Origin of the sequence: Psychromonas sp. SP041 (assembly GCF_000470315.2) — a bacterium.
GTDB lineage: Bacteria > Pseudomonadota > Gammaproteobacteria > Enterobacterales > Psychromonadaceae > Psychromonas.
In genome coordinates this window covers 1-164,478 of record NZ_CBRF02000006.1, presented here as the reverse complement: position 1 = coordinate 164,478, position 164,478 = coordinate 1, and the positions used below count along the sequence as shown (strand labels likewise).

Sequence of the window (164,478 nt, the reverse complement as noted above, 5' to 3'; positions counted from 1 at the left end):
CGCCACTCGTCAGCAAAGTAGCAAGCTACTTTCTGTTACCGTTCGACTTGCATGTGTTAAGCCTGCCGCCAGCGTTCAATCTGAGCCATGATCAAACTCTTCAATTTAAAGTTTAATTTGCACTTAACTAAAAGTGCGACTCAATACTACTGACTAAAACTTACTGCTAATGACTTATATAAATATAAGCAACTAACAATTTATTATTCTGAAATAATGAATTATTTCGTGTGTCACTATTATTGATATTGCCTAACTAGTAGGACTTTGATTTTTTTTTGAAATCACATCAACAACAAGTGCTCACACAGATTGTTTGATTAAATTGTTAAAGAGCGTGCCTTTCGGCTAGGCGGCGTATATTACGCGCCTTTCGAATAATGTCAACGTCTTATTTTAACTTAATTTCAAACCGAAGTTTTAATCGTTAAAGCGTTTCTTTTATTCTCAAACTCGCTAGGTAACTTGCGCTACATCCCGTGTCTGTGGGCGCATTATAGGGATCACAAAACAATTGGCAAGCCTTTTATGTTAATTAAATCACTATTTTTAACTTTCTTTATTTATCGTTTAAAAAGCAATCAAAAACAATGCTTTTATGCTCAAATATCACTCACACCATCTTTTACTAGCTTGATGCTTTATCTGCAAATGATCCATTACTCTCGCAACCATAAACTCATGAAGCTCTTCTATTGTGGTAGGTTGATGATAAAACCCAGGTGCTAGTGGCATAACCGTTGCGCCTAACTCAGATAATGTCAGCATATTCTTTAAATGTAATGTAGAAAATGGTGTTTCTCTTGGCATTACAATTAACTGCCCTCTTTCTTTAAATACCACATCCGCCGCTCTTTCTATTAAGTTATTTGATAACCCTTGTGAAATAGAAGCTAGTGTTCCACAACTACATGGGCAAACTACCATTTTTTTAGGTGCTGACGATCCTGATGCGACTGGTGAAAACCAGTCTTTTGATGTCAATGCTGTAATTTGATCTTTTTTGGCATTAAAGCGCTCAACTAAAAATTCATTAAGCGATTCAATGTCAGTAGGCCAATCTTCATTGACCTCCGTTTTTAATACTATTTGTGCTGCTTCGGATAATATTAGATAAACTTTTACATTCGCATCGACCATTGATTGTAATAGGCTTAAAAAATAACCACTACCTGATGCCCCTGTTACGCCTAATGTTACCGTATCGTTATATTGCATAATCATCCTATATTGTTACGACTTAATTAACTTATTCATTCTTATTAAGGTCGTTTATTTTGCTTTCGTTATTTAAGCTATTTAAGCTATTGAAACTATTTTAGTTGTTTAAGCTATCTAGTAATTTTTGGTGAATATTACCAAATCCACCATTACTCATTATTAAGATATGATCTTGTGGTTTTGCTAGCACTGTTAATTCGTTTACTAGTTTATCAATATCTGTTTCGACATGAACGATTTTGCCTTGCTCATCAAACAACTCTTTTATAGACCACTCAATATTTTTATCTTCAAAGCAATAAACCGTGTCCGCAAGCGCTAATGAATTAACTAATGCTTCCTTATGAATACCTAGTTTCATTGTATTTGAACGCGGCTCCAGTACTGCAATGATTCTTTCATTTCCGACTTTAGCACGTAGACCTGCAAGTGTTGTTTTAACCGCAGTTGGATGGTGAGCAAAATCATCATAAACAGTAATATTATTAATTTTTCCTTTAATTTCCATTCGACGTTTAATGCTTTTGAATTCAGCTAATGCAAGAACACTAATTTCAGGGGTCACGCCAACATGCCGTGCAGCAGCAATTGCAGCGAGTGCATTATCAACATTATGATCCCCCATTAAATTCCAATTAACTTGCCCTTTCTTAACGCCATCAAGTTTAACTTCAAATTGCGTACCATCACCCTTCATTTTTTCAGCAGACCAATTCTCACCTAAATATTCAACTTCACTCCAGCATCCCATGTGCTTAACGGCCATTAAGGCTTCGTCTTTGTTCGGTAAAAAAACACGTCCTGTACTGGGTACTGTTCTCATCAGGTGGTGAAATTGCTTTTTAATGGCATTTAAATCTTCAAATATATCAGCATGATCAAATTCAAGATTATTCATTACTAATGTTCTTGGATGGTAATGAACAAATTTAGAACGTTTATCGAAAAAGGCACTATCGTACTCATCAGCTTCAATCACAAAGAAAGGTGTTTTGCCTAAACGAGCGGATAAACCAAAGTTTTCAGGTACCCCACCGATTAAGAAACCAGGTTGCATATTTGCATACTCTAAAATCCAAGCAAGCATGCTCGATGTTGATGTTTTACCATGAGTACCTGCAACGGCTAATACCCATTTATCTTTTAAGACATGTTCTAATAACCATTGAGGTCCAGAAATATAAGGGATCTGCTTATCTAAAACAGCTTCAACACAGGGATTACCACGACTCATCGCATTACCGATAACAACCAAATCAGGTTTACTATCTAGTTGACTTGGGTCAAACCCTTGGATCAGCTCTATGCCTTGCGCTTCAAGCTGAGTGCTCATTGGCGGATAAACATTTTTATCTGAACCAGTGACTTTGTAGCCTAATGATTTAGCAAGAATAGCAACACCGCCCATGAACGTGCCGCAGATACCAAGAATATGAATATGCATGAAACCTCAATATTGGAAATAAGAATAAGATGAATGATGTTATCAAATATTAAACTGAAGTGATCGATTTTAACAAATAAGATTAACGTGTTATTTACTATATAAGCGATTAGCTTTAAAACAGATAATAAAAAAGGCGAGTCTCACAAAGAGATTCGCCTTTTATTGTTCTTAGTAATTAATATAAAAAGTTAATTACTTATAGCTGTTTGATTAAGCTTCAAATGAATTTTGTAAGAATGGGATGATTTGTTTTTTGCGGCTAACCACACCAGGTAATTCAAACATATTATCAACAACAGTACTGCTTAATGCTGTTGCTACTTTATCAGCATCTTTAGAGATAATTAATGCCGTTGTATCTAGCTTATTAATATCAGTTAATAGCACAATAGTTGAGTGATAATCTTTTTCTGCTTGTAATTTTTTCATTTCAACTAACATTTCATCTTTTTTAGAAAATGCTGTTTCTAATGATGTTAATTCTAATTGGCCAATAGCTAATTTCTCGCCAGCCATTTCAAACACTTTTTGGTCACGTAAAATAAGTTCAGCAGCCGATACCGCTTTAATATCTGATTTAGCTTCAAACTGTGCTTCTGCAAAAGCTTGAATATCGTCAACACCAGCAAGTGCAGCCAATTCATTAGCAGCAACAATATCGATATCTGTACAAGTAGGACCTTGGAAGTTAACCGTATCCGATATAATCGCGCCCATCATCATTTTCGCTACAGGTGCATCAGGTACTTGGTTATTAAATTTGTACATGTTGTATACAATGGTTGCGCTACAACCAACAGGCCAGATCCAACACTCTAAAGGCGTTGATGTTGTGATATCACCTAATTTATGGTGATCAACAATACCTAAGATAGTTGCTTTTTTCATGTCAGTAGTACCTTGACCCCAGTCAGAGTAGTCAACAATAAAAATTTCTTCGCCAGCAACTTCGGTGCGGATTTCAGGTTGAGGTAAACCTGATTGTTCTAATAAGAATAACGCCTCAGGATTTGGTTCACCTTGTAATGCAGGAGTTGCTGATTTGCCCATTTTATTAAATAAACTAGCAAGGCCGATAGCACTACATAAGCTATCACAATCTGGGTTTTGGTGTCCTAATACAATCATCGGTATATCCACTATTTTAATAAGTTAATTGGGGGTTATTAGTTAATTTCTGCAGAATACCTGATTCTGCCAGTAATTTTAAGTATAAACGTTTATCTAAAATGACTCTTTTCAATATTACTATTTCTATCTTACTTGTTTTAAGTGATCAAACTCTGTTCTGCACATTTAATAGTAGCTGTTATTTTTAGTATTAATCGTCGTGTGAAATAGATTAATACTTTCTATCAATTCATATAGAAACATACAGAATCTTTTATATAACTAAGATTATACTCCGATGAATTAACAAAATATATAACAGCTCTTGAGATGAAAACTAAATACAGTATTTAGTTTTGTAGCACATAATGGAGTACGTAATTTTTAGATTAATATATCAAGAGACAATCAAAGTAGATTTTAGCCAATGAGCCTGTACAATAATCTAAGTTTAAGAGAGACTTCTTTAGGTAATATTTAATAGAGCTAATAACTATTGTACTGGCTTCAAAATAGAGTATTAACATACACTGATTATTTTATGTCGATGTATAGTTACAGCGACAACAATAGTACAACTATACATCACAACAATTTCCCTTAACGGCCAATGGCTTGTTTTACATAAACATCGAATCGATTATTTTTCATGTTGATACTCATACTAGGCTTTTTATCATTTAAGAATGGGGCATAGTCGGGGCGCTTTACTACGACTCTGTATTTAGCGGCGGCTAATGCAACATCCAATAGATCATCCGCATCTAAATCAGCACCAACCACGCCCTGGAATACACGCATCTCTTTTTTGACTAACGCAGACTTTTTTTTATGTGGGAACATCGGATCTAAATAAACAATATCAGCTTGGTGATTTTGCAGATACTCATAACCACTTGCATGAGTTAAGCGCATACGTTGTTGCATCCACTCCCCTATTTCACTATCTAGATACGCTCTTTCTAGCCCATCTTGTAATAACGCAGCGGCAATCGATGAACGTTCAACCATATCAACCTTACAGCCTAAAGAGGCAAGTACAAAAGCATCACGTCCTAACCCTGCCGTCGCATCTATGACATGAAGCTCTATTCCAGCTTTAATACCAACTGCTTTTGCAATTGATTGTCCTTTACCACCACCAAACTTTCTACGGTGAGCAACAGCACCAGAGGCAAAATCAACAAAGACCAAACCTTGTTGTTTGTCATCCAATTGCTCAAGCGCTAAATATTCAGGTAATAAGCGTAGTTGAAACTGTTCACTTTTAGAGGCTAAAAACCCCCATTTTTCGCGTAACTTCTTTGCTTTAGGCGCCAGAATATTTTCATTACAGATTAATGCGATATCCATTAATAATCCTCTTCGTTCAATGAAGTTGACAATAATGCCATCATATCTATCGGCATAGGTTTTCCTAAGTGGTAACCTTGAGCATAGTCAACACCAATTTCTTTTAATTTTTCGATGATATCTTCATTCTCTACATATTCTGCGATGGTCTTTTTACCAAATAGGTGGCTTAACTCATGGATTGTTTTAACAATACCAAAGTCTTGTTCGTCGCTTGCCATATCTTTAACAAAGACCCCATCGATTTTTAAATAATCTACATTTAAGCGTTTTAAATAACCAAATGAAGAAAGACCTGTACCAAAGTCATCTAATGCCAATTTACACCCTAATTTTTTCAAGGAATTGATTAGTTTAGATGCATTACTAAAGTTACCTATTGCTACCGTTTCAGTGATTTCAAAGCACAGTTTTTCTAGTGGTAGTGAAGAGTGTGTTAATAGTTGAACGAGATCTTCAATAAATTTAGGGTCGCCAAGTGACTGCCCCGATAAGTTAATTGAACACATATTTAACTTTAAAACATGCTCAGGATGATTTTTAAGCCAATTTAAAGTTTTCGTAATAATGATCATATCAATCTTATCAGCTAAGTTATAACTTTCAGCAATTGGAATAAATTTAGCCGGCGGCGCTAGCTCACCATTTTCATCAATCATTCTTGTTAGGATTTCATAATGTAAATAATCATCATCGCCATCCACTGGCTTAATTAACTGTGCATATAAACAAAAACGCGTTTCATCACGTAAAGCATCTTGCACTTTAGTTACCCAAACGACTTCTTCTCGACGCAACTCCTCTTGTTTATCTTCCTCATAAACATGAATACGATTTCGCCCTGATTGCTTAGCGGTATAACAAGCACTATCAACACAATTAAGTGCCTGCACTCCATCTCTAGAGAAAGTAGATAGCTCAGTCAGGCCGATACTAATACCTAATGAAAAATGATGTTCTTCCCATAAAAAATAATGCTTCGCAATGGCGGAAATAATAGTTTCGGCTACTTTATGTGCTTCATCCAGCTCTAGCATGGGTAAAATAATAGCAAACTCATCTCCACCTAATCTTGCGACCATTGCGCTGGTTGGTACACTTTCGGTCAAGATCGTGGCGATTTGTCTTAACACTTCATCTCCAGCGTGGTGTCCGCAAGTGTCATTGATAATTTTAAATTTATCCATATCTAAATACATCAAACTACAGGGATTATTTAATGTTTGTATATCTTGTAGACTTTTATCTAACTGGCTTTCAAAAAATAAACGGTTCTTTAATCCTGTTAGATAATCATGCGATGCACGGTAATTTAACTCTTTAGAAAGCTCGTAACGCTCAGTGATATTTTCACACACTAAGAAGTATTGATCATGGCCTTCTATTTTTCTTACACGTTCATTAATCCAAACTTTTCTACCATTCTTTGTAGAATAAGATATTTCCCGCGTTAGCAGCATCCCTTCTCGATCAGCACATTCAGCAAGGTAATCTTTTAGTTCATTAATATTAACCAATTGAGAATAAAGTGTGACAAGATTTCGGCCAATTAACTCTCCATCAGCATAACCTAATAAATTACAGCCAAACTTATTACAAGATAAAATCAAACCTTGTACGTTTAACATGAGTAACATTGAAGGACTTTCGTCTAATAAAAGATTTGAACGTTTATTGGCTTTTTGAACTTCTTCTTCTACTGCTTTAATACTGCTGATATCACGTGCTTCAACAATAATAGAAGTAATCTCATTACGACTACTACCAATAGCTTGATCATTTTTAACTGGTTGGATGAAAACATCAAAAGCAGAGCTTTCATTATTTTTATTAATTAATCGGCATTCGAATCGAGCCGTTTTTCCCACTCGCGCTTGGCCCATGGCAGACTTTAGTTTTCTTTTGCTCGTCGCATCATGTTGCCACCAAGGAGTTTCCCATAATATCTCGCCATTGATATCGCTTTCAGACATTTTAATAAAGTCTAAAGCCGTTTGATTGGCCATTTTCACTTCACCAACAAGGTCTAAGATAAATATAAAGTCATAAGAAACATTAAAGATATTTTTAACTCTTTCATGCTTTGCTTTTAATAAAGAAGTGGAGACTTCTAAATGATGAAATTTACGCCATATCCATATAAAGGTTAAGGTAAAGGTAAGTAAAATAATCAATAGAGTCATCAAGCCAAAATTGGTTTCATTGTCAGGATTTGGCTGGTTAATAACTTGATACTTATTAGATAAAGTATTCTCTTTAATGCCCCATCTTAATAATTCTGCGTACTGTATAAGGGGGTTGTTATTTAAGTTTATTTCTATGGGTAAATCTTCTATTGAAGTACCCTGTAAAAGCTGTAAAACTTTATCTGCAGCAACTCTCCCCTGAACAATACCACTTGTAACAACGCCGCCTAACACGCCTTCAATTAAGTCATGTTGGTGTAATACGAACAAAGGGATTCTAGCAATCGATGTTAGCGACTTAAGCATTTCAGTACGGTTTATAAATGCACCATTTTTATCTCTAGAAAAATCACTAAAGATCAACACGGCTCTATTAGGCGCTTTACTAATTATTTGCTTTAAGGAAACTTCTGTTTCTGCGCTTAAAATAGTTACACTTTGTTTAGTTATTTTAGAAAGTTGCTGAATTGTTTCCTCGGTTAGTTTACTGGCAGAGGAAGTGCCCGTTACAATATAAATATCCGTTGCTTTAGGAAATAAATCGAGCGCTAGCGCAACGGTATCAAAAATATTTTCAGGCTCTACAACGGCAGATAATTTATAAGAGAAGTCAGCAGATGAATGATTTTTTAACTTAATACCGGTCAAAATAATAGGGGTATTAATAAATAACCGCTCACCATAATCCTGCACTAATTTAAGCGCATTCTCACCACTAGTAATCACTGCATCGAAGTGTTTAGTCGCAAATTTTATTGACAGAAAATCGACATGTCGAATTAATGCTTGTTCTGACATGGTTTGATTACTGTCTAAATACGACACATATAATGAAATATTGCTATCTTTGAATTTTTTTTCAATGCCTTTTTGAATTTGACGTGTTTGCTCATCCCCTTGATAACCAGAATGTAACACCAATACTTCAGCAGATAGGGCATTAATAGAATAGAAAAATAAGAAGAAAGAACAGTATCTCAACATACTTTTTTTAAAGGTAAATTTTAAAGACGTTAACAAGAGAATTTCCATATATAAACAAATGCCTATTCAACCATCATATACTTTATTAGGCACAAAAAAAAGCCAGTCAATAGACTGGCTTTTTCGTATACATTATAACGTTATAAAGGCGTTATAATGTATAACAAGTCGCCGCTTGATACTTGCTGACCATTCGTATTAATGATGCGTTCAACACGGAATTTAGTCTTCGCATCATAAAGTACTGCGTCTTTACGATTGAAGCTTCCTAGCGTGATTGGAGAGAACATTTTCATTGCTTCCATCAAACCTAATGTTTGTTCAACATTAACAATGTCACCTTCTAATACAAAGTCAGGCTCTGCAGGTGAAGAAGCACGATAGAAAATACCAGCACTTTGAGCAATAACTTTTAACTCGTTACTACCATCGACCTGAATAGACTCTGCAACACCTTCAATACCAGAAGCCGCTGAAGCTTCCATTTCATCGATCATCACTTGTTGGTCAAGTGTTGCCATGAACTTAGGCAGGTAAGTTGTGTCGTATACGCCGTTTAAGAACGTTTCATCTTTTAAGATACGTTGCAATAAAGGAATATTAGTCGCAATTCCTTTAATGCTCACTTTATCTAAGAAAGCTAATAGCTTCTTAACAGTATCGTTACGGTCTTTACCATGACAAATAAACTGCCCTACTAAACTATCGTAATATGGAGAAACTTCTTTACCAGTTGCAATCATTGAAATAACTTCAACGTCATCTTGTTCAGGAATAATGCACTCAGCCACTTTACCAGGGTAAGGTAATAACTGCATGATACCATCAGCATCTAAGCCTGCTTTTTCAGCCGTAACACGGACTTCAATAGCATAACCTTTCTTCTGAGGTTTCAAGTCTGAAATGTCACCACCCGATGCAATATCGTATTGTGCTTTAACAATATCAATACATGATGTTGCTTCAGTTACTGGGTGCTCTACTTGTAAACGCGTATTCATTTCCATGAAGTAGATGTCATCTGCATCTAAGTCATAGATAAATTCAACCGTACCAGCGCCCATATAATCAACAGCGTCAGCGAGTGCAGCAGTATGTTTCAACGCTTCTTTTTCTAATCTTTCTGGCAACATAGTTGATGCAGACTCTTCAACTACTTTTTGGTTATTACGTTGAACAGAACAATCACGAATACCTAATACTTTAGTATTACCAAATTTATCACGTAATAATTGCACTTCAATATGACGTAGAGAGGTAATGTATTTCTCTAAGTACAAGTCACCGTTACCAAATGCACTACGTGCTTCAGCAGAAACTTGATTAAAGCCAGCAAACATATCTTCAGCTTTTTCAATCACTAAGATACCTTTACCGCCACCGCCATTTACCGCTTTAAGCAACACAGGGTAACCCATGTTGTTTGCGATATCTAACGCTTGCTCTGCACCACTTAAAATACCGTGAGAACCAGGTACAACGGGTACACCGTTATCTTGTGCTGTTTTAATCGCATTTGATTTATTACCCATAGTCAACATGCTGTTCATGCTTGGACCAACAAAGTTAACTTTGTGGCTGATACATAAATCGGCAAAATGAGGACTTTCAGATAAGAAACCGATACCTGGGTGTAATGCATCAACTTGCTCATATTCAGCAACTTTTAATACAGAACTCGCATTCAAGTAACTTTCATCAGATGTGTTACCACCTAAACAAACCAGTTTATCGCCTTCACCTAACATATCTGCAGGTACTGATGTCATATCAGGGTCTGACGCAACTAATACCACATTGATATCATTCTGTTTCGCAATACGAATCAGTTTAACCGCAGTACAACCACGAGCATGGATTAATACTTTCTTAACCGGATGCATTAATTGACGAGGGTCAGATTTAGACACGTTATCATCAGAAAGATTACAAACAGGGACAAAGCCAGATAGAGCACGTTGAATTGTTTCTTCAACTGTCACAACAGGCATTGGCATGTTTTCATCAATTTCACGTAACTTATCATTCAAATCATCAGAGAATGGGTTGATAACCAAGCCATCCATTGCACCAGGTACACGTGATAAGTAGTTAGATAATGTAGACGTTGATGGTAAATATGCAGGTACAACCATTTGCCCAGCAAATGGCATATTAGTACCTGATAGGTAATAAGTTTGTGCCATAGGATGCGTTACAAAACTTGCTTGTGCACCACCAGTACAGTCACCGTAACCAAACATAACAACCGGTAAATCATTATCACGAATAAAACGTGTAATTCGGTCATTAACAACAGACATTGAGAAGAGTGCAGCAGCACCTTCTTTGGTTTGCATACCACCAGAACTAATGAAAGCAACAACCGGTAAATGTTGTTTTGCACATTTAACTAATAGCGCACAGAATTTTTCTGCACTTGCCATGTCAAACGCACCGGCTTGGAAAGATAAGTTAGAAACAGCAACACCAACACGTTGGACTTCACCACTTTCTAATTTAAATTCGCCAGTACCCGTAATTAAACCACATGGTTTGATATTTTTATCTAATGCATCTTCAACAGATAAACGAAAACCAGGGAATTCTAGTAGGTTAGCTGTCATTAAGTCTGCTTTAGACTCTTTAAAGTTTGCAAAAAACTTATCAATAATAGCTTGATGAGAATTATTCTTTTTACTTTTTTCTGAACGTAATACAGCTTGAATCAATAGATCCTGGTAGCCCATTGTTAAACGGTTCCAGAAATCTTTACGACGACCGATTCGAACTGGGTTAATAGCACCGTTGTAAGAACTTTCATTATCACGGCTGTTGTAATACTCAGGTAATAATTTTTCGAACAAGTAAGTCAATATTACAAATAAACTAGAGTTCATTTGCGGTGCACCAATACTCTTCCACTCTTCAACTTTCGCTAGGATTTCACCACGCTCAGCTTGTTCAGTGAAGTATTGTAACCATGCATTAAACGTTACTTTTAATTGTTCGTAATCGTCATCACTTACTTTACTTAGTGCCGCTTTTAATGAGCTACGCACTAATGAAGATACAGACTCACGAGAAAGTTCTTTCGTTGCCATTGCTTCTTTTGCAATAGACGCTAAGTTACCCATCGTATTATCGTATAAGGCATTAAATACAAGCATATGACGACAATGAACAATAAAGCACTCACGCGTTTCTACATGTGAAACCACATCAATAATATTAAGTTCAGCTAGAACAGGCCACTCTTCAGTCAACGGTACTGCTTTCTCATTTTCTAAATGTTTAATAAGAGAATGGAAGTTATTTTCAGCACTTGTTTTCCAGCGGTTATATAGAGACCAAGTTAGATTGATCATTAGCGTGCTACGCGCATTATCGTAGTTTGCTTTTGGCTCACCTAAAATAAGTTTGGTTAATGCATTACGTTCAACGCCTTTATCTTCGCGTTTTTGTAAAAATGTCTTCCAATTTTTATTTAACGTATCGTCATAAATTAACTTATCTGGATTTTCTAACCAGTTTAAGAATACTTGTTTACGGTCAGCTTCAACACGTGCTTTTAAATCACCTTGTGGAACAGTTAATTTAGATAGACGGCCATATTCGTTCTTTTGAATTGCTTTAATACGTGAACGTAATGTTAAATAACGCATGTAACGGTAAGTCGTACCGAATGCATTATTATGAGATGTTGGATTTTTAGCTAATAAACGTGCTTCATTTGCATTTTCAATCGCAGTCAATTTGATTGAAGGCTCAAGGTAACGAGATAAGCTACGGTTATAATGTTCTAGAATATCTGGATATTTACGTACAAATTCAACTGATTTTGATTCGATAGATAAAATACCAGAAATAATCGCTTTTTGAAGGTTATGCTGACGCTCATCTTGGTCAACAGGTGAGTAATCAACGATACCGTCGATACACCCCATTTCAAGTAGCTCTTCAGGTGAAACGCCTACAGACTGAGCACATTCCTGCCAAGACAAGTTGTACTTACGAGCAATACTTTGCAAACCTTTTGGCTGAATAGTATTAAAAATACCATCACGAACAGATAATAAAATATTAGCTGTCGCTAGAGGGATTGCACCACCAGAATAACCAACACCCACTACTATACCGATAGTAGGAACATCAACATTGGCACTTTCAGTGATCATTTGAGAGATACTGTGTGCTTGATTTTGGCTATTAGCTTCTTCGCCCGCATCCGCTCCCGGTGTGTCAATTAAATACACAATAGGTAACGACATATCCGCAAACTTACGGATTGCTTTGCTTGCAGCTAAGTGATGCTCAGGCATCCAAGCACCATTATTTGAACTACGTTCTTGTGCAATTATACCAATACGACGGCTGTAGCCACCAAAGTCTAATTCCATTTCAGCAGAGTAAAAAGCACCGTTTGATTGCTGTGTTACGATTTTACCGTTAAAGCCTTCAATAATACTTTTAGAGCCAGGACGTTTATTACTTTCAGCTGGCGTTACTGTGCGCGCAATGTATGCATCAACATCTAGCTTTTTAATCGTCGCTAGATTCGATTTAACTCGCTGACTTTCAATAAGACCTTCTACACCATCTGTATTTGACGGTAATGAATTATCTGGAAATAAAGAAAAGTCTTTTGCGATATGCTCAGCATGAATAAATAGCGGATCTGCAATATTATTCACTTCAAACTGAGAAGATGAAGGTTTTCCTGTCATATAATTACCCTTACAAGAAAGTGATGGAAAAAATAAATGTCGTAATTTACAACTTATTAGCATTTGATTCCACTATTGAAGTCTAATCAATATAAATCATTTACTAATAAATTGTATATTGTGAAGCCTGAGCCAATAATAGCCCATTAATGGCGCTATTCTGTTCTATTAAGATAAAAAAAACAACAAATAGAAACAACACTATTAACTTATGAGACGGATCTTATAACATTTTATAACATATAATTATCTGGCAATTCAATTTGAGCAACACCCGTTTCAACTGCGGCACGTGCAACTGCACCAGCAATGCTTTTTAACAAACGAGGATCCATTGGTTTAGGAATTATATAATTTTTACCGAATGATAAGGCTTTACTGCCACTTGCCGTTAATACTTCTTGCGGCACTTCTTGCTTAGCAATTTCACGAATCGCATTAACCGCCGCCACTTTCATTTCATCATTGATATCTGTTGCTCGCACATCTAAAGCGCCACGGAAAATAAATGGGAAACATAAAACGTTATTAACTTGGTTAGGGTAATCACTACGTCCAGTCGCCATAATAAGATCATCACGAACAGAATGAGCTAACTCAGGTTTGATTTCAGGGTCTGGATTTGAACAAGCAAAGATAACCGGGTTTGGTGCCATTAATTTAACATCTTCAGCTCCTAGAACATTCGGACCTGACACACCAACAAACACATCGGCACCACAGATAACATCTTGCAAAGTACGTTGATCAGTATTGTTTGCAAAACGTTGCTTATATTCATTAATATCATCACGACGAGTATGAATGACGCCTTTACGATCAAGCATGTAGATTTTTTCGCGTAATGCCCCACATTTAATTAATAACTCCATACAAGCAATGGCCGCAGCACCCGCACCCATACACACTATTTTAACATCTTCAATACTTTTACCTTGGATGTCTAACGCATTGAGCATCGCCGCTGCGGTTACAATAGCAGTACCGTGTTGGTCATCATGAAAAACAGGAATACTACAGCGCTGCTTTAATTCTTTTTCTATGATGAAACATTCTGGTGCTTTGATATCTTCAAGGTTAATACCACCGAATGTGTCTGCAATATTAGCAACCGTATTAATAAATTCTTCTGGCGTACGGTGTTTTACTTCAATATCTATCGCATCAAGATTAGCAAATCGTTTAAATAATAATGCTTTACCTTCCATTACCGGTTTAGACGCTAATGGACCTAAATTACCTAGTCCTAAAATAGCAGTACCGTTTGTAATAACCGCAACTAAATTACCTTTAGCTGTATATTTATAGACATCATTTGGGTTCGCAGCAATTTCTCTCACTGGCTCAGCAACACCTGGACTATAAGCTAATGATAAGTCGTCTGCTGTTTCAGCGGAAGTAGTTAACTCGATGCTTATTTTTCCTGGTTTAGGAAATGCATGATAATCAAGGGCTTGTTGGCGTTTGTCTGACATTTATAAATTCCATTATAGTAAATTAAGTAATTTAAATTATTTTTAAAAAGTAAAGTGTGATGATAGTAAAATATTGATCATAATCACAGAGCTAATTCATATTATAACGTACAAGTTAACAAAGATAATATATTGCTCTTAATGAGCCTTTTTAGCGTAAAGACACGTTAAATACTCAAATTTTAGACACAAAAAAAGCACCCTAAGGTGCTTTTTAAAAAACGTGGTAGTTATCTTATTTAGAAGATAAAGCACCGAAACGTTTTTTGAACTTGTCAATACGACCGCCAGTATCAACAACACGTTGAGTACCAGTGTAGAATGGGTGACAAGCTGAACAGATATCTAAAGTTAACTCTTCTTTACCAAGCGTAGAACCAACTTTAATAACGTTACCACATGAACAAGTTGCAGTAACTAATTTGTATTCTGGGTGAATTTCTTTTCTCATTGGGAAAACCTCTATTTAGGCCGTGTCGCTGCTCAGCTTGAATGAATTATTTCATTCAACAAAGTACCACACGTATTTATCATTGTATTACAGGTTGCGGATTGTATAGTAACGAATAATAAAAGTACAACTTAAAATAACTAAAATTTAACACTTTATTACGGAGATAAAAAACAGGTTATAAATGGCTACCAAGCAAGGCATAGGTACCTTTGGATCAGCAAACTACTTTATGTTTTATCTACTATATAAATCAATAAGATCAATGTAAAAGAACAAAATATAAGACTTAAACAGAACCGCATAACTAAACAGGTTATAATACAACTTCATTCTATACTTTATCATTTAAAACACATCAACTATGACTAAACCAATAATTTGCAGAGTAGCATTAGCTATTCCTTTACATAGACAATTTGACTACTTACTTGCGGCACATCTTTGTCCAAAAGATCCAAACTCACTGGTTGGTTGTCGTGTATTAGTCCCTTTTGGTGGCGGTCCGCGTAAACAAATTGGTGTGATCACGGCAACACCAGAAGAATCTGATTATGCGATTGATAAATTAAAGTCCGTATCACAATTATTAGACCAGCAACCTTTATTGAGTTCAGGCTTATATAAGCTATTAAATTGGGCTGCCATATATTATCAACACCCTTTTGGTGATGTATTCCAGCAAGCTATCCCAACTTTATTGCGAAAAGGTAAAGCGGCGACCTTTAAAACACAAGAGTATTGGAAACTAGTTCAAGAAGATGTCAACCTTGACCAATTAGCTCGTGCTAAAAAACAATGTCATGCTGCAACATTATTGCAAGGCTCCCCAATCGCTTATGAACAGTTAAAAAGCCAAGGGGTAACGCGTGCAACCTTAAATAGCCTACAAGAAAAAAAACTGGTTGAGCATTACGAACAAATGCCAGAAACCAATTTAACGTGGCCACATGACATACGAGAGTTACAAGAAAAACCTAATTTAAGTACTGAGCAAGCGATCGCGGTGACAACGGTAACGCAACAATTAAATAAATTTAAATGCTACTTATTAGAAGGTATTACTGGCAGCGGTAAAACAGAAGTTTACTTAAATATTCTGAAAGCAGTCTTAGAGCAAGGACAACAAGCCTTAATTATCGTACCTGAAATTGGCCTCACACCACAAACTATCAAACGATTTAAAGCGCGTTTTAATGTGCCTATTTATTTAAAACACTCAGCATTGAATGAACAACAACAGTTAGAAACTTGGTTACATGCACAACAAGGTAGTGCTGCTATTATTATTGGTACTCGTAGTGCCATTTTTAGTGACTTTAAAAACCTAGGCTTAATTATTTTGGATGAAGAGCATGATGCCTCTTTTAAACAGCAAGATAGTTTTCGTTATCATGCACGTGACTTCGCAATAAAACGCGCTTCAGAACAAAACATCCCTATCTTATTAGGCTCAGCTACCCCTGCTTTTGAGTCTCTTAATAATGCATTATCCGGTCGTTATCAGCATTTATTTTTAACGCATCGAGCTGGTAATGCAAAGCCGCCTAGAAATGATTTAATTAATCTTACTGGGTTGCCCCTTAAGTCGGGGTTGTCCCCACAATTAATTGAATTAATGCAGCAACATTTAGCAAAAAACAATCAAGTTATTTTGTTTTTAAACCGTCGAGGTTATGCGCCTGTTTTAATGTGTCATGAATGTGGATGGTTAGTAAAATGTGAACGTTGTGATGCGTTTTATACTTACCATAAAAGTGCTAATTATTTGCACTGTCATCATTGCATGGCAACACACCCAGTTCCAGAACAATGCCATGATTGTGGTTCTACTAATTTGCACTCTACCGGTGTTGGAACAGAGCAGCTTGAAGAAACATTAAATCAGTTATTTCCCGATCACCCAACAGTCCGAATTGACCGAGACAATACGCGTAAAAAAGATAGCTTCAATAATTATCTTGATGATATTAATAGTGGCAAATATAAAATTTTACTCGGAACACAAATGCTCGCTAAAGGGCACCATTTCCCTGATGTGACATTGGTGGCTTTAGTCGATGTGGACGGTGCACTTTTTAGTAATGACTTCCGGGCAAGTGAGCGATTAGGACAGTTATTTACACAAGTGGCAGGGAGAGCAGGACGAGCAGAGAAAAAAGGCCAAGTAGTTTTACAAACTTTTCATCCAGAACACAACCTATTACAAGAACTAGTCAATAATGGCTATGGAGACTTTTCTCGAACGGCATTACAGGAAAGAAGAATGGCACAACTGCCGCCTTTTTCTTATCAAGCACTCATTAGAGCTGAATCTTTAAATGCAACACAAGCAGAAAACTTCCTGAGGCTGTGTAAGCAAACCTTAAATCAAATCGCAGATAATAATAAAGTCAGCGACCGATTATTAATATTAGGCCCTATTGCCGCTTCAATGGAAAGAAGAGCAGGAAAATATCGCTTTCAATTATTGCTACAGAGTGAACAAAGAGTACTGATAACAAAAACATTAAACATCGCATTAGCTCACTTTGAAAAGTTACCTGAAGGTAGAAAAGTACGCTGGTCAATTGATGTTGACCCTATAGATTTTGTTTAATCATAAACAGTGGTATTGAGTTTATTGATGAAAGCATATTGATTAAACATATTAGCTTAAAGTCATTAACCAACATCAGATTATCTAAAAATAGATCAACTAAAAATAGATTATCTAAAAACAAAAAAAGCCTAATAATCACATTGAGATGAATTATTAGGCTTTTTTATATGTTTAAAACTTTCCTAAATGGACGGTATTAATGCCTTTAGTATGACATTAACTAAAGTCGACGAGCGTCAGACACATCTTTTAATTGCTTCAATTTAACTAAAAGCTTATTGATCTCTTTGTTATTTTGAACCTCTAAAGACAAATCAATAGTCGCCGTTAACGTCTTCGTATTGGTTTGGCTATTAACCCCTAAAAGGTTTACTTTTTCATTGGATAATACGGTTGTAATATCTTTCAATAAGCCATTTCGGTCATCTGCGATTAAACGTAACGTTAATGTATAACCCGATGATTGAGAATCCCCCCAGTTTGCATTAATAATACGTTCTGGATGTGCTTCTTCTAAATCCGCTAATTGTTCACAGTTTTTTCTATGAATTGAAATGCCACGCCCTTGCGTAATATATCCAACAATACCTTCACCAGGCACTGGCTGACAACATCTTGCAATGTTATGCATTAAATTACCTACACCATCAATAATAATGTCTTTGCCTGTATTTTTAGGCGTCATTTGTATTTTACGGTTTTGTAATTCTAATAATGCAGCAGCGTCTTGTTGTTCTAATGTTTGTTGATGATAAAAACCATCTAAAAAGTGAACAAGTTGATTAAGACGTAAATCACCATTACCAATTCCCGCATAGATATCATCTGTTGTGCCGACATTGAAACGCGTAATAGCAGGTGTGATATCAGTTAACTTCAAATCAATTTTAACAAGCTCAGTTTCTAGTAACTCTCGACCTGCAACAATATTTTTATCGCGATCTTGTTTTCTAAACCAAGTGGCCACTTTATGTCGCGCTCTTGGCGCATTGATATAACCCAGTTGTGGGTTTAACCAATCTCGACTTGGGTTAGGCTCTTTTTGAGTCAGAATTTCAATTTGATCACCGGTTTTCAATTGATATGTAAAAGGAACAATATGATTTGCTACTTTCGCTCCAATACAACGGTGTCCAATCAGACTATGAATATAATAAGCAAAATCAAGTGGTGTAGAACCTGCAGGTAAATCGATCACTTCACCTTTAGGTGTAAAGACATAAACTCGATCATTAAATACTTGGCTACGGATTTCTTCGACTAAGTCGTCTCCGTCGGTCATATCTTCTTGCCAAGCAAGCAACTTACGTAACCACGCGATTTTCTCTTCGTAGTTACTAGCTGATTTACCACCAGCACTGCCTTCTTTATATTTCCAATGCGCTGCGACCCCCATTTCTGAGTCTTCATGCATTTGTTGAGTCCGTATTTGTACTTCAACAGGCTTGCCACTGTCACCTAATACAACGGTATGGATAGATTGGTAACCATTAGGCTTGGGGTTGGCAATATAGTCATCGAATTCGCGAGGAATATGACGCCATTTAGTATGTATTGCACCTAATGCCGCATAACAATCTTGCAGCTTTTCAACCACAACACGCACAGCTCGCACATCATATAGCTCATCAAACTGCAGATCTTTTTTCTGCATTTTTCGATAGATACTATAAATATGCTTAGGGCGCCCATAAGCAGTCCCTTCAATGTTCATTTCAGCGAGTGATGATTTGACGGTTTCAACAAAATCTTGAATATAGTTTTCGCGGTCAATACGTTTTTCATCAAGCTGTTTAGCTATGTTTTTATAGGTCTCTGCTTGTAGGTAACGAAAAGAAAGGTCTTCTAACTCCCATTTTAACTGCCCTATTCCTAGACGGTTTGCTAATGGTGCATAGATAGTTGAGATTTCATGGGCCAGTTTTACTTTAGTGTCTTCATCAGCAATTTTAACTTGGCGCAGGTAACATATTCGTTCAGCCAGTTTAATAACCACTGCACGTACATCTTCAACCATTGCTAATAACATGTGTCGTAAGTTATCAACTTGAGATTCAGCGTTTTGTTTGTTGCCACGGCTTTGTAAGGCTCTAATACCTTCCATTTCCATTGCGCCTTTTGCCAATTTAGCAATACGCTTTGGCCATAACTCATCAACTTTTTCAGTACTTAAAACATCTTGAGCGAGCAGAGGGAAAATTAATGCAGCATTTAATGTGTCCATGTCCATATTCAAAGTAACGAGGATCTCAACCATTTCACAACCTAACTGCAATGCAATTATCTGTTGTTCAGAGTCACACAACTCACTCACTTTATTATAGTTTTCGAATAAGTTACTTTGATCTTGTTTACTTAAACCAAATGTTGTCACCCACTTGTCTGGGGCATTTAATGCACTTTGGTAAAAATGTGTATCACGAACTGAAACCATCTAACTCTCCAAAAAAAGTAGCTGAATATTTAAGTTGGAAGTAAAAATTAACGCTTATAGCATGATGTTTAAATACCTGGTCATCACCTTTAAAAGGGAAAATATAGACGTTATCCCTTCTGACTTAATTCACATGAAGCCATTCTATTTTATAGAGTGCTTCCAATTAATTTATATTTGAATCGCCAACTAAAAATCATTTAATCAAAAAACTAATAATACTTAAAATTATTAACTTATAAAGCCATTGTCTCTTTATTATTGTGACAATGGCGTTTTAAACGTTGATTATTTTTTAGTAAATAATGCCATTGACTCCATATGTGCTGTTTGTGGGAACATATCAATCAAACCTAATTTAGCTAATGTATAACCTTGCTCTAATAGTAATGCACTATCTCTTGCTAATGTCACAGGATCACATGAAACATATACAATATGACTTGGCTTTTTATTGGCGACAAACGCCATACACTCAGCAGCACCCGCTCGAGCAGGATCGAGTAGTATTTTATCGTAACGTTGTTGTGCCCAATCTGCTTTTAATTCATTCAAGTCACTTAAATCTGCTTGATAAAAGGCAACATTCGTTAAATGACAATGCAAAGCATTCTGTGCACCACGGTCGACCATTTTTTGAATGCCTTCAACAGCAACAACTTGTTTAACATTTTTAGCAATCGGTAAGGTGAAATTGCCTAAGCCACAAAACAAATCTAAGACATGATCCGTATTTTTTAGTTCAAGCCAATTAATCGCTTGTTGAACCATTTGTTTATTAATGTCTGCATTTACCTGTAAGAAATCATCAATATTAAATTCAAACTCACAATCTTGTTCTGCTAACGAATAGGTCAACTTATGTTGTTCTGTTAAGCATTGAATGTCAGTCGGACTGCTTTGTGCATAAAAATGCAATTGATGCTCTGCAGAAAAGGCAATGATTAATGCAATATCTTGATCTGATAATGGTTTTAAATGGCGTAATAACACTGCAACCGTATTATCCGCTTCAACCAATTCGATATGACCTAATGCCATTTTACCCTGTAGCTGATTTAACAACGCTTTAAGAGGAAAAATTAATTGTGACAATGCAGGTTTTAAGACAGGGCATTTTTGTTGATTAATGAGCTCATTACTTGCCGAACGACGAAACCCCATTTGTACTTTCTTGGTTTTTTTATCATACATCACACCAAAACGAGCACAACGACGATAACCCCAGGCATCAGATTTTAATGTTGCTTCTAATTGTGTTGGCTTATGTTTTGCGAAACGTTCAAACAACGTCATAAGGCCCGTTTGTTTTATTTCAATTTGACTAGCCTGTTCAACATGCTGTAAATGGCAACCACCACATTCTTGATAATGCTCGCAATTTGGCTCAATGCGTAGGTCACTCTTTTGCTGTATTGCCAGAATACTGGCTTTTTTATAACGTTTTTTATCTTCATCGATAGAAACGTCAACAATTTCACCAACTAAACCACCTTCTACAAACATTGGCTTATTTTGATGGAATAACATCCCTCTGCCCTGATGATCGAGCTTATCAATCTGGCAATGTTTAATTATCTTGTTATTTTGCTTATTTGTGCGCGATGCTTTGAAGAACTGGGCCATAAATATTTCACAGGTGAAGTAAGCTATGCCATGATAGCGGTTACGTTTATCGGAACGCTATTGTCACACAAAAAATACAAGCATTCATTACTCCATTGAAATTAGATTTTACCTTATGACTAAATACGGCCTACGCGCACAAGTTATTGCCTACACTGTACTACCGACTGTCCTTATCGGTGGTATTTTAGCAGGTTACTTTTCATTCCATCGCTTTCAACAAGCCGATGAGTTTTTAATTGATCGGGCATTGAACATTGCAGATGCGCTATCCATTGCCAGTGAATATGGTATGCAGGATGAGACCAGAACTATTCTGCGTCGATTAATTGGGACCACTCATCGAAAAAATAGCCCTATGATCAAAAGTATTGCTATTTTTACTGCTGATAATAAATTATTTGTTATCAGTAATTATCATCGTGATTATCAAAAGTTGCGTTTAGATAAAGACCAACCCATACCCGACTTACCGCAAATCACGACTTTAGATGACAGTATTATTATCCATAGTCCGATTATTGATGAAACAAACTTTTTAGAGTATCAGTTAACATTCGATCAACCCCGTAAGGTGGTCGGTTATGTAGCACTGGAAATAAATAGAGATCAGATTGAGCTGTTACTGTATCGCGATGCCGCTTTCTCTTTGTTAGTGGTATTGTTAGGTATTATAGGCAGTTTATATTTGGCCTTTAAACATGCTAAGCGCATTACGGCACCTATTTCAGACATGGCATCCGTCGTTGAAAAAATCAGTTTAGGTCGTTTGAACTCTCGTGTTGAGGGCGAATACACAGGTGAAATTGGTTTACTGCAGCACGGTATTAATGAAATGGCATTAGCCATGTCCAAGCACCATGAAGAGATGCAAGAAAGTATTGATTTAGCGACCAGTGAATTACGTGAAACACTCGATCAAATGGAAGTACAAAACATTGAGTTAGACATTACGCGTAAAGAAGCACAGCAAGCGGCTTCCGTTAAATCTGAATTCTTAGCGAATATGAGTCATGAGTTACGTACTCCGTTAAATGGCGTTATTGGTTTTGCAAGACAGCTATTAAAAACGCAAATGTCTAATAACCAAATGGATTATTTACAAACTATCGAGCGTTCAGCGGGTAATCTGCTGAATATCATTAATGACATTCTCGACTTTTCTAAGCTAGAAGCCGGTAAATTAGATCTTGAGCATATTCCTTTCGAAATCCGTGAGTCGATTGATGAAACAATGCATTTATTAGCGCACAGTGCACACGAGAAAAATATTGAATTAAGCTTGATGGTTGATGAAGATGTACCACAAGAGTTAATTGGTGATGCCATGCGTCTACAGCAGATCTTAACCAACCTAGTGGGTAATGCGATAAAATTTACTGAGCAAGGTAACATAGAAGTTAAGATACAACGCACTGAACAAGAAAATGATACCGATAAAGGCATCAAACTTAAATTCATCATCTCAGATACTGGTATTGGTATATCAGAAGCACAACAAGAGCAGCTATTCAAAGCCTTTGGACAAGCAGATAGCAGCATTACTCGCCAGTATGGCGGTACCGGTTTAGGGCTCGTTATTACGCAAAAACTAGTCAATGAAATGAAAGGTAGTATTGACTTAGTCTCTACACCTAATGCAGGTTCTACTTTCTGGTTTACTGTCGCCATCGAAAGGTGTACCCGTATACCGCTCGCTTCACTTCCATTAGAAAGATTATCTAATCGTACCGTCTTAGCTTACGAGTCAAATGAATATGCAGTACGCGCTTGCTCTCAATTATTAATGCAATGGAAAACCAATGCTACGATTACTGAAACTGATATTCAATGGCAAAAAGCGCTGTGTAAACGTTATGACAGTATTGTCATTGGGCATAGTAACAACACTAATATTACCCCACTTTTAACCCATATAGAACAGGCAAAAGAATATACTGACAATATCATTGTATTGCTTAACTGTAGTGACCCAAGTATTTATGAACAATTAATGGAAACGGGTATAACGCATTGTTTGAACAAGCCTGTTAACCATAAAAACTTTGCTAATGCTTTAGTATCAAATGAAACGACACCAACCAGATTGCAAATTTCAATGCCAATACAACGTAAAGATATCAATGTAATGGCGGTGGATGATAATAGAGCCAACTTAAAACTTATCTCTGCAATGTTAACCGATAGAGTTCATAGAGTAACAACCTGTAAGAATGGTAAAGAAGCCGTTGAGCAGGCAAAAGCGACGCCTTTTGATATTATATTTATGGATATACAAATGCCTATTTTAGATGGAGTCAGTGCTTGTGCCCAAATTAAACAGGACTCGCTCAATCAAGAAAGTCCTATCATTGCAGTAACCGCTCATGTACTCCCTGGTGAAAAAGAGCAGTTCTTACAGAAAGGGATGGATGACTGCTTAGCAAAACCGATTGATGAACTCGCATTACAAGCCATTATTGATAAATGGGCACCAAATGCACAAATAATGGAGGCCGCTCCTCAAGAAGAAATAGCGAAGCTCCCTCATAAAAAAATACCAGTGATCGTAAAAAAATCTTTTGATTGGGAATTGGCATTACAACAATCAGCCGGCAAGAGTGATTTAGCGAAAGAGATGTTGAGTATGCTATTAGAAGAGTTTGACGATATTAGAAAAATAGCAAATAGTGCGATTAATGGTGATATTGATAGTGAACAATTTGCAAAAGCAATCCATAAATTTCATGGTGGTTGTAGTTATAGCGGCGTCCCTAAATTAAAAAATATCGCAGGCTTAATTGAAAAAGAGATCAAAAATGTGGTCAACCCAGACTTGTTAGAACCTGAACTATTGGAACTATTAGATGAGCTGGATAATGTAGAAAAAGAAGCAAAGACTTATTTAGTATAAAAAATCTATCTTGCTCTGATAATTGAAAATTAAAGATCGCGATGAGTTTTAATAAGTAGTTAACCTCAATTCTGATTAATGAAAGCAGGATTATATTTAAAATCATAAGGTTATTTTTTACTATACAGTGTTGTATCACTTTGCTTATCCAGAACTGAGGTTAGTTAGATAATTTTAAGCACCATAAATGCAATTAGCTGTAATTTATAAAAGGTAATTAATGTTCTGTATTAAATGCCTATATAAATAAACTATATGGCACTGATAAAAAATAAAGGCCTATCAATGATAGGCCCTCGCTTTACTACTTTTTGAAATAACAAAGGTATCACTTACCTATTATTTAATACTGTCAGAGCTCTCTAATAAGTTTCTATGGTCATCCTTATCCATGTGCAATTGACGGGTAGGAAATGCGAACTCAGCGCCATACTCAATCACTATATGGGCTACTTTTAATAATACATCCTGTTTCACTTCATGGAATAAAATCCAGTTAGTTGTTTTAGTGAAAGTATAGATAAAAAAGTCTAAAGATGAATTATTAAATAAATCAAAGTTAACAATCAAAGTCTGTGACTGATCGATATCAGGATGATTTTGTAACATCTCTCTAACCGCTTTTATAATATGCTCAACTTGTTGAATATCTTTATAACGCAGGCCAAAGTCTTCTTTAATACGTCGATTAGTCATACGAGATGGATTCTCTACCACAATGGTTGTAAATAAACTATTTGGCACGTAAATAGGACGTTTATCAAAAGTACGAATACGCGTCACACGCCAACCTATTTCCTCTACAGTCCCTTCGATTGACTTATCAGGACTACGGATCCAATCACCCACTTTAAAAGGTTTATCCATATAAACCATGGTTGCACCGAATAGGTTTGATAATAAATCCTTAGCCGCCATACCAACAATTAACCCCCCCATACCACCGAATGCAAGCACACCAGAAATACTTACCCCTAAGGTTTGAATAATGGATAAGGTAATAATGGTAATAATGGATAGTTTTGCTAATTTAGATAATGCAGTAACCGTCGTTGTATCTTTTGCATCATCAGCGATATAAGTATGTTCCGCTTTATAAACTAAACGCCAAAAGACCCAACCAATCAAAAATAAAATAGCTACTTTTTGAACTGCTGGTAAATAATCAGAAATGGCAAACTCTTCACTTTCCGCGATCACTCTCATTGACATTGATGTCCCCATCAACACAATGACCCAGTTAATCGGCTTATTGACGGCATAAAATACAATATCGTCCCAACTATTTAGTGTTTTGGCGATCATGTTTTCTGCTTTTCTTGCAAAATAACGCCAAACTAATTGAAGTAAAAGTGTGATAAATAACATCAGAGCGAAATTAGCGACCCAATTTCCAATATTTAATGTAAGTAGCCAATCACTTACATAAATTTCAGCTTGTTCAAACATATAAATCCTTAGGGTAAAACGAAGACGTTAAGATAATAGCAACTGATGATACTCATAAAATACTAAAAGCTAAACCAGTTACAACTACTAAACAATTGATAAGTAGAGTCAATAAAACAACATGAACGAACAAAAGTTCAGTATAAGCAATAAAAAACACTTATTATAGCAAGTAATATTACACTTTTTGCTATTAAGTAACCGTCATTAAACTCTAAAAAACGATCAATTCAATTCGAATAATACCGATGTATTAAATAAGTAATCTAAATTTTACGTAGGAAAAATGACTTAGTTTAAGGCGTAAATTGAGCCTTTCGAAGATTAACTTCGTTAATCGTCTATCGGAGAATTAACCAAAGGATGTTAACTTTTTAATGGTTGCTCCCTTTACGAAATTTACAACGAAGAAATAAGTTATTTTAACAAGTAAAATGGATCAGTTAATTAGTGTGATTGGTATAATTATCGATTAAAGTAGAAAAAATGTCTTATTATTAAAAGTCGCTTAACTCTCTATTTAATATTCCATTAAGCCCAGCCGAAAATAACATCATATACTTAGCCCCCACCAATAAATGTAACCAAAAGGCAAAATAGATAAATATAAAAAGAAAAATTTACACTAGGAAGGTCAATGATAATAATTGATAAACTGAGTTTATTTAAGGCATCAAATTTAAAGGTAGATTGGAAAGTAATAACACTATAACCATTAAAGCTAATCGTTCAAATAGAGTCGCTTTAATGGTTTAAGGAAATAAAACTTTATTTACGATGCACATCCATTTGTGGATAAGGTATTTTAATGTTTTCACTATCTAGCGCAATTTTAATACTTTCAGTTAGCGCAAATCGTACAGACCAATAATCATCTGATTTGACCCAAGGTCGAACCACAAGGTTCACGCTTGAACTTGCCAACTCAGACACCGCTATTTGTGTGCTAGGTTCAGTTAATACTTTATCATTCGCTGATACTGCGGCCTCTAAAACGTGTTTAACATGTTTCAAATCAGATTGATAACTGACTCTTATAATGAGATCAATACGACGTACAGGCTTACGAGAGACATTCACAATATTACTTTTTAAAATCGCAGCATTGGGTACAACGATATGTTTATTATCACCTGTCCTTAATATGCAATGAAATAATTGAATTGATTCAACTGTCCCAGCAGTTCCTGCTGCCTCAATAAAGTTTCCTATTTTAAAAGGGCGTAAAGTGACTAATAAAATACCCGCAGCAAAATTAGATAAGGCCCCTTTTAAGGCTAAGCCGACTACAAGTCCTGCTGCAGCAAGAATAGCCACAAATGAAGCAGTTTGAATACCTAAATGCCCTCCCCCTGCAATAAATGTCATTGCAATCAGCGTATAACGCGCAATAGCAGAAAGGAAATCGACAATAGTTTTATCAACGTTCTTCTTGGTTAATATACGCGATAAAAGGTTAGATAGTGTTCGCGCAATATATAAACCAATAACAATGATTAATATCGCCACAACAAAGTTCACGATATAACTTATTATCAGTTCATTATGATCACGCCCCCAACCAATAAGCTGCTGAAGAAAAGGAGTTTCTACTATTGAAGTGCTTGTCACTTCTGTATTTTCTAATGACATGTTAATTCCTAATATGCCGATTTAATAATTAAAGTTGATTAAAAAAATAACCAGTTTGAAGTTCATTAAGAAAGACGACTCAATGATGAATTCAGTCATTATATTCATCCGAACGTATTTATTAATGCTTTATCGATTAATTAAATAATCTGTTACAACCTTCCTTTTTTACAACCTTCTTTTTACAAAGTAAGGTTTACAAGGTTGCCCTCACAACATTGTTTTTACTACATACCTTTACAGAGATTAGTAACGTAAAACACACAGTTTAAATAAACAATACAGCGGCTATTTATTGAACTGACTACCTGATAAATAAAGTGTATTAATAATACCAACTCCATTAAATAAGTGTTCTAAATGTTACGCAGGAAAAATGACTTACTCTAAGACATAAGTTGAGTCCTTTCGAAGAATAACTGAAAGAGGTTAATTAGAGTGATTGGTATAATCATATTATTTAAAAATCAATGACAAAAAAGCCACTTAGTTTTCACTAAATGGCTTCTCAATAAAGATAAATAATGGATGTTAGAAAAGATTATTCTCTAACGTAAATAACTTCCATCATTTCGTCTTCATCATCCCAATCTTCATCATCGATATGAACAGCACCTTCAACAGCATCAATCGCTGCTTTATGGTAATCATCCCATTGGAATTCAACTTGCTGACGCTCTTCTTCTGGTGTGAACTCTGTTGGTAACTCTTCAAGATACGCTACTAACTCTTTACATACGTCATGTGTACCTGTTTTAGAAATAGCAGCCACTTTATAAACTGGACCATCCCATTCAAGTGCATCTTTAACACGTTGCATCACTTCTTCAGCTTCATCTTCTAATAATAAATCAGTTTTATTAAAGACTAACCAACGTGGTTTAGCTGCCAATTTCGGGCTATGTTTCTTCAACTCTTCTAAGATAACCAACGCATTCTCAGCAGGATCACTTGCATCTGCTGGTAGTAAATCAATCATGTGTAATAACACACGACAACGCTCTAAATGACGTAAGAATCGAGTACCTAAACCAGCACCATCAGAAGCACCTTCAATCAATCCAGGAATGTCAGCAATAACAAAACTATTACCGTGTCCCATACTTACAACACCTAGATTCGGAATCAAGGTAGTAAACGGATAATCAGCTACTTTTGGTTTTGCAGCAGAAACACTTCGAATGAACGTTGATTTACCTGCATTAGGTAAACCTAACATGCCAACATCCGCTAATAATAATAACTCTAATAATAAGTTACGTACTTCACCAGGTGTACCTTCAGTCTTTTGACGAGGAGCTCGGTTAGTAGATGTTTTAAAACGTGCATTCCCTAGACCGTGAAAACCACCTTTAGCAACCAGTAATTTTTGGCCATTCTTAGTTAAATCACCAACAATTTCACCAGTATCATCATCACGACAACGTGTTCCTACAGGCACTTTGATAATTTTATCTTTACCACGAGAACCAGTACAGTCTGAAACTTGACCATTTTCGCCACGATCTGCATTATAAAAACGCACAAAACGGAAATCGATCAGCGTGTTTAAATTTTCATCTGCTTCAAGGTAAACATCACCACCATCACCGCCGTCGCCGCCATTCGGACCACCACGAGGAATATATTTTTCAGTACGAAAGCCAACGACTCCATTGCCACCGTCACCAGCGTCAACTTTAATCTTTGCTTCATCAACAAACTTCATTACAACCTCCAAAAAACATATTCGCTACTCAGTAGCGATGATTATACCCATTTCTATTGATCATAGATCACATTTTTTATTTTCAATAGAAATAGATAGACAAAAAAAAACCTCGCATTTGCGAGGCTTTTTAAAATTTGCTTCGAAAAAACTATTCAGCAACAATGCTCACGAATGAACGTAAAGGCATGCCTTTCTTTTCGAATTTAACAGTACCAGTCGCTTTAGCGAATAGTGTGTGGTCTTTACCTAAGCCAACATTCAGACCAGCGTGGAATTTAGTACCACGTTGACGAACTAAAATGTTACCAGCTAAAACAGATTCGCCACCAAAACGTTTAACACCTAAGCGTTTACTTTCTGAGTCACGACCGTTATTAGTACTACCACCAGCTTTTTTATGTGCCATTTTTAATAACTCCTAATTAAGCGTTAATCGCAGTAATTTTAATTTCTGTAAACCACTGGCGGTGACCAGCTTGCTTACGAGAATGTTTACGACGACGGAACTTAACAATTTTAACTTTCTTGCCACGACCGTGAGCTACTACTTCTGCAGTAACTTTACTACCTTCAACGTATGGAACACCAACTTTAACATCTTCAGCACTTGCTACTAATAGAACTTTATCAAATTCTACAGTTGCACCAGCTTCAACATCAAGTTTTTCCAAACGAAGAGTTTGTTCAACAGCAACACGGTGTTGCTTGCCACCACTCTGGATAACAGCGTACATGTTTCTTACTCCGTTCAGGCATCTCGTGTTGTTTTATTTCAAACATAACATCGAGAGCGCACTAATTAATCACAATGGACGCGGATTCTACAGAGACATTCTTACTTTGGCAACGAGTTTTGGTTAAAAAATTGCAATTAGTTTATTGCTTTATCTTTTAATCCTAAAACTTCAATAAAAAGCATTGTAAATCAATGCTATGAAGATCGTGATATCAAAGCTTATAGATAACATTTTTTTTAGTTTATTTAACAACCGAAAACAAAACAAAAAATCGGTATTTGGTAGTAAAAAACGAGTCAAAATAATGATTAACAGCGATTAATACAACACAGTAAAATAATGAATAATCTAGCTGATTTAATGACTGAATTTTAAGTACTATTCCCCTTCTTATCTATTGAAAATAGCTTACCAACAACCATTTAATAGTAAGGAAAGTCATTTGTAATCAAAAATTACCTTTCTTATTTTATTGTTAATCACTTTTTAGATGTTACTCGTAATAAAACTATTAACGTTCTTTAAACGTAGTTTTATTTTAGAATTCACAGTAAAAGTAAAAAAGAGCAAAAAAAACATTAAAAATGAACAAAATAACATACTAAAAATCAACTAAATAAAACTTAATTTAATACTTATTGATTAAATCATGATTAAGCGTTTGTTAATGCCGTTAGGGTGTTGAGATATGTTCAATAAACGGCAATAATACACGCATTATTTTCAAGACATCCAATGGGACTTTTTAGGCATGGATATTAAACAAATTCAGCAGCTTTCTTCAACAAACATGACTCAAGTAAATCAATTGATTACTGAGCAATTAAGCTCTGATGTTGCGTTAATTAATCAGCTTGGCTTTTATATTATCAATAGTGGCGGTAAACGAATTCGCCCACTATTAACTGTGTTAGCAGCACAAGCGGTAAATGTTTATAACCCAGAAATAACTAAACTAGCAGCCATTATCGAATTCATTCATACAGCAACCTTGTTACATGATGACGTAGTAGACGAATCAGATCTTCGTCGTGGTGAAAAAACTGCTAATGCATTATTTGGCAATGCAGCCAGTGTGTTAGTTGGCGACTTTTTATACAGCCGCTCTTTTGAGATGATGACTGAACTTGAAAACTTAAAAGTAATGAAAGTATTAGCGAGTGCAACTAATGTCATCGCTGAAGGTGAAGTCTTACAGCTAATGAATTGTAATAACCCTGATACGACTGAAAAAGTCTATATGGATGTTATTTACTTTAAAACTGCAAAATTATTTGAAGCAGCAACACAATTGGTTGCAGTATTAGGCAAACAAACGACAGAAGTTGAAACAGCTTTGCTTAATTACGGTAAATATTTAGGGACTGCATTCCAATTAACAGATGATGTTATGGACTATGCATCTGATGCCAAAGAAATGGGTAAAAACACCGGTGATGACTTAGCAGAGGGCAAACCTACATTACCATTACTTTATGCGATGCAACATGGTACAGACGCTCAGAAAGCTTTAATTAGAGAAGCGATTGAAAAAGCTAATGGCATGCAAAACTTTGATTTAATCATGCAAGCATTAAATGACACTAAAGCACTTGAATATACTAAACAACGTGCAATGGAAGAAGCTGATAAAGCCATTGAAGCGATTTCAATCTTACCTGAAAGTGATTACAAAGAAGCAATGATTAGCCTTGCTCATATTGCAGCTAATAGAACAAGCTAAGCAATAAAGAAGATACAGGATACAAAGAGAAAGATGTTCTTTCCTTTGTTTCCTTCTATCTGAAGTATCAACATTAGCTTCAAACACCTCTTACATTTCAAGCCCACCTCTCAGCTTCTTATTTAAGCTTGTCTCTTTGTTCAGAATTCCATTTCCCTATCTATACTCGCTATCATTCAAGGTGCAAGATTCATCAAGCGATGAAGTAATACCAAAAGAATTAATAAGGTGATCATTCTTGCTGGTTAAAATCACCCCTAACTGCGTTGTGAGTTTTGAAGTGAGAACAACTATCTCCTACAACTCACGCCTTATTAGTGTTAATTTTTCCTGCGCAATCTCTGATCACTTATTTAATTCCATTGGTATAAACAGACATTAGACATAAATAGGAAGATCTAACTGGTTTAATCGACACTTTCTAACAATGAAAGTGTTTACTTCTCCCCTTGCTCTCTAGGCCGTTAGCTTGAAAACTAACTCTGTCAATAAGGACTGGCTCTTGTCATTATGTTGCGCCTTAATTTGCAGTCCAAGCTAACAACTGAACAAAACACTTTGAACGCTAACGGGTATATTAATTATTTAGATTAAACTATTGATCATCTGTCGATAAACAAGCAACAAGCAACATAATCATTATGTCGCAAAAATTTAATGCAGAGAAAATAAGTCGATAGGGAAAAGATCAATAACCTTAACGGTGTGTCGCTCAGGAAAGTTATCAAAGCAATGACGGGTCACCAGAAGATGATTTAAGACGGAAACTCTCAGGGTTATATTAATCGATTTTTTATTCAAAATGGGTTCTAAACGGCGATGTAATATGAGGGTAATCCAGTGCAATTAAATCGCACCTTACATAAACAAAAAGCCCGTTATATTTTGCAATATAACGGGCTTTTTAAACAATCATTGTATTGATTAAATCAATTAGTTAAATGGGTTAACTTGAATAATTGTTTCGTTACGATCTGGACCAGTAGAAATAATATCCATTGGTATGCCAGTAATTTCTTCTAAACGCTTGATGTAAGCTTTTGCGTTAGCAGGTAGTGCATCGTAAGTTGTTACACCAAATGAAATTTCAGACCAACCAGGCATTGTTTCATAAACAGGAACAGCTTGTTCATAGCCATCAGCACACATTGGCGGAACATCAACGACTTTGCCACCCGGCATAGTGTAACCAGTACAGATTTTAATTTCTTCTAAGCCATCTAATACGTCAAGCTTAGTTAAACAAAAACCAGTAATACTGTTTAATTGAACTGCTCGTTTAATTGCAACAGCATCAAACCAACCTGTACGACGTAAACGACCTGTCGTTGCACCAAACTCATGGCCAATTGTGCCCATGTGGTGACCAGCAGGATCTAATTTATCGATACCATCATAAAGTTCTGTAGGGAAAGGACCTGAACCAACACGTGTAGTATAAGCTTTAACGATACCTAACACGTAATCAAGATGTGTTGGACCAAAACCACTACCAGTAGCTACGCCACCAGCTGTCGTGTTTGAAGAAGTCACGTAAGGGTAAGTACCATGGTCAATATCAAGCAGCGTACCTTGAGCACCTTCAAATAAGATGTTCTCTCCGCGACGTCGTGCTTTATCAAGTTCGTCAGTTACATCGATAACCATGCTGATTAATAGCGGTGCCATTTCAGTCATTTGAGCAAGTACTTCTTCGTAATTTACCGCTTCTACTTTGTAATAGTTAACTAATTGGAAGTTGTGGTATTCGATCACTTCTTTTAGTTTTACAGCAAATTTAGCCATATCGAATAAGTCATCTACACGTAAACCACGACGAGCAACTTTATCTTCATAAGCTGGACCGATACCACGACCGGTTGTACCTATTGCTTTATTGCCACGCGCTTTTTCACGCGCTACATCTAATGCAACATGGTAAGGAAGAATTAAAGGACAACCTTCACTGATTGAAAGACGTTCTTTGGCAGGAATGCCTCTTTCGATAAGCATGTTCATTTCTCTGAACAATGCATCTGGCGCTAATACAACACCATTACCAATGACACATTTTACGTTTTCACGCAGTATGCCAGATGGAATCAAATGAAGTACTGTCTTCTCTCCATCGATTACTAGTGTATGACCTGCATTGTGGCCACCTTGATAGCGTACAACCCATTGTGCTTTGTCTGTTAATAGGTCTACTACTTTACCTTTACCTTCATCACCCCATTGAGTGCCAAGAATTACTACATTTTTTCCCATCAGAATCACATATCTCTAGCGAATTGAGCGAGGATTTTAGCAAAGTTTAAACAGTTGAATCAATATCTTTGTTAATTAATACGCAGATAAATAATTTTAAATAAAAAAAAGGTCGATAAATCGACCTTTTTACAAGAGGTTACTGCCATTTTCACCAAAGGTGATGAGCGTCAGTTTATTGTTTAGACCCCATGAATTTAAAGAAATCAGAGTCAGGACTTAATACCATTACGTCTTGTTTGTCTGCGAAACTCTTTTGATAAGCTTGCATACTACGTAGGAAGGCATAAAAATCAGGATCTTTAGAGAACGATTTAGAGTAAATTTTAGATGACTCGGCATCACCACGACCACGTATTTCAGCAGATTCTTTATTTGCTTGAGCTAACATGATTGATACTTTACGGTCGATATTTGCGCGAATCACTTCAGACTTCTCTTGGCCTTCTGAACGATGTTCTCTTGCTACAGCTTGACGCTCTGCACGCATACGCTTGTAAATACTGTTACTTACACCATCAGGTAAATTAATTTTCTTGATACGAACATCAATCACTTTAATCCCTAATTCAGATGAACGAGCCATACGTTTAAGTGCTGTTTCCATCACTTCACCACGTTTACCCGACACAATATCTTTAATCGTATGAGAACCGATTTCGTTACGTAAACCATTATTAATTTTACGTTTCAATAATGCTTCAGCTTGAATTTTATTACCACCCGTTGATAAGTAATAAACCGCTAAATCATCTATTTGCCATTTAACATAAGAATCGATAATTAAATCTTTCTTTTCTGATGTTACAAAGCGATCAGGTTGGTCATCCAACGTTTGAATACGAGTATCCATAATACGAATAGAATCAATAAAGGGCACTTTAAAGTGTAATCCAGGTCCGTAAACGACTGGGTTATTATCACTATCACGTTTCACTTTACTGAATTGCATTACGATGCCGTTTTGGCCTTCAGATACAACAAATGCGCTGCTGATAAAAGCCAAAAACAAGATTGCTGGCAGTATTAATAATTTTTTCATTAGTCTCTCCCAGTAGTACGGGTGCTACGTGAATCTCGAACGCTAGTAGCAGCCTTTTCATCTAAATCTGCTTGTTCGTCGGCGCGAGAACGTGTTTCAATCTCAGTCTGAATAGGTAAACGAGAAGCACCATTAGCCGGATTACTCATTAATTTATCAAGTGGTAAGAAGGTTAAGTTGCCACCTGCTTTATTATCAATCAATACTTTAGAGGTATTACTTAATACTTTTTCCATTGATTCAATGTATAAACGTTGACGGGTCACTTCAGGATTAGCCTGATATTCAGGTAGTAACTGATTAAACTTAGCAACTGCACCTTGTGCTTTTAATACGATACCTTCTTCATAAGAACGAGCTTGTTGTTCAATACGTTTCACTTGACCACGAGCAATGGGTTCTTTCTCACGCTCATAGGCTTCAGCTTCACGAACAAAACGTTCTTCATCTTCTTGTGCAGCGATTGCATCATCAAATGCATCTTTAACCTGCTCAGGAGGACGAGTCTGTTGTAAGTTTACATCAAGAATTTGAACTCCTAAGTCGTAAGGTGCAATGATTTTATCAAGCATTTCCCACGTTTCTTGACGAACAACTTCACGGCCTGTTGTTAATGCATCATCCATTGTTGAATGACCAATAACAAAACGTAAAGAACTGTCTAACGCTTGTAATAAACTGTTATCAGGATTCGTCACACTAAATAAGTATTTTTCAGGTGAAACAATACGATATTGAATTTCCATCGATACTTGGACGATATTTTCATCTTCAGTCAACATAAAACCAGATGTTGGCAAAGTACGGAAAGCTTCAACATTAATTGGAATAATTTGATCTACAAATTTTGGATTCCAGTGTAAACCAGGATCTACTTGTGAATGGTAAGCTCCTAAACGTAGAACAACTCCACGGTCAGATTCTTTTACTGTGTACCAACCACTTGCAAACCAAACAAGTACAATGACAGTTAAGATAGCAATTGCAACAAACTTCCCACCGTTAGCGTTACCGCTACCACCCGTTGGGCCTTGAGTTGATTTTTTGCCAAACAAGCCACCTAAAAATCCAGATATCTTTTGAAATACAACATCTAGGTCAGGCGGACCTTGCTCATTCTTTTTATCGTTTTTGTTCCACGGGTCTTGATCTTTTTTATCATCTTTACCCGGTTCATTCCAAGCCATGTTAGCTCCTGATTTACTCATAAATTGAATTAATAAAATCTGTTTAATAATGAATCATTTAAAAGAATTTACCACCTACTCAAACTGTTACTGCAATGTAGCAATGTTCACTCTAATAATAAAGAGTTTATGACATATTAGGTCCATTCTTCCTTATCTAATTCTGCGACAGTTTGATAGTTATCATCCACTACAAACTCTTCTATATAATCGCCTTCTTGTTTTATCAGGCGCTGCCAATCAGTATTATTTAGACGAATATTAATAACACTATTACCATTTTCTGCATACGCTTCATTTTCAATACATTCTAATTGGTAGAATAATGCACGCAATTTACCTTGTGCAGGCGGTATTGATAATTGTAAAGAACGAATCTTTCCAGATAATAGACTGGTTAATGCATTAAATAAAAGATCAACACCTATATTTTTTTGAGCTGATAACCAAACTCTAATCGGTTGGCCTAATTCATCATAATCAATTCTAGGTTCAGCTTGTTCTAATGCATCAATTTTATTCATGACCATTAACGTAGGCACTTCGCCTGCATCAATTTCATTTAATACATCTTCAACTGCATCAACGTTAGCTAAATAGTTCTCATCCGAGCAATCAATGACATGTAAAAGCAAAGTTGCTTCACGTGTTTCTTGTAATGTCGCTTTAAAAGCAGCAACAAGATCATGTGGTAAATGACGAATAAATCCTACTGTATCAGCTAAAATACAGGTGCCTACATCATCAACAGTAATTTTTCGTAATGTAGGATCTAACGTAGCAAACAACTGATCTGCTGCATACACTTTTGCAGCAGTAATTTGATTAAATAATGTTGATTTTCCTGCATTGGTGTAACCAACTAAAGATACTGTTGGTACTTCATTACGTAAGCGAGATCGACGACCCTGTTCACGTTGTTTAGCTACTTTTTCTAAACGAGATTTGATAGTGGTAATACGCGCACTTAATAAACGTCTATCACTTTCAAGTTGCGTTTCACCAGGGCCTCGCATGCCAACACCACCTTTTTGTTTATCAAGGTGTGACCAACCACGAATAAGGCGGCTCGACATATAGTGTAATTGGGCAAGCTCAACTTGTAACTTACCTTCATAAGTTCTTGCTCGTTGCGCAAAAATATCAAGAATAAGCGCTGTTCTATCAAGCACTAAACATTCGCAAATCTTTTCCATATTACGTAATTGTGCTGGTGTTAAAGCATGATTAAAAATAACAATATCAGCTTCCATTGTACGCACTGTATCAGCTATTTCTTGCGCTTTACCAGTACCAACAAAATAACGAGCATGGGGTGATTTACGTGGGCCAGTTACGGTTGCAACTGAATTAACTCCGGCAGAACTGACTAGCAACTTTAATTCATCAAGATCTTCTTTATTATTTTCATCAGTAAAAGAAACATGAACTAAAACAGCCTGTTCACCGGCTTCATAACGATCAAACAATTAACTCTCCAATATATTGAATAGGAATTATAAATAGATATTAATCCTACCACAGCTTTAAAATGATTAGATAAAAAAATGGCCTGCCTGCAGGCAAGCCAATCTTATTGATATTACCAATATTAATAATTTAATTATTCTTCATGAGCAATAGTAGGAACAGCTCGTGAAGGAACGACTGTTGAAATTGCATGTTTATAAACCATTTGGCTCACAGTATTCTTTAATAGAATAACGAATTGATCAAAAGACTCAATTTGACCTTGTAATTTAATTCCATTAACTAAGTAAATAGCGACCGGAATACGTTCTTTACGTAGAGTATTCAAGAATGGATCTTGAAGAGATTGTCCTTTTGCCATTAGTTTGTCCTTATTATTCTTTTTATTGTATCCTAATGCCAGTATATCTAAGGGTTAGAAAAAAACCGAGCCAAAGACTAAAATTTTGATCCGTACCTCTTTCTATCCCTTTGTATTTGAGATAACTAACGACTAAATCCAATTTTATACTTCTTATAAAACCGATTTAACTTTTTCAAAATTATCTGGGCTGGCACTTTCTAACCAAGTAATGTTTTGTTTCCAACCTCGTAGCCAAGTCATTTGCCTTTTAGCTAACTGCCTAGTTGCTACAACACCTCTAAAACGCATTTCTTCATAATCTAATTTACCTTCAATATATTCCCACATTTGGCGATAGCCAACACAACGCATTGATGGTAAATCTAAATGTAAGTCGCCACGTTCAAATAAGTCTTTGACTTCTTGTTCAAATCCAGCCGTTAACATCAAATCAAAACGTCTTTCGATACGTTCATGTAAAACTGATTTTTCCGCAGGAGCAATAGTAAACTGATGTACATCAAAAGGAATCGGATCGCTCTTAATCGCGGTCAGCTCGGTCATACTTTTACCACTAATACGGTAAACCTCAATCGCTCTTGCTAAACGTTGCGGATCATTAACATGAATTCTCTCTGCCGAGACAGGATCGATAATACGTAATTCGTCGTGCAATGCTTGCCAGCTTGTTTCATTCACTTGTTGTTCTATCGCTGCTCTTATTTCTGCATCCGCACTAGGTAATGGTGATAAGCCTTCAACTAGCGCTTTATAATAAAGCATCGTACCACCGACCAATAATGGGGTATTACCTCTAGCAACAATTTCATGCATTAAACGCAATGCATCATCACGAAAATTGCCAGCAGAATAACTTTCTTTAGGATCGATAATATCAACTAAAAAATGGGGTGCTAATGCTTGTTCTTCTGCACTTGGTTTTGCAGTACCTATGTCCATTCCTTTATAAATAAGTGCAGAGTCCACACTGATAATTTCACAATGACACTGTTGTGCTAATTTAATCGCTAAATCTGTTTTCCCTGATGCGGTAGGCCCCATTAAAAAAATAGCTTTTGGAAATGGAGATAAACTGGTGTTGGACATACTACTGAATACCTTGTAATAACAATGATAAATTAGGTTGCTTAAAGCAGTTTTGTAAATGCTCTACTGATAATTTAACTAATGAATCTAAAATGGTTTCTATTTCAGATAATGGTAATATTTTTGCAGATTCATTGTCGGCTAATAAATGGCTCAATTGATCACACAGTAACTTAATATGTAACTCATCATCCTCATTCTTGTTTGCACCTGAACCATTCTCTTTTGAGTAGCTCTTTTCTGATTTATTAGCATCAAGATACTCAAATAATGTTGGTAAAATAGCCGCAATTGGCGCATGTCTAAAGGCAGCAGGAACTTGGCTAACGATCACGAATTGAGATTGAAACTTATAAGTGAAGCCTAAACGATTTAATAACGAGGCAGTTTGCTGAGCGATATCCAACATTTCAGGCGTTAGTTTAAAACGAACCGGTAGCAATAACGGTTGTGAAATTACTTCCCCGTCTTGCCATGCGCTATATAATCGTTCAGACACCAATGCTTTATTGGCTGATGTTAATGACATTAATAACAACCCATTATTAGATAACTCACACCAAGCCGGAAAAACAGGTTGTATTAGCAAATGCTCAGCATCAATCATACTAATCACATGAGCCGCTTTTTGCTGGATACTTTTACTGTCAAAGGACGGTGCTGAAGGAGCAATATTTTGTTGGTACGCTTCAGCGACAAAATCACAATAGGCCTCAACTTGTTGATGATCTAATTGAGGACGTGGAACCGCCCCTGAGTAATTTCCTTGACCATAGCTATTACCTCTACTACTTCCTTGCGAGTTATCATAACTATCATGACGACTATGATTGCTACTTCCTTCATAACTGCCGTTACTAACATTGTTAGCGTTACTCGGATTATGGTGAGCACTTGAACCTTGCTCATCATTATTGATATTAGAGGGTGGTTGATAAGCATGTTCTGAAACGCGTTGATTACCCGCTCCTTGCACATTATCTTCGTCTAGCTCATGCCCTAACAGAGAACTATCACTTAACGTTGTATTTAATGTACTGCTAATAAAGTCATGTACCCAGCGTGCTTGATGGAACCTAACTTCATGTTTAGCAGGATGAACATTCACATCCACCTCTTTAGCATCACATTCAATATAGATAATGTAACCAGAAAACATGCCTTGCGGTAAAAAATGCGCATAAACCTGTCTAATCGCATGATTGACTAATTTATCGCGAATCATTCGTCCATTAATATAACAATATTGAACATCCGCCAATGGCCGAGGAGATAAACGGTCGGACACCCAACCAGAGATTTTTAAGGCTTGATCCGCTGTTTCAAAAAAGACGGCATGTTGCATAAACTGTTCACTACAGATCGCCGCAATTCGCTTTTCTTGTTGGGCTTGCTCTGGCGCTGCACGATATTGTCTGATGACTTTATTATTATGCTTTAAGGAAATGGCAATATCGAAACGACTCAACGCAATACGTTTAATTAACTCATCAATATGTTGAAATTCAGTTTTCTCTGTTTTTAAAAAGCGACGACGAGCAGGCGTATTAAAAAACAAGTCCAAGACTTCAACTGTCGTACCCTGTGGATGGGCAGCAGGTTGAACGCTCACTTGCATATCACGGCCTTCAGCAACCGCTTGCCATGCTTGATCTTGATCGGCAGGTTTTGAAGTAAAAGTTAAACGAGAAACAGAGCTAACACTGGCTAATGCTTCGCCCCTAAAGCCTAAACTTACAATCGCTTCGAGATCATCTAGGTGACTTATTTTACTTGTCGCATGACGGCTTAAAGCAAGTGTTAACTGCTCTTTACCTACGCCATACCCATTATCTTTAATGCGTATGCATTTAGCACCGCCCTGCTCAATCTCAATATCAATACGGGTTGCGCCGGCATCTAAACTATTTTCAACTAACTCTTTAACCACTGAAGCGGGTCTTTCAACTACTTCACCCGCGGCTATTTGGTTAGCTAATCGTGCAGGTAATATCTGAATAGGCATGATAATAAACTCGTAAAACTAACTAACAGGAATGGTTAACACTTGGCCAATAGTCAACGATTTTGAGCGTAACTTATTCGTCGACATAATTGCACTGGTCGTTGTACCGTAGCGTTTAGCAATCACTGACAGAGACTCGCCACTACGTACTTTATGTTTTTTAATTACAAAATTAGACGATGGTATTTTTAATTTTTGACCGACTTTTAATGCGTTAGAGCGCAAGTTATTAAACTGTTTAAGCTGTCGTGTTGTTATATCGTATTGATTAGCAATCACTGATAACGATTCTCCGCTACTTACTGTATGTGAAGCAGAATGAGTTGGAACAACATAATTTGAACTTGGAATTTTTAATGTTTGTCCTACCAGTAATCGAGAAGAGCTCAAGTTGTTATACGCTTGAAGCTGTTTAGAAGATCGACCATAACGTTTTGCAATAACAGACAGTGACTCTCCACTTTTCACTTTATGCAGTGTAGGCTCTGGTGCATTCACTACTTTTTCGACTGCTTTAACACTGTTTGAATTAGGTATCTTTATTTTTTGGCCAACGTATACAGTCGTCTTTTTCAAATTGTTATAAGCGACTAAATCAGCAGTACTTTTATTGTATTCTCGGGCGATCAAAGATAAAGCTTCTCCAGCTTTCACGGTATGAACGACTGGCTTTTGAACCACTTTTTTAGCTGGTTGTTGAGTGACTGAAGTTTGAACCGTTCCACCAGGGATTTTAATCTTTTGACCAACGTATAAAGACGTCTTTTTCAAATTGTTATAAGCGACTAATTCCGCGGTACTTTTATTGTATTCTCGAGCGATCAAAGATAAAGCTTCACCTGGTTTCACTGTATGAATGACTGGTTTTTCAACCGTTTTTTTAATTGGTTGTTGAACCGCTAAAGATTGAGTCGTTTCCCCTGGGATTTTAATCTTTTGACCAACATATACAGTGGTCTTTTTTAAATGGTTATAAGTAACCAGATCTGATGTACTAAGGCCATACTCGCGGGCTATCAATGACAAGGCCTCACCTGATTTCACCGTATGCACAGAAGGATTTCGAACAACTCTTTCAACAATGTCAGGTGTTGATGAAATAACAACTACTTGATTTTGTTGCGAAGAAGATGAAGCGGCATCGCCTGGTATTTTTATTTTTTGACCAACGTATAAAGACGTCTTTTTCAAATTATTATAAGCGACTAATTCCGCAGTACTTTGATTATATTCATAAGCAATCAAAGACAAAGCTTCACCGGCTTTTACAATATGTGTACGTTCTTTTTGAACAGGTTGTTGTACTACTGAAGACGGCTCGTTACTGCCTGGAATCTTGATTTTTTGCCCAACCAGTAAAGATGTTTTTTGTAATTTATTATGAGCAACTAATCCCGCAACCGATTGATTATATTTATTAGCAATAATAGACAATGACTCACCGCGTTGTACTACATGCGTTGTTGCTTTTTGGTTTTGCGCAATACTTGGTTGCGAGCTGACTTCAGATTTATCTGCCACCATATGGTAGTTTTCAGGAATGCTTAAGACTTGGCCAATACGTAAAGCACTAGACTTTAAATGGTTAAAGTCTTTCAATTTAGCACTGCTAACACTATAACGCCTTGATAAAATTGAAAGTGATTCACCGCTGCGCACGGTATGTTTAATGGCACGTTTCTTCTGTGCAAATAAACTACCTTGTGGTGGTTTCTCACTAAAATGAGTATAAATACCTTTGAAGACCGCATTAGCAATTTTGTTTTGAAATTCAGCTTGATTCAATAAACGCTCTTCAGTGCGATTAGTAATAAACCCAGCTTCCACTAAAATGGATGGGATATCAGGCGATTTCAATACCGCTAAACTTGCATGTACAGGCTCTTTTTTATGCATAGTAGTGATTTTAGAAAGCTCATTAGTCACTAAACTACCAATGTTAAAACCAACGCCCATGGTGTTACCCATGGACATATCTAATAACATTTTATTTAAGAATGGCACACTGTCAGAATCTTGAATCAAATCACCTGCGCCGCCTAACAGCTCTGATTGTGCTTCATTTCTCTCCATCCAGCGTCCTAACTCAGTAGTCGCTCTTCGGTTCGACAACACCCAAACAGATGCTCCTTTAGGGCGACTTGAGGTAAACCCATCAGCATGAATAGAGACTAAGAAATCGGCTTTACCTTTACGAGCAATCTCAGAACGTTTATTCAAGTTAACAAAGTAATCACCCGTTCTAATTAAGAAAGCCTGCATGCCTCTTTGGCCATCAATCACTTTTTTTAAACGTTTCGCAATTTCTAATGTTACTTTTTTTTCATAACTGTATTTACCTAAAGCACCGGGGTCATCCCCGCCATGCCCAGCATCAATCGCGACAATAATATTACGGCCATTAGGCGTTGCTGAAATTTGGTTAGGCACTCTTGTCGCAATCGTTGGCAAATCGATCACTAGACGGTGACCATAAGGTTTTGCAGGTGGTAAGCTGAATATTTTAGCTTTACTGACTTCTTTTAAATCAATAACCAACCTGAAAGTATTCGCTTTAGCCGTTTTACTTTCTCTAATGTCAGTGATTAATTTACCTTTATTTTTAATCGCTTTTAAGTTGGCTTTGTTGGTTGTCCCTGTAAGGTCAATCACTAAACGGTCAGGATTAGTCAGGTAATGGGTTTCATATTGAGGTTTATTGCTGAGATCAAACACAACACGAGTATTATCCGGAGAAGGCCATGTACGAACGCCTTTCAATTCAGTTTGTGCAGCAGAAACACTTAAACTGATGCTTTGAATCATCAATAAGCTGCACCAGAAAAGCACTCTCGAATGGGATAATCGCTTTAATAATATCGTGAAGGTTTGCTTTATCATCATAAGTTATTTAATACTCTTAAACCATTTTTTGTATTTGCTTGTAAGGTAATTTCACGTTGTTCGCCAACATAAACAAGCGTTAAATCGATATCTGCGTTAGGCAAGAACCCTACACCCCGTTCAGGCCACTCAACTAAAGAATGGCTTGTTTCACCAAAGTAATCGCGGATCCCCATAAATTCTAACTCTTCAGGATCTGATAAACGATATAAATCAAAATGATACACTTGCCAGTCAGCAAGCTCATAAGGTTCAACTAAAGTATAAGTTGGGCTTTTTACATTACCAACGTGACCTAGGCCTTGAATGAACCCTCGCGTCAATGTAGTTTTCCCAGCGCCTAAATCGCCGTGTAAATAAATACAAGTTGCAAGCTCACAGGCTTTACTTAAACGTTGGCCAAACAAAACCGTTTGTTCTGCATCTTCTAATTTTTCTTTTAATATATTCGACATTGAGTTTTATTAACTTCCAATATAAGTAACCGATTTAGGTAAATAGTGCCATTTAATAACATAGTGTTAAGTAGCCATCATATCCTGCAAAATAACCATATCAATAAATAAACAGCATTAAACTATTATTTTCAATAGTATCAGAAAGCATATAGACCTCACTACCCCTAGCAAAGTTCGCTTTAAAGCTGCTCTATCATAAACTAAGTCACCTGTTAAAAAACAGTACTTTTAGTCACTCAAAAAATATAACGAGTATGATAAACTGACACTTATAAAAGATGCTTAAATAACGAGCCCTTATTTTTAATTTAAAGTGAATAATTCAAAGTAAATAATGAAAAATAATCAACACATTGAAAATACATCACCAACAGACTCAATTCCCCAAGTGACTTTATCTGAAACAGCGCTTTCTGAACTTGCAGATAATATAAAAAAATGGGGAAAAGCGTTAGGTTTTCAAAAAGTGGGTATTACTGATATTGACCTTAAAGATCAAGAAGCTAATTTACAAACATGGTTAGATAATGATTACCACGGCGAAATGGATTATATGGCAAAACACGGAATGAAACGTGCTCGTCCTGAAGAACTATTGCCAGGAACAGTACGTGTTATTTCTGCTCGTATGGATTATTTACCCGATGATGCGCAATTTGCGTCAAACCTAGAAGATAAAGACCTCGCTTACATTAGTCGTTATGCACTGGGCCGCGACTACCATAAAGTACTACGCAAAAAGCTAAAACAATTAGGCGATAAAATTCAAAGTGAAGTAAAAGCATTAGGTTTTCGACCTTTTGTTGATAGCGCACCAGTATTAGAACGCCCATTAGCAGAAAAAGCAGGATTAGGCTGGGTTGGGAAACATTCGTTATTGCTTGATAAAGAGTCTGGATCTTGGTTTTTTATTGGTGAGTTATTAGTTGATTTAGCATTACCTGTCGACAAACCACAATCTAACCAATGTGGTCAATGTGTTGCGTGCATCAAGATTTGTCCAACTCAAGCTATTGTTGCACCTTATGTTGTGGATGGAAGACGCTGTATTTCATACCTGACTATTGAATTACAAGGTGCTATTCCTAATGAGTTTCGTAAAGCGATTGGTAATCGTATTTATGGTTGTGATGATTGCCAATTAATTTGCCCTTGGAATCGTTTTGCAGAAACCACTGAAGAATCCGACTACCAAGCGAAAGATTTTTTACAAAACCAATCCTTAGTGAGCTTATTCGGTTGGTCTGAAGAAATTTTTTTAAAAAATACAGAAGGATCTCCCATTCGAAGAATAGGTCATCAACGTTGGTTAAGAAATATAGCAATAGCCTTAGGCAATGCACCGAGCAGTATTGAAACAATCACAACTTTACAAGATAAACTAGCAACAAGTGATGATGAGATGGTCAATGAGCACATTGAATGGGCGTTATCAGAGCAACAACAAAAATTACCGATGAATATAGATAGATTAAATAATCGTTTAATTAACGCCGTTAAAAAAGGCTTACCAAGAGATGCCTAGTTTAGATACTTAACTTAGAGACTTAATTTAGATAATTAGTGTAGGTACTTACATTGGAAAGGTTAGTCAGTTTGATTGATTTAGTTTGATTTAATTTGTTGCTAAGACGAAAACACGAGTATTTGAGGTTATCAGCAATAATGATAAGTAGTGTTTAAGCAAGTTAACTAGCTTAAACACTACTTTCTAAATATAGGTTTTCTAAATATAAGCTTTCTAATATAAATTTTCTAAATATAGACTGTCTAAATATAGGTTATCTACTGCGAAGCATTGACACTTTCTAAATCTTGTAAAGGCCAACGTGGTTTCGCTTTTATTTCTAACCCTTGCGTGTGCCCTGCTTTAAGACGTTGCATCCCAGCATAAGCAATCATTGCACCATTATCGGTACAAAATTCACTGCGAGGATAAAACACTTCACCGCCTAACTTTTTCATCGTAGCAGCAAGTTGTTCACGTAAAGCCGTATTGGCACTAACACCGCCAGCAACCACTAAACGTTTCAAGCCAGTCTGTTTTAAAGCACGCTTACATTTTATTGCAATCGTATCAATAACCGCTTCTTGAAAAGCATAAGCAATATCAGCTTGTGTTTGAGCATCTTTACCTTCACGTGCAATCGTAACAGCTGCAGAGGTTTTTAAACCACTAAAGCTAAAGTCTAAACCAGGTCTATCAGTCATCGGACGTGGGAACTTAAAACGACCAGCAATACCTTGCTCAGCCATTTTAGCTAAACGTGGTCCGCCGGGGTAATCCAATCCTAATAATTTAGCTGTTTTATCAAAAGCTTCACCAGCAGCGTCATCAATACTTTCACCTAATAAAGTATATTCACCAATATCATCAACTTGGACTAATAAGGTATGCCCACCTGACACTAATAATGCAACAAACGGAAAGTCAGGTTTATTCTCTTCTAACATAGGCGCTAGTAAGTGACCTTCCATGTGATGTACTGCGATTGCAGGCTTATCCCACGCAAAAGCTAAACTACGACCAATACAAGAGCCTACTAACAGCGCCCCTACCAGACCAGGCCCAGCAGTATAAGCAATGGCATCTATGTCATCTTTAGTACAGTTAGCCAGTTCAAGTGCTTCTTTAATAAGCGGAATTGTTTTACGAACATGATCTCGAGAAGCTAATTCAGGAACAACACCACCATAATCAGCATGTAACTTAACTTGACTATATAATTGGTGAGACAATAAACCTTGTTGATCATCATAAACGGCAATACCCGTTTCATCACATGATGTTTCAATGCCCAAAATTCGCATAATAAACAACCTCATAGCAGTAATATCAGGCTAACTTAAGAGACGTTACCCAGATAAAATAAAAAACTAAATAAAAAATTAAACGCATTCTAGCGGAAAAGCACAGTAAAGATTGCTTTTTTTAACGATCTTCATTATAAAATGCAGATCTGAAGATCATTAGGATCTTTATACTTTTTTAATTAAAATTAATGCGGAATTTCTTTACATTATCCCCTAAATAGGATTAAAATCTCGCACCAATTTAAATGCACTGGTCAATTTACGACCGTAACCATAAAGGTAATAGGCATATGCCAGTAATTAAACTTCGTGAAAACGAACCATTTGACGTAGCACTACGTCGTTTTAAACGTTCTTGTGAAAAAGCAGGTATCTTAGCAGAAACACGTAAACGTGAATTCTTCGAAAAACCTACTACAGTTCGCAAACGTGCTAAAGCAGCAGCTGTTAAACGTCACTTGAAAAAACTTTCTCGTGATAACGCTCGTCGCGTTCGTCTATACTAGAATAGTTAAAGGTTCTCGATGTCTTTAAAAATAAGATTACAAGAAGAGCAAAAGCTTGCAATGCGCGCAAAGGATAAAGTCCGTTTATTGACTATCCGCTCATTAATAGCCGCTGTGAAACAAATTGAACTCGACGATCAAGTTGAGCTGAATAACGATGCTGTTACGGCAGTTTTAGTTAAATCAGTAAAACAACGTAAAGATTCAATTAGCCAGTTTGAAAAAGCTGACAGACATGATCTTGTTGATATTGAAAAAACAGAACTTGCTATCTTAGAAGAGTTTTTACCTCAAGCACTCACTTCGGAAGAAGTTGAAACACTTATCAAGCAAGCAATAGCATCTTCTGGTGCACAAGGCATGCAAGATATGGGTAAAGTGATGGGGCTACTCCAAAAAGACATTCAGGGAAGAGCAGATATGGCTCAAGTTAGTTCGCTTGTAAGAGAAAACTTAAAGTAGACATCACTCCTCGTCTCTGATTAAAAAAGCCCCAGCTTAATTTAAGTCTGGGGCTTTTTTGTTTTAATAGATAAATTTGTAAAGTAAAAAACTAATCCCTTAAGGTTTATTAGTTATTATTCCTAGCATTAACCGTTTCAAATAAATATCAATATTGATTGAACCAATGACAGTAAACTTCTCTCTATAATATATTCAGTTTAGTTATCTTGTATCGTTATAATAGTAACGAGTATACTACTGACTTTTCTACCTACAGGACTCAAAAATGGCTGGCCGTATTCCTAAAAATTTCATTGACGATCTAATCTCACGCACTGATATCGTTGATGTAATTGACAGCCGCCTTAAATTGAAGAAAAAGGGCAAAAGCTACCGTGCACGCTGTCCTTTCCATAATGGTAATAACGATTCAACTTTCTCAGTAAGTCCAGATCAACAGTTTTACCATTGTTTCAATTGTGGTGTCAGCGGTAACGTTTTATCTTTTTTAATGGAATATGACGGTATTGAGTTTGTTGATGCGGTTGAAGTACTAGCAGAATCATTATCCATTGACATACCTCGAGAAGATTCAGGACAAACACAATCAACACCCACTTACGTTGACAGAAAAGATCTTTATCAATTAATGGGTGACATCACTCGTTTTTACCAGCAACAACTGCGTACACATAGTAATAGCGAAAAAGTGATCAATTACCTAAAAAGTCGAGGCTTATCAGGTCAAACAGCTAAATACTTTCAAATTGGTTATGCCCCTGATGGTTGGGATGAAGTACGCAAAAAGTTTGCAATAAACAAACAAACTGAACAGCAATTAGTTGATGCAGGTATGCTGATCAGTAAAGATAGTGGTGGTAGTTACGATCGCTTCCGTGACCGCTTAATGTTTCCAATTCATGACAGACGTGGTCGAGTCATTGGTTTCGGTGGACGCGTTTTTGATGATACAACACCAAAATATTTAAACTCACCTGAAACACCTATATTTCATAAAGGCAAAGAACTTTATGGTTTATATCAAGTCAAACAATACAAGAAAGACGTTCAACGTATCTTAGTCGTTGAAGGTTATATGGATGTAGTTGCATTAGGGCAGTTTGATATTAACTACGCCGTTGCATCTTTAGGCACAGCGACCACGCCAGATCATATTCAATTATTATTTAGACAAACCAGTGAAGTTGTTTGTTGTTTTGATGGTGATAGTGCAGGACGAACAGCTGCCTGGCGTGCACTTGAAAATGCCCTGCCCTCTATTCAAGATGGCAGAACATTACGCTTTATGTTCCTACCTGACGGAGAAGATCCTGATAGTTTAGTGCAAAAAGAAGGTAAAGCCTTTTTTGAAAAGCTTATCGATCAAGCAATGCCTTTATCTGATTTCTTATATCAGCACTTATTATCACAAGTTGATATGCGCAGTGCCGATAGTAAATCAAAATTAGCACAGCTAGCAATTCCATTACTCACTAAATTACCTGATTCAGTGTTTAGACAAATGATGGAAACACGCTTAATTAGCTTATTAGGCATTGAAAAAGAAGGATTAAAAAAATTATTACCTGCCGCTACAACAGTTGAAAGAAAGCAAACATCACAAAAAATAACACCGATGCGTTTAGCGATTTCTCTATTACTACAACAACCAAAAATGGCTTATCAATTACCTGAAATACCTGAATTTAAAGAGATACAAATACCTGGGATAAATCTTTTGAATACACTACTTGAAATGTGTAGAAATGCCCCCCATATAAATACAGGGACGTTAATAGAGCATTGGCGAGGTTATCCCGAAGAAAAACAATTAATTACCTTAGCAACTTGGGATAATCAAATAAAAGAAGATAAATATGAAGAGTTTTTCTTTGATATATTAGATACTTTTTTATCAAAATACTTCACCCAACGTATTGAATTTTTGAAACAAAAGTCCAGACAGGGCGAGGTTTTAACAAAAGAGGAAAGAGTGCAACTAGCACAACTTTTCATAGAACAAAAATAAGATTAATGGGATTAGCATAAAAATCAATTTAAGCGTATACTCGAGCGCTTATATTTTTTCCCATTTACACCACATTTTACGACTACTTTTTGGATGGTACCTATGGCGCAAACACCTCAATCTCTACTGAAAGAATTGATCATTAAAGGTAAAGAGAACGGCTTCTTAACCTTCGCAGAAGTGAATGATCACCTTCCGCAAGATATCGTGGATTCAGAGCAAATTGAAGATATCATTCAAATGATCAATGACATGGGTATCCGAGTTGTTGAAACAGCTCCTGATGCAGATGATCTTATTTTATCTGGTACAGATAACGACGAACCTGATGAAGATGCAGTGGAAGCCGCAGCACAAGTGCTAGCGACTGTAGAATCAGAAATTGGTCGTACAACTGACCCAGTACGTATGTACATGCGTGAAATGGGGACAGTAGAACTACTGACACGTGAAGGCGAGATTGTTATCGCTAAACGTATCGAAGAAGGTATTAAAGAAGTACAAAATTCAGTTTCTGAATACCCAGCAACTATCCGTAACTTATTAGATAACTACGATAGCTACGAAGCTGAAGAAATGAAATTAACTGATTTAATCAGCGGTTTCATTGATCCAAATGATGATATGACTCAAGCAGTTAGTGCAACTAATATCGGTTCTGAATTATCAGAAAAAGAATTAGAAGATGACGATGCTGATAAAGAAGATGACGAAGAAGAGGAAGAAGGTCCTAAAGGTCCTTGTCCTGAAGAAGCCGCTGAGAAATTTGCAGAGCTACGTCGTTTAAATAACATTGTTGAAAAATCAATTACAAAAAATGGACGTAAACATGCAGATACATTAACTGCAATTAGCGAACAAGCTGAATACTTCCAACAATTTAAACTTATCCCTAAACAGTTTGACCGTATGGTAAAACTGATACGCGGTAATATGAATGCAGCACGTGTTCAAGAACGTTTAATTCTAAAAATCTGTGTTGAACAGTGCAAAATGCCTAAAGCAGATTTCATTAAAATGTTTAAAGGCAATGAAACGAACAGCGCATGGTTAGAAAAACTATTATCAGGCAACGAAGTTTTCGTTGCAGGTATTAAAGAGTCTGAAGAAGACTTAGAGCGTTGTATTCGTAAAATGTTAGCAATCGAAGTGGAAAGCACACTTAGTATTACTAACTTAAAAGAAATATCTCGTGCAATGAGCATTGGTGAAACTAAAGCTCGTCGTGCTAAAAAAGAAATGGTTGAAGCTAACTTACGTCTAGTTATCTCGATTGCTAAAAAATACACCAACCGTGGTTTACAGTTCTTAGATTTAATCCAAGAAGGTAACATCGGTCTAATGAAAGCCGTTGATAAATTTGAATACCGTCGTGGTTACAAATTCTCAACATACGCTACATGGTGGATCCGTCAAGCAATCACTCGTTCTATCGCTGACCAAGCGCGTACAATCCGTATTCCTGTACACATGATTGAAACGATTAATAAGCTTAACCGTATCTCTCGTCAAATGTTACAAGAAATGGGTCGTGAGCCACAGCCTGAAGAATTAGCTGAACGCATGATGATGCCTGAAGATAAAATTCGTAAGGTATTGAAAATAGCTAAAGAGCCAATTTCAATGGAAACACCGATTGGTGATGATGAAGATTCACATTTAGGTGATTTCATTGAAGATACAACCATTGCATTACCGGTTGATAGCGCAACAAGCGAAAGCCTAAAAAATGCAACTAATGATGTATTAGAAGGCTTAACGGCTCGTGAAGCTAAAGTACTACGTATGCGTTTTGGTATCGATATGAATACTGACCACACGTTAGAAGAAGTGGGCAAACAGTTTGATGTTACACGTGAACGTATTCGTCAAATCGAAGCAAAAGCACTACGTAAACTTCGTCACCCAAGTCGCAGCGAACAACTTCGTAGCTTCTTAGACGAGTAAACTTTGCCATTAAAGTAAGGTTTATACATTTTGTTATATAAATCTTATCTTTAACGCTGATTAAATAAGCAATCAAACGCAATAAGCTAGACAGTTAAAAAACTAGCTTATATAATCAGCGAACAAATTTAGGCCCTTTAGCTCAGTTGGTTAGAGCATACGACTCATAATCGTCAGGTCCCCCGTTCGAGTCGGGGAAGGGCCACCATATTGTAAAAAGGCGTAATAGATTAATTTCTATTACGCCTTTTTTTATATCTTCAATTTAAAGTTTAATTACTTGCTGTCGCTATAGATAAAATCAAAGGTTTAATAAAACCTTCAATTAAAAATAGATTAAGTGACCTATAAAAATATAATTTAAGATCTTGCCACTTACTTTTTTACTCATGACCTCTTACAAGAAAATCAGACTTCAAATAAACACCAATTATGCACATTCGATGACAATCATCATTTTTATTTTTTAGCTTGATTGGTTTTTAATGCTTTGGGCTATAAAGCCTGATCAATAAAAGATTAATGAATGTAAAAGAACTTAACCTCAAAGAGTTTGAGGTTGATTGACCGTGGTTGCATGATAAAATGAAATTCCCTCCTGACATATGCCTATGCCTAGGGTTTCACTACAATAGAGTTAAAATATTTTATGAGAGCTTCTGGTTTAAATAGTATTGAAAAAAAAGCAGCATTTTCGCTTGCTGCTGTTTTTGGTCTTCGTATGCTTGGCCTATTTATGATCCTACCTGTTTTTGCTATCTATGGAGAACAATTAGCAGGATACAGCCCGATGTGGATTGGTTTAGCAATTGGTGCTTATGGTTTAACACAAGCGATGTTACAGATACCAATGGGTATTTTGTCTGATAAGTACGGTCGAAAACCAATTATTTTAATCGGCTTGTTAATTTTTCTTTTAGGTAGTGTTGTTGCAGCAATGTCAGATACTATTTATGGCGTAGTATTCGGTCGAGCACTACAAGGCACTGGTGCAATTGCCAGTGCAATATTAGCATTAGCAGCTGATTTAAGCCGTGAAGAGCAACGCCCGAAAGTAATGGCAACGATTGGTATGTTTATTGGTTTATCATTCACCATAGCAATGGTAATGGGCCCCATCGTAGCGAAAGCTTTTGGTTTGAGTGGTTTATTTTGGTTTATCGCTGTACTGACGATTTTAGCCATGCTATTGATTCAATTCATGGTACCTCACTCAGTTAATAAAGCTCCTCGGGGGGATAGTGTTGCTTTACCTGCACAGCTTAAAAAATTGGTTCGTCACCCTCAATTATCACGTCTAAACTTTGGTGTATTTACTCTCCATATGGCGATGACTGCATGCTTTATTACTTTGCCTAAGCAGTTTGTTGCTAGTGGCTTAATGCTTGAAGATCATTGGCAATTATATTTACCTACGTTAATTGGCTCATTCTTTTTCATGGTGCCATTCATGATTTATGCAATCAAAAAACAGAAAGAGAAACAAATGTTATCGGCTTCCGTTTTATTGCTGACATTGGCTCTGTTCCTTTTATGGTATTTACCGATGAGCTTTGCAAGTTTAGTGGTATTAGTGATTATGTTCTTCACTGCATTCAATTATTTAGAAGCGACTATGCCCTCCATCCTATCGCGAATTGCACCTGCTGGTGTGAAAGGTAGTGTTATGGGCATCTATTCTAGTAGTCAGTTTTTAGGTGCATTTACGGGCGGTGTTTTAGGCGGTCTAATCGCCAGTCGTTTTGGTGAGCAAACTATATTCTTAGTCATGGCTGTTATTAGCGCAATATGGTTATTAGTCACGCTGGGCATGAAGCCACTTAAAAAATCGAAAAACTTCAGCTTTGCCATTAATGTTGAAAATGAAAAGCAAGCAGGTGAAGTAGCTGAGCAATTAATTAATATGCCAGGTGTCATTGAAGCAACGATTGTATTCACTGAAGCGATAGCTTATTTAAAAATTGATGAGAAAATAGTTAATATTGCAGAGATTAAAGCGCTGCTTAACCAACCTAAATAATAAAATTAATAGGCTGTTAAGGACCAATAGCAGCCTATTAACTTCCTCGACTCGACCTCGCCTTTACTTCTTTATACAAATATCATTTCACTGTATTGAATAACAAACTGACCTTGAATAACAACTAGCTCTGGTTAATAAACCTGTTCTGAATAATGGAAAGTTGGTTGTGAATAACGCCGTATTTTAAGTATTAGTTCAAACGAGTTTAGATCGCTTGAAAGATATTGAATATGCTGTTCTTGTCTATTCTTAGCTCGTTTAGTTTGTTATTCAATACAGTAAATATCTTCATTACTTTTTCTTTATAAGTTTAAACACTTGTCTCTTGGGTGAATCACTCACTAGAGTGATTCAAGTAGTGAAGAAGCAATAGTCATTAGGCAAGAAAAAAGGCCTAGAGTGTTAACCCTAGGCCTTTTTATTCATATCATTTACATATCGCTCTTCGTAATAAAAAGAGCGAAAGATTGGGTTAGTTAAACCCAATTATATGTGGTGCCATACTCTGATAATCCACCGCCATAGCAATGCTCAAAGCGGTAATATTAATAATAGAGAAGGCGAACACTTGGCGAGCCCACCCACTAACATCAATATTACGACGGTAGCCCCTCAATGCCATTAACAACCACCAAAAACTAGTGGTACAAGCGACGGCCATAAAGGCAGCTCCCGTATAACCATTGATTGGCAATAACATCACAACTAACGTGTATATTGCGATATACAACACGATATGGCGTTTTGCTTTATCAATTCCTTGCGCTACTGGTAACACAGGAATATTCGCCGCTTGGTAATCTTTAAAGCGGAAAATAGCAATCGCATATGAGTGTGGCATTTGCCATAAGCTAAACATAACTAATAGTATCAATGCACCCGTATCAAATTGGCCAGTCACAGCACAGTAGCCAACAACGGGTGGCACTGCGCCAGATAAGCTACCGACAAACGTGCCATACACTGAATTACGTTTCATATACAGGCTGTATACACCAACATAAATAAAGTAACCAAAGGCAGCAAAAAGCACAGCAACTTGTGTTGTATAGGCAATTAATAGACCGAAACCTATTATCCCTAGAACAATGCCGTGACATAAAGCAGTCATTCCAGACATCTCGCCAGTCACGGTTACTCGTGTACGAGTTCGTGCCATTTTGATATCTATATCTCTATCAATCACATTATTAATAGCACAACCCGAAGCAATAACGAGCGACAAGCCAATTAACGTAGCTGTCATTAACCAAAGGTCTACATCACCTTTTGATGCGAGCAAAAAACCGCCCGCAACACTGATGAAGTTTCCCATGATAATGCCAGGTTTAGTCACACTCCAATAACGACGAAACATCTTTAACCTCTTCTTACAAACTATCAGTTACTTTAAATTAGTACATCATCATTGCGTTAGATTCGTAAATAATCCAAACAGATAATCCCACTACCATGACGATAATCAAGGCACTGAATAAGAACGAGAACGTACTCGCTCTTCCATCTTCAGTGATGAAATTAAGGTGTAAGAAATACTTTAAATGTACCCAAATTTGCACAATAGCTAACGTAATAATGGTCCATAACGTAGTCACTTTTGAAAAGTCACCTGTCATTACCATATAAAACGGAATGACTGTCAAAATAACCGCTAACACAAAACCAATTAGGTAACCTTTAACGGTACCGTGAGATGCATCATCATGTGTTTCGTTATGATTCATTACATTACTCCCATTAAATAAACAACGGTAAATACACAAATCCAAACAATGTCTAAGAAGTGCCAAAATAAACTTAAACACATTAGACGTGTCACGGTTGGTTTACCTAAACCACGGCGTGCAACTTCGATCATCATTATTGCCATCCAAATTAAACCCGCTGTTACATGTAAACCATGTAAACCAACTAAAGCAAAAAATGAGCTTAAAAAAGCACTTCCCTGCGGGCCATTACCATGTTCAATAAGGTGAGTGAATTCATAGATTTCCATACCTATAAAGGTAGCACCTAGACAAAAAGTGATCGCTAACCACATTAAAGTGAGTGCTTTCTTTTGTCCTTGTGCGCAAATCATCGCAAAACCAAAAGTAATACTACTGATCAATAACGCAGCAGTTTCAACGGCAACAAAATCAAGTTCAAAAATATCTTTACCGGACACTCCGCCAACCGTATTCATAAATAACACGGCATAAGTAGCAAAGAACGAAGCAAATAAAAGACAATCGGTCATTAAATATAACCAAAAACCAAATACAGTATCGCCAGAAGTATCATGATGCTCATGTGCATGATCATCATGTGAGGCTAGTGCTGTATTTTCAGCCTCTACGTTGATAGATAACGTACTCATGCTTTTATCCCCTTACTGTTATTTTTAGCCGAACCGCTTAAGTTGAAGGCATTCTCTGTTGCTAAAACTTCTTCTGGTTGCACGTAATAGTCAACATCATTGCTGTAACAACGTTTAATAAATACTGCAATAGCACCGACTAAACCAACAATCGCTAACCACCAAACATGCCAAATCATAGCGAAACAGAAGATAGTTAATGTTAGGCCCATCAAGACACCAGCAGCAGTATTTTTAGGCATATGAATAGGTTCATAGCTTGCTTTAGACTGATAAACTTGTCCCTTTTCTTTCATATCTGTCCATGCATCAATGTCATGTACTTCAGGGATCTCAGCAAAATTATAAGCTTGTGGAGGTGACGATGTCGCCCACTCAAGCGTATGACCATTCCATGGGTCGCCCGTTTCATCATCAAGCGCTTCACGATCTCTAAAGCTCACATATAATTGAACAACTTGACAAATAATACCGAACATAATGAGTACAGCACCGCCAGCAGCGATATATAACCAGATATTCCAATCAGGGTTATTAGTGTGGTTTAAACGACGCGTCATACCTAAGAAACCAAGTACGTAAAGCGGCATAAATGCAACAAAGAACCCAACAATCCAGAACCAGAAAGCTGCTTTACCCCAACGTACGTTGAGTTTAAAGCCCATTGCTTTAGGGAACCAAAATGAAAAGCCAGCAAGGTAACCAAAGACCGCACCACCAATGATCGTATTATGGAAATGTGCAATTAAGAATAGGCTGTTATGTAATACATAATCGGCACCTGGTATCGCTAATAACACACCTGTCATACCGCCTACCGTAAAGGTAACCATAAACCCAAGTGTCCACATTACTGGGACAGTCATTTGTAAACGACCACGGTAAATAGTAAATAGCCAGTTGAAAAGCTTCACCCCTGTTGGGACCGCAATAACCATCGTCATCACACCAAAGAAAGCATTAACGTTGGCACTCGACCCCATGGTAAAGAAGTGATGTAACCAAACAATAAAGCCTAAAATCGAAATCGCGCCACTTGCGTATATCATCGATGTATAACCGAATAAACGCTTAGAAGTGAACGTAGAAATAATTTCAGAGAAAATACCAAAAGCAGGTAAGACTAAAATGTATACCTCAGGATGACCCCAAGCCCAGAATAGGTTGATGTACATCATGGCGTTACCGCCACCATCATTGGTAAAGAAGTGGAACCCTAAATAACGGTCAAGCGTTAACATTGTTAACACGGCGGTTAATATTGGGAATGACGCTGCAATTAAGATATTAGCCCATGTACAAGTCCAAGTAAAAATTGGCATTTTCATCAAAGTCATACCTGGCGCACGCATTTTAAATACAGTCACTAAAAAGTTAACTGCAGTTAATAACGTACCAAGCCCAGATATCTGTAAGGCCCAAATATAATAATCAACTCCGACTCCTGGGCTAAACGTCAGCTCCGATAGTGGCGGATAAGCTACCCAACCTGTTTTAGCAAACTCACCAAAAACAAGTGAAATATTAATTAAAATCGCACCGCTGGCTGTTAACCAAAAACTTAAGTTATTTAAGAATGGGAAAGCAACATCACGTGCACCAATTTGCAGCGGCAAGATGATGTTCATTAAACCAATCATAAATGGCATAGCCATAAAGATGATCATAATAACACCATGCGCTGTAAATATTTGGTCGTAATGCTCTGGAGGTAAAATCCCCGGGGCACCACTTGTTGCAAGCGCAAGTTGAGTTCGCATCATGATGGCATCACTGAAACCACGGAACAGCATCACTAAAGCAACGAAGATGTACATGATACCTAAACGTTTATGGTCCACCGAGGTGATCCAATCACGCCAAAGTACACCCCATTTTTTATATTTTGTAATAAGAGTAAAAAGAACAAGTCCGCCAATAGCAATGGCAGCCATTGTGAACACAAGAATTGGTTCATGGTACGGAATTGCATCTAAAGATAATTTACCTAAAAACGACATACTTATTCCTCGCCTTGGCTAATAGATGGTGTTGCTGAATGTTCAGCCATGTCATGAGGCATATCAGTCATTTTTTTCATACCTTTCATGTCTTTCATACCTGGCATATATTTCATGATAATGGTGTGGAACAACCCTTTATCAACATCGCCGTAATAGGTTACTGGGTTATTTTCACTTGCTTTAGCTAATTCGTAATAATTAGCTTTAGTCAGTTTATTACCCTTTGCTTTTACATCACTTACCCATTTATCAAAATCACCTTGGGTAGGCGTTGCAATTGCATTAAATTTCATACCAGAGAAACCCGCACCACTGTAATTTGCAGAGAAGCCTTTAAAGGTACCTGGCTCATTAGCAATTAAATGCAACTTAGTTTCCATACCGGCCATTGAGTAAATTTGACTACCCAATTGCGGAATGAAGAATGAGTTCATCGTACTTTCTGACGTGATTTTGTATTCAACCGGCACATTAGCGGGGAACACCAATTCATTTACCGTCGCAATACCTTGCTCAGGATAAATAAATAACCACTTCCAGTTTAATGAAACGACTTCAACAGTAAGATGCTTACCTTTCCCTTCGATCGGTTTATAAGGGTCTAAACTATGGGTTGATTCCCAAGTAATGACACCTAAAATAATCACGATAACGATTGGCACAGCCCAAACAAAAGCTTCGATTTTATTTGAGTGAGCCCATTTCGGAGCATAAATTTCATGAGTTTGTGTATCTCTATATTTCCATGCGAAATATAAAGTCATCACAATAACGGGGATCACGACAAGCAGCATCAGTACAGTAGCAATGATGATTAAGTTCTTCTCATCAATACCAATTTGACCTTTTGGGTCAAGTACTCCGCCTGAACAGCCAGACAATGCCAGCACTGTACTAGCTAACGCGATATTACAAAGGTTGCGAATTAACAATGGACTATCCTACTAATACCTATCAGCATCATTATTTTGTAAACATCACTTATCAAAATGGGCGATAACACTGTTTTCAATCCTAATAGCTCACTATTGGGATTAACAACACCTTGTACTTGCTCATTTTTAATACGTCATGTTAAACAATTTAATTAAGCTAAATTGGTATAACCTAAATGTTGAAAGATGTTGTTTAAAAAATAAGTAGTTTAAAAACAACAGAGTAGATAATTTCCCAGTGTATTTTTATCATCGATAGAAAATGCTAGCGATTAAAATAATGAGAAAATTAAGAGAGTTGGTTGAATCGCAAAAGACCGTTTTTATATAACTTAAAGATGAGTAATATTAAAAATAAAGCTCAACATGAATTAAAGGATATAAATAACAGTTAGCGTTCAACTAATTACAGAGGTGGTGCACGGCAACCATGAGTATTAAGCCCAATAAAGGACTGAAGTGTTTCACTAGTAGCAAAGGCCGCTTTTTGCAAAGCAATAGCGGTACGGCGGGCTGAAAAAAATAGAAATATTAACCAGCATAAGCCAATAAGTAATTGGCCAGATAATTCAGGATCAGATAAAAAATTAAAGATGCTCACTAGCGAAGACTCAGATAAAGTATCTTCAGTTAAAAATGAGCTTAACTCACTCGCATTTTCAACGACACCGCTAAACAACATGCTCGAATTTACTAATAAAAGAATCAATATAGACAATAACTTTCGTTCTACAAAAATATATCGCGCACTCGAATGTAATCTATTTAACATAGATGGCACTTTTATTTGCATATAATGTAATAAACTCAAAAGCATTCGCCTTAGTAGTTATGTGAAAATATTAAAAATAAACGATTTAAACTTAAACGCCCTACTTTATTTTCAAAGCATCTAATGTGATTCAAATCAAAAAAGTCTGAGTAAGCACTAAATTTCGGCAAGTATAACAAAGTCATTGTAGGCAACAAGTAGAAAAGACCTTTACTAGTAAGTTATTTAGTTTTAGTTAAGATTCAACAGCGGACTAATTACCATTACATTGTTCGATATTCAGTTTAATGGACGTTATATTGTTGATATCTTTATAATTAATTATCAACACTATTAAACCCGTTCTTTTATAATCTTGATGCCACTAATACGATTATCGTTAATTCAATCAATATTATTATTTTTACAATGATTTAAACGGTAACTTACATCACAAATGTGAACATCTATATATACTTATTAAGTATAAAAATAGATCAAATAAAAGTGTTATTTGAGAAATATTATTTTTTGGAAGGTTCTTTTTTGAAGGTTTTTTTTTGAAGGTTTTTTGAAGGTACAGAGGAATAATGCTTTTAAACCCCTTCCCTTTAAAAAGATAATCTATAGATAAACTTTATTATCAAAAACTAGCTGCTCACTCAGCTGTTCTCTTTCGAAAGGAATTGACTGACGAGATAAATGTTTTCCGCTATTCCTATGCTTACGCTTATATAAAAAATCTACTAAGAAACAATAGCAACGCACCCTTTTCCTTGATGCTTCGCTTGGTATAATGCTTTATCTGCCTCAGATAACAGCGTCTCGACGTTATGCACTTTTTTTGATAAAGATGATACGCCAATACTCACGGAGAAACTCAAACTTCCATTATCAATATCAATGGATAAATTGGCCAAATCATTACAAAGACGATCTGCAATGAGTTTTGCATGCTCTATATCAGTTTTAGGTAAAATAAGTACAAATTCATCACCTCCCCAACGACCGATAAAATCACTTTCTCTAAGGTTCTTTTTAGCGGTACTAGCAAACGATTTAAGTACCAAATCTCCACTATGGTGACCATTTTGATCATTAATATTTTTAAAGTTATCGATATCAATTAATACACAGCACAAAGCATTTGAATGCTGTTGTGCATAAGTAAACTCTTCTGCTAATAATTCATTAAATGCACGACGTGTTAATAGGTTGGTCAATACGTCGTAGTTCGCTCTATGCTCGAGACGTTCACGCAGTAATTGTTGTTCAGTGATATCCATTACCGTTATTTGCGTAGCAGGTTCGCCATCCCAGACAACCGTCCTTGATAATAAACTCACCCATACAATTGAACCATCAAGACGTATTCCTTTACTTTCCGTTTTAATAACACTTTCAACCCCAGAAAGTAATGATCTATTATCTCGGTAGGCTTGCTCATGATATTCAGAAGGAATTAACGAAAGAATAGTTTTACTATTTAATAGTGCTTGTTCGTTCTCAAAACCAAACATTTGTACATAAGCATCATTACAAAATAACGGTTTAAAATTATTATGTACCAAAATACCTTGAATTGAGCCATCGACTAAAACTCGATAACGCTCTTCGCTTAAGGTCAAATTACGCTGCATTTCAAACTGATAACTTAGGTCAATAATAATCACCTGCATTGCAGGGGCACCTTCCCAGTCAATAATATTATCAATCGCGAGTACTGTTAATTCATTGTTTTCTTTATCAATATTTTTATAGGTACGAACACCTGGTTTTTGTTTACCTGACATAAGGTTTTTATAAACCTCTAGTGCTTTTGAATGCTCCTCTGGTGAAATCAATTCTAATATACTAGTAAGCGATAAAATGCTTTCAGCATTCTGATAGCCATAAAAACGAGCATAATTATCATCACTATACAGAGGTTCAAAATCGCGATGAACGACAACGCCATAATGGGGCTCAATATGTAATTTCTCAGAAAAACCAGACATGCTTTATTCTCTCCATGATTAGCATACAACCTAAAAATTTTAAATTGGGTTCTAAAGAAATAGAAAGTATCACATCTATACGCTTTTTTATTTATATTTATTTAATATTATCATTAATAGATTGTTTAATAAAAAAATAGCAAGAATCTTAATTATCAAACATAAAAGCTTAACTATTTGAATAAATATAATGAGCTTAATTTTAAAGCATCATTTTTATACCAATCTGGATAAATAAATGGTCTATTTAGGCGTTAGGTAAAATGGATGGTAGCAAGGCGTTGATTGCAGTAGCTAGATTCTCATTACAAAATCAACAACGAAGCTAGCATTCATTTTAACAAGCATAAATGACTAGATAGTTACTTATATAGTTACTTAGATTGGTATTAGTTTACCTTTTAAACATAATAGTTTTTTAGATAACGAAAGACCTCAAAAATTAAAGAAGTTAAAGAAGTTAAATCTTCATATTATCAAATAATACTATAAGGAATTAAGAGGCTTAAACATTTGTATATGATAGCTATTATTCTGAAGGTTTATTATTGGGCAGGTTCAGCCTTGGAGTACATAGCAAGGAGTAACGAGGGTTTATATAATAGATACAACCATAAAAATACGAATATTTTTATGGTTGTAAGATTATGTGATCGCCATTTTATATGGTCATGAGGCTATATATATGATCTTATGCAGTTATAAAGCAATATCATTACACTGTGCAATTAATGCATATGTTATATGGCGACAATACTAATTAACAATCAGTATTTTGTGCTGCAACACCTTCTTTAGCACTTTCACAAGCATCTTCAAGTGCATTAACCGCATCTGTAGACATATCACTTGCTTTATCCGTTGTACTATTAATTGCACCATTTACTGTATTACTAGCATCTGTTGCCATTTCACTGGCTTTGTCAGTTGCGTTATTAGCTGCATCGTTTACTGAATTACCAGCATCAGTTGCCATATCGCTGATATTTTTACCGGTATTTTCAGCAGCATCATCAGCGTTTTTAACCATTTCAGTCATTTCTTCACCAACAGAGTCTGCTGCTTGCCCTGCTTCAAGAACAACTTCATCTACTTTTTCACCTGCTTCTTTAACTGCATTATTTACATCAGCGGCTACTTCGTCTACCTTTTCACTTGTTGTCGTTTCAGGTTTATCATCACATGCAGCTAAAGCAAATACAGCTGTTAAAGCAATGATTGAAGTTGTTAAATATTTTAATTTGATCATGGTTATTTCCGTTAGTTAATTGAATTGTTAAGAATTACTTTTTCTAAATTTTTAATCTTTTATTATTTCTTCATAAGACAAAAGAATATTAAACTTAAAATTTAAATTAGTTGATTCAAATACTGCTGGTGAGACCTACATAAATATAAAAAGTTCTACAACTTAGGAAATAAATAGGTTAAATGTCAATAAGTAGTCAAATACGGAGGAGTTACTATTCTGTATTTGACTTTAAAAGTGGAGTAATGCTTTAACTTTTTACAATTCTGTTTCTGCCCGTTTCTTTTGCTTTATAGAGAGCTTCATCTGCTCGATGTAACCAATCTTTAAATTCCTCATCTTCTTTCATAGTAGCCATGCCGGTACTAAACGTCACTTTTCCTACACCATCAAAGTGAAGTTGTGAAATTTGTTCACGCATCATATCCATTCTATTAAAGGTACCGTCAGCCGTTGCTTCCCATAATAAGATAACAAACTCTTCACCACCCCAACGACAAATCAGATCTTCAGCACGCATATTAGCAGTGAGTTTATTGGCAAAGGTACACAAGACTTCATCACCAACATTATGTCCAAAATTATCATTTACCGCTTTAAAGTGATCAATATCTAACACAGCCAGTGTAATCGTTGAACCGTGTCTTTTAGCTCTTGCAAGCTCTTTATCAAGCAACGATATAAAGGCACGTCTATTATACAAGTGAGTTAAAGGGTCTTTAGAAACAAGCTCTTCAAGCTTATCATTCTGTTCGCTCAGCAATGCATTCTTAGAAGATATCTCCTCTGTACGCTCCATGACCATTTTTTCTAAATGCACGGTGTGAGAACGTATTTTTTTAAAACTACTTTGAAAGGCTTTAGAAAGTTGGCCAATTTCATCGTTTGAATAAACCCCCTCAAAATAATCATGTTTGCTATTGACCGAGGCTTTTATTTCTTTTGTTAGTTTAATAATAGGCTTAGTTACTTTATTAGATAACTGACTAATAAAGATTAAAAATACTGCCATCAAAATAGCTGAAATGATTAAAACGTTAAATATAATCTCATAGATATCTCGAAAAATTTCCGACTCTTCTGTCGTTACAAATAAGATCCAACCAGGCAAGTATTCCAACTTAGAGAAAGTAACTACTTTGGATTCATCAAGATTTTTATCCATGTAACTTCCATAGCCATTATTTTGTGATTGCGTTTTCTTTACTATTTCATTGAATCCAGGAAATTTAGGATTTACATTGGTGGATATTTTATTAACTAAGATGAAGTTTTTAAGAGGATGAGAAACGACTAAACCATTTGCATCTACCAACCATGCATAACTCTCTTTACCTAATTTGATAGAGGATAATTTTTTAGGGAGTAATGTTATTGGCATGGCAACAGCAACAGTACCACTCCACTTATTTTCTTGATCTCGAACAGGCACAGAAATTATAATAACCGGCTCTTCTGCAAAACGACTGTGGATCGGGTTAGAGATATAATATTCTTTATCGTCCCACTGATCTGCACGTAAAAACATTGGGTGAATGGCTTTCATCGTACGACCATTAACATCCGTTAAATCTAAGTTTTTATCCACATAAATAGCATTAATGAAATCACCGTCACCTACCCACATTAATTTTTTTAATAAGGTAACAAGACTTTCTTTGTCATTGCTAACGGTTTTAAAATCATCACTTAATACTTTTAATATCGACACATCTTTAGCAAAATCTTGGCTAAGCATACTGGCATGCATTTGAGATATTTCTGTAGACTTTGCTAATTCTAAATCGAGCATACGATGACGTTCATTAAGAAAAATGGTGAGTAAAAGTAAAGAAGTAAATGCAATCATAACTAAAGAGTAAATAGTAATAATTTTAGCTTTTATACTATGAAACATAATTATCCTAAGATTTTTGTCGTTGAATGACAAAATGAGAATTTTAATATTTAATGGAAATAAAGTTATCTGCTTTGCAAATAATAAGTAGTGAAAGAAAATAGTGGTTAAAAAGTGAGAATAAAGCTGACTCTTTCATATAAATCAAAAAATTAAGATTAGTTTATTATTTTTCAGTCACTGTTTAATGACTTTATAACATTTTTATATATTACTATAAAAAAATCAACTTTAGCTAGATAAAACAATCATAATTAACTATTTCATTTGCTTTTATAGGATTAATTTCACGTTATTTAACCTTAACTTAGCATAATGAGATAACGGTTTTATCGCTTCCAAATAATTATTAATAAGAGGTAAATCTATACTAGTAAAATAGAGTATTTACTTTAAGCTTACGGGTTACTTAATTGATAATAGATAGGATATGCAATGAGCGAATTGACTTCACAACGTATTAAAGAAATTTTAAAGTTTGATCAACAACAACGCTTTCAATACTTATGCAAAGAAGTTAATAAACAAAAACAAATTTGGTTATTAATAGATGAACACGGCTGCGTTATGCTTAATACGGAAGATGAAGATTGCGTTCCTGTATGGCCTAACAAAGAGTTTGCAGAAGAGTGGGCAACAGAAGAGTGGGCACATTGTAAAGCAGAAGCAATAAGTTTAGATAAATGGTCTGAACGTTGGACACGTGGATTAGAAGAAGATGAATTATCAATCGTTGTATTTCCCGATAAAGACCTTAATGGATTAATCTTTTTCCCTGATGAATTCGAGCATGAAATAAAGCTACAAGCTAAAAAGTAAACGTATAGCTTATTACTGATACCAGTGGGCTTAGGTGAGTGTCGCGATATAAAATGTCATAAAACATTTACAATAAAATAACCCCACTTTGCTGTATTATTTTCAAGTTATTGAATGCTAAAAATAAAAAAGAGTCTATATGTACACAAGATTTACTTCATTAATTCAGGGGTTAGCTTTAAAAGTAGCACTCCCTTTTACTTTATTTTTTCCAGTTTTCGCCACTGCACACCCTCATGCATGGGTTGATACCAACACTTACATCGAAAGTGATGACACACATATTACTGCTTTACACATGACTTGGGCATTTGATGCAGAAACATCCACTTACATGCTACAAGGTGAAGATGTAAGCCCTGAAAAAAAGGATGCAACATTACATAAGCTAGCACAAGGTGTGGTGGGCAATATGTATAACGAACATTATTTCACATACTTGTATGACGGAAATGAGCCCGTTCGCTATAAAGAAGCGCGTCACCCGCAACTCATCCAAGATGGTAATAAACTAGTGCTTAGTTTTGAATTACCCTTATCAAGCCCAATTGCTTTTAAAGATAAAAAGTTCAAACTCTATATCTACGATGAAACTTACTTTGTCGATATGTCATGGTTAGATAAAAGTAATATTCAACTATCTGAACAACTGGCAACACAATGTACGAATGAATTACTCGCCCCTAAAGCGTCAGATGAATTACGTGCATATACATTATCGCTAGCAAGTGACGTAGCACCCGATAATACAATCGGCCAATTATTCTCTCAGAAATATCAGTTACACTGTCAATAAGCCAAAAAGACGAAACCAAGAGTAAGTAGCTCATTCGTTCACGATAAAAAAGCCCTGCTACTGACTGCCATGAATGTTTACGATCATGAATACTTACTATCATGACCGTCAGCACTCTTCCTCCCCCTTTCTAGTCCTAGGAATTATTATGCTGTCTATCTTTGATATTTATAAAATTGGCATTGGTCCATCCAGCTCACATACGAGTGGCCCTATGTTAGCCGCTTATTTATTTGCCACTGCTAACCAACACGCTGTAACACGTATTACTAATATAAAAGTTCAGTTATACGGTTCTTTATCATTAACTGGTAAAGGCCATCATACAGACCGAGCATTGATGTTAGGGTTAATGGGATTTAAACCCGATACTGTTAAAACTAATACTGCTAATCTGCTATTAAAGGCAATATCAGAGACAAAAACACTGCCTTTTTTAAACCAGCACTCAATTGCTTTCGACCCAGATATTGATATTGAATTTCTTCGTGAAAGCTTGCCTCTACACGAAAATGGCATGCGTTTAATTGCTTATCAAGGCGAGCAAGAAATAGATTCGCATACTTACTACTCTACTGGTGGCGGCTTTATTAGCACAGCAGAAGAATTATTAAACCCTATTAAAACACCTAAAAATACGGTGCCGTTCCCGTTTAACTCCGCTGAAAGTTTATTGAATCTAGCAGACCAAAATGGCTTAAGCATTGGGGGGTTAGTGTTAAAAAATGAACTGAGCTTTTGTACTGAACAACAACTTGATGAAACAACCACCAAAATCTGGAAAGTTATTTCTCTATGTCTAGAACGTGGTTTACAAACTGAAGGCATATTAGAAGGTGGTTTGAAAGTAATACGTCGAGCGCCAGCTTTATTCAAAACACTCAAAGCCAGTGAAGGGATTGATAACGATCCAATGAGTATTTTAGATTGGGTCAACTTATACGCATTTGCAATTAGTGAAGAGAATGCCTCTGGTGGCCAAGTTGTTACCTCGCCGACCAATGGCGCAGCGGGTGTTATCCCCTCAGTATTAATGTATTACAACAAATATATCCGTGAAATAGATAATACTCAGTTAAAAGATTTTTTAGCGGTATCCGCTGCCATTGGCATGTTATACAAAATGAATGCCTCCATTTCAGGAGCTGAAGTCGGTTGCCAAGGTGAAATCGGTGTCTCTTCATCCATGGCAGCAGCAGGTTTAACGGCGATTCGTGGCGGTAGTAATGAGCAAATATGTATTGCCGCAGAAATCGCAATGGAACATTCACTCGGAATGACCTGTGATCCTATTGGAGGTTTAGTACAAATTCCTTGTATAGAGCGTAATGCAATGGGCGCAATGAAAGCAATCAATGCGTCTAGAATGGCGTTGAAACGAAACAGTAAATCACTGATATCATTAGATAAAGTAATAGCGACTATGTACCAAACAGGGAAGGATATGAACAAAAAATATCGAGAAACATCACAGGGAGGATTAGCTGTCATTCACATGGCGCCACCTTGTGAGTAAGCTTTATTTGTGGTGTTTTTTGTAGAAATTTTTAACTGCTTTTTTTAATGTATTTTTTAGTGTTTTTTGTGATTTTTAAATTCATAGCTAGTTCATCGCTTTCTAATAAAAAACCTCTAAGCATCTAATAAGGTGCATAGAGGTTTCTATTTTAAAGCCAATTAATTAGAGGCATTTACCTCAGCATTAGTCTTGCTTTATTTATTGATTTTTAATAACTCAACGTCAAAAATCAATAATGAACCAGCAGTGATTTTACCTGCGTTACGATTACCATAAGCGAGTTTACTTGGAATGAAGAAACGAAACTTATCACCTTCCACCATCAACTGAACACCTTCAGTCCAACCAGGAATAACTTGATTTAAACCAAAAGAAATTGGCTTACCACGATCGACAGAGCTATCAAATACCGTACCGTCAAGTAATGTACCGTGATAATGTACTTGTACGTTACTTGTTGCAGTCGGGTACTCAGTCCCTTCGCCTTTTTCTAGTACGAGATACTGTAATCCAGACTCAGTGGTTTCCACGCCTTCTTTAGTTGCATTTTCAGCTAAGAAAACCTCACCTTTTGCAATGTTTTCTGGTGCGCTTTTTCCTGCATTCATAGATTGAAAAATGAAAAATGCGACGATTAAAATTGCTGCGATTAAAATAAATTTGACCATTATAAATACCTATTGTTATTCAAATATAAAATGAAGTGCGACTGTACTAAATTTTATAGCTTAGTTTAAGAGTTGTATAAGAATAGTTTTAAATAGTTTGATAATAATTCAGTTATGTAAACCATGAAGTGGATATGAAACTCGATGATTGATATTAAAATAGAATGATGAATAGGTGCTTGAAGGCTGTTGGTACTTTAAATAGAGTGACTAATAGATACTTAAAGACAGTTGGCACTTTAAATAGAGTGGCTAATAGATACTTAAAGACAGTTGGTACTTTAAATAGATAGTCAATATTTTGAATAGATAGTCAATATTTTGAATAGATAGTCAATATTTTGAATAGATAGCAGCGTTTTGAAGACGGTATTAAACATTAACAGCAAGTTTACAATAAGCCTTTATCATAGTGATCAATCACTATACTGCTTCAGTGCTTACAGCATTACAGGCTATGCGATTAAAACGGTAGGCAATAAAAAAGCGAGGTTATTGGTATAACCTCGCTTTTAAAATACTTATATCCCTTATTTTTAATGACGATGCTTAATCGCTAGAAGATACCGTTTTCTCTTCACTTAAACGCAACTCTTCATTAAGTAGTTTTTCTACATGACCCGGTGAATGGGTTCCACCTGATATCAATCGGTACATGGCAGGAATAACAAATAACGTGACCACCGTGGCAAAAGCCATTCCGAAGAACACCACTGTCCCAACAGAAATACGACTTTCAGAACCTGCACCATTAGACATAATTAACGGGATAGACCCAGCTAAAGTAGTAAACGCTGTCATTAATATTGGGCGTAAACGACGTGCAGAAGCATCAATAATTGCCACTTCTAACGCATGACCCTTGTCACGTAATTGGTTAGCAAATTCAACAATCAAAATACCGTTCTTAGTCACCATACCAATTAGCATGATCATACCAATTTGACTATAAATATTAAGCCCTTGTTGCATCACAACCATGCCAATAAAGCCGCCTAATACCCCCATAGGAACAGTAAGCATAACCACTAATGGATTGATGAAACTTTCAAATTGCGCGGCTAATACTAAATAAGCCACCAGTAAAGCTAAACCAAATACAATGAATACACTGCTCCGATTTTCTTTATACTCTTTTGATTCGCCAGTATAAGAAACTGTAATATCACTTGGAAATAATTCAATGGCTTTAGCATCTAAATAATCTAATACCTCACCTAATGATTTACCTTCCGCAGCACTGCCGCCCAAAGTAATCGATTTTTGTTTATTGTAATGCGATAATCTATTTGCTGATGCGACCTCTTCAATATCTGCCAATGTATCTAAAGTAATCAGATCACCACCTCTTGTGCGCATATAAATCTGACTTAGGTCGCTCACATTATTAAAGCTATTTTCATCACCCCGTAAATAAACATCATATTCTTCGCCACGTTCAACATAAGTCGTTTCACTACTTCCGCCTAACATCACTTCTAATGTTTCAGAAATATCATCCAAACTAATGCCTAACTCAGCAGCACGTTCTTTGTCTAAGGTAACCACCAGCTCAGGTGTTTTTTCCGAGTAATCAAGGTCACCACCAACAACCATGCCATCAGCTTCAGCCTCTTGTCTTAACAATTCAGCATACTTTTCTAACTCTTTGTAATCTGAACCACCTAATACAAACTCAACTTGGTCGCTCGATCCACCTCGGAATCCAGGTAATAAAGGGCGAACACGGATATCAGGTAAGTTTTTTAATGCTTTATTCACCAGTCCTAGCGCTTGAGTAGCAGAAACAGTTCTATCATTCCAATCTTCCAAAACCATGATAACAAAACCTGTTTGGTCACCAGCATTACCACCAAAAGCAGGAGCTTGAGTACTAAATGATTTAATAACGCCCTGTCCTAATAAAGGCATTAAACGCTCTTGCACAAGATCCATATTCGCAGACATACGGTTAAAACTGGTTCCTTCAGCGCCTTTTACGAAAGCGAAAATCACCCCTCTATCTTCTTTAGGTGCAAGTTGAGAAGGCACTTGTTGCATCAAGAAATAACTACCTGCAATACAAGCAAGAATGACTAACGGCGCCGCTAAACGCAATTTCATTGCACAATTTAAACCACCGCGGTAAACATTCTCTAAACGGTTAAACTGCTTATCAACCCAGCGATTAAAACGATTCTGTTGTTGATGCTCTTTCAGCATTTTACTAGCAAGTACTGGCGTTAAGGTTAATGCGATAAATGAAGAGAAAATAACAGACATGGCCAATAACACAGAAAACTCAGTAAATAATAGTCCCACCATACCGTCCATAAAGGAGATAGGTAAAAAGACCATTACTAATACTAAGGTTGTGGCAATAACGGCAAAGCCAACTTCTCTAGTTCCTTTATAGGCAGCCATTAATGGCTTTTCACCTTTTTCCAAGTGGTGGAAAATATTCTCAACAACAACAATCGCATCATCGACCACCAAACCGATCGATAAAATAAGCGCCATTAAAGTAATGAGATTAATTGAGAAACCAAAATAATAAGCAGCAATAAAAGAAGAAACTAATGAAACAGGAACAGTAATAGCCGGAATAATAGTCGCTCTAGCTTGGCCGATGAAAATATACAAAACCAAGACAACTAAACCACCCGTTATCATTAAAGTGCTATAAACCTCATCAATAGAACGCTCAATGAATACCGTAGAGTCATAATTTAAAACTAAATCAGTATTATCAGGTAAAAACTGTTGGATATTATCCACTTCTTTACGGACTGACTTGGCGACCTCCAGTGGGTTAGCATCTGTTTGTGTAATAATACCTAAGCTTAGATTTACAATACCATTATTTTTAAAAGCAGAGTTTTCATTTTCTGCACCAACATAAACTTTGGCAACATCTTTTAAATAGATTGGCGTACCGTCATTAGCGGTACGGACCACTAAATAATCAAAGTCTTGAGGTTCTGCATACAAACGGGCCGTTCGAACTGACATCACAGTGGTATCATTTCGCACTTCACCACCGGGACTTTCAACATTTTCAGACTCTAATGCTGAAATAATGTCACTGACCGTCACCGAACGTCCCGCCATCATATCGGGCTGTAACTTAACGTACATTACTTTGTATAAACCACCAGTAACGTTAACTGAACTAACACCCGTTATTAAGCTAAATCTGTCGGTTAAAGCACGTTCTGCATAGTCGGTGAGTTGCGTCCTATCCATGGTTGAAGATTTAAGATTGATATACATGGAAGGTTCACCAGAACCATCATCTTTAGACACAATAGGTTCATCTGCCTCATCGGGTAACGCCCCTTCCGCTTTTGCCACTGCATCACGTATGTCACTGACACCTTCTGTTAAGTCCCAGCCAATATCAAAGGTAACGGTGATACGAGACATGCCATTACGCGTAACAGAATCAACTTCATCGATGCCACTGATTCCGGTTACTTGGTCTTCAATAACAGAAGTAACTTGGCTTTCCATGATCGTTGCACTCGCCCCTTCATAACGAGTGGTGATTGAGACAACAGGGCTTTCAACATCGGGCATCTCTCGTACAGCGAGCTTTTCAAATGAAACTATCCCAAAAACACAAAGCAATAGACTTAATACTATTGCCATTACGGGCCGTTTTACAGACACATCGGATAACCACATTATTTGCTATCCTTTTTCTTAGGTTTATTCAGTTTTGCTGTTGTATCATCAGTTTCTTTAGTGGTACTTAGGTCGTTAACCGTTAATCCATCACGCATATTAACTAACCCTTGTACGACGATACGCTCACCAACTTTTAAACCTGATTCGATGATAGCTTGGTCTTTAATTCGAGCACCTAATTCAACTTCTCTGCGTTCTACTTTATTATCGACCGTTACTACATAAACAAAACGTTTAGTACCTGAATACTCTATAGATTGCACTGCAATAATAGGTTCATTAACCGCTTTAAAATCAAGACGTGCAGACAACAACATACCTGGTTTTAATTGCTGACTTGTATTGTCAAACAACAAACGTACTCGAAGGTTTAATGTATCAGGATTAATACGAGAATCGATCGCCATAACTTTACCTGTAAAGGTTTTATCACCCCAAGCACGGGTGGTTGCAGAAACATCCATCCCAACTTCAATTTGAGATAAGTAACGTTCAGGCACAGGAAGATCTAAAGTCATTTGTGATAGGTTATCTAATGTTAATAAGGTTTCACCAATTGAAACATTCTTCCCTTCACTAAAATCAAGTAGCCCTATCGTGCCTTCAAAAGGTGCAACAATGCGATGATTATCCACAAACACTTGAGCCGCTAATAAACGCGCCTTACCAATTGCTACCGATGATAATTGAGCATCTAACTCGGTCTGTGTAATCGCTTGTTTTTTAATAAGACGTTGGTAATCTTTTAATGTTCTTTGTTCATTCGCTAAATAAGCTTTAGCTTCTGCCAATAATGCATTAGCACCGGCATTATCTAAACTAATCAATAGTTGGCCTTTTTTGACTTTTTGATTGGCCTCCACTGCAATTTTTGTCACTTTCGCTGCCACTTCAGATGCAATACTGACGTATTGTTTCGCCTGTAACTTACCAATCAAAGACAAAGACTGAGTGACTTCATGTGTATCAACTATCTCACTTTTGACGGAAACAGCAGGAGCAGCAAAAACAGAATAGCTAAACGAACTCAGCAATAAACTAGTTAACATAAAAACAGTATTTAATTTATTCATTATTTTTTCTTCTAAATAAGTGGGTAAGACAAACAATAAAAAATCAACAGCATCCAGCTATCATTTCCTATCATAAAGTAAAAAGAACAAAAGATTGTGAAGAAAATATGGAGAAATAATAATAAACTTGAAACAAAACAGATAATTAATAGAGTTTTTCTATTGAAATGGATAAAAACCAGCTAGTTTTTTGTAAATACTCATATTAGTTCACAACAACAAATAGCCATCGATGCCTATAATTAAATCCTTCAATAAATAGGATCAACTTTATCGAGAATAGTTAAGATAAAGTATTATAAGGAGAGCTTTATGGTCGTCGTATTATTTCGCTGGGAAATAAACCCAGTACATGAAAAAGTATTTAAAGAGGGTTGGACTGAATTAGTACAACGTAATATTGAAAAATATGGCGCACTAGGATCTCGATTACATAAAACAAAAGATAATCAATGGGTTTCCTATAGCCAATGGATAAGTGAAGAACATTATCTAAAAGCACAAGGGTTGGAAGACAAACATGAAGGGGCAAGATCTAAAATGCTCACTGCTATTATCAGTGCCGCAGAGCCTTTAGTTCTCGTTCCTGTATTAGACCATTTAATATCCAGTAAACTCTAATCGCATCATCGTATTTAGTCCCCATTTATACCGCTTACCTTTAGCGTTAACAAAACAGCGCTAAACATAATTTTTAATAAGATGTCGTCATAGTTGTTTATTGTTATAACTTTACCAGCAACTAACAACTAGCGTTGACTAAACGAAAAAACTCAAATGAGTTAAAGATAAACCAATATCTTTAACTCATTATTGGACTAACAAAAATCGACTAAAGAAAGTGAATGTGCAGCGCCTAATTCTTAATAAAATGAATAAAGCATTAACGCTGCTGTATCGATTTGCTTACCCGAAATGGAGATTAAATAACCTTGAGTACTTTATCCATTGTTAAACGCGTTTTAGGCAGAGAAAAATTATAATCTTCTGACGGATGATGGTAACCAATCGCTAATGCAACATGACATTGATAATCACCTAGTTCATCGTAAAAAATGTCACCAATTAACTCACTATCAACGCCTTCCATTGGTGTTGAATCGACTTTCAGACGAGCTAAAGTGTGCATTGCGTTACCTAAGGCAATATAAACCTGGGATTTAGTCCAACTTTCATTATTGCCTTGTTCGTCAGTATTAATATCAGCAAAAGCATAACTACCAAATGCTTTTGCTTTATCTTCCAATTTAGTACGTTTATCAGCAATACCTTGGTCGACCACTTTCTCATAATCAGCACGCGTGTAAGCTGGGTTATGTGCAAATAAAATAATATGTGAACAAGCTAAAACATGATGTTGGTTAAATTGAAATTTATTAGCAAAAGAACCGACCATTCTTTGTTTTGCAGCATCACTTTCAATCACAATAAACTTCCAAGGTTGTGAGTTTATTGATGAAGGAGAAAGGCGTAATGCTTGATACAACACATCAAGATCTTGCTGGGCTACCTTTTTGCTTGCATCGTATTTTTTCGCTGTGTAACGCGTTTCTAAATCATTAATAATTTGATCATGTATTGCCATATTGTCGAATCTCATTTATTGGGTGGATAATATAAGTTGTCATTAAACGTATAATTGTTATTAAAAGATATCGTTGTTATTATGTCGTTAGAAGGTATAGTTGTCGTTAACAGTGTCGTTATAATCATCTCCACTATTTTAGAAAGTGATATTTTGGAAAGTGATTGTTCACCGCTATACCGCTAATAATGAATAAACATATTGTACACTTGACTCTTTTATTTGATAATCACACTTAAATTTGAATAACTTGATAATTATTTTTGAATATGTATCACTTAAACGATCTCAAATTAGCCATCAGAATTGCTGACCTACAAAATATTTCAGCAGCCAGCCGTGAACTTAATTTAACACCAGCCGCAGCCAGCGCAGCATTAAAGCGCCTTGAACAACGATTAAACTGCCAATTATTTGTTCGCTCAACACGTAACATGCGATTAACAGAAGAAGGCCAACTGTTTATTGAAAGTAGCCGTGAAGCAATCAATATCCTAGAGCTAGCAAGTAATACATTAAACAATAATAACGACCAATTAAGTGGTGACTTAGGGTTAAGCATGCCTTCAGATTTAGGCAGAAACATTGTGAGTGCTTGGATAAATGAGTTTTTAGTCTCCGCCCCTTCTTTAACCCTCACCTTGTATTTAAGTGACCACATGAGTGATTTAATGGATCAAAAAATCCAACTTGCACTTCGATACGGTCATTTAACGGACTCAGTACTTAAGCGTAGATATTTAACTTCATCACCTCGTTATGTAGTCGCTTCACCGACTTATATAAAAGAGTTCGGCCAACCAAATAGCCCAGCTGAATTACAACAACATAAATTATTAAGCTGGAATCTAGGCAGCAAAAATCTTCAACAATGGACATTTAATAAAGACAATCAGCGTATACAAACTCCTATATCTCCAATCAAAACCACCAACGATGGTGCCTTATTAAGACAATGGGCAATAGCAGGACAAGGTATTGCTTATAAAAGTTGGATAGATATTGCGGAAGATGTAGAACAAGGACGGTTGAAAGTACTATTAACAGATTACCTGACTGAAGATGTTCCCTTGCAACTCGTTTATTTACAAACCGATTACCCTAGAAAACAGTTACGTATGGTGATTGATTTTTTACAACATAAATTCAGTGAGTTTAGTAAACGATATCCGCCGCCTTAGCTAAGCCTTTATTAATGTTTAGTGTCACAGCTAAATATCCTTCAATTAACGTAGGGAGGTTAACTTGAGATGATAGACATAAAGATAGGTATAGTATTTAACCTACGGTATTCAACTAATAACACCATCATCAATAGTATCAATAGAGCTAAATAATAGATGTTGTCCACCAGCAAAAAAGCAAATCAACGATTGCCTAGCCGACCTTCATATTTCCCCTATACCATTTCCATATAACTTTAAACTAAACGCCCCACAGACAATAGGTTCACAATAAATTATTCGCTATACCTGCGACGATTCACTTTTTATATGAATGTTAACTTTATAAATAATACAGAATATTCAATAACTCAGGTCGCGTTATTACCGACTACCAAGGACTTACCGACATTTTTAAGGTAGAGTCAGTGGTAGTTTTCCTTAAATGAGCAAATATTAAATGTCAGATGATGTTAACGAGATTTCAATACAACTAGAAAAAATCATTCAACCACTACCAGCAATGCACCTCGCACAATTAACCGCCTTCGCATTTGGTTTACCGCCATTATACTTTTGTCGTGAATACCAACCGTTAGCCCAAGAATCAATCATTAAACATTGCCAACAACGCTTACTTAACTTGCTTAATACACAAGAAATAACATTACAGCAATTAACTCACTTACTCGCTGAAAAAGAGTTTTTTGATGCAGAAGAAGCAAGCTTACGAGTGGGTCCAGAATTAGTTGAATAACAACAAATGGCTATAAGTAAGAAGTAAGCTGCAATATAAGTAGCTAAAGAAAGAAAAAAATTAAAAAATAAATGACTAAAGCAGATTGGTAGTGAAACAAATTCTATAAAGAGCTTTATTAAGAACCTCAGCTTGAATAATGGTAACGCAAATCTCATTATCCAAGCTGATATGCCTGTTAGCATTCAAGATGCAACATTCAGCAAGCCGTGAAGCGAGCCAATATAGCCAGAAAGGGAAAGATCTAACGAGTTAAATCGACACTTTCTAACAACGAAGGTGTTTACTTCACCGTTTTCCCTCTGGGTCGTTAGCTTGAAAACCAACTCTGCATTGCAACCTTCGATAAGGACTCGCCATTGCCATCATATTGCACCAAGATTTGCAGTCCAAGCTAACGACTGAACAATGCATATTGGACAGTAACGGGTATATATTCACTTTATTTTTCTAATTTAAAGCGATCAACAATACTGTGTAGTTGGTTATTAACTTCATGGATATGATGGGTTTCTTCATTTACGTTAGCCCCTGTTGTTGTCAATTCTTGAACAATATTATGAATACGTGACATATTTTGACTCACTTCCCTAATCACACTATTTTGCTCATGAGCAGATGAAGCGATTTGATTGCTCAAGTCATTAATTTTTGAAACAAACCCGCTCATTACCTCTAAGCTATCTGCGACACTCGCCGCCTCAGCCACTGTTTGTTGACTGGTTTCACGAGTACTGCCAATTGAACTAACAACTGAAGTCGACTCATGTTGCAGTTTTACCAATGCACTTTCAACTTCACCCGTACTGGTTTGTGTACGTGCAGCGAGCGCGCGAACTTCATCGGCAACCACAGCAAAACCGCGCCCTTGCTCACCTGCTCGAGCAGCTTCAATCGCAGCATTTAAAGCCAATAGATTTGTTTGATCGGCAATCGCACCAATCACACTTAAAATTGAACTAATATCTTGCGTTTCTTGGCTCATATTCGCTACGTTAACCGTTGCATTTTCAACTTCTTTAGACAGACGTTGTAAACTTACCTGCGCATTAGCAATAATTCCTTTGGACGTTTCACCTGAATTATTTGCTTCTTGTGTAAATTGTGCTGTTTCTTGTGCATTATTTGCCACCATTTCAGCAGTAACGCTTAGTTCCTCAACGGCAGTCACCACTTGCTCTGTTTCTTGCTGATGCTGAGACAATATATCCGCACTTTTATCAGAATGATTTTTTAAGACTTCAACTCCCTCTGATAACCGACCACTGACACGTTTCACGTCTAGCATCATCAACTGTAATGTTTCAATAAAGGCATTCACATTCATTGCAATTTGGCCGAGATCGTCTTTAGAATTAACTGCTAACCTCTGCGTTAAATCACCACTACCATCAGATAAATTACCAATTAATGTTTTTAATGCAATCACCGGTTGATAAATGCGGTTAAGTACTAGAATTAATATAACGATAAATAATGCAGCGATAATTAAAACCCAAAAGAATAATTCCCATGTCGCATCAGAGACGGCTAAAAAAGCCACTTCATCTTTTACTGCAACCATTAAGTACCAAGGTTCACTGCCTTCGAGCTTAACGCTAGTCGACACCATGACACTGGGTTTACCGTCAAGTTTAATATCTTCAATAATGCGTTCTTTTGTGAACATCTTTGCAGAAAAATCGCTTAGCTCTTCAATATCTTGTACTTGCTCTTGTGGTTTTGCGATCTCATTGGTTGAAGCGAGTACCATTCCTTTGTGATCTACAAGAATCGCAATATCATCGTCAGCAATGTGCACACCTTCAACGAGTGTTTGTAGATAGGTTAACCGAACATCGGATGCTAATACTCCGCCCTTAATTGAGTGAACGGCCAGTAAAAGCAATACACCTTCCTTAGTAGCAAATACGTCACTTAATTTTAAATCAGTACTTTTTTTACCTAATTGATACCAAGAACGAGTACGTGGATCATATTTAGACGGAATACCAATACCGCCAGGAAATGACTCAGATTCTCTTGACGTATAAGAACGCCCATCATCCAAACCTAATGTTATTTTACTGATACCAGACACGGTTTTAGTCAGCATCATGTATTTTTCATGATCGGTTTGATAATTGTTTGTTTTGTACAATTCAGCTAAATGAGTAACAGGAGAAGAATAAGAAGCGATATAGCTTTTAATATTATTCGCTTCATATTGAGAAGAGCTAATAATATTATTGATAAGTGTTGTTTTAGTCGTTGCTTCTAATTTATTAATTGAAATATAACAAGTGATCCCTAACGCCAAAATAAGTAACCCTGTTATTACTACAATTAAAATATTCTTAAATCCAAGCTTGCTCATAAATAATTCCTTTCATAACTTTTAAATAACTTAAAAGCAATGTCAGTGCTTTTTTCTTATTTCAGTCTACCCATTTAAGGTTATAAATTAACAAGGTTATTCTCCATAAGTATCAAAACCATGACCCCAGCCTCATAATCATATAATAATACTTTATGGTTATTTTTAAGTAGATCATACAATCTGCTTAATTAATTAAAATGCAATAAAATTCAAACTAAAAAATAAATTAAGCTTAACAAATATATTCCTTCCTCCTTCTCTACATTATTAGTTTAATTGACGCTAAATTCTGCTAAAATCTGGCGCTCAATTTGTTGGAGAATAATTTATGAAAGACAACAGCCAAACTAAAGTGATCGTCGGTATTTCCGGTGGTGTTGATTCGTCAGTATCTGCTTATTTATTACAGCAGCAAGGCTATCAAGTAGAAGGCTTATTCATGAAAAACTGGGAAGAAGATGATACTGATGAGTATTGTTCAGCCGCTCAGGATCTTCAAGATGCACAAGCCGTCTGCGATAAATTAGGTATAAAGTTACATACGATCAACTTTGCAGCAGAGTATTGGGATAATGTATTTGAGCATTTCCTAGAAGAATACAAAGCTGGCCGCACACCTAATCCAGACATTATGTGTAACAAAGAAATTAAATTTAAAGCCTTTCTTGAGTTTGCTGCTGAAGACTTAGGTGCTGATTTTATTGCAACGGGACACTACTGTCGTCGCCGTGATGTTGATGGCAAAGCACAATTATTGCGTGGCCTTGATAACAATAAAGATCAAAGTTATTTTTTATATGCAGTCGGTGGTGAACAAATAGCGAAAACCTTGTTCCCAGTTGGCGAATTAGAAAAGCCAGAAGTACGACGTATTGCTGAAGAGCAAGACTTAGTGACGCACAATAAAAAAGACAGTACCGGTATTTGTTTTATTGGTGAACGTAAATTCACTGATTTTTTACAAACATATCTACCTGCGCAACCAGGTGATATTGTTACGCCTGAAAATGAAGTGATTGGTCAACATCAAGGTTTGATGTACCACACACTAGGCCAACGTAAAGGCTTAGGTATCGGTGGTTTACAAAACTCAAATGAAAACCCATGGTACGTTGTCGGTAAAGATATGGACAACAATCGTTTATTAGTTGCTCAAGGTGCGGATCATCCAGCTCTATTTTCATACGGTTTAATTGCTAAAAAATGTGATTGGGTTGATAGAACACCTAAAAAAGAAAGCTTTAAATGTACGGTTAAAACACGTTACCGCCAAACTGATATTCCATGTACCGTTAATCCAATTGATGACGACACATTAGAGGTTATCTTTGAGCAGCCTCAAGCAGCGGTAACACCAGGCCAATCAGCAGTATTTTATATTGATGATGTTTGTTTAGGCGGCGCGATCATTGACCAACATTTACAAAAGTAATATTGGACTAAAAATAGCAATCACTAAAACAGCATAAAGAAGCAACGGTGCTTAGCAATAGGTTTTAAGTTAAATTTTAAATAACCTATTTCTATTTAAGCAAACTGAGCAACATTAATTCAAATTAGAAGTGTATCCATTATGTCATTCCAAACGTTAGAATCTCGTAGCATTGCTTTTGCTGCAATGTGCCAAGCCGCCTATCTGGTTGATAAAATAGCTAACAAAGGTATTTGTCCTGATGCAGTTGCTTTTAATGCCTCTTTACGTTCTATTGTTCGTACAGATAGTGCGGCACCATTGGAAATATTTGGTGGTCATGAATCATTAAAATTAGGTTATAAAACGGTTGTTGCACAACTAGATAATGTTGATGGTAGCCGTAACATGCAAGTGACTAAATATGTGGCGGGTTTAATCGCATTAGAGCGTAAGCTATCAGCGAACCCAGGTTCATTAAATCTATTAGGCGAACGTATTAACCAAGTTAATCGTCAATTAGCGCACTTTGAAATTGATGATAGTAGTGTATTAAGCAACTTAGACTCTATCTATAAAGATCTTATCAGTAACCTAGGCCCTAAAATCCAAGTTAATGGCAACCCTTCATACTTGCAACAAGACCATACACAGCATAAAATTCGCGCATTATTATTAGCCGGTGTTCGTGCGGCCGTATTATGGCGTCAAGTTGGCGGCAAACGTCGTCAATTATTACTTTCACGTAAAGCCATCGTGCATCAAACAAAACAAAATTTACTGCGTACATAACTTACTACAAACACAGTTAAGAGTTTACGAAGAAAATATTTGAATGACCGTTTCCTACAGGGAAGCAGAAGAACCTATTTAAACAACCTACATCTCAGGAGCAACAAATGGAACTTTCAGGACTAACAGCTGTATCACCAGTTGACGGCCGTTACGGTAGCAAAACTGCAATTTTACGCGACATCTTTAGTGAATTTGGTTTAATCAAATTCCGCGTACAAGTTGAAGTGCGTTGGTTACAAAAACTAGCACAAACAGATGGTATCGCAGAAGTTCCTGCTTTCTCTGCTGAAGCAAATGCTCACCTTGATGCAATCGTTACAAACTTTAATGAAGCAGATGCGCAACGTGTAAAAGACATCGAAGCAACAACTAACCACGATGTAAAAGCGGTTGAATACTTCTTGAAAGAGAAAGTAGCAGACGTAGCTGAACTACACGCAGTATCTGAATTCATTCACTTTGCATGTACTTCTGAAGACATTAACAATCTATCTCACGCATTAATGTTAGGTACTGCTAAAACAGACGTTATCTTGCCTTACTGCAACCGTATTGTTGATGCAATTAAAGCAAAAGCGATTGAATACAAAACAATCCCGATGATGTCTCGTACACATGGTCAGCCAGCATCACCGACTACACTAGGTAAAGAATTTGCTAACGTGGTAGCACGTCTACAACGTCAAGTTAAGCAAATCGAAGCAACTGAGCAGCTAGGTAAAACAAATGGCGCTGTAGGTAACTACAATGCTCACCTTAGCGCTTACCCAGAAATTAACTGGCAGGGTTTTGCTGAAGAATTTGTGACTAGCCTGGGTGTAACATTTAACCCGTTCACAACACAAATTGAACCGCATGATTACATTGCAGAGCTATTTGATGCGATTGCACGTTTCAATACCATTCTTTTAGACTTTGACCGTGACGTATGGGGTTACATTTGCCTTGGTCACTTCAAACAAAAAACAATTGCGGGTGAAATTGGTTCTTCAACCATGCCACATAAAGTAAACCCAATTGATTTTGAAAACTCTGAAGGTAACTTAGGGCTAGCAAATGCTATCTTTGATCACCTAGCAGCGAAACTACCTGTTTCTCGCTGGCAGCGTGACTTAACAGACTCAACGGTATTACGTAACTTAGGCGTTGCTATCGGTTATTCTGTTATCGCTTACGAAGCAAGCTTAAAAGGTATTAGCAAGCTTGAAGCAAACGAAGCAAACATGTTAAAAGATTTGGATTCAAACTGGGAAGTACTAGCAGAGCCAATCCAAACGGTAATGCGTCGTTACGCTATCGAAAAACCATACGAAAAACTGAAAGAATTGACTCGTGGTAAACGTGTAGATGGCCCAGGTATGTCTGAGTTCATCGATACTCTAGAGTTACCTCAAGCCGTGAAAAATGAACTTAAAGCAATGACACCAGCTTCTTACATTGGTCAAGCGATTGAGTTAGTAGACAAAATGGCATAATCGCGTAAAGCGAGATGATAGTGCTTAATGAAAGTTAGGACCTAATCATTTATAAAAGGCAATCTTCGGATTGCCTTTTTTGTTTGTTCTCTTTTTTATTGCTAACGATGTCCCGTATTGTTATTGCTCATTTCCTCAATACTTCACTTCTGCCCTTTCTTTTAAGATAAAGTAGGAAAGGTTGTAAGCCGCTATAACAGGCAATACCGACCGAACAGACAATAATCGAAATTAACATTTGTAGTGTCATTAATTGATCTAAAAACACCATTGCCAACAACACCGAGACAATCGGCACTAATGCCATAATAGTTGAAGCGGTAACAGCGCCTAACTTGTTAATAGAATAAGTCATGCAGAATAACGCAATAATACTAACAATAATGCCCTGATAAACGCCTTGTAATAAGATTTCATCGATAGGTGCAATACTAATATGGCTCGGTAAGAAAACCCAAATTGGCGTGAAGAATACAGCGTTAATAAGCGGTACAGCAATCATGACTGTCTTTAAGTTTAGCCCCCAGACTTTCATTGATACCGAATAAAATGCAATGGCAAAGGCCGCCATCAATAACCAGAATAATGCACTTAATGTTGCTCCACCGGTGCTGGTAAACAATAAAACATTAGCCACTAAAATAAGAAAAACACCGACATATTGGGCGTTGTTTAAACGCACTTTTTTCCATACAAATACTATGGCGGCACACATGATAGGTAACGAACCATTAATAATAACGCCAGTATTGGCCGCATCAGACATTAACAAACCAATCAAACTCGCACAGACATAAAACAAACCACAACATAAACTACAAAGAATGATTCGTGGCGTAAACAACGCTTTAATAGAGGTTTTACTGAGTAAGGCATAAATCAACACTATCGACCCAGCCGTTACAAATCGAATACCGGTGACATCCCAAACAGTTAATGCACGTGAAAGCCCCCATTTGGAAATAATAATCCAGCCAGACCAAATCATCACCATCGTCAATCCGGCTAATAAACCGGTGACTTTATCAAACTTGATCGACCTTTCCATTATTGCTCCTTGTCTGTATTTGCTTTAGCTGTTTACTTAACTATTTGTTTAAAAAGTAATATAAGTAAACTAATTTATTTAGCTCGGCAGATCAGATTACTCACCAAATAAAAACAAAGCAACGCTTTTAATATTATTCACTTTAAAGATAATACAAAGCTGCATGCTGTATCACTATCGTGCTTATAAATGACCTGTTACACTCCAAATAATTTTTATACTCAAAGGCTTTCCCCCATGTTTGAACTTAATTTTGAAATTAACCAGTTTTTAGATACCTACTGGCAAAAGAAACCAACCTTTATCAAACAAGGTTTTGTAGACTTCCAAGATCCAATTGCTGTAGATGAATTAGCGGGTTTAGCAATGGAAGAAGACTTGGAAAGTCGCTTAGTATATTTAGAAAAAGAAGAGTGGCATGCAGAATGTGGTCCGTTTAAAACCTTCGAACGTTTAGAAGAAGATGGCGCCACTTTATTAGTACAAGCTGTTGACCATTGGCATCCAGATGCACAACAGTTAGTCCGTCCATTTCGATTTTTACCAAACTGGCGTATTGATGATCTGATGATCAGCTATTCAACACCTAAAGGTGGCGTAGGCCCGCATATTGATAACTACGATGTATTTATTATTCAAGGTGAAGGCAAACGTCATTGGCGTGTTGGTGCTCGACAAGCATTACCAGAATTCGCTGCACATGGTGCGTTAAAACATTGTGCTCCTTTTGAAGCTGCAATTGATGTTGAAATGGAGCCAGGCGATATTCTTTATATCCCAAGTGGTTGCCCACATGAAGGTTACGCTATTGAGCCATCACTTAACTACAGTGTTGGTTTCCGTGCACCGGATCAAAATGACCTATTAAGCAGCTTCACTGATTACAATATTGATAACAATGAAAATGCATTACGTTACACCGATATCCCAATGCAAGTACGTGAAAAGCCAGGTTGTATTGAAGAAGCAGAGCTCGCTAAATTACATCAAGTAATGTTAGAAAACTGTAAAACACCAGAACATTTAATTCCATGGTTTGGACGAATGATCAGTGAAGCTAAGCATGACTTAGATATTGCAATGCCAGAGCATCCACTTGAAAGTGAAGATGTGATTGAGTTCCTAGAAGATGGTGCACAATTCACACGCTTAGGTGGATTACGTGCCGTATATTTTGCACAATCTCCTAAACAAGTCTTTATTAATGGCGAAGTTTACGACTTTTCAGGCTTTACTCAACTTGCACAATATCTGTGTGATCAAGATGAAGCAGCCAGTGAGTTACTTGAATTATTCAAAGATGAACCTGAAGCACTTAACTTATTTACTCAACTAGTTAACCTAGGTTACTGGTACGCTGAATAGCATTGTTCAGAACAGCTTTAACATACAGCTGTAAATAGCAATTAATTAAAATATCACCGAGTCTCATCAGGTTCGGTGATATCTATTCATTAACAGGTTCACTTCTTTAATTCCTTTTAACATTCGTCTTTTTCATCAACATCTATCTTCTTTATCTACATGCCAATTTCTGTTTATCATTCTCTATTTACCATAAACATGTTTATGTTTACGGTTACCTATTTGCCTATCACTAGTCGTTTCTATTTCAATTGTTTAGAAAACCAATAAAATATGTCACGATGAAGCCTCAGTTAATAACGTCACGATCTGATCTTAACTTGGTTGAAATCAGTATTGCTATCACTACTTATAGAACGATCCATGATAGTTATCGTCAATAATCATTAAGGCTATGGAATAAAATATGCAACTTAACTTTTCAGATTACAGTTCATCAGAACGCTACCACTTGATGACTCAAACCATTGTTCCACGTCCCATTGCTTGGGTATTAACCGAATCAGACAACGACAATCATCAAGAAAGTAATTACAACTTAGCGCCCTTCTCATACTTCACAGCCATCTCAAGTGATCCCGCTATTTTAATGATATCGCTAACTAAAAAACCAGATGGTGGTGATAAAGATACGCTGATTAATATCTTAAAAAATAAAAAGATGGTGATTCATATCGCATCAGACAATCAAGGTGAATTAGTCACTAAAACCGCCGCAACACTAGCCTACGGAGAATCAGAGTTAACTGAAGCGGGATTAACAACCACAGCCTTTGATGGTTTTTCATTACCACGTTTAAGCCAATGTGATGTTGCCTATGGTTGTGAATTATATGAAGTGAAAGAGATTGGCGATTTACCACAAAGTTTAATTTTTGTTGAAGTGAAACAGTTGTACATTAACGATAATATATTAAACACTGAAAACCCAGATCGTATCAATATTGCTGCGGATAAGTTAAAACCATTAGCCCGATTAGGCGGTGGTGAATACGCGTCAATTACCGACCCTTTTAGCTTTAAAAGACCTGATTAATCAATACTGAAACGGCTTTATTAACATCGTTTTATTAAAGCCGCTTTGCTTATCAAAACCTTTCTCTTTCATAACCTGAACGAGTAACGTCTGTCTTTCTATTTAGTAACGCCCTTCTTGCTATTCAAAATAAGCGGTTCAAAATAAACTATTCAAAATACGCCATTCAAATAATATTAAAAAGCATCCACTCCTTTAGCGATTAAAAAATAAAGACTTATAGCCCCAAGTAAACACCCAGCAGATAAAACCTAAATCCCACTAATGGTATCTACCATATTACTAATGCTCATTTATAATATTTTAAAAAGCAATATACTACTGGCTATATTTTGATGCGGACTTTAGAGAAAACAAAACGCCTCTGAGTACAACAAGTGAATGCTAATACCAATGGAATTAAATAAGTGATCAGAGATTACGCAGGAAAAATTAACACTAATAAGGCGTGAGTTGTAGGAGATAGTTGTTCTCACTTCAAAACTCACAACGCAGTTAGGGGTGACTTTAACCAGCAAGAATGATCACCTTATTAATTCTTTTGGTATAAAGTACAAATTAGCTAGCTTTTCATCACTCAATGTATAAGCGACAAACAACGTCAAAGCAACTTATAGAAACAACAAGTTAACCAGTAAGTAAAAATCATATTCAAGGAGTCAGTCATGTGGATCGTCTATGCATTATTAGCCGCCGTCTTTTTTGGTGCAAGGGGCATAATGTATCAATGGACCTCTCAAAAAAATATTAACCGTAACTTAATGTTATTCGGTGTATTTTTTGTGGGATTTATCATCAGTGGATTCGCCATGATGTTACTCGACCAACAATGGTATGGCTGGCAGGATATACTGGTCGGCTTAACGCTTGGCTTAGGGTCTTTTGTTGCCAATGCGGCCTTACACAAAGGTTTCTCTGTCGGTAAAGCCTCTTTAATCAGCATTTTATCAGGGCTGCCGCCACTGTTTGTGGTGTTATTGGCTTTTCTATTTTGGCAAGAAACACTAACCACTCAACAATTAATAGGCTTCATTGTTATTTTTGCGGGCCTTTATACTATCCGTTATTCAAACGATATCTCTTTTAGTAACTTACAAGGCGCACAATGGGGCTTACTAGCTGCGCTGTGCTTTGCATTCAATGATATCTTAGGAAAGCAATCAACTCGCTTAGATGCGGATATGTTTGGCACCTTAACCTTAATGTTCGGGTTTGGTAGTCTGCTATTTGCAGCAAGTTGGTTAAAAACACGTAAAAAAATGACCAAAAAAATGAATGAACTAAGTTTGCATCATTCTGAAGTAAAAACATGGTCAGACACAAAAACGTTTTGCTGTGGGTTAGTTGTTGGTTTAACTAACGTAGCGGGGATGATGGCGATATTATCGGCGTTTGCCATTGGCACTACAGGATTAGTGTCTGCCATCTCAGCGATGAATATCTTAATTATTTTACTCTACTCGCGCATTTTCCTAAAAGAGTCCTTTAGTCGTCAAGAGATCTTAGGGTTAACGGCAGCATTGGTGGGTATTCTTATTTTACGTTTAAGCCAATAACCATTAAAGAAAAGCTATTAAAGAAAAACCATTAAATAAAGCATCTTAAGCAAGGTGCTTTAATACATATTCAATAAACAGCCTAACGCGTAATGGGATATTTTTTCTATCGCGGTACAGCATCGAAAATGCCTGCCCTTCACTTTGCCAATCAGGAAGAATTTGTTTCACTTCTCCCCGTTCAATCATCGGCAAGGCAATATAGTCAGGGATATAACTAATTCCTAGCCCTGTTTTCACGGCATAGGTCATCATCTGAATTTCATCCACTTCAAGTCGAACCAAGTTAGTAGGATGATAATTATACTTCTCACCAGTACGTTGATTTTTCAACTGCCACGGTACTAACCGAAAACTGGTTACTTTAGGAAAAGCTTCTAATTGTTCAGGATGAGTAATATGGTCGAAGGATTGACTTGGATGGCTACATAATACATTACGCGTAAATTTAAGCTGTCGAACAACCCAATCATCAATCGTTGGGTTCCTCATTCTAAAGGCAATGTCTATCCCTTCTTTTTCAATATCAATCAAACTGTTTGAAAAGCGTAAATCTAATTGTATGTCAGGGTACGTTAATAAAAAGTCACAAAAAATGGCACGTAAAAAATGTTTACCTAGATAAATGGGCACGGTGATCCTGATTTTACCTTTCGGTTCAGTTTTCTCTTCATTAAGGTCTAGCTCGATGCCATTTAGCTCATCAAACAAAGTATTATAACGATCGTAATATTGGCTGCCGATCTGCGTTAACGTGACTCGATGTGCATCTCGATTTAATAAACGTAATTGTAAATCGTCTTCTAATTGACGTATGCGGCGGCTTAAGGTCGATAAGGGGATATCTAAATTATCAGAGGCTTTTTTAAAACTACCAAGCTTCACAATAGTGCAAAAGCTACGTAAGTCATCAAGAGAATAATTAGATTTCATTACAAGCCAACGTCATCAATACACTCGCCTTTAAGGTTTAAATGAAGGAAATTAAGCGTTATTTAGTTATTTAGCGATTTAGCGATTTAGCGATTTAGTTAATCGATGATTCGACGAGACTGCCAGTAATGCTTTTTCCAATACACATTAGATAGTGAGGAAATTTTCGTACCTTGGCTTGTTGATACGTGGAAAAACTCATCATCCCCCATATAGATACCAACATGACGCGTTCTGCGACCTGTTTTAAAGAACACCAAGTCACCCACTTCCAACTCACTCTTTTTAATAGAGATACCTTTTTTAACCTGATATTCAGTGGTACGAGGTAAATCAATATTAAAACTATTTTCAAACACTTGTTGGACTAAGCTAGAGCAATCAATCCCGCTTAATGTGTTTCCACCGTATTTGTAAGGACTGCCGACCCAATGAGTATATTCACTGCGTAATAACACATACAACAAATCTTCAGGGCTCATCTCTTGATCTGAACTTTTTGCGCTATCAGAATGATGACCTTTGGCTTCTTTAGATTCACTTTTGGTCAGTATTTTATTACCTGCATTAGTGACCGTTTTGATTTCAGCTTGTTTTGGCGCAGAACTACACGCAGCTAATAATAAAACCACAGCCAATAAGCTAACATGTCTAAAGTAATTTTTGATTACGCTTGTCATCTAATTATTCTACCAAGTTTGTAAATAATGCGATTTGTGCATCATTGTCATTTACGCAAAAAACAATGATGCATTGACCATCACTGTTTATAAATAGGTTTTTATTCTCTAGAGCTAAACGATTAGCTCCTCTATTAAATTAATAGCTTTGCTAATGTTTTAGTGTGAGATTCAGTATAGAAACGTAATCAAGAAATACCATTTATTAATATTTCTTTATTGCGTTTATCAATCTTAATAAATTGAACAAATATAAAATAATAGCCGTAATAACCAACAAAAAAGGGGCTTACGCCCCTCACAATTGTTTTAATAGGTTAAAGAATTAACCTAAGATCTCAGCAAGTTCAGCACTGATCACATCAACCGCTTTAGTACCATCAAACTTATGGTGAGCACCGTTACCTTGTGCAGCTTCATTCTTGTAATAAGCAATAAGCGGTGCAGTTTGTGAATGGTAAATATCTAAACGTTTACGTACTGTAGACTCTTCATCATCAGGACGAATAGAAAGTTCATCACCTGTTACATCATCTTTACCTTCCACTTTTGGTGGGTTGTAAACGATGTGGTAAGTACGGCCTGAACCAGAATGAACACGACGACCAGCCATACGTTTAACGATTTCTTCGTCTGGCACATCAAATTCAAGTACGAAATCAACAATAACACCCGCTTCTTTCATAGCATCAGCTTGTGGGATTGTACGTGGGAAACCATCGAGTAAAAAACCTTTTGCACAATCTTCTTCTGCAATACGCTCTTTCACTAATCCAATAATTAACTCATCAGATACCAATTGGCCTGCATCCATTAATTCTTTTGCTTTTAAACCAAGTTCAGTACCTGCTTTTGCAGCTGCACGTAACATGTCACCCGTAGAGATTTGTGGGATACCATATTTGTCCATCATGAACTGGGCTTGTGTTCCTTTACCAGCACCTGGAGCACCTAATAAAATAATGCGCATTATAGCTTCCTATATAATTAATAAATTCCAGACCGAAATTTACACCGTTGTGAGAAATTTCTCAAGAATATCAACAAAAAAGGCTTGCATAAGCAAGCCTTCAACACATTTATTAAAATATTAAGCGATTAATTAAGCTAATAGTAACTTATTAATTCGAGCAACAAATTCTGATGGGTCATCTAAACTACCTTTTTCAGAAAGTACTGCTTGCTGTAATAACAGCTCAGTCCACTCTGCAAATAACTCTTCGTCAGCCATATCAGCTAATTTAGTAATCATCGAATGTTCAGGGTTAAGTTCAAAAATTGGCTTACTATCTGGAACAGGTTGTCCCATTTGTGCCATCAACTTAGCCATTTGCGTGCTCATATCATCGTTATCCGCAACAATACAAGTTGGTGTAGACGTTAGACGTTGTGTTAAACGAACATCTTTAACTTTATCACCTAGTACTGCTTTAACACGCTCAATGAAGCTAGCAAATTCAGTTTCTTGTTTCTCTTGCTCTTTTTTCTCTTCTTCAGAATCTAGTTTACCTAGGTCTAAATCACCCTGTGTTACGCTGATAAACGCTTTACCATCGTACTCTGGTAAATGGCTTAATAACCACTCATCAACACGGTCTGATAGTAATAACACTTCGATACCTTTCTTACGTAAGATCTCTAAGTGCGGGCTGTTTTTAGCCGCATTAAAGCTATCAGCAGTAATGTAGTAAATTTTATCTTGTTCTTCATTCATGCGAGAAATGTACGCATCTAAAGAAACAGTTTGATCTGCAACGTCCGCTTCAGTTGATGCAAAACGGAATAGCTTAGCAATTTGTTCTTTGTTGCTTGCATCTTCAGCTGGGCCTTCTTTTAATACTTGGCCAAACTCTTTCCAGAACGCGTTGTATTCAGTTTCATTTTTCTTAGCAAACTTAGTTAGCATAGAAAGTGCACGTTTAGTACAAGCACTACGTAACTTAGTCGTTACACGCGTATCTTGTAAAATTTCACGCGAAACGTTAAGTGGTAAATCATTTGAATCCAACACACCTTTCACGAAACGTAAGTACGTTGGCATGAACTGTTCAGCATCGTCCATAATAAATACACGTTGAACGTATAGTTTTAGGCCATGTGCTTTTTCACGGTTCCATAAATCGTATGGCGCACGTTTAGGGATGTAAAGTAAGCTTGTGTATTCTTGCTCACCTTCAACTTTGTTATGAGACCATGTTAGTGGATCTTCAAAGTCATTAGCGATGTGCTTGTAGAACTCTTTGTATTGGTCGTCATTCACTTCGCTTTTAGCGCAGTTCCATAAAGCAGTCGCTTTATTAACCGTTTCCCATGTCGCTTCAACAGCAGGTACTTTTTCGCCATCAGGACCGTCAGACTCAGGCACTGCATCTTTAAACATTTGTACAGGGATACTAATGTGGTCAGAGTATTTAGAGACAACATTACGTAGTTTGTAATCGTTTAAGAACTCAGCTTCATCATCACGTAAATGTAAGATGATTTCTGTACCACGATCCGCTTTTTCAATATCAGCTACCGTATAGTCAGCTTCACCAGCAGATTCCCAAGAAGTACCAGTAGACGCATCTTCACCCGCTTTACGCGTATTAACAGTGACTTTATCAGCAACGATAAATGCAGAGTAGAAACCGACACCGAATTGACCGATTAACTGTGAATCTTTAACTTGGTCACCAGATAATTGTTCAAAGAAGTCACTTGTACCAGATTTAGCAATGGTACCTAAATGTTCAATGACTTCATCACGCGTCATACCAATACCATTATCGCTAATAGTGATTGTTTTTGCTTCTTCATCAAAGCTAATACGTACACGTAAGTCTGCATCATTTTCGAATAAACTTCCGTCAGACAGCGCTTTAAAACGTAGTTTGTCAGCAGCATCTGCAGCGTTAGAAACGAGTTCACGTAGGAAAATTTCTTTATTTGAATATAAAGAGTGGATCATTAATTTAAGCAGTTTGCCTGTATCAGCACTGAAAGTATGATTTTGTTGCTTTTCCATATTTCTATTTCTCTCTTAAACAAGTGGTTATTGGTCTTACTTAGATACTTTATAGATGGAGACAGTTAAAGCGATTTCAAGAGGAAATTTGATTTTTTTTAGTGTTGATGTGATGACTGTGATTTTTGTTCAGTTTTTAAGGATTGATGAATAGTATTGAAACCGGCTCGTATCAAATCGTGAAATCACTAATTACTTTGAGGCTTGGTTCGCCTGCGCTCGTCGTAACAGTTTCATTTTTCTTCACAGTATTTTTGCCCTGTTGGCGAATAGCGACTGAAGAATCAAAACGCAGTTTCGCAGCCTGAATGAGCAAGATTCTTTAAATGGCCAAAGAAAGCCAACCCCATTCATTTTTTAACCTTAATATTAACGACTGTTTTTAATCATAACATCTCAGACTACGCATCCATGTGCGGATCCGAGCCTAGCAGAAATGCCCTGTTTACACTTACGAAAACAGTAGTTAATGTTAAGAAAATGCAAGGGGTGAGTGTTGAGTCTCCAGTGTGTAAAGCTTTGTGATATTATTTTCAATAAATAATAATGCTATGAGTAAATAATGTTAATTCCAATAGACTCTAATAAAATTTCAAACTTCAGGGATTTAATTAACTCTAATTCAAATTTTATCTTTGAAAAATACCAAAATAAAAATGGTAAAAATTTATTTAACTTAGTTTGTTCATGCATGGATTGGCTAACTGTTTCTGTAAGACACCTAGAAAGCCAACCAGAGAAAAGTGATAATATTGACACTAGAGCAATGCAAATGTTCTCATTAATATCATCTATTGACCTTGTTTCTGAATCTATATTTCAACTTCACAGAGTATTCATTAATCCCAAAACACTTCCCTTTCCAAATGATAGAGAATGCTTCAAAAATAGGCTTTTTGATAACGAAGATGATAATACCTATTTCAAATCAATTAGAGCATGCTTTGGAGCACACCCAGTAAACTTAAAAAATACAGATAATAGATGGTTTGCAAGCTGGCCCTTTGATAGCCACATGTCTAATAGTGAATTAACAGTCCACCTTTATAGCAATAAAGTTGGGGAATCAGATTTAACTATGCATTTAAATTCACAGGAATTAATTCAGTTCCTAATCAAACGATATAATTACCTTGATGTAATATCATCTGAAATAAATATAATTTTTAAAGAGTTTAAAAAAAGCTTATGTACAAAGATTATTCACGATAAAACTGAACCACTTGAAATGTTATACGTACTAAAAGAAGAATCTAAACTTAGGCTTAATAATGATTATTACAATGGGATAATTAACGATCTAATTATTATTTTTGAAACTAATGTTTGTGATATACAACTAAAAGAAATCGAATCAGATTATAAAGAGTCTTTGAAACCTTTAATTGCAGAAATTAAATATAATTTACAAAATATGCTAATTAATGATTTATTAAACAGCAAGATTTTATCTCCTAAATCAAAATTAGTGAAAGAATTAAACTATGAATTAGGAAAGTTTTATTCTTGGGTTTACAGCACGAAAAATGATCCACTTGTAGATTATTATTTAAAAATATTTAATACATCAAGCAATAACAAATACAATTTCTCTGTTCATGATTCAAACAATTTACTCTTTTTAAAAGTAAAACTAATGCTGAGTAAACACCACCAGAGTATGGATATTAATACTCTGGAATAGTTAAATATATAACCAATACTTAAAGTGGCTACATCAAACTCCCATCTCGTTTTCTGATTCAATAACTGCCTTTAGCAGGCTAAGGCAGGGATGCCGTTGCTAGCTCATTTCGAGACATGGATGTCGAGTATGAGCGATGCGTAAAGAAGGCTGTTATTTATTCAGATTAAAAAACGAATTGGGTGCCAGTCTTTTTGCTTACTTTATTCTTCTGGTAAGAAAAAGTATGTCGCCGACAGGGCGAAAATACTACTAAGAAATATTAAAGTGCCACGATGAGCGTAGACGAACCAAAGCAAAAAAATGCTCAATACAAATGTATCAAACTCCCTACTTCATTTTTCTGAATAAATAATAAAAATTAAATGTCGATATTAAACAAAAAGATAACGAGGTTAGTTTTCGTCTTTTGCCTTCTTGAATTCAAGTAATAATATTTAATTAATTCGATGCTCACATGGTCGTACCAATCCTCCCATCTCGCTTTCTGAATCAATAACTGCCTTTAGCAAGCTAAGTCATAGAGCGATTTATGAGACAGCATAGTTATATGAGCGGGCTAAGCTCTGCCTGCCCTCTGCCGTTGTTAGCTCATTTCGAGATATGGATGCCGAGTATGAACGCTACGTAAAGAAGGCTGTTATTGCTGTGTTTTACAAAAAAGTAGATTAAAAAACGAATTGGGGCGACTTTCTTTTACATTTTATCGGTATAGTTTTTCTTTGTTCGTATAATGAATCTGCTTATTCAAACTGCGAAACTACGTTTTGGCTCTTCAACCACGAATCGCCGTCAGGGCGAAAATACTGCTAATAAAAATTAAAGTGCCACGATGAGCAAAGACGAACCAAAGCTAAAAAACACTCAATGCGAATGCATCAAACTCACTATCTCACTTTTCTGAATCAATAACTAAAATCAAGTGTCAATATCAAACGTCGTTCATCTGATGCTAATGCAGGAGAACGATGTACCAGCCCTGCTTGTTCATTTCCTTTCCAATGTTCGCCTTTTAATAAAGCGACATCACCACAATTAAGTTGTTGTATCTCTCTTTCATTTTGATATATCCCAGATTCACTATCGGATTTTCCGTTACTTCCCCTGCCTAGTTTTTCTCTATCCGCCACTTGATGAGGTAACCATTCCGTGCCAACACCTTGAAAGGTTGTGATTAAACGGCACGGTACGTTGTCCACATGAAACTTGGGGCACATCGCGCTATCAACTACGGTTAAACGCAATCCAACACGCTTAAGTTCAAACAAACAACAAAACATCTCCACCAGCTCTGCAATATTTTCACTGAGTTCGTTCATTTCAGCCCCTAACGATTCGCTAATGCTCTTTAGTACACTTTGCGGTGAGACGGTCATCGACGCTTTAAACCTTGGTTTTTCTGTTAAAAAGTCGGCGACAGAACCTGTTAATGTTGATGACAAATTACGCTGCCAAATAGCGATATTGACCTCTTCACGATAGATATCAGTGAAAATATGAGGCTCATGGCCCTGAATAGAATGTCGAACTTTTGTTGCTTGCTCACAGCAAGTATCAATATCGGTATCAATATCGAGTGCGTAGGCCGTGTTTATTGCGTTCATGTTTACTCCCATACAAGCAACAGATCTGAAATGTTATCCAGAACAGTTTGCCATGTAACATTTCAATTTAATTTAATAGTCAGTGATCGAGGCTTGGCTTATCTCTTTTTATAAAAAGAGTTAAAACCAACTTAACTACACCATTTATTGTTATGTTATAACATAACCTTATAAAGAGGCATTATCCTGAGCGGAGTAAACTTTGTCAATAGAGGGTATTTTGAAGGAATATGGATTTGGGATATGGTCTTAAAACAACTTGGATTCAAATAATAAGAAAAGTGACATAACCTTTGAGTTAAGTCATAGGTGAATAGCTTTACTCAGATAGAAAGTGTGTAACCCCATACAAGGAAAAATCAACGTTAATAACATGTAAACTAACAGGATCTCAATACAGGAAATTCTGCAGATCATTAACCTGTTGCTCATTAACCAGCAGTTTATTGAATAGAGGAATAAATTACTTAACACTTATTTTTCAGCACAATATAACCAATAAAAAACCAGATAAAACATTAAATAAACCTTAGTTATTTAACGATTAATTTAATTATCACTTTTAAATTACTTAAAAAGAAACGTTAATAATATTGCACCAAAAATGAACAACCGAAATAAAAAACACGCCACGAAGGTGCAAATATAAAGGATTTTTAAATTTAAGATTTAAAACAACAATTAATTAAAAAGCCATACTGATATTTTTAAGCGTTTATTTATTTTTAGCAAAAAATAGAGAATAAAATACAACAAAACAAAAAACCACCCATCATATTCAAAACAAACAACAACAGAACAATCAACTGCAATTCAACTATAAATAAGCATTATAGACTAATACAAAACTGCTAGAGTAATTGATAACAAAATAACATTAACTGAGATGAAAAGTGCTTTAGGTAAATTAATTAAAATTCTGGTTTTTGGCATGTAACCTGCTCTATCAGACTAGCTAGCCTAATTATTTTGATGCATTACTATTTGAATCTAAGCATGATTAAAACAGTGCAACTGAGCCGTTAGGCAATAATAAAATACACTCTACTACCAATGGGAATATAAATATGGAAATTAAAAAACCTTACCTATTATTTTTAGGCGATGCACAAGATCCTCTAGCAGCGAAAGTGGCTCAAGGTATTAAACAATGGCATCCAGAATACTGTGCAGGTCAATACCGCATGGAAAACTGTCAAGCTGACTGTAGTTTAACAGACATGGATATTGCACAAGCTAAAGCTGCTGGCGTTAAAACATTAGTGATTGGTGTTGCTAACCGTGGTGGCATTATTTCAGATAATTGGTTAACTATCTTAAAAGAAGCATTAGAAGCTGGTATGGATTTAGCTTCAGGTTTACACAATAAATTAACAGATATTCCTGAACTTAAAGAATTGGCTGATAGCTTAGGTCGTAACTTATTTGATGTTCGTTTCCCAACACAAACATTCCCTGTTGCAAATGGCTTAAAACGCTCTGGTAAACGTGTATTACAAGTGGGTACGGACTGCTCAGTAGGTAAAATGTATACCGCATTAGCACTTGAAAAAGAAATGCTAGCACAAGGCATGAAAACAAGTTTCCGAGCGACTGGTCAAACAGGTATTTTGATTAGTGGTTCAGGTGTCAGTATTGATGCTGTTGTGGCTGACTTTATCGCCGGTGCAGTTGAAACTATCGCACCAGCAAACGATGCAGATCACTGGGATGTCATTGAAGGTCAAGGTTCATTATTCCATGCTTCATTCTCAGGTGTAACAGCGGGTCTTATCCACGGTTCACAAGCTGATGCATTAGTATTATGTCACGAGCCAACACGTGAACATATGCGTGGTTTACCGACTTACCCACTTCCTGACTTAAAAACATGTATGGAACTTAACTTAACAATGGCGCGCATTACTAACCCAGCTGTTAAGTTTGTTGGTATTTCGGTTAATACTTCACAACTTTCTGAAACTGCAGCTGCAGAATATTTAGCAAAAGTGGAAGCAGAATTTAACCTGCCAGCAGTTGACCCATTCCGTGAAGGTGTTAGTCGTATTGTTGAAGCATTAGCAAAAATTTAAGGGCTAAGTGATGAAGGTTAATCTATTACACGAAAGCTGGCTTATTGAAGGATCTTTTACTATCTCTCGAGGTAGTAGAACCCATGCCAATGTTGTTGTAGTTGAACTGCGACAAGGTGAACATACTGGCCGTGGGGAATGCGTTCCCTATGCGCGTTACGATGAATCAATCGAGTCAGTCATTGCTGAACTGGCTGCTTTAGAAGACAAGATAGCCGCCGGCTTAACCCGACAAGACATGCAGACTTTATTACCAGCAGGTGCCGCACGTAATGCATTAGATTGTGCCTACTGGGATTTAGCTTGTAAGCAATCAGACAAACGCATTTGGCAACAGCTTGAGGTTTCACAACCTGAACCAGTTATTACCGCGTTTACATTATCGTTAGATACACCTGCACGTATGAAAGCAGCAGCAATTAAAAATGCGCACAGACCTTTACTAAAGCTAAAACTTGCAGGTGAAGGGGATGTGGAACGTGTTGCGGCTGTTCGCGAAGGCTCTCCTAAAGCACGCATTATTGTGGATGCTAATGAAGGTTGGAATGAACAGCAATACTTAGCCATGGTGCCTGAGCTAGTAAAATTGGGTGTTGAGATGATTGAGCAACCTTTTCCGGCAAGTGATGATGCTGCCTTAGCGCATTTACCTCGCCCAATTACGCTTTGTGCCGATGAGTCTTGTCATGATAGTAGTAGCTTAAAAAATATTATTGGTCGCTATGACATGATCAATATTAAGTTAGACAAAACCGGTGGTTTAACAGAAGCCATCGTATTAAAAGAACAAGCCGAGAAAGCCGGATTGCAGGTTATGGTCGGTTGCATGGTTGCCACATCACTTGCAATGGCGCCTGCTTTTATCGTTGCACAAAACGTTCAAATTGTTGATCTTGATGGGCCATTATTACTGGCTGAGGATCGTCAATCAGGTATCCAATTTGATGAAAGTTTAATGAAGGTTTACCAAGCAGCGCTTTGGGGTTAATTCATTAACAAGAACCCAAATTTTAAGTTAATGAATTTAGGTTATCTATTTTATAAATAGCGAGAATCAGATTATCGCTATATTACGAGGGTTAAATGATGGGACGTATTGTCTACCTAGATGGTCAGTATCTTAAAGAAGATGAAGCTAAGGTTTCTATTTTCGATCGTGGTTTCCTGTTTGGCGATGCCGTTTATGAAGTAACGGCGGTGATTAATGGTAAATTAGTCGACAACGAAGGCCATATGATTCGCTTACAGCGTTCATGTAATGAATTACAAATAGCATTACCTGTCCCACTAGCAGAAATCACCAACATTCAAAAAGAGCTAATTAAAAAGAATGCACTGAATGAAGGTGGCATCTATTTACAGATTAGCCGAGGCTCCGCTGGCGATCGTGATTTTGGTTACCCTACCGATGTGAAGCCTACGTTAGTGTTATTCACTCAAGCGCGAGAGTTACTCAATAGCTCCAAAGCAACGAAAGGCATGAAGGTGATCACCACTGAAGATATTCGTTGGAAACGCCGTGATATCAAAACAGTGGGTCTACTTGCACCATGTATGGCTAAACAAGCAGCTATCGAAAAACAAGTAGATGATGCATGGTTAATCGAAGATGGTTATATCACTGAAGGTAGTTCAAACAATGCTTATATTGTGACGCAAGACGGTGTATTAGTAACACGTCCGTTAAGTAATGATATTTTGCACGGTATTACCCGTAAGGCATTACTTGAACTTGCTGAAAAAGAAAGTATCAAAATTGAAGAACGTTTGTTTACAGCAGAAGAAGCGTACCAAGCTGCTGAAGCATTTGTTAGCTCAGCAACAACCTTTGTATGGCCTGTTATTGAAATTGACGGTCACACCATAGGTGATGGTAAGCCGGGTAATGTAGCGAAAAAATTACGTGAAATTTACATTGAGTTAGCCACAAAAACAGCTGAATAATATGAGTTAAGTGGTTTATTAAACACGTTATTATCTAAAAACAGTTAACTAAGTACAAATAAGTAAGTACAAGTAAGTAAGCACAAGCTTAAAGCGCTCAAGTAATTAATTGTTATACCAAAAATCAATATTATGAAGGGTAAATAGAAATAACTATTTGCCCTTTTTATTGGGTATTTATACCTTTAAAAAATGTATCAATATCAGATGCAACATCCACTTTATCTGCAAACCACGGATGTAACTTCATCAACACTTTTATATGTGTTATGTCTTGCCCGTAGACTAACGTCTCAACAGTATCTCCATTTGCAATCAGTGCCTCTACCATTAATTTTTGATTAAAGAGACCTACCGTCGTATCGCCTTCAGAATGAATAAGCAATGCAGGTGGTTCATTACCGTTAACATGATGTTGAATTTTCATATCATCGAAATTTTCTTCGCCAAAAACATCAATATATTCTTGCGCTTTTGGTGTGAAATTATACGGTCCAGCAAGACCTGCTACGGCTTTTATGATTGACGTTGGTTTATTTTCAGCCGCTAAATATTGGTCATTAAACGCGACCATCGCAGCAATATAAGCACCGGCTGAATGTCCCACGACGAATAGATTGTTAACATCCCCACCAAACTCGGACACATGGTCATTTACCCATGCCACCGCTTTGGCACCGTCTTTAACAAACGTTGGGTATTTTGCTGCAGGATAAAGTGTGTAATTAGGGATCACAACAACGTAGCCTTTTTTCACAAAGCTATCGGCCACAAAGGTAAAGTAAGCTTTGTCTCCCCAACTCCAACCACCTCCGTAAAAAAACACAATGACAGGGTGCTTAGTATTGTTTTGCCAATCGGCGTTGCTATAAATATCAAGTTTTAAATCTTTGTTAGTATCAAAAACGATATCTTTTTGTACCGTCATGTTTGACGATAATGAAACACCAGTATTGAGTATGTTAAGTCCAGTTACGGTGCTGTCTTTTATGAATGCAAAAACCAGCACCGCAACAGGAATAAGTGCAATAACTATTAATAATCTTTTCAATCGATACTCTTTTTTTATTGGTGGATACGTTAATAAGTCATTACGGTTATAACGTCACTTAGATCATAATTAGAATGATAACGAAAAGAAGAAAGTAGCTAAAATCGCCGTTAGAGTGAGTGGTATGAACAGTACGTTATGAACGTTTATTTTTATTCAGGTTAAAAAACAACCTCGTTCAATTATTATGCTTTCACGTATTATCGAGTATAATTGACTTCATTGTATATTTAGAATATTAATTATGAATACTAAAGTAGAGAAATATGGTGTTAAAGCGGTGCACCGCCCTAAAATAAAAGCGACTAAAGAACTTGATCTTTCTGGAGCGTTAGGACAACAAATTATTAAATCAGAGACAAAATTAGCTTTAAGAACTCATGTTCAAACCTTTAAGAAACTGGCTTACATGTAATGGAAATAATTTGCTTTCCGTATGAAAGGGTTGTTGAAATTAACACCTTTATTCTGACAACAGAACCAGGAATGAATGAAAGGAAGTATAGATCTTTCGAAACTTCAAGGTGCTTTAAGTCGTATTTATAATGCGATTGTTTATGAGCAACTTGACGACGTTTTTGAAATAGCAGCAAAATATACAGCCAGCATTGCTGTATCTCACGCATTACCAGATGCTAACAAAAGGACTGGTTTAGCAGTTGCTTTTGAATACTTATCACTCAATGATTTTGAATTAACTTCAGATAATGATTTACTTGCAGATGCAGTAAGAGACCTAGTATTAGATCTCATCACAGAACTAGATTTTGCTGATATTCTTTACGCTCAATATGAAAAAGATAAAGGATCTTAAGCTGCAATCTAGGAATCACACGTTATAGCGATCATTACGATGATTTAATGCGATGATCACATTCAACACCACCCCACATCCTATCGATAACACTAACTGATAAAACGACACCACAGATAACGAAATTAACATAATGGTCAAATCGGCTCCCATTAATAACCACCCTGCTTTAATCGAATACTTGTCTTGTAGATATAAAGCTAAAATATTGAATCCGCCTAAACTGGCTTTATGGCGAAATAAAATAATAAACCCGACACCAAACAGAAAGCCGCCAAAGATAGCCGCATAAACGGCATTGAGCGATTGGATATCAATAAACTTACCGTGTAACGATGAGAACGTCGACACAAGGAATACAGCAACAAAAGTTTTAAGCGTAAACACCCACCCCATGCGACGAAGCGCAAAGTAATAAAAGGGTAAATTAATAAGAAAAAATACTAAACCAAATTGAATCTCAAGTTTGTAGTGAATTAAAAGTGATAGGCCGGCGGTACCACCCGTTAAAAGGCCTGCATGCTTTAAGAACACCACACCAAAAGACACTAAACTCGTGCCGATTAATATTGCCATTGCATCTTCAAACCAACGGTGTTGCGTTAATATTTCTATTTTTTTTAATGCAGTCTCTGACATAAAAACAATATCCTTTTATTAAGTTGTCAGTTAACCCATAAAAAAGGGAATTAATGAATGAGTACAAAAATGACTCAAACAAAAATGACTCAATATTAACTCCCATTCACTTTAGTCAGGCAAACGCCATCATTTAAGTTAATTAATACTCATTCATTTTAGTCAGGTAAAATATGAGCAACACAAATTTTATTGCCTGATGGATCGCGTAAATAAGCAAGGTACAATGTTTTAGCTGGGCCAACTCGAAGACCTGGAGGCTCTTCGCAAGCAACGCCGCCATTAGCGACACCAACGGCATGCCATTGATTACCGATTTCTGGACTTGCTACTTTAAAACCTATTGTCATGCCATTACTTACCGTTGCGGGTTCGCCATTTATAGGTAAAGTCAGCCCTAAGACACCTTCTGAAGTGAAATAAAAACAACGCCCCTTTTCATCGATTACACCCTCGGGATAACCTAACACGGCCATGGTGGTATCATAGAATTTCTTTGATTGCTCAATGTTATTTGTACCTAGTACTACATGACTAAACATTTTATATCCTCTATTAGTATTCAAATATGCACTTCATACTTTAATCTCTTAATCCCGAATTGTTTAGTAAAGTTTATACAATTAATATATTTTAAATTTTCATTATAAAGTCGTAATGAATTAATTGTATTGTCATCTGCACCACGATCAGAGTCTCGTGTTAATATAAACCAAAGTCATTTTATTATTTTAACCTTTTTAAAAACCAGTCATGTTTAGCGCTTTCAAATCTGTTTAGTGGATTTATTAGTTAATTAGTTGGTTGATTAGTAAATACCGTACTAACTTTAATTAATGACACTAAAAAATGATCTCGATACTTTTATTCCGTTAACAGTTCAAGCGTTCACAAGAAGAGAACGGACTCATTAAAAAATTCACAAGCTCAAGGATAGAGATATGATTATTATGGTGAGTATTAACCACTCTCAACAGAAAGTAAGCAGATCTTCATTTAAGGTCATTAAATGAAGATGAGCCTTCTAAAGAATAACTTTCCGACTATCGCAATATTAACCAATATGATGGCAACCCCTTTTTCTGAAGGTATTATTTTTGGTGCTAAGGATTACGCTCAGCAACAGCAATATAATACTCTCTGTTTTAGTGGGGCAGAGTTTGCTAAGCCAGCTAAAACTAATATGTCTCGAGACCGAATATTTGAGCTAATTGATAAAGATGCCATTGATGGTTTAATTATTCCCATGGGCGCACTGAGTCGCTTTATTTCATTGGAACAACAACTGCTATTTTTAGAACAGTTTTCTCATATCCCCGTGATCACGGTGACGAGTTCTATCCCAGGTTATCTCGATGTTGGTTATAGTCCTCAGCAAGGTATTGAAGATTTAGTCACACATTTGATCAATCAACATCATGTTCAACGTTTTGCCTTTGCAGGGCCAACAGGCGATCACCTTTCTAGCCAACGCAAGAAACAGCTTTTTGAAGCGACACTAGAACAGTATGGAATACATTTTGACCCTGGCATGTATATCACCAGTGATATGTCCACTAATGCCTCAATACCAAGGCTTGATGAACTACTAGAAAAACCCAAGCAAGAATGGCCTCAGGCAATTGTAGTCAGTACCGATAGCCAAGCTATTTCAATCATCTCATCATTAAAAAAGAAAGGTGTAAAAGTACCAGAAGATATTATCGTGACCGGTAGTATGGGCAATATGAACAGCCTTTTTGCCGATCCACCACTAACCAGTATTATTGAACCCACCTATGATCTGGGATGGTATGCGGCTAAAAAACTAATCGATATTATTGATGGGAAGGTCATCACCGACAATACAGTGCTGCCAACGTCATTAGTCGTAAGGCAATCTTGTGGGTGTCATCAAGCTGATATGGAATTATCTCAATCATCTAACTTAGTTAATGCAGAGCATTCTGAAAAAACGCTAACAATAGAAAATATTCAAATGGAGTTAGCCCAAGTCATTAACCACCTCCCATCAGATCAACGAGAATATGCTCCCCCTGATATTGCTTCCACATTATCAACAATGCTGCTAACGGACTTACAAAATCATGAAAGCTATCAGTTAATTGGGTACTTTAGTGACCTATTAGAATCAACGTTAAAAACAGACCAAATATTCTTATGGGGTCAACTTACGCAAGTTATCCATCATCGACTCATACAGTCAATTGAACGTGTTGAAAACAAAAGTAAGTCGATCAATATTGCGAGTGATCTATTTAAAATAGTACAGCAATGCAATGTAAAAGCAGGCCACTATCGTAGCTTTGAAACAGAACAACAGCTTGGTACGATGAGAGAAATCGGCATTCAATTAAATTCAGAGCTCAATTTTGATGAAATAGCACTGCAATTACAGCAGGGCTTACATTTTAATGATTGTTATATCAGTATTTTTGAAGACTTAGGTGAAGATAAAACACAAATGAATTGTGTATTTGCAATGCATGATAAGCAACGCTTGGCGATATCTAAAATCCCCTATCCTGCTTCAGAATTAATTCCATCCAATATTAAAAACGATAACCTATTATTTGCTTTAGTTATTATGCCGTTATCTTTTAAAAAAGATTTTATTGGTACTTGTATATTAGACCTTGCTGTACGTAAAGGTGTTATATATGAAGGGCTACTGACTCTGTTCTCCTCTGCTTTAAAAAATCAGATTCACGTCAATCACTTAAGTGAAGCTGAGAAGAAGTTTAGTGACATTGCTCATAGTGCCTCAGACTGGCTTTGGGAAATCGATACAGAAGCACATTTTAAATACAGCTCAGATGGCGTCGAACAAGTATTAGGTTATTCCCGTGAAGAGATTATTGGCCAGCCGATGACGCATTTTATTGCTAAACACTCTACAGACGAACTACAAAAACTAATAAAATCGATGCAAAATCAAGATGAGCTAGCAGGTCTTGAAACACGTTACCAACACAAAGATGGCAGTGAGAAAGTACTGCTTGCCACAGGTAACCCTATTATTAAATATGGAAAAACCATTGGCTACCGTGGCGCTTATAAAGATATTTCAGAGCTTAAGGCACAACAAGCGCATATTAGAATGCTTGCATACCAAGACCCTCTCACCAACTTACCTAATCGAGTGTTATTCAATGAACATTTGAACAGAATGATCTCAACATCAACACAACAGAAACTTGAATTTGCTTTACTGTTTATCGATCTTGATGGGTTTAAATTAGTGAATGATTCATTAGGGCATGATGGTGGCGATCTATTGTTAATAGAAGTGAGTAAGCGATTAAAAAAATGTTTACGAAGTGAAGATATATTAGCCCGTTTTGCTGGTGATGAGTTTATTCTGATATTACCGAATATCGAGCATGAGCAATTTGTAGCGGATATTGCTAGAGAAATCGTAAAGACTCTATCAGTTCCAGTGACTATTAAAGAACAAGTTGCCTTTATTAGCGCCAGCATTGGTATCGCACTCTTTCCAGAGCATGGAGAACAATCAGATATTTTATTACAAAGAGCTGATAAGGCGATGTACCTGTCAAAGCACAGTGGTAAAAATCAATTTTCTTTTTATCAACAAGGGTTAGAAGATTCACTTAATCGAACCGCAAAGATTCGTCACCTTCTGCATACAGCACTGCGTGAAAATGATTTTTATCTTGTATACCAACCACAAGTTAAAAGTAGTACTGGTGAAATATGTGGTGTCGAAGCATTACTCCGTTTACCTGCAGAAAAGTATCATGGCCTTAATCCACAAGAATTTATCCCTTTAGCAGAAGAAGCTGGTTTAATTGAAGAAATTGGATTCCGTGTTTTTAAAAATGCCTGTATACAACAACAAAAATGGATCCGTTCAGGCATTCATTTAAAATGCTCTATTAATGTTTCAGCAAAACAGTTTCAAAATAAAAACTTAGCAACTGAATTCATTAATATACTTGAAGAAAGACAAATAGATCCAAGCACCATTACATTAGAAATCACAGAAAATGCAGTTTTTGATAATCATCAAAAAGCACAAACGACTTTACAACAATTATCTGATTATGGTTTTACAATCGCCATTGATGATTTTGGAACAGGCTATGCGTCTTTAAGTTGCCTTCATAAAATACCCGTAGATATTATAAAAATTGACCGTTCATTTATTCATGATTGTGCTAATAACGAAGAAAATGCGAGTATTGTTCCTGCAATTCTTATGATGTCCAAAGGACTTAAATTAAAAGTAATTGCAGAAGGTGTAGAAACACAAGAACAATGGGATTTTTTGAAGAAATTAGATTGTGAAGAGTTACAAGGTTATCTATTTTCTAAACCCGTTAAAGCGCAAGACATCCCTATTTTGTTAGAAAATTGGAACAAAAATAATAAGTATTAATCGTTAGTCTCGTTCCGCTTTTTAATCTAAGTAACCTCAATATTGGATAAGCAAAGCGAGACGACACTGCTGTTTTCAGGTTTATTGATTATTTAAATACGATCGTAGAAGGTGTTGTTGGATTAAGTTGAAATTTATTGTGAAGCGCTTGTTTGTTATTAGTCGCAGTAATGTCGTAGTGTTGCAGCTTTTTATGCACACTAAACAGTTTTACACTAAAGCTCACCTTGGTATCTGGGGTTGGTAAAGAGTAACGCCCCATAATAGTCAATTCCTCTATTTCAGCAGTGTTTTCATGTGATGCAGTTGGGTTAAGTAATAAACCATCAATATTAAACTTATTGTTCACGTCAGATAAATAAACATTATGCATAACATTCGCGCTGATTTCTGTTCTGTGATCATTAAATTCTTTCAGTGAAACATGCCCATCATGGTCGTCATCAATCCCTTTAAAAGCTGAGATAGGTAACGACAAAACAACATAAACATTATCATCAACAAAGTTTAGCGTTCCATTTTCAACAACCATTAAATGAGCTGAACCGATCATAGGAAGAGTTAAAAGACTAAGGCTAGCGACATTTATTAATATTTTTTTCAAGGACTTCATTTTTTCTCACATTTTTCAGGTGATGTTTACAATTAGTTTTAATATGATGCTTATCTATTTTTTAATGGCTATTTAAAGCTTATTAATAAGGTTAGAGCTGACCTTTTACGCAACGTTGAAAGTATGGATAACTATCCGTTGCATAATAATGGTAAATCCCAGCAGGAAACTCAGGAGTGACACCAACACGACCATTACACTCATCAAGATCTCCTGAACCTTCCACATATTCCCAATCCTGTAAAAATGAACCAAGTGCATAGATATCAGTCGATGGACGACTATCACTAATATCACTGACTAATTGGTAACTACCAGTGATAAGTTTAATATCCGACGTTGCATCACCTGCGTCGGAATAACCGTAACGCGCGTAAATAGGAAAACCGTCGGCCGCCCAACCAATTAATGTCACGTTCGAACTATCGCCACCTTGAAGTGCAATAAACCCTTCTGGCATTCCATGGTAATGATAAGTTCCATCGGGCTGAACGTGCGCATTATTGCTGTCAGTACCAAAATCAAATGCATCTTGACCTAATGCTTCAATGCTCCAGTTGCCACTGTTATCAACTAAACTACAACTGTCTCCTGAATCATCACAACTACCAGCAGTGCCAGCATCAATTTTAATACCATTTAACACCACACCAATATTGCCACGCGGGCCACCTAAAGTAGTCGAACTTGTTGTTTCAACTGGCTCCAAGGTAAAGCTTTCGCTGACTGATTGTTCATAAATAGTATTAGGATTATCTTCATTCGGAAACTCTCCGACATCATGGTCAGGAATACCATTAGCCACTAAATCACGAGTATTACTACTGCAACTCCAGTTAGAAGTACTTGTTGCCTGTACTGACTCTGAATCGTTATATTCGCTGTATGAGTAGTCACATAAAACACCCTCAGTAGATTCTGTTTCAGAGTCAATAGTTGTGGTTATTTCAGTAGCAGTTTCAACACCTGAGCCGCATGCAACTAATGAGAAAGCAATAAGAATACCAGACGATTTTTTTAAAATTTCTCCTGCTTTAACATCATAATGTTGCATTTTTTTAGCTCAAATTAATTAAATTTGACCAACAATAACGATTAAATGTGCAAACACAGTGCAAAATACAATAATCGACTTAAGTAAGTTGAAATACTTGATGTGACAAGCTAAAAAAGATTATTTAAATAAGGAAACCGTAGTCAGTGTTGAGGATAAAAAAGTAGTTAAAATAATGCGTTATATCGATTACATTAAATCTATCATCTAAATTTCACGCTGGAGAAACAGTTCAATTCCAGGTGTAAATGACAGTTTCCTTTACGAAATTTACAACGAGGGAATGGGCTGTTTTAACAAGTAAAATAGATAAGCTATTTATTGTGATTGGTATTAGGCTCTTTGTTATTCAAAGAGCCTAACTGTAGACAATCTAACGATTAAGCAGTCGCTATTAGACAACCACTATTAAGCAGTTTTAATCGCTCTTTCCATTGGTTTTCGTTGCACCATGGTACTAGCAGCAATTAGCGTAACGGCACCCACCAATTGAACTTGTGTCATTTCCACACTTAAAAATAACCAATTGATAAAAATAGCGGCAACAGGGAAGAACATTTCAGCAAGTGTTGCCCAATGAGCAGGAATGCGTTTTAGGCCTTGGTAATAAAAATACATACCTAATACACCAGAGAGCAAAGCGAGTATCGCTATTTTTTGTAAAACACTTATCTCTACCGTTGTGATTAAGGTTGGTGTCATAAAGGCAAAAGGTAACATCCCTAATAAACCAAAACTAAAACGACCAGCCATTAAGTCCACGCTATCTAAGCCTTTGGTGCTAAGTTTTTTACCAAACACGGTGGCACATCCCCAACTAACCACAGCAAATAAAGCAAGGCCATAACCTAATAATGCATTGTTGTTATGCTCTATATTACCTTCTTTAAAACTAGTAGAGAGTATTTGTAAATCTGGCCAAATAAGTAATAAGCTACCCAATAAAGCAATACCTAACCAGAAAAAGAAGCGAGGGTTGATTTGTTCTTTTAATAAGACACACGCTAAGGTCACAGCAACTAAAGGCTGTAACTTTTGCAATAAAATAACCACGGTTGGATTAGCGAGATAGAAAGCTTCGGTAAAAGCCAATGTTCCAAGAGCCGATCCAAAAACACCAATCACAACAAATGGTAGTAAGGTTCCACGACTTAAAAAGCTTGGTTTACGACGCTTAAATACAAAAATACCAATCAATACAACAAATACAATTATGTGTTCAAATAACACTATTTGTTGCGCACTGGAGCCACCAAAAAGTAAGGGGTAGCGAATTAATGTATCTGCGGCCCAAAGTAGGCACGCGAAAAAAATAAAGATAATACCTGTCATTACATTTCCTAAACAAAAAAGGAGAGAAGGACAGAGCTTGGAAAGAACATGATTCAATAGGATCAAACAAACCTAATCACTAAAGAATCCAACAAATAGACTTAAATTTTACAGTACAAAAGTCTCCGTAAACTTATAGCGTGATGACGGGTAACTTTAGGTACTTTAACCATGCGAATAGACACAGGAAAATGCCCTGCGACTAAAGCAAAAAATACAAATAACAGAAACAATCGGTGACATCATTCATCGCCTAACCTGATCTGTTTTTAATATAAGGTAAATCTATTTATTATCGATCTTCTTCCATCCGGACTATAACCGTCGGCTTTGGCGTCTCACCAAATCTGCTGACCCTAGCTTTATCAAAAGTTACCTTAATAACTTAATAAGGCTAGGCGCTCGTGGGCTCTTTTACTAGAAAATTATATTCTGTAAAAATACCACCGGTGGGGAATTACACCCCGCCCTGAAGTCGAGTTAGCTAAAGGACCTTTACTCATTGTTATTAACAATAAATAAAGTCGTTTAACTGATTGTTATATTAATAAGGTTTTTTTAAAAAACAAGCTAAATGATGGAGTTCACACTTTATTCTTTATAGGCAATGTTTATTAGATATGCTTATTCGCTATTTTCTTAGATAGCTTTATTGATTTATTGATTTATTGATTTACACAGCAATAGTTCTTAGCGGATTAAAGCAATGCTTCAAAGCTGAAAGCTAAAAACAAAAAACGCTTAGCCATAAAAAAGCCCAGCTAAATTAGCTAGGCTTAAAAAGTACATTTAAAAAATGCTTAGATTAAAAAAGTAACAACACCATTTTATCAGCCATTTTCAAAGGTAACCTCACATTTACATTAAAGAGTTTTTCTTCATTAACGTTTCATCAACACCTTTTAGCTTCATTTCATCCATAATGAAGTTCACCGTATTTAATAAACGTTGCTCACCTGTTGGCATTAAGTAACCAAACTGGCTTTTAGTAAATGGATTTTCTTCTCTCACCGCTTGTAGCGTTTTATCTATTGTTTGGTAATACAGTGCTTCTGGCGTTTCAGTTACCATCACATCAACAGTCCCTGCTGAAACAGCTTTAGGTACATCTAAGTTATTTTCATACTTTACAATGGTGGCTTTAGTTAAAAACTGCTCTGCAAATTTTTCATTAGTCCCACCGATATTCACACCAACTTTAACGCTAGGTACATTCACTTCTTGTAACGTATCGTATTGTGCCTCTTTACCATTAGCCACTAAAAACACTTTACCAAATGTCATGTAACCTTGAGATTGCTCAGCCGCTAATTGACGAGACATACGGCGTGTAATTCCGCCCATTGCGATATCATATTTACCGTCTTTTAGGTCTGAAACTAAACGCTTCCAAGTGGTATTTACAAAGCGCACTTCAACGCCTAGTTGCTCTGCAACGTGCTTGGCAACATCGACATCGTAACCAGAGTAGTTACTACCATCAAAATACGTAAAAGGTTTGTAATCACCGGTTGTGCCAACGGTTAACACACCTTTTTCTTGAATATCGTCAAGTAGGTCTGCTTGAGCATTCAAGCTAAAAGAAGCAATGGTAATCAAAGCGATATGAGTTAGTTTCATAAATGTCCTTATTAGTGATTTATTATTGTTTTTGTAAAGAATGGTGCTATAAATTTTTCTTAAGTGAATGTATAACGTGCTAATAAATTAATATACTTTTTTATAAGCAGAATAACCATTAATGAAATAGTGAGCTTTGTTTATCGCTTATTACTTTGTTAGGCAGGTATTTAAAACACCTCTAAATTACCAATGTTGAGGTGTTTTATTTTTGTTATTTTTGTTTGAAGGTTATTTAGCAGCCGCATTAGTTAAGGCGTTTAATACACCAGATACTTTTTTAAATACTGGATCACAACCTTTTACTTCATGACGTTCTTTAATGTATTCAGGGTTGTTATAAGTTAACCACACTTTATTATCCGCATCTTTTGATACTAATACTTTTTGTGGCAAATCAATGGCTAATTGTTGAGCACACTGCATTAATGGGGTGCCTATTTTAGGGTTACCAAAAATAAATAGTTCAGTTTCTCTCAACTCTAAATTAACACCTGCCGCATTTTTTTGATGATCAATACGAGCAAATAAAGTGAGGCCCTTTTTTTCTAATATCGATGCAAACCGATCAGCGGTTTCTTTGGCTGAGTATTTACTTTCAACAGAGATTAAACTCTCAGTTGCACTCGCGTAGCTTGACACAATAAATGACAAGAATATAAATGTAATTAATTTCTTCATGGTTATTTCTCTCTATGTAAGATGCAACTAACTATACTCATTACCCTTCAAGGTGCAAAACTCAGCAAGCGGTGAAGTGAACAGGAGCTAAGCAGAAAGAGGAAGATCTAACGGGTTAAATCGACACTTCCTAACAAAGAAAGGGTTTACTTCACAACTTGAACGGTAACGGGTATCTATAAATACAAAGTAAAACACTAATATTTATTATAAAAATATTGTCTATGCTCTGATTAACTTATAAATAAATATCGAGTAATTAACTTATCATTGAATAAAGAATTTACAAATAAATCTCGAGTGATTTAGCTTATAAATCGAGCTATAAATTAAGTTATAGACCGTGAGTATTAAAATCATCAAGCCATGCTTCAAAATCATTTTTTCTAAGAGGTGCGCTGTATAAAAAACCTTGATGATTAATACACCCTAAGAAATTTAAAGAGTCTGCTTGCTTTTTATTTTCAATACCTTCAGCAATTAAACCAAATTCAAACGTTTTTGAAATCATGATCAATGCATTAATAATGGCGGCATCTCTTTTTGAGTCTGCAATTTTATTAACAAAACATTTATCTATTTTCACGCTATCAACAGGTAATACTTTTAAACGTTGTAATGATGAATAACCAGTACCAAAATCATCAAGAGAAAGCTTAATGCCTAGCTTTTTCAATTTAAATAGAGTTGGTAATAGATGGTTATTATTATCAGAAAATAAAGACTCCGTCACTTCAAGTTCGATGAATGTAGGATCAACTTGATACTCTGTGAGTATATTTTCTACTTTGCCCACAAAATCATCGCTTTCTAATTGCCTTAAAGAAACATTAATTGCAATAACACCATTGAAAATATTGGCTTCTTGCCATATTTTAGCCTGTTGGCAACCGGTTTTGATAACAAAGTCGCCTATCTCTTTGATCATACCGTTCGACTCAACAATTGGAATAAATACATTAGGTGAAATGATACCTTGTTGCGCATGATTCCATCTTAGTAAGCACTCAACACCAAACACTTCATGTGTGACTGAATTAACCTGAGGTTGATACCAGACTTCAAACTCTCCTCTTTCTAGAGCGAGTTTGATATCTTGATCTAATGAATGCTGCTGTCTTACCAAGTCTTTTCCTGATGGATCGAAAATAGAATAATTATTACCACCTGATTTTTTTACTTTTTGCATCGCAACATCAGAGAAAGCAATTAACTCATTAATATCAGTTGAATTTAAGGGAAATAGACTTATCCCTATGCTCATCGACATTTTAAAGTCACCGTACTTAGTATTAAAAGGTTGGTCGAATATAGATAAAATAGTTCTGCTTATTTTATCTATATTTTTAAGTGCATGTGCCCCTTCAATGAGAATAATGAACTCATCATCTCCACTTCGAGATAGCACATCATGACTTCGTAACCTCGCACCAAGACGATTAGCAATACATTTAAGTAACTCGTCTCCAACATGGTCACCATAAGTTTCGTTTATTAATTTAAAACGATCTAAATCGCAAAAAAGAATAGCGAACTCCCCAGACTTAGCCAGGCTAGACTTACGTAATACGGCTAGTTTTTCAAATAAGAAAGTACGGTTGGGTAAGCAAGTTAATGAATCGTAATAAGTATACGTTTCTTTATCTTGTATCGACTTTTTCAACATGCTGATATCACTATACTGGCAAATATAGTGTGTTATTTTTCCATTAGATTCTTTTAAGCTAGAGACATTTAACCAACTAGGAAAGGTTTCACCATCTTTACGCTTATTCCAAATTTCACCTTTCCAAGCGCCTTTATGAATTAACGATTGCCAAAAATGGTTATAAAAGTGTTTATTTTGCTTTCCTGAATTTAAAATACTAGGTGTTTTACCTAATACATCTTCATTGCAATAACCTGTAATATGTCTAAAACTTTCGTTCATACACAGGATATAACCAGAAGCATCTGTAATTAATATACCTTCTTTAGAAGCTTTAAATATTTTAGAGAGAAAAGACAATTTACATCGGACTTCTTTGATAAAACCGAAGTTTTTAATAAAAAGAATAATATTTTCTTTTTCATTAAGACTATGAAAATAAACAACTTCTATTGAGGTGGGATCTTTGTTTGTTGTAGCATCTTTGCTTTTGATGGTGGTGTTAAAATCGTTTTTAACGATGCTTGAATGATAATGACCATGGCTTGCATGTTGAATTTCAGCAAGTCCATTATTAGCAAGAAATGTATCGAACTCTTTAATATTTTTACCAATAACATATTTATTGAGAGTATCGTTAATGGTTTTTTTTTCATCTATTATATTAATCGCAGGCGCACCTACTATTTCTAAATAAAACTGATTGGCTTCAATAATAGTGCCGTCTAGTTTTAATGTTAAAATAGCGACGTCTTTTCTATATCTGTCTAATGACTCGTTAAAAAAATCTAGCAAATATAACTCCAACATTTAATAATTAAACATTTTTATTAACTATACTGACTTAAAGTAAGTGGCTAATAAGCCAATCACTAAAATGTATATCTATCTACTTAGTATTGCATGTAAATTAAATTAAAGGTCATTTAAACCACATTTTAATATTAATTTTATAATAAAATAGACATAAACCTACTTCATGAAAACGTCAAATCTTAGCTAAAAGGTCAATATAATATTGATTAAATTGACCTTATAGCGCTTAATCTCAAGGTTAATTTTTCTAGTTGGCTTGTGCTTGCAATACCAAATCGCAGTGAATCATTCTCATCGGTCAAACGAACATAAATAGCATTTTCACAAAGCTGTTGGTAAACAACCGGGGCATCAGATAGAAAAATCGTAATAAACAAGGCATTTGCTTCCATTCGTAACACCGGTAAATACGCTTTAAGTAGCTCTTGCATCACTTCGCTTTGCGTTTGTAATCGTTTCAATTGGTTAGCTTGCCATGTTCTATCTTGTAAAGCTTGTTCACTAATGAATAACGCAGCACCATTAACAGCCCAAGGCCCACTAACCTCTTGGATGGTTTCACACCAATGTTTATTGCTACAAACAAAGCCAACACGTAACCCTGCCAACCCAAAAAACTTACCAAATGAGCGTAGTACTAATACATCAGCTGTTTGTTTTAATGTGGAAAGGTGAGGAGAAAAACTAAACTCTGGGGTAAATATGTCCGCAAAGGCTTCATCGATAATTAATAACGCTTGTTGCTGCTCACAGAGGTTTTGCAGCGTTTTTAATTGATCGATAGTAAATGTATCTGTCAGGGGATTATTCGGGTTAATAACAACCACCACACTATTTTCTTCGATATCAGTAGGTAAACTATCTTGATAAAAATGTAATTGGTACCCACCTTTACACCAAGCTTGTTGATGTTCTTTATAGCCCACCTTTGGTAAGTAGGCATGTCTTTCTAGTATAAAATCACTGTTCACATTTGTATGGAGATATTTCTTTTTGTCATTCCACAGCTCAGGCAGTTTTTCAATTAATGCTTGGCTACCTGCAACTGGCCAACAGTATTGAGTTTGGTAATAAGCTTTCGCCACTTCAATTAAGTTTTCAGAAATAGTCGGGAGATTTTGCCAAGCCTGTTGAGGAATATCAGGGATAGGGTAACTAAAAGGCGCAATGCCAGTGGAAAGGTCTAACCAGTCTTTTTCTGGTATTTGATATTGCTTTGCAACACGACTTAATTGACCTCCATGTAAGATTGCCATTGTTCTGATAAACCTCTTTTTTTAAATAACTGAATAGCTAAATACGGGTGTTTGAAACGATTAGAATGATGGTGCTTATGTCTACATTTCTATTTTTTAAAGCTTAATCATTTGAATTGCTTGTATCAATAAAAATCAAGTAATCTGCCAAATAAATACAACCAATAACCATAACACGACCGCTTGTTTCACTAAGGTTAGGCTAGCTTTAATATGCTTACTTTGAACAATTTCACCTTGACCTAATAATGGTGAGTTAACTGTTTTACCAAAATAAACCGCACTGCCGCCTAAACAAACATTCATCACCGTTGCGCCTGATGCCATTACCCAACCACCATTATGGCTTTTATAGGATTGGCTTTGTGAATACGCATTACTAAGCGCTTGCTTGCCAGTACCATTAAACAAACCAATGACGGTAAATAATAACGCAGTAATTTTTCCACTTACAAAACCTAATAAGTCATCCATTCTGGCACTAAACTTACCAAAATAGTTAAACTGCTCAGTTCGATAACCCCACATTGCATCTAAGGTGTTACTCAAGCGATGTATGATCACTAGCGGCGCTCCGCCAATAACAAAATAGATAAGCGTTGCAGTGACACCATCATGGCCATTTTCAAGCATAGATTCGGTGGTTGCTCGGCTGATTGCTTGAGCATCTAATTGGCTAGTATCACGGCTCACGATATAAGAGCAATAATGCTGTGCTTGCGCTAAGTCGTTAGTGATTAATGGATTATAAATTTGCATGCCGTGCAGATTCAAACTATTTAATGCCACTGCCCAGTAAACAATATAAATATTAACTAACAGAATAAGATAAACAGGCAGTAACCAAAGCAGCAAAACATATAACAATGGCAATGGCAGCACTAATAAACACCAAGCAACGAGGCCACCAATGAATTGTTGTTGATGGTTACCTTTATTGAATTTTGTTTCTAATTTATTCGCGATGTTGCCAAATATAATTAAAGGATGAAAACGGGTAGGCTCGCCAATGAAATGATCAACCACCAGCGCAGTTACTAAAGTAAACAGCAATATCATAATTTTGAGAACGTTCCTGTTTCTTGATCATAAGTCATCGCAATTAATTGCGCATTTTTATAATCATAACCAGTACTTAATGCTTTTTTTGGTGATGTTTTAGATGATGATGCTTCAGATAATGATACTTTCAATAATAAGGGATCATGAAATTGCGCCATAAAAGATCGCAAAATATCGCCGTGACTGACAATTAAAAAGGTTTCATTATTCGCCGTTTGTAACTGGTTAGTTAATGCTTTTGTAAAACGTGCTAATAACTCTTTTGCACTTTCACCTTGTTCAGGTTTACAGTCAGTAATGTGTGAGGTGATTTCATTATAATTAACATCACCATTCACTTCGCTCACTAACTTACCTTGCCAAATACCAAAATGACGCTCTTCAAAACCAGGCACAGGCTTAACGGTTATATTTAACTGTTCTGCACAAATATTAGCAGTTTGAACGGCACGCCCTAATGAAGAAGTTAACACTTGAGTGATATTTAACTCACTGCACTGAGCTGCTAGCTGCGAAGCTTGTTGTTCCCCTTCTGACGTAAGGAAACTATCGAGCTGTCCTTGAATACGGCGTTCAACATTCCATTCAGTCTGTCCATGACGGGCAAGATAAAAAGTAGTTTTGTTATTCAAATGTCAGCTCTTATTTTAATCAGAAGGTTTAATAGGACAGTGTTAATCAAATTTGATTCCCATTAATAGCAATCAAAAATAAGGTTTAAAACTAGATGTTTTTTTTAAATGCACTTTTCTAAAATAAGACATGCTTTAAAAATTAGATGTTTTTAAAAATATAAAGTAACTAATGCTCACCTGCCATTAGTTACTTTATATTATAAAAATGAGACACGACTTTATCAATAACTATTATTTTCTATGTGCTAATGCTTCACCTTGAACGCCATTATCAATACGCTCTTTTTCTTCATCCAATAACCATTGTGGGAATTGTCCCATGAAACAACAACAGACGCCTTCACCAATCATGGTTCTAGGCCCTAATGGATGTGTAATATGTTTATACACACCGTGACTATGAGGCTCTACATGCGTATGAGCGTGGTCATGGCTATGAGAATGATCATGTGAATGTTCACTATGTGAGTGTTCTGTGTCATGTGAGTGACCGTGTGAATGCTCATCATGTGCATGATCGTGGCTGTGAGAATGGTCATGATCGTGCGAATGAGCCTGCTCTTTTGCTGGATCTTGATATTCTGCATGATGATGATGTACATCAACTTCACCAGCGGCTAAACGACGTTTGAATATCGCCATTAAATCTTCTTCACTTGATTGTGTATTATCCATGATGTCACGAACACGAACTTCAAATGCATCGATGACTTTGTCATGGTCACGTAAGTAAGGTGTGTTAATAAATTCAATGCTTGGGTTTTCTTTTGCAACTTTATCAACATAACCAGAAATACGTTTAATTAAACGGCCTGTAAATAGAAAATAAGGCGCAACCACAATGCGTTTGTAATCAAGTTTAATCAGCTTTTCAAGGCCTACACCAACTGAAGGATAAGTCACACCAGAATAAACCGTATCAGCCCAACCAAAGCCCATATTTTCACTAACTATACGTGTTAATTTAGCCGCTTCAGCATTCGCTTGTGTATCAGAAGTACCACGGCCAACAACCACTAACATCGTATCGTATAATTCAGCAGGTGGATTATCAGCATCTAACCCTAACGATTCATAAATACGTGCTTGAAACGCGTTGATCATTGGCTCTTGTAAACCTAACTCTTTACCGTAACTTACTGCTAAGCCTTCATTTTTTTCTTCAAAAGTAGTTAATACAGAAGGAATATCATTTTTAGCATGTGTTGCAGCAAATAACATACCCGGTACCGCATAAATATGCTCAACACCTTGGTTGATCAAGCTGTTTAAACCCATGTGAATGTTAGGTGCAGAATACTCTAAGAATCCGTATTCAACAGGCAGATCAGGAAAACGTTTTTTTAACCCTTCAGCAACCAATGAGAATTCCATTTCAGCGTCTTTATCACGACTACCGTGACCACAAACCATAATGCCTTTCTTAACTACTTTATTATTCATTTTTAATCTCTTTATATCTTTTAATTGTTTTTTATTTACACTTCATTTGGCGCTATTAACTTGCTGTAAACGGAATTGATTCGGCTTGAACGCATTTATTTCGCCATGGTATCAATGACAGCTAAAACAGCAATCGACAATTGTTTATTTTTTCTAAATTCGCATCACTAGATTCGGGTATCTAATCATTTAATAACGACAACTACTTACTTTCTGGCCAGCTATTCTCAAACAAAAAAGTATCAACTTCTGCTGCCTGAGCCCAGTTTTGTTCAATCAACATTGGCTTTTCATAAAACTTTTCAACGTGTCCAATGCATAAAAGTGCAATCGGTCGGCTGTCTTCTGGCATATTTAATAAATTGGCTAATTGAATCGGGTCAAACAAAGAGACCCAACCAAGACCAATCCCTTCGGCGCGTGCCGCTAACCACATATTTTGAATCGCACAGGCCACTGACGCTAAATCCATATCAGGCATAGTACGACGACCAAACAGATGTTTCTCACGCCCTTCAGGCAAGGCAACCACAATCAATTCAGCACACTCTGAAATACCTTCTACTTTTAACTTTAAGAAGTCATTCTTACGCTGATTCAAAAGTTCTGCTGTTATATTACGTTCAGTTTCCACTAACGCTTTTATCGACGATTTTAATGCATTATCTGTAATACGAATAAATCGCCACGGTTGCATTAAGCCAACACTTGGCGCTTGATTCGCAACCGTTAGTAAACGCGTTAACAATCCTTTCTCAAGCGGCTCATGACTAAAGTGGCGCATATCTCGTCGTTCTTTAATAACACGATAAACGGCTTCTTTCTCAACTTGACTATAACTATGCTGACTTTTCATTATTGACTACTTTGCTTTTAATTAAGTGCTTTTTTGTTTTGCTTTATATCTAACTGACTTTACTTAGCTTCTTGCATCTCATCACACTGTAACAGGAGATCTTGTAGCTTTTGTTGATATTCATCAGGCGCTTGCCATAAACCACGTTGTGCAGCTTCCATTAAACGCTCAGCCATCTCTTCCATAATTTGTGGATTATTATCTTTTAAAAACTGCTGATTAACATCATCAAATAGTAGCGTGTCAGTCACTTGCTCATATTGATAATCGGCAATCAAATCTGTGGTCGCATCATAAGCAAAAAGGTAATCAACCGTGGCGCCCATTTCAAAAGCCCCTTTGTAACCATGTTCACGCATCCCTTCAATCCATTTAGGATTTAAAACACGCGAACGTATCACACGATTCAATTCTTCTTTTAAGGTACGAATCACCGGCTTACTTGGATTACTATGGTCACTATGATAAATAGTTGGTGCTTTACCTGAATACACTTGTGCCGCGTTACTCATGCCACCTTGGAATTGGTAATAGTCATCGGAATCTAATAAATCATGTTCACGGTTATCTTGATTTTGTACTACGACTTCAATGTTACTTAGTTGATGTAAAAAGGCATCTTTAGCCTGCACGCCATCTTTATCGCTGTTACCGTAGGCGTAACCGCCCCAGTTTAAATACGCTTCAGCTAAATCGCTTTTCTCTTCCCAACAACGTTCATCAATTAAACCTTGTAATCCTGCGCCATAAGCACCCGGTTTAGAACCAAATACACGATAACTGGCTTCGCGTTTAGCCTCACCAATTGCCATGCCATCGGCAATTAACTGTGCTTCACGTTGTTTAATATTTTGTTGGATTAAATTACCGCTGCCCGGTTCATTGAGTTCGCTAATGGCAACCACAGCCGCATCAAACAATGCCATCACGTTAGCAAAAGCATCACGGAAAAAACCGGAAACTCTTAAGGTCACATCAACTCTTGGACGATTTAATAATTGGAATGGAATAATTTCAAAATCCACCACGCGATTACTGCCCTGCGCCCAAATAGGTTTTACGCCCATCAAAGCAAAAGCTTGCGCAATATCGTCACCGCCAGTACGCATGGTTGCAGTACCCCAAACTGATAAACCCAATTGTTTAGGGTAATCGCCATGTTCTTGCAAATGACGATGGATTAACGCTTGCGCCGATTGTTGACCTAATACCCAAGCGGCTTTCGAGGGAATTGCGCGATTATCAACAGAATAGAAATTGCGTCCTGTTGGTAGTGTATCTAATCGACCTCGCGTTGGTGCACCGCTTGGTCCAGCTTCAATAAATTTGCCATCTAACCCGTCAATGATTGCGCTTAATTCGTTTTTAACACTTTGATTTAACGCGGCCTGAATCGTTGATTTTGCATAGGTTAATAACGCTTGTGTTGCTGGATAATTATTCAGCTCAATAAGATCGTTATCGTTAAGTAAAAAGTGTTCAACCCATTCTAACGCCAACAACTCTAAACGTTCACGCGTATCTGCATGCGTTCGCCATAGGGTTTCACTCACCTTCATTAATAATGAAGGCTTTTCATCCAACCATTGTTCGCGAGTCGCTTCTAAAGGATCGAATGCTTTACCATCTATTTGCAAGACAAAATCACTCACTAATGCGTGTAAAATACCTTGGTTTATAACGCCTTCACCACGGGGCAAACGTAATAAAGCAATTAAGGTATTCGCTACTTTATGCGGTTCCGGTAGTTGCCCAAGAATATGCAATCCATGACGAATTTGCGCTTCTTTAATATCACAAAGATACGTATCTAACTCTTCTAATACCTGAGCATCGTCTTCACGCGCCGCTTCATTTAATTCATCGAGAATATTAGTGCTTTGTACTTTTTCTAAAATTTGTTCGCGTAACCACACTTCACGACGAACATCTAAACCTTGTGCTTGATAATATTCATCGACTAAACCTTCAAGCTCAGCCAATTCTCCATAAGTTTCAGCACGTGTCATTGGCGGCATTAAATGGTCAATAATCACCGCTTGCGTACGTCGTTTCGCTTGCGCACCTTCACCGGGATCGTTAACAATAAAAGGATAAAAATGTGGCATTGGACCTAACACTGCATCAGGCCAACATTCATTAGAAAGCGCAAGCCCTTTACCCGGTAACCATTCTAAATTACCGTGTTTCCCCACATGAATAACCGCGTTGACTTGATAAGTAAAACGTAGCCAAAAATAGAAGGCTAAATAATTGTGCGGTGGCACTAAATCAGGGTCATGGTAGTTAGCGAGTAAATCAATATTAAAGCCACGTGCAGGTTGAATACCGACAAAGGTTTCACCTAAGCGGATCCCTGAGATCATCAAACGTCCATCACGACATTTAATATCATCTTCGGGTTTACCCCAACGCTCGTTAATGGCTTGCTGACTCACTAACGGTAAATCTGCAAAGGCTTTTTTGTAATCACTTAACGACAAACTCTGCCAACAGGCTAAATGATGTAACGTATTGGGGTTGTTGGTCACTGATTCTAATAAGGTTTCAATCAGTTTATTGCCGTTTTCAGGCACGCTATTAATGGGATACCCCGCGTCCTTTAAGGCATTTAAGATATTCACTGTCGAGTTTGGCGTGTCTAATCCTACACCGTTACCGATGCGGCCATCTTTGGTTGGATAATTAGCTAAGATCAACGCAATACGTTTGTTTTTATTCTCGGTAAGTGAAAGCTGAATATATTTTTTAGCCAACTCAATCACAAACAAAGCACGCTCGCTATGTAATTGATATTGCACTAATGAAATTTGTGTTTTTTCGTCAAAAAAAGCTTCGGTTTTAAAGCTAATGGCGCGAGTTAATACTTTGCCATCCATTTCAGGTAGTACGACCTGCATGGCAATATCACGGCTGCGTAAGCCTTGCTTGTAATCCGTCCAATCTTGTAAAGTACTGCTTGAAAGTACCAGCTGTAAAATAGGAATATCAACGGCAAATAAACGTTTAAAGCTATTCGGTTGAGAGCTTAATCCGGGACTGCTCACGGTATTCGCAGCAAAGCCAGTGCTGTTTAAAATCAAACGGCAATCATGCGCACTTAAAAGCTGATTCACCACACTCATGGCTTGTTCATCTTTTAACGAGCTAATCACTATTGGTAATGGGTTTAAACCATTCGCTGACATCAACTCAATAAACTGATCAAACATCTCGCAGTTAGCTGATTGTAAATGACTACGATAAAAAATCAGTGCGACGACACTTTGCTCACTTTTCCATTTACGTCTGATTTGTTGCTCATTATAAAACTGCGCAACAGGTAAAAAATGAGGGTCATTAACATCAATATTTGACGCAAAATAAAGCTGATTCAAATAAGCAAAAAGCTGTGCACTGTTATCCAATCCACCAGCACGTAAGTATCGCCATACTTGATGTTGAATTTTTTCGGATACATTTGATAATTCAATTAACTCAGGGTCAACATTATCATCACCGGGCACTAAAATAAGTGTGCGATTGGATTTTGCTTTTGACCAGCGAATTAATCCTTCCACACCATATTGCCAATAAGCTTTACCACCTAATAGCGACACCACCACTACTTCTGCTTGCTCTAGGACTTTATCTTCATAAAGGTCAAAAGCAGCAGGCTTTAGTAAGTTAGTCCAATTAACTAAACGCGTTTCAGCCAAGCTATTCGAAGACAGGTTTTTCGAAGATACAGCATTCACCTTTTTAAATCCGGCAGAAAGCGCGGTTAATTGGCTGTCGGCAGCGCTAAACACAACCAAAGGCGCTGGCGATTGCGCTAAATCGACAATGCCTTCTTCTTCAATAAATCCGCCTGGTTGTGCCGCTAATAGATGCATTTGTTATTAAACCTCTGCGCTTTTTAAGATAGCAATAACTGCAGCTTCGTCTAAGCCCTTACCGATCAACACTAATTCAGTTTTTGGTGTTTCAGTCGCTTCCCATAAACGGTCGAAGTGAACTTCTAAACGTTTACCAACGGCTTGCAATACTTGGCGCATAGGTTTGTTTTCAACAGCTGCAAAACCTTTAATACGGAATAAGTTAAATTCGTTTAATAGTTTTTCAACACTTACTTTTAGTTTGTCAGCATCAACCGTCCCTAAGCTTATCACCATAGAATCAAAATGGTCATGTGCGTGGTCGTGATGTGCACCGTGAGCATGATGATGGTCATGATGGTTATGAACTTTATCAATGGTTTTTTCAGTGCCCGCATTAATACCGATTAACACATCAAGTGGTACGTCACCATTATTGATATAGGCAGTTTTAACTGAACTTGGTACACGTTTTTCTATGACTGCTTTAACGCGTGCTTGCTCTTCTTCAGTTAATAAATCACTTTTACTCACGACCACTAAATCAGCAGAGTTGAGTTGATCGTCTAATAGTTCTTGTAAACTTGGGTCATGATCTAAACTTTCATCTAATGCACGTTGTTCTTTTACTTTATCTTCATCAGCTGCAAAACGACCCGCTGCAATTGCAGGACCATCAACTAATGTAATAACAGCATCTACAGTGCAATATTCTTTGATACCCGGCCAATTGAACGCTTGTACTAATGGTTTTGGTAACGCTAAACCTGATGTTTCAATTAGGATATGATCGATTTGGTCACGACGTTCAACCAATTTTTTCATGACAGGTAAAAACTCTTCTTCTACGGTACAACAGATACAACCGTTCGCTAATTCGTAGATTCCATCTTCGCCACCGACTAGTTCTGCGCCATCTCCCTCGCATCCACTTTCTTCATCAAAGGGACAGCTACGTAGTAATTCTGAATCGATATCTAATTCACCAAATTCATTCATGATCACGGCAATACGTTTGCCTTTTGCTTTTTTAAGCAAGTTAGCTAATAACGTTGTTTTACCGCTACCAAGAAAACCAGTCACCACCGTCGTTGGAATTTTATTTAATGAAACGCTGTTATTTAAAGCATTGCTTGTTGATGAGTTACTTGTTGTCATTTTTGACCTCTAATTCTTCAATGGAAAGTGTATTTTTACGACGACGGAAAATATTAGGTTTATCTTTTTTATACAGGTACGAATCTTCAAAATTAGTCGTATCTAATACGTGACCAACCAAAATAAGTGCCGTTAACTTAAATCCTTTGGCTTCTACTTTTTCTGCAATATCAGCTAATGTGCCAGTGACTTTATCTTGGTCAGGCCATGAACTACGGTAACAAACCGCCACAGGACAATCTTCACCATAATGTGGAATTAACTCAGCCACGATTTTACGGATTTTAGTGATACCTAAATGGATTGCTAAAGTTGCACCACTTTGCGCAAGTTGCGGTAAACGCTCACGTTCAGGGAAAGGTGTTTTACCTTCATAACGCGTCATGATCACGGTTTGCGATACACCAGACAGTGTTAACTCTTTACCTAAATACGCAGCAGAAGCCGCCGTTGCACTCACACCGGGAATGACTTCATAATCAATACCATGTTTGTCTAAACGACGAATTTGCTCTGCAATTGCGCCGTATAATGCTGGATCACCACATTGTAAACGCGCAACATCCTTACCTGCTTTTGCAGCTTCAACAAAATACGCTTCCATCTCATCAAGATTGATTTTAGCCGTATCAACAATCAGCTCGGCACTGTCTTCAACATCTTGTAATGTTTGACGTGGAATCAACGACCCTGCATACAACACAACAGGACACTGCTTTAACAAACGCGCGCCTTTGATGGTCATCAATTCAGGATCACCCGGCCCTGCGCCAATAAAATAAACTTTCATGTAAAACCCTTTGTTTAATTTTTCTTTAATATTTTACGTCGTTAAATCTAAAATGAATTATGGCTAAGCAATTCACGCTAGTTCAAGGCGAAAGCACGGAGCTTGGTTCACCAAGTGAGTACTTTCAACGAAGAAATTGCGCGTAGTGCGACGCTATAATTCATTTTTCAAGCGCTGAGCGCAGTTTCTAAGTGAGCACTTTAAACGCAGAAATTGTTCGTAGTGCAACGCTATTAGCTATAATTTTTTCTTATAACCACGAGGTGTATAAACCCAGTTTTTATCACCGTTGACGATATGACGAGACTCACTATTGCCCACGCTCACTAACGTAAACATATCCACATCTTTTGCATCTAACTCATCTAAACGGATAATACGGATACTTTCATCTTCACGGGTCAACTGACGGCCTAATAAAACCGGTGTTGATGCTGGACGATATTTCAATAACACATCACGCGCATGGTTAAGCTGCCAATCACGTTTTTTAGACACGGGATTATAGAAAGAGATAACAAAATCGCCTTCGCCTGCGCTGTGAATACGCTTATTAATCGTTTCCCAGGGCGTTAACAGGTCTGACAAACTCACTGTACAGAAGTCATGGCCTAACATTGCACCAATACGGCTTGCACCAGCTTGCATCGCAGAAATACCAGGTACAACATCTATTTCAACCTCTAACCATTCAGGGTGCTCTTCAAGACCTTGAAGCTGCCTATCCAGTAATTCAAATACTAAGGTTGCCATTGCGTAAATGCCGATATCACCACTTGAAATGAGCGATGTAGTTTTGCCACTTGCCGCTAAATCTAATGCTAATCGTGCACGCCCAATCTCTTCACCTAATGGTAAATCGTGATGCACTTTGTTGTTACAGGGTTCACCTAGAAGATCTAAATAGAGTCCATAAGCCACTAAATCGGTACTTTGTTGTACTGCTTTTAATGCTTTAGGAGCCACTAAATCAGCATCACCCGGTCCCATACCGACAACAAAAAGTTGTTTTTTATTACTCATTTTCTTCCCTATTTTCTTTTAACTTATTTCTTAATTTAAATTCTTAACTTAAGCTCTTAACTCAAATTCTTAACGTAGGCTATTAACTTCAATAATTAAGCCCATTTCGTCAATTTACCTTGTAAAATTAACTGTAAATGTTATTGCATATACGATCGTGCTATTGAACACGTCGCTTGTTTATTCTTATGTTTATTTAATAGCAGTTCACTGCCATTGTTGGTCATCTGCTGTGCTTGGTATAAAGCAGCTGACTCTGCAACGCCATACACTCCAACAGTTTTAAAAATATAATCAGACTTAGTAGAGAGTCGCTCTTCCATTAACCCAAGTTGCCTAGTATCAAAGGTCAAATAGGGTTTATTTAAATTATTTGCTAGTGCCATCAAGCCCACTTCATCACTTTTAATATCAATACTGGTAATAGCGCCAATATCATTAATCGTTAAACCTGCTTTAGCTAAGCACTCATCTAATAAACCTTGTAAAACAGGCTCTGGACAATGTCGCTCACACCCCATACCAACCACATAAACTGGTTTTAAATAACGATTAGCAGTAGTAATCACTAATTGATTCTCTAGCAAATTTGAAACTTGTCGTGCAAGTTCATTCGCTCCACCTTCATGACCTGATAATAACGGGATAACAAACTGCCCATTCTCATCAAGTACTAATACAGCAGGATCTTTATACTTATCTTTAATAACAGGCGCTAAAGCACGCATCACGATACCTGTGGCACAAATGAAAATTAACGTATCTCGTTGCTTAAAGTAGGCTTGTACTGAATCAATAAAAGGGGCCGGTTTGAAACACACCTCGCTTTCAGTATCAGATAAAAGATGCTGTAAACGCCTCGCTAGTTGTAATCCGACTTCTGTTAAACAGATAATTCTAATCACGCCTTCTCTGCCTGACGCGCTTCTTTACGGGTAATGACAAACAATGAAAAATACGGACCAGCTTGATCGGGTAATTGATTTAAATCGGTAATCACCTGTTGATTATCACGGCTGATATATTCTAAATAGTTAGCGTCATCAAAACGTTTTGTTTCTTTTAATAAAGCTAATAAACGCGGTCTTTCGATGCCAGCTTTCATGATCACAACGGCATCATGTTCTAATAAAGCGGCTTTAATTTTTGTGTCACTATGACGTCCGGTGATCACGGCGAAAGATTGCTTTAATACCGTTAATGGTATTTTAAGCTCTGCCGTCGCGGCTACAAAAGCAGGAATACCAGGAATAACATGTGAAGCGTATTGGCTGTCTAAACGCTCTAATAAATAAGTAAAAGATCCAAAGAACAACGGATCGCCTTCACATAAAAATGCGACCGTTTTTCCTTGTTTTAATTGTTCTTGAATTTGCCCTATTGCTTTGTCATAAGCTAAATTAGCCGCAACACGTTCACGAGACATCGCAAAGCGAACGCCTAAATGTTGCTGCTTTTTAATAGGACTTTTCAATGCTTCAACAGCGATATCAAGTGCTTGCGATTTTCCTGATTCATTTTCTAAATAACAAATAACATCAGCATGTTGAATCGCTCGATATGCTTTTAAGGTTAGTAACTCAGGGTCACCAGGGCCAACACCCACACCGATAAACAAGCCAGCTTGGACTGTTGAAGCAAGATCATTCATTTTCTATCCCTTTACTATTTGTGTGTTGTTCTTTTTGATAAAGCTAAATAAGCTAACAGACAAAGCAGGATTGTAAGCAAGCTGACCGCCTAACGTTCTACTTTTATTAACGGCAACTTGTAATGTCTCTAATTGACTATCTTCAGCAACACTTCGTTTTGTATAGAAATTAAGTAATTGAGACTTCGTTTTTTCCATCACCGCAGAAACAACAATTTGACCGTCTTCTGGCAGTTTTACCCACAGTGTTTCTAATAATTCAGATAATTCGCCATCACTGCCCCCAATAAAGATTTTATTAGGCGTTGGTAAACCTGTCAGTGCTTCTGGCGCACGTCCAAAAGTACTTTTTAAATTATTTACCACACCAAATTTTTGCTTATTTGCTAACAGACAATCGAATCGCTCTTGGTTATGCTCAATAGCATAAACCTTGGCTTTAGGTTGCCAATAAGCCATCTCAACTGACACACCACCACAACCTGCGCCGATATCCCAAATAATGTCTCTTTTACTTGGTTGTAATAATGACAAAATCGCTAAACGTACTTCACGCTTGCTGATCATTCCTTTTGAGCCTAATTCACCGGTTTCAAAATCAGCATCTTTAATGCCCGGAAATTCAGGTAAATAACCTTTGTTTGCACCACAAATAACAAAAGACACATGTAATGCATCAAAATCTTGGAGGTTCTCTTCAGCTTCAGCCTCTAATAATGCTTGTACTGTGAAACGAGATATCTTTTGTTCTGTATAACCAAGGCGTTCACATACAATGATTTCTGCTTCAGTAAATCCCGTTTCTTTACAAACCGCCGCAAGGTGATGCGGTAAACTATCTTTGTCAGTTAATAACAATAACGTTTGCTGTGCTTTCAAAGCCACTCTTAATTTAGCTAACGGGCGCCCATGTAAGCTCACTACATGCACATCTTGTTGTGCAATTGATAAGCTATGACATGCTTGAGTAATACTTGAAACAGCAGGAAAAAAACGTACTACTGCATCGTTAAAGTGTTTACTGATCCATGTCCCGATACCATAGTAAAGCGGATCACCAGATCCTAATACGACGACTTTTTGTTCGGATTCTATCAGTGCTTTTAATTCTTTTAATTTAGGAATAATTTCAGTTCGAGGTGGCAAGCTGATTGATTGAGGTTCAACTTGTTGTTGGTCACCTTCCCCCAATGTTTCTATGTTAGGTTGAATCGCTAAATGCTTTTCTAATGTTTTTAATTGACGCTCAGATCCAATCACTAAGTCTGCTGATTGTAATGCGAATAGAGCTTGCTCACTGAGCATGGCATTTTCAGCTACGCCTAGGCCAATTACAGCAATTTCACGCACTGACTTAGACGATGATTTAGCACTGCTATCCAGCTTCACCCCAAACATTCCCATTAACTTTTTAATGATACTCATTAATACAACTCTCCTTTGATACAACGTAATAAGGCATTACAGCTTGCGCTAGATACAGCACTGCCACCTTCTCGCCCCAATAAAGTAATACATTCAATACCTAACTCTTGATGAACATCCCATAACGCTTGCTTAGATTCAGCGGCACCGACAAACCCCACCGGCATACCGATAATCAAAGCAGGTTTAGGCGCCCCTTGATCAATCATTTCTAATAAACGAAATAAAGCAGTCGGCGCATTACCAATCACTACCACACTACCTTCTAAATAAGGTAACCAAGCTGTTAATGCAGCCATGGTTCTGGTTTCGCCCGTTGCTTTAGCGCGTTCGGGCACTCCTTCGGCGTTTAAAAAACACAAAGGATCAGTTTTAATCATTCGTTTAGTGATGCCTTGTTTAACCATCTCTACATCACACAGGATTGCCTCCCCTTTTTTCAACGCATCAATACCTGATTGGCAAGCGCGTTCACTCAACCTAACCTGTGAAGCAACTGCAGGAATACCGACGCTATGTACAACACGCATCACCACTTGTTGGGCTTCTATTGATAGATGATCAAGGTCTGTTAAGGTTCTAATTTGGCGAAAGCTTTCATTCTCGATCAAGCTCGGATCGTGGATATAATTAAATTTCATTTTTAAACTCAGTTGATGCGCCAGAGGACGCTAAAGCAGATTTAGACACAGCTAAACAGGTTTGCAATAAGGCAATACAATCAGCTGCATTATCAAACTCGTATTGCAGTGGTGCAAGCTCAGGGCGTTTAAATTGATAAACGGGAATGCCCGCTTGTGCAGCCGCTTGTATTTTTGCGTAGGTAGCTTCACCACCACTATTTTTACTAATAATGGCATCTATTTTATAGGCTTGAAGTAACTGCTTTTCATCTTCTAACAGAAAAGGACCAATCGCTTTTAGCCAAGTAACATTGCTGGGTAAAATAGCTCTTGCTGGCATCGCTGTCCGCAGCAATAGATGCTTCGCTTGTTTAGCTAGCTGTTCGATAATATCTTGCGATATTTGCCCAGCTGTCATAAATAAAGACTGATGTTGAGCTACTTTTTCAATTAATTCTGGCCACGCTAACACTTCAATCCAATGATCATTTTCGGTTTTAAGCCATTGCTTACGGTGAAAACGTATTGCAGCGATAGATAAACGCTCAGTGACTTGTGAAATGGTATGGCTCATTTTCTCAGCAAAGGGATGTGTTGCGTCAACAAGGTGAGTTATTTGGTTGTTGATTATGTATTTTTCTAAGCCGCCGAATTGCGTAAAACCACCGCTAATAACAGGCCCTGGTACCGTTGCTTTACGCACGATCCCAGCAATGCTATAAACCACATCAAAACCTAACTCAAATAACTGAGTCGCCAGTTTACGTCCATCTGCTGTGCCACCAATGACTAAGACTTTCATTGTTTTACTTCACTATTTAATTGTTCGTCTGATATTTTAATCTGATGTCCATTTTTATCAAAGCGATCATTGTAACTATTCGCTACAAATAAGCCTTTTCTATCAACGGCCCACACCTCTACTTCAATAGATTCATGAACAATACTTTTAGCAAACTTTAATGCTTCAATACACACAACAGTGGCAATATCTAATCCAGCTTCTTTGGTTTTATTTAACACTTCAATAGTCGTATTAGCATCTAGTATTTGCTGCTGTAGTGTTTGCGACGCCCCTAAGGATTTAGCAATATTAGCTAACTGCTGAAAATCGATACTCGATTGACGGCTATTTAAATCTAAATGGCCATTGGCGAGCTTAGTTAACTTACCAAAACCAGCACTGATACTGAGTTTTTGAATTTGGTTACCTGTTTTTGGGTCGATTTTTTCACGGCGTAAATATTTCAACATCGCACCAACAAAGTCGCCCATTTCAATTAAGCTCACTTCATTCATTTGATAAAATGCTTTAATCGCATGCTCACTAGCAACACCTGTCGAAGCAGCTAAATGGGTGAAGTTATTGGCACGCGCAACATCAATGCCTTGATGAATAGAAGCAATATAAGCCGCGCAAGAATAAGGACGCACAATACCTGTTGTACCTAAAATAGATAAACCACCAATAATACCCAAACGACTGTTCATGGTATTCAGTGAAATCTGTTCGCCATTTTCAATACCCACTGACACTTCAAAACCGCCACTGTATTGATAAGCTAATGCATAATGTTCAAGATGTTCGCTCATCATTTTTCGCGGTACAGGATTGATAGCGGGTTCACCGATGCCCAGTACTAATCCTTCTCGGGTCACTGTCCCAACACCTTCCGCAGCTTTAAATTTAATGCCTTGTTGATCGGTTAAGCGTAATTCAACAAATAAGGTCGCACCATGAGTGGCATCGGGGTCGTCACCTGCATCTTTAATAGTGCTGGTACGAATGCCATTGTCGATTGGTTGGTAACTGATAATATCCAGATCAACTTTTTCACCACGTGGTAAAGTAATTTCGACACTATTGGGTTGCTTGTTGGCCAATAACGAGCGCACAGCAGCAACACAACAAGCTGTAGCACAACTTCCTGTGGTTAAACCATTACGTAATGGTTGTTCTGTTTCGCTCGATTCAGGCCACATAAACGTTTCCTACTGTTGTGCTTGCATAGCGGCATGAGCAGCTTGCTTTTGAGGAGCAGCGCTTGACGCATTGATAGGAGAAGCTGAACTTTCAGCATTTTTATTAGTGTCTAAAGTCGCATAATTTTGCCAGTCTGTTAGCTTTTGCTGATCCACCGCTTGTAATTTCCCAGTAAACAAATCAGCAATCAAGGTTGGATTAGACGGAAAAAATAGATGTAAGTAACTCGCCGTTAATTTCTTATCGCGATAGATAGCTTCACCGGGTGCAGGGTGACGTTGACGTTGCCCATAGCCCATTGCATCAACTTCCATGATCGCACGAGATCGATGATGTGCATGTCCGTGTATTTCACCTTCCGGTAACATGGCTTTTTGCATGCCCTGACAACCACGTTTACCTGACATACTGCCTTGACCATTTAACACACCACACATTTTATGGTGTTTGTTATCAAGATCCACCAGCTCATTCAAACAATAGAGAAACCCACCACACTCAGCGAGCACGGGCTTACCTGCCTCATAAAAATCAGCAACTTGTGTTTGTAATTGTGTATTAGCGGCAAGTTGCTGTGCATATAATTCTGGGTATCCGCCGGGTAACCATAAAGCGTCAGCATCTGGTAATTGCGTGTCTTTTAGTGGAGAAAAATAATGTAGCGTGGCCCCCATCTTTTCTAATAATCGCGTATTAGCTTGGTAGATGAAACTAAAAGCCAGGTCACGTGCAATAGCAATCTTTTTACCTTCGAGTAATTTGCCTACTTTTTCAGTTTTTCCGGCATAAAAATCAACGCTTGGCGGTAATGTAAGTAATAGGTTTTCAGTACTGTCGTTGCCATCCGCACGTTTAACACCATCAGTTAACCACTCACAACCCAATGTGAATTTTTCTTCTAATTCATCAAAGACTTCACTGGCTTGCACTAACCCCAAATGACGCTCAGGCAAGGCAATATCGGCATCTTTTTTAAGACATGCTAATAACGGTAATTGTTCAGCCAATGCATCTCTAATTAATTGAGCATGGCGTTCACTGCTGCAATTATTAGCGATTAAACCATAACAACTATAATCATCACGAAAGTTAGCTAAACCAATAGCAACGGCGGCTGCGGTTTGCGCCATGCCTTTTACGTCCATCACAATCGCAACAGGAATATTAAAACGAGCAGCTAGGTCGGCACTTGAAGGTTCACCATCAAATAACCCCATCGCACCTTCGACTAAAATAAGGTCGGCTTCTTTTGCTGCTTCATACAATTTTTGCTGGCAATAGTTCTCGCCTGCCATCCACATGTCTAACTGTTCAACATGGCCATGTGATGCTTGCGCTAGAATTTGTGGATCAAGATAATCAGGTCCAGTTTTAAAAACACGTACCACTTTGCCTTGCTCAGTAAAATAACGAGCAATTGCTGAAGTAATGGTTGTTTTGCCTTGCCCTGACGCCGGAGCGGCTAAAAATAATGCGGGGCAACTTGCTTTCTCTGTCATCTACTTTTCCTACTCTCTATTTACATTAACCAGTTATATGTCTGTTTTAACTTAATTTTGTTTTAACTTGCTTCTCTTTCAACTTTGTTAAGCAAACAAGAATCAAGATGAAACCGCAAAATATTGTGCATCTAACTGGTTTGCTAATACTGGGCCACGACCACGTTTTATCTGTGCGCTTTCGATATCAATTAACAATGTGGGTATATTCAATTTTAAATCGCTGAGATCAACACGACTACGACCATCAGTAATTAAATAACAAAAAAGTGAAACACCAGGATATTGCAGACTAAGTTGCTTAATACTTTGCCCTGCCTTTTCTAAAATTAATCGTAAAGGAGTGCCTCCTATCGCGCTGATATTATCTAATAAACTGGTCACTTTTTTTGGCGCACGTCCTGCTTTAATAATCGTTTCAACATTATTATTTCCAAAACCTAATAAACTGATTTTATCACGCTGAATGTAGGCTTTGTCAGTAATATTCATTACGACTGATTTCGCGATTGATGACAAACTATCACTCAATGTAGAAGCAGATGTGTCCAATAAAATAAGGTGTAATTTTTCCTTACCTGTATTGACCTTTTTAAATGAAAATTTTGTAGGAGGCCACTGCCCTAAACTATTGGTTAGCGTGTTAAACCAATCAGGTTTATTACTTTCCAACGTTGATTTTTTCTCGCCTTTGGTGGTGTTACCCTGATTATTTTTATTAAAGGCTTCACTCAATAAAGTCGTATTTAAAGCGTTACTCAGAGTGCTATGTTGCAAACTTGGCAATACTACTTTTACATCTTCATTGGTTTTTTGCTTTTCGCCAGCTTTAGGTGGCATTGCCCCCCACTCTCCGACATTACCTTTTTCATCTGAAGATTCTTCAGCTTGTTTATTACCTTGATCAGTCTTTTGCTGTTCAGGCTTTAATTCTGACTGTGAGTCATTTTGTTGAGGTGCTTGAGGTCGTGAAAAACCACCGCTATTATTTTTTTCTGATGGTTTATCTGGCGATGATCCTGCCTGAGATGAGCTTGAAGGAGGTGGCGAGCTTGGACTTTGTTGACGATGTAATAAAACCAGCGGGGCAACTTGCTCGATATCAGCAAAAGTGACTTCTTTTCTTCCACACCATGCAGCATGCGTTAAGCTAGCTCGGTGCATCATAATATCTGCACGTAACCCATCAACATTAGCTTGCTGACAACGCGTTGCGATTTCAACCAAACAAGTATCGTCACAGTTCACGATTGGAAGTAATTCCTGTGCATCACTTATTTGTTGTTGTAATAATATTTGCTTCGCTTGGTAATTATCACAAAAAGCGACTTTATCTTTCTCAAAAGACTGACGTGTTTTAACAATGCGAATACGTTCTTCGATACTATAAATATTATCCAATTCCACCATTAAACCAAAACGGTCTTTCAATTGTGGACGCAATTCACCTTCATCGGGATTCATTGTGCCAATTAAGGTAAAACGAGCATCATGACGGTGGCTAACACCGTCTCGTTCAACAATATTCACACCACTGCTGGCAACATCGAGCAACTGATCAACAAGATGATCGGAGAGAAGATTAACTTCGTCGACGTATAACACACCAGTATGTGCTTTTTTGAGTAAACCAGGTGAAAACTTCACTTGTTTATCTTTTAATACGTGGTCTAAATCCAAGGTGCCAATCAACATTTCTTCGCTCGCCCCCAAAGGCAAGGTCACAAACTCAGGAGTCATACCTTCTGTTACTGGCAAAAGATCCGCCACTGCGCGTGCTAACGTCGATTTAGCACTACCACGAGGGCCAGAAATCAACACACCGCCAATTAAAGGATTAACCGTCGCAAGCAATAGTGCGAGCTTAAACAAGGGTTGACCTTGTACGGCACTAAAAGGAAAAATGACTTCTTGTTGCTCTTGACTCATGATGTTTCGCTCATCGTATTTATTCATAATAATGTCTATTACAGTAACCTAAGCTACTGCTACCGTTGCGGCTAACTGTTCAGTTAACAAACCATCTTTAAGATTAAGTTGTCTTGTTGCTAATTTATCTGAAAACAACTTATCGTGAGAAATAATAATCATCGCTTGGGGTAAAGCTTGCAACACATTGACTAAACGTGTTTTTGCTTTTTCATCCAGCGCGTTAGTTGGTTCGTCTAAAATTAACACTTTTGGTTCCATTACTAGAACACTGGCTAAGGTAATCATACGTTTTTCACCACCAGAAAGTTGATGCGTAATACGTGATTCAAAGCCTTGCATCCCTAAATCTTTCAATGTCTGTAATGATTTTTCAATGGCTTGTTGTTTAGTAAAACCTAAGTTTAACGGTCCAAACATGACATCTTCTAACACCGTAGGACAGAATAATTGGTCATCTGGATCTTGAAATAATAGCCCGGCTTTAGCACGTAATTTATTAAACTCTTTTTCTGTTTTACAGGTTTCACCAAAACCAATAATGTCACCTTGCTTCGCTTTTTTTAAACCGACAATAAGATGTAATAAGGTTGTTTTTCCAGCGCCATTATCACCGTTCACCACCACACGTTCGCTTTCGTATAAAGAAAAGTTAACATCCTTTAATACACTGCCACGTCTTGGGTAAGCATAACTAAGGTTATTAATTTCAATCAATGGTGTATCGACTTTAGCCATTGGTTTATTTGAATAAGTCATCAATATTAAGCCCTATTAACAGTACTAAAAAACATAAAAAAGCCACACCGAAAACAACATCTACACGCCCTATCTTCATCTCATCATTAAGATAATAACGACCACAAAAACCACGACACTTCATTGCATCTGAAATACGTTCGGCCCGTTCTACTGAGCGAATGAGTAACATACCAAATAAATAGCCGATGCTCTTCCAAGTATGTCTGTTGGTGCGTAATACAAATGCACGTGCTTGCATAGCACGACGCATCTTTTTATATTCTTGGCTGATCACATCTAAATAACGCACCATAAACAACATTAAGTGAACCAATTTATCAGGTACTTTAAGATGTGCAAGTGCGTGACCTAAGGTTGAGGCACTCATGGTCGCAACTAAAGAAAATAACACCAATAGTACGGCATTCGCTTTCACCGTTATCAATAGCGCATGTAATAAGCCCTGCCAACTCGCCGTCAACCCAAATACGCTAAAAATAGGATCGCCAGGCGTGGTAAAAGGGAGTACACAAATCAACATCAGCATAAACAAATCCATCGCTACAACACGACGTAAAGTACGCTTAATATTAAGCTTGCTAGATTTAACTAATAAAAAAGCACATAACAAACCTAATAATGCTGGTACAAAATGCTGGCTCGACACAACCACCAATGCAAAGAGTCCAGAACAAACAACACGTACACGTGCATCAATATCATCAATCCATGATGCTTGGTGTTTTAACGCCTGACCCGACCAAGATGTCAGGCTATGTTCTAGACCCTGTGACATTATTGTTTTGCCTTTAATTTACGCTCACGTAAAAAAGCAACTAGCCCCAATAAACCAAAGATGTAGCCGATACCGCCGATAATATCGCGCATGCCTGATTTTTCTTTTAACGCACTAATTTCTCTGCGTAATGGTTTTATCTGCTTAGCAATCGCTTTTTCTAACATCAGCGGTGTAATTTGGTTTTGAATTTGGTTTTGAATGACAGCTTGATTAGTATCTTCAACTTGCCCATTATTATTAGAGCTTTGTGTTATATCGCTTGTAGAAGCTACAGAATTAGAGCTTATCGTTGTAGCTGTTACATCATCTAAACTATCTGGCAGTTCTTCTGCAGGTAACTGCATCTTTAAGATATGCCCTGCTCCCATGTTAATTTCAAAAACATGAGTAATACGCTTCTTAGCGGTAAAAACAAAGTAACCTTGATCATCAGTAACCGCTTCACCAAGAGGTGTTCCCGAGGTATCCGACACTTTAACGACAGTACCCTCATTGGCCATAGACCCATTTGAAAAGCCAGCTTCACCTTCAATAGTAAACCCTTCAGCGTAAACGCCACCCACAACATTATGTGCATTAGCAAGTGAGCTAAACCCTAATGAAACAGATAAGAAAAGAAATAACAGAACAGTATATAAAGCATTCGCTTTCATTAATTCTATGCGTTGTTTCATTAATGAGCATCCTTAGTAATAAATTCAGGTTTAACGGTATGGATTAAATAAACAGCCGCATAAGAAACAAAACCTTCGATGATCATAATGGGAATATGCGCAGGTAGCACCGCTTTCGCAGCTAATACAAATGACTCTCCAGATAATGCTAAGGAAAAGGCCACCATCAATGAGGTAATAATAATCGCACCTGCGCCACCAATGGCACCCCAAATAGCAGCGACTTTAGCACTTTCATGGCGAATACCTTTATAACAAAGGTAATAAATAATCACGGCAGGCAATGCAATATTCAGTGTATTCACACCGAGCACCAATAAACCACCAAATCCAAAGAAAATAACCTGTAATAACAGCGCAACCAATAAAGCAGGAAAGGCAACCCAACCCAATAGAATACCTAATAAGCCATTCATAATTAAATGAACACTCGAGAAGCCTAATGGTAAGTGGATATAAGAAGCAATGAAAAATACCGACGCTAATACACCAACTAATGGTAAATGATCATAATCCATTTTTTTAAGGCCAATAAAAACCCCAATAACGGTTAACACAGCTCCAGTTATCAATACAGGAGATGATAATGCCCCATCAACAATATGCATAATTTACCTTTTTACTATTTAGTTAACATTTCAACATATTTCAAAAAACTAAACAGCTCAATAATTTACAAAGCCTTTCTAGAATAGACTTTTATCATAAAAATAATTTGGCTTGATAAATATAGCAATCAAGCCAAATACAACAGCTTAAAAAACGACAGTCACTACGGCAGTAACTATGGCAATTTAGTTGCCTGTACCCAAATAACTGCATCCTGTGAAAGTGCTTTGCCTTTATAGGTTTTCTCTTCGCCTATGCCTAACGCAGCAAATCCCCACTGACCCGCTTTCAATAATGAAAAATGGAAAGTACCGTTGGCATCAGCGTAGATAGTTTGTGTCACAAACACTTCCGAAGGCGGAGTCATGATAGGTTCTTTAGCAAAGTGATTTTTTTGCATATCTGGCACATAATTCATGAATTCAACTTCAATGGCAGCAAAGGGTACTGGCTTGCCTCTTGATTTAACCACTGCACTAAAAATGCCACCTTCATAAATAGCATAAGGCTTAGTTAATGGCACTATTTCAGCACTTAACCCAAAATCTGTATTCCAATCTGTTGGTAGATTGCCAACATTAACAATGGTTTTAGTGATTTGCTGAATATAACTATCTTCTTCAGCTTCAAAATAAGGGGAAGGTTGTGCGATAAATACGTAATCACCTAATCCTCGTAATTTAACATCAGCTTGATAAGCATGGCCTTTATCAACCGAGCTTTCCCACTCAATATCAGAAATAGTATCGATTAAATCCGTTTTTTTACCTTTTTTAATCATATAAAAAGCTTGAGGCTTATCAACAGCCATCACATGACCACTCGAGGCAGGATGAGTAAAGGGCATTTTCAATGTGATTGCACCGCCTTTTTCATGTAATAAGTTCGGGGTATAAAGCATTTGAAAATGTGCGCTAGCAGAAAGTGACAGCATACAACTTGAAACAAAAAGTAGTTTAGTCAAAGATGACTTTAAATATGAAGTTGGCTTAGTATTTTTTACGTTTAGCAAAAGGAAAATCTCCGTCTGAGTAATGAACAGGCGAAGTTGTGGAGGAGATGGTTACTTTTATCTAAGAGTATTTACATACTCATTATCAATAAAAGAAGACCAGCCGGTGAAGCCCTCCGCAACACCACGGTACTCGCTTTAAGAGCAAGTATCATCCTATGGTTTGGTATCCGGGCTTAACAAGAGAATCAATTCGACTTGCTTTACCGTTGCGGGGGCAGCCTTGGCATTTAACCAAGTTCCCAAACATTGATATCTTATTTTTTATAAGTCATCAGTGCATAGCTTTAATGCTATATCCAAAGGAAGCTGAACAATAGCGTGTTACGGGTTAAACAGTCAATATAAAGCCTCTTTTATACGGTTATTTTTACAGGCTTGATTTTAAGCTGAACGGTTATTTATAGGGGAGATTGAGGGAGGTTTTTAAATTAACTGTATTTTTAATACTAACCTCTATTTAAGCCATTGATTAAACGATTAAATTTGATACTGTTTATTAAAGTTAAATGTAAAAAAATTTCAATTCATTATAGCTAATAAAGATAAGGATCATCATGACTAAAATTGAACACCTTAATATAACGGTGCCAGATATAGATGAAGCGATAACCTTTATTCAAATCGTTGCGCCTGATTTCAAAGTAAGAAAAGATAAAACACCAACAGGAAGTTATCGTTGGGCTCATATTGGTAATGATGACTATTACTTTGCGCTTCAAGAGCCACATATAGGAGCGGCACCTAAAAGCCAACGAAAAACCTATCAAAATTATGGGGTCAATCATATTGCATTGATTGTTGAAGATATCTCTGCCATCGAAACAAAATTGGTAAATTCAGGATATAAACGCAGTATTGACACACCAGTAGAAAAATATCGTCAACGACTGTATTTTTTTGATAAAGCAGGCTTTGAATGGGAGCTTGTTGAATACAGCAGTGAAGTGCCCAGTGAAAAATATCTATATGAATAATACCAATGGAATTAAATAAGTGATCAGAGATTGCGCAGGAAAAATTAACACTAATAAGGCGTGAGTTGTAGGAGATAGTTGTTCTCACTTCAAAACTCACAATGCAGTTAGGGGGGATTTTAACCAGCAAGAATGATCACCTTATTAATTCTTTTGGTATAAGCCTGTAAATAACTATTATGCTTTTTTAAGTTTAACAACAGGCGTTTAATGTTATGACCTATACTAGCTGTCTACTTTTATGGGGTCATATCATATTCACTGCTTTACATTAACGGCCTAACTTTAAATACTCAGTATTAAACACTTACTAAAAGGTACAGTTACGATGAATGTCTATCTGTTTGATTGGGGTGATACGTTAATGGTTGATTTCCCTCAAAACACAGGAAAAATGTGTGAATGGGAAACAGTGGAAGCGATCACAGGTGCAAAAGAAACATTAGCGGTTTTATCCAAAAAAGCGAAAATTTATATAGCGACAGGCGCTGCAGATTCAACTGAACAGGAAATAAAATCAGCCTTTGATCGTGTCGAGTTAAGCCAATATATATCGGGTTATTTTTGCAAAGAAAATATAAGGTTAGAGAAAGGTACTGCGGCATTTCTTAATGCTATTATTTCAACGTTAGCAATTCCTGTATCCAATATAACAATGGTCGGCGATTCTTTTGTAAAAGACATTGAACCAGCAATATCTGTGGGTATCACACCTATCTGGTTCACACCAAACAGTGATCAAATAGCGCCTGATAATATCCATGCCATTAAAAGATTGAGTGAGCTCACTTAAACTTACAATATAAGAGGTAAGAATATGTCCTATGAATTAGGAAAACGTTTAGTTATTGGTGTTGCCTCGAGCGCGGTATTTGACCTAACAGAATCAGATCAAGTATTTAAAAGCAAAGGCGAAGCTGAGTATAGAAAATATCAAGCTAAAAACATTAAAAAGCCACTTAACAAAGGCGTTGCTTTCTCTTTTATTAAACGATTACTTTCGTTAAATGATTTAAGTGATAACCCAAGTGAAGATCCTTTAGTTGAAGTGGTTTTATTATCTCGCAATGACCCTGATACAGGGCTTCGTGTAATGAAGTCGATAGAGCATCATCATTTACAAATCTCTAGAGCGATTTTCATGCAAGGTAAATCACCTTATGAATATATTCCAGCCTTGAGCATTTCACTTTTTCTGTCAGGCAACTTATCAGATGTGAGAGAAGCAATTAAACGTGGCTACCCTGCTGGCCATGTTTTAAGCTCAACCATTATTGATGAAGAAGACGATGATGATTTAAGACTTGCCTTTGACTTTGATGGCGTATTAGCAGATGACGAATCTGAAACGGTGATGCATAACACCAATGATTTAAAACAATTCCATAACCATGAAACTAAGAACATCTTACAGCCCCATACGCCAGGGCCATTAAAAGAATTTTTAGTGAAAATATCAGCGATTCAACTACGAGAAGAAAATAAAAAGAAAATAGATACTCAATATAAAAATAGATTACGCGTATCTATTGTTACAGCAAGAAATGCCCCCTCCCATGAACGCGCATTAAACACGTTAAAAAAATGGGGAGTCATGGCAAATGATGCCTTCTTCTTGGGCGGTGTTGATAAAGGGTTGGTATTAGGCGTATTAAAGCCACATATCTTTTTCGATGACCAGTCTGGACATTTAAATTCGACCAGTAAAGTTGCTCCTTCCGTACACATTCCTTTTGGTATTAAGAATATTGTGGAGCCAACGGAATAAGTTATTAAAAGAGTTAATTAACCTAGTGATGAGCACTTCAATCGATTTAAGCGTTCGTCACTGATAGTCACTTACGCGTTCGCTTGATCAGTGACGAACACTTAAAAGTAGCTAACAGCAACTAATACTAATCACGGATAACGAATAACGAATAACTGACAAATAAACACTGATATAACGAAATAGTAGCGAAGCACTCATCAGCCTTTAAGAGTAAAGCTATCGTTATCTCATTCACTTTAACTGCTCAAGCCATTGCTTAGGTGAAATACCTAATTTTTTACGAAAAACGCGGGCTAAAGCAGAGCCATTTTCATATCCAACAGCATTCGCAACTAACGCAACAGATTTATTCTGTTTTAATAAACTTTTAGCAACCACAATTCGCCAATCAATCAAATAGTCACCAGGACTTTGGCCAATAATTCGTTTAAATAGCTCAGAGAACTTAGAGCGAGACATTAATGCTAACTCTGCCATTTCTTCTAATCCCCAAGCTTGTTCGGGCGCATCTTGAATCGCTAATATTACTTTAGATAATTGTGGATGAGCCAATCCTGCTAATAAGCCATGCTCCATGATTTTATTACTTAAAACATGTCTCAAGATATAAATAATAAAAATATCGGTTAATGAGTTAATCATTGGTGTTCGACCGCATCTATCATTAAAAGCTTCTTCAAATAACAACAACGAGGTTTGTTTTATTTTTGGACAATCATTGAAATTAAAAGAAAGTAAGCTAGGTAAGGCTTCAGCAATAGGATTAGAGGTCGTTTCATCGTACATCACATTAGCACAGACCAATTTCGGCGGGTTATCGTCACTACCAATAATACGATGGGTGTGCGGTAAAGGCACAAACAATACAGTCGGTTCATTAAACACTTGTGATGTTCCTTGTTCATCAATTAATGTTAACTCACCACTTTGTAATAGATGTAGATGGCCTTGATTAGATTGTTTATCGAAATGACTGATACCACATAAGTTACCACTAAAAAAGACTTCCGTGTTCATCGAAAATCGCTTTAATATAATTGAAAGTTGATCCATTTTGACTCTCTTTATGACTAATTTGGACGATTGGGCTCAATATAAGGACTATGTCATCCCTTTTGATATATTGAAAGCCTTATATTATCAACCAAGCCAAGGGTGAGTCCTGACTTAAATTAAACATTAATAATTTATTCAATATGGAGATACACAATGAAACTTTCATCATTAATAAAATCAACACTAGTAAGCACTGCCCTGTTAGCAAGCAGCTTTGCTTTTGCCGCTAATATTGAAGTTAATGCAAACAATAATGACCTAGCAATTAAAGGTTACGATACTGTTTCATATTTTACTGAAGGAACACCTACTAAAGGTTCAGACAAATACACAGCAGCTTACAATGGTGCAATTTATCACTTTGCGAGCGCAGATAACCGTGACTTATTTAAAGAAGATCCAGCTAAATATGCACCGCAATACGGTGGTTTCTGTGCATTTGGTGTGGCTTTGAACCAAAAATTTGATACTGACCCAACAGCATGGCACATCAAAGGTGACAAATTATATTTAAACCTTAATAAAGATGTTCAAAAGAAATGGTTAACAGATGTACCTGGATACCTTAAGCAATCACAAGGTAACTGGACAACGATTAAAGGCCTTACAACGGCACAAATAGAAGAAATAAACGATTAAAACCCATTCCAAAGAGCGTATTTGGTTGATATGTAATGAATGAACCTCTTAATTTGAGAGTACAAACATTGCCAAATACCTCTTTAGTGTTAATAATAAATAAGCGAGATGTTAACCATGAAGAAACTAACCTCTACCGATAACCTAGATAACTTATTATCAGAGCATGAACACTCATTATTGTTTTTTAGTGCTTCATGGTGCGGACCTTGCCAATCAATGACACCTGTTATTGAAAATGTATCAAACGCAATGCGTGAACGCCTTAACATCATTAAGGTTGATGTTGATACATCGCAAAATGATGCCATCGATTATGGCATTCGTAGTGTTCCAACACTACTGTTAGTAAAAAATAACGAAATTGTTGCACAACAAATAGGTGGTATCCCTCCTATTCAACTAATGCAATGGATAGAACAGTACATTTAATTTTCAATTTATTTTTATCAATGAGAGGATTTTCCTATGAGTAATAAACTATTAGCAAGTGCAGCATTAGCAGCCGTCATCGCAGCAGGTGTTTCAGCTCCGGCACAAGCAGCAAGTAAAGAAAAATGTTATGGCATCGCAGCGGCAGGTCAAAATGACTGTGCAAATCTAGCTGGTACGCATTCTTGTGCAGGTCAATCAACACTTGATAATGATAAAGGTGAATGGAAATTAGTAGAAAAAGGCACCTGTTCAACACTAGGCGGCTTATCAAAATCAGAAGCAAAAGCAGCTTACAAAGCAAACTAATAGAAACAAACGTTTATATCTAAAAGTAATAACAATGTTGTTATTACTTTTAGATCAAGCTCACACTATTCTCTAAAACAGACAAATATTAGGTTTATAAAAAACTATTCTGAAATTTTTCAGGCTGTTGATATGTCTTCTAGCCATACCGATTTAATTGAAAATAAAATATTTTAATAAATAATGGTATAGGCAGTATATTGACACTGTTTTAGCAAATAATAATCAGTTATTACTCAAAAATCGAGTGGTCTCTCCACTCTCAGATGATGTAATAATTAACGCAATACATTTAGTTTTATCAATAAAAGGATATTTTTATGAGTAATAAATTATTAGCAAGTGCAGCATTAGCAGCCGTCATCGCAGCAGGTGTTTCAGCTCCAGCACAAGCAGCAAGCAAAGAAAAATGTTACGGCGTCGCAGCGGCAGGTCAAAATGACTGTGCAAATTTAGCGGGTACACATTCATGTGCAGGCCAATCAACGCTTGATAACGATAAAGGTGAATGGAAATTAGTAGAAAAAGGCACCTGTTCAACACTAGGTGGTTTATCAAAGTCAGAAGCTAAAGCAGCATACAAAGCTAGCTAGTAGGTAAAATAATATGTCAGTAGAAAGTAAAGACGTTTTAATTGGTGTTGGTTTACGACACCCACATTTTACTGATGTATTGACTCAACCTAAACAAGTTGATTTTGTAGAAGTGCATTCTGAGAATTTTTTTGGTGAAGGTGGTGCAGCATTATCGGTGCTTAATCAGGTTCGTGAAAAATATCCTATTAGTTTGCACTCAACATCAATGGGTTTAGGTTCTGAGCAAGATATTCCTCGTCACTATTTAGATCGATTAGCCAACTTAGCACGCAGTATCGATCCGTTCTTAATGTCTGAACATGCCTGTTTTACATGGGGACAGCAGCAAGGACAATTAATACATAGTGGCGATTTATTACCAATTACTCACACGAATGCAAGTTTAGATCGCATGTGTGAACAAGTTGATAAAGTACAGTCAATATTGGGCAGACAGTTAATTATTGAAAATGTATCTGCTTATATAAAGTTTGATCAGAGTTATCTATCTGAAGCAGAGTTCTTAGCAGAGCTTAGCCGACGTACAGACTCAAAAATATTATTAGATATTAATAATATAGCGGTCAATAGCATGAACTTTGAAGGTGGCAATATTAAGCAATCAGTTAATGACTACATTAATATATTACCCATCAATAGTGTTGCTCAAATTCATCTTGCAGGTTGTACTGCCGCGTTGCCAGGTGAGTTAGTTGTCGATGATCACGCTCGTCCAGTTTCAGACCAAGTTTGGCAAGGTTATGAACAAGCATTACAACGCTTTGGACCAATTCCTACGTTAATTGAATGGGACAACGATTTACCAGAGTGGTCAATCTTAATAGGTGAAGCAAATAAAGCACGTCATATCGCTAATACCTTGTTTGATAGAAAAATTTAAACAATAAAATAGTAAATGAAGCATTACTCATTAAGGATTGCCGATGACTCAACAACAGCATTTATTAGCGCTAATTTGGAATAACGATTCTAAGTCACTCGCTAATGAATTAGAAAAGAGTGGTTTTGATGCGCGTGGAATTAATATCTACCGACGTAATCTATTAGCTAATGCACAGCGTGCTTTAAGCATTACTTTTCCCACTATTTCACAGTTATTAGATAGTGATGTTAACGAAAATTTAGTACAAGGCTTTTTAAAGCAATGCCCACCAAACCAAGGTGACTGGGCACAATGGGGCGATGAGTTCTCACATTTTATTGCAACCAATAAAATTGCGCATGAATACTCTTATTTACCTGATTGTGCAGCACTCGATTGGCATATACATAAAGCATTAAATGGCCAAGATCAAACGCTTGATTATACGTCATTAGCATTATTGGCGAGTGCCGAACCTGAAGATATCAACATTACATTAAATAACAATGTCGCCTTGATAAAAACAACGTCACCTATTAATGAGATTTTTGATGCGCACCACCATCCTGATCAACAACAACGAAAAATGGCAATGGAGCAAGCAAAGGTAGCACTAAACACAAAACCCAAAAAACACACAGTCATGGTATCCAGGCCTGAATTTCAACCTAAAGTAACAACATTAACTGATAGCGAAGCTGAGTTTATGTTTTCTTTAAAGGCAAAGAAGTCATTAGCAGAATCACTGGATACAGTCAGCCATTATGATGATTTTTCATTTGAAGAATGGTTAGTAGCAGCAATAGAACAAAATTTAATTTTACACTTTAAAGAGAACTCACTATGAATACTTATACTTCTGAATCAAAAAAATCATTATTTTCATCAATTGGTAACCTATATTTATATATTGCAGAAAAGGTAAACCTATTACAGCCACTGACTTTATTAGCTGCTCGTGTGTATGTTGGTTGGGCATTTTTTGCTTCTGGCCTTACCAAATTACGAGACTGGGAAAGCACCCTTCTTTTATTTGAATACGAATATCAAGTACCAGTATTGCCTTTTGAATTAGCGGCTTATCTAGGGACTATCGGTGAACTTGTACTACCCGTATTATTAATATTTGGATTAACCACTCGTTTTGCTGCTTTAGGATTGTTTTTTGTTAATATTATTGCAGTGATTAGCTTAGAAGATATTGCACCGGTTGCTTATGCTGAACATGTTCTATGGGGTGTATTATTAGCACAAGTTGTTATCTTTAGTGGTGGCTTCCTTACTGTAGACCGCTTTATTAAAAGCGTATTTAATAAAAAGTAATAAGCGCTAAGTAATCAAAACTAGAAACTAAATCATAAGTAATAAATAATAAGCAATAAAAAATAGCCACTTCCGATAAAGACTATTTAAAGTGCAAGTCATAAAAAAGGCGTTAATACCTAGATATTAGCGCCTTTTTAATAGAGTAACCGTTAGCTTAAAATGTTATTTATGAAAACATTATCAATAACCTGCAATCATTATTATCCATTTTTAAGCTTATATAATTCTTAAGCTTGAATTAAATGTACATCACGTTGTGGGAACGGAATGCTAATCGCATTTCTATCAAGCGCTTTCTTTAGTTCTTCATTAACACTAAAAAACACATCCCAATAATCTTTTGGATCGCAATGTGGTCTAACCGCAAAGTTAACAGAGCTGTCACCCATCTCTAAGACACCAACAAAAGGAGCAGGTGTTTGCATGACTTTATCGTTTGCAAGTAACACATCCATTAACACGGCTTTGGTTTGGTCAATGTCTGCATTGTATGAAACACCAATCGTCAAATCGACACGAATCTTACCTTCAACCGTATAGTTAATCTCAATTCTTTAAGCAGAATTGATGTTATTTAGATAGATTAGCTCTCAGGGAAGATCACTCTTACTCTAAAGAACTGTATTATTTTTCAACAAAAAACTGGCAAGAAGGTTTTATATTAGTGTTAAACATGAATAGTTGATTACTATTATTAGCAGAAGTTAGGAAGTTATAGCCTAACAATATTATTAAGTTCGATGATTAAGCTCTATGATTTAGTTTATTAATAGAGTTCAAAATAACCAAACTCAAGGAAGCTATAAATACGAGCATACCGTTATTCACTAGCGCTTTAGTAGGCAACGCTTTTAAGTAGCCAACTATTTTTTTAAGTAGGTAATTGCTTTTAAACAAACAGTACTTTTAAAAAAGTGGCACCGATTAAAGATATGAATAACAGTACGGTTTAAGTAAGGCTTAACGAACAATAAGAAGTACTGTAAACCTTAAATAAAAAACGAAGTTTACAAGCCTAAGTCAGATAAACTTGGAAAATCATCAGGTCTACTATTCCCTTCCCAAGTAAACAATCGATCTTTTTCTTCGATCGCTAAATCGTTAATACATGCAAAACGCTTTTGCATTAATCCTAACTCATCAAATTCCCAGTTTTCATTACCATAAGCACGAAACCATTGATTTTCAGCATTTCGATATTCATAAGCAAATCTCACCGCGATACGATTTCCAGTAAAAGCCCAAAGCTCTTTCACTAATTTGTAATCTAATTCGTTTTGCCACTTGTTCGTCAAGAAATCAACGATCTCAGCTCGACCATTAATGAAATTAGAACGATTTCGCCATTCACTATCAGCGCTATAAGCAAGGGAAACTGCTTCAGGATTTTTATTATTCCAACCATTTTCAGCAGCTCTTACCTTTAATATTGCACTTGCTAAATTAAAAGGTGGTAAAGGTGGACGTGCAGTTTTCATTTTTACTTCTCCTAAGTTACTTAGATTTAATAGTTAAATAGTTAAATAGTTAAATTAATGAATAACAACAGAGCGTTTTACTCATTAACGCTTAAGGACTTATTTAATTTTATCAGTCAAAACCGAGAATTCTTTTTGCATTTGAATATTATTAAACGGTACTAACTCCGGCGCTTGTAATGCCATTATTGTATCAAATAATTGACTGCTATCCGATATCAGATTACTGACTTGAGAAGACATAGTAACTGTATTTAAGGTATTAACCGCTAAAGTATAATCTTCCACTAACAGGCGGTGAGCCTTAGACATATTACTTAAATCTTGCTGCATACTCACTTTATATAATTTAATGGCTTTCAAGGTTGTATTCTGGCTTTTTAAATTTAAAGAATAAGACTTTTTGTGCTTTGAAGAAGCTTTACGCATCTCGTTTTTAGTTGTTTTGATTAGGTTATTTTGCTTATTCTGTAACTCATCAATACGTGGGATATATTTATATTTTAAATCGGCAATATAACGTTCTTGAATATAAAGTTGCAGCTCCAATAACACCACATACATGCTGTAATATTTTTTAGCATTATTAAGATCTTCGCCTGAAGTCGCTGTGATCTTAGCAAATGAAGAAGCTATTTCACCAATCACCGGAAAAATAGTTGTCATAGCTAAAATATCATCTGCATTAACACGTACTAATAATGCTTCAACTTGTTCAAATGAAAGCTCAGTACCAAACTCATCGAGCCTTATTTGTACTGCTTCAATCATCTTTTCACGATTGTGTTGGTATTCAGCGATATCATCTTCGTATTGTTGTTGTTTCTTTAACGCTTCTTTTTTATCTTCGCCGATCAAAATAACCGACTTTGATTTTTGTTGAGAGGCCTTCTTTTGAAACGCTAAAATAGTCGAGTCAATTTGTACAATACTATTACTTGCCTCTTTGACAATATCATCATTTAAAATACCATAAACATCACCTAACAATGCATCAATGTCATCTTGATAATTTGCTTTATCCTTTTTGAAAAAAGCACTTTCTGGCGCTTGATCTTTCTCCCCTTTTACTTCGATTATATCAGCGAATCGATCTTCCATTTTATCCCATGACGATATCGACTTTTGTCTAGCGGCTGACAGTGTTGATAATGCTTGTGTCACTTCGCCCTCCTCTCCAGTGAGATCAGTATAAAGCTCTGAACTGCTATTTTTAACTGAACTCCAACCTGTTGACAATGACTCCTTCCAATCAGCTTGAGCCGACATTGAAACCACTATCAAACAGATAGCAGGAATGATTATTTTCATTTCGTAAATTCCTTTAAAGACGCGATTAGTGTCGAAAAACCAAATAAATAGAATTGATTAATATGATAGAGATGAATTAAGATAATACTAAAATCATCTCACTATTTATACCCGTTACCATTTAAGGTGCAAAATTCCACAAGCGATGAAGTGAACAGGTTATAGACAGAAAGAGGAAAATCTAACAGCTTAAGTCGGCACTTTCTAACAACTTCACCGCTTTCCCTCTGGACTGTTAGCTTGAAAACCAACTCTGAATTGCAACCTTCGATAAGGACTCGCCATTGTCATCATGTCACGCCTTGATTTGGAGTCTAAGCCAACGACTGAACAAAGCATTTTGAACGGTAACGAGTATGTACCGATGGTTTTTTAGTAAGGAGTCACTTTTCAACAGGTATAAAAAAAGGTATCAAGCTCAGCTTAATACCTTTTTAGTTAACTTAGCATTGCGCTATAAGGAATGGATTACCAACCTTTAACAGCGCCACCTTTAAATATTTCAAGTGCAGCTTGGTACACTTCATCAGACTGGTATGCTTTAACAAAGTTTTGTACGTTTTCAGCCTTAACATTATCTTCACGAGCAACAATTAAGTTAACGTATGGAGACTCTTTGTTTTCAACAAACAAACCATCATGCTCAGGAGAAAGATCGATAGAACTTGCATAGGTTGTGTTGATGATAGCAAGGCTTACATCCTCTAATGAGCGAGGTAATTGTGCAGCTTCTAGCTCAATAATTTTTAAGTTTTTCTCACTGCTAACAATATCTAATACTGTTGCTTGTAGACCAGCACCTTCTTTAAGCGTTAATAAACCTTGCTTCTCTAATAAGATTAAAGAACGACCTAGGTTCGTTGGGTCACTTGGTACTGCAATTTGATCGCCATCTTTTAATTCATCTAAAGAGGTGATTTTGCTTGAGTAACCTGCGATTGGGTAAACTAATGTGTTACCCGCAGCAACAAACTTGTAACCACGGTCAGCAATTTGCTGATCTAAGTAAGGTTTATGTTGGAATGCATTTGCATCAATTGAGCCTTCGTCTAATGCAGCATTAGGTGTGATGTAATCAGAAAAAGTCACTAATGATACATCTAACCCATATTTTTCTTTTGCAATTTTTGCCGCAATCTCAGCTACTTGTGCTTCTGCGCCAGCAATAACACCGATAGTTACTTTAGTGTTATCCACTGCAACAACTTCTTTTTCACCACAGCCTGCTAATGCGAATGTTGATGCAAGACCTAAGACAGCGAATACTTTTTTAATATTAAAACTCATAAACTTTCCTTTTTCATATAATGATTAAATGCATTTTTTAAAATGTAATTTTTTAATTTTAAAACTTAATATTTCTAAATTAAAAACGTTAATGTCTGAAACTAAATGCTAAAGACCAGGTTAAAACTTAACAAATTAACGATGGTCGACACGTTTAACAAGGTAATCACCAAGTGATTGAATCATTTGCACAAGAATAACTAGAATGACGATAGTGATCATCATTACTGTTGCGTCAAAACGTTGATAACCATAACGAATGCCAACATCACCAAGACCACCACCACCAACAGTACCGGCCATTGCAGAGTAACCAACTAAAGTCACTAACGTAATCGTCACTGCGTTAATAATGCCCGGTAAGGCTTCTGGTAATAACACCTTATTAATAATTTGAATTGGTTTTGCACCCATTGCCTGAGCAGCTTCTACTAAACCACTTGGCACTTCCAATAAAGCCCCTTCTACAAGACGTGCAATAAAAGGAATAGCACCGATGGTCAATGGCACAATAGCAGCAGCCGTGCCGATTGACGACCCAACAATAAAACGTGTCACGGGAATTAATGCCACCAATAAAATAATAAAAGGAATAGAACGGCCGATATTGACTACGACTCCTAACACTTTATTTAAAACCATGTTTTCTAAGAGACCATTCTTTTTACTGAGGTGTAATAAAACACCTAGAGGAATACCCACTGCAAAACCAATAAAACCAGAGGTAAACACCATCACTAATGTTTCCCATAAAGAGTCTACTAATAACTCAATTAATCGCGTATTTTCAGCCCACCACATAGTTATTGCATTAAATGACATAACCTAGCACCTCTAGTTCAATTTTTTGTTCTTTCAAGTATTGAATTGCTTTATCTGCACACGCTTCTGAACCAATGAATTCCGCAAGCATAAGACCAAACTTAACCCCGCCGACATAATCCATATTTGAACTTAATATGCTGATATCAATATTGAACTCTCGTGCAACATGACTTATTACCGGTGCATCAACGGACGCACCAGTAAACTCTAAACGTATCAATGGATAGCTATTTTCAACACGTTCTGTTTGTAAGCGTTCCTTATAATCCCCTGGAATAGAAAGATCTAAAGTAGAACGAATAAATTCACGTGCGAGCTCTGTTTTTGGATGTGCAAAGATGTCTCCGACAGAGCCATTCTCAACTAATTTACCATCTCCAATAATCGCTACTTCTTGGCAAATACCTTTTACTACCGCCATTTCATGAGTGATCAATAAGATAGTTAAATTTAGCTCTTTATTAATTTTACGTAAAAGCTCTAAGATAGAAATAGTGGTTGCAGGATCTAATGCACTGGTTGCTTCATCACATAGCAAGACCTTAGGATCTGATGCTAAAGCACGAGCAATAGCAACACGTTGCTTTTGACCACCACTTAAATTTGCTGGGTATACATCGCGTTTATCGACTAATCCAACTAACTTTAATAACCCTTCGACTTTAGTTTTAATCTTACTTTTTGATTCACCCGCTAGCTCTAACGGTAATGCAATGTTATTGAAAACAGTACGTGATGATAATAGGTTAAAGTGTTGAAAAATCATGCCTATTTTACGACGCGTTTGCGTTAACTGTTGTTCAGATAATTTTGTTAAATCGACGCCATCAACAAATACTTCTCCACTCGTAGGACGCTCTAATAAGTTAACACAACGTATCAACGTACTTTTGCCTGCTCCAGAAGAACCTATTACGCCAAAAATACTGCCTTGCGCTATATTAAGGTTAATATCAGAAAGTGCATTAATCACTTTATCTCCCTGATAAAACACTTTGTTTACATTTTTTATTTCTATCATCAGATTTCCTGAAATTAAATACTGCTTATGTTTCAAACACAACAGTAAATTAGTGATCTCCACCGTAATTATCAATGCATACTAAGACATCTAGACGTCTAAAGCAATTAATGATTATCTTGAAATAAAGATATATTAATTTTAAATATAATTAGCCTAAACACATTAGATTATGAAATAGGCGATTTAAGCTATTTATTATTCTAAGGGGTCTAATGTGGGTATAAAGAACATCAGAAAAAATCCTAAGAGGGATTTAATTTAATCAAAAGGTCTATCAATATAATGAAAGGAAAAATAGAAATAATGAGCTCGTCAGGTTTAAAGAGTAAGGTTACTCTTAATAATTACTTTTAAAATTACGCTGCTTAGTAAAAGAAAATTGATAAATAATATATCACTTTTTGAAAGATAAAAAAAAGCACCATACGATTTGTATAGTGCTTCAATAGTCATTTGAAATAGTAGTTAGATAAAAAGCGTTAAGCTCGAATCATATTACTTCTTGAAACGACGGAAACCTAAACCAGCTAAACCAAGAGCAAGAATTGCAGTTGTTGCAGGAGCAGGAACATCAACAACAGAGAAGTTCACATCAGCTACTTCTAAACCTGATCCAGAGCTATTACCGCCACCAATCCAACTAATTTGTAAAACATCACCAATACTTGCTGCCGCTGAATCAAAAGAAAAACTATTAAAAGTCCATTCAGTTGTCGTCGTAGTTGGTTCAAATAAACCAGACAGTGAAGTACCTTGCGTTAAGTTTAAAATTTCAACTGTTGCTCCGATTGCATTATTACGAGCACCAGCAAAAAAGCTTAATACCGCTTCTTGACCAGCTTCAATAATAGAATCTAAAGTAAATGAAGCAGTTAATGTTTCATTAGCTCTATTATCGTTTACTTCGATTGCACCAGGAATATTTACTTGTGCAGTTGATGCATCATTATCATGATCATAAGTACCGCTCATTCCACGACGTCCAGCACTTGCAGAGGTGTAAACTTCGAAACTTCCACCGCTTGTATCAGCCCAAGTTACATCAGTTGAACTTTGTAATGCTGAACTACCACCACTAAAATCTTCAGAGAATATCAAACTCGCATTAGCGACATTGAAAACACAACTTGCAGACAGTAAAACGGTAACAGCCGTTAATTTAGAAAAAGTTTTTTTCATTTTTTATTTCCTTTTTTACTCTCTTTCCTACCATCGGAAAGAATTTCCATTAAATATTATTATAACTGCCTATATTGTAAGCTATTAAGTTGTCATATCAACTTAATATACCCATTAAGTATGATTTGATTAAAAATTCACAAATTACCTACAAATAATTAATTTTATCGTTAAATGTCATCTAAACAAACGAAAAAAATCACCTCTAAGGGAGTACTTAAATTAATGATAATTATTTAGATTAAATTTTAAGTAACATTTTTAATTCAATTATTTTTAATATAGATTTACAACGTAAATGATAACAATTATTATTTGCATCAGAGATTATTATCTTCTTCGTTTATGCCATATTAATTCCCACTTACTTATAAGGTTTTACACCATGAAAAGTGTTATTCATTTCCGTACCCTATTGATTATTTTTTCTTTCATTATTAGTTCGTCGTTCTCATTTTCTAGTATTGCAGATACTTTCCCAGTGACGATTATAGATATTGCAGGACGTACCGTTACAATCGATAAAGAACCCCAAAATATTGCTTTGTCGACGGGACGAGTATTTCCATTATTAGAAATTATTTACCAAAAAGAGGCGGCTAAGCATTTAGTTGCTTGGCGCGATGATATGCGTTTATCAGCTCCCAGCATGTATGCTGATTACATCAAAGACTACCCAAGCCTTAAGGATATTTTAACAATAGGTAAAATTAAATCAGGAGAATTCGATGCCGAACGGTTCATTGATATGCAAAATAAACCCGATCTATTCGTTGTCGATTTATCCAATATAAAATTAGCGCAAGATAAAGGTCTACTTAAAAAATTAGATAAAGCAGGAACCAAAGTCATCGCCATTGATTTCCGCGAACACCCTATCGAAAACACAGTGCAATCAGTCACGACTTTAGCGAAAGCATTAGGTAGAAAAGAGCAAGGACAGCGCTTTGCTGAGTACTATAAAGCTCATCTAAAAGAATTAACTAATAGCCTAGCCTCATTAACTCCCAAACAAAAAAACATAAATGTTTTTATAGAACGAGCAGCGGGTTATAACGATTCATGTTGTCGTACTTTCGCAGAGGGTAATATGGGTGCTTATATTCCTTTTTTAGAGGCTAACAATATTGCAGAAGCGCCATTAAAAGGAGCAGTAACGGGTCAAATGTCACCAGAAAGTGTATTGGTTGCTCAACCTGATATTTATATTATGCAAACAACCGGCTGGCTTGATAAAGACGGTAATCCAACATCTGGTATTCCATTGGGTTATGCACCCTTGAATGCCAATGCTATCAAAGTATCAACGACAGCGTTAATGGATCGCTCATGGTTAAAAGCAACAAATGCTTTCCAAACTAATAATGTCTTTTCTATTTATATGCCATTTTATAATTCGCCGTACAATTTAGTTGCGATTGAATATTTTGCTAAGTGGCTTCATCCTGAACAATTTAAAGATCTAGATCCAGAGCATACTTTTGTGGAAATGAATAAACGTTTTGCAAACCGTTCAGTGTCTGGTCAATTCGGGCAGAATAACAGTAAGGCAATGCAATAATGGAACAAAGTATTTGTATGTCAGGGTCTTATATTGATAAACAAAAGAACCTCGATATACAACAAGAAAATAGCCAAATTAATGATGCTCTTTCAGAGCACCGCTCTCGCTTAAAAAAGAAAAAATTAGCGTTAGTATTTTTCTTCTTGCTTAGTTTAGTAGGCTTAGTTGCTGATATTTTAATTGGTTCTCATGGTTTAACATTATCACAAGTCATGACGGGGATCTTTACCCCTGAAGCAAGTGACATTGTGACTCAAACTATTATCTGGGACATTCGTATGCCGATGTCTTTAATGGCACCTTTTGTAGGTGGTGCGTTAGCAGTTGCTGGTGCGCAGATGCAAACGACACTTAATAACCCTTTAGCTGATCCTTATACTTTTGGTGTGTCAGCCTCTGCAGGTTTTGGTGCTTCGTTGGTTATTACTCATGTTGTCTCATTGCCCTTTATACCTGAGCAATATCAAATTGCTGTAATGGCTTTTATAATGTGTTTACTAACAACCTTTATGATTGCAGGTATCTCGTCTATTAAACGTATTTCAATCGAAGGCGTTATGTTATTCGGTGTTGCTATTATGTTTGCCTATGATGGAATGCTAACAATGATGCAATATATTGCTACTGAAACGCAATTACAGACGTTAGTATTTTGGCAAATGGGATCGCTTGATCGTGGCAGCTGGGGGAAGATATTAACACTCGCTATTTTATTACCCATAGTAATGGCGATTATGATGAAAGATGCATGGAAGTTATCCTCTTTGAAAGTAGGTTTAGACCGTGCTGAATCAATGGGTATTAATGTAAAAAGACTACGCATAAAAACATTATTATTAGTTTCTTTAATTACTTCTTTATCTGTTGCTTTTGTTGGAGCCATTGGCTTTGTTGGTTTAGTCGGCCCTCATATTGCGCGTATGATTTTAGGTGAAGATCAACGCTTCTTTTTACCAGCTTCTTTTTTACTCGGTGCAGTTTTAGTTGAGCTCGCTTCTATTGCAAGTAAATCATTCATGCCCGGTATTATTTTGCCCTTAACCGTTATGATGTCTATTATCGGTGTGCCTTTCTTTATCTTCTTAATTATTAAAAAGGGAGGGAAATTTTAATGGCACTTAACATTAACCATCTTTCTGTTTCATTTGGTAAGCAGGTTATTCTAGATAACTTAAATATACCTGAAATTTACCCAGGTGAAATGATTTCATTAATTGGTAAAAATGGCGCAGGTAAGTCAACTATTCTCAAGCAAATGACCAAGCGTATTCGTTTTGATGCTGAATCGATCATGTTAGGAGATGAACCGCTTCACGTTAACGATATTGGGTACTTGCCGCAGGACCATCGCATATCTGCTAACATAACCGTACTTGAGCTTCTCATAACAACGATGCATATTGATGCGAACTCTTTATTCACAAAAGAAAATAGCGCAGAAAAAGCACTGTCTTTACTAGAAAGCATAGATATCTTACATCTTGCGAATAAAGTTTGTACGGAATTATCAGGAGGAGAAAGCCAAATGGCCGGGTTGGCACAGGCTGTCATTAATGACCCTAAGGTATTAATTCTTGATGAACCAACGTCTGCACTAGACATGCACAATCAACTTAAACTATTAGAATATATTAAATATTACACTCAACATAATAGCGCCTGCGCATTAATGGTCGTACATGATTTGAACTTAGCAATTCAATACTCAGATAAAGTTGCCGTATTACATAATGGCAGCTTATTCGCATATGGTGAGCCTAGACTTATTATCGATAAAACATTAATTAAAGACGTATTTAATGTAAATTCACAAATTATTCAACTTGAAAACTACCCCGTCGTTGTTGCTTGTTTATGAGTAATGAGTAAAAACTATATTAAGAAACCGACTTTTAATAAAAAATTAGGCTTAAATATTCTCTTTCTTTTCTTTTCTTTTCTTTTCTTTTCTTTTCTTTTAAAGCAGTATTCCCCTTTTAACTTATTAACCTCGCTATTTGAGCGTTCAATTATTGAGAAACGCTCACCTTCAAAATATTAAAAATTTTCACGTTTAATAATTTACGCAATATGAATTGTGACAAAAATTAACTCATCTAACTTATATTTTTGTTTAGAAAAGACGTCATCAAATACGCGACAAACTAAAACCTAATAACTACTTCTTTTAGAGTAAAAAAATCAATTAATCACCATGATGATATAAAGATAAAATTATTAAGAGTAATAAAAAACAAGAGCTATTCCATTCTAATCAATAATTAGAAATAAATTTTCCAAGAATTAATCCTCGCACCTTATTACGCTTAAATACTATATAATATGGCCTATGTTGATTTTAAATATCTATTTTATAATTTAGGATTGGCTTTACATCTCAACCAAGAAAATTAATTAATAAAAATAAATTAAAAATGAGTGAACAGTTTGAATATCAACCAAATATAAATTACTGTAACTAAAACCATACGAAATAGAGTGAAAATAAGTTAGAGTAATATTCCATAGCTGAACAGAAATGAAAGATTAATAGATGATTATAACTTTTTTAATTTATTAGGCTCTTAACTAAAAACTCAAATAGATGCCCGTTAATAGTTTAATTAACGAACAAAATATTGAGCTATCGAATTTATTTGGATAAATACTTATGTCTTCCGATCAAACGTACTATCTGACGATTGCATTAATTAACCTCGTTTTAGCATTTGCTGGAACGCGTATTAAAAATACAGATGAAAGTACTAAATCGACACAATTTTTATTTGGGTCATTCTATGTATTCGCTATAAGCTGGTTTTTATATTCTTTAGAATTAACGCTTTTCATTGAAATATTATCAGCAATATTATCTTCTATGTTTATATGGGGCATAACTATTTTCAGTTTTAAACGCTGTAAAATAGCAACGCCAAGTAAATTAATTGCCTGCTTATTTTTACTTAACATTACTATGCAAAGTTACTTTATCTTAAACGGTAATATAAGTGGTCTATTACATACTTCGAGTTTATTTATCCCAATTGCTTTTAGTTTATGTGCTTACCTTTTTTTAAAAAAGAAAGTCGATAGAAACCCTTCTGACATGATTATTGTATACACCTATATTGTTATGATAATTATCGTCATCTCTCGATCTATATTACTAGAAATTTCACCAGAAACGTTCGGCATTACAATGGCCTCTACTCAAGTTATATGGCCTATATTTTCAGTTATATCTGGTATTTTCTTCTTATTAAGTTTCACAGAAGAAGCACAAAAAAAGTTAATAGCAGAGTCGACTACGGATACATTAACAGGATTATTTAACCGTAGAATGTTCGATGAAAAATTTAAACAACTATTACCTTCTCTTTCGCACGGCAAGCATTATGGCGCTTTATTGTATATTGACTTAGATGGGTTTAAACCAATAAATGACAAATACGGACACAATATTGGCGATAAAGTACTCGTCGAATTTGGAATTAGATTAAACCATTCATTACGAGATGAAGAGGTCATTGCTCGCATTGGTGGAGATGAGTTTGCGATATTGATTAAAAACACAGGTCAAAATAAAACTAGCGCTTATCAGTGTGCTTATGCTCTAGCACAACGTGTACAAAGATTAATGAAAGAAGATATAGATATAAATGGGTTTAAGTTACAAATTGACTGTAGCATTGGTGTTCACATACTAACGCCACAAGCAACCGATGCAGAGTTAGAAATTAAAGCGGCAGATGCTGCGATGTATCAAGCTAAAAAACGTTTACATAACAGCATTGTTTTTTCAGAAAATTTAAGCCCTTATAAATATAACCTGGCAAAAATAGGCATAACTGAAACTGGCAGTGATCGACAAGAGATAGATAATTTACTTTTTTCATTGCTCGATAAACAAATAGATATAGCAAGTGGCTTCCCACAGTTAATTCAAATGGTCTCGTCTTACTTTAAAGACGAAGTGGCGGTTAGTAAAAAAATGCAATCAAACTTAAGTACAGAGCAACGTATTGACCATATCGAACTGTTAGATTCATTACAAAAAATTAATATCAGAAATAATGATTATACGATGCTAAAAAATCTATTAAGCTTTATTAAACAGCTCGAAATGCATAATCAAAAGTACAAACACGATGAAGGTATAAAAGCTTAACCCTATTCTTAATCAATCATCACTGTCTATATACCCGTTACCGTTTGAGGGTAAAATTCAGCAAACTGCGAAGATGTTTGTTTCACTACTTGCCCTCTGGCTCGCTAACTTGAAAACCAACTCGGTGTTGCCACCTTCGATAAGGGCTAGTCATTACCATCATGTTGCGCCTTGATATGGAGTCTAAGCTAACAATTGAATAAAGCACCTTAAACGGGGATATAACCTTTCTCGATAGGATTGTAGGAGCACTATCATTGAGCTTTAAAGCTTCCTAAATAAGTAGTCGCGGTACTACTGACTACTCTATACAAAGGTATTTTAAGTAAGATTTAAATTTTTTAAAAACAGCCCTATTGCTACCCTATTACTACTCTCACCAGCAAACTTAATATCGTAAGATATGTATTAATGTTAACTCTCCTTTTATTATTTATGCTTAATAATGCTTTGCTAAGTAACTCTCTTTTATTAGAAAAACAGCTTCGCTATTCATTATAAACCTAATAAATAAAACCAATTACATTAAACAAGTATTCTAAATTTGACGCAGAAAAATACGTTTATTTTAAAGTGTAAGCAGAAGTCTTTCAAAGAGTCGATTAAATTGGAAGCACAATGAGCTAGGATGCTGGGATGCGATCATTAAGATTCACTTTCAATAAAGAAAATATTAATAGTGAAAATATTAGCAATGAAAGTAGGGATATTTTCGCTAAGCTAACTTTCTAAAATAAAGGAAGATAATGAGTCAGTATTTTTAATATAAGCGCAGGAATAGATTCTTTATTTTTATGCAAGAGCTTTAGGTTATACGCGATTTATCGGTATCTTCCGGTAAAAATAGTATGAGTGTGTAGTAGTACAGTGAAGAGTCTGAGGAATAAAAAAAATGCCTACTCCTGTACAGAAGTAGGCATAAATAATTATTTAATCAAAAGATAAAGCAGTGATTATAGACCTAGTGTTTCTAACGTTTTTAATGTTAAAGCACCTTGGTTTAATTTTTCATCTTTTTGGTATGCATTTACAGCAGCACGCGTTTCTGCACCGTAAACACCATCAACATTAGTAATGTTGTAATCTCTACTTTTTAGTTCTCTTTGTAATTTAGAAACAACATCTTCTGTTGTGTTAGTTTCACACAGAATTTCCTGCCATTTTAAGTACGACTCAGCAGTTTTTACCGTTGTATCGTAAGTTTCATATACCGCTGGAGTAGTTGTTTTTGTTTCTTTAGCAGGGATATCTAAAACACGAGTTTTAACCATTTTGCATATAGCTGGAATTTTAACTTCTTGAGTTGAAGCAGCTGTTGCTAATACGTTACTAGTTACCGTTTTATATACTGCAGGAATTTTAACTTCTCTAGTAGTAGCAGCTGTCACTAATTCTTTTTTCGTAATAGTTTCGAAAACAGCAGGTGTTTTAACTTCTTTTGTTGTCGCTGGCGATACAAGCTCTTGCTTAGTTACTGTTTTGTAAACAGCAGGAGTAATAACCGCTTTTGAAGTTGGTGCATTATCTAATGCTCTTGTCTTAACAGTTTTGTAAACAGCAGGTGTTTTAACTTCTTTTGTGTACGCTTCTTTATCTAATACCGTTGTTGTTACCATTTTATAAACAGCAGGCACATCGACCAGACACATAATTTCACCAGTTGAGTTATCAACTTTTTCAATTTCGCCGCGACCTTTTTTCCATTCTGTATGAGCAGGAGACACTAATACCTGCTTAGAAATAGTTTTGTAAGTAGCTGGAACAGTAACAAGTTCAGTCTTTTCAGGTTCAACCATAATACGTTCACTAGTTGTTTTGTAAGTAGCTGGCATTGTTACTAATGCTGTTTTCTCAGGCTCAACCATAACGCTTTCAGTGATTGTTTTGTAAACCGCAGGCACTGCAATTAACGCAGTCTTTTCAGGTTCAACCATAACACTTTCAGTGACTGTTTTGTAAACCGCAGGAACAGGAACTAACTCAGTTTTTTCAGGCTCAACCATGATACGTTCGCTAGCTGGCTTATATGTAGCAGCAACAGGAACTAGTTTAGAGCTTGCTTCTCTAATCGTTACTTTTTTCTCAACTACTTTATAAGTAGCAGGAGTAACAACAATTTGAGATTGTGCTTCTTTTAATAAACGTTGAATTGGATCTGTTCTGTATTCCGCAGGTACTAATACTTTTGCATAACATTCGCCAGCTTTAGCATTAGGTGGAATTAAAGAATTACCAACAGCAAATTGGTCAGTTGCTCCAGGAGCCGTCATTGAACTTAGTGATGCAATCTTAGTGTTTTTTGCTTGCAGCTCTTCATTTAGTTTTTGAATCTCTTCATTTTTCATCGTCAAAGCTTCATTTGAAGAATCTGTTACTGAACACCCTGTTACAGTAAGCAGAACCGTTGCTGCGATAGCCGATACTTTAAAGTTATTTTTCATTGTTTTTCCCTTTCGTTGAATATACAGAGTATTTTATCACAAAAATAACTTTAAATTAGCTATTTAATTCCATCTTCGTGATATAGTTCATCTATGTTATAAAATTATAAATGGAGTTTAATTTGAAAACACTTAAAGTATTATTCACATCTTCGATCCTTAGCCTAGCTTTAGCTGGTAATTTATACGCTGAAGAAAGTACTGGCGACTGTATTATGGTTCCAAATTTGAATGTTGAATTCAAAAATGATTCTACTGTATACATGACAGCCGATGAGAGAAAAGAAATAACTGAATTTGCAAAATTTATTAAAGATACTGATCTTTATGCAGTAATTGAAGGTCATACAAGCAAATATGCTACAGCAACTTACAATGCTAAACTGTCTTCTGATAGAGCAATTAAAGTAAGAGCTGAATTAATTAGATTAGGCGTTAAGCCTTCTCAGGTTAAAGCTATCGGGTTTGGTGAAAGCTCACCATTGTACGATAACAACACTGAAATCGGTGCTCAGAAAAATAGACGAGTAATCGCTGAAGTATTTAACAGCGCTGCAGAGTTATCTGAATATACATCATCAGAAAAAACTCGAATTGCGAGTATCAAATATAAAGAACAATAATTAAGTTAAGCTTTTAATACTTGTTTTTAAAAGCTTAATACACACTAGTGTTATACATTTTACGAAACGTCTTTTGTATAACACTTTTTACAATTCCTCTCAGTCATTACAATCTTCCTGCCATAACTTTCGAACATAAATCAAACCGTTTTTTCTAATATTTATTGCGACTTATGCCAACTCACTCACATCAAATAACTACCTCTCTTTTGCTGATTAAAAAGATTAAATACAAAATACTTTATATCTGTATTAAAAAAGCAGTATCGAATCAATAAAGCTAAGAAATAATACCGATTACATTAAATAAGTGATCTAAATTTTGCGCAGGAAAAATGACTTAGTTTAAGGCGTAAATTGAGCTAAATAGATAATTGGACTCCCCTACACCATTACCAACGTGTAGGCTAATATCATTGTTACCACACAAAAATATTAAATGGAGTCCAATAAATGAATAATACTAGAATTGGTGTTGATT

The 164,478-nt window shown here is 36.5% G+C and carries 127 protein-coding genes, 1 tRNA gene, 1 rRNA gene, 2 pseudogenes and 2 riboswitches; of the genes and pseudogenes, 44 read left to right on the top strand and 87 right to left on the bottom strand.

The window, feature by feature from the left end; genetic code table 11:
* The 9 genes from SP041_RS05290 to rpmE form a co-directional block, all read right to left on the bottom strand.
* Positions 1-107, bottom strand: a 16S ribosomal RNA gene (locus SP041_RS05290); the annotation flags it as partial.
* 502 nt (positions 108-609) lie between these two features.
* Positions 610-1,218 carry a flavin prenyltransferase UbiX gene (locus SP041_RS05285; protein ID WP_025563495.1) on the bottom strand — a complete coding sequence of 203 codons (609 nt, stop codon included), beginning with the start codon at positions 1,216-1,218 and terminating at the stop codon, positions 610-612.
* Positions 1,219-1,318: 100 nt separating this feature from the next.
* Positions 1,319-2,665, bottom strand: coding sequence for a UDP-N-acetylmuramate:L-alanyl-gamma-D-glutamyl-meso-diaminopimelate ligase (gene mpl / locus SP041_RS05280; RefSeq protein ID WP_025563496.1), 1,347 nt, complete (start codon positions 2,663-2,665; stop codon positions 1,319-1,321).
* 213 nt (positions 2,666-2,878) lie between these two features.
* Complete coding sequence (locus SP041_RS05275; RefSeq protein ID WP_025563497.1) at positions 2,879-3,796, bottom strand: manganese-dependent inorganic pyrophosphatase; 918 nt, start codon at positions 3,794-3,796, stop codon at positions 2,879-2,881.
* A gap of 582 nt (positions 3,797-4,378) precedes the next feature.
* The gene (locus SP041_RS05270) at positions 4,379-5,131 is read right to left on the bottom strand and encodes a class I SAM-dependent methyltransferase (protein WP_025563498.1); all 753 of its coding nucleotides are present in this window, start codon (positions 5,129-5,131) and stop codon (positions 4,379-4,381) included.
* Entirely contained in the window at positions 5,131-8,337 is a 3,207-nt protein-coding gene (locus SP041_RS05265) for an ABC transporter substrate binding protein (protein WP_025563499.1), read from the bottom strand. The genes SP041_RS05270 and SP041_RS05265 overlap by 1 nt, the downstream gene beginning before the upstream one ends.
* A 104-nt stretch (positions 8,338-8,441) precedes the next feature.
* Positions 8,442-13,007 (bottom strand): biotin carboxylase N-terminal domain-containing protein, encoded by a 4,566-nt coding sequence (locus SP041_RS05260; RefSeq protein ID WP_025563500.1) that lies wholly within the window; start codon positions 13,005-13,007, stop codon positions 8,442-8,444.
* Positions 13,008-13,240: 233 nt separating this feature from the next.
* Positions 13,241-14,482, bottom strand: coding sequence for a malic enzyme-like NAD(P)-binding protein (locus SP041_RS05255; RefSeq protein ID WP_025563501.1), 1,242 nt, complete (start codon positions 14,480-14,482; stop codon positions 13,241-13,243).
* 235 nt (positions 14,483-14,717) lie between these two features.
* Positions 14,718-14,933: a 50S ribosomal protein L31 gene (rpmE, locus tag SP041_RS05250; protein ID WP_025563502.1), complete on the bottom strand. Its 216-nt coding sequence runs from the start codon at positions 14,931-14,933 to the stop codon at positions 14,718-14,720.
* A gap of 364 nt (positions 14,934-15,297) precedes the next feature.
* Here rpmE and priA point away from each other — a divergent pair, with 364 nt between their 5' ends.
* Positions 15,298-17,532 (top strand): primosomal protein N', encoded by a 2,235-nt coding sequence (priA, locus tag SP041_RS05245; protein ID WP_025563503.1) that lies wholly within the window; start codon positions 15,298-15,300, stop codon positions 17,530-17,532.
* Positions 17,533-17,755: 223 nt separating this feature from the next.
* On the opposite strand, the gene relA is transcribed toward priA, so the two are convergent.
* Positions 17,756-19,969: a GTP diphosphokinase gene (relA, locus tag SP041_RS05240; protein WP_025563504.1), complete on the bottom strand. Its 2,214-nt coding sequence runs from the start codon at positions 19,967-19,969 to the stop codon at positions 17,756-17,758.
* A gap of 288 nt (positions 19,970-20,257) precedes the next feature.
* The gene (gene rlmD, locus SP041_RS05235; protein ID WP_025563505.1) at positions 20,258-21,595 is read right to left on the bottom strand and encodes a 23S rRNA (uracil(1939)-C(5))-methyltransferase RlmD; all 1,338 of its coding nucleotides are present in this window, start codon (positions 21,593-21,595) and stop codon (positions 20,258-20,260) included.
* 115 nt (positions 21,596-21,710) lie between these two features.
* On the opposite strand from rlmD, the gene barA reads away from it, so the two are divergent.
* Positions 21,711-24,488 carry a two-component sensor histidine kinase BarA gene (gene barA, locus SP041_RS05230; RefSeq protein ID WP_025563506.1) on the top strand — a complete coding sequence of 926 codons (2,778 nt, stop codon included), beginning with the start codon at positions 21,711-21,713 and terminating at the stop codon, positions 24,486-24,488.
* Positions 24,489-24,827: 339 nt separating this feature from the next.
* On the opposite strand, the gene SP041_RS05225 is transcribed toward barA, so the two are convergent.
* The 5 genes from SP041_RS05225 to rplU all read right to left on the bottom strand — a co-directional run bounded on the left by SP041_RS05225 (position 24,828) and on the right by rplU (position 30,014).
* Complete coding sequence (locus tag SP041_RS05225) at positions 24,828-25,937, bottom strand: mechanosensitive ion channel family protein (RefSeq protein ID WP_025563507.1); 1,110 nt, start codon at positions 25,935-25,937, stop codon at positions 24,828-24,830.
* Positions 25,938-26,705: 768 nt separating this feature from the next.
* Complete coding sequence (locus SP041_RS05220) at positions 26,706-27,569, bottom strand: mechanosensitive ion channel domain-containing protein (RefSeq protein WP_025563508.1); 864 nt, start codon at positions 27,567-27,569, stop codon at positions 26,706-26,708.
* Between the two features lie 541 nt (positions 27,570-28,110).
* Positions 28,111-29,277 (bottom strand): Obg family GTPase CgtA, encoded by a 1,167-nt coding sequence (cgtA, locus tag SP041_RS05215; RefSeq protein ID WP_025563509.1) that lies wholly within the window; start codon positions 29,275-29,277, stop codon positions 28,111-28,113.
* Between the two features lie 151 nt (positions 29,278-29,428).
* Complete coding sequence (gene rpmA, locus SP041_RS05210; RefSeq protein ID WP_025563510.1) at positions 29,429-29,686, bottom strand: 50S ribosomal protein L27; 258 nt, start codon at positions 29,684-29,686, stop codon at positions 29,429-29,431.
* A 16-nt stretch (positions 29,687-29,702) separates the two neighbouring features.
* Entirely contained in the window at positions 29,703-30,014 is a 312-nt protein-coding gene (gene rplU / locus SP041_RS05205) for a 50S ribosomal protein L21 (RefSeq protein WP_025563511.1), read from the bottom strand.
* Between the two features lie 754 nt (positions 30,015-30,768).
* Between rplU and ispB the strand changes: the two genes are divergently transcribed.
* Positions 30,769-31,740 carry an octaprenyl diphosphate synthase gene (ispB, locus tag SP041_RS05200; protein ID WP_025563512.1) on the top strand — a complete coding sequence of 324 codons (972 nt, stop codon included), beginning with the start codon at positions 30,769-30,771 and terminating at the stop codon, positions 31,738-31,740.
* Between the two features lie 933 nt (positions 31,741-32,673).
* Here ispB and SP041_RS05195 read toward each other — a convergent pair.
* The 10 genes and pseudogenes from SP041_RS05195 to tsaE all read right to left on the bottom strand — a co-directional run bounded on the left by SP041_RS05195 (position 32,674) and on the right by tsaE (position 44,479).
* Positions 32,674-33,987, bottom strand: a complete 1,314-nt coding sequence (locus tag SP041_RS05195) for an adenylosuccinate synthase (protein WP_025565416.1) — start codon at positions 33,985-33,987, stop codon at positions 32,674-32,676.
* A 175-nt stretch (positions 33,988-34,162) separates the two neighbouring features.
* Positions 34,163-35,029 carry a protease modulator HflC gene (hflC, locus tag SP041_RS05190; protein WP_025565417.1) on the bottom strand — a complete coding sequence of 289 codons (867 nt, stop codon included), beginning with the start codon at positions 35,027-35,029 and terminating at the stop codon, positions 34,163-34,165.
* A complete protein-coding gene (hflK, locus tag SP041_RS05185; protein ID WP_025565418.1) occupies positions 35,029-36,216 on the bottom strand; it encodes an FtsH protease activity modulator HflK in 1,188 nt (395 codons plus the stop codon). The genes hflC and hflK overlap by 1 nt, the downstream gene beginning before the upstream one ends.
* A 137-nt stretch (positions 36,217-36,353) precedes the next feature.
* The gene (hflX, locus tag SP041_RS05180; RefSeq protein WP_025565419.1) at positions 36,354-37,685 is read right to left on the bottom strand and encodes a ribosome rescue GTPase HflX; all 1,332 of its coding nucleotides are present in this window, start codon (positions 37,683-37,685) and stop codon (positions 36,354-36,356) included.
* A 134-nt stretch (positions 37,686-37,819) separates the two neighbouring features.
* Positions 37,820-38,047, bottom strand: a complete 228-nt coding sequence (gene hfq / locus SP041_RS05175) for an RNA chaperone Hfq (RefSeq protein WP_025565420.1) — start codon at positions 38,045-38,047, stop codon at positions 37,820-37,822.
* Positions 38,048-38,200: 153 nt separating this feature from the next.
* Positions 38,201-39,136 (bottom strand): tRNA (adenosine(37)-N6)-dimethylallyltransferase MiaA, encoded by a 936-nt coding sequence (gene miaA, locus SP041_RS05170; RefSeq protein ID WP_025565421.1) that lies wholly within the window; start codon positions 39,134-39,136, stop codon positions 38,201-38,203.
* A gap of 1 nt (position 39,137) precedes the next feature.
* On the bottom strand, positions 39,138-41,141 hold the full coding sequence (gene mutL, locus SP041_RS05165; protein ID WP_025565422.1) for a DNA mismatch repair endonuclease MutL: 2,004 nt from the start codon (positions 41,139-41,141) through the stop codon (positions 39,138-39,140).
* 18 nt (positions 41,142-41,159) lie between these two features.
* Positions 41,160-41,300 (bottom strand): annotated as a pseudogene (locus tag SP041_RS21155) (LysM peptidoglycan-binding domain-containing protein); the annotation flags it as partial.
* A gap of 33 nt (positions 41,301-41,333) precedes the next feature.
* Positions 41,334-43,946: pseudogene (locus SP041_RS21410) on the bottom strand (LysM peptidoglycan-binding domain-containing protein); the annotation flags it as partial.
* Between the two features lie 74 nt (positions 43,947-44,020).
* A complete protein-coding gene (gene tsaE, locus SP041_RS05140) occupies positions 44,021-44,479 on the bottom strand; it encodes a tRNA (adenosine(37)-N6)-threonylcarbamoyltransferase complex ATPase subunit type 1 TsaE (RefSeq protein WP_025563754.1) in 459 nt (152 codons plus the stop codon).
* A gap of 391 nt (positions 44,480-44,870) precedes the next feature.
* Here tsaE and queG point away from each other — a divergent pair, with 391 nt between their 5' ends.
* The gene (queG, locus tag SP041_RS05135) at positions 44,871-46,007 is read left to right on the top strand and encodes a tRNA epoxyqueuosine(34) reductase QueG (RefSeq protein ID WP_025563756.1); all 1,137 of its coding nucleotides are present in this window, start codon (positions 44,871-44,873) and stop codon (positions 46,005-46,007) included.
* Positions 46,008-46,267: 260 nt separating this feature from the next.
* Here the strand turns inward: queG and tsaD are convergent, their stop codons facing one another.
* A complete protein-coding gene (gene tsaD / locus SP041_RS05130) occupies positions 46,268-47,293 on the bottom strand; it encodes a tRNA (adenosine(37)-N6)-threonylcarbamoyltransferase complex transferase subunit TsaD (RefSeq protein WP_025563758.1) in 1,026 nt (341 codons plus the stop codon).
* A gap of 293 nt (positions 47,294-47,586) precedes the next feature.
* Here tsaD and rpsU point away from each other — a divergent pair, with 293 nt between their 5' ends.
* From rpsU to SP041_RS05100, 6 genes are all read left to right on the top strand, one after another.
* Positions 47,587-47,802, top strand: coding sequence for a 30S ribosomal protein S21 (rpsU, locus tag SP041_RS05125; protein WP_025563760.1), 216 nt, complete (start codon positions 47,587-47,589; stop codon positions 47,800-47,802).
* An 18-nt stretch (positions 47,803-47,820) separates the two neighbouring features.
* A complete protein-coding gene (locus SP041_RS05120; RefSeq protein WP_025563762.1) occupies positions 47,821-48,264 on the top strand; it encodes a GatB/YqeY domain-containing protein in 444 nt (147 codons plus the stop codon).
* Positions 48,265-48,532: 268 nt separating this feature from the next.
* Positions 48,533-50,275 (top strand): DNA primase, encoded by a 1,743-nt coding sequence (gene dnaG / locus SP041_RS05115; RefSeq protein ID WP_037048546.1) that lies wholly within the window; start codon positions 48,533-48,535, stop codon positions 50,273-50,275.
* A 102-nt stretch (positions 50,276-50,377) separates the two neighbouring features.
* Positions 50,378-52,222, top strand: coding sequence for an RNA polymerase sigma factor RpoD (gene rpoD, locus SP041_RS05110; protein ID WP_025563764.1), 1,845 nt, complete (start codon positions 50,378-50,380; stop codon positions 52,220-52,222).
* A gap of 131 nt (positions 52,223-52,353) precedes the next feature.
* Positions 52,354-52,430: transfer RNA gene (locus SP041_RS05105), tRNA-Ile, on the top strand.
* Between the two features lie 441 nt (positions 52,431-52,871).
* Entirely contained in the window at positions 52,872-54,242 is a 1,371-nt protein-coding gene (locus tag SP041_RS05100) for an MFS transporter (RefSeq protein WP_025563766.1), read from the top strand.
* 475 nt (positions 54,243-54,717) lie between these two features.
* Here SP041_RS05100 and cyoE read toward each other — a convergent pair whose 3' ends face one another.
* The 9 genes from cyoE to SP041_RS05055 form a co-directional block, all read right to left on the bottom strand.
* Positions 54,718-55,602, bottom strand: coding sequence for a heme o synthase (gene cyoE, locus SP041_RS05095; RefSeq protein ID WP_025563768.1), 885 nt, complete (start codon positions 55,600-55,602; stop codon positions 54,718-54,720).
* A 37-nt stretch (positions 55,603-55,639) separates the two neighbouring features.
* The gene (cyoD, locus tag SP041_RS05090; protein WP_025563770.1) at positions 55,640-55,969 is read right to left on the bottom strand and encodes a cytochrome o ubiquinol oxidase subunit IV; all 330 of its coding nucleotides are present in this window, start codon (positions 55,967-55,969) and stop codon (positions 55,640-55,642) included.
* Positions 55,969-56,604 carry a cytochrome o ubiquinol oxidase subunit III gene (cyoC, locus tag SP041_RS05085; protein WP_025563771.1) on the bottom strand — a complete coding sequence of 212 codons (636 nt, stop codon included), beginning with the start codon at positions 56,602-56,604 and terminating at the stop codon, positions 55,969-55,971. Before cyoC ends, cyoD begins: the two co-directional genes overlap by 1 nt.
* Positions 56,601-58,604: a cytochrome o ubiquinol oxidase subunit I gene (cyoB, locus tag SP041_RS05080; RefSeq protein ID WP_025563772.1), complete on the bottom strand. Its 2,004-nt coding sequence runs from the start codon at positions 58,602-58,604 to the stop codon at positions 56,601-56,603. Before cyoB ends, cyoC begins: the two co-directional genes overlap by 4 nt.
* 2 nt (positions 58,605-58,606) lie before the next feature.
* Positions 58,607-59,539, bottom strand: a complete 933-nt coding sequence (gene cyoA / locus SP041_RS05075) for a ubiquinol oxidase subunit II (RefSeq protein WP_025563774.1) — start codon at positions 59,537-59,539, stop codon at positions 58,607-58,609.
* Between the two features lie 409 nt (positions 59,540-59,948).
* On the bottom strand, positions 59,949-60,314 hold the full coding sequence (locus tag SP041_RS05070; RefSeq protein WP_137297444.1) for a hypothetical protein: 366 nt from the start codon (positions 60,312-60,314) through the stop codon (positions 59,949-59,951).
* A gap of 725 nt (positions 60,315-61,039) precedes the next feature.
* Positions 61,040-62,290 carry a sensor domain-containing diguanylate cyclase gene (locus tag SP041_RS05065; RefSeq protein ID WP_025563778.1) on the bottom strand — a complete coding sequence of 417 codons (1,251 nt, stop codon included), beginning with the start codon at positions 62,288-62,290 and terminating at the stop codon, positions 61,040-61,042.
* A 760-nt stretch (positions 62,291-63,050) separates the two neighbouring features.
* Positions 63,051-63,539, bottom strand: a complete 489-nt coding sequence (locus SP041_RS05060) for a hypothetical protein (protein WP_025564679.1) — start codon at positions 63,537-63,539, stop codon at positions 63,051-63,053.
* A 250-nt stretch (positions 63,540-63,789) separates the two neighbouring features.
* On the bottom strand, positions 63,790-65,436 hold the full coding sequence (locus SP041_RS05055) for a diguanylate cyclase (protein ID WP_025564680.1): 1,647 nt from the start codon (positions 65,434-65,436) through the stop codon (positions 63,790-63,792).
* Between the two features lie 435 nt (positions 65,437-65,871).
* On the opposite strand from SP041_RS05055, the gene SP041_RS05050 reads away from it, so the two are divergent.
* From SP041_RS05050 to SP041_RS05040, 3 genes are all read left to right on the top strand, one after another.
* Positions 65,872-66,255 (top strand): DUF2750 domain-containing protein, encoded by a 384-nt coding sequence (locus tag SP041_RS05050; RefSeq protein WP_025564681.1) that lies wholly within the window; start codon positions 65,872-65,874, stop codon positions 66,253-66,255.
* Between the two features lie 139 nt (positions 66,256-66,394).
* The gene (locus SP041_RS05045) at positions 66,395-67,051 is read left to right on the top strand and encodes a DUF1007 family protein (RefSeq protein ID WP_025564682.1); all 657 of its coding nucleotides are present in this window, start codon (positions 66,395-66,397) and stop codon (positions 67,049-67,051) included.
* Positions 67,052-67,199: 148 nt separating this feature from the next.
* Complete coding sequence (locus tag SP041_RS05040; RefSeq protein ID WP_025564683.1) at positions 67,200-68,567, top strand: L-serine ammonia-lyase; 1,368 nt, start codon at positions 67,200-67,202, stop codon at positions 68,565-68,567.
* A 197-nt stretch (positions 68,568-68,764) separates the two neighbouring features.
* Here the strand turns inward: SP041_RS05040 and SP041_RS05035 are convergent, their stop codons facing one another.
* The 3 genes from SP041_RS05035 to SP041_RS05025 form a co-directional block, all read right to left on the bottom strand.
* On the bottom strand, positions 68,765-69,238 hold the full coding sequence (locus SP041_RS05035) for an FKBP-type peptidyl-prolyl cis-trans isomerase (protein ID WP_025564684.1): 474 nt from the start codon (positions 69,236-69,238) through the stop codon (positions 68,765-68,767).
* A gap of 549 nt (positions 69,239-69,787) precedes the next feature.
* Positions 69,788-72,904 carry a multidrug efflux RND transporter permease subunit gene (locus tag SP041_RS05030; protein ID WP_025564685.1) on the bottom strand — a complete coding sequence of 1,039 codons (3,117 nt, stop codon included), beginning with the start codon at positions 72,902-72,904 and terminating at the stop codon, positions 69,788-69,790.
* Positions 72,904-73,980, bottom strand: a complete 1,077-nt coding sequence (locus SP041_RS05025) for an efflux RND transporter periplasmic adaptor subunit (RefSeq protein WP_025564686.1) — start codon at positions 73,978-73,980, stop codon at positions 72,904-72,906. The genes SP041_RS05030 and SP041_RS05025 overlap by 1 nt, the downstream gene beginning before the upstream one ends.
* Positions 73,981-74,292: 312 nt before the next feature.
* Between SP041_RS05025 and SP041_RS05020 the strand changes: the two genes are divergently transcribed.
* Positions 74,293-74,601, top strand: a complete 309-nt coding sequence (locus tag SP041_RS05020) for an antibiotic biosynthesis monooxygenase (RefSeq protein ID WP_037049074.1) — start codon at positions 74,293-74,295, stop codon at positions 74,599-74,601.
* 301 nt (positions 74,602-74,902) lie between these two features.
* Here SP041_RS05020 and SP041_RS05015 read toward each other — a convergent pair whose 3' ends face one another.
* On the bottom strand, positions 74,903-75,559 hold the full coding sequence (locus SP041_RS05015; protein ID WP_025564687.1) for an NAD(P)H-dependent oxidoreductase: 657 nt from the start codon (positions 75,557-75,559) through the stop codon (positions 74,903-74,905).
* Between the two features lie 275 nt (positions 75,560-75,834).
* Between SP041_RS05015 and SP041_RS05010 the strand changes: the two genes are divergently transcribed.
* Together SP041_RS05010 and SP041_RS05005 are read left to right on the top strand one after the other, a co-directional pair.
* Positions 75,835-76,746, top strand: coding sequence for a LysR family transcriptional regulator (locus tag SP041_RS05010; protein WP_025564688.1), 912 nt, complete (start codon positions 75,835-75,837; stop codon positions 76,744-76,746).
* Positions 76,747-77,188: 442 nt separating this feature from the next.
* Positions 77,189-77,485, top strand: a complete 297-nt coding sequence (locus SP041_RS05005; protein ID WP_025564689.1) for a hypothetical protein — start codon at positions 77,189-77,191, stop codon at positions 77,483-77,485.
* Between the two features lie 442 nt (positions 77,486-77,927).
* Here SP041_RS05005 and SP041_RS05000 read toward each other — a convergent pair whose 3' ends face one another.
* Positions 77,928-79,841 carry a methyl-accepting chemotaxis protein gene (locus SP041_RS05000; RefSeq protein WP_025564690.1) on the bottom strand — a complete coding sequence of 638 codons (1,914 nt, stop codon included), beginning with the start codon at positions 79,839-79,841 and terminating at the stop codon, positions 77,928-77,930.
* Positions 79,842-80,172: 331 nt separating this feature from the next.
* On the opposite strand from SP041_RS05000, the gene mnmA reads away from it, so the two are divergent.
* From mnmA to purB, 3 genes are all read left to right on the top strand, one after another.
* A complete protein-coding gene (mnmA, locus tag SP041_RS04995; protein ID WP_025564691.1) occupies positions 80,173-81,276 on the top strand; it encodes a tRNA 2-thiouridine(34) synthase MnmA in 1,104 nt (367 codons plus the stop codon).
* 141 nt (positions 81,277-81,417) lie between these two features.
* The gene (hflD, locus tag SP041_RS04990; protein ID WP_025564692.1) at positions 81,418-82,047 is read left to right on the top strand and encodes a high frequency lysogenization protein HflD; all 630 of its coding nucleotides are present in this window, start codon (positions 81,418-81,420) and stop codon (positions 82,045-82,047) included.
* A 107-nt stretch (positions 82,048-82,154) separates the two neighbouring features.
* Positions 82,155-83,525 carry an adenylosuccinate lyase gene (purB, locus tag SP041_RS04985; RefSeq protein WP_025564693.1) on the top strand — a complete coding sequence of 457 codons (1,371 nt, stop codon included), beginning with the start codon at positions 82,155-82,157 and terminating at the stop codon, positions 83,523-83,525.
* A gap of 127 nt (positions 83,526-83,652) precedes the next feature.
* On the opposite strand, the gene SP041_RS04980 is transcribed toward purB, so the two are convergent.
* A complete protein-coding gene (locus SP041_RS04980) occupies positions 83,653-84,573 on the bottom strand; it encodes a DMT family transporter (RefSeq protein WP_025564694.1) in 921 nt (306 codons plus the stop codon).
* Between the two features lie 237 nt (positions 84,574-84,810).
* Here SP041_RS04980 and SP041_RS04975 point away from each other — a divergent pair, with 237 nt between their 5' ends.
* The 3 genes from SP041_RS04975 to SP041_RS04965 all read left to right on the top strand — a co-directional run bounded on the left by SP041_RS04975 (position 84,811) and on the right by SP041_RS04965 (position 88,530).
* The gene (locus SP041_RS04975) at positions 84,811-85,938 is read left to right on the top strand and encodes a cupin domain-containing protein (RefSeq protein ID WP_025564695.1); all 1,128 of its coding nucleotides are present in this window, start codon (positions 84,811-84,813) and stop codon (positions 85,936-85,938) included.
* Between the two features lie 406 nt (positions 85,939-86,344).
* Entirely contained in the window at positions 86,345-86,974 is a 630-nt protein-coding gene (locus SP041_RS04970; protein WP_025564696.1) for a flavin reductase family protein, read from the top strand.
* Between the two features lie 665 nt (positions 86,975-87,639).
* Positions 87,640-88,530, top strand: coding sequence for a DMT family transporter (locus SP041_RS04965; protein ID WP_025565905.1), 891 nt, complete (start codon positions 87,640-87,642; stop codon positions 88,528-88,530).
* A gap of 45 nt (positions 88,531-88,575) precedes the next feature.
* On the opposite strand, the gene SP041_RS04960 is transcribed toward SP041_RS04965, so the two are convergent.
* The 4 genes from SP041_RS04960 to htpG all read right to left on the bottom strand — a co-directional run bounded on the left by SP041_RS04960 (position 88,576) and on the right by htpG (position 93,150).
* Positions 88,576-89,463: a LysR family transcriptional regulator gene (locus tag SP041_RS04960; RefSeq protein ID WP_025565904.1), complete on the bottom strand. Its 888-nt coding sequence runs from the start codon at positions 89,461-89,463 to the stop codon at positions 88,576-88,578.
* A gap of 98 nt (positions 89,464-89,561) precedes the next feature.
* The gene (locus SP041_RS04955) at positions 89,562-90,143 is read right to left on the bottom strand and encodes an NlpC/P60 family protein (RefSeq protein WP_025565903.1); all 582 of its coding nucleotides are present in this window, start codon (positions 90,141-90,143) and stop codon (positions 89,562-89,564) included.
* A 325-nt stretch (positions 90,144-90,468) separates the two neighbouring features.
* The gene (gene adk, locus SP041_RS04950; RefSeq protein WP_025565902.1) at positions 90,469-91,113 is read right to left on the bottom strand and encodes an adenylate kinase; all 645 of its coding nucleotides are present in this window, start codon (positions 91,111-91,113) and stop codon (positions 90,469-90,471) included.
* Positions 91,114-91,245: 132 nt separating this feature from the next.
* Complete coding sequence (gene htpG / locus SP041_RS04945; RefSeq protein ID WP_025565901.1) at positions 91,246-93,150, bottom strand: molecular chaperone HtpG; 1,905 nt, start codon at positions 93,148-93,150, stop codon at positions 91,246-91,248.
* Between the two features lie 562 nt (positions 93,151-93,712).
* Between htpG and SP041_RS04940 the strand changes: the two genes are divergently transcribed.
* Positions 93,713-94,834, top strand: coding sequence for a hypothetical protein (locus tag SP041_RS04940; RefSeq protein ID WP_025565899.1), 1,122 nt, complete (start codon positions 93,713-93,715; stop codon positions 94,832-94,834).
* Positions 94,835-95,739: 905 nt separating this feature from the next.
* Here the strand turns inward: SP041_RS04940 and SP041_RS04935 are convergent.
* On the bottom strand, positions 95,740-96,438 hold the full coding sequence (locus SP041_RS04935) for a DUF1826 domain-containing protein (RefSeq protein WP_025565187.1): 699 nt from the start codon (positions 96,436-96,438) through the stop codon (positions 95,740-95,742).
* Positions 96,439-97,505: 1,067 nt separating this feature from the next.
* On the opposite strand from SP041_RS04935, the gene dgcN reads away from it, so the two are divergent.
* The 3 genes from dgcN to SP041_RS04920 all read left to right on the top strand — a co-directional run bounded on the left by dgcN (position 97,506) and on the right by SP041_RS04920 (position 100,454).
* Complete coding sequence (gene dgcN, locus SP041_RS04930; protein ID WP_025565188.1) at positions 97,506-98,510, top strand: N-acetyltransferase DgcN; 1,005 nt, start codon at positions 97,506-97,508, stop codon at positions 98,508-98,510.
* A gap of 10 nt (positions 98,511-98,520) precedes the next feature.
* Entirely contained in the window at positions 98,521-99,498 is a 978-nt protein-coding gene (dgcA, locus tag SP041_RS04925) for an N-acetyl-D-Glu racemase DgcA (protein ID WP_037049642.1), read from the top strand.
* A 98-nt stretch (positions 99,499-99,596) separates the two neighbouring features.
* Positions 99,597-100,454, top strand: coding sequence for a D-amino-acid transaminase (locus SP041_RS04920; RefSeq protein WP_025565191.1), 858 nt, complete (start codon positions 99,597-99,599; stop codon positions 100,452-100,454).
* A gap of 166 nt (positions 100,455-100,620) precedes the next feature.
* Here SP041_RS04920 and SP041_RS04915 read toward each other — a convergent pair whose 3' ends face one another.
* Positions 100,621-101,505 (bottom strand): alpha/beta hydrolase, encoded by an 885-nt coding sequence (locus SP041_RS04915; protein WP_025565192.1) that lies wholly within the window; start codon positions 101,503-101,505, stop codon positions 100,621-100,623.
* A gap of 244 nt (positions 101,506-101,749) precedes the next feature.
* Here SP041_RS04915 and SP041_RS04910 point away from each other — a divergent pair, with 244 nt between their 5' ends.
* Together SP041_RS04910 and SP041_RS04905 are read left to right on the top strand one after the other, a co-directional pair.
* The gene (locus SP041_RS04910; protein WP_025565193.1) at positions 101,750-101,920 is read left to right on the top strand and encodes a hypothetical protein; all 171 of its coding nucleotides are present in this window, start codon (positions 101,750-101,752) and stop codon (positions 101,918-101,920) included.
* 75 nt (positions 101,921-101,995) lie between these two features.
* Complete coding sequence (locus SP041_RS04905) at positions 101,996-102,319, top strand: type II toxin-antitoxin system death-on-curing family toxin (RefSeq protein ID WP_025565195.1); 324 nt, start codon at positions 101,996-101,998, stop codon at positions 102,317-102,319.
* Between the two features lie 15 nt (positions 102,320-102,334).
* Here SP041_RS04905 and SP041_RS04900 read toward each other — a convergent pair whose 3' ends face one another.
* Together SP041_RS04900 and SP041_RS04895 are read right to left on the bottom strand one after the other, a co-directional pair.
* Entirely contained in the window at positions 102,335-102,958 is a 624-nt protein-coding gene (locus SP041_RS04900) for a YitT family protein (RefSeq protein WP_025565196.1), read from the bottom strand.
* A gap of 158 nt (positions 102,959-103,116) precedes the next feature.
* Positions 103,117-103,500, bottom strand: a complete 384-nt coding sequence (locus SP041_RS04895) for a VOC family protein (RefSeq protein WP_025565197.1) — start codon at positions 103,498-103,500, stop codon at positions 103,117-103,119.
* Positions 103,501-103,967: 467 nt separating this feature from the next.
* Between SP041_RS04895 and SP041_RS04890 the strand changes: the two genes are divergently transcribed.
* Positions 103,968-107,360: an EAL domain-containing protein gene (locus tag SP041_RS04890; RefSeq protein WP_025565198.1), complete on the top strand. Its 3,393-nt coding sequence runs from the start codon at positions 103,968-103,970 to the stop codon at positions 107,358-107,360.
* An 88-nt stretch (positions 107,361-107,448) separates the two neighbouring features.
* Here the strand turns inward: SP041_RS04890 and SP041_RS04885 are convergent, their stop codons facing one another.
* The 28 genes from SP041_RS04885 to SP041_RS04750 form a co-directional block, all read right to left on the bottom strand.
* Positions 107,449-107,973: a hypothetical protein gene (locus SP041_RS04885; RefSeq protein ID WP_025565199.1), complete on the bottom strand. Its 525-nt coding sequence runs from the start codon at positions 107,971-107,973 to the stop codon at positions 107,449-107,451.
* 91 nt (positions 107,974-108,064) lie between these two features.
* On the bottom strand, positions 108,065-109,027 hold the full coding sequence (locus SP041_RS04880; RefSeq protein WP_025565200.1) for a YHYH protein: 963 nt from the start codon (positions 109,025-109,027) through the stop codon (positions 108,065-108,067).
* Between the two features lie 408 nt (positions 109,028-109,435).
* Positions 109,436-110,359, bottom strand: coding sequence for a DMT family transporter (locus SP041_RS04875; protein ID WP_025565896.1), 924 nt, complete (start codon positions 110,357-110,359; stop codon positions 109,436-109,438).
* A 293-nt stretch (positions 110,360-110,652) separates the two neighbouring features.
* Positions 110,653-110,840, bottom strand: a riboswitch (FMN riboswitch).
* 377 nt (positions 110,841-111,217) lie between these two features.
* Entirely contained in the window at positions 111,218-111,979 is a 762-nt protein-coding gene (locus SP041_RS04870) for a transporter substrate-binding domain-containing protein (protein WP_025565897.1), read from the bottom strand.
* Between the two features lie 231 nt (positions 111,980-112,210).
* Positions 112,211-112,660 carry a DUF302 domain-containing protein gene (locus SP041_RS04865; protein WP_137297443.1) on the bottom strand — a complete coding sequence of 150 codons (450 nt, stop codon included), beginning with the start codon at positions 112,658-112,660 and terminating at the stop codon, positions 112,211-112,213.
* Between the two features lie 334 nt (positions 112,661-112,994).
* Positions 112,995-115,103, bottom strand: a complete 2,109-nt coding sequence (locus tag SP041_RS04860) for a bifunctional diguanylate cyclase/phosphodiesterase (protein ID WP_025565699.1) — start codon at positions 115,101-115,103, stop codon at positions 112,995-112,997.
* A 227-nt stretch (positions 115,104-115,330) separates the two neighbouring features.
* Positions 115,331-116,380, bottom strand: coding sequence for a threonine-phosphate decarboxylase (locus SP041_RS04855; protein WP_025565698.1), 1,050 nt, complete (start codon positions 116,378-116,380; stop codon positions 115,331-115,333).
* Between the two features lie 135 nt (positions 116,381-116,515).
* Positions 116,516-117,439 carry an adenosylcobinamide-phosphate synthase CbiB gene (gene cbiB, locus SP041_RS04850; protein WP_025565696.1) on the bottom strand — a complete coding sequence of 308 codons (924 nt, stop codon included), beginning with the start codon at positions 117,437-117,439 and terminating at the stop codon, positions 116,516-116,518.
* Positions 117,436-118,074: a histidine phosphatase family protein gene (locus SP041_RS04845; RefSeq protein ID WP_025565695.1), complete on the bottom strand. Its 639-nt coding sequence runs from the start codon at positions 118,072-118,074 to the stop codon at positions 117,436-117,438. Before SP041_RS04845 ends, cbiB begins: the two co-directional genes overlap by 4 nt.
* A gap of 234 nt (positions 118,075-118,308) precedes the next feature.
* Entirely contained in the window at positions 118,309-119,520 is a 1,212-nt protein-coding gene (locus SP041_RS04840; protein ID WP_025565694.1) for a sirohydrochlorin chelatase, read from the bottom strand.
* A gap of 202 nt (positions 119,521-119,722) precedes the next feature.
* A complete protein-coding gene (gene bluB / locus SP041_RS04835; RefSeq protein ID WP_025565692.1) occupies positions 119,723-120,376 on the bottom strand; it encodes a 5,6-dimethylbenzimidazole synthase in 654 nt (217 codons plus the stop codon).
* A 59-nt stretch (positions 120,377-120,435) separates the two neighbouring features.
* Entirely contained in the window at positions 120,436-124,251 is a 3,816-nt protein-coding gene (gene cobN, locus SP041_RS04830) for a cobaltochelatase subunit CobN (protein WP_025565691.1), read from the bottom strand.
* A 6-nt stretch (positions 124,252-124,257) separates the two neighbouring features.
* Complete coding sequence (gene cobW, locus SP041_RS04825; RefSeq protein WP_025565689.1) at positions 124,258-125,391, bottom strand: cobalamin biosynthesis protein CobW; 1,134 nt, start codon at positions 125,389-125,391, stop codon at positions 124,258-124,260.
* Positions 125,378-126,181 (bottom strand): precorrin-4 C(11)-methyltransferase, encoded by an 804-nt coding sequence (gene cobM / locus SP041_RS04820; RefSeq protein ID WP_025565688.1) that lies wholly within the window; start codon positions 126,179-126,181, stop codon positions 125,378-125,380. The genes cobW and cobM overlap by 14 nt, the downstream gene beginning before the upstream one ends.
* 237 nt (positions 126,182-126,418) lie before the next feature.
* The gene (gene cobJ, locus SP041_RS04815; RefSeq protein WP_025565687.1) at positions 126,419-127,204 is read right to left on the bottom strand and encodes a precorrin-3B C(17)-methyltransferase; all 786 of its coding nucleotides are present in this window, start codon (positions 127,202-127,204) and stop codon (positions 126,419-126,421) included.
* Positions 127,205-127,344: 140 nt separating this feature from the next.
* Complete coding sequence (locus SP041_RS04810; protein ID WP_025565686.1) at positions 127,345-128,109, bottom strand: cobalamin biosynthesis protein; 765 nt, start codon at positions 128,107-128,109, stop codon at positions 127,345-127,347.
* Positions 128,106-128,855: a precorrin-2 C(20)-methyltransferase gene (gene cobI / locus SP041_RS04805; protein WP_025565685.1), complete on the bottom strand. Its 750-nt coding sequence runs from the start codon at positions 128,853-128,855 to the stop codon at positions 128,106-128,108. Before cobI ends, SP041_RS04810 begins: the two co-directional genes overlap by 4 nt.
* 3 nt (positions 128,856-128,858) lie before the next feature.
* Positions 128,859-130,280 (bottom strand): bifunctional cobalt-precorrin-7 (C(5))-methyltransferase/cobalt-precorrin-6B (C(15))-methyltransferase, encoded by a 1,422-nt coding sequence (locus tag SP041_RS04800; RefSeq protein WP_025565684.1) that lies wholly within the window; start codon positions 130,278-130,280, stop codon positions 128,859-128,861.
* Positions 130,280-130,921 carry a precorrin-8X methylmutase gene (locus SP041_RS04795; RefSeq protein WP_025565683.1) on the bottom strand — a complete coding sequence of 214 codons (642 nt, stop codon included), beginning with the start codon at positions 130,919-130,921 and terminating at the stop codon, positions 130,280-130,282. Before SP041_RS04795 ends, SP041_RS04800 begins: the two co-directional genes overlap by 1 nt.
* Positions 130,911-131,705 carry a precorrin-6A/cobalt-precorrin-6A reductase gene (locus SP041_RS04790; protein WP_025565682.1) on the bottom strand — a complete coding sequence of 265 codons (795 nt, stop codon included), beginning with the start codon at positions 131,703-131,705 and terminating at the stop codon, positions 130,911-130,913. Before SP041_RS04790 ends, SP041_RS04795 begins: the two co-directional genes overlap by 11 nt.
* Positions 131,702-132,886 carry a cobalt-precorrin-5B (C(1))-methyltransferase gene (locus SP041_RS04785; RefSeq protein ID WP_025565681.1) on the bottom strand — a complete coding sequence of 395 codons (1,185 nt, stop codon included), beginning with the start codon at positions 132,884-132,886 and terminating at the stop codon, positions 131,702-131,704. Before SP041_RS04785 ends, SP041_RS04790 begins: the two co-directional genes overlap by 4 nt.
* Positions 132,887-132,895: 9 nt before the next feature.
* Positions 132,896-134,386, bottom strand: coding sequence for a cobyrinate a,c-diamide synthase (locus SP041_RS04780; RefSeq protein ID WP_025565680.1), 1,491 nt, complete (start codon positions 134,384-134,386; stop codon positions 132,896-132,898).
* Positions 134,387-134,488: 102 nt separating this feature from the next.
* Positions 134,489-136,342 carry an AAA family ATPase gene (locus SP041_RS04775; RefSeq protein ID WP_205961168.1) on the bottom strand — a complete coding sequence of 618 codons (1,854 nt, stop codon included), beginning with the start codon at positions 136,340-136,342 and terminating at the stop codon, positions 134,489-134,491.
* 21 nt (positions 136,343-136,363) lie between these two features.
* Positions 136,364-137,074, bottom strand: coding sequence for an ABC transporter ATP-binding protein (locus SP041_RS04770; protein ID WP_205961167.1), 711 nt, complete (start codon positions 137,072-137,074; stop codon positions 136,364-136,366).
* The gene (gene cbiQ / locus SP041_RS04765; protein ID WP_025565676.1) at positions 137,058-137,852 is read right to left on the bottom strand and encodes a cobalt ECF transporter T component CbiQ; all 795 of its coding nucleotides are present in this window, start codon (positions 137,850-137,852) and stop codon (positions 137,058-137,060) included. Before cbiQ ends, SP041_RS04770 begins: the two co-directional genes overlap by 17 nt.
* The gene (locus SP041_RS04760) at positions 137,852-138,529 is read right to left on the bottom strand and encodes a hypothetical protein (protein WP_025565675.1); all 678 of its coding nucleotides are present in this window, start codon (positions 138,527-138,529) and stop codon (positions 137,852-137,854) included. Before SP041_RS04760 ends, cbiQ begins: the two co-directional genes overlap by 1 nt.
* Complete coding sequence (gene cbiM / locus SP041_RS04755) at positions 138,529-139,137, bottom strand: cobalt transporter CbiM (RefSeq protein ID WP_025565674.1); 609 nt, start codon at positions 139,135-139,137, stop codon at positions 138,529-138,531. Before cbiM ends, SP041_RS04760 begins: the two co-directional genes overlap by 1 nt.
* A 176-nt stretch (positions 139,138-139,313) precedes the next feature.
* Positions 139,314-140,102, bottom strand: coding sequence for a DUF4198 domain-containing protein (locus SP041_RS04750; RefSeq protein ID WP_025565672.1), 789 nt, complete (start codon positions 140,100-140,102; stop codon positions 139,314-139,316).
* 191 nt (positions 140,103-140,293) lie between these two features.
* Positions 140,294-140,440, bottom strand: a riboswitch (cobalamin riboswitch).
* A gap of 267 nt (positions 140,441-140,707) precedes the next feature.
* On the opposite strand from SP041_RS04750, the gene SP041_RS04745 reads away from it, so the two are divergent.
* The 3 genes from SP041_RS04745 (at position 140,708) to SP041_RS04735 (ending at position 142,895) form a co-directional block, all read left to right on the top strand.
* Positions 140,708-141,127, top strand: coding sequence for a VOC family protein (locus tag SP041_RS04745; protein ID WP_025565671.1), 420 nt, complete (start codon positions 140,708-140,710; stop codon positions 141,125-141,127).
* Between the two features lie 328 nt (positions 141,128-141,455).
* A complete protein-coding gene (locus tag SP041_RS04740) occupies positions 141,456-141,920 on the top strand; it encodes an HAD hydrolase-like protein (RefSeq protein WP_025565015.1) in 465 nt (154 codons plus the stop codon).
* A 24-nt stretch (positions 141,921-141,944) separates the two neighbouring features.
* Positions 141,945-142,895 carry a 5'-nucleotidase gene (locus tag SP041_RS04735; RefSeq protein ID WP_025565016.1) on the top strand — a complete coding sequence of 317 codons (951 nt, stop codon included), beginning with the start codon at positions 141,945-141,947 and terminating at the stop codon, positions 142,893-142,895.
* 234 nt (positions 142,896-143,129) lie between these two features.
* Here the strand turns inward: SP041_RS04735 and SP041_RS04730 are convergent, their stop codons facing one another.
* The gene (locus SP041_RS04730) at positions 143,130-143,951 is read right to left on the bottom strand and encodes an AraC family transcriptional regulator (RefSeq protein ID WP_025565018.1); all 822 of its coding nucleotides are present in this window, start codon (positions 143,949-143,951) and stop codon (positions 143,130-143,132) included.
* Positions 143,952-144,107: 156 nt separating this feature from the next.
* On the opposite strand from SP041_RS04730, the gene SP041_RS04725 reads away from it, so the two are divergent.
* The 7 genes from SP041_RS04725 to SP041_RS04695 all read left to right on the top strand — a co-directional run bounded on the left by SP041_RS04725 (position 144,108) and on the right by SP041_RS04695 (position 148,115).
* Positions 144,108-144,593, top strand: a complete 486-nt coding sequence (locus SP041_RS04725; protein WP_025565019.1) for a YHS domain-containing (seleno)protein — start codon at positions 144,108-144,110, stop codon at positions 144,591-144,593.
* Between the two features lie 117 nt (positions 144,594-144,710).
* On the top strand, positions 144,711-145,025 hold the full coding sequence (locus tag SP041_RS04720) for a thioredoxin family protein (protein ID WP_051368585.1): 315 nt from the start codon (positions 144,711-144,713) through the stop codon (positions 145,023-145,025).
* A 36-nt stretch (positions 145,026-145,061) separates the two neighbouring features.
* Positions 145,062-145,334 carry a DUF2282 domain-containing protein gene (locus tag SP041_RS04715; protein ID WP_137297442.1) on the top strand — a complete coding sequence of 91 codons (273 nt, stop codon included), beginning with the start codon at positions 145,062-145,064 and terminating at the stop codon, positions 145,332-145,334.
* Between the two features lie 320 nt (positions 145,335-145,654).
* Positions 145,655-145,927, top strand: a complete 273-nt coding sequence (locus SP041_RS04710; RefSeq protein ID WP_025566140.1) for a DUF2282 domain-containing protein — start codon at positions 145,655-145,657, stop codon at positions 145,925-145,927.
* Between the two features lie 13 nt (positions 145,928-145,940).
* Positions 145,941-146,810 (top strand): DUF692 domain-containing protein, encoded by an 870-nt coding sequence (locus SP041_RS04705; RefSeq protein WP_025566141.1) that lies wholly within the window; start codon positions 145,941-145,943, stop codon positions 146,808-146,810.
* A gap of 43 nt (positions 146,811-146,853) precedes the next feature.
* On the top strand, positions 146,854-147,639 hold the full coding sequence (locus tag SP041_RS04700) for a DNA-binding domain-containing protein (RefSeq protein WP_025566142.1): 786 nt from the start codon (positions 146,854-146,856) through the stop codon (positions 147,637-147,639).
* Positions 147,636-148,115: a DoxX family protein gene (locus SP041_RS04695; protein ID WP_025566143.1), complete on the top strand. Its 480-nt coding sequence runs from the start codon at positions 147,636-147,638 to the stop codon at positions 148,113-148,115. The genes SP041_RS04700 and SP041_RS04695 overlap by 4 nt, the downstream gene beginning before the upstream one ends.
* A gap of 230 nt (positions 148,116-148,345) precedes the next feature.
* Here SP041_RS04695 and SP041_RS04690 read toward each other — a convergent pair whose 3' ends face one another.
* From SP041_RS04690 to SP041_RS04660, 7 genes are all read right to left on the bottom strand, one after another.
* Positions 148,346-148,627: a mechanosensitive ion channel family protein gene (locus tag SP041_RS04690; protein ID WP_025566144.1), complete on the bottom strand. Its 282-nt coding sequence runs from the start codon at positions 148,625-148,627 to the stop codon at positions 148,346-148,348.
* Positions 148,628-149,125: 498 nt separating this feature from the next.
* Positions 149,126-149,596 carry a nuclear transport factor 2 family protein gene (locus tag SP041_RS04685; RefSeq protein ID WP_025566145.1) on the bottom strand — a complete coding sequence of 157 codons (471 nt, stop codon included), beginning with the start codon at positions 149,594-149,596 and terminating at the stop codon, positions 149,126-149,128.
* A 99-nt stretch (positions 149,597-149,695) separates the two neighbouring features.
* Entirely contained in the window at positions 149,696-150,907 is a 1,212-nt protein-coding gene (locus tag SP041_RS04680) for a hypothetical protein (protein ID WP_025566146.1), read from the bottom strand.
* 468 nt (positions 150,908-151,375) lie between these two features.
* On the bottom strand, positions 151,376-152,194 hold the full coding sequence (locus tag SP041_RS04675; protein ID WP_025566147.1) for a MetQ/NlpA family lipoprotein: 819 nt from the start codon (positions 152,192-152,194) through the stop codon (positions 151,376-151,378).
* Positions 152,195-152,329: 135 nt separating this feature from the next.
* Positions 152,330-153,016 carry a methionine ABC transporter permease gene (locus SP041_RS04670; RefSeq protein WP_025566148.1) on the bottom strand — a complete coding sequence of 229 codons (687 nt, stop codon included), beginning with the start codon at positions 153,014-153,016 and terminating at the stop codon, positions 152,330-152,332.
* A complete protein-coding gene (gene metN, locus SP041_RS04665; RefSeq protein ID WP_025566149.1) occupies positions 153,006-154,040 on the bottom strand; it encodes a methionine ABC transporter ATP-binding protein MetN in 1,035 nt (344 codons plus the stop codon). The genes SP041_RS04670 and metN overlap by 11 nt, the downstream gene beginning before the upstream one ends.
* A gap of 498 nt (positions 154,041-154,538) precedes the next feature.
* Positions 154,539-155,222 carry a PEP-CTERM sorting domain-containing protein gene (locus tag SP041_RS04660; RefSeq protein WP_025566150.1) on the bottom strand — a complete coding sequence of 228 codons (684 nt, stop codon included), beginning with the start codon at positions 155,220-155,222 and terminating at the stop codon, positions 154,539-154,541.
* Positions 155,223-155,607: 385 nt separating this feature from the next.
* Here SP041_RS04660 and SP041_RS04655 point away from each other — a divergent pair, with 385 nt between their 5' ends.
* The 4 genes from SP041_RS04655 (at position 155,608) to SP041_RS04640 (ending at position 160,933) form a co-directional block, all read left to right on the top strand.
* Complete coding sequence (locus SP041_RS04655) at positions 155,608-156,783, top strand: ABC transporter substrate-binding protein (RefSeq protein ID WP_025566151.1); 1,176 nt, start codon at positions 155,608-155,610, stop codon at positions 156,781-156,783.
* On the top strand, positions 156,783-157,898 hold the full coding sequence (locus tag SP041_RS04650; RefSeq protein WP_240791419.1) for an iron ABC transporter permease: 1,116 nt from the start codon (positions 156,783-156,785) through the stop codon (positions 157,896-157,898). Before SP041_RS04655 ends, SP041_RS04650 begins: the two co-directional genes overlap by 1 nt.
* On the top strand, positions 157,898-158,644 hold the full coding sequence (locus SP041_RS04645; RefSeq protein WP_025566153.1) for an ABC transporter ATP-binding protein: 747 nt from the start codon (positions 157,898-157,900) through the stop codon (positions 158,642-158,644). The genes SP041_RS04650 and SP041_RS04645 overlap by 1 nt, the downstream gene beginning before the upstream one ends.
* A gap of 792 nt (positions 158,645-159,436) precedes the next feature.
* Positions 159,437-160,933, top strand: a complete 1,497-nt coding sequence (locus tag SP041_RS04640; RefSeq protein ID WP_025566154.1) for a GGDEF domain-containing protein — start codon at positions 159,437-159,439, stop codon at positions 160,931-160,933.
* 953 nt (positions 160,934-161,886) lie between these two features.
* Here the strand turns inward: SP041_RS04640 and SP041_RS04635 are convergent.
* Positions 161,887-163,374, bottom strand: a complete 1,488-nt coding sequence (locus tag SP041_RS04635; protein WP_025566155.1) for a peptidoglycan-binding domain-containing protein — start codon at positions 163,372-163,374, stop codon at positions 161,887-161,889.
* A 122-nt stretch (positions 163,375-163,496) separates the two neighbouring features.
* On the opposite strand from SP041_RS04635, the gene SP041_RS04630 reads away from it, so the two are divergent.
* Complete coding sequence (locus SP041_RS04630; protein ID WP_025566156.1) at positions 163,497-163,997, top strand: OmpA family protein; 501 nt, start codon at positions 163,497-163,499, stop codon at positions 163,995-163,997.
* The last annotated feature ends 481 nt before the right edge of the window (positions 163,998-164,478 follow it).

What these genes read in the sequence shown, in the direction of transcription:
- cyoE (WP_025563768.1), bottom strand. Translation starts at nt 55,602, where the DNA reads ATGTTTCGTCGTTATTGGAGTGTGACTAAACCTGGCATTATCATGGGA.
- SP041_RS05120 (WP_025563762.1), top strand. Translation starts at nt 47,821, where the DNA reads ATGTCTTTAAAAATAAGATTACAAGAAGAGCAAAAGCTTGCAATGCGC.
- relA (WP_025563504.1), bottom strand. Translation starts at nt 19,969, where the DNA reads ATGGTTTCAGTTCGTGATACACATTTTTACCAAAGTGCATTAAATGCC.
- SP041_RS05100 (WP_025563766.1), top strand. Translation starts at nt 52,872, where the DNA reads ATGAGAGCTTCTGGTTTAAATAGTATTGAAAAAAAAGCAGCATTTTCG.
- SP041_RS04725 (WP_025565019.1), top strand. Translation starts at nt 144,108, where the DNA reads ATGAAACTTTCATCATTAATAAAATCAACACTAGTAAGCACTGCCCTG.
- SP041_RS04885 (WP_025565199.1), bottom strand. Translation starts at nt 107,973, where the DNA reads ATGAAGTCCTTGAAAAAAATATTAATAAATGTCGCTAGCCTTAGTCTT.
- purB (WP_025564693.1), top strand. Translation starts at nt 82,155, where the DNA reads ATGGAACTTTCAGGACTAACAGCTGTATCACCAGTTGACGGCCGTTAC.
- SP041_RS05060 (WP_025564679.1), bottom strand. Translation starts at nt 63,539, where the DNA reads ATGATCAAATTAAAATATTTAACAACTTCAATCATTGCTTTAACAGCT.
- SP041_RS05045 (WP_025564682.1), top strand. Translation starts at nt 66,395, where the DNA reads ATGTACACAAGATTTACTTCATTAATTCAGGGGTTAGCTTTAAAAGTA.
- SP041_RS04920 (WP_025565191.1), top strand. Translation starts at nt 99,597, where the DNA reads ATGGGACGTATTGTCTACCTAGATGGTCAGTATCTTAAAGAAGATGAA.
- SP041_RS05255 (WP_025563501.1), bottom strand. Translation starts at nt 14,482, where the DNA reads ATGTCAGACAAACGCCAACAAGCCCTTGATTATCATGCATTTCCTAAA.
- SP041_RS04940 (WP_025565899.1), top strand. Translation starts at nt 93,713, where the DNA reads ATGTTAATTCCAATAGACTCTAATAAAATTTCAAACTTCAGGGATTTA.
- SP041_RS05220 (WP_025563508.1), bottom strand. Translation starts at nt 27,569, where the DNA reads ATGTCATTAGAAAATACAGAAGTGACAAGCACTTCAATAGTAGAAACT.
- SP041_RS04875 (WP_025565896.1), bottom strand. Translation starts at nt 110,359, where the DNA reads ATGACAGGTATTATCTTTATTTTTTTCGCGTGCCTACTTTGGGCCGCA.
- SP041_RS04905 (WP_025565195.1), top strand. Translation starts at nt 101,996, where the DNA reads ATGAAAGGAAGTATAGATCTTTCGAAACTTCAAGGTGCTTTAAGTCGT.
- SP041_RS04840 (WP_025565694.1), bottom strand. Translation starts at nt 119,520, where the DNA reads ATGAATAATAAAGTAGTTAAGAAAGGCATTATGGTTTGTGGTCACGGT.
- SP041_RS04980 (WP_025564694.1), bottom strand. Translation starts at nt 84,573, where the DNA reads ATGGAAAGGTCGATCAAGTTTGATAAAGTCACCGGTTTATTAGCCGGA.
- cyoB (WP_025563772.1), bottom strand. Translation starts at nt 58,604, where the DNA reads ATGTCGTTTTTAGGTAAATTATCTTTAGATGCAATTCCGTACCATGAA.
- SP041_RS04775 (WP_205961168.1), bottom strand. Translation starts at nt 136,342, where the DNA reads ATGAATAAATACGATGAGCGAAACATCATGAGTCAAGAGCAACAAGAA.
- SP041_RS04735 (WP_025565016.1), top strand. Translation starts at nt 141,945, where the DNA reads ATGTCCTATGAATTAGGAAAACGTTTAGTTATTGGTGTTGCCTCGAGC.
- SP041_RS04960 (WP_025565904.1), bottom strand. Translation starts at nt 89,463, where the DNA reads ATGAAATCTAATTATTCTCTTGATGACTTACGTAGCTTTTGCACTATT.
- SP041_RS04705 (WP_025566141.1), top strand. Translation starts at nt 145,941, where the DNA reads ATGTCAGTAGAAAGTAAAGACGTTTTAATTGGTGTTGGTTTACGACAC.
- SP041_RS04695 (WP_025566143.1), top strand. Translation starts at nt 147,636, where the DNA reads ATGAATACTTATACTTCTGAATCAAAAAAATCATTATTTTCATCAATT.
- cyoC (WP_025563771.1), bottom strand. Translation starts at nt 56,604, where the DNA reads ATGAGTACGTTATCTATCAACGTAGAGGCTGAAAATACAGCACTAGCC.
- SP041_RS04720 (WP_051368585.1), top strand. Translation starts at nt 144,711, where the DNA reads ATGAAGAAACTAACCTCTACCGATAACCTAGATAACTTATTATCAGAG.
- dgcN (WP_025565188.1), top strand. Translation starts at nt 97,506, where the DNA reads ATGGAAATTAAAAAACCTTACCTATTATTTTTAGGCGATGCACAAGAT.
- SP041_RS04730 (WP_025565018.1), bottom strand. Translation starts at nt 143,951, where the DNA reads ATGGATCAACTTTCAATTATATTAAAGCGATTTTCGATGAACACGGAA.
- SP041_RS04745 (WP_025565671.1), top strand. Translation starts at nt 140,708, where the DNA reads ATGACTAAAATTGAACACCTTAATATAACGGTGCCAGATATAGATGAA.
- mutL (WP_025565422.1), bottom strand. Translation starts at nt 41,141, where the DNA reads ATGCCTATTCAGATATTACCTGCACGATTAGCTAACCAAATAGCCGCG.
- SP041_RS05260 (WP_025563500.1), bottom strand. Translation starts at nt 13,007, where the DNA reads ATGACAGGAAAACCTTCATCTTCTCAGTTTGAAGTGAATAATATTGCA.
- SP041_RS05225 (WP_025563507.1), bottom strand. Translation starts at nt 25,937, where the DNA reads ATGTTTGAACAAGCTGAAATTTATGTAAGTGATTGGCTACTTACATTA.
- SP041_RS05050 (WP_025564681.1), top strand. Translation starts at nt 65,872, where the DNA reads ATGAGCGAATTGACTTCACAACGTATTAAAGAAATTTTAAAGTTTGAT.
- SP041_RS04790 (WP_025565682.1), bottom strand. Translation starts at nt 131,705, where the DNA reads ATGAAAGTCTTAGTCATTGGTGGCACAGCAGATGGACGTAAACTGGCG.
- cobJ (WP_025565687.1), bottom strand. Translation starts at nt 127,204, where the DNA reads ATGAGTAATAAAAAACAACTTTTTGTTGTCGGTATGGGACCGGGTGAT.
- cbiQ (WP_025565676.1), bottom strand. Translation starts at nt 137,852, where the DNA reads ATGTCACAGGGTCTAGAACATAGCCTGACATCTTGGTCGGGTCAGGCG.
- cbiM (WP_025565674.1), bottom strand. Translation starts at nt 139,137, where the DNA reads ATGCATATTGTTGATGGGGCATTATCATCTCCTGTATTGATAACTGGA.
- cobM (WP_025565688.1), bottom strand. Translation starts at nt 126,181, where the DNA reads ATGAAAGTTTATTTTATTGGCGCAGGGCCGGGTGATCCTGAATTGATG.
- SP041_RS05000 (WP_025564690.1), bottom strand. Translation starts at nt 79,841, where the DNA reads ATGAGCAAGCTTGGATTTAAGAATATTTTAATTGTAGTAATAACAGGG.
- SP041_RS04635 (WP_025566155.1), bottom strand. Translation starts at nt 163,374, where the DNA reads ATGAAAAATAACTTTAAAGTATCGGCTATCGCAGCAACGGTTCTGCTT.
- cobI (WP_025565685.1), bottom strand. Translation starts at nt 128,855, where the DNA reads ATGAATGATCTTGCTTCAACAGTCCAAGCTGGCTTGTTTATCGGTGTG.
- SP041_RS04760 (WP_025565675.1), bottom strand. Translation starts at nt 138,529, where the DNA reads ATGAAACAACGCATAGAATTAATGAAAGCGAATGCTTTATATACTGTT.
- SP041_RS05020 (WP_037049074.1), top strand. Translation starts at nt 74,293, where the DNA reads ATGGTCGTCGTATTATTTCGCTGGGAAATAAACCCAGTACATGAAAAA.
- SP041_RS04700 (WP_025566142.1), top strand. Translation starts at nt 146,854, where the DNA reads ATGACTCAACAACAGCATTTATTAGCGCTAATTTGGAATAACGATTCT.
- hfq (WP_025565420.1), bottom strand. Translation starts at nt 38,047, where the DNA reads ATGGCAAAAGGACAATCTCTTCAAGATCCATTCTTGAATACTCTACGT.
- SP041_RS04870 (WP_025565897.1), bottom strand. Translation starts at nt 111,979, where the DNA reads ATGAAACTAACTCATATCGCTTTGATTACCATTGCTTCTTTTAGCTTG.
- SP041_RS04865 (WP_137297443.1), bottom strand. Translation starts at nt 112,660, where the DNA reads ATGAAGAAATTAATTACATTTATATTCTTGTCATTTATTGTGTCAAGC.
- SP041_RS04895 (WP_025565197.1), bottom strand. Translation starts at nt 103,500, where the DNA reads ATGTTTAGTCATGTAGTACTAGGTACAAATAACATTGAGCAATCAAAG.
- hflD (WP_025564692.1), top strand. Translation starts at nt 81,418, where the DNA reads ATGTCATTCCAAACGTTAGAATCTCGTAGCATTGCTTTTGCTGCAATG.
- SP041_RS04740 (WP_025565015.1), top strand. Translation starts at nt 141,456, where the DNA reads ATGAATGTCTATCTGTTTGATTGGGGTGATACGTTAATGGTTGATTTC.
- dnaG (WP_037048546.1), top strand. Translation starts at nt 48,533, where the DNA reads ATGGCTGGCCGTATTCCTAAAAATTTCATTGACGATCTAATCTCACGC.
- rplU (WP_025563511.1), bottom strand. Translation starts at nt 30,014, where the DNA reads ATGTACGCTGTTATCCAGAGTGGTGGCAAGCAACACCGTGTTGCTGTT.
- SP041_RS05035 (WP_025564684.1), bottom strand. Translation starts at nt 69,238, where the DNA reads ATGGTCAAATTTATTTTAATCGCAGCAATTTTAATCGTCGCATTTTTC.
- SP041_RS05055 (WP_025564680.1), bottom strand. Translation starts at nt 65,436, where the DNA reads ATGTTTCATAGTATAAAAGCTAAAATTATTACTATTTACTCTTTAGTT.
- ispB (WP_025563512.1), top strand. Translation starts at nt 30,769, where the DNA reads ATGGATATTAAACAAATTCAGCAGCTTTCTTCAACAAACATGACTCAA.
- SP041_RS04975 (WP_025564695.1), top strand. Translation starts at nt 84,811, where the DNA reads ATGTTTGAACTTAATTTTGAAATTAACCAGTTTTTAGATACCTACTGG.
- cgtA (WP_025563509.1), bottom strand. Translation starts at nt 29,277, where the DNA reads ATGAAGTTTGTTGATGAAGCAAAGATTAAAGTTGACGCTGGTGACGGT.
- SP041_RS04715 (WP_137297442.1), top strand. Translation starts at nt 145,062, where the DNA reads ATGAGTAATAAACTATTAGCAAGTGCAGCATTAGCAGCCGTCATCGCA.
- SP041_RS04770 (WP_205961167.1), bottom strand. Translation starts at nt 137,074, where the DNA reads ATGACTTATTCAAATAAACCAATGGCTAAAGTCGATACACCATTGATT.
- SP041_RS04900 (WP_025565196.1), bottom strand. Translation starts at nt 102,958, where the DNA reads ATGTCAGAGACTGCATTAAAAAAAATAGAAATATTAACGCAACACCGT.
- barA (WP_025563506.1), top strand. Translation starts at nt 21,711, where the DNA reads ATGACTAAATACGGCCTACGCGCACAAGTTATTGCCTACACTGTACTA.
- cbiB (WP_025565696.1), bottom strand. Translation starts at nt 117,439, where the DNA reads ATGATATTGCTGTTTACTTTAGTAACTGCGCTGGTGGTTGATCATTTC.
- rpoD (WP_025563764.1), top strand. Translation starts at nt 50,378, where the DNA reads ATGGCGCAAACACCTCAATCTCTACTGAAAGAATTGATCATTAAAGGT.
- SP041_RS04680 (WP_025566146.1), bottom strand. Translation starts at nt 150,907, where the DNA reads ATGAAAATAATCATTCCTGCTATCTGTTTGATAGTGGTTTCAATGTCG.
- SP041_RS04855 (WP_025565698.1), bottom strand. Translation starts at nt 116,380, where the DNA reads ATGGCAATCTTACATGGAGGTCAATTAAGTCGTGTTGCAAAGCAATAT.
- adk (WP_025565902.1), bottom strand. Translation starts at nt 91,113, where the DNA reads ATGCGCATTATTTTATTAGGTGCTCCAGGTGCTGGTAAAGGAACACAA.
- SP041_RS04640 (WP_025566154.1), top strand. Translation starts at nt 159,437, where the DNA reads ATGTCTTCCGATCAAACGTACTATCTGACGATTGCATTAATTAACCTC.
- SP041_RS04970 (WP_025564696.1), top strand. Translation starts at nt 86,345, where the DNA reads ATGCAACTTAACTTTTCAGATTACAGTTCATCAGAACGCTACCACTTG.
- tsaE (WP_025563754.1), bottom strand. Translation starts at nt 44,479, where the DNA reads ATGTCGAATATATTAAAAGAAAAATTAGAAGATGCAGAACAAACGGTT.
- SP041_RS05285 (WP_025563495.1), bottom strand. Translation starts at nt 1,218, where the DNA reads ATGCAATATAACGATACGGTAACATTAGGCGTAACAGGGGCATCAGGT.
- SP041_RS04800 (WP_025565684.1), bottom strand. Translation starts at nt 130,280, where the DNA reads ATGAGTATCATTAAAAAGTTAATGGGAATGTTTGGGGTGAAGCTGGAT.
- SP041_RS04710 (WP_025566140.1), top strand. Translation starts at nt 145,655, where the DNA reads ATGAGTAATAAATTATTAGCAAGTGCAGCATTAGCAGCCGTCATCGCA.
- rlmD (WP_025563505.1), bottom strand. Translation starts at nt 21,595, where the DNA reads ATGGCCCAGTTCTTCAAAGCATCGCGCACAAATAAGCAAAATAACAAG.
- SP041_RS04655 (WP_025566151.1), top strand. Translation starts at nt 155,608, where the DNA reads ATGAAAAGTGTTATTCATTTCCGTACCCTATTGATTATTTTTTCTTTC.
- SP041_RS05195 (WP_025565416.1), bottom strand. Translation starts at nt 33,987, where the DNA reads ATGGGAAAAAATGTAGTAATTCTTGGCACTCAATGGGGTGATGAAGGT.
- SP041_RS04910 (WP_025565193.1), top strand. Translation starts at nt 101,750, where the DNA reads ATGAATACTAAAGTAGAGAAATATGGTGTTAAAGCGGTGCACCGCCCT.
- SP041_RS04645 (WP_025566153.1), top strand. Translation starts at nt 157,898, where the DNA reads ATGGCACTTAACATTAACCATCTTTCTGTTTCATTTGGTAAGCAGGTT.
- priA (WP_025563503.1), top strand. Translation starts at nt 15,298, where the DNA reads ATGACTAAACCAATAATTTGCAGAGTAGCATTAGCTATTCCTTTACAT.
- SP041_RS05010 (WP_025564688.1), top strand. Translation starts at nt 75,835, where the DNA reads ATGTATCACTTAAACGATCTCAAATTAGCCATCAGAATTGCTGACCTA.
- rpmE (WP_025563502.1), bottom strand. Translation starts at nt 14,933, where the DNA reads ATGAGAAAAGAAATTCACCCAGAATACAAATTAGTTACTGCAACTTGT.
- htpG (WP_025565901.1), bottom strand. Translation starts at nt 93,150, where the DNA reads ATGGAAAAGCAACAAAATCATACTTTCAGTGCTGATACAGGCAAACTG.
- SP041_RS04880 (WP_025565200.1), bottom strand. Translation starts at nt 109,027, where the DNA reads ATGCAACATTATGATGTTAAAGCAGGAGAAATTTTAAAAAAATCGTCT.
- rpmA (WP_025563510.1), bottom strand. Translation starts at nt 29,686, where the DNA reads ATGGCACATAAAAAAGCTGGTGGTAGTACTAATAACGGTCGTGACTCA.
- rpsU (WP_025563760.1), top strand. Translation starts at nt 47,587, where the DNA reads ATGCCAGTAATTAAACTTCGTGAAAACGAACCATTTGACGTAGCACTA.
- SP041_RS04935 (WP_025565187.1), bottom strand. Translation starts at nt 96,438, where the DNA reads ATGAACGCAATAAACACGGCCTACGCACTCGATATTGATACCGATATT.
- SP041_RS04965 (WP_025565905.1), top strand. Translation starts at nt 87,640, where the DNA reads ATGTGGATCGTCTATGCATTATTAGCCGCCGTCTTTTTTGGTGCAAGG.
- cobW (WP_025565689.1), bottom strand. Translation starts at nt 125,391, where the DNA reads ATGACAACAAGTAACTCATCAACAAGCAATGCTTTAAATAACAGCGTT.
- cyoD (WP_025563770.1), bottom strand. Translation starts at nt 55,969, where the DNA reads ATGAATCATAACGAAACACATGATGATGCATCTCACGGTACCGTTAAA.
- SP041_RS04660 (WP_025566150.1), bottom strand. Translation starts at nt 155,222, where the DNA reads ATGAAAAAAACTTTTTCTAAATTAACGGCTGTTACCGTTTTACTGTCT.
- bluB (WP_025565692.1), bottom strand. Translation starts at nt 120,376, where the DNA reads ATGAAAAGTCAGCATAGTTATAGTCAAGTTGAGAAAGAAGCCGTTTAT.
- SP041_RS05030 (WP_025564685.1), bottom strand. Translation starts at nt 72,904, where the DNA reads ATGTGGTTATCCGATGTGTCTGTAAAACGGCCCGTAATGGCAATAGTA.
- SP041_RS04785 (WP_025565681.1), bottom strand. Translation starts at nt 132,886, where the DNA reads ATGTGGCCTGAATCGAGCGAAACAGAACAACCATTACGTAATGGTTTA.
- SP041_RS04890 (WP_025565198.1), top strand. Translation starts at nt 103,968, where the DNA reads ATGAAGATGAGCCTTCTAAAGAATAACTTTCCGACTATCGCAATATTA.
- miaA (WP_025565421.1), bottom strand. Translation starts at nt 39,136, where the DNA reads ATGTCCAACACCAGTTTATCTCCATTTCCAAAAGCTATTTTTTTAATG.
- mpl (WP_025563496.1), bottom strand. Translation starts at nt 2,665, where the DNA reads ATGCATATTCATATTCTTGGTATCTGCGGCACGTTCATGGGCGGTGTT.
- metN (WP_025566149.1), bottom strand. Translation starts at nt 154,040, where the DNA reads ATGATAGAAATAAAAAATGTAAACAAAGTGTTTTATCAGGGAGATAAA.
- SP041_RS04955 (WP_025565903.1), bottom strand. Translation starts at nt 90,143, where the DNA reads ATGACAAGCGTAATCAAAAATTACTTTAGACATGTTAGCTTATTGGCT.
- SP041_RS05270 (WP_025563498.1), bottom strand. Translation starts at nt 5,131, where the DNA reads ATGGATATCGCATTAATCTGTAATGAAAATATTCTGGCGCCTAAAGCA.
- SP041_RS05065 (WP_025563778.1), bottom strand. Translation starts at nt 62,290, where the DNA reads ATGTCTGGTTTTTCTGAGAAATTACATATTGAGCCCCATTATGGCGTT.
- hflC (WP_025565417.1), bottom strand. Translation starts at nt 35,029, where the DNA reads ATGAAAAAATTATTAATACTGCCAGCAATCTTGTTTTTGGCTTTTATC.
- SP041_RS05040 (WP_025564683.1), top strand. Translation starts at nt 67,200, where the DNA reads ATGCTGTCTATCTTTGATATTTATAAAATTGGCATTGGTCCATCCAGC.
- SP041_RS05275 (WP_025563497.1), bottom strand. Translation starts at nt 3,796, where the DNA reads ATGATTGTATTAGGACACCAAAACCCAGATTGTGATAGCTTATGTAGT.
- SP041_RS04780 (WP_025565680.1), bottom strand. Translation starts at nt 134,386, where the DNA reads ATGACAGAGAAAGCAAGTTGCCCCGCATTATTTTTAGCCGCTCCGGCG.
- mnmA (WP_025564691.1), top strand. Translation starts at nt 80,173, where the DNA reads ATGAAAGACAACAGCCAAACTAAAGTGATCGTCGGTATTTCCGGTGGT.
- SP041_RS04795 (WP_025565683.1), bottom strand. Translation starts at nt 130,921, where the DNA reads ATGAAATTTAATTATATCCACGATCCGAGCTTGATCGAGAATGAAAGC.
- hflK (WP_025565418.1), bottom strand. Translation starts at nt 36,216, where the DNA reads ATGGCTTGGAATGAACCGGGTAAAGATGATAAAAAAGATCAAGACCCG.
- cobN (WP_025565691.1), bottom strand. Translation starts at nt 124,251, where the DNA reads ATGCATCTATTAGCGGCACAACCAGGCGGATTTATTGAAGAAGAAGGC.
- SP041_RS05005 (WP_025564689.1), top strand. Translation starts at nt 77,189, where the DNA reads ATGTCAGATGATGTTAACGAGATTTCAATACAACTAGAAAAAATCATT.
- SP041_RS04685 (WP_025566145.1), bottom strand. Translation starts at nt 149,596, where the DNA reads ATGAAAACTGCACGTCCACCTTTACCACCTTTTAATTTAGCAAGTGCA.
- SP041_RS05025 (WP_025564686.1), bottom strand. Translation starts at nt 73,980, where the DNA reads ATGAATAAATTAAATACTGTTTTTATGTTAACTAGTTTATTGCTGAGT.
- SP041_RS05070 (WP_137297444.1), bottom strand. Translation starts at nt 60,314, where the DNA reads ATGTTAAATAGATTACATTCGAGTGCGCGATATATTTTTGTAGAACGA.
- tsaD (WP_025563758.1), bottom strand. Translation starts at nt 47,293, where the DNA reads ATGCGAATTTTGGGCATTGAAACATCATGTGATGAAACGGGTATTGCC.
- dgcA (WP_037049642.1), top strand. Translation starts at nt 98,521, where the DNA reads ATGAAGGTTAATCTATTACACGAAAGCTGGCTTATTGAAGGATCTTTT.
- SP041_RS04675 (WP_025566147.1), bottom strand. Translation starts at nt 152,194, where the DNA reads ATGAGTTTTAATATTAAAAAAGTATTCGCTGTCTTAGGTCTTGCATCA.
- SP041_RS04670 (WP_025566148.1), bottom strand. Translation starts at nt 153,016, where the DNA reads ATGTCATTTAATGCAATAACTATGTGGTGGGCTGAAAATACGCGATTA.
- SP041_RS04650 (WP_240791419.1), top strand. Translation starts at nt 156,783, where the DNA reads ATGGAACAAAGTATTTGTATGTCAGGGTCTTATATTGATAAACAAAAG.